Source organism: Marichromatium sp. PS1 (assembly GCF_041155115.1).
GTDB classification, from domain to species: domain Bacteria; phylum Pseudomonadota; class Gammaproteobacteria; order Chromatiales; family Chromatiaceae; genus Marichromatium; species Marichromatium gracile.
Window position 1 is genome coordinate 459416 of sequence record NZ_BAAFHB010000005.1, and the last position, 230686, is coordinate 690101.

The following is a 230686-nucleotide window of genomic DNA, read 5'->3' on the forward strand; positions in this document are numbered from 1 at the left end:
CTGGTGTTCGTGCGCGACGATGCCGACGCCACCGGCGTCAAGACCGACATCGACGGTGACGGGCGGGCCGACGACCGTCTGCTCAAGGTGGTGCGCCCGTTCGGGGCCGCCACCCTCACCGCCAGCGGCGGCGACCCGATCGTCTTCACCCCACCGTTGGGCGAGGCCGCCGAGACCCGCTTCACCATCCGGGTCACCGACGGCGAGCAGCGCTGTCTGCGGGTCAAGCGCACCGGCCAGGTACGACTCGACGAGGGCTGTGATGGCTAGATACCCACGCACCGGTCGCCGCCAGCGCGGCCTGACCCTGATCGAGGTGCTGGTGACCATGGTCGTGCTCGCCGTCGGGCTGCTCGGCTTCGGCGCGCTGCAGGCGCTGACCATGAAGAGCAACCTCGGCGCGCTGCAGCGCAGCTATGCCACCCTGCACGCCCACGACATCATCGAGTCGATGCGCGCCAATCGCGCCGAGCGCGCGAGCTATGCCACCGGATTCACCGACAGCGTCTCCGGCACCTCGGTCAGCGCCCAGGACCTGCAGCGCTGGAAACAGGCCCTCGCCGCCGACCTGCCGAGCGGCGAGGGCCGGATCACCCTCGACGGCGACAAGGTCGCGATCACGCTGCGCTGGCGCGAGACCCGACTGCCGACCAGCGCCGAGGCCGACCCGACGCTGGAGTGGGTCAGCTTCGCCACCGAGACCCTGCTGCCGGAGCCCACGCCATGATCCGTCAACGCGGCTTCAGTCTGATCGAGCTGATGATCGCCTCCACCATCAGCCTGATGATGATCGCCGCGCTCGGCGCGGTGATGGTCAGTACCCGCACCACCCAGCGCACCACCCAGACCCTGGCGATGCTCCAGGAGGACGCGCGCTACGCCTTCCTCGCGCTGACCCGCGACGTGCGCATGGCCGGCTACACCGGTGGCTACCAGCTCGACAGCGCCCCCGCGAGCTGGCCGCCCGAGACCACCGACATCGCCAACCCACTGCACGGACTCGACGACGAGCACGACACCATCACCATGAGCGGGCGTACGGGCGGAGACGTGCTTCATCTGGTGCGCGCCGATACCGATCATGCATTCGTGCTCGACACCGCCTGCCAGGGCGGCGCCGGCGCGGCGCGTTTCACCCTGGCGTGTCAGCCCACCCACTCCCCCCTGGCCGGTCAGACCTGGATCGCCACCAGCCCCTATTTCACCGAGACCTTCGCGGTGACCTCCACCGACCCGAGCGCCGGTTGCGCGACGGGCGCTACGACCACCCTGGCCCTGGTGTCGGACTCGACCACCGCCTGCGGCTTCGGCAGCGATACCGCCACCCCCAGGCTCTATCCGCTGATCGCCCACAGCTATTTCGTCGGCACCAACGACGAAGGCGAGCCCGCGCTGATGGTGCGCCAGGACGGCACGGACACCGAACTCGTCGAGGGCGTCTCCGACCTGCAGATCCTCTACGGGATCGATGATGACGCGGACAAGAGTGTCGATCGCTACGTCCGCGCCGATCAGGTCAGCAGCGCCACCACGGCGAGCGCGCGCGCCGAGGACTGGAGACGGGTCCTCGCCATCCGCCTCACCCTCACCCTGACCCCGACCAACGACCTCGACGGGACGCTCGACGATCGCATCGTCAGCGGCACCATCGCGGTGAGAAACCGCCTGATCCAGCCATGAGCCCAAATCCTCTCCAACACCGACAACGCGGCGCGGTACTGATCATCGCCCTGATCTTCCTCACCGTGCTCGCCCTGATCGGCACCACCAGCGCCGTACAAAACACCCAGCAGGAGCGGATGAGCACCAGCATCCGCAACCACGACCTCGCCTTCCAGGCCGCCGAGGCGGCGCTGCGCGCAGCCGATCAGGCATTGATGGCCGACACCATCAGTGACCGAGACCAGTTCGAGCAGGACCACACCATCGCCTACGATGCCGACAACACGCCCGCCTACCGGCGCGATCGCTTCAACTGGGGCCAGACCCAGGTGGTCAGCGTGAGCACCGCGCTCGACGGTCTCGCCGAACAGCCCCGTTACGTCATCGAGCGACTCTCCGAGGCCCCGTGCGAACCGGGAGGCACCAGACAGTGCGCCTACTACCGGGTCAGCGCGCGCGGGGTCGGTGCCGACCCCGCCTCGGTGGTCATCCTGCAGAGCCTGTATCGATTGGAGTGAGCATGCGTACGCGATCCCCACAACGATTCCGCGGGCTGCTGCTCGGACTGCTGCTGGCGGCCACGGCGGCACCGGCGATCGAGATCTCCGACATCCCGCCCTTCCTCATCAGCGCCGGCGTCGAGCCCAATATCCTGCTGACCATCGACGACTCGGGCAGCATGAGCTACGGCTATGCACCGGATCAGCGCGATAGCGAGGACTTCGAGGAGCGCTACTTCAAGTCGAGCGACTACAACGGCATCTATTACGATCCCGAGACCCTCTATACCCCGCCGAGCGATAGCGACGGCAACCCCCTGCCCTCGTCGAGCGATACATCGACCCCGGAGCGGGCACTCGCCACCGCCTACCGCAACGGCTACGAGCCGGACCACGGCACACGCGACCTGACCGACAACTATCGCCCGACGCGGAGGCTGTCGTGGCGCTACGGCAACCGGCTCGAGGAGAGCTGGATGCCGCATTACTCGGACGAGGTCTATGTCAGGCGATACGGCGACGACGACGACGATTACGGTGGCAGATGGAGCAATGACGTTCGTGCCTACTACTACCGCTTCGAGCCGGGCAACCGGCGCTGCAACGGCGAGCTCGACGACAACGACTGCTACACCCTGGTTCAGGTCGACGAGGACTCCGGCCCCGACGGCAGCGACGAGCGACGGAACTTCGCCAACTGGTACGCCTTCTATCGCTCGCGCAACCTCGCCACCATGACCGCGGCGACCCTGAGCTTCGCACGGCTCGACGACAGCGCGCGCGTCGCCTGGCAGACGCTCAATCAATGCCCGCTCGACAGCTACAGCAACTGTCGTGGCACGCGCCAGCAATTCCGGCGTGGCGACAACCGCATCGACACCTTCAGCGGCACCCACCGCGAGAACTTCTTCGACTGGGTCTCCCAGATCCAGACCAATGGCGGCACCCCGCTGCGCCCGGCGATGCAACGCGCCGGCGACTACTTCACCACCAGCGCGCCCTACGAGGACTCGTCATCGGGGCGAAACCGCGAATCCCACGGCTGTCGGCGCAACTTTCACATCATGATGACCGACGGCATCTGGAACTCCAAAGACGAGGGCCACGGCAACAATTTCTCTGGCGCCACCAACGCCACCAACCGCAACTGGACGCTGCCGGACGGCACCAAGTACCAAGCCCGGCCGCCCTACGAGGACGCGATGTACTCGGCGACGATCAGCGATCTCGCCTTCTACTACTGGGCGACGGACCTGCGCCGGGGATCGGGCGATCGCCAGCCCGACTGCACCGGCGCCACCTGCGACAAGGTGCCGGTGTTCGAGTTCGACACCCAGGGCGACGAGGAGACGCGCTACTGGAACCCCAGGAACGACCCGGCGACCTGGCAGCACATGACCAACTTCACCGTCGGCCTGGGGCTGGGGGCGAGCATGATCGACCCCGCCTGGGGCGGCAGCACCTACGGCGGCGACTACCAGGCGCTGCTCGCGGGCAGCAAGTCCTGGCCGAGCTTCGAGATCCGCTCCTACGATCCACTCAAGGTCTACGACCTGTGGCACGCGGCGATCAACAGTCGCGGCCGTTTCTACAGCGCCGAGGACCCCGCCTCGCTCACCGCGGCCTTCGAGGAGATCATCGGCGCGATCAGTTCAACCACCGACTCGGGCACCTATGCCACCCCGACGGCCAACGGTGAGTGGCTCAACGATGCCGGGACGGCCATCTTCACCGCCAGCTTCAATGCCGACTGGAGCGGCGATGTCGTCGCCACCAGCCCGGCGCGCGAGGACGCCGAGCTATGGCGCGCCTCCCAACGCCTGCCTCCCCCTTACGCGCGCCGCATCTTCACCACCAACGGCGCCGCCGGCGCCACCGCCTTCGACCGCTGCAACGGCGCCCTGGGCGCGGCACTCGGCGCCGACTGCACGCGACGACTGGCCTGGCTGCGCGGCGACGGGCGCATCGAGGGGGCCGACTGCTCGAGATCCTCGGGCGACACCCTCGCCACCTTCACGGTCAAGGGACACCCCTTCAGCACCGGCGACCAGGTGGTGATCACCGGGGTGCAGGTCGAGGACGACCAGGGGCCGGTGGACTCGCCGCACTACAACGGACGCTTCCGGGTCGTGGAGACCACCGCCGAGACCCTCGGCGTCGCCCTGCAGGCGAGTGGCTGCAACGGCGTCGGCAGCTATCATGACCCCGCTGCCGACGAACAGCCACGCTATGGCCGCATCCACGACGCCACCCTGCGCGACCGCGCCACCAGCCAGCTCGGCGACGTGCTCAATGCCGACCCGATCTACAGCGGCGCCACCGATCAGGGCTATGGCGCCACCAGCTCCGGGGTCAGCGGCAAGGACGGCTACGCGGCCTATCTGCGCGCCAAGGAGCGACGCCTGCCGATGCTCTATGTCGGCGCCAACGACGGCATGCTGCACGGCTTCCGCGCCGATCTCGACGATCCGGCCTCGGGCCGTGAGCTGTTCGCCTATGTCCCCTACGCCGTCTATCACGACCTCGACGCGCTGCCCGAGATCAATTATCAGCATCGACCCTTCGTCGACGGTCCGCTCACCCTCGGCGACGCCCATGTCGGTGACGCCTGGCGCACCTATCTCGCCGGCGCGCTGGGCGGCGGCGGGCGGGGCGTCTTCCTGCTCGACGTCAGCGATCCCGAGACGTTCGACGCCGACGACGTGATCTGGGAGTTCACCGACGCCGACGACCGCGATCTCGGACTGACCTACAGCGCCCCGCAGATCGCCGCCACCGCTCCCGATCACTGGGCACTGATCTTCGGCAACGGCTACAACAGCGACAACGGGCGCGCGGTGCTCTATCTGGTCTCGCTCGGCGGCAAGTCCGATCGCGAGAAGATCACCCTGCCCGCAACCGCCGGCGACAACGGCCTGTCCTCCCCGGCGCTCCATGACGCCAACAACGACGGCATCGTCGACCGCATCTATGTCGGCGACCTCCAGGGCAACCTGTGGAAGCTGGAGCGCGAGTCCGACGGCGACTGGGCGGTGGCCACCGACGCCGGCGGCACCCCGGCGCCGCTGTTCATCGCCACCGACGAGGACGGCGCGCGCCAGCCGATCACCGCCCGCCCGGCGGTCGTCACCTCACCCGAGGGCGGGGGCGTGATCGTCTATGTCGGCACCGGGCGCTATCTCTCCCAGACCGACATCACCGACACCCAGCAGCAGAGCTTCTATGTCATCTTCGACAAGGACGAGGGGCGCGCCGGACTCGAGCGCGCCGATCTCATCGCACGGCGCACCACCGAGACCGTCAAGGACGGGCGCCGGGTGAAGACCTTCACCGCCCAGGGCACGGTGAGCTGGATGGACGACCGTGGCTGGTATCTGGACCTCGACCACGACGGGAGCAACCCCGCCGAGCGCTTCGACTACATGCCCAATGTGCAGCAGTTCAGCGAGGCGACCAGCTGGGTGACCTTCATCACCAAGACCCCCTCGAACGACCCCTGCGACCGTGGCGGTCACAAGACCGACTACACCTTCTCGCTGATCACCGGCGACCTCCCCGATGGGGCCTCGCTCTACGACATCAACGACGACGGCAGCTTCGACTCGGGCGACCGGGTCGGCGGCGATGACGGCAGCCCGGTGATCGGCGTGGTGCTCGACCCGCAGAGCGGCTTCACCAAGGGCGCCTTGCTGATGCGCGACGAGAGCGGACACGTCGTCACCTACACCGCCAGCTCGACCGGCAACGCCGATCCCGACGACATCCCGAGGAAGCAGGGCCAGCCGCCCTACGGGGGCCAGATGCACCGTATCGACTGGCGCCAGCTCCTCTGACCCATCCACCCGACCGGGCGCGCAAGCCCGGTCGGCGCAACGACACCATCACCATGCACCAGACCAAGAACACCCGGCCCCACGGCTTCACCCTGATCGAGCTGATGATCACCGTGGCCATCGTCGCCATCCTCGCCGCCGTCGCGCTGCCGAGCTACCGCATCTACATCGAGCGCTCCTATCGCGCCGAGGCCAAGACCGCACTGCTGCAGAACGCCCAGTTCCTGGAGCGTCACTACGCCAAGCGCAGCAGCTACCTCGACGGCGCCAACCTGCCCACGCTGCCGATCACCCAGGTACCGGCGAGCGGCGGCGCCTACTACAGCATCGGCTACGACAACGCCCGCAGCGGCGCCCAGGGCTTCCAGCTCGAGGCGGTGCCCACCGGCACCATGAGCGGCGACGCCTGCGGCACCCTCACCCTCAACCATGTCGGCCAGCGTCGCGTCGGCAGCGACGCCAGCCGCGACGCCGCCGCCTGCTGGGGCCACTAGCCACCGAGCGACGGACACACGCTTCGACCCCGCACACGATCGCGCGGTATCATGACCGCGCGGAACCCCAGAGGCCGGGCGCGACACCCACGCCGACCGGCATGACGCGACGCCTCCAGCCGGACGACCCCGGAACGCCGTCGCAGCGATCAATCGCCCCGCCATGCGGCGGAATTTCGCCCCCCGATTGATGTCAGGCAACGCGCGCCGCGCGCTTTTGCGCCACCATCCCCCGTCATTCCGGGGATCGCGTCATCCGGGGCATCCCTCCGCAACCAGAAAACCCAAGCGCGCGACCACCCGCGCGTCGCGAGCGAACGAGAGCGCGGCGGATTCGCCATCGGCCGCCCCATCCATCACCGAGGTCAGACGACAGCATGAGCGACCCAGTCAAGTACCTGCTCGATGAGCAGCACCTGCCCCGCTTCTGGTACAACATCAACGCCGATCTGCCGGAACCGATGTATCCCCCGCTCAACCCGGTCACCCGGCAGCCGTTGAGCGCCGACGAGCTGGAGGTGATCTTCCCGCGCGGCGTGATCGAGCAGGAGATGAGCACCGAGCGCGAGATCGAGATCCCCGGTCCGGTGCGCGAGGTGCTGCGGCAGTGGCGCCCCTCGCCGCTCTACCGTGCCCGTCGACTGGAGCAGGCGCTCGATACCCCGGCCAAGATCTTCTACAAGTACGAGGGCGTCAGCCCCACCGGCAGCCACAAGGCCAACTCCGCCGTCGCCCAGGCCTTCTACAACAAGATCGAGGGCGTCAAGCGGCTCACCACCGAGACCGGCGCCGGCCAATGGGGCTCGTCGCTGTCGCTCGCCGGGTCGATGTTCGGGCTCGAGGTGCTGGTCTACATGGTCAAGGTGAGCTTCAACCAGAAGCCCTACCGTCGTGCCTTCATGGAGGCCTTCGGCGCCCGCTGCATCGCCAGCCCCAGCGACACCACCGAGTGCGGCCGCAAGATCCTTGCCGACACCCCGGACAACACCGGCAGCCTCGGCATGGCGATCAGCGAAGCGGTCGAGCTGGCCGCGCAGAACGACGACACCAAGTACGCCCTCGGCAGCGTGCTCAACCACGTCCTGCTGCACCAGACGGTGATCGGGCTCGAGGCGCAGAAGCAACTCGAGATGGCCGACGCCGAGCCCGACATGGTCATCGGTTGCACCGGCGGCGGCAGTAACTTCGCCGGCATCGCCTTCCCCTTCATCGGCGACCACCTGCGCGGCGGACGCAAGGTCGAGTGCATCGCCGTCGAGCCCTCGGCCTGTCCCTCGCTCACCAAGGGCAAGTTCGCCTACGACTACGGCGACACCGCCCAGATCTCGCCGATCTGCAAGATGCACACCCTCGGCGCGAGCTTCGTGCCCCCGGGCTTCCACGCCGGCGGGCTGCGCTATCACGGCATGGCGCCGCTGGTCAGCCACCTCACCGAACTTGGCCACATCGACCCGCGCTCCTACAATCAGCTCGAGTGCTTCGCCGCCGGACTGCAGTTCGCCAAGGCCGAGAGCATCCTGCCCGCGCCCGAGTCCAACCACGCGGTGCGCGCCGCGATCCACGAGGCCGAGAAGTGCCGCGAGTCGGGTGAGTCGAAGACCATCCTGTTCAACCTCAGCGGTCACGGTAACTTCGACATGCAGGCCTACACCGATTATCTCGGCGGCAAGCTCAAGGACCTCGACTATGCCGAGAGCGAGGTCGCGATGGCCCTCGCCGGGCTGCCCAGCGTCGACTGACGCGGTCGCCACGCCCCGGGGTTCGGCTGCCCAGCGCACCGCCCCCCGGCACCGCCACCACCAGGGACGGTGGCGGCGGTGACAGTCCCGACTCGCCGGATGGAGTTGATCGCCTTGCGTAACCTCGTCCTCGCCCTCGCTCTGTGCAGCGCGACCCGCGCGGTCGCCGAGCCCGCCGTCCTCACCACCGCCGAGCCCGTCGCCCCGCCCTCGCGCATCGAGGAGCTGGAGACCCATATCGCCGGCATGCAGGACAAGCTGCGCGAGTCGGCCGGTGCGCGCAAGGCCGCCGATCAGGCGCGGATGGAGGCCGAGCGCCGTCTCGCCACCAGCACCCAGACCCTCGAACGGCTGCGCCAGGAGCTGGCCAGGAGCGAGGACGCCCGCGCCGCACTCGGCGAGGCGCTACGTGCCCAATCGCAAGCGCATCTCGACGCCAGCGCCGCACTCGACGAGGCAAGCACCGACGCCCACCGGCTCGACCAGCTGCTGCGGCGGCTGCCGCCGGCGCTCGGCGGCACCCTGGAGATCGACGAGGCGCGCGCGGCCGCGGCGACCTCCTACCGGGTGCTCGTCGAGACCCTGCAACAGCCGGCGCGTGGCGCGGGACGGAAGATCGAAGTCGCCGGCGCCCGCACCCAGCTCCAGCTCGATCAGGCGCTGCTCGCCGTGTTGACCGACGCGCGCGGTCTCTATCGGGTCGAGGAGAACGACTCGCTGGCACTGATCAGCCGGCGCGTCTACGGCACCGAGGGGCGCTGGCAACGCCTGTTCGCGGGCAACCGCCACCTGCTCGACGACCCCGACCGGCTCACCCCCGGGATGACCCTGATCCTGCCCTGAGGTGCACTCAATCGCCGCAGCGCCCCAGTAGCCCTTCGGCCAGCGCCTCACGACACTGCGCCCGGGTCTCAGTGGCATCGCCCTCGGCGCGCGCCTCGTCCAGCGCCAGCGCGCGCAGCTCCAGCGCCAGCCGACAGGACTCGGAGCGCAGACAGCCGGCGGCCGGACCACAGACCTGCTCGACCAGCGCATCACAGTCCGAGGGTGTCGCCACCGCCGCCTCGTCGGTCATCGGCACATCCGTCGACCACTGCTGCTGCATCGACGCGCTCGGCACCACGGTGCCCTCGCGCACGATCACCACCGAGCCGTCCTCGAGCCGATGCACCCCGTCCCACAGCGGCCGACGCTCACCGTCCTCGCCCACCCGCCAGGCACGACGCGTCTCCGGCTCGACGCGCACCTCGCCGCCAGCGGAGAGCCCGGCGCGCCACTCGCCGTCGGCCGCCACGGACATCGGGATCAGCAGCGCCGCTGCAAACACCAGACCCCAGCGCCGACTCATCGCCGCCGCTCCCCGGCGCCACGCTCGATCAGGCTCGACAACACCAGGTTGGCGAGCACGAAGGCGAGGAACAGATAGAAACCGGGCGCGAGCGCGGTGCCATTGGTGGTGAGCACGGTCGCCTCGGTGGCGCCCAGGGTGTCGAGCTGATTGGCCACCAGCGCGTCGAAGCCGAGATAGGCCATGAACAGCGCCACCACCAGCACATCGGCCATCGACCACTTGCCCGAGCACAGCGCGAAGAAGCGCACCGGTGCCGCGACCGGCGCGCCGGCGGCGCGATGATAGACCAGGGTGGCGAGCAGCTTGAGCGCGGGGAAGACGACGCTGAACAGGGTGATCAGCAACGCCACCAGCCACAGGTCCGCCCCCCCGGCGCGGATCAGGATCTCGACCACCTGGAACAGACTCTTGGACTGGTAGTAGAGCACCTGATCGGTGAACACCACCGACTCACCGAGGAACTCGAGACCGAGCCGGTCGACACGCGCCTCGATCGTGAGCATCGGACTGAACAGCGCGGTGAGCAGCAGGAGCAGGGTGATGGCGATCGCGGCGCCCAGCGCGAAACCGTCGACCCGGCGCTCCTGCACCCGTCCCCAGGCGACCAGCGCGAAGATCAGCGCGGCGAGACCGATCAGCACGCCGAGTTGCTGGTCGATTGCCGGACGCAACGCCGCCGCCTCGCGCTCGAGCGCGGCGGCGCAGGCCCCGACCTCGGCACAGCCATGGCGCTCGAGCAGGGCCTTCAGCACCGGCGAGTGCTCGACCTCGGTGGGTGTGGCGGCGGTGAGCAGCCCCAGCAGCTCGGCGCGGATCGCCGCCTCGGTGCCCGGCCCCTCGAGCGCCGCGAGCAGCCGCTCGGCATAGCGTGGCGCCTGGGCGCGCAGGGCGTCGAAGTCGATCAGCCGCGACTGCAACTGCTGGTGCAGCGTGCCCTGGAGCTGGGTCAGCCAGTCACCGCCACGGGGCGGCGCGTTGAGCGACAACTGGCGCTCGATCTCGCCGATCAGCGCCTTGATCGCCTCGGTCAGGGTGGCGAGGACGCGCGGCCGGGTGCGCTCGTCGAGTTCGAAGTCGGCGATGCGCTCGGCGAGCACGGCGCTCAACCGCCGGGTCCACTGCTCGGTGTCGAGCATGCCATAGCGGGCGTGACGCAGCTCGGCACGATCGCCCTCGAGCCGCTGCAGCTGCCCGAGATCCTCCACCAGCCGGAACCCGAGCACCACGGCGCCGGCGAGCGCCAGCACCACCAACCCCCGCCGGATCATCAGCGCAGCCGACATCGGCGATCCCTCCACAGAGCAGTTTCTTCGGTGGGGACACTCTATCAGCGGCCAGCGGCCAGCGGCCAGCGGCCAGCGGCCAGCGGCCAGCGGCCAGCGGCCAGCGGCCAGCGGCCAGCGGCCAGCGGCCAGCGGCCAGCGGCCAGCGGCCAAGGATTGAACCGCAAAGACACAAAGCGCGCCAAGGGATTCAAGCTGCCAGCGATCAGCGACCAGCCTCCAGCGAGTGTGTGCGCTCGACGCCAGCGCCGCTTGCCATCCGCCGCGGCCCACGCTCCCGGCGTCAGTCTTTGAGGGCAGCGCAACTGGCGACTGGAGGCTGACCGCTGGAAGCTCTTATCCCCTTTGCGCCCTTTGTGTCTTTGCGGTTCGGTCTTTCCGGCTGGCGGCCGAAAGCTGAAACCCGGCCCCCACCGACTAGACTGAACTTGGTCGAGCGAGTCATACCCTAATGAGGTCAGGACCGCCGACTCCGTCCGCGCAGATCAATGGGGTTCAACACCTCGAACCCCGGCCTGGTTGCGACCTGGCCCCGCGCGACGACCACGGCGAGACCGTTTCACCGGAGCCCGGCGATCACCGCGCGGGCCCGCCCAGGCGAACAGGAGACCGCCCGTATGTCCGACATGCCCCTCACCCTGCTCTGGATCCTCGCGGCGCTGGCCGTCGGGGTCGGCACCGTGCTGTGGCTGGCACGACGCCACCGCGAGCGCACGCCCACCACCACCGACGCGCCAGCCGCGCCGGACTGGCACGCCTTCGATGCCGACGAGATCCTCACCCGACTCGACGCCCCGGCCGCGGGGCTGAGCGGCGCGAGCGCCGCGCGCCGCCTCGCCGAGCACGGTCCCAACCGGCTGCCCGAGGGCAAGCAACGCGGCCCCTGGGCGCGCTTCCTCGCCCAGTTCCACGACGTGCTGATCTATGTGCTGCTGGTCGCCGGGGTGGTCACCGCACTGCTCCAGCACTGGCTCGACGCCGGGGTGATCCTCGGCGTGGTGCTGGTCAACGCGATCATCGGCTTCGTCCAGGAGGGCAAGGCCGAGGACGCGCTGCGCGCCATCCGCGACATGCTCTCGCAACACGCCCTGGTGTGGCGCGACGGCCGACTGGTCACGGTCGAGGCGAGCGATCTGGTGCCGGGCGATCTGGTGCAGCTGCAGTCGGGCGACAAGATCCCCGCCGACCTGCGTCTGCTCAAGGTCAAGGGACTGCAGATCGAGGAGGCGGCGCTCACCGGCGAGTCGGTGCCGGTCGAGAAGGACATTGAGCCGCTGGCCAGCGACGCCGTGCTCGCCGATCGGCGCTGCATGGCCTACTCAGGCACCCTGGTCACCGCCGGCCAGGGCACCGGGGTGGTGGTGGCCACCGGCGGCGCCACCGAGATCGGCCGGATCAGCGCCCTGGTCGCCGGAGTCGAGCAGATGACCACCCCGCTGCTGCGCCAGATGGCCCAGTTCGGGCGCTGGCTGACCGCGGTAATCCTGCTGGTGGCGGGGCTGGCCTTCGCCTTCGGCGTGCTGGTGCGCGACTACACCGCCGCCGAGATGTTCCTCGCCGCGGTGGGGCTCGCGGTCGCAGCCATCCCCGAGGGACTGCCGGCGATCATGACCATCACCCTGGCGATCGGGGTGCAGCGCATGGCCGGGCGCAACGCCATCATCCGCCGCCTGCCGGCGGTCGAGACCCTGGGCACGGTGGCGGTGATCTGCTCGGACAAGACCGGCACCCTCACCCGCAACGAGATGACCGTGCGCACCCTGGTCGACGCCACCCAGACGGTGGAGGTCGAGGGCAGCGGCTATGACCCGCACGGCGGCTTCAGCGTCGCCGGGCAGCCGCTGCAACCGAGTGACGACGCGCTGCTCGGGCGCATGCTGCGGGCGCTCGTCTGTTGCAACGACAGCGCGCTGGAGCAACAGCCCGAGGGCTGGCGGGTCAGCGGCGACCCGATGGAGGGCGCGCTGCTGGTCGCCGCCATCAAGGCCGGGCTCGATCCCGAGACGTTGAACCGCGAGCTGCCGCGCACCGACCTGATCCCCTTCGACTCGGCGCACAAGTTCATGGCCACCCTGCATCACGACCACCAGGGCGAGTGCGTCGTCTTCGTCAAGGGCGCGCCCGAGGCGCTGCTCGAGCGCTGTGAACAGGTCCAGGGTGTCGACGGGCCGCAGGCGCTCGATCGCGCCGACTGGCTCGCGCGTATGGAGCGACTGGCCGACGCCGGCCAGCGGGTGCTCGCGGTGGCGCTCAAACCGATGCCGAGTGGCACCACCACGCTGGCGTTCTCCGACCTCGACCAGGGGCTGGTACTGCTCGGTCTGGTCGGACTCCAGGACCCACCGCGCAGCGAGGCGATCAGCGCGGTGCGCGCCTGCGCCGAGGCCGGTATCCGGGTGAAGATGATCACCGGTGACCACGCCGCCACCGCCAGCGCCATCGCCCGTCAGGTGGGGCTCGCCAACCCCGAGGCGGTGCTCACCGGCACCGAGCTCGATGGGCTCGACGAGCCGGCGCTGCGCGCCCGGGTCGGCGAGGTCGACGTCTATGCCCGCGTCACCCCCGAGCACAAGCTGCGACTGGTCGAGGCGCTGCAGGCCGAGGGTCGAGTGGTGGCGATGACCGGCGACGGGGTCAACGACGCCCCGGCGCTCAAGCGCGCCGACGTCGGCGTGGCGATGGGGATCAACGGCACCGAGGCGGCCAAGGAGGCCGCCGAGATGGTGCTCGCCGACGACAACTTCGCCTCCATCGCCAATGCCGTCGAGGAGGGACGCACCGTCTACGACAACCTCAAGAAGGCGATCGTCTTCATCCTCCCCACCAACGGCGGCGAGGCGCTGGTGGTGCTCGGCGCCCTGGTGATGGGCTTCCACCAGTTCCCGCTGACCCCGGTGCAGATCCTCTGGGTGAACATGATCACCGCCGTCACCCTGGCCCTGGCGCTGGCCTTCGAGCCGCCCGAACCGGGGGTGATGGCCCGCGCCCCGCGCGATGCCCGCGCGCCGGTGCTCGACCGGCGCCATCTGTGGCGCATCGGCTATGTCTCGCTGATCCTGATGATCGGCACCTTCGGACTCTTTCTGTGGTCGCTGGCGCGGGAGGCGAGCATCGAGGAGGCGCGCACCGTGGCGGTCAACACCCTGGTGATGTTCGAGATCTTCTATCTGTTCAACGCCCGCTACATCGACGCCCCGGTGCTCAGCGCGCGCGGCCTGCTCGGCAACCGCTATGCCCTGCTCGCGGTGGCGGTGCTGCTGCTCTTCCAGCTCGCCTTCACCTACCTCGGACCGCTGCAGCAGCTCTTCGGCACCGCACCGATCGCCGCCGGCGACTGGCTGGCGATCGTGCTGGTCGGCTCCACCGTGCTGTTCCTGGTCGAGCTGGAGAAGGCCCTGGTACGCCGACGCCAGGCCGGCGACTGAGCAACGGGCCTCAGGAGACGGCGCGCAGCGGCAGCGACGGCTCGCGCTGCGGCGCGGGCCGTGCCGGGCGCTCGTAGGAGACGCGCACCGCGCCGGCGCCGAGCAGCTGGCGCAGCCGCTTGAGCAGCAGGTCGGTCGGCTGCACCCGCCAGGCCTCGCCGAGCACCAGCTCGCCGCGGGCGCCGGGACGACGATAGCGCAGCCGCACCGGCAGATCGCCGTCGCGGTACTCGCCGAGCAGCGCGGCGAGCGCCTCGACCCGCGCCAGCCCGGCGGTGTGCGCCGCCGGGTCGGAGAGATCGAGTTCGAGCATCAGGTGATCGGCACGCGCGGCGCGCGCCTGCTCGAAGGTGCGCACGTCGTCGGCACGCAGGCTCCAGCTGTCGCGATACTCGTCGAAGCTCAGGGTGCCGGTGATGGCGAGGATCTGGTCGGACTGCAGCAGGTGACGAGACTCCTCGTAGAGATCGGAGAACACCGTCGCCTCGATCCGCCCGGTGCGGTCATCGAGCACCACCGAACCCATCCGTCCGCGCTGGGTCTTGCCGTGACGCACCCCGACCACCAGCCCGACCACGGTGCGCTTCTCGCGATCGCGCCCGCGTCGCCCCTGGTCGCGATCGGTCTCGAGCAAGCGGCCGATGCGCAGCCCGACCATGGCGCCGAGTTCCCCCTCGAAGCGATCGATCGGGTGACCGGTGAGATAGAGCCCGAGGGTCTCCTTCTCGCCGAGCAGACGCTGCTCGTCGTCCCAGTCGGGGTGCGGCTCACGTGCCAGCTGGGGATCGGGCTCGGGGGCCGCGGCGTCCTCCAGCGCGCCGAACAGGTCGCCCTGCCCGGCCGCCTCGGTGGCATGCTGCTGCTCGGCGAACTTGAGCGCCAGCGGCAGCTCCGCCATCAGGGTGGCGCGGTTGGCGCCGAGTTCGTCGAGCGCGCCGGCGCGGATCAGCGCCTCGAGCACCCGGCGGTTGGCGCGGTGCAGGTCGATGCGCTGGCAGAAGTCCCAGAGATCGCGGAAGGGACCGCCGGCCTCGCGCGCGGCGATCATCGACTCGATCGCGCCCTCGCCGACACCCTTGATCGCGCCCATGCCGTAGATCACGGTGCGATCGCCGGAGACGGTGAAGCGATAGGCCGAGCGGTTGATCGCCGGCGGCTCGACGGCGAGCTTCATCGCCCGACACTCGTCGATCAGGGTCACCACCTTGTCGGTGTTGTCCATGTCGGCGCTGAGCACCGCGGCCATGAAGGCGGCCGGATAATGGGCCTTGAGCCACAGGGTGTGATAGCTGACCAGGGCGTAGGCGGCCGAGTGCGACTTGTTGAAGCCGTAGCCGGCGAACTTGTCCATCAGGTCGAAGATATAGGTCGCGGTGGCCAGCTCCACGCCGCGCTCGACCGCCCCCTTCTCGAAGATGGCGCGCTGCTTGTCCATCTCCGACTGTTTCTTCTTGCCCATGGCGCGACGCAGCAGGTCGGCGCCGCCGAGCGAGTAGCCGGCCAGCACCTGGGCGATCTGCATCACCTGCTCCTGGTAGAGGATGACGCCATAGGTGGGCTTGAGGATGGGTTCGAGCGCGGGGTGCGGATAGGCGACCTCGGCGCGACCGTGCTTGCGGTCGATGAAGTCGTCGACCATGCCCGATTGCAGCGGACCGGGACGGAACAGCGCCACCAGCGCGGTCATGTCCTCGAAGCTGTCGGGCTGGAGCTTCTTGATCAGCTCCTTCATGCCGCGCGATTCGAGCTGGAAGACGGCGGTGGTCTCGCAACGCTTGAGCAGGCCGAAGGCGGTCTCATCGTGCGGGTCGATGAGGTTGATGTCGAGCAGCCCCTCGCCATTGCGCGCGCGCGTCTCGTTGATGGTCTTGAGCGCCCAATCGATGATGGTGAGGGTACGCAGACCGAGGAAGTCGAACTTGACCAGACCGACCTGCTCGACGTCGTCCTTGTCGTACTGGGTGACCAGATTCTCGCCGCCGGGCTCGCAGTAGAGCGGTGCGAAGTCGGTGAGCACGGTCGGGGCGATGACCACGCCGCCGGCGTGCTTGCCGGCGTTGCGCGTCAGCCCCTCGAGCTTGCGCGCCATGTCGATCAGCGCCCGGATCTCCTCGTCGCGCTCGTAGCTGTCGGCCAGGTCCTCGCTCTCGATCAGCGCCTTCTCCAGGGTCATGCCCAGCTCGAAGGGCACCATCTTCGCCACCCGGTCGACGAAGCCGTAGGGGTGGCCCATCACCCGCCCGACGTCGCGCACCACCGCCTTGGCCGCCATGGTGCCGAAGGTGATGATCTGCGACACCGCGTTGCGCCCGTACTTGCGCGCGACATAGTCGATGACGGTATCGCGCCCCTCCATGCAGAAGTCGACGTCGAAGTCGGGCATGGAGACGCGCTCGGGGTTGAGGAAGCGCTCGAACAGCAGGTCGTGCTCGATCGGGTCGAGGTCGGTGATCTTGAGCGCGTAGGCCACCAGCGAGCCGGCGCCCGAGCCGCGGCCCGGTCCCACCGGGATACCGTGTTCCTTGGCCCACTGGATGAAGTCGGCGACGATCAGGAAGTAGCCGGGGAAGCCCATGCCGAGGATCACGTCGAGCTCGACGGCGAGGCGCTCATCATAGACCTTGCGCCGCTCGGCGAAGTCCGGCGCGCTGGTGTCGAAGGTACGCCCGAGTCGCCACTCCAACCCCCGGCGCGACTGCGCGGAGAAGAAGGTCTCGATGGTCATCCCCTCGGGCACCGGGAAGTCGGGCAGCGAGTGGGTGCCGAGGGTCAGTTCGAGGTTGCAGCGCTTGGCGATCTCGACCGAGTTCTCCAGCGCCTCGGGCAGGTCGGAGAACAGCTCGGCCATCTCCTCCGGGGTGCGCAGATACTGCTCGGGGCTGTAGCGAGGGGTGCGCCGCGGGTCATCGAGGGTGCGCCCGTCGTGGATGCACACCCGCACCTCGTGGGCGTCGAAGTCCGCCGCGGCGAGGAAGCGCACGTCGTTGGTGGCCACCACCGGGGCGTCGCAGCGCAGCGCCAGCGCCACGCTCGACTCGACCAGCCGCGCCTCGCGCGGTCGGCCGGTGCGGATCAGCTCGAGATAGTAGCGATCGCCGAACACCGCCTGCCAGCGCGCCAGACGCCGCTCGGCGAGCGCCGCATCGCCGTCGAGCAGCGCCCGGCCGACATCGCCCTCGGGACCGCCGGAGAGCGCGATCAGGCCCTCGGCGGCGGCCTCCACCCAATCGCGCTCGACCATGGCCACGCCCTGGTGCTGACCGTCGACATAGCCGCGCGAGATCAGCCGGGTGAGGTTGCGATAGCCGGTGGCGTTCTCCACCAGCAGTACCAGCCGGAAGGGTCGGTTGGCGTCGTCGGGGTCGCGGATCAGCAGATCGGCGCCGGCGATCGGCTTGATGCCGGCGCCGAGCGCGGCCTTGTAGAAGCGCACCAGCGCGAACAGGTTGCACTGGTCGGTGATCGCCACGGCGGGCATCCCGGCGGCGGCGGTGGCCTTGATCAACGGTTTGATCCGCACCAGGCCGTCGACCAGGGAGTACTCGGAGTGGACGTGGAGATGAACGAAGCTGGGTTCCACGGGGGTCCTTCGCGGTTGTGTGTCTGGGGCGGTCGAGGCGCTCACGGCGACCCTAGTCTAAGCGGCCCGGCGGCCCGGGGAATTCGATAAAACCCATCACGATCCGCGCCGGGATAGGCGCCCGGGCGCCCCGGGGGCCAGCCGCACCGAGACCGGCGTGGATCGTTCGATCAGGGGGCGGGACGGGGTCAGGGCGAGGTCAGCGCACGCACCTGATCGAGCACCTCGGGGGCGTCCCAGGCAAGATCGCCGAGCAGTTCGAGCGCCACCCGACCCTCGGGGTCGATGACATAGGAGGTCGGCAGCCCGCGCACCCCGTAGTCGAGCGTCACCGTCGAGCCGGGATCGACCAGCAGCGGGAAGCCGAGCCCGAGACGCGCGCCGAAATCGGCGACGGTGGCGGCGTCCTCGTCGACGTTGATGGCGAGGATCTCCACCCCGTCGTCGGCCAATGCCTCGTAGGCGCGCTGCATCGAGGGCATCTCGGCGCGACAGGGCGGGCACCAGGTCGCCCAGAAATTGAGGATCACCACCCGGCCACGATAGTCGGCCAGTCGCAGCGTCTCGCCCGCCGGGGTGTCGAGGCCGAAGTCCGGCGCCGGCAGCGGCTCGGGCAGGGTGTCCAGGACATCGGCCCGGAGCGGTCCGACCAGGATCAACGACAGCAACAGCAGCACAGGCGCACGGGACAGGACAGTCATGGCTCGGGGACTCCGCATCAGGAAACCAGGGGGACGGCGGCGCTGACGGACCGTCGCTGCCGCCTTGCATCGGTCGCCCGGACGGGTAGGATCGGGGCCCGGGAGACACGCCGGCGAGGCGCCGGATCCCGCCGTGGGCGACAAGGATAGCATCTCGCGCCCGGGCCCAACGAGCCGGGCCGAGACAACGATCATCGGGGCAGCCACCATGCAGGCCAAGACAGCCTTCGTCACACGACTGGAGCAGATACTGTGGAGCGAGCGCGGCACGCGTCCACGCTGGCAGCGACCGCTGATCGGCCTGGCGCGGCTGCTCCACGCCCTCGCGCGCGATCTCACCGAGGGCAACCTCAGGCTCCACGCCATGGGACTGGTCTACACCACCCTGCTCTCGCTGGTGCCGCTGCTGGCGGTGAGCTTCTCGGTGCTCAAGGGCTTCGGCGTCCACAACCAGCTCGAACCACTGCTGCAGAATGCCCTGGCGCCACTCGGCGAGTCGGGCCAGGAGATCAACACCCGGCTGATCGAGTTCGTCGACCGGATGCAGGTCGGGGTGCTCGGATCGGTCGGTCTGGCGCTGCTGCTCTATACCGTGATCTCGTTGATCCAGAAGATCGAGCAGGCGTTCAACTACACCTGGCGGGTCGAGCGGCCGCGCCCCTTCGCCCAGCGCTTCACCCAGTACATGAGCGTGCTGCTGGTCGGGCCGGTGCTGTTCTTCTCCGCGCTCGGGCTCTCGGCCTCGCTCGGCGACAACGTCTATGTGCGCTCGCTGATGGCGGTCGCCCCGCTCGGGGTGCTGCTCGAACTGGCGCGGCTGCTCGCGCCCTATCTGCTGATCTCGCTGACCTTCGCCTTCTTCTACATGTTCGTCCCCAACGCCCGGGTGCGCATCGTCTCGGCGCTGGTCGGGGCGCTGGCCGCGGGCCTGCTGTGGGAGGCGGCCGGGGCGCTGTTCTCGACCTTCATCGGCGGCTCCACCCGCTATACCGCGATCTACTCCAGCCTGGCGATCCTCATCCTGCTGATGATCTGGATCTATGTCGCCTGGCTGATCCTGCTGGTCGGCGCGAGCATCGCCTTCTACCACCAGCACCCGCACTATCTCGACGGTCGCACCCGCGAGCCGCGACTGAGCAACCGGCTGCGCGAGCGCCTGCCCCTGCAGTTGGCCGCGCGCATCGCCCGCGCCCACCACCGCGGCCAGACCGCGCCGAGCCGGGTCGAATTGGCCGCCGAACTGGGGGTGGCCGAGGGCGTGCTCGAACAGCCGCTGCGGCTGCTCGAGTCACGCGAGGTGGTGCTCGCCACCGCCACCGAACCGGTCGGCTACGTCCCCGCGCAGGACCCCGGGCGCATCACCATCGCCTGGCTGCTGGCGCGGATCCGCAGCTTCGAGGAAGAGGAGGACGGCTATCGGCCGCGCCCGCCCGAGGCGGCGCTCGGCACGCTCGAGGCACGCCTCGAGGAGAGTCGCGAGGCGGTGCTCGGCACCCTCACCCTGGCCGCGCTCGCCACGGCGGACGGCGACGACAGAGACGACAGCGAGGACGGCGAGGACGGCGAGGACTGCAACAAGACTGCCGCCTGAGCCATCGGCTCAGAGCCTCACCTCCAGCGTCTCGGCGAGCCGGTGCACCGCCGTCTCGCCGCCACGGAAGTCGAAGTGCTCGACCGCCTCGCGCAGCGTCTCCACCGCAGACGGCCCGAGCAGGCCCTCGAGATCGGCGAGCAACGGCTTGATCGCCGCCGGACTGTCGCTGTCGAGGGCCGCAAGCAGCTCGCCGAGCAACGCCCGCGCCCGTTCTGGATCCACTCCCGCGGCGACTGCGGTCGCCGGCGGCGTCTCGGCACCTGCCGGAGCGAAGCGCTCGATGCTGGCAAGGGCCTGATCGAGCGCCCGCTGCAGTCGCGCGCGCGCCTCCTCGGTGTCATCCCGACCCTGGCGCTGGAGCTGGTTGAGCGCCATGGCCGCCTCGGCCACATCGGTCAGTCCGAGATTGCCCGCAGCACCCTTGAGCTTATGGGTCAGGCGCTCGCCCGACTCGATATCGACCGCACCGAGCAGCCTGGCATCCTCGCCATGATCGCGCACGAACTGGCGCAGATAACGCCGATAGCGCTTGGCATCACGCCACAGCACCAGGCCGCGCTCGACATCCAGGCCGGGGTAGTGCGGCGCGGGCGCGGGCTGGCGGCGTCCCGCCCGCGCGGCAACCCGGCGCCTGGTCAGGCGCGCGATCAGCGCCACCACCTCGTCGACGTCGAACGGCTTGCCGACGAAGGCGCACATGCCGGCATCGAGCGCCGCCTGGCGCTCGCTCTCGAGCACCCCGGCGCTGACCGCCACCACCGAGACCCGCTCGAGCGCCGGGTTGGCGCGGATCTGTCGCGTCGCCTCGTAACCGTCGAGGACCGGCATCTGGATGTCCATCAGCACCAGATCGACACCATCGGGATGGGCGTTGAGCCAGTCGACCGCCTCACGCCCGTTGTCGGCCAGCACCACCTCGGCGCCGACGTCAGCGAGAATGGTCCGGGCCAGATCGCGATTGATCTCGCTGTCGTCGACCACCATGACCTGCAGTCCGGCGAGGCTCAGCGCCTCGCGACCGACCGCGTCCGACCGGGATGCGTCATCACCGACCTCCTGCGGGGCAAGAACCTCGAACCCCAGGGTGAACCAGAAGCGGCTCCCCTGCCCCGGCGCGCTCTCGACGCCGATGCGCCCGCCCATCTCCTCGACCAGCCGCTGACAGATTGCCAGCCCCAGCCCGGTGCCTCCGAAGCGTCGGGTGGAGGAGACATCGACCTGGGTGAAGGGCGAGAAGATGTCGCGCTGCTGGGACGGCGCGATGCCGATGCCGGTATCGGTCACCGAGAAGCGCAGCCATACCTGTCGCGCCTCGGCCTCGCGCAGTCGCTCCACGGCCACCGTCACCTCGCCACGCTCGGTGAACTTGAGCGCGTTGCCGATCAGGTTGACCAGCACCTGTTCGATCCGCAGCGGGTCTCCACGCAGCCGCTCGCATCCTTCCGGGACCGGTAGCAGCTGCAGGTTCAGGCGCTTCTCCGCGGCCTCGAGCGCCATCAGCTCGCGAACCTCGTCGAGCAGCTCGGCCAGGTCGAAGGGGCGATCGAGGATCTCCACCCCGCCGGCCTCGATACGCGAGAAGTTGAGGATGTCGTCGATGATCCCCTGCAGGGCGCGTCCCGCCGTCTGGATACGCCCGACCAGCATGCCGGCACGGTCGGGCAGGGTCATCTTGCCGAGCAGATAGCTGAACCCGAGGATGGCGTTCATCGGGGTGCGGATCTCGTGGCTCATGTTGGCGAGGAAGTCGGCCTTGGCCCGTGTTGCCATCTCGGCCGCCTCGGCACGCTGCTCGAGCGCCTGATTGAGTCGCTCGATACGAAACTGCGAGCGGGTGATCAGCACACACAACAGCGCCGCCACCAGCGCCATCACCACGCTGACACCCGCCACCGAGGCGATGACGCGACCATACATCGCCGCCAGCTGCTGCGGTTCGAGACGCGCCAGGACCGTCCAGCGATGATCCTGCGGCCCCACCACCAAGGGTGCCGGCTCGGAGGAGCCCGGCGGCAGGCTGCTCGCCACCTCCTGCAACGGCACCACGGTCTCCCAGGTCCACAGACCGCTCTCGTCCTGACGCTGGCCACTCGGCGCGGCCTGGATCGCCGCCCAGAGCTCGGGATAGCGCGCCCCCAGGCTGACCTGGGTCCCGAGCGCGAAGCCCCATTCGTCGGCGGGATCCTGGCTGCGCAGCCAGGCGCCATCTTGATCGACCACCATCAGCCGCGCACCATCGTCACCGACGGCGGCCACCACGGCATCGAGCAACGGCGCGCCGAGATAGTTGGCGATCAGGATGCCGTGGCGCTCACCGGCATCGCTGAACACCGGCAGCGCCACCCGATAGACCGGCTTGAGCGGTCGCTCGATGATGCCGTGCTCGATGTTGAGGTCCAGCCGCGAGACATGGACCCCCCCTGGAGGCAGCGCGCTGGCGACCTGGAAATAGCGGCGTCCCGACTTGTCCTGCAGACGCGACGCCGCGACCTGCCGAGGCTGTCCGTCGACCCAGTCGACCCGCATCCGCTCGCGACCATCGCTGCCGATCCAGCGCAGCTGGTCGAACTTGGGGTTGGCGATCATGTAGAGGGAGAACTGTCGCGCCAGCCGGGGCATGGCGTCGGCGCGCCGCCCGGCCACCGCGTCGCGCAACGCCGGCAGACGGATCAGATACTCGACGTCGCTGATCGCATCGCGCAGATGCTGACGGGCCAGCTGCGCGGCGCGCGTGACCATCTCGCCATCGGCAACGGCCTTCACCGCGTGGGCGTGACGGATCTCGGCGGCGACGAAGAAGGCGACCCCGGCACCGATCAGCGCCAGTGCACCGAGATAGAGGACGAAGAAATTGCGCAGTGCGTTGCTCGCCAAGGTCTCGCATCTCCCGGATGCCGATGGACAAGGGCAGACGCCAGAACCTTGGGAGCGACGAGCGCCCGTTGCAGGCAAGTTATCACTCCCGTCCCCGTGCGCCCAGTCACCCACCGCCGAGCGGCGTCACGACTCAGCCGCCGCGATAGCGCGCCTCGGCATCCTCGACCCGTCCGGTGAGAAAGGAGCCGGCCGGATCGACCCGGGCCGCGCCCGCGACCATCGCGGTACGCCCGAGCAGCATGCGAAACAGCATCGACTCACGGTTGGTCAGGGTGAGCTCGATCGGCCACTCCCGCCCCGCGACCCGCAGCGGGGTCTGGATGACGTAACGCTCCTCGCGATGTCCGCCCGAGTCGCTCACCCGCCGCCGGTCGATCACCTCGGCCTCGGCATGGATCACCAGATCGGCGCACTGCTTCAACGGATGGACGCCGAAGCGCACATAGCGGTTGCCGCCACGACTGAAGGGGTCGACATAGAAGGCGTGCAGCGCCGAGGTCCGCGCGCCGGTATCGATCTTTGCCTTGATCAGCGGCAACCCGAGCTCGGGCAGCGCCAGCCACTCGCGCCAGCCCAGCAACAGCGGCGCGGATTCGGAAGGACTATGCATCATTTCAGGTCCATGGCCCCGGGCGGGGCAGGGTTCAGGGTCCCGACGATGCGTCCCGGACGCTCGCCGGCCACTCCGGCAACGCCTCCGCGGGAGGCGTCTCGCCGGTCTTGCGCAACAATGCCACCGCGGTCTCGACCGGGTCGCGATCGATCACTCCATCGCGGATCGCCAGGTGCGGATGCAACGAGAAGCTGGGGGCCGCGGCCACCGCCGTCAGCCAGCCCTCGCGCGCCGCCGACTCGACCCATGGCCGCGGCAGATAGGCCGAGCCACCGATCTCGCGCAACAGATCGAGCGCCGCCCGTCCCTGATCGACTCGCATCCGGCAGGCCAGATCGACGGCCAGACGCTCGGCGTGCATGGTCAGGAAGCGTGTCCCCCAATCGACCAGGATATAGCCCTCGCCGAGCGCCCGCTCCAGCCCGATGTCGGACTCGCTGCTGGCCAGCACCAGCTCGACGCGCGCCAGCGGCTCGCTCGGACAGCAGCGCGACTCGACCGGCTCGCCGAGCAGCGCGAGGTCCAGGGAGCCATCGGCCAGACGCTGTAGCAGCGTCGCCGCCGACAGCAGCTCCAGGCGCAGCTCCACCCAGGGCTGCGCCCGGCGCAGCACGGCAACCCGCTCGCGCACCCCGAGCGACCACAGATCCGGGATGCAGCCGAGCGCGAGGGTGTGACGCTGCTCGCCGACGAGCTCGGCGCGCGCCCGCGCCCAGCTGCGCACGATGCGCTCGGCGTGCTGCAACAACCGCTGCCCCGGCTCGGTGAGGCGGATATCGCCGCGTCGGCGTTCGAACAACACCACCCCGAGCACCGATTCGAGCAGCTTGACCCGCGCGCTCACCGCCGATTGACTGACGCAGAGCGCACTGGCGGCGCGACCGAAATGACGATGACGGGCGACCTCGATGAAGGTCTTGAGCAGGGCGATATCCAAGGGTTCGACTCGATAGCAGCGACACGATCGACGCCGGCGCAACCGAGGCCGACGCGGCATTCGGGAGGATTGAACCGCAAAGCCGCGCGGGACGCCAGCTACCAGCTACCAGCTACCAGCTACCAGCTACCAGCTACCAGCTACCAGCTACCAGCTACCAGGGGATTGAACCGCGAAGGGCGCGAAGGGCGCAAAGGGGCTCAAGTTGTAAGCGACCAGTCTCCAGCAGCCAGTGGGAGTGCGCCCTCGACGACAGCACTGCTTGCCATCAGCCGTCACGCACGCTCTCGGTGCCAGCACTTGAGGGCAGGCAGCCACTTTCAACTGGCGGCTGATCGCTGGAGGCTCTTCTTCCCTTTGCGCCCTTCGCGCCTTCGCGGTTCAATCCCCGGCTGGCGGCTGGCGGCTGGCGGCTGGCGGCTGGCGGCTGGCGGCTGGCGGCTGGGGACCGATGGCTGACCGCTACCCCTCCCCGGTATCCAGCGTGAGGGCCACGGAGTTGATGCAGTAGCGCTCGCCGGTGGGGGCCGGGCCGTCGGGGAAGACGTGGCCGAGGTGGGCGCCGCAGCGTCGGCAGTGGACCTCGGTGCGTTCCATGCCGTGACTGTGGTCGGCGGCGCGCGCCACCGTCCCCGGCGCGTGCGGGCTGTGGAAGCTCGGCCAGCCGGTGCCGGAGTCGAACTTGGCCGCGGCGTCGAACAGCGGCTCGCCGCAACACACGCAGCGAAACAGCCCCGGCCCCTTGTAGTCGTGATAGGCGCCGGTGAAGGCACGCTCGGTGCCCCGCTCACGGCACACCTGATACTGCTCCGGGGTCAGGCGCGCGCGCCATTCCTCATCGCTCAGCTCGATCTCGTCGCTCATCGTCCACCTCCGATTTCTGCCGCTGTCACTGGGGTGCGAGTGGTCGCGCCGGGCCGTCTTGAGCGCCCTGGGGACGCCCCGTATACTCCGGAAGCTCCCGACAGCGACCAGTCGCGGCAGATCCATCGCCCGCGCCCCGGCGCTCGCCATCAAAACGAACGACACCGGAACGCAGACCATGATCCACTCCTTCAATCCCCCTGCACGCACCTTGATGGGGCCGGGACCGGCCGATGTCCACCCGCGCGTGCTCGCCGCCCTCGCCCGTCCCACCATCGGTCATCTCGACCCGGCCTTCGTCGCCATGATGGACGAGCTCAAGACCCTGCTGCGCGGCGCCTTCCGCACCGACAACGCGCTGACCATGCCGGTCTCGGCCCCCGGATCGGCGGGGATGGAGATCTGCTTCGTCAACCTGGTCGAGCCGGGCGACACCGTAGTGGTGTGCATCAACGGGGTGTTCGGCACGCGGATGAAGGAGAACGTCGAGCGCGCCGGCGCCACCGCGGTGGTGGTCGAGGGCACCTGGGGGCGCGCCGTCGACCCCGAGCAGGTCGAGCGCACCCTCGCCGCCCATCCCGAGGCGCGCATCCTCGCCTTCGTCCATGCCGAGACCAGCACCGGCGCCTGCTCCGATGCCCAGGCGCTGGCCGAGATCGCGCGCCGTCACGACTGCCTGACCATCTGCGACGCGGTCACCTCGCTCGGCGGCAGCCCGTTGGAGGTCGACGCCTGGGGGCTCGACGCGGTCTACTCGGGCTCGCAGAAGTGTCTCAGCTGCACCCCGGGGCTGGCCCCGGTGACCTTCAGCGAGCGCGCGCTCGACAAGGTCCGCGCCCGCACCACCAAGGTCAACAGCTGGTTCCTCGACCTCAACCTGATCATGGGCTACTGGAGCGGCGAGCAGAAGCGCAGCTACCACCACACCGCCCCGGTCAACGCCCTCTACGCCCTGCACGAGTCGCTGGTGATGCTCGCCGAGGAGGGCATCGAACAGGCCTGGGCGCGGCACGCCCATCACCACCAGGCACTGCGCGCCGGGCTCGAGGCCCTGGGGCTGGAGCTGATCGTGCCCGAGGCCGAGCGCTTGGCGCAGCTCAACGCCGTGGCGGTGCCGGCCGGGATCGACGAGGCCGAGATCCGCACCCGGCTGCTCGCGCGCTACAACCTCGAACTCGGCGCCGGGCTCGGCAGCCTCGCCGGCAAGGTGTGGCGCATCGGGCTGATGGGCTACAGCAGCCGTCCCGAGAACATCCTGCTCTGTCTCGGCGCGCTCGGCACCGAACTCGGCGCGCTCGGCCACCAGACCGACACCGGCGCGGCGCTCGCCGCGGCGCGCGCGGTGCTGGGGACGGACTGAGGCGGATCGTGGTGCAGCTCGCCAATCGCCGCCCGCTGGCGGCACGCCTGATCCTGATGCTGCTCGCCATGGCGATACTGGTGCTCGGCTACCAGTGGGGGAACCAGTACCAGCGCCGTCATGCCGAGCCGCCGACGATCAGCGGGGTGCTGCTGCGCCCGCCGCTGGCGGCCCCCGAGTTCGCCCTGGAGGACGCCCTCGGGCGTCCCTTCGACCGCGCCCGACTCGGCGCCGACTGGACCCTGCTCGCCTTCGGCTCGCTCGCCGACGCCTCCGGTCAGCGCGCGCTGCAGCGCCTGATCGAGACCCGCAACCGGCTCGCCGATCGGCCCGAGATCGCCGGAGCGCTGCGCCTGGTGCTGATCGACGGCGGCGCCGATCGCGCCCGGGCGCGCGACTTCAGTCGGCTCTCGCCGGCGCTCGACATCGTCTCGGGCGCGCCCGAGGCGCGCGCGCCGCTCGCCGCGCTGGGCGACGACACGGACGCCGGATCGACCCCGATCCTGGTATTCGCGCCGGGCGCGCGACTGCTGGCGATCCTCCCCGGCACCGCCGCCGGTGCCACCCTGGCCGCCGATCTGGCGGCGCTTCACGCCGCCGCGCCGGCGTTGCTCGCGGAGACCCCATGACCCGATCCGACTGGGGCGAACGGCTGTTCGTCGCCCTGCAGTACCTGTTGCCACAGCGTCTGCTCTCCGAGCTGATGCACCGTCTCTCACGACTGCGCTGGCGCCCGTTGAAGCGCCTGCTGATCCACGGCTTCGCCCGCCAGTACGGCATCGACATGCAGCAAGCCGCCGAGCCCGACCTCGACGCCTATCCCCACTTCAACGCCTTCTTCACCCGCGCGCTGCGCGCCGAGGCGCGCCCGCTCGACCCCGACCCGCGCGCCCTGCTCTGCCCGGTCGACGGCGCGATCAGCCAGATCGGACGCATCGAGAACGGACGGCTGATCCAGGCCAAGGGCCAGGACTACGCCGTCGACACCCTGCTCGGGCTCGATCCCGGCGCATCGCACCCGTTCGAGGGCGGGCACTTCGTCACCATCTATCTCTCGCCGCGCGACTATCACCGCATCCACATGCCGCTGGCCGGGCGGCTGCTGGAGATGACCCATGTCCCGGGCGCGCTGTTCAGCGTCAACGCCGCCACCGCCAACCGGGTGCCGGGGCTGTTCGCCCGCAACGAGCGTCTGGTGACCCGCTTCGAGACCGCGGCCGGCGAGCTGGCGCAGGTGCTGGTGGGGGCGATCTTCGTCGGTGGCATCGAGACGGTGTGGTCCGGGGTGGTGACGCCGCCGCACCGGCTCGGCCCACCCAACCGTCAGGACTATCGCGAGGCCGCGCCGGTAGAACTCGCGCGCGGCGCCGAGATGGGCCGCTTCAACCTCGGCTCGACCGTGGTGGTGCTGCTGCCGCGCGGGCGCATCGACTGGGAGACCGGGCTCGCCCCGGGACAGACGGTGCGCCTCGGCCAGCGCCTCGGCACCCTCGCCGACTAGACCCGTTCAGCCGCGCCCGCCGTGCCGCGCGCGCGCGGCACGGTCGAGTGCGGCGAGGCGTTCGAGCTTCTCGCGGATACGGATCTCCAGCCCACGCTCGACCGGCGCGTAATAGCGCCGCTCGCCCAGCTCGTCGGGGAAGTAGCGCTCGTCGGCGGCATAGCCCTCGGGCTCGTCGTGGGCATAGCGATAGCGCCGACCGTGACCGAGTTCCTTCATCAGCCGCGTCGGCGCATTGCGCAGATGCAGCGGCACCCCCAGCGAGCCCGAGGCGCGGGCATCGGCCTGAGCGGCCTTCCAGGCGGTGTAGACGGCGTTGCTCTTGGCCGCGCAGGCGAGATAGACGGTCGCCTGTGCCAGCGCCAGCTCGCCCTCGGGCGAACCGAGCCGCGCCTGCGCCTCCCAGGCGTTGAGCGCCAGATCGAGCGCGCGCGGGTCGGCGTTGCCGATGTCCTCGCTGGCGATACGCACCAGGCGGCGCGCCAGATAGAGCGGGTCGCAGCCGCCGTCGAGCATCCGCGCCAGCCAGTAGAGCGCGGCATCCGGCGCCGAGCCGCGCACCGACTTGTGCAGCGCCGAGATCTGGTCGTAGAAGTCGTCGCCGCCGCGATCGAAGCGGCGCAGCGAGGCGCTGGCCACCGCCGCCACCGTCTCGCGCCCGATCACCGCGCCCGTATCGACCGCTGCGGCAGCCAGCTCCAGCAGGTTGAGCGCGCTGCGCGCATCGCCGTCGGCGCCCTCGGCGATCAACCGCGCCGCCTCGGGGTCGAGCGCGAGACGGCGCGCGGCCAGCCCGCCGCGCGGGTCATGCAGCGCGCGTTCGAGCACCGCGACCAGATCATCGCTACCGAGTGACTGCAGCACATAGACCCGGGCGCGCGAGAGCAGCGCGTTGTTGAGCGCGAACGAGGGGTTCTCGGTGGTGGCGCCGATGAAGGTCAGGGTGCCGTCCTCGACGTGCGGCAGGAAGGCGTCCTGCTGGGCCTTGTTGAAGCGGTGCACCTCGTCGATGAACAACAGGCTGGCGCTGCCGTCGGCGGCCAGCCGCGCCTGGGCGCGGGCGACCGCCTCGCGGATCTCCTTGACCCCGGCGAGCACCGCCGAGAGGGTGATCAGCTCGGCCTCGGCGCGCGCGGCGATCAGCCGCGCCAGGGTGGTCTTGCCGGTGCCGGGCGGTCCCCAGAGGATCATCGAATGGGCATGCCCCGACTCGAGCGCGCGACGCAGCGGCTTGTCGGGACCGAGCAGGTGCGACTGCCCGCGGAAATCCTCGAGAGAGGCCGGGCGCAGCCGCTCGGCCAGTGGGGTCTGGGGGTTGTCGCGGGTCGCGGGCATGGCTCAGTCGAAGGAGAGGAAGTCGTCGACCGCGCTGCGATCGATCTCGAACAGGTCGGGTTCGAGCGCGAGGTTGCGGGTCGCCGCGCTGAAGTCGAGCCGGGTGTTCTGACCGAAGCCGTCCTCCATGATCAGGCTCTCGAGGCCATCGCTGCCGAAGCCGAGCTCGATGCGCTCGACCTCGGCGTCGGCGTCGAGCGGACGCAGCGCCACCCAGGCGCGCCCATCCGTGCTCGGCAGCTCGCTGACGGCGAAGTGCTCGGTGATCGGCGCGCCGCTGGCGAGCAGCAGCGCCGGGGTGCCGCGCAGCGCCCGCTCCTGGCTCTGGTGGGTGACCTGCTCGAGTTCCAGGTCGTGGACATAGACGCGCTTGCCGTCGGCGATGATCACCTGCGCCACCGGGTCGTCGTATTCCCAGCGAAAGCGACCCGGGCGCTGCAGATAGAAGCGTCCGTGCGATTCGGTCATCTGGGTGCGCGCGGCGTTGAAGGTGTACTGCACGAAGTCCGCGCGCAGGCTGTCGAGACCGGCGAGATAGCGCTCGAGACGCTGCGCGCCCTCCCCGGCGAACGCCGCGACGGGCAACAGCAAGGCGAGCAGGACGGCGCCGAGGGCGCGGGCGGACAGGGTCGCTCGAATCACGCGATCACTCCTCCTGTGGCGGCGGGACCAGGACCTCGCGGTTGCCGTTGGTCTCGGCCGGGCTGACGATGCCGATACGCTCCATCTCCTCGATCAGGCGCGCGGCGCGGTTGTAACCGATCTTGAGCCGGCGCTGCACCCCGGAGATGGAGGCGCGACGGGTCTCGACGACGATCTGCACCGCCTCGTCGAACAGCGGGTCGGTGTCCTCGGTGTCGCCGCCGCGCGGCTCGGGGTCGATCCCCGGCAGCGACTCGGTCGGCTCGCGCAACACGTCGTCGATATAGTCCGGACCACCGAACTGCTTGAGATGTTCCACCACCGCGTGCACCTCGTGATCGTCGACGAAGGCGCCGTGCACGCGATTGGGGAGGTTGCCGCCGGGTGGCAGATAGAGCATGTCGCCGTGCCCGAGCAGCTGTTCGGCGCCCTGCTGATCGAGGATGGTGCGCGAGTCGATCCGCGAGGACACCTGGAAGGCCATGCGGGTGGGGATGTTGGCCTTGATCAACCCGGTGAGCACGTCGACCGAGGGGCGCTGGGTGGCCAGCAGCAGATGGATGCCCGAGGCGCGCGCCTTCTGCGCCAGGCGCGCGATCAGCTCCTCGACCTTCTTGCCGACCACCATCATCATGTCGGCCAGCTCGTCGATGATGACCACGATATAGGGCAGGTGCTCGAGCGCCGGTGCGGCGCCGAGCGCGGGGTCGTGGAGCGGATCGGCGATCGGGGTGCCGGCGGCCTCGGCCTCGGCGATGCGCTTGTTGTAGCCGGCGATGTTGCGCACCCCGAGCTTGGCCATCAGCCGGTAGCGTCGCTCCATCTCGCCGACGCACCAGCGCAACGCGTTGGCCGCCTCCTTCATGTCGGTGACCACCGGGGTGAGCAGGTGCGGGATACCCTCGTAGACCGAGAGTTCCAGCATCTTCGGGTCGACCATGATCAGCCGCACGTCCTTGGGGTCGGCCTTGTAGAGCAGACTGAGGATCATCGCGTTGATCGCCACCGACTTGCCCGAGCCGGTGGTGCCGGCAATCAGCGCATGGGGCATGCGCGCCAGATCGGCGACCACCGGCTGGCCGGCGATGTTGGTGCCCAGCCCCAGGGTGAGCACCGAGCGCGCCTCCTGATAGGCGTCCGAGCCGAGCGTCTGGCGCAGGAACACGATCTCGCGCTGCTCGTTGGGGATCTCGATGCCGATCAGCGACTTGCCCGGGATCACCTCGACCACGCGCACGCTGATCGTCGACAGCGCGCGGGCCAGATCCTTGGCCAAGCCGGTAATCTTGCTGACCTTGGTACCGGGGGCGAGGTCGATCTCGAAGAGGGTGACCACGGGACCGGGATAGACCTCCTCGACCCGCGCCTCGACGCCGAAGTCGGCCAGGCGCAGCTCGACCTGACGCGACAGCTCCTCGAGCTGCTCGGCGCTGTAGCCGCGACCGCTCTTGGTCGGCGCGTCGAGCAGCGAGAGCGGCGGACGCATGCCCTCGGCGGGGATGTCGCGCACCGCGACCGGCACCTGGGCCGGCGGCTCGGGTTCGGGCGCGGGCGCAGAGACCGGTGCTGGCGGCGGCGCGGGTCGCGCAGCGCGCGGCGGCACCGCACTCGGCTCGGGAGCGGGAGCAGGAGCGACCGGGCGGCGCGGCGGCGCCGGCTCTGGAGGAGGCGCCGGTTCGGGCTCGGGCTCGGGCAGTGGATCGGTCATGGTCGCGCGCACCGCCTCTGGGAACCCGTTGGGGCGAGCGCGCGAGCGACGCCGGGCCTTCGCGCGGGGCGCGGGGCGCGGGGCGGGCGCAGGCTCGGGGTCGCCGGCGAACTCATCGGGGTCGATCAGGTTGAGCGCGCGCGGCAGCCCCTCGGGACTGAGCTCGGGACCTTCGCGCAACTGCTGCAGACGCCCCCGCGAGTCCTCGAGCAGACCACGCGCGGCACGCAGCGCCTGCAGCGCCGTGGCCCCGGTGGCATCGAGCAGTCTCACCCAGGAGATCCCCCAAAACAGGCTGAGTCCGATCAGCAGGGTGCCGACCAGCAAGAGGTCGGTCCCGGGGACGTTGAAGGCACCGAGCATGGCCGAGCTGAGGCTGCTGCCAAGCGCCCCCCCGGCGCCGTTCTGCAGCACCCCGCCGAGGGTCGAGAAGTGGATCGAGGCGATGCCGCAACCGGCCACCAGGGTCAGCGCAAAACCGATCCAGCGCAGCGACAGCACCCAGGGGCGCAGCACCACCGCCTCGCCGCGACCACGGAACACCACCCAGGCGCTCCAGCCGACCAGCACCGGGATCAGGTAGGCGAAGAAACCGAACAGATAGAGGGCGCCGTCGGCGAACCAGGCCCCGGTGCGACCACCGGCGTTGCTCACCCGCTCACCATCGCCGACATAGGACCAGCCGGGGTCCTGGGGTGAGTAGGTCGCCAGCGCGAGCAACAGATAGAGCGCCAGGCACATCAGTGCCCACATCGCCCCCTCGCGCAGGATGCGCTCGACATAGTCGCTCAGTGTCAATTGCCCACGGCGGGTAGCCTGTGCCATGAATCCCTCCAAAAATTACTCGCGCTATTATAACCTTACCAAAGGTTATTAGTGCGATTTATCCGGGACTCTGGCACACCGTCGCAGGGCTCAGAGCACCTTGCTGACGAGCTTCACCGACATGTCCTGGGGATCGTTGACGATACGGAAGCCGAGCGACTTGACCAGCGCCAGCATGCGGTTGTTGGCCGAGAGCACCTCGCCGTCCATCACCCGGAAGCCGCGTCGGCGCGCGTTCTGCATCAGCGAGCGCATCAGCCGTGCGCCGATGCCCATGTTGCGCCACTGGTCGGAGACCACGATGGCGAACTCGCAGGCCTCGCCGCCCGGGCGCGTCATGTAGCGCGCCACCCCGACCTGCACCTCCTTGCCCTCGTGCTCGAGCACCCCGATCAGCGCGATCTCGCGGTCGTAGTCGATCTGGGTGAAGCGCACCAGCATCTCCGGGGTCAGCTCCTTGATCGCCTGCATGAAGCGGAAGTACTTGGTCTGCTCGGAGAGTCCGCGGACGAAGTCCTGCTCCATCTCGGCATCCTCCGGACGGATCGGGCGGATCACCAGATCGCGCCCGTCGGGCAGCTGTACCCGCTCGATGAGGTGACTCGGATAGGGATAGATCGCCATGTGGCCGTAGATGCGCTGCTGCGGCGGGCGGTAGTCGACATGGATCGAGGCGTCGACCGCGATCACCTCCTTGTCGTTGCCGATCAACGGGTTGATGCGCAGACCGATGACCTCGGGCAGCTCGCAGACCATCTCCGAGACGCGTTGCAGGATTCTCGCCAGCGCCACCCGGTTCATCGGCGGCATGTGCTGGAAGCTGCCCATCAGCCGCGCGATGCGGGTGTGGTCGATCATCGTCTGGATGATGAAGGCGTTGAGCGGCGGCAGGCCCAGGGCACGATCCTCGATCACCTCGATCTTGGTGCCGCCGGCGCCGAAGCAGATCACCGGGCCGAAGATCTTGTCGCGGAAGACCTCGATCATCAGCTCGCGCGCGGCGCGGCTCGAGACCATATGCTCGACCGTCACCCCCTCGAGCCGGGCGTCCGGGCGCAGCCGCCGGGCGCGCTCGACGATCTCGGTGAAGGTGCGGCGCACCGACTGGGCGTCGGCGATGTTGAGCTTGACCCCGTCGACCGCGGACTTGTGTTCCAGGTCGGGGGAGTTGACCTTCATCACCACCGGGAAGCCGAGCGCCTCGGCCGCCATCAACGCCTCGTTGGGGGTGCGCGCCATCACCGCCTGCATGGTGGGGATGCGGAAGGCCGAGAGGATCGCCTTGGCCTCGACGGTACCGAGTACCTTGCGCCCCTCGGCCATCACCCCTTCGATGATCAGTCGCGCGCCCTCGATGTCGGGCGGGTTCTCGAAGGCCAGCGGCGCCGGCGACTGCATCAGCAGCTTCTGGTTGCGCTGGTGCACCGCGAGGAAGGCGAAGGCCGAGGCGGCGACCTCGGGGTTGTCGAAGTGCGGCACCCCGTTCTCGGCGAGCAGCGTCTGCGCATCGACCACGTACTGCCCGCCCATCCAGCAGGCGAGCACCGGCTTGCGACTGCCCTTGGCCGCATCGATCACCTCCTTGGCGGTGGCCACCGGATCGCCGAACACCAGCGGCGCGAGGATGCAGAGCACGCCGTCGACCTCGGGGTCGGCGAGGCAGGCGTCGAGCGCGGCACGATAGCGCTCCGGGTTAGCATCCCCGATGATGTCGATGGGGTTGCCGTGCGACCAGTAGTCCGGCAACACCCGCTCGAGCACCTGACGGGTGGAGTCGCTCAACTGCGCCAGGGTCAGGCCCAGCTCGACGGTGCGATCGGCGGCGAGCACGCCGGGACCGCCGCCATTGGTGATGATGGCGATGCGGTCGCCGGCAAGCCGACGGCGGGCGCCGAACACCTGGGCGGCGGCGAACAGCTGGTCGAGGTCGTCGACCTGCACCACGCCGGCGCGATCGGTCACCGCACGGAACACCTCCGCCGAGCCGACGAAGCCGCCGGTGTGCGACTTCACCGCCCGCGAGCCGGCCGGATGGCGCCCGGCCTTGACGATCACCACCGGCTTGAGCCGCGCCGCGGCGCGCAACCCGCTGATGAAGTGGCGCGCGTTGCGGATGCCCTCGACATAGAGCAGGATGCACTGGGTCTGGCTGTCGAGGGCGAGATAATCGAGGATGTCGCCGAAGTCGACATCGGCCGCCGCACCGAGCGAGACCACCGCCGAGAAGCCGACCTTGCGCGGCTCCGACCAGTCCATCATCGCGGTGCAGATCGCCCCCGACTGCGACACCAGAGCGACGTTGCCGCTGCGCGGCAACGCCTCGCCGACACTGGCGTTGAGCCCGTGCTGCGGGCGCATCACCCCGAGACAGTTGGGCCCGAGCACGCGGATGCGGTTGCGCCGTGCGGCCTCGACCATGCGCTCCTGGAGCACCTCGCCGCGCTCACCGTGCTCGGCGAACCCGGCCGAGTGCACCACCGCCGCCTTGGCCCCATAGCTGCCGCACTGATCGAGGATCGCCGGCACCCGTTCGGCGGGGATGGCGATCACCGCCAGATCGATGTGCTTGTCGAGCGCCGTCAGGCTCGGATAGCAGGGCTGACCGGCGACCTCCTCGTACTTGGGGTTGATCGCATAGCAGTGGCCCTTGAAGCCACCGGCGAGCAGGTTGCGGAACACCATTCCGCCGATCGAGCCTTCCTCATCGCTCGCACCGAACACCGCCACGGCACTCGGGGTGAAGAGTTGGTCAATGTCGGTCAAGCGCATGGGATCTGCCCTCCGAGGCAGGAAAGGGGTTAAGCTGCATTGAAACCCTCCAAGAGGGACTGATTATCGGCCATCCCGTCACGCCCGGCACGGAAACCGGCCATCGCCTCGGGGCAGCGACGCGCACCCGAGACGCCGGGGATGCTCCGCATTGACCGGGAATCCCCGCCGAGGCGAGGATGGAAGGTCGTGTCGGCGAGCCCGCGCCCAGCGCGTGCGCCGCCCCCCGTGCCAATGATCGCAGCCCGGATGCGTCCGTGTGGACGCCCTGTCGCGAAGAACGAAACCATGCCGGCGGCGCCTCCAGCGGACGCCGTGCTCGACGACCGAGGACCCGACATGAATCTCGCCTTCATCAGCCACCCGTCCTGCATGGAACACCGCATGGGCGAACATCACCCCGAGTGCCCCGAGCGGCTCAACGCGATCGGCGATCGCATGATCGCCTGCGGCATCGAGATGCTGCTGACCCACTACGACGCCCCCGCCGCGAGTCGCGAGCAGCTCGAGATGGTGCACGACCCGGACTATGTCCAGCACATCATCGACACCGCCCCGAGCGACGACTCGGTGGCCTGGGTCGACGGCGGCGACACCGGCATGAACCGTCATACCATGGAGGCGGCGATGCACTCCGCCGGCGCGGTGATCCTCGGCGTCGATCTGGTGATGAGCGACCGTCATCATGCCGCCTTCTGCTCGGTGAGGCCGCCGGGCCACCATGCCGGACGGCGCAGCGGCGGCGGCTTCTGCCTGTTCAACAACGTCGCCATCGGCGCCGCCCACGCCCTCGCCCATCACGGGCTCGAGCGGGTGGCCATCATCGACTTCGACGTCCATCATGGCAACGGCACCGAGGAGATCTTCCGCGGCGACGAGCGGGTGCTGTTCTGTTCGAGCTTCCAGCACCCCTTCTACCCCAACAGCGGCGCCGACACCGACGCACCCAACATCCTCAACCTGCCGCTGCCGCGACTGACCGACGGGGCCGCCTTCAAGACCGCGATCGAGCAGGCCTGGCTGCCCCGGCTCGACGACTTCGCGCCCGAGCTGATCATGATCTCGGCGGGATTCGACGGCCATATCGAGGACGACATGGCGCACTTCAACCTGCGCGAGGCCGACTTCGGCTGGCTCACCCGCGAGCTCCATCAGCTCGCGCTGCGCCATGCCGGAGAACGGGTGGTGTCCTGCCTGGAGGGGGGGTATACGCTGTCGGCGCTCGGCCGTTGTGTCAGTACGCATCTCGACGAGCTGATCGGCCACGTCTGAATCGGCGGGGCCGGACCGCCGTGCTGCAACGCAGCATCAGGATAGACGGGCCGGATCAGGGTTGCAATCCTGCCTCTGGGAGACATATTGCCATCGCGACCATGCGCCCGGATATCCCCCTCATGCGGGCCAGGTCCACGCCCGCCCCAGAGATCCGCACGGAGGGAACTGAGGATGCGCATCCCGTCGCTGCTCGCCGCCGTCGCCCTGCTCGTCACGCTCGAGGTCGGGGCCACGCCCCGCACCGAGACCCTGTTCTACACCGACGGCGAGACCCGCCTCGGCGGCTATCTCAGCCTTGACAACGCCCAACCCGGCCCACGCCCCGGGGTGTTGGTGCTGCACGAGTGGTGGGGGCTCAACGATCACGTCCGCGCCCAGGCGCGCCGACTCGCCGAACTCGGCTACGTGGTCTTCGCCGCCGACCTCTACGGCGCCGGCCGGGTCACCGAACACGCCGCCGACGCCAAGGCGTGGATGACCCAGCTCAGCGAAGACCCCGAGGCCTGGCGCCAGCGCGCACTCGCCGGGCTCGATGTTTTGCGCGAGCGCCCCGAGGTCGACCCCGAGCGCATCGTCGCGCTCGGCTACTGCTTCGGCGGCGCCACCGCGATGCAACTGGCCTATGCCGGCGCGCCGCTCGCCGGCGTGGTCAGCGTCCACGGCTCCCTGCCCCCGCCGCCGCCCGAGCTCGGCCACCTCTCACCCGCGGTGCTCGCGCTGCACGGCGCCGCCGACCCCATGGTGCCGACGGCGCGCGTGCACGCCTTCCAGCACGAACTCGAACGCCTCGGCGCCGACTGGCAGCTGGTGATCTACGGCGGTGCCCGTCACGGCTTCACCAACCCGGGGGCCGACCGCTACAAGCTCGACGGGGTGGCCTACGACGCCCGCGCCGCACAACGCGCCTGGCGCATGCTCGAGACCTTCCTCGACGAGGTGCTGACAACCGCACCCTGAGCGGAGCACTCGAACACGCCCGGATCGGCTACCATCGGCATCGCGCCTCGCCGGCGACGCCGCCGTCCGTTCACACGCACCGATCAGCACCACATCATGTCCGATACCGTCATCGTCTGGTTCAGACGCGACCTGCGTCTCGACGACAACCCCGCGCTCGAGGCGGCGCTGCGCTCGGGCGCACGCATCCTCCCGGTCTATATCCACGCCCCCGACGAGGAGGCCCCCTGGGCCCCGGGCGCGGCCAGCCGCTGGTGGCTGCACCACAGCCTCGAGGCGCTCGATGCCGCGCTGCGCGCCTGCGGCGCCCGACTGTGGATCGGCCAGGGCGAGAGCCTCGCGCTGCTGCGCCGGCTGGCCGAGACCAGCGGCGCCCGTGCGGTCCACTGGAACCGTCTCTACGACCCCGCCACCCGCGAGCGCGACACCGCGATCAAGCAGCAACTCCGTGCCGCCGGGCTCGACTGCACCAGCCACAAGGGCGCGCTGCTGTTCGAGCCCTGGGAGGTGGCTAGCGGCAGCGGCGCTCCCTACAAGGTGTTCAGCGCCTTCTGGCGTCATTGCACACCCCGACTCGCCGAGTTCCCCGACCCGATCGCGGCCCCGGTACGCATCCCCGGCGTCGAGCTCGACGGCGGCGACACCGTCGCCGAGCTCGACCTGCTGCCCCGCATCCGCTGGGACCAGGGGCTGGCCGAGGCCTGGACGCCCGGCGAGCACGGCGCCCGGACGACCGCCGAGCGCTTCCTCGCCGGCCATCTCGACGGCTACGGTGAGCTGCGCGACCACCCCGACCGCCCCGCCACCTCGCGGCTCTCGCCACACCTCCACTTCGGCGAGATCGGGCCACACCGGCTGCTCGCGCTGACCCGCGCCGCGCTCCCCGCAGCCCTGCCCCTGGGCGAGCACGCCTTCGTGCGCGAACTCGGCTGGCGCGAGTTCGCCTATCATCTGCTCTATCACTTCCCGCAAACCCCGGAGCATCCGCTCGATACGCGCTTCGCCGACTACCCCTGGCGCGAGCCGTCCGATAGCGATTTGCTCGAGCGCTGGCAGCAGGGACGCACCGGCATCCCCCTGGTCGATGCCGGGATGCGCGAGCTGTGGCACACCGGCTGGATGCACAACCGGGTGCGCATGGTCGCCGCCTCGCTGCTCACCAAGAACCTGCGCCTGCCCTGGCAGCTCGGCGCGCGCTGGTTCTGGGACACCCTGGTCGATGCCGACCTCGCCAGCAACACCCTCGGCTGGCAGTGGACGGCCGGCTGCGGCGCCGATGCCGCACCCTACTTCCGGGTCTTCAACCCGGTGCGCCAGGGCGAACGCTTTGACCCCAATGGTGACTATGTGCGCCGCTGGTGTCCGGAGCTGGCGCGGCTGCCCGACAAGGTACTGCAACAGCCCTGGACCGCCACCAGCACCACGCTGGCACGCGCCGGCGTCGGGCTCGGCGTCAACTATCCGCCCCCCATCGTCGACCTGGCGCAGTCGCGCCGCGAGGCACTTGCCGGGTGGGAGGGGATCAAATCGAGCCCATAATCCACATGCGGCATCGTCAATGCCCCCTTAGAATCGACAGCGGACTTCACTGCGGAGCGATCCCGATGCGCCGAACACGACCGGACCGACCTTCTCCTCCAGCCGAACAACGACGCTGACCTTGGAGTCTGACCCCGTGCCCGTCGCACCCAAGCGTCCGCACCTCTCCTCAACCAACTCGGCGCTGGGGTTGTTGCGTACGCTCTTCGATGCCAGCCACGAAGGGTTGATCGCAATCGACCCCGACGACGGGCGCATCCTGCTCGCCAACCTCACCGCCTGCCAGCTGCTGCGTCTGGACGAGCGCGAGCTGCTCGGCCAGCGGCTCGAGCCGCTGCCCTGCTGGCCGGCGGAGCGGGAACTCGACGACGAGCTGGCCGCGGTGCACACCGGCGAGCGGGTGCTCGAGGCCCCGGGCCCGGACCCGCGCACCCCGCTCGAGGTGCGACTGCAACTGGTCGAGAACACACCCAGCGGCCCGGTGGTGCTCGTGGTGCTGTCGCATCGCGAGCGTCGCCGCATCGAGTCGGCGCTGCGCGAGAGCGAGGCGCGCTTTCGCGGCATCCTCGAGAAGCTGCCGGCGATCGCGGTCCAGGGCTACGACGAACAGCGTCGCGTCACCTTCTGGAACCGCGCCAACGAGCGCGTCTACGGCTACACCCCGCAAGAGGCGCTGGGACGGCGGATCGAGGAGCTGATCATCCCGCCGGAGTTTCGCGAGCGGATGACGGGGCTGATCGATACCTGGCTGCAGAGCGATCGCGACCCGCCGGCCGGCGAGCTGCGGCTGCGCCGTCGCGACGGCTCACCGGTCGAGGTCTTCTCCAGCCATGTGATGCAGCGCTACAGCAGCGGCCGGCGCGAGATGTTCTGCGTCGACATCGATCTCACCGAGATCCGCGCCGCCGAGGAGCGGTTGCGCCTGGCCGGCACCGTCTTCGACAGCACCGCCGAGGGGATCTACATCACCGACGCGAGCGGACGCCTGCTCGAGGTCAACCGCGCCTTCACCGCGATCACCGGCTATGAGCACGACACCCTGCTCGGTCGGCCGATCTCGATCCTCAAGTCGGCCCGCCACCCCCCGGGCTTTTTCCATTCGATGCGCCGCGCCCTCGCCGAGACCGGCTACTGGCGCGGCGAGATCTGGATCCGCTATCGCGACCGCAGCGTCCACCCGGCACTGCTGCGGGTCAACCGGGTGCGCGATGCCCAGGGCGAGACGGCGCACTTCGTCGGCGTCTTCTCCGACCTCAGCCAGGTCCGTCACTCCCAGGCGCGGGTCGACTACCTCACCCATCATGACGCCCTCACCGAGCTGCCCAACCGGCTGCTGTTCCAGGCCCGGCTCGAGCACGCCATCGGTCGCGCCGAACAGGGACGCGCTCAGCTCGCCGTGTTGTTCGTCGACATCGATCGCTTCAAGGGGATCAACGATGCACTCGGTCACGCCGGTGGCGACGCCCTGCTGCGCGCCGTCGGGCGGCGCCTGAAGACACAACTGCAACGCGACGACACCATCGCCCGCTTCAGCGGCGACGAGCTGATGGTGCTCACCGAGCACATCGCCGACGAGGCCGACAGCGCCCGACTCGCCGAACAGCTGCTGCGCGCCATCGCCGCACCCTTCGAGCTCTGCGACGATGAGCTGTTGATCACCGTGAGCATCGGTGTCGCGCTCTACCCGCGCGACGGCGCCGACAGCTCCCAGCTGCTGCGCAACGCCGAGGTCGCGTTGCGCCAGGCCAAGCATGCCGGCGGCAACAGCTATGCCTTCTTCACCGCCACCCTCACCCGCATCGCCCGCGAGCGCGCCCAGCTCGAACACGAGCTCAGGCGCGCCATCCGCGACGGCGAGCTGCTGCTCCACTACCAACCCCAGGTCTCGCTGATCGACGGCGCCCTGGTCGGTCTCGAGGCCCTGGTGCGCTGGCAGCACCCCCAGCACGGACTGCTGCCGCCGGGGCGCTTCATCCCCATCGCCGAGTCGAGCGGGCTGACCCTCGCGCTCGGCGAGTGGGCACTGCACGAGGCCTGTCTCCAGACACGTCGCTGGCTCGACGCCGGGATCGCCATCGGTCGGGTGCACGTCAACGTCGCCCATGCCCAGATCCAGCGCGGCGCACTCTATGACACGACCCGGCGCATCCTCGCCGAGACCGGGCTCGAGGCCCACCATCTGGGACTGGAGATCACCGAGGGCGTGGTGATGGAGCACGATATCGAGGTCATCGCCGAGCTCGAACGACTGCGCGCCGAGGGCATCAGCCTCTCGGTCGACGACTTCGGCACCGGACACTCGTCGCTGGCGCGGCTCAAGGAGCTGCCCGTCGATCTGCTCAAGATCGATCGTTCGTTCGTCGGCGGGATCGAGAGCCAGGGACAGGATCGCGACATCATCCGCGCGATCATCGCCCTCGGCGAGGCATTGGGGCAGGAGGTGCTCGCCGAGGGCATCGAGACCCGCAAGCAGGCGCTGGCGCTGCGCCGACTCGGCTGTCGGCTCGGCCAGGGCTATCTGTTCGCCCGACCGCTCGCGCCCGAGGCGCTGCCGGACTGGATCGGCTCGCGGGCACGGGCGGACTGAACCGCTCAGCCGGCGTCCGTTCCCTCGAGCAGGCGCCGGATCACCACCCCGGCGAGGGTCAGCCCGAACAGCGCCGGCAGATAGCTGATGGTGCCGTTGACCGCCCGCGGACGCCCTTGGCTAACCGGCTCGGGCGGTGCCGGCGGGTGCGGCTCCTCGTCCGACCAGACCACGCACACCCCGCGCCCGACCCCACGGCGGCGCAGCTTGGTGCGCACCGCGCGCGCCAGCCCGCAGACCTTGGTGTCCATCAGGTCGCCGACCTGGATACGGGTGGGATCGAGCCGGCCGCCGGCGCCCATGCTGCTGACCACCGGCACGCCGAGGCGCAGCGCGGTCTCGATCAGCGCGAGCTTGCTCGCCAGGCTGTCGATGGCGTCGACGAGCTGGTCCGGGCGCTCGGCGAGGAAGGCATCGGCACCCTCGGCGGGCAGGAAGGCGGCATGGGCGCGGACCCGGCAGGCGGGGTTGATCGCAGCGACGCGCTCGGCCATCACCTCGACCTTGGGGCGGCCCAGGGTGGTGGTGAGCGCCACCAGCTGACGGTTGAGGTTGGAGGGGGCGACGCGGTCGTGATCGACCAGGGTGAGGGTGCCGACCCCGGCGCGCGCCAGCGCCTCGGCGGCGAAGGCACCGACCCCGCCGAGCCCGGCGACGAAGACGTGCGCATCACGCAGTCGCGCCACCCCGTCCTCGCCGACGAGGATCCGGGTGCGGTCCCACAGCGGCTGATCCAGGCTCATAGCGCCAGCACCTCGCGGGCATTGGTCGTGGTGTGGGCGGCGAGCGCCTCCGCCGACTCGTCGCGGACCTCGGCCAGGGCGGCGAGCACCTGATCGAGATAGGCCGGGCTGTTGCGCTCGCCCCGGTGGCTGGCCACGGTCATGTCCGGCGCGTCGGTCTCGAGCACCAGGGCGTCATGCGGCAACGCCCGCGCCAGCCGCCGCAGCCGGGTCGAGCGCGTGAAGGTGAGCATGCCGCCGAAGCCGAGCCGGAACCCGCGCTCGAGATAGCGCCCGGCCTGCTGCTCGCTGCCGCCGAAGGCGTGCGCGATGCCGCCCTCGACACCGGCGCGGGCGAGCGCCGCGAGCACCTCCTCGTGGGCCTTGCGCACATGCAGCAGCACCGGCAACCGGGCCTCGCGGGCGATCGCCAGCTGGGCCTCGAACAGCGCCAGCTGGTGGTCGCGATCGGCGTCGGCACGATGGAAGTCGAGCCCGATCTCACCGATCGCCACCGGGCGCTCGGCGGCGACCAGCGCGCGCAGCGTCGTCAGTGCCGACTCGGCCTCCTCGGGCGGCGGCAGATAGAGCGGGTGCAGCCCGAGCGCGGCGCGACAGGCCGGGCGCTCGCCGGAGGCGGCGGCACGCTGCGCCAGCACCCGCGACCAACCGTCGAGGTCGATCGCCGGCACCACCAGGGTCTCGACCCCGACGGCGCGCGCCGCGGACAGCACCGCCGCGCGATCGGCGTCGAACACCGGCAGATCGATATGACAATGGGTGTCGATCAGGGGCAGCGCGCGCTCAGCCATGGGCACGCGGGTCGCGGACGTAGAGCACGCGGTTGGGACCACGCCCGACCTGACGCGCCTCGAGCTCGAAGAGCTGGATGGCATTGAGCAGCTCGCTGAGCTTGCGGTAGCCGTAGTTGCGCGCGTCGAACCCGGGGCTGCGCTTGGCGACCGCCGAGCCCACCGCCCCCAGCCCGGCCCAGCCGGTGTCGTCGGCGGCGCTGTCGACGGCGCTGCGCAGCAGGTTGACCAGCCGGGTGTCGCACTTGAGCTCCTTGGCGCTCTTGCGCGCGTCGATGTCCTCGTCGACGTCCTCGCGCAGCACCTCGGTGAAGACGAACTTGTCGCAGGCGGCGACGAAGGGCTCGGGGGTCTTGCGCTCACCGAAGCCGTAGACGGTCATCCCCGACTCGCGCAACCGCGAGGCCAGACGGGTGAAGTCGCTGTCGCTGGAGACGATGCAGAAACCGTCGAAGTTGCGCGAATAGAGCAGATCCATGGCGTCGATCATCATCGCGCCATCAGTGGCATTCTTGCCCCTGGTGTAGCTGAACTGCTGGATCGGCTGGATCGAGTGACGCAGCAGCGTCTCCTTCCAGGAGCCGAGATTGGGCGAGGTCCAGTCGCCATAGATGCGCTTGACGTGCGCGGTGCCGTACTTGGCGACCTCGGCGAGCAGCCCCTCGACGATACTCGCCTGGGCGTTGTCGGCGTCGATCAGCACCGCAAGCTTGAGATTGACCGGTTCCGTCATCGGCGACTCCATCGGTAACAGGGACATGGGCAGCGCGACCGCCTCACCACATCAGGTCGTCGGGCACCTGGAACTCGGCGTAGGGGTCGTCGGCGTCGGGCGTCTCCTCGGGGCGGTTGAGCACCAGTACCAGACGCGCGTCGCGCTCGAGCAGGCGCTCGGCGATCTCCGCCGGCACCAGCTCGTAGAAGTCGTCCTGACGCACCACCGCGAGCCGACCCGCGACCAGCTTGGCGTGCTGTGCCTTGTTGACATAGATCCGCTTGAGCTTGCTGCCGTCGGTGAAGTTGTAGGCGACGTCACCACGCTCGCGCACCACCCGGTTGCTGTGGATGAGCTGGCGGATCTCGTTCTCGGCCGCGCGCCGCGCGGCCTCCTCCTGGCGCTGGCGGTTGAGCGCGCGATCGCGCTCGAGTTTCTCGCGGCGCGCACGCTCGGCGGCCTGGCGCGCGGCCTCGTCACCGGCCCCGCCCTTGGGATTCTGCTTGACCTTCTTGCGCTTGGCCGAGCGTGCCTGCTTGACTTTCTGTTCGTTGACCAAGCCCGCCTTGAGCAGTTGGTCCTGGAGCGAGTTGCCCACGTTGCGGATCTCCGGAAAAGCTGGCCGCGCCTGCCGGACGCGGTCTGTCTATATCGAAAGGGGTCGGTCGGCGACCGGATCCGGTCGCGCCCGGAGGCCTGGACCGCGACGACGAACGAGGCGCGTCGACACCTTCCCGCCCCATGCCTGTCACCATCGAGCCCGACGACCCCGAGCCCGCCACCGCTCACGGCGGCACAGGCGATTGAGGACGCAACGGCGGTGAAGTTCCGTATATTGTCGCTTTCCGTGGTGATTTTCGCCAGGGTCGCGACCACCGGCCAGGCGCACGCCACTGTGACGCGATCCGGCGCCCTGGCTTAGAATCCCGCCGGGGCCAGAGGCCCGAACCGCCGGCACCGACCGCCATCCGTGCCGGACCACCAGATACCCGAGACCATCCCGGAGTCCACACATGAGTCGTCCGCTTCAGACCAAAGCCCTGCTGCTCGCCCTCGCCCTGCCCCTGCCCGCCCTCGCGGGCCCGAGCGTCGGCTATGTCGACATGCAGAAGGTGCTCGAGGAGAGCCGCATCGGTCAGCAGGTGCAGGAGCAGCTGCGCAAGGACTTCGAGCCGCGCGGACGCGCCCTGGCCGAGGAGGAGCAGACGCTGATGCAGATGCAGCAATCGCTCGAGCGCGACGCCCCGCTGATGAGCGAAGCACAGGTCGACAAGCAGCGCGCCGAGCTCAAGGAGCGCATCGCCGCCTACCAGAAGGAGGCCGCGCAACTGCAACGCGAACTGATGAAGGCCCAGCAGGAAAAGGGCCGCGAGATCGTCGTCCCGGCGCGCGAGGTGGTCAACGCCATCGCCGAGAAGCGCGGGCTCGACATGGTCGTCGAGCGCGGCCAGAACGGCCTGCTCTACATCGACGAGGGACTCGACATCACCGAGGCGGTGATCGAGCGTCTCGACGACGACTGACCCCGGCGACCGGCCGCGCGCGGCCGGTCTCCACGCCGCCACATGGGGCCACCATCTCGATCAGCCACAGAGACCAGCTCGACGCGCAGCTGCGCGACTGCTCCCGGACACGCCGGGCTGGACACTTGGGCAGAGGACTGCGAGCATCCGCGCGCAAGATCCATCAGCCCGACGACAGCCCAGTGCACTACCAGATCCAGCCCGTCACCCCCTTCCAGCAGAACTGCACCCTGGTGTGGTGCGACCAGACCCGACGTGCGGCGGTCATCGATCCCGGCGGCGAGCCCGAGGTCATCGCCACCCTGATCGAGCAGCTCGAACTCATCCCCGAGTACCTGCTGCTCACCCACGGCCATCTCGATCACGTCGGCGCCAGCGCCCCGCTCGCCGCGCGGCTCGGGGTGCCGATCCTCGGTCCGCACCGCGACGACGCCTTTCTGATCGAGACCCTGGAGCACCAGTGCGAGCTGTTCGGCTTCCCGCCGATCGAGCCCTTCACCCCGCAGCGCTGGCTCACCGACGGCGAGACCATCGCCCTCGGCGAACAGACCCTGGAGGTGATCCACACCCCGGGACACACCCCGGGACACATCGCCTATCTCAACCGCGCGAGCGGTCTGATCCAGCTCGGCGACGTGCTCTTCCGCGGCTCGATCGGTCGCACCGACTTCCCCCGCGGGGATCACGCCCAGCTGATCGCCTCGACCCGCGAGCGACTGTTCCCGCTCGGCGACGAGATCGCCTTCATCCCCGGGCACGGACCGATGTCGACGCTCGGTCGCGAGCGACGCACCAACCCCTTCGTTCGCGACCCCGCCTGAACACCACCACGGGCCGTCGCCGTCGCGCTCGGTTACACTAGGGCGGCGCCGGCCTCAAGCGACGGCGCGGGCGGGGAGACGCCCGCCGCCGCGGCCGGACGCCCGGCCCGGGGCGCGCCGTCGACGAGACGGCGCGCCCTGGAAGAACCGATCGACTCGGAGCCGTCCGAACCCTCGCGACGGCTCCGTCATTGACACCTTCAGCCACGGGCGCGGCAACGTCGCGCGCCGCGCAGGCTCGAGCGCAAACCTGGGTGGGAACGAGATGTTACTCAAACGCTTTCTCAAGCGGCGCAAGACCGACGCAACCGCACACCCGAGGACGCCACCGGCATCCGTCGCGCGTGAACCGGCCGAGACGCCGCCACCGCCGGTCGAGCCAGGCGACCTCGACCGCCTCGCCGCAACCCTCGTCAACGCGACGGCGGCGAACGAGCGCGACGCCGCCGCGACCCGTTACGGCGAACTGCTCGCCCGCCTCCAGCCGGCCACCGAGCGCGAATCGCGCCTCGCGACGATCACCGCCCCCGAGGCACTCGCCAGCCTTGCTCGCCGCTGCCCGGATCCGGCGCTGCGGCTGTCGCTCATCGCCCGACTCGACGCCGCCGAGGCACTCGCCGAGTGCGCCCTCGAGGACCCGGTGGCGGCCAACCGCCGCGCTGCGATCGAGCGACTGGAGAGGCGCGAGGCGCTCGAACGCGTGGTGCGCGAGATCGGCAAGCGCGACAAGGTCGTCCACCGGCGCGCCCGCGAGAAACTGCGCCTGATCGCCGAGCGCGAGGCCGAGCCGCAGCGCATCCGCGAGCAGTGCAGCGGGCTGTGCGAACGCGCCGAGCGGCTCGGTCGGCTCGGCAACTGGACCCAGGACCGCGCGCTGCTCGACCATCTCGACCAGCAGTGGGCCGAACTCGAGGCGCGCGCCGAACCCGAGCTGCGCACCCGCTACCAACAGGCGCGCGAGCGCTTCATCGCGGCCTTCGAGACGGCCAGCTCGGCAGCGGCCAGGGAGCAGGCCGAGCAGCAGGACCAGACCGCGCGCGCCGCGACCTATCAGACGCTGCTCGCCCGGCTCGAGACCCTCGCCGAGGCCGCCACCCCGGACGCCGCCGAACTGGCCCGGATCGAGCACGAATGGGGGGCGCTCGCCGCCCTGCCCGACCCCGAGCAGGCGCCGCTCGATGCCCGCCGCCGCGCACTCGCCAGCCGCATCGCCGATCACCACAGCCGCGAGCGCGCACAGGCGCAGGCACGCGCCCAGCTCGCCGAGCACCAGACGCGCATCGGCGAACTGCTCGACAGCCCCAAGCCGCTGGCCTGCCACCGCGCCGAGCGATTGCTCCAGCGCGCCCGCGACTGCTGCGCAACCCTCGACGGCGACCCGGCGACGGCCGCATGCGGCACGCTCGTCGACCGGCTCGCCACACGCATCCGCACCCAGCGGCGCAACGCCGAGCAGCGACGCGACCAGCTCGGCGGCAGGCTCGCCGAACTCGAACAGCGCCTCGAGGCCGGCGAGCTGCGCAAGGCCGACGCCCTCTTCCAGAGCCTGCAGGCCGGGCTCGAACTGGTCGAGACCAGCGGCTGCGCCAACGCCGACAGCGTCCGTGCCGCCGAGCGGTTGCGTCAGCTCGCCCCCCAGCTGCGCGAGCTGCAGCAGTGGCGCCGCTGGAGCGCCGACCAGCACCGCGAGGCGCTGTGCACCGAGATCGCCGCGCTCGAGGCCGAGGCGCCGGCGCTCGAACAGGCCGCCGAGCAGCTGCAGTCGCTGCAACAGCGCTGGAAGGAACTCGACCGCTCCGGGGCGCGCGCCGACGAGACGCTGCGCGCCCGCTTCCAGGAGACCGCGACCCGCATCCGCGAGCGCTGCCGCCCCCATCTCGAGGCCCAGGTGGCCGAGCGCGCGGCCAACCGCGCCGCCTGCGAACGGCTCTGCGACCAGCTCGAGGCCTTCATCGAGGGTGTCGACTGGGAGCAGACGGACTGGAAACAGGTGGTGCAGACGCGTGCCGACACCCGGCGCGCCTGGGCGGCGATCGGCCCGGTCGAGGCGCGTCACCGCCACGTCCTGGAGCGCCGCTTCCACCGCGCGCTCAAGCGTCTGGAGCGGCGGCTCGAGGGCGAGCGCAAGCGTAACTTCGCCTTCAAGCGCGCGCTGATCGCCGAGGTCGAGACGCTGGTCGAGCACGAGCCGCTCGAAGAGGCACTCGAGCGCACCAAGGCGCTGCAACGCGACTGGCACACCACGGTCGCGGCGCGTCAGAAGGATGAGAACCGCATCTGGCGCGAGTTCCGCGCCGCCTGCGACGCGGTGTTCGCCCGGCGCGCGGCGCTGCAGAAGGCCCAGTTCGCCGAGCTGGAGGACAACCTCGCCCGGCGCGAGGCGCTCTGCGCCGAGGCCGAGCGGAGCGCCGCGGACGAGACCACGCCGGAGCGACTCGAGGCCCGGCTGGGTGAACTCGACGCGCGCTGGCGCGAACTGCAGTCACTGGCGGTGCCGCGTCAGGCGGCCGGTGCGCTCAAGGCACGCTGGCAGGCGGCGCGCGAGCGGCTGGTGCAGGCACGACAGCACGCGCGCGAGCGGGAGCGGGGCCGGAGCATCGCGCTGCTCGAGCGCCAGGAGGCGCTGTGCGCCCGAATCGAGCAGGCGGCGATCGCCGAGCATGGACAGGGGCTCGAGCGCGCCGCGATCGAGGCGGAATGGAGCGCGCTCGGCGCGCTGCACGATCAGGCGCTGCAGGCGGCGATGGACGCGCGCCTGCGCCGGGCCTGCGAGGCGCTCGCCGATGCCGCGACGGCGCAGACGCTCGCCGCGGAGCTGGATGCGCACGGCGAGCAGCGCCGGCAGCTCTGTCTCCAGCTCGAGATCCTCACCGGCATCGACTCACCGCCGGCGTATAGTCAGCAGCGTCTGGCGTATCAGGTGGCGCGGCTCGCCGAACGCATGGGCGATGGCGAGAGCGACCCGCTCGGCGGCACCACCGAGCTGCTGCGCGACTGGTACCTGAGCGCGCCGGCACCGGCCGACGCCGCGCTCGAGACGCGCTTCGCCCGGGTGGTCGCGGCGCTCACCCCGGAGCCGGCGCGCGATACCGGCACACCGGCCTGAGCGGGGTCGGGCGACACGGGGCGCGCGCGCCCCGGTCGCGCTCAGTCCTGGCCGAGCTTGACGCAGAGCACGTCGCAGTCGGGGTTGCGCAACACCTGCCGGGCGGTGGCGCCGAACAGCCCGAGCAGACCGTGACGACCGTGACTGCCGATCACCACCAGCCCGACGCCGAGTTCGGCTGCGACCTCGTCGATCACCTGACCGGTGGCGCCGACGCGCACCAGACGATCGGCGGCGGGCACGCCGAGACGCTCGCCGAGCGCGGCCATCTCCTGCTCGGCCACCCGCAACAACTCGGCCTCGAGCCCGGCCTCGCCGCCGATCAGCGGATCGCCCGAATAGCCCACCGGCATGTAGTCCATCGACGGCGGCACGTATTCGACCACGTGCAGCAGCGTCAACCGTGCCCCGAACAGCGCCCGCAGCCGCACCGCGCGCGCCACCACCGGCTCGCTCTCGGGTTCGAAATCGGTGGCGAGCAGCAAGTGCCCATAATCCTCTGTGTCCATCACACACCTCGCTGGACTTGACCAGGGCGGACCTTGCGGCGACACCCTCGGCATCGCTAGACTGCCCACCCGCCCCTGCACTCCAGGGACATGCCGATTATCGACCATCGCCACCGGGATCGGCAGATATCCCCATCATCGACACCGCGGTTGCCCGGTCGCCGCGCGCCCTCCGACAGCCCCGCCATGCTCGAGATCACCCCGCAGATCCGTATCGCCGAGTCCGAACTCCAGGAGCGCTTCATCCGCGCCCCCGGCCCCGGCGGCCAGAACGTCAACAAGGTCGAGACCGCCGTCCAGCTCAGTTTCGACATCGCCACCAGCCCGTCGCTGCCCGAGGCGGTACGCGCACGGCTGCTGCTGCGCAACGACCGACGCATCGACCAGTCCGGGGTGGTGCGCATCGAGGCGCACCGCCACCGCACCCGCGAGCGCAACCGCGCCGACGCGCGCGAGCGCCTCGCGGCGCTGATCCGCGAGGCCACCGCCCGCCCCCGCCCGCGCATCGCCACCCGTCCGACCAAGGGCTCGCAGCGGCGCCGGCTCGAGGCCAAGCGCAAGCGCGGTCGCGACAAGCAACTGCGCCGCGTACGCCCCGGCGAGGACTGATCGCTCAGTCGCCGAACTCGGCGACGATGCCGCCGCCCTCGGGCGTGATCACCAGCACCAGACGCCCCAGGGTGGGATGACGCAGGGTGAGTACCTCGACCCCGGCGCGGGTGCGCGTCTCCACCAGCTCGCACTCTCCGCGCAGATCCGCGACCAGCGCGGGTTCGGCCTCGAACAGACGCATGACGGTCTCCTTCGGCTGACCGGCCGACGGGGCCGGTGATGAGCTGCCCGGCGACGCCTCCGCTGCGGCGCCGGGGATGGGTCAGAGCATGTCCAGGTCGTCGGCGATCGCCGCCAGCCCGGCGCGCGCGCAGGCCTCGTCGGTCGCGCCGTCGGGCGCACCGCTCACCCCGACGGCGCCGACCAGCGCCGAGCCGGCGGCGTGGATCGGCACCCCGCCGGGCGACATCACCAGCCCGTCGACCCGGCCGACGGGGCTCTCGGCGCGCTCGGCCAGCGCCGAGGTGGCGGCGTTGAAGTTAGCGGCAGTGAAGGCCTTCATCCGGCTGATGTCGACGGTGATGGGCGCGGCGATGGTGTCGCGCAGCACCACCTGCACCGTCCCTTCGCGATCGACCACGGTCGCCGCGATCTGGATGCCGCGCGCACGACACTCGGCCACCGCACCCTCGGCCACCGCGCCGGCCGCCGCCAGCGACAGCCGTTGCAGCGGCACCACCAGGGGGTCCTCGGCCCTCAGCGGACCGGCCAGCGTCAGCATGGTCGCGATCGCGACCGGGATGATCGGCTTGCGCATCACTCGCTCCTCCGTCTGCTTCGATGTGCGGCGCCGCCCCGCGGCGGCGACCGGTCAGCGCGCGCGGTAGTGACGCTCGATGTAGTCGTCCACCATGCGCTTGAACTGCTCGGCGATGCCGTCGCCCTTGAGGGTGGCGACCTTCTCGCCGTCGACGAACACCGGCGCGGCCGGGCGCTCGCCGTTGCCCGGCAGACTGATGCCGATGTTGGCGTGCTTGCTCTCGCCCGGACCGTTGACCACGCAGCCCATCACCGCCACCTGCATCTGCTCGACGCCGGGGTAGGTGCCGCGCCACTCGGGCATGCGCTCGCGCAGATAGGCCTGGATGTCCTGCGCCAGGTGCTGGAAGGTGTCGCTGGTGGTGCGACCGCAGCCGGGACAGGCGGTGACCATCGGGGTGAAGGAACGCAGCCCCATGCTCTGCAGGATCTCCTGCGCGACCTCGACCTCGCGGGTGCGGGCCTCGCCCGGGGCCGGGGTGAGGGAGACGCGGATGGTGTCGCCGATGCCCTCCTGGAGTAGCACCGCAAGCGCCGCGGTCGAGGCGACGATGCCCTTGGAGCCCATCCCCGCCTCGGTCAGACCGAGGTGCAGGGCGTAGTCGCAGCGTGCGCCGAGCATGCGATAGACGGCGATCAGGTCCTGCACCCCGCTCATCTTGCACGAGAGGATGATGTGATCCTTGGCAAGCCCCAGCTCGACGGCGCGATCGGCGCTGGAGACGGCCGACTCGACCATCGCCTCGTACATCAGCTGCTGCGGCTCCTTGGGCGCGGCGGCGCGGTTGTTCTCGTCCATCATCCGCGCCAGCAGCTCCTGGTCGAGGCTGCCCCAGTTGACGCCGATGCGCACCGGCCGGTCGTAGCGACAGGCCGTCTCGATCATGCTCGCGTACTGCGCGTCCTTCTTCTCGCCGCGACCGACGTTGCCGGGATTGATGCGGTACTTGCCCAGCGCCTCGGCACAGGCCGGGTGATCGTTGAGCAGACGATGGCCGTTGAAGTGGAAGTCACCGACCAGCGGCACCGCACAGCCCTGGGCGTCGAGCGCCTCGCGGATGCGCGGCACCGCGCGCGCCGCCTCCTCGTTGTTGACGGTGATGCGCACCATCTCCGAGCCCGCCCGCGCCAGCGCCAGGGTCTGACGCACGGTGGCCTCGACGTCGACGGTGTCCGTGTTGGTCATGGACTGGATCACGACCGGGGCGCCGCTGCCGATGGTGAGATGGCCGACGCGCACGGGGACGCAGGCGCGTCGCTGGATGGGGGATCGATCTGGGCTCATGTGCTGTTGATTCCGCGGAATGGATGGGGTGATGAGCGCCGGGCTGGGCGGCTCAGCAGGGCAAGGGCGAGCGCAGCCCCTGGATGAGGGCAAGATAGTCCGGCTCGTCGGGACCGATCAAGCCATGACGAATCAGGAAATCGATGACGACGAGGTTGCAATTGAGCTTGAACTCGTCGCTATCGCGCACGATCTCCACGACCTCATCGACCGGCATGCGATAGAAGGCCTGCACCTCGCCGTCGGTGCAGCGGGGCACGAAGTCCTCGGGCAGTTCGAGATCATAGCAGTACATGACATCGGGCTTGAGCCCGCGCTCGGAGTCGCGACAGTAGATCACCGCGCCGACCGGCACCGCCAGATCGGCCAGCGCCGCGGCCATCCCGGCCTCCTCGGCGCACTCCTTGCGCAGGTTCTCGCGCACCCCCAGGCCGTGCGGCAGGCCGCCGCCGACGAGGTTGTCGAGCCGGTTGGGATAGAGCCTGCGATCGGCGGCACGCCGCCCCACCCACATCTCCAGCCCGTGCGCGGTGCGCACGAAGCCGTTGAGGTGCTGGCCGAAGGCGCGGATGCCGAAGAAGGGACCGGCGGCGCGATCGACCACGCAGCAGGCGCGATCGCGCCCGTTCGGGGTCACCGGGTAGAGTTCGCCGTGGGCATAGGGGATCTCGCCCTGCGCCACCAGCGTCTCGACCACCTCGGCGAGCAGCGCCGAGCGCGCCGCGAAGTCGCGCGGCGCGTTGATCCAGTGCACCGCCTGCGGCTCGACGCGGAACCAGCGCGGCCAGCGCGTCAGCGCCCGCGCCGCGGCATGGCGCAGGGTGCCGATTCGCACCCCGTCGAGCAGCCAGGGCACGAAGTCTTCCGGGTCCCAGCGATTACAGGCGAGGATCTTGTCGTACAGCCCCATCAATCGGTCTCCGTCGCGCGCGCCCGGCGGCGCGCCATGTGATGATTCAATCCCGCTCCTCCCGCTTGACCTCGCCCCACAGCCGCTCCATCTCGTCGCGCAGCTCGGCGGCGGGCGCCCGCCCGGCCTCGCGCAACCGCGACTCGACCGCGCCGAAGCGCCGCTCGAAGCGCTGCCCGGCCTCGCGCAGCGCCTGCTCGGCGTCGACGCCGAGATGACGGGCGAGGTTGACGCAGGAGAACAGCAGGTCGCCGACCTCGTGCACCCGCTCGGGCGCGCCCGCCGGGCGCGCCAGGGTCTCGCGACACTCCGCCAGCTCCTCCTCGACCTTGGCGAAGACGCCAGCGACGTCGTCCCAGTCGAAGCCGACCCGCGCCGCGCGCCGTTGCAGCTTCTCGGCGCGCAGCAGCGCCGGCAGCGCCCGCGCCACGCCGTCGAGCGCCCCGGGCGGCGTGGCGCCCGCGCCCTTGTGCGCGCGCTCGGCGGCCTTCACCCGCTCCCAGTGCTCGCGCACCGCCGCGCCGTCGTCGAGCGCGGTGTCGGCGAAGACGTGCGGATGACGCCGCACCAGCTTCTCGCAGATCGCCTGCACCACCTCGGCGAAGGCGAAGCTGCCGCGCTCCTCGGCCATGCGGGCGTGGAAGACCACCTGCAGCAGCAGGTCGCCGAGCTCGTCGCGCAGCTCCGGCATGTCGTCGCGCTCGATCGCATCGGCGACCTCGTAGGCCTCCTCCAGGGTGAAGGGCAGGATGGTGGCGAAGGTCTGGGCGAGATCCCAGGGGCAGCCCGACTGGGGGTCACGCAGCCGCGCCATGATCGCGAGCAGGTCGTCGAGGTCGTAGCGTCGCGACGCGACGGGAGCGGAATCGGTGGAGGACATCAGAAGAACAACCCGAGCAGCATGGAGAGCAGGATGCCCCAGCCCCACACCCGGAAGGCGATGCCGATGAAGGCGCCGGGCGCGGCCGGCACGCCACGGCGCAGTCGCGCCCAGAGATGCGGGCCGGAGAGGAACCAGGGCAGAAAGCCGAGTGTGGCCGGCAGCGCGATCACGCCCGGCACCGGCGCCTGCAGCAGCAGCGACACCGCCGCCACCGGCCAGAGCACGAAATAGGCCGCGCTCAGCCGCGCCTCGAGATCGCAGGCGCGCACCCGCACGGCCAGCGCCAGCGCGACCAGCACCCAGCCGGAGACGATGGCGATGATGATCAGACGCATCCCTTCTCCCCCTGTCAGACCTGGTTCACAACGGCGCGACACGGCACGGCGCCACCGCGTCCGATGGTAGCGGATCGGCCGCGCGAGGGTCCATCGACGAAACGGATCGCGATCAGGGGTTGACAGCACGGACAAAGGCCGGAATAATTGTCGCCTCTTCAGTGTTCGATGTCGGCAACGACTCCACTGAAGCCGCTCAATCAGTCCGCAGGCATGCGAGGCTGGATAGAGCCTCCAGGGATGGAGCAAAATTCATGCGCCCGTAGCTCAGTTGGATAGAGTACCTGGCTACGAACCAGGTGGTCGGAGGTTCGAATCCTTCCGGGCGCGCCATACAGAGATCGCCTCAGATCATCATTGTCTGAGGCGTTTTCATCAGGGCCCCACCGAGCCCTCGGCCTCGCGCCGCAATCGCTGGAACACGATGCGCCCGTAGCTCAGTTGGATAGAGTACCTGGCTACGAACCAGGTGGTCGGAGGTTCGAATCCTTCCGGGCGCGCCATACAAGATCAACGGCCAGTCGAGCAATCGACTGGCCGTTTTTCGTTTCCGGGGACTAAAACGCGCTGCCCCTGCCGCAGAGCCCATCTCTACACGCTTCACTCACCAGCCCACAGACCTCGAGCCAGAGCCGCCCCGACAGCGAGCGCGGCGCGGGCGCGACGTGAAACGGGCCGCGGGTCTTACGTCTCGTCCCATCGCTCACAGCCCCCCACCCGCCCCGCCCGCAGCAGCGGTTCGAGCTGCTCGGCGGGGAGCGGGCGGCAATAGTAATAGCCCTGGGCGACGGTGCAGTGGTGGGCGAGCAGGAAGCGGCGCTGGGCCTCGGTCTCGACGCCCTCGGCGATGCGTTCGAGGCCGAGGTTCTCGCCGAGGCCGATGATCGCCTTGAGGATGGCGATGGCCTGACGGGGGAGTTCGGGACGCTCGTCGATCTCGGCGAGGAAGGAGCGGTCGATCTTCAGTGAGTTCACCGGCAGGCGGTTGAGATAGCTCAGCGAGGCGTAGCCGGTGCCGAAGTCATCGAGCGCGATCGAGAAACCGCGTTGACGCAGCTCAGTGACCGCAGCCACCGCCCGCTCGATCGAGCGCATCGCTGCACTCTCGGTGATCTCGAACTCGAGCATCTCCGGGGCGATGCCGAAGGCCTCGGCGGTATTGGCGAGCCGCTGCGCCAAACCATCGAGGAAGAGCTCGTTGGCCGACAGGTTGACTGCGATCGGGACCACGGGCACCCCCTGCGCCTGCCAGTCGAGGAGCTGACGACACGCGAGATCGAGCACGATGGGGCCGAGCTGGAGGATCAGCCCGGTGCTCTCGGCCAGTGGGATGAAGCGCCCCGGCGGGATCAGCCCGCGCTCGGGATGCCGCCAACGCGCCAGCGCCTCGAGGCTGAGGAGACGCCCGTCACGCAGATCGACGCGGGGCTGGAAGTGGAGCAGGATCTCGTCGCGCTCGAGCGCCAGACGCAGGTCCTGCTCGAGCTGGAACTGTTCGTGCAGCCGCTCGTTGGTCTCCGGGGTGAAGAAACGATAGCTCCCCCGCCCCTCGGCCTTGGCCATGTGCAGGGCGGCGTCGGCATGACCGATCAGCTCGTCGGCGCTCACCGCATCGTCGGGATACAGCGAGATGCCGGTCGAGGCACTGATCAGCACCGCGCGATCCTCGATCGCCACCGGCGGAGCCAGCACCTCCAGGATCTGTTTGACCCGCTCACTGCAGGTCTCCGGGGTGGGCTGATCGGCGGTCAGCCAGATGAAGTTGTCGCCGCCGAAGCGCGCCAGGGTGTCATTGCCACCGAGAATACCGAGCAACCGCTGCGCGACCTCGCGCAACACCTGATCACCGGCCTGGTGACCGAGTGAATCGTTGATCAGCTTGAGGTTGTCGAGGTCGATCGAGAGCAGCGCCAGGCTGCGCGCACCACGCCTCCCCTGGGTGAGCGCACGTTTGATGCGCTTACGCATCAAGCGACGGTTAGCCAGACCGGTGAGCGGATCGTAGTGCGAGAGGAAGGCGAGCTTGTCGGAGAGGGTCTTCTCGTCGCTGATATCGACCAGCCCCCCGTAGTAGCGACGCACCCCTGGATCACTCGGATCGAGCTGACACTCGGTGGTGGCCCGCACCCAACGCAACGAACCGTCTTTGTGGCGCAACCGCAGCTCGCAGGTCGAGGTCTGGCCGGGTTCGAGATCGACGATGTTGTCGTCGAACAGCTCCCCGTCCTCCTCGATCACCATGAAACGCCAGCTGCGCTGCCCCAGCACCTCATCGAGCGCATAGCCGGTGAGCGCGAGGATGGAGTCGGTCATCCACTCGATCCAGAACAGTCCGCCGTCACGCCGCTGACTGGCGTAGGCGACATCGGTCATCACCGAGGTGACCTGACGATAACGGGTCTCGCTGAGCAGCAGGTCGCGCTGGATCTGCTGACGCACCAGCAGATTGACGATGGTCTCGCCGAAGAGCTGCAGCACCTGCCCCTCGTCCTCGCTCCACTCCCGCGGCTGGCGCGCGCTCTCCAGCCCCAGCGAGCCGAACAACTGACCATGGCTGGTCAGGGCCACGGCGAGCAGCGCACGGGTGCCGCGCGCGCGCAACATCGCCCGTTCGAGATGGGCCTCGGGCGGCAACCGCTCGATGTCGGTGATCCCGATCGGCTGTTGACGATGGATCTGGGTCATCCGCCACGGCGTCTGCGCCAACGGCGTGGCCTGGAGCAGCGGGCTGCTCGGCGCCACCCCCTCGGCACACCACTGACAATCCTGACGCAGGGTCTGGGACTGGGGGTCGAGCCGAAACAGGACACAGCGGTCGGCCTGGAAGAAGCGCCCGATGCGCTCCAGTGCGTGCTGGAGCAGGCCGTCGAAGGCATCCGCGGTCGCATGGAGGAACTGGGTCGAGAGTTCGGCGATCAACCGCTGGAACTGTAGCTGATGACGCAACGCCTGCTGGATGCGCTCGCGCTCGGTGACGTCGGCGATCAAGCCCTGAATAGAGAGGATCCGCCCCTGCTCATCGCGCTGGACGCTGGTGTCCTCCTCCACCCAGTGCACCGAGCCATCGGCCCAGAGGATGCGATAACGCTGGGTGAAGGCCGGCCCCTCGACGCCGAGGAAGCTGTCGAAGCCCTGCTCCAGCGCGGCGCGATCGTCGGGATGGACCAGGTCGGCGAAATGCATCTCGCCGGAGCGTATCTGCTCGAGCCGATAGCCCCAGCGCCGGACGTTGTCCGAGGCATAGCGGATCGGCCAGCCCGGCTCGGGCGACCAGCGGAAGGCGACGATGTTGCTCGCGTCGATGATCTCGGCGGCGGCGCTGAGCTTGGCATTGGCCTCGACCAGTGCCTCGCGCTGGGCGATGCGCTCGGTCTGGTCGACGATGTTGCAGATCAGCTCGAACTCGTCGGTGTTGGGGATCGGCAGGCGGATCAGCACCAGGTCGACGATCAGCGCGGCGCCCTCGCGCCCCCGCAGCTCGACCTCGCGACAGCTCGCCTTGCCGTCGTCGAGGGCGCGCTCGAGCGCGGCGCACAGAAAGGACTGGTGTCTGGGCGCGGCCAGGCGCTCGAAGCGCCGGTGCTCGAAGGCGCAGAGTCGGGCGGCGGCGGCATTGAGGTCTCGGATCTCCCCCTCCGGACTGATCCTGAGCGTCGGCTGCGGCTGCTCCTGATAGAGCCCGCGGAAGCGTTGCGAGGCGATCTCGCTGGCCTGCTCGCTCTCACGCAGCGCCTCTTGCTGCAGCTCGAGCTCGGCATGGTAGACATGCAGCTCCTCGAGCAGCGCGGAGATATCGACATCACCCTGCCCGATGGCCTCGAGCACATGACCGAACCGGCCTTCGCGCAGCACTTGGCGGGCGCGATCACGCAATGCGTCGCTGGACTTCGGGGGGGATTCACTCATCGTCTCACCATGGATCACCGCGACATCATCCACCACCGATGCGGTGGCAACCGGCGAAGGGAGGCGGCGCGCCCGGCGACATCGATACGACAGACACGCCCCGGATCGAGCCGAGAGGCGCGTGCGCCCCAGCTCCCGACACAACGGCAAGGGTCGGACCATGCAATCGATCGAGCTCGCACTCAGAGGTGAGGCTGAGGCCGGAGGATCCCAAGCATCGTCGCGCCGCGGCGCCACACGGCGACGACAACCGACTCAGCAGCCCTCGACGCCGCCCTGCCAGCCCGCCTCGGTGCGGGCGAAGCGCCAGCAAGCCGTGCCCACGAACCCGACGCCGTTCCAGGAACGCGGCTCGACCTGGATCTCGCGGGCATCGGCGCGGATCCAGTTGAAGGCGTTGGGCTCGCCCTTGTGCCGGGTGGAGACCGCAGTGCCCGCCTGGGCCACCACCACGCCCTCGGCGACGCCGGCATAGCCGCGGTGGAGATGGCCGCCGAGGATCAGATCGATGCGCGCGCGGCGCAGCCCCACCAGGGTGCGGCGCGCGCGCCCGACCAGACCACGGCGACGCAGCTCGGAGGAGAGCAGAAAGGGGTGGTGGGCGACGAGGACCCGCACCGCACCAGGCTCGGCGCGCGTCACCAGCCGCTCGATGCGCGCGAGCTGGGCGCGGTTGACGCGACCACGCGACCAATCGGGGTGCGGTCCCCAGCGCCGCGCGGTGTTGATGCCGACGGCGATGAAACCGGCGCCGTCGAGTTCGGGCTCGAGCGCGCGCCCGAGCTCGGCGCGCCAGCGTCCCCAGGGATCGATGAAGCGCAGCAGCGGTCGCCATCCGGGCAGATCGTGATTGCCCGGCACCGCCAGCACCGGCGCCGGTAGCCGGGCGATGAAGTCGGCGGCGGCGGCGAACTCGGCGGGGCGCGCGCGCTGGGTGAGATCGCCGCTGAGCACCACCAGGTCGGGGGACAGGGCGTGGAGTTCGGTCTGCAGCGCCGCGACGAGGTCGGGGGCGTCACGACCGAAATGGAGGTCGGAGAGATGGGCGATGCGCATCGGCTCAGACCGTCGGGCGCCCCGCGCGCGGTACCAGCACCGCCACCGTCGCGCGCTCCAGGGTGAAACGCAGCGGCGTGCGCAGCCGCACCCGCTCACCGTCGCACATCACCGAGACGGCGCGACGCCGACCGACGCCGATCTCGGCGTGACTGGCCGAGGTGGCGAGCAGCGCGTCGTCCTGCTGCCAGGTGCCGAGCATCAGCCGCATCCCCAGACGCATCAGCTCGACACCCGAGGCGTCGCGTACGGCATAGAGCCCGAGCTGGCCGGCGTCGAGCCGAGGACGGCGCGGCACCGGACCGGGCCGGTCGTCGATCAGGTTGGCGGTGACAACCAACGCCCGCGCGCGCAGTCGCTCGTGGCGCTCGGCGGTGCGCAGCCGCAGACGCAGGTGGCGATAACGCTGGATCAGCGACAACCCCCGCCACACCAGCTTCGGCCACAGCACCCAGGGGCTGTTGCCGCGCGCGCGTTCACGCTCGCGCCAGCGCGCCAGCAGCGAGCCGAAACCGACCATGCAGGCACAGAGGAAGGGTTTGCCGTTGACCCGACCGAGATCGATATGACGCACCTCGGCGTCGAGCAGCGCATCGATCGCCGCCTCGGGAGCGAGCGGGATGCCGAGATCGCGCGCGGTCCAGTTCATGGTACCGCAGGGGATGATCGCGATCGGCACCGACCGACCGGCCAGGGCCTCGACCACCGCCAGCACGGTGCCGTCACCGCCGGCGACATAGATGGCCTGATAGGTCACGCCCGAGAGCGCGGCGCGCAGCATCTCCTCGACCCGCCCGGCGACCAGCGCCAGCTCGTCGACCCGGCGCCCCTGCTCGCTCAGACGCTGACGCAGCAGGTCCACCGCAGCCAGCGCCGCGGCGCTACCGGAGGCGCGATTGGCGACCACCAGCACCCGCACGCCGGCGCGCGCGCCGGGCGCGCTGGTGTGAGGCTGGAATGGCACTGCGGTGGCGAACATGTGATGACTCCTCCTGGTCGGCTCGCGGTAGCGCGGCATCGCACTGATACATGGGGACAGATTCACGCGGCTGAAGCCCCGTCATCGAAGCGACGCTTGATCCCCGGACGATGCGCTTATAACCTGATCGGCGGCGCGGCGAGGCCATCCGAGGGCCTCGCCGCGCGCATTGACACGGAGCACCCCGTCCCGCGACGAGGGTGCGTCAAGGATCGCGCGGCGCCGCCTGGCAACCCCGCCGACGAGCGGCACACCACTCGAGGTGTTCCATGACCGAGTCGTTCGCCAGCGGTGCCCGGAGCTCGCACCAGACACATCAGGCCCGCCCCCCGGAGATCAACCGGCTGGTGCCCATCCTCGCCGGTGGCGGCACCCGGCTACCGGCCCACGTCGGCGTCATCCAGGCACTCGGCGAGCTCGATATCGACTGCGAACACATCGTCGGCGTCTCCGGCGGCAGCATCGTTGCCGGGCTGTTCGCCGCCGGCTGGTCGGCCGAGGCGATGAAGGAGCTGGCGATCAATGTCGACTTCCGCCGGTTTCGCGACTTCAACCTCTATCAGCTGCTGTTTCGCGGCGGACTCTCATCGGGCGACGGCTTCGAGCGCTGGATGGACGAGATGCTCGAGGGCGCGCGCTTTCGCGATCTGTCGCGCACGCTCCATGTCGTCGCCACCGACGTGCGCAACGGCTCGCCGGTGGTCTTCGATCGCGATCACGACCCCGACATGCGCGTCTCCCAGGCGATCCGTTACTCGATGGGGATCCCGCTGCTGTTCGCCTATCGCGAGTACCGCCAACACCTGATGATCGACGGCTGCATCCTCTCCGAGGACGCGCTGCGTCGCGACTGGGCCGGCGACGGCACCCCCAGCTGCTGCTTCCGACTGCGCGCCAACGAGCAGAACGAACGCCCGGCGGAGCGCCGCCGGGTACCGCTGCCGGGGTATCTGCAGATGCTCATCCGCGCCTTCATGACCACGCTCTCGCGCGAGTTCGTCCAGGACGTCTTCTGGAACACCACGGTGGTGATCGACACCGGCGAGATCTCGCCGCTGGAGTTCCGTCTCAGCCCCGAGACCAAGCTCGAGCTCTACCAGGCCGGCTACCGCACCACCCTCGAGATCCTGCCGGTGAAGCTCGGCAAGCTCGTCGCCCAGCGCGGCACCGGGGCACCCGGCTGACCCTGGCCACGCCCCCGCCCAGCGGCGAGAATGTCCGTCACCGCAACCGCGAGGAGACCCGCTCATGTCCATCGGACAACGCTCACTGACCCTGTTCGGCGCCGTACTGCTGGCCGGCTGCTCGGCCCCGGGCGAAGACGTCCGCGTCACCCTGTGCAAGGGACTGGTGCTCACCCAGGGCGCGGCCAGCGACTGGCAGATCGAGACCCGTCTGCCCGCTCAGTATCGGGACCTCGAGGTCAGGCTGCAGTTCACCGACGGCGCCGGACGGCAGGCCAGCGCGCAATGCTTCTATCCCTATCGCGCGGTCGAGGACGACGCCCTGGCGCTCGCCGACCCGCTCTCGGTCTATGGCACGGCGCCGACGCGGCTGCGCATCGACGGGCGCGAGTTCTCGCGCCAGGCGCTCGCCGAGGCGGTGAGCGCAGCAATGGGTGCGCAGGCCCGGGAGTGGGTCGAGGGGATGCGTGAAGGACTGGAGCAGACCGCACGCGAACTCGGCGGCGAATGAGACCGCGCCCCCGGTCTGCACCGGGGGCGGGCGTGAGGGATCAGCGCGAGACGTGCGAGCGGGTCATCAGCTTGAGGATCTTCCAGTTGATGACGAGAAAACGCACGATCTGCCAGATCAGCGAGGTGCGCATGTAGCGGGTGAACCCGGTGGGCACCGGCGCGTAGTACTCCTGCTGGTAGGGCTCTTTGTTCTTGATCGGCATGACGGTCTCTCTGTGTGGGGCGTCACGGGGCGCACGCGCCCCGCCATGACAAGGGTTGCGCTCGGCGCGGCATCACTCAGTCCGGCAGCACCGACCAGCCCGGGCGCAGCTTGGCCTGGTAGATGAAGACGTGGTGCAGCAGATACTTCATCCAGTGTCCGGCCAGTCCGACCTCGCCGAAGGTGAGGTCCATGTCGCGACCGTACTCGGGATAGCGCTCATAGTCCGGCACCACCGGGAAGACGGTCATCGTCGCCGCGCTGCCGGTGAGCAGACCGGAGCCGGTCGAGGCCACGCAGGCGGCACCCATCTCGGCCATCGAGGCGGTATGGGTCGGCTCCTCGGCGCCGTTGAGCATGTCGCGGATACTGGTCGCCACCGCCTTGCCCATGGTCGCCGAAGGCATGCCGGTGCGCGGCGGGGTGGGGCTGATCGGGGTGCCGTTGGCGCTCTTCATCGGCTTGCTGATCGGGTGCGGCGGGGCGAAGGCGATGCCCACCGCGAACAGGTTGCGATAGGTCGGGTTCTGATAGGTCTTGGGCCAGTCCTCGGTGGTCCAGTCCTCGAACGCCTTGGGGGTGTAGTCGGCATCGACCTTCATGAAGCCGTTGGGCGCGAACAGGGTGCTGGTGATGTCCTCGCCGGCCTTGTCGAAGGCCTTGAGCAGGGCCCCGGCGAAGGGCGGGATGAGCATCGCGAAATCGAACGGCAACTCGCCATGGCTGCCGTCGAGCAGCTCGTAGTGGATCACCTTGGGCTCGACCTTGTAGACATGGGCGCGGGTGATCCACTCCACTCCGCGCTCGGCCATCAGCGACTCGGCGAAGGTCTTGCCGTTGGTGACATAGCCGCCGCGGGTGATGTGCACCCCGCCCATGCCGAAGTCACCGAGCTCGTACTCGTTGCTGATCCACACCAGCCGACCGAGCTGGCGCACCCCGGCGTCGCGCAGGCATTGGTCGATGTTGTAGATGTACTCGAAGGCCGCGCCCTGGCAGGTGCACATGCCATGCCCGGTGCCGACCACGAAGGTGCGGCGCTCGCCCTGCTGCATCGCCGCGATCGCCTCCTGCAACTGGGCGTTGGCCTCGAGGGCATGGCTCGCGGTGCACACCGAGGTGGTGTAGCCACCCTCCGGTCCGAGCCCGGGGGTGGCGCCGAAGTTGAGCCTGGGACCGGTGGCGTTGACCAGGAAGTCGTAGTCGAGCGTGTCGGTCTGCCCGAGCCGCGCCGGGTCGGTGTACTCGATGCTGACATAGGGCCGCTCGCCCGCCTCCCCGCCCTCGGGGTGGATCGAGAGCGCCTTGGCCTGACGGAAGTCGATCTTGAGCTTCTTGTAGACCGGGGCCAGCTCGAAGGTGACCTGTCGCTCGGTCATCTCACCGATCCCGACCCAGATGTTGGAAGGGATCCAGTTCCATTTGGCGTTGGGCGAGACCACCACGACCTGGTGCTTGCCCTTGACCCACTTGCCGAGATATCTGGCGACCGTGTGCCCAGAAATCCCTGCCCCGAGAATGACGATACGCGCCATGTGCTAACTCCACAGTGCTTGACCTGGCGGCTCCGGCGAGACCCGTGACCGGGGCGCGAAGGAATTCGTCGCGTGTGCGCCTGCTCCCCCCGAAGGGAGCCACCACCCACACCTCGAGCCATCCCTGCCGTCCCCGGCACAGCCGTGCAGAGCGACCTCAAGCCATTGATAAGAAAGGGCATCGACGATGCGATGACGACACCCCGCGCCGCGTCCGCTCGCCCTGGACCGGCGATCGGCATCGCGGCAGAAAAACCATGAACTCGCGGTGGATGTCAAATCTCGTTGACGATGCCGCCGACACGGCGCTATGGCCGCGTCACCAACAGCTCAATGAGACCGCTCGGGCTCGAGGATGTTGCGCAGCGGCTCGGGACGGCCGATGAAGTAACCCTGAACGAAGTCGATGCCGATCTCCTCGAGCAGCGCCAGGGTGGCGTCGTTCTCGACGTGCTCGGCGATGGTGCGCTTGCCGAGGATCTTGCCGATGTCGTTGATCGAGCGGATCAGCGCAAGGTTGGCCGAGTCGGTGGCGATGCCCTGGACGAACTCGCCGTCGATCTTGAGGAAGTCGACCTCGAGGTCGCGCAGATAGAGATAGGAGGCATAGCCGCTGCCGAAGTCGTCGAGCGCGAAGCGACAACCGCGCGACTTGAGCCCGGCGATGAAACGACGTGCGGCCTGCAGGTCGGAGATGGCCACGGTCTCGGTGACCTCGAAGCAGATCTTGCCCGGCGTGGTGTCGAAGTGGCGAAGCTGCTCGAGCACATAGTCGAGGAAGCCGCGACTGCCGAGCGAGTGACCGGAGAGGTTGATGGTGACATAGCCGAAGCGATCGAAGCGCTCGGCATGGTCGGCGAGCGTCTGCAGGACCGAGCGCACCACCCAGCGATCGAGCTTCACCGACAGCCCGTAGCGTTCGGCGATCGGCAGGAACTGCCCCGGCGAGATCAGATCGCCATCCTCTCCCTTGAGTCGCAGCAGGATCTCGTAGTTGATCGGCTCGGCGGCGGCATGCGGCGCCCTGGCGTTGGCCACGATCGGCTGCGAGAACAGCTCCAGGCGGTCCTCCTCGAGCGCCCGCACCAGCCGCGACAGCGCGTGCGCCTCGTTGTTGCGCCGCTTGAGCTTGCCGTCGTGCTCGCGATACAGCCGGACGTTGCCGCCGCCGACCTCCTGGGTCGAGAGACAGGCCGAATAGGCCTTGCGCAGCAGCTGCTCGCCCGAGTCGCCGTCACGATACTCGGCCACGCCGATACTCAGGCTGATGACGAAGCGATAGCCGCGAAAGCTGAACTGGAAGTCGTCGACCGCATCGCACAGCGACTCGGCCAGGGTCTCGACCCGGTCGGCCGCCCTGCCCTCGAGCAGGATGCCGAACTCGTCGTTACCGAGCCGTCCGAGCAGGCTCGCCCCGGCGAAATGCTCGCGCAGCAGCTCGGCGAGCACCCGGATCAGCTGATCGCCGGCGGCCTGACCGGCGGCGTCGTTGATCACCCGGAAGCGATCGATATCGACATGGATCAGCGCCCGCCCCCCGGCGCCGGGCGCAACCCGCCCCAGCGCCCGCGCCAACTCGGACTCGAAGGCGGCGCGATTGAGCAGCCCGGTGAGCGTGTCGAGTCGCGCCAGCCGATCGCGCAGCCGCGACTCGCGCACCAGCGCCGACTCGGCCGCCGAGCGCCGACGGCGCTCGGCATCGAGCGAGGCGTCGCAGTGACTGAGCGCGCGGCTGCGCTCGGCGATGGCCTCACGCTGGCCACGCACCAGCCGCCCGTGCTCGAGGGTCTGCGTCAACACGTCGCAGACCAGTTGCAACAGGCGCTCGTGCCAGCGCGAATAACGCCCGGCGGCAGGATGACCGACCACCAGCGCGCCCTGCACCCGTCCCGCCGCGGCGAGCGGTGCGGCCAGCAGCGAACCGTGGACCTCGCTGGCGCCGCGCAGGATCTCGCCGTCGGCGATGACGCGCGCGGCCAGCTCGTCGAGCGCCGCGCCGGGCGCATCGGCGTCATCGGGGTCGCGGCGGACATGGGCGGTGCAGACCAGCGCGCGGTCGTGCTGGAGATAGAGGGCGCAGCACTCGAGGTCGCGATGCGTGACACAGGCGCGGGCGGCGTGCGCGCACAGCTCGGGTTCGTCGAGCGCCGTGGCGTCCGGCACCACCAGACTGCGCAGCATGCTCAGGGATTCGATCAGGGAAAGAATGCCGGAGTCCCCACCGGCGTCCATTGCACTGGGTTGGAAGATATCCATGTCAACCTCTAGCTGAAGGCATCCGCCATCTCGCACAGATGCCCGATCCGGGCGCACCAGCGCGAAGCGGTCCGCCGCCATTCATCGGCCTCGACCCCCAACGCCGCAGGCGGCGCCAGGTCCAGATCCCCGGCCGTCTCCGGATGACGCTCGGCCAACGTCCCGAAGCGCTCGGCAAAGCCCACCAGCTGCACCAGCCGCCAGTACCCACCGTCATAGTCCGGCTCGCCGTGTCGCGCCATGGTCACGGCGAGCCCCGGCGGCAGCTGCCAGGCGCGCGCCAGCGCGGCCCCCGCCAGGCAGTGATCGAGTCCCAGCCGTTGTCGGGTCAACTCGGCGACCCCTCGCTCGGGGTCGGCGGCGGCGGCGATGAAGACCTCGTCCATGACCTCCGGCGTCAGGTGCACCAGCACCAGCAGCCCGAGGTTGTGCAACAGACCGGCGAGATAGACCCCGGCGAGGGTCTCCTCGCGATCGCCCGGCACCTTGGCCGCGAGCGCCTCGGCGAGCGTCGCGGTGAGCATCGCCCGACGCCAGTAGCGCCCGGGGTCGAATGCCGGACAGCGATCGCGCTCGAAGGGCGCGCTCAGCAGCAGACTGATGCTGAGGTCGCGCACCAGGCGCAAGCCCAGCACCCGGATCACCGCATCGCCGAGATCGCGCGCCGGGATGGGACCGGCGAAGAAGGCCGAGCGGGCGATCCCGAGCAGCCGCGCGGCGATCGGCGGGCTACGCTCGATCAGCTCGAGCACACGATTGACATCGAGCTCGGGGTCGACCAACTCGGCGAGCAGCACCTGCGCCTGCTCGGGAAGCGGCGGAAGGGACTGCAACTCGCGGATCAGCGTGCCGAGTCGGGCAGGCGGCGAGCATGACGGGAATACGGCGGCGGGAACGTCTGTCACTTGGAACTCGCGACATGCCCCGGCGCATCGCGCTCGACACCCCGGGGCATACAGAAACTCGGGCTAGCGCCCAACTCTACACTCGATTCTGCTCACGTGCAGGACCCAGATCCCAAAATCTCATATCTCACGACGGCTGACTATCCTTGGACGAACCGCCCCCCGATCGTCACGGGGCCCAACGTCCAGTCGAAGGGAGGAGCCGACATGCGCCTGGAACAGCGACTCAACGCCCTGCTCTCGACCCTGTTCCGCTTCACCGAGAAGCTGGTGCTCACCGGCGTCGGCGTGCTCGCGCTGATGGGCATCGCGCAGCTGGTCTGGGGCATCGGCGAGCATCGCGAGGTGCGCCTCGAAGACCTGCTGCTGATGTTCATCTATATCGAGATCATGGCGATGACCCACGTCTATTTCGTGCGTCACGCCGTGCCCTTCACCTACCCGATGTTCATCGCCGTGACCGCGCTGTCGCGGCTGATCGTGCTCCAGGGCAAGAACATCGCCCCCGAGAACCTGCTCTACGAGGGCGGCGCCATCCTCTTGGTGAGCATCGCCATCCTCATCGTGCGCTACAGTCAGCGCTACAGCATCGACGCCGCCGGCGAGGCGACGCACCACGAGCCCGAGCCGACCGAGCACCGCTGAACCATCGCCTTGCACCGGCGCAACGCGTAAACTTGCGCCCCGGCCGCCACCCGCGGCCTGCTTCAAATCAGGAGATACCGAGAAATGCCAAGCGCCCCGAGCCGTTCGCTCGAGACCTTCCCCAACCCCCAGCCCGAGCGCGACTACACCATCCGCATCCGCGTGCCCGAGTTCACCTGTCTGTGCCCCAAGACCGGCCAGCCGGACTTCGCCGAACTCACCCTCGAGTACATCCCCGAGGCGCGCTGTGTCGAACTCAAGGCGCTGAAGAACTATGTCTGGTCCTATCGCGACGAGGGCGCCTTCCACGAGGCGGTGACCAATCGCATCCTCGGCGACCTGGTGGCGGCCACCGAGCCGCGCTTCATGCGTCTGACCGCGGACTTCAACGTGCGCGGCGGCATCTACACCACGGTGGTCGCCGAGCATCGTGCCGCCGACTGGCAGCCCCAGCCCCAGGTGCAGCTGCCCTGAGACCGATGCGCGGGGAAGCGGCCTTCATCGGGCTCGATCTCGGCACCTCCGGGTGTCGGGCGGTAGCGATCAACGCCGCCGCCGAGCCGCTCGCCGAGACCCGCACCGCACTCCCCGACTCGACCCGACCGGCCCCCGGTCGGGTCGAACAGAACCCCGAGGACTGGTGGCAGGCGCTCACCGAGGTGCTGCGCGCGCTGGTCGCCGCACTCCCCGATCATCGCCCCGCGGCGCTCGCCGTGGCCGCCACCTCCCCCACATTGTTGCTCGCCGATACCGCCGGCGACCCGCTCGGCCCGGCGCTGATGTACGACGACCAGAGCGCCCACCAGGCCGCCGCACGCATCGCCGCCAGCGCGCCGACGAGCAGCGCCGCGCGCGGCCCCGGCTCGGGGCTGGCCAAGCTGCTCGCGCTCCATGACCGGCTCGCCCCCGCAGGTCCGTTCTGGGCGCTGCACCAGGCCGACTGGATCGCCGCCCGACTGACCGGCGTGCTGGCCGCCAGCGATTGGCACAACGCCCTCAAGCTCGGTCACGACCCCGAACGCGCGGGCTGGCCCGAGTGGGTCGGCGCCCTGCTGCCACCCGGCGCGCGGCTGCCGCAGGTGCTCGCCCCCGGCACCCGGATCGCACCACTCGCCCCGGCGGTGGTCGCCGGCACCACCGACAGCACCGCCGCGGCGCTCGCCGCCGGACTCGCGCGACCGGGCGAGGCGCTCACCAGCCTCGGCACCACCCTGGTGGTCAAGGTGCTCTCGCCGCAGCGCATCGAGGCCCCCGACTACGGCGTCTACAGCCACCGCTACGGCGCGCACTGGCTGGTCGGCGGCGGCTCCAACAGCGGCGCCGGGGTGCTGCGCCGCGAGTTCGACGATGACGCCCTCGTCACGCTCAGCGCACGCATCGACCCCGAGCGCGACTCGGGGCTCGACTACTACCCGCTGCCGGGGATCGGAGAGCGCTTCCCGCACCCCGACCCGCATCTCGCGCCACGGCTCGACCCTCACCCCGGCGACCCGGTACGCCGCCTCCACGGCCTGCTCGAGGGCATCGCCCGGATCGAGGCCGAGGGCTATGCCCGGCTCGCCGAGCTCGGCGCACCACGACCACGCCACGTGCTCAGCATCGGCGGCGGCGCGCACAACCCCACCTGGACGCGGATGCGCGCACGCCTGCTCGACTGCACCGTGCTCCGCGCCTTGCGTCAGGAAGCGGCCTTCGGCGCAGCACTGCTCGCCCGAGGGGGCGCCGCCGACGGCTGAAGCGGCCATCGAACACCGTCGCGCCACCCCACAACGGGCTGCTAACATGCAACGATCCGTGCCCAAGACGGCCCGGCCGACGTCCGCTTTCTCTCACTGACCCAAGAAGGAGCTTCCTGCCGTGACCTTCGATTCGGACCTGCAAGACCTGCGTATTGGCATCATCGGACTGGGTTACGTCGGCCTGCCGCTGGCCGTCGAGTTCGGCAAGCGCTACGACACCGTCGGCTTCGACATCGCCGCGGCACGCATCGCCGAGCTGCGCGCCGGGCGCGACAGCTCGCTCGAGGTCGAGCCCGAGGAGCTGCGCGCGGTGAGGCGACTGAGCTACACCGAACAGGCCGCCGACCTGGCCGAGTGCCGGGTGCTGGTGGTCACCGTGCCGACCCCGATCAACGAGCACAAGCAGCCCGACCTCGGCCCGCTGGAATCGGCCAGCCGCGCCATCGGCGAGATCATCCGCCCCGGCACCGTGGTGGTCTACGAGTCGACCGTCTACCCCGGCGCCACCGAGGAGGTGTGCGTACCGATCATCGAGCGGATCTCGGGGCTGACCTACAACCAGGACTTCTTCGCCGGCTACAGCCCCGAGCGCATCAACCCCGGCGACAAGGAACATCGGCTGCCGACGATCAAGAAGGTGACCTCGGGCTCGACCCCCGAGGTGGCCGACTTCGTCGATGCGCTCTACGCCTCGATCATCACCGCCGGCACCCACCGCGCCAGCAGCATCCGCGTGGCCGAGGCGGCCAAGGTCATCGAAAACACCCAGCGCGATCTCAACATCGCGCTGATCAACGAGCTGGCGCTGATCTTCGGCAAGCTCGGCATCGACACCCAGGAGGTGCTCGAGGCCGCCGGCAGCAAGTGGAACTTCCTGCCCTTCCGCCCCGGCCTGGTCGGCGGTCACTGCATCGGCGTCGACCCCTACTACCTCACCCACAAGGCGCAACAGATCGGCCACAACCCCGAGATCATCCTCGCCGGGCGGCGGCTCAACGACAGCATGGGCGCCTATGTCGCCGGTCAGGTGATCAAGCTGATGGCACGACGCGGCGGACTCGGCGAGGCGCCGCGGGTGCTGGTGCTGGGACTGACCTTCAAGGAGAATTGTCCCGACCTGCGCAACACCCGGGTGGTCGACATCCTCGCCGAGCTGGCCGACTATGGCATCGCCTGCGACGTCCACGACCCCTGGGCCGACAGCGCCGCGGCCGAGGCCGAGTACGGCATCACCCTGGTCGACGACCCGGCCGCGGGCGTCTACGACGCCGTGGTGCTCGCCGTCGCCCATCGCCAGTACGCCGCGCTCGGTGCCGAGCGCATCCGTGCCTACGGCAAGCCCGGCGCCGTGCTCTACGACGTCAAGCAGCTGCTGCCGCGCGATCAGGTCGACGGCCGGCTCTGAGCCCGCGCCCGCCCGGGCCGGGCACACGCCCCCATCCCCCCCGACCCGGCGCGCCCACCCCGGGCGCGCCCTGGAGCGAGAACACTATGAAAGTCATGGTCACCGGCAGCGCCGGTTTCATCGGCTCGGCCCTGTCGCTGCGTCTGCTCGAGCGCGGCGACGAGGTGATCGGCGTCGACAACCTCAACGACTACTACGACGTCAACCTCAAGCGCGCCCGACTGGCGCGCACCCAGGACCATCCGCGCTTCCACGACCTGCGCATCGACATCGAGGACGGCGCGGCGCTCCATGCCGCCTTCGCCGAGCATCGCCCCGACCGGGTGGTCAACCTCGCCGCCCAGGCCGGGGTGCGCTACTCGATCGAGAACCCGATGGCCTACGTCAACACCAACCTCGTCGGCTTCGCCAACATCCTCGAGGGCTGTCGCCATCACGGCGTCGAGCACCTGGTCTACGCCTCGAGCAGCTCGGTCTACGGCGCCAACACCGAGATGCCCTTCTCGGTGCATCACAACGTCGACCACCCGGTCAGCCTCTACGCGGCGAGCAAGAAGGCCAACGAGTTGATGGCCCACACCTACAGCCATCTCTACCGGCTGCCGACCACCGGGCTGCGCTTCTTCACCGTCTACGGTCCCTGGGGCCGGCCCGACATGGCGCTGTTCAAGTTCACCCGCGCGATCCTCGCCGGCGAGCCGATCGACGTCTTCAACTACGGCAAGCACCGTCGCGACTTCACCTTCATCGACGATATCGTCGAGGGCGTGATCCGGGTGCTCGACCGCGTCCCCGAGGGCAATCCCGCGTGGAGCGGCGCGGCCCCAGACGCAGCCTCCAGCGCCGCGCCCTACCGCATCTACAACATCGGCAACAACAATCCGGTGGAGTTGATGGAGTACATCGCGGTGCTCGAACGCTGCCTCGGGCGCGAGGCCGAGAAGAACCTGCTGCCGCTGCAGCCCGGCGACGTGCCCGACACCTATGCCGACGTCGCCGATCTGGTGCGCGACACCGGCTACCAGCCGAATACCTCGGTGGCCGACGGCGTGGCGCGCTTCGTCGACTGGTATCGCGATTTCTATCAGGTGTGAGCGGGGCGTCGGCCCGCGCCGAGGGCGGGCCGGTGGGGAGGAGGACGCCGGGCGAAGACGCCCGGCGTCGACGGCTCAGATGCCGGCGCGCGCCTCGGCGAGCCCGAACACCGTCTCGAGCCGCGCGAGCAGGTTGCGCAGCTGCAGCGCGAACAGCGCGAACTCGGTCTCGAAGCGCACCGCCGGGTCCTCGATCTCGTCGTCGAGGGTGTCGAGCAGCTCCTCGGCCATGCGCAGCCGCTTCAGCGACAGATCGTCGGCAAGGGTGAAGCTGAAGCGCTCGTCCCAGGTCAGCGCGAGCTTCACCGCGCGCTTGCCGGCGCGCAGATGGGCGAGCACCTCGTCGCTGGTGAGATCGCCGCCGCTGATCCGCACCACCCCGCTCTTCTCCTCGGCGTCGCGCAGCTCGCAGGCGTCACCGGCGACGAAGTCGGCCGGGGCGCTGTCCTCGAGCAACCAGCGCGAGAGCACCTCGGCGGGGTGCTCGGCCGGCGCCGGCAGCAGCGCCGGCAGGCTGCCCAGGGTCTCGCGCAGCAGCGAGACGACCTCCTCGGCCTGCTTCTCGCTGGCCGCGTCGATCACCATCCAGCCGCTCTCGGTGTCGATATAGGCGCGGGTGCGACGCGAGCGGGTGAAGGCGCGCGGCAGCATCTCGTCGACGATCTGCTCGCGCAGACGGCGCCGCTCGGTGCGACCGACCTCACGCGACTCGCCGGCCTCGATCTCGCCGATACGCTCCTCCAGCGCCTCCTTCACCGCCGCCGTCGGCAGCAGACGCTCCTGCTTGCGCGCGCAGATCAGCAGGCAGCCCTCGAGGGGATGGACCAGCGCCCCGCCGTCCTCGCCGAGCGGCGCGCTCCAGCCCATGGTCGCGGTCTCGAGCGGACCGCAGGGACGGAACCTGCGCCCGTCGAGCTGGGCCTCGAGTTCCTGTCCGTCGATGCGGACGGGCTGTTCGAGGCGATAGAGTCTGGCGTTCTTGAACATTGGCTTCCCCGGCAAAAAGCGCTGAATTATGCCCGACACGGGAGGAACCGCAAGGACACAGGGCCAGCGGCCAGCGGCCAGCGGCCAGCGGCCAGCGGCCAGCGGCCAGCGGCCAGCGGCCAGCGGCCAGCGGCCAGCGGCCAGCGGGAGTTTGAACCACAAAGACGCAAAGTGCACAAAGGGATTCAAACCGCCGGCAACCAGCGCGGGTGCGCCCTCGATGAGGGCATCGCTTGCCGTCAGCCCTGGCGTACGTTCCAGACGTCAGCCTTTGAGGGTGGCGCCACCGGCGGCTGGCGGCTGATATCCGGCGGCTGGAAAGGCGACCAGCGCGGCTTTACGTTAGAATCCACCGCCGGCGCCGGGATGCCCCCCGACACGCCCAGGCGTACACCCTGCACCGCCCGATCCCCGATCCATCGCAGCGCCCCAGCCACCACTGCTCACCGACCATCGGTAACCCAACGTGAACGATTTTCCCCTGCCCGGCCTGTTCCTGATCCTCTTCCTGCTCATCCTGCTGTCGGCCTTCTTCTCGGGTTCGGAGACCGCGCTGCTCACCCTCAACCGCTACCGTCTGCGTCACCAGGCCGATCAGGGCAACCGCGGGGCGCGGCGTGCGCGCAAGCTGCTCGATCGTCCCGATCGGCTGATCGGGCTGATCCTGCTCGGCAACAACTTCGTCAACATCATGGCCTCCTCGCTGGCCACGGTGATCGCCATCCGGCTCGGCGGCGAGGCGGCCATCGGCATCGCCGCCGGGCTGCTCACCCTGGTGATCCTGATCTTCGCCGAGGTCACCCCCAAGACCTACGCGACCCTCCATCCCGAGCGCCTCGCCTTCCCCGCCGCCTATGTCTACGGCCCCTTGCTCAAGCTGCTCTATCCGGTGGTGTGGCTGGTCAACCTGTTCACCAACAACCTGCTGCGCCTGATCGGCATCGCCCCCGAGGACGGCGGTCAGGGCACCGCGCTCAGCCGCGAGGAGCTGCGCACCGTGGTCAGCGAGGCCGGGGCGATGATCCCCGAGCGCAGCCGCTCGATGCTGCTCGGCATCCTCGACCTCGAACGCGCCACCGTCGAGGACATCATGATCCCGCGCAACGAGGTCGACGGCATCGACATCCAGGACAGCGCGGAAGAGATCATCCAGGCGGTGCGCAATACCAATTACACCCGCCTGCCGCTCTACGACGGCGGCATCGACAACGTCATCGGCGTCTTCCACGCCCGCAATGCGCTCCACGCCCTGCTCGAGAAGGGGCTCGGCAAGGAGCACCTGCGGGCGATCGCGCGCCAGCCCTACTTCGTCCCCGAGGGCACCCCGCTCTACCAGCAGCTGTTGAACTTCCAGCACACCAAGCAGCGCGTCGGCCTGGTGGTCGACGAGTACGGCGACTTCCAGGGGCTGATCACCCTCGCCGACCTGCTCGAGGAGATCGTCGGCGAGTTCACCACCGACCCCTCCGACAGCATCTCCGAGATCCAGCCAGCCGAGGACGGCTCGCTGCTGATCGACTGCGGCATCGGGCTGCGCGAACTCAACCGCGTGCTGCGCTGGGAGTTGCCGACCGACGGGCCCAAGACCCTCAACGGGCTGATCCTCGAGTACCTCGAGACCATCCCCGAACCCGGCACCAGCCTCAAGCTCTCGGGGCACCCGATGGAGATCATCCAGACCGCCGACAACGGGGTGAAGACGGTCAGGATCATCCCGCGCCCGACACGCCGCCCGCGGCGCTGAGAGGGCGCGATCAGGGCGTGCGCGCCACCACCCAGACCTCGATCTCGCACGCCCCGGCGCGCGTCAGCACCCGCGCCAGCGCGCTCACCGTGGCACCGGTGGTCATCACATCGTCGACGATCGCCAGACGCCTGGCGGGCAGTGCCCGGGCCAAGGTGAAGGCGCCCGGGCCGATGTTGCGCTGGCGCGCGCGGCGCTGCTGGCCGACCTGCGGCGGCGTCGCGCGCACCCGCAGACAGAGCCCGGGGGCGACCGCCACGTCGAGCGCGACGCCGGCCACCCGCGCCAGCTCCAGCGCCTGGTTGTAGCCGCGTGCGCGCTGGCGCGCCGGGTGCAGCGGCACCGGCACCAGCAGCTCGGGCAACGGCGGCGCGAGCGCCGCGCGCGTCTCGGCGAGCAGCCGCCCGAGCAGCACCGCGCGATCGAGTCGGGCGTGGAACTTGAGATCGGCGATCAGCCCCGGCACCAGCCCCTGATAGCGCAGCGGCGCATGACAGCGAACAAAGGGCGGCGGGCGCGCCACGCAGCGCCCGCACCAGCGCCCGGCACCGAGGTCGGTATCGAAGGGCTGGGCACAGCGGGCGCAGCAATGGTGGTTGACCGGCAGCTCGGCGCGACAGCCGGCGCAGAGATCGAACCCGGACTCGCCGGGCGCGCCACAGAGCACGCAGGTCGGCGGATAGAGCCCCTCGATCAGACGCTCCAGCAGCGTCATCGCGCTCCGCCCCGGACGACGCGCGGTAAACCTTGAAGCCTCGCGAAAGTTGACAAGAAGCGAAAAACCGATAGCATCTGGTGGATTTTGTCAGCCATCCGGACCCTCCCATGTCAGCCACCCTGCAAGCGCCCCCGATCCGCACCGACTGGACCGTCGACGAGGTCCTCGCCGTCCTCGAGCAGCCGTTCAACGATCTAATGTTCGAGGCCCAGTGCGCCCATCGCGCCCGCTTCAACCCGCACCGGATCCACGTCAGCACCCTGCTCAACATCAAGACCGGCGCCTGCCCCGAGGACTGCGGCTACTGCTCGCAGAGCTCGAAGAACCACACCGGGCTGGAGCGCGAACGGCTGCTCGAACTCGAGACCGTGCTCGCCGCCGCGCGCGCCGCGCGCGATCAGGGTGCGACGCGCTTTTGCATGGGCGCGGCCTGGCGCAACCCCACCGCCAACAACCTCGAGCACGTCATCGCGATGATCAAGGGGGTTCACGACCTCGGGCTCGAGACCTGCGTCACCCTCGGCATGCTCGACGCCGAGCAGGCGCGCACCCTCAAGGACGCCGGGCTGGACTACTACAACCACAACCTCGACACCTCGCCCGAGTTCTACGGCCAGGTGATCACCACCCGCACCTATCAGGACCGGCTCGAGACCCTCAAGCACGTCCGCGAGGTCGGCCTCAAGACCTGCAGCGGCGGCATCCTCGGCATGGGCGAGTCGCGCCGCGACCGCGCCTCGATGCTGCAGCAGCTCGCCACCCTGCCGGCCCACCCCGAGTCGGTGCCGATCAACATGCTGGTGCAGGTCGAGGGCACGCCGCTGTTCGGGCGCGACGCCATCGACCCGTTCGAGTTCATCCGCGTCGTCGCCACCACCCGGCTGGTGATGCCGGCCTCGCACATCCGGCTCTCCGCCGGGCGTCACGACATGAGCGACGAGATGCAGTCGCTGTGCTACCTCGCCGGGGCCGACTCGATCTTCTACGGCGATCACCTGCTCACCACCAAGAACGCCGGCACCAGCCGCGACCGCGACCTGTTCGCGCGGCTCGACATGCACTTCGTCGAGGACCACGGCGAGCGCGAGGAGCCCGGCGCCTGCAAGCGTCACGTCAAGCTCGAAGAGATGCTGCCGAGCGACGCATGAGCCTCGATGTCCTCGTCCCCGAGCTCGAGCGGCTGCGTGATGCTGACCTCTATCGCCGTCGCCGCATCCAGCAGGGTCCGCAGCAGCCACGCGCCCGCATCGACGGGCGCGAGCTGCTGAGCTTCTGCAGCAACGACTATCTCGGGCTGGCCAACCACCCCGAGGTGATCGCCGCGCTGCAACGCGGTGCCGAGCGCTGGGGCGTGGGCAGTGGCGCGGCGCACCTGGTCAACGGCCACAGCGCCGCACACGAAGCGCTGGAGGAGGAGCTTGCCGCCTTCACCGGGCGCGAGCGCGCGCTGCTCTTCTCCACCGGCTACATGGCCAATCTCGGGGTGATCAGCGCCCTCGCCGGGCGTCGCGACACCCTGCTCCAGGACAAGCTCAACCACGCCTCGCTGCTCGACGCCGCGCAGCTCTCGCGCGCCACCCTGCGCCGTTACGCCCATGCCGACGCCACCGCCCTCGCCGAGCAGCTCGAGCGTCACCCGGAGACCCGGCTGGTGATCACCGACGGCGTGTTCAGCATGGACGGCGACCTCGCCCCGCTGCCCGCGCTCGCCGAGCAGGCGCGGCGCGCCGACGCCTGGCTGATGGTCGACGACGCCCACGGTCTCGGCGTGCTCGGTCCCGGCGGGCGCGGCTCGCTCGCGCATTTCGGGCTCGACCAGGACGCGGCACCCATCCTGATGGGCACCCTGGGCAAGGCGCTCGGCGTCTCCGGCGCCTTCGTCGCCGGCCCGGCGGTGCTGATCGAGACCCTGATCCAGCGCGCCCGCAGCTATATCTACACCACCGCCACGCCGCCGGCGCTGGCCGAGGCCACCCGGGTCAGCCTGCGTCTGGCCGAGCGCGAGACCTGGCGCCGCGAGCACCTGCAGGCGCTGATCATTCGGCTGCGCGACGGCGCGACCCGGCTCGGTCTCGAACTGATGGCGAGCGCCACCCCGATCCAGCCGCTGGTCGCCGGCAGCGCCGCGCGCGCCCTGGCCTGGAGCCGGGCGCTCGAAGAACGCGGCATCCTGGTCGGCGCCATCCGTCCGCCGACCGTACCCGAGGGCAGCGCGCGACTGCGCATCACCCTCTCGGCCGCCCATACCGAGTCCGACGTCGACCGGCTGCTCGCGGCGCTCGCCGAGCTGCCCCGCGCCGATCTCGCGGACTGACCCCACTGCATCGTAAGGAGACCCGCGTGTCCACCGGATCCAACCCGTCCCTGCCGCTGGTACTGCTCCACGGCTGGGGCATGAACGCCGCCGTCTGGGACGGCCTGCCGCCACAGCTCGGCGGCCTGCCGATCCAGACCATCGAACTCCCCGGCCACGGCGCCCGGACGCCCGCCCGCGCCGACCTCTGGGCCTGGGCCGACGCCTGCCTCGAGGCCGCCCCCGAGGAGGCGGTGTGGCTCGGCTGGTCGCTCGGCGGACTGGTCGCCCAGGCCGCCGCGCTGCGCGCCCCCAAGCGGGTGCGCGGACTGATCCAGCTCACCGCCACGCCGCGCTTCGTCCAGGCCGCCGACTGGCGCCCGGCGATGGCCGAGGAGACCCTCGGTCAGTTCCACCAGGGGCTGCTCGACGACCCCAGCGGCACCCTCTCGCGCTTCCTCGCGCTCCAGGTGCGCGGCAGCGACGCCGCGCGCGAGACCCTGCGCACCCTGCGCCAGGAGCTCACCACGCGCCCCGAGCCCGACCCGCGCGCGCTCGCCGACGGACTCGACCTGCTGCGCGACGAGGACCTGCGTGGCCAGCTCCCCGACATCGCCTGTCCGGCGCTGTGGCTGTTCGGCAGTCACGACGCCCTGGTGCCGGCGGCGGTGGCCGAGCGCATCGAGCTGATCATGCCCGGCGCCCGCACCCAGGTGATCGCCGGCGCCGCGCACGCGCCGCACATCTCGCACCGACGCGAGACCCTGACGGCGATCGAGGGCTTCGTCGCCGAGGCGCTGGGCTGATGTCGACGCCCGACCCACGGCTGGCGCCGATCGACAAGCGCCGCGCCCGCGCCAGCTTCGCGCGCGCCGCGCCCGGCTACGACGCCGCGGCGGTGCTGCAGCGCGAGATCGCCGACCGCCTGCTCGAGCGGCTCGACTACATCCGTCTCCAGCCGCGTCGTATCCTCGACCTCGGCGCCGGCACCGGCTACTGCACCGCCGCGCTGCAGCAACGCTACAAGCGCGCCGAGGTGGTGGCGCTCGACTTCGCCCAGCCGATGCTGCAACAGACGCGCCGGCGCGGGCGCTGGTGGCGCCGTCCGCTGTGCGTCTGCGCCGACGCCGAGTCGCTGCCGCTGGCCGATGACTCGTTCGACCTGATCCTGTCGAGCGCCACCATCCAGTGGTGCAACGACCTCGAACACACCTTCGGCGAGTGTCTGCGCATCCTCCGCCCCGGCGGTCTGCTGCAGTTCACCACCTTCGGTCCCGACACCCTGCGCGAGCTGCGCGCGGCCTGGGCCGAGGTCGACGGTCACGCCCACGTCAGCCCCTTCACCGACATGCACGAGATCGGCGATGCGCTGGTTCGCGCCCGCCTCGCCGACCCGGTGATGGACGCCGAACGACTGACCCTGACCTATCCCACCACCACCGAGCTGATGCACGACCTCAAGGCGATCGGCGCGCGCAACGCCAGCCGGGACCGCCCGCGCGGCCTGACCGGACGGGCGCGGCTGGCCGCCCTCGCCGCCGCCTACGAGCGCGAACGACGCGACGACGGCCGTCTGCCGGCGACCTACGAGGTGCTCTACGGCCACGCCTGGGCGCCCGAACAGACGCAACAATCGAGCACCGCCGACGGCGCCGTCGCGGTGCCGCTCGAACAGCTCCGCCGCCAGCTCGGCGGGCGCGACTGACCATCATTCAAAGACAAGGAGTACCCAGCCGATGCCAGGCCTGTTCGTCACCGGAACCGACACCGACTGCGGGAAGACCGCCGTCAGCCAAGGGCTGATCGCCGCGCTGGCCGCGCGCGAGCTGCGCGTGCTGGGGATGAAGCCGGTCGCCTCGGGCTGTGTCGAGACCGCCGACGGACTGCGCAACGACGACGCCGAGCGCCTCGCCGCCGCCGGCTGGTGCGAACAGCCCTATGCGCGGATCAACCCCTATGCCTTCGCCCCGGCGATCGCGCCGCACGTGGCCGCCGCCGAGGCCGGGGTGGAGATCGCGCTGGCGCCGATCCGCGACGCTTATCGGGCGCTGAGCGACGAGGCCGACTGGGTGGTGGTCGAGGGCGCCGGCGGCTGGCGCGTCCCGCTCGGCGACCGACTGTCGATGCGCGACCTGCCGCGCGCGCTCGACCTGCCGGTGGTGCTGGTGGTCGGGGTCAAGCTCGGTTGCATCAACCACGCCCTGCTCACCCAGGACTCGATCCGCGCCAGCGGCTGCCCGCTCGTCGGCTGGGTCGCCAATCAGGTCGACCCGACGATGCCCGCCTCGGCAGCCAACCTCGACACCCTCACCCGCGCCATCGCCGCCCCCCGGCTCGGCGTGGTGCCCTGGCTCAACCAATTCACCCCGGCCACCGTCGCCGCCCATCTCGACCCGACGCCGTTGTTGTGACGGAAGGGGCAAAGACCTTGAACCGCCAAGACGCCAAGCACGCGAAGTTTGCGTCGATTGAGTGACCCCTCCGTCCACCGTTTCACCGAAGAAGCGGTAAGCCCGAGGACGGGAAACCCGACATCGGCGCTCGATCAGCAGACGTTGAGGCATGCGTTGGGTTGTCACCGGCAACCCAACCTACGCGCTGAACAAAAAACCTTCGTGCCCCTTGGCGCGCTTCGCGCCTTGGTGGTCAATCTCCCCTCTCCACCGCAGCGCGCCTGGGCTATGCTGTGCGCCCGACGGCCCGGCCCGGTGCCGGGCATCCTGATGCCACTGACGACGAGCGTCCGATGATCGCACTCCATTCATCCCGTCGCCGCGCCGCACTCGTGCTGGGCGCGGCCCTGTTGTGTCTGAGCGGTCTGGCGCGCGGTGCCGATCCGCTCGCCACCGTGCGCGGGCTGGAGCACGCCAGCCTGCTGCTGGTCGAGCCCGACGGCACCACCGCGATCGCCCAGGGCGCGACCACGCCACGGGTGCCGGCCTCGACGATGAAGCTGCTCACCGCCTATGCCGCGCTCGAAACCTGGGGGCGCGAGCATCGCTTCCACACCGATGTCCGCCTCGACGACGACGGCGTCCTCTGGGTCGTCGGGCACGGTGATCCCTATCTGGTCTCCGAGGAGCTGATGCGCATCGCCACCGCGCTGCGCGCGCGCGGCCTCACCCGCATCAACGGACTCGGGCTCGATACTCACGCGCTCGGCGCCGATACCGAGATCCCCGGGCGCTCGCGCACCAGCAACCCCTACGACGCCCCGCTGAGCGCGCTCGCGGCCAACTTCAACACCGTGAGCCTGATACGCGAGGCCGATGGCCGGCTGCGCAGCGGCGAACCACAGACGCCGCTGACCGCCACCGCGCAGGCGCTGGGCGCCGACCTGGGACCGGGTCGCCATCGCGTCAACCTGATCGACCGCGCCCGTGCCGAGCGTCACTTCGGCGAGTTGTTCGCGGCGCTGCTCGAACGCGCCGGTGTCAGCGTCGCCGGGCCGATCCGTCAAGCGCGGGCGCCACGCGGTGCGCGGCTGGTCTATCGACACCACAACAGTCGCACCCTCGCCGAGATGATCGCGCCGATGCTCGAGTACTCGACCAACTTCATCGCCAACGGCTTGTTCATCATGCTCTCCGACCCCAAGGACAAGGGAGTGGCGGGGATGGCCGAGGCGCGGCGCGCAGTGACCCGGCTGGCGCGCGACCGGCTCGGCTGGCGCGACGCGGTGATCGACGACGGCGCCGGACTGTCGCGCGCCAACCGGTTGAGCGCGCGCCAGCTCGTCGAGTTGCTCGACGCCTTCACCCCCTATCGCGACCTGATGCCGCGCCAGGACGACGACCCCCGGGTGCTGGCCAAGACCGGCACCCTGACCGGGGTCAGCAGCTATGCCGGCTACGTCCGGCGCAATGGCGGCTGGGGGCGCTTCGCGCTGCTCGTCGAGCAGCCGGTCGATCGCAGCCTGCGCCAGCGGCTGGCCAGCGCGTTGGCGCGCTGAATCACGGGAGGTACAGGTGTTCGACCCCATCGTCCGTCACCGCGTCGTGCTGGTGGCGCTGGCCATGTTGCTGGCGCTCGGTGGTTGCGCCCTGCCCCAGAGCGCCGACCAGCGCCAGCTCGCCGTGCCCGAGTTCGCCGGTTTCCCGCACCGCAAGGCCGGCGCCGACTACCCCTCGCTGGCACCGCTGATGCGCGAGATCACCCCGGCGGTGGTCAACATCGCGGTCGATGCCGAGGTCTCGGCGCGTGCCCACCCCTTTCTCAGCGACCCGGAGTTCCGCGGTTTTCTCGAACGCTTCGGGCTGCCACTGCCCGAACCCGGCGAGATCGAGCGCCAACGCAACGTCGGCTCCGGGGTGATCGTCGACGCCGAGCGCGGCTATGTGATGACCAACGCCCATCTGCTGCAGGGCGCCACCAGCATCCGCGTCACCCTCAAGGACCGGCGCAGCTTCCGCGCCCGGCGCATCGCCGCCGACTCCGACACCGACATCGCCATCCTCAGGATCCCGCCGGTCGAGGTGCGCGCGCTGCGCTTCGCCGACTCCGACCGGCTCGAGGTCGGCGACTTCGTCATCGCCATCGGCAACCCCTTCGGTCTGGGCCAGACGGTGACCTCGGGGATCGTCAGCGCGGTCGGGCGCAGCGGCATCGCCGACAACCGCTTCGGCGAGCTGATCCAGACCGACGCCTCGATCAACCCCGGCAACTCCGGCGGCCCGCTGATCGACCTCAGCGGCGCCGTGGTCGGCATCAACACCGCCCTCATCGGCCCGGCCGGCGGCAACGTCGGCATCGGCTTCGCCGTCCCCGCCAACCGCGCTCGCGCGATCCTCGCGCGACTGCGCTAAAGGCAGCGCTGGTAGCCGCAATGGGTGAACCGCAAAGACTCGAAGGGCGCAAAGGGGTTGAAGCTTTCAGCTTTCAGCCTCCAGTCGCCAGTGGGCGCTGTCGGCCAGCTCCGCACGCGTGTCCGAGCGCCTCGCGCTGGTGATGTTGCGTTGTACGCCACCCTCTCATCGAGACGTGGCGGTGATAGTCACGGTCGAAGTAGCACCAGCCGCCAGTGCATCTGTGCCCTCGATGACGGCCCTGCTGACCCCCAGCTGTAACGCGCTAGCGCTCGAGGACAGGCAGCCACTAACTGCTGGATGCTGATCGCTGGAGGCGATTCTCTTCTTTGCGCGTCTTCGTGCCCTTCGAGTCTGTGCGGTTCGAATCAGCTTCCAGCGATCAGCATCCAGCCTGCTGTAGGGGAGCCTGGTGTGTATGGTCGGCGGTTGACGGGCAAGACAGTCTCTTTGCGGTTCAATCCACTGGCGGCTGAGGACTGACGGCTGGCGGCAGAAAGCTGATCGCTCTTTTCGCCTTCGCGTCCTTTGTGGCTTTGCGGTCAATCCACTGGCGGCTGGCGGCTGGCGGCGATTTGCACTCACCGCCACCCTGTTCTAGAGTGCGCCCAGAGAGCCTCGCGTAATCGAAGGATCCCTGGGAGAGACCGATCGCGACGAACAACGCAACCGATCGGGTCGCCCCGTCGCCGCGTCCACCACTCGGGCCTCGGCGGGGCGCCATCCCCTCGGTGGAGCGACCGGTCCCGGCCGGCGTCCCGTTCCTTCGATCGTCTCGCGTCTCCCGCAGACCGCAAGACGGCGCGATTCGTCCCCCTCCCAGCCCTCGACCCGAGACCTCCGTTCGCTCGCCTGCCGGACTGCCCCGGTCGGCGCAATGCACCCCAAACTCCGGGAGACCATCCCATGTCTGAAGCCAAGCTCGGCGATACCGTCAAGATCCACTACACCGGCACCCTCGAGGACGGCACCCAGTTCGACAGCTCGGTCGGACGCGAGCCGATCGAGTTCACCATCGGCGCTGGCGGCATCATCCCCGGCTTCGAGGAGGCCGTGAAGGGCATGAGCGTCGGTGAGAACAAGACCGTCACCATCCCCCCGGCCCAGGCCTACGGCGAGTACCGTCCCGAGATGACGCAGGAGGTGCCGCGCTCGGCCATCCCCGCCGACATCGACCTGCACGAGGGCATGGTGCTGCACGCCCAGGGTCCCGACGGTCAGCACGTCTCCTTCACCGTCAAGGCGTTCAACGACGAAGAGGTCACCATCGACGGTAACCACCCGCTCGCCGGCAAGGACCTCACCTTCGCCCTGGAGCTGGTCTCGATCTCCTGATCGCTGGCCGGACCGCGCGCCCTGCGCGGTCAGGCCAAGGGAGCAGCCGCTCCCGGCCCGGTGCAGGGACGCACCACCGCTCCACCGACGCTTGCCCTCGACCGACCAGACACCGATACTCTTCCCCCAGGACGGTCAGCCGACGGCGACAGACGCGCCCCGTCCAACGACGCCTTATCCCGAACCCAGGCCGGCGCCCGCGACCTGCTCGAACGGCGGGACAGCCCAGGCCCACGCTCGCCCAGATCAGTAGCGGGGCAGATCGTCATGGACAATACCACCACCCCCGAGCCGGACATCCAGGCCCAGGCCACATCAACGGCGTCCGACCCCAGACCCGGCGCCGAAGACGTCGCCGCCCGGACCCGGATCAGCCAACAGGCCGCGCAGATCGCCAAGCTCGCCGTCGGCGTCGCCGAACAGCGGCGCGATCTCAAGCAGCTGCAGGACACGGTGCTGAACCGGCTCGGCGACATGGACGAGGATCGTCGTCTCACCACCGCCCAGCTCCAGCGCGCCCTGCTCAACCACCGCACCCTGCTCGACCGTCGGCTGCGGCATTGGCGCACCCTGGTGTTGGCGACCCTGGTCGTGCTGCTGATCGGCATCGCGCTCGCCCTCACCCTCGCCTACCGTCAGCTCGATGCCCAACGCCAGGCGCTCGCCGAGCGTGTCGAGCGCATCGCCGCGATCCAGGGTCGTCCGAGCGGCACCCCTCAGTCCGACGCCCAGGTCCAGCGCGAACTCGATGCGCTCTCTGTCACCATCGAACAGCTCGCCCGCGAGCTGCGCGCCGCGCCCGAGCCGACGACGACCGCCGAGCCCGCGATCACTCCCCCGGCCCCGGCCCGCCCCTCGGCCTCGCTCACCGACAGCGTCGCGCTCAACGAGACGCAGCAGCCCCTGCGCGTGACCCGACAGAGCCTCCCCCCGGCCCCGGTCACGCCGAGCCTGCCGGCGGTCATCGAGACCGACGAGGCAACGACCCCGACGACCCCGACGACCGGCGAGGCTGCGCCTCCCGAGCCGGAGCCGGAGCCCCCGGCACCGTCGAGCGTTTCAGCGGAGCCCGAGACACAACCCGCCGAACCCACGCCCGTCCAGGCAGAGACGATCGCGCCAGCTCCGACCGACGAGGCGGTGCCGGACGCACCGACCGAGGCCGCAACAACCGAGACCACCGAGACGCCTGCCACCCAACCGGCGCTCGACGACAACGCCCCGATCATCACCCTCGACGCACCGAGCTACGCCATCCAACTGCTCGGCGCCTTCTCCCGCGACGGATTGGAAGCCTTCATCCGCGAACAGGACCTGCCCGATCGTCTCTATTGGCGCCAGGAGACCTACCAGGGCAAGCCCTGGTACGTGCTCATCCACAGCCTCTATCCCACCCGGGCCGAGGCCGTAGCGGCGCGGAAGGCGTTGCCGGAGGGGATTCGGGGGCTGGATATTTGGGTGAGGAGTTTGGGGGTTGGGGTAGAGGTTAGGGCTGTGGATGTGGGGGGGTAGGTTGGTTTCGCTCCGGACACTATCGCTTCGATTAGGTCTGTGCCAGCACGCCATCGAGCATCATCTGATCCCTCCCCCTGCAGACCAACGGCCTGGTCGAACGCTTCAACGTGCGCATTGTCGAGGTGCTGGCCACCACACGCGTCGACTTCGCCCGAGTCTGGAGCAGATCATCACTCGTCACGTCCAGGTCTATAACCAACACATCCCCCATAAAGCGCTCAGACATATCGCTCCCAATCAAGCACTCGAAGAGTGAGCGAAGAAACAGCCAGAGCTATTTAGCAAGCGGGCATATAACCTCCATGGACTGGAAAAATAAAAATACATGGAAAACCTAACAACAATAATACTATTCGCCATTTCTTCTACACTAACACCCGGCCCCAATAATATTATAATAATTACATCCGGCATGAATTATGGAATAACGAGAAGCCTTCCACTGCTAGCTGGCATATGTGTTGGGTTTTCATCCATGCTTCTGCTCGTAGGACTAGGATTGGGCCGGATTTTTCACTTAAATCCAGAATTGTACTTAATTATAAAAATCATTGGCGTTAGCTACTTGCTGCACTTAGCATGATTAATCGCACGCTCAGGAGGGGACACAACCTTGAGCGATTCAAGCGAGCCTCTTTCATTCATTGGTAGTGCCCTGACCGATAGGATTTTGAATCGCTCAATGTGTTTGGCTCACCCGCAGTGAGTCAAGCGCACATCGTTTCGTTGTAGTGATGAATGAAGTACCAGAGTGCACCCAGATGGTTTTCCTGGTTTTTCGAGAATGCGAGCGACTTTCTCACCAAGCGGGAGATACGCTGCCGGAGTGTACCGTTAAACCGTTCGATATGGTTGGTTTCCCCTTGTGACTTCGCACTGGGGTAATGTCGGTGTGCCGGGATGATCCGCGCATAGGCGCTCCAGAAATCTGTGTAGACGGGAGCGGAAGTCTGATATTGCGCTGGGATGGAATCCCACAGAGCCTGTGCGGAGCGCTCCGTACGATCGCCAACATGGACCCCGACGATACGCCGGGTCAGGCGATCCATGGCGAGCCAGATCCATTGTTTGTTCAGGCGTTTTCCGACAAAGGACCACAGTTCGTCGCACTCCAGGATCACTCCGTAGGGTGTGGTGTTTTTTTTAGCGCGACATGACGAGGAACCTTCTTGTACTTCTCGTTCACGTAGTTCTGCAGCCAAGCCTCGGAGACCTTCACCGCACGAGCAATTCCGGCCAGGGAGATTTTTTCCAGCAGCAACCGATCGATCAGTTCGCGGGTTTCCTGAGAAACCGGCCCCTTGGCAGGATAGAGAACGAACTGGCGACCGCAATCTTGACACTTGTAAACTGCTTTTTCAGCCGGTTGAATCCATTTTTGGTCACATGGTTGGAGTGACACTGCGGACATGTCAGATACATCTTCTTCATCCTTAAAGCAAGAGATTCTGATCTTATCGAAACCTATTGGTCAGGGCACTACCCAGAAATTAGAGAATCTGCATAGCGCAATAATTACTGATTCCGTCTAATCAACTGTTATATTTCTCAACGTGCCCTTCTGATTGTAGGCGAGGAGGTTGAATATGAGTTCAGATTCCCAAAAAAATGAACTTAAACCATATGATTACAAACAAGGATGCAAAGACAACGACGATGTTTTCGTAAAAAAGATTTACGCCAAAATGCCAGATTTTGTCGTGTATAGGACTGATAGCGCGATACGGATAGACATAGATGATGATTCGGAAAAAGTTGAAGAAATAAAATCTAATCATGTGAAAATAGGAGTGGATTTAGCAAGAATATATTCTTGGCTGCCTGAAAGCTTATCTTGGTCGGAGTCAATCAACAAGCAAATAGCAAGGGCAATAGTTTCCAACATACTTGGTAGCTTTGATGAAGCAAGAGAAATGCTCAAGCATGCCGAAGATAGAATCATTAAGCTAAAAACTATACAAGGACGACTACAGTATACACTCAGCGCATTCTCTATAGTATTAGTTATTTTTCTGATTTCGATATTGTACCCATTTGGCGAATCAGCAATTTTTTCACAAGTAATGTTGTGTGGTGCATTAGGAGGAGTTTTGTCGATCGCTGTAGGGCTCAGCAAGCTAAATATAGACATAGATGCAAATTGGCAAATGAATAGCCTAATAGGTGGCTCAAGAATCTTGATTGCTGTTACAGCGTCGTTGTTTTCTTATTTTGCTATTAAGTCAAATATCGCGTTCTCATTTGTTAACGAAATCGAATCAAACTATGGAATATTCATGGTTGCCATGGTTGCTGGTTTCGCAGAAATGCTGATCCCTAATATCATGAATAATCTAGCAAAGGAAAACGACGGTTACGGGAAAAACCAAGACAAAACATAACAAGGCTAATCCAGCCGACGCCAAAGGCGCGCGCGGCTGATTAGCAGCGTTAGCGCAGGATAAACAGAAGAAATAAGGACACCCATTTATTGTTGACGCTCTCGAGGCCCTCTCCGATTAAAAAGGACACCCACTTATCGTTGACGCCCCCAAGGCGCTCTCCTACGCTTCACCCAACACCTCCAGCGGAGATGCCCCCATGACTCGTCCCCGCGCCGCGCTCGTCTCCTTGTCCGATACGCCTTGGTATCACGTCGTCACGCGTTGCGTGCGGCGGGCCTATCTCTGCGGCTTCGATCGGCTGACGGGGCGGAGTTTCGAGCATCGGCGCGGGTGGATGGAGTTGCGGTTGCGTCAGCTCGCCGGGGTGTTCGCGATCGAGGGTTGAAAAGGACACCCACTTATCGTTGAGGTGCTGCGGCGCTGGCGGTGTCTGTTCCGGGGGCCGATGGTGGTGGAGCGGTTTCTGTCGCCGTCGACACGGGCTGGGATGACCGAGGCGGAGCTGGAGGTGGTCGCAGGGTTGGTTGCGACCTACCGGGCGCGGCTGGCGGATCTCTCGTGGTTCATGCGGGTGTTAAACGAGTCGATCGCGCGGGCGGCGAATCGGGAGGATGGGGTTCGGGGACGGTTCTGGGAGGGGCGTTTTCGTTCGCAGGCGATCCTCGACGAGACGGCGCTGTTGGCGGTGATGGCTTATGTCGATCTCAACCCGATTCGGGCGGGGATCGCGGAGACGCCGGAGGAGAGTGCGCATACCGGGATTGCGGCACGGATCGCCGCCTTGCGGGCGGGCGATGATGGCGCGGCGAACGGGCGGCATCTAACGATTGAAAAGGACACCCATTTATCGTTGGCGCCCCTGAAAAGGACACCCATTTATCGTTGGCGCCCCCAAGGCGCTCTCCTACGCTTCACCCAACACCTCCAGCGGAGATGCCCCATGACTCGTCCCCGCGCCTCGCTCGTCTCCTTGTCCGATACGCCTTGGTATCACGTCGTCACGCGGTGCGTGCGCCGGGCCTATCTCTGCGGCTTCGATCGGCTGACGGGGCGGAGCTTCGAGCATCGGCGCGGGTGGGTGGAGTTGCGGTTGCGTCAGCTCGCGGGGGTGTTCGCGATTGATGTCGCGGCCTATGCGGTGATGAGCAATCACGTCCATCTGGTGGTGCGGGTGGATGCGGATCGAGCGGCGGGGTGGTCGGATACCGAGGTGCTGCGGCGCTGGCGGTGTCTGTTCCTGGGGCCGATGGTGGTGGAGCGGTTTCTGTCGCCGTCGACGCGGGCGGGGATGACCGAGGCGGAGCTGGAGGTGGTCGCAGGGTTGGTCGCGACCTATCGGGCGCGGCTGGCGGATCTCTCGTGGTTCATGCGGGTGTTGAACGAGTCGATCGCGCGGGCAGCGAATCGGGAGGATGGGGTTCGGGGACGGTTCTGGGAGGGACGCTTCCGTTCGCAGGCGATCCTCGACGAGACGGCGCTGCTGGCGGTGATGGCCTATGTCGATCTCAACCCGATTCGAGCGGGGATCGCGGAGACGCCGGAGGAGAGTGCGCATACCGGGATTGCGGCACGGATCGCCGCCTTGCGTGCGGGCGATGATGGCGCGGCGAACGGGCGGCATCTCGTCGTAGCGCCGTCACCCGATACGGCAAAACGAGCACCGCCAAACGTCCACCCCGGCTCGCAACGCGCGCGTGCTGCGCAGGAGACCGCAACATCCGAGACTGACACCCCGCCAGCCACGCACCCGCCCTCACCAGCCGTGACCGATCACGCCGACAGCTCGCCAGAGGCCCGCAGCACCAATCTCTGGGAGACCGTCCTCGACCGCCTGCCCCCTGCCCCGCTACTGCCCTTCGGCAACCCCGCCGAGGTCCCCGCAACGATCCCCTTCACCTTCGACGGCTATCTGACCCTGGTCGACTCGCTCGGCCGTGCCCTGCATCCACGCAAGCGCGGGGCGATCCCGGCGGAGCTGCCCGACATCCTCTCCCGACTCGGTATCGCGCCGGAGCGTTTCGTCGAGCACGCCGGTTTCCTGCTCAAGGGGTTTGGCGCCGCGATCGGCGCGCCGGAGCGGCTGACCGCGCTCGCGGCACGGCGGGAGTGTCGCTATCTGCGCGGAATGACTCGCGCCAGGCTGCTATTCGGCCTGCCCCGGCAATCACGCCCTCATATTGATCAGCCGGCATAGCCATAGCGCTCAGCGGCGGGGCCGGTCAGCTCGACAATCATCGACAACTCTGAATCGTTGAAGTCGGGACGATAGTAGGTTGGCTCGACCAGGCGTTGCATATAGCGGGCCTTGGTCTTGGCGAAGGGCTCGGGATCCAGCTCGCAGCACTCCAGCAGACGATCGATCTGGTTTGCGGAGTCTCGACAGAGATCCTCGCAGCGCAACACCAGCGAGCGCGCAGCGAGGTCCTTGTCGGCCCGGAGTCTTGCATCGATGTCCAGATAGACCGCATTCCAGTAACGGGCACACGCCTGCACGACCTGCCCGGCCCGCCACGCCTCTGAGATCTGTTTGACGAGACCATCATCACCAAGATTGATGATGGACCTTGCCGGGCCGAACTCGCGATGACCAAGACCACAGAGATAATCCTGCCAACGCGGATCCTCGTCATTCAGTTTATTGAACAAACGGTCCTGCTTCAGGTAGGAAGCAACATGATGGACAGGATCACGGATGACGAAAACAAACCTTGCGTCCGGAAACAACTTCGAGAGATAGCCGGTACGGCTGAAGTTGTAGTTGTTCTTGGTCAGATAACGACAGGCGCCGCGACTCAGCAGCATCTTCTTGATGTGGTTGCGATAGAAGCGTTCGAAGTCCAGATGACGGGTCTTCTCATCGAGCACCGATGAGCCTGACTCATCATGGATGGAGGGAAAGAAGGTCGTCCAGAAGATTTCCTCGACCACATCAGGACTCGTTCGAGTCACGGTCAACTTGTCCTTGTGCACGCGCTCGAAGGGGCGATCCTCACCCAGGGGCACCAGCGGGTAGATCCGATCCAGCCAATAAGGCAGATAGGGCTGTACGTATTGATAGTTGCGATGACTGGCCGCTGCGGGGTGTTGGGCCAGCATCTCCAGGAGGATGGTCGTCCCCGACCGAGGCAGCCCAGTGATATAGATGGGCTTGATGATATCGATCCGCTTCAGCTGCGATCTCAGCAGCCGGCTCTCGATTTTGCTCAACGCGCGATAGAGTGGCGTCATCACCCGCCGGGTACGGGTGAAAAACAAGACCGACTCAGGCAGCTTGTCCATAAGCACCCCCAAACTCATCGATGATCGGCAGCGATTGACGGCGGCCTTGTCGTCACGGATCCGAGACAGCGCGTTCGTGCAGTGGCACTTGAATGATGATGGGCAACGCCCTGGCGTGAGGTCAGGGCGATGAGCACGCTCGGCGCTCATCCGAAAACGACGGATTCATGCGCCGAGGCGTCGAATGATTGTAGTGTATTCGCTCGTTCATGCACCGCCCGACGCGGAGACAGGAATGCACGGATCGGCACGCCCGGGCGATCGCATCGCAGCGCCGGGCTGGATGGCGACGAGCGTGCACGCACCCGCTCAGCCTTCTCCCCGGGCGACACCGCGGTGTGGCGGCTGCTCTCTCACCCTGCGTCGAGCCGCAGTCGTCCACGGACGCAGCGCCAGCCGCCGGGGCAAAGCCCGGCGGCGATATCCTCACCAGTCGATGGCGTTGCCATCCCTGAAGAACCCGCCACTCGGACCATCATCGGGCAGGGTCGCGGCCCAGACGATGCCGCGGGCGCCCTCCTCGATCGAGCGCTCGGCCTGAGGCCCGCCCATCTCGGTGCGCACCCAGCCCGGACAGACCGAGTTGACCTTGACCCCGGTCTCGGCAAGCTCGGCGGCGAAGATGCGGGTGACGGCGTTGAGCGCGGTCTTGGAGATGCGGTAGCCGGGGATGCCGCCGTCCATCTCGGCGAGCTGGCCGAGCCCGGAGGAGACATTGACCACGCGTCCCCGCTCATGCATCAGCGGGATCAATGCCTGACACAGCAGCAGCGGGGCCAGCGTATTGGTCTCGAGACCACGACGCAGGGTGTCGACATCGGTCGAGAAGACGCCCTCGGCGCCCGAGCCGGGCGGCGGGTCGGGGAAGATGCCGGCGTTGTTGACCAGCACATCGAGCTGACCAAAGGTGTCACGGACGTAGTCGGCCAGTGCCTGGACGGAGTCGAGATCGGTGACGTCGAGGACGTGGAAGCGCACGTCGAGCCCCTCGGCGCGCAGCCCCTCGGCGGCGGCCTCGCCGCGATCGGCGCGCCGCGCGGTGAGCACCACACGGTAGCCCTGGCGGGCGAGTTGGCGACAGACCTCGTGACCGAGACCGCGATAGGCGCCGGTGACCACGGCGATGGGTGAATCCGACATCGATCTTGCTCCTTCGGTTGACAGCTAAACGATGGGGCCAGTATTGCGCAGCTCAAGTCGCCTGACGCCTTGCTCCGGCAGGTGCGACATCGTGCGCATCGCGCCCCGATCTGCGGCACCCGAGCGGCCCGACCCCGCCGGGCCTGATTTGGAATCGGCCCCTGAGTCCTTTACCTTAGGGGAAGCGGTCGTCCTCTGCATCCGCCCCACTACGGTCGGAATGATGGACGCCGAGGTCGCCGCGACCCGGGCGTCTGATCTCGCCCGCGCACCCGGAGGGTGCGCAACACGGGTGCCCCTCATGTCATGTCCCCGTCCCGGCGCGCGGACGTGTCATGGGCGATCCGGAAACCGCATTTGCACCGCAAGTGCGCTTTCCCGATCCATCCGTCGTCCATGCATCATCTCAATACGCCGCACCCGGGTGGGGGGACGCCACCTACCGCGACGACCGCGGCCGCCTCGCGGCCCCGCCAGCCACGGCCACGGGTACGGCACCGAACTCGAATGGGCCCGAACGACGATGTATATCCTGCTACTCAGTATCCACGGTCTCATCCGCGGCCATGACCTCGAACTCGGGCGCGACGCCGACACCGGCGGTCAGACCAAGTACGTGGTCGATCTCGCCCGCGCGCTGGGCGAGCGCGCCGATGTCTCACAGGTCGACCTGGTGACCCGTCTGGTGCGCGACCCGGCGGTCAGCCCCGATTATGCCGAGCCGATCGAGCAGCTCGACGACAAGGTGCGGATCGTGCGCATCGAGGCCGGCCCCGATGAATACCTCCCCAAGGAACAGCTCTGGGACCATCTCGACAGCTTTGTCGACAACCTCAGCGTCCATCTCCACGAACTCAACCGCTGGCCGGACATCGTCCACAGTCACTATGCCGATGCCGGCTATGTCGGGGTGCGACTGGCCAACCTGACCGGCGCGCCGCTGGTCCACACCGGTCATTCGCTCGGGCGCGACAAGCGCCAGCGGCTGCTCGCCAGCGGTCTCGACGGCGAGCAGATCGATGCCCGTTACAACATGGTGCGCCGCATCGATGCCGAGGAATCGGTGCTCGCCACCGCCGATCTGGTGATCACCAGCACCCATCACGAGATCGAGGAGCAGTACGCGCTCTACGACTACTATCAGCCCGAGCGCATGGAGGTCATCCCGCCCGGCACCAATCTCAAGCAGTTCCATCCGCCCGGCCCGAAAGACCCCAAGCCCGCCTTCGCCGCCGAGATCGAGCGCTTCCTCGACGATCCCGGCAAGCCGCTCATCCTCGCCCTCTCCCGCGCCGATCACCGCAAGAACATCATCGCCCTGGTCGAGGCCTACGGCGAGTCGCCGGCCTTGCAGGCATGCGCCAACCTGCTGGTGGTGGCGGGCAATCGCGATGACATCCGCGAGCTCGACGAGGGTGCGCGCACCGTGCTCACCGACCTGCTGATCACCGTCGATGCCTACGACCTCTTCGGCAAGGTCGCCATCCCCAAGCATCACACCCCGGATCAGGTGCCCGAGATCTACCGCATGGTGGCGCGCTCCGGCGGCGTCTTCATCAACCCGGCGCTCACCGAACCCTTCGGTCTGACGCTGCTCGAGGCCGCCGCCACCGGGCTGCCGCTGGTGGCCACCGAGAACGGCGGACCGGTCGACATCATCGGCAACTGCAACAACGGCATCCTCGTCGACCCGCTCGATCGCGAGGCGATCGCCGACGCCCTGTTGAAGATCCTCGGGGATCGCAAGACCTGGCAGGATTACTCGCGCAAGGGTCTGGCCGGGGTACGCGAACACTATTCCTGGCAGGCCCATGCCGCCGCCTACCGGCAGCGCATCGAGCCGCTCGCCGAACAGCGCGAGCCGCTGCCCGACACCCCGCCGATGCGCCGTAGCATGATCTATCGCGACCGCGCGCTGTTCACCGATCTCGACCAGAGCCTGCTCGGCAACCCCGAGGGGGTGGAGCGCTTCGCCGCGATGATGCGCGCCAACCGTCGCTGCACCAACTTCGGCATCGCCACCGGGCGCCGGCTCGACTCGCTGCTCACCGAGCTCAAGCGCCACGGCCTGCCGATCCCCGACGTGCTCATCACCAGCCTCGGCACCGAGATCCACTACAGCGCCCGACTGGTCCCCGACGCCTACTGGCAGGAGCACGTCGACCACCAGTGGAAGCCCAGGGCGGTGCGCCGCGCGCTTGCCGACATCCCCGGGCTGATCCCGCAGGCGCGCGGCGAGCAGAGCCGGTTCAAGATCTCCTTCCACTACGACCCCACGATCGCGCCCTCGGTCGAGGAGATCGCCACCCTGCTGCGCACCCAGGAGCTGACCGTCAACGTGGTCCACGCCTTCGGCCAGTTCCTCGACATCATCCCGACCCGCGCCAGCAAGGGACAGGCGCTGCGCTATGTCGCCCACCGCTTCGGCATCCCGCTGGAGCACGTACTGGTGGCCGGCGGCTCCGGGGCCGACGAGGACATGATGCGCGGCAACACCCTGGCGGTGGTGGTCGCCAACCGCCATCACGAGGAGCTCTCCCAACTCGAGGAGATGGACAACATCTATTTCGCCGAGCAGGCCCACGCCCTCGGCATCATCGAAGCGGTCGAGCACTACGACTTCTTCGGCGCCTGCGCCATCCCCGAGGAACCGATGGGGACACCCGAGCCGAGCTGACCCCACCGTCCCGGCGTCACCGCACCGAGGCGGTGACGCCCCTCAGCCAATGGCCGCAGACCCACCGGCCACTCGACGTCTCCCATGGAGGACACGATGAGCAGCCCGTTGCTGCTGTGCACCGATCTCGACCGCACCCTGATCCCCAACGGCGCCGAACCCGAGTCGCCCGCCGCCCGCCCCTGGTTCCGCCGGCTGGCGGCGCTGCCCGAGGTCACCCTCGCCTATGTCAGCGGACGCCATCGCGCACTGGTCGAAGCGGCGATCGCCGACTACGATCTGCCGATGCCGGACTATGTGGTCGGTGACGTCGGCACCAGCATCCATGGCCTCGACGGCGAGGACTGGCAACCGATCGTCGAGTGGCAGCGTCAGATCGGCGCCGACTGGGGCGGCGCACACGCCGCGACGCTGCGACCGTTGTTCGCCGATATCGCCGAACTCAGCCCGCAACCCGACGACCGCCAAGGCCCGTTCAAGCTGAGCTACTTCACCCCGGCGCGCCTCGATGTCGCGGCGCTGCGCGCACGGATGCGCGAGCGGCTCGAGGCGCGCGACATCCGCGCCAGCCTGGTGTGGAGCGTCGACGAGGCGGCCGGTTGCGGACTGCTCGACCTGTTACCGGCCAACGCGACCAAGTACCATGCCGTCGAGTTCCTGATGCAGCGACTCGGCCGCGACGTCGCGACCACGGTGTTCGCCGGCGACAGCGGCAACGACCTCGAGGTGCTGATCAGCGCGATCCCGGCGGTGCTGGTGGCCAACGCCCACCCCGAGGTGCGCGCCGAGGCGCGGCAGGGCTGCGCCGACCCGACGCGGCTGTATTGCGCACGCGGCGGCTGGCAGGGATTGAACGGCCATTATGCGGCCGGAATCCTCGAGGGGGTGGCGCACTTCCACCCCGAGCTGGCCGAACGACTGCTCGCGGCCCCGGAGACACCCGCCGGACCGCCGGCCCTGTGAACGAACCCTCCAGCGAGGAGCCCGCTATCGTGCACACATCGCCACTCTGTATCTTCGGCGAGGTCCTGTTCGACCACTTCCCAGACGGTCGTCAGGTCCTCGGCGGCGCCCCCTTCAACGTCGCCTGGCACCTCCAGGCCTTCGGCGCCGACCCGCGCTTCGTCAGTGCCGTCGGCGCCGACGCCGAGGGCGCGCGGGTGCGCGCCGCCATGGCCGACTGGGGGATGGACACCGGCGCACTGCAGACCGCCCCCGCACACCCCACCGGGCGGGTCGAGGTCAGCCTCGAGCGCGGCGAGCCGAGCTACGACATCGTCGCCGACTGCGCCTACGACCACGTGCGCGCGGCCTCCGAGCCAGCCCCCTGCGGCCTGCTCTATCACGGCACCCTGGCGCTGCGTCACGCCGACGCCCGCGCGGCGCTGGAGGGGGTCCGCAGCGCCGGGGTCGATCAGGTCTTCGTCGACGTCAATCTGCGCGATCCCTGGTGGTCGCGCGAACAGACCCTGGCGCTGATCGGCGCGGCCGACTGGGCCAAGCTCAACCACGACGAGCTGGTGCTGCTCGACGACGCCGACACCGATGCCGACACCCCGCTGGCCAGCCGCGCCCGCGCCTTTCTCGAGCGTCACCGGCTCAGTGGACTGCTGGTCACACTCGGCGGCGACGGGGCGCTCGGACTCGGGGTCGACACGGCACCGGTCCACGTCGCCCCGCAGCCGGCGCAGGAGGTCATCGACACCGTCGGCGCGGGCGATGCCTTCGCCGCAGTGACCATCCTCGGACTGCTCCAGGACTGGCCGCTGCAGGCCACCCTCGAGCGCGCCCAGGCCTTCGCCTCGCGTATCGTCGCCCAGCGCGGCGCCACCGCCGCCGAGCCGGAGCTCTACCAGCCGTTCATCGAGCGCTGGGGACTAACCACCTGACCCGAGCGCCAGCCGCCCGCCCGGTCGCCGAGACCCGGGCGGACACGCCCCCGTCCATCTGGAGCATGCATGTACGAACAGGTTTCACACGCCCTGCTGAACGACATCCTCGATGCCTTCAGTCATCAGCTCAGACGTGAGGACCTCCGGCACTTTTATACCCGCCTGGGGGCGAACTTCTACGCCATTCACTCGCTGTTCGGGCACCTCTACGGGCACCGTCAGGACTTCAAGGAGCAGACGGTCCGGCTCACCGAGCGACTGGCGCGCGCCTATATCGAGCGCCCGGCGCCGCTCAAGGAACTCGACATGGCGCGCGAGGCCGACCACAACTGGTTTCTCGACCAACAGTGGGTGGGGATGGCGCTCTATGCCGACGGCTTCGCCGGCAACCTGCCGGGACTGATCGAGCGCCTGCCCTATCTGCAGGAACTCGGGGTCAACATGGTGCACGTGATGCCGATCCTGCGCTGTCCGCAGGGGGCGAGCGACGGCGGCTACGCGGTGAGCGACTTCCGCGACATCGACCCGCGCATGGGCACGGTCGAGGACGTGCGCGCGCTCGGCGCGCGGATGCGCGAGCGCGGCATGCTGCTGACCCTCGACGTGGTGGTCAACCACACCTCCGACGAGCACGACTGGGCGCGACGCGCGCGCGCCGGCGAGCGCGCCTTCCAGGACTTCTACTACACCTTCCCCAACCGCGACGTGCCCGACATGTTCGAGGCGACCATGCCGGAGATCTTCCCCGAGACCGCGCCGGGGAACTTCACCTGGGACGCCGAGATGCAGCGCTGGGTGATGACCGTCTTCAACAACTACCAGTGGGATCTGAACTACGCCAACCCGGCGGTGTTCATCGAGATGCTCGACATCATCCTGTTCTGGATCAACCAGGGCGCCGATATCATCCGCCTCGACGCCGTGGCCTTCCTGTGGAAGAAGATCGGCACCACCTCGCAGAACGAGCACGAGGCGCACCTGATCCTGCAACTGATGAAGGACTGCTGTCAGGTGGTCGCGCCGGGGCCGCTGTTCATCGCCGAGGCGATCGTCTCGCCCTCGGAGATCATCAAGTACTTCGGCGAGGACGCGGTGATCGCCAAGGAGTGCGAGATCGCCTACAACGCGACCTTCATGGCACTGCTGTGGGACGCGGTGGCGACCAAGAACGCCAAGCTGCTCAACCAGGGCATCCAGAGCCTGCCGCACAAGCTCGACCGCGCCACCTGGCTGAACTATGTGCGCTGTCACGACGACATCGGGCTCGGCTTCGACGACGCCGACATCCGCGCCAGCGACTACGACCCCTATCACCACCGGCGCTTCCTCATCGACTGGTTCACCGGGGTCTACGAAGGCTCGCCGGGGCGCGGACGCCCCTTCGGCGTCAACCCCAAGACCGGGGATGCGCGCATCTCCGGGGCGCTGGCCTCGCTCGCCGGGCTGGAGGCCGCGCTCGAGAGCGGCGATCAGCAGGCCATCGACCAGGCCGTCGACCTGATCCTCACCCTGCACGCGATGATCCTCTCCTTCGGCGGCATCCCGCTGATCTGGTACGGCGACGAGCTCGGCACCCTCAACGACAACTCCTTCCTCGAGGACGCCACCAAGGCCGGCGACAGCCGCTGGATCCATCGCCCGCGCATCGACTGGGGACGCGCCGAGCGCCGCCATCAGCCGGGGACGGTCGAGCAACGCATCTTCGACGGGCTGAGACAGCTGATCGAGGTACGCAAGCACACCCCGGCGTTCGCCGATTTCAACAACCGCGAGCTGATCGAGGTCGCCAACCCGCACCTGTTCGTCTTCCTGCGCGCCCACCCGACGCTGCAGAGCGGCGCGGTGGTGGTGGCGGCCAACTTCGACGCCAACCCGCAGTTCCTCGACCTCGACGTGCTCAATCAGCGCGGGCTGTTCCGCCAGGGCCAGATCGAGGACCTGATCACCGGCGAGTCACCGGCGCTGTTCAACAACCGCATGGTGATCCCGCCGTTCCACTTCTACTGGCTCACCAACCAGCGCGCACGCGCCCAGCTCTGAGCCGGGCGACACACCGACGCGAATCGGCTCAATACCCCCAGCCCCCCGGGTGGGGGTGCTGGGCCGGGTGGTGCGGCGGATAGGGCGCCGGCATCCCGCCATGCGGTGGATAGGGCGCGGCTGGATGACGCGGCGGGTAGTAACCCTGCGGCGGATACCAGGGCGTCTGCGGCGCGACCGGGGGCGCGGCGGGGACGGCGTCCTCGGTCGGCTCGAGGGCAACGGCCCCATCCGCCGCCGCCCCGGAGGTATCGGCCTGATCGGTGCTCGTGTCGACGCTGGTCGCAGGTTCGACGGCCTCCGTCTTCACCGTCAGCGTCTCGAGCGTCTCACCGTCGTCATCGCGCGTCTCGGCGTCGGGGTCGGGCGCGGCGACCTCCACAGCGGCGGCGCGACCCGTCTCCTCGCTCTGCGCCGGCTCGATCTCATCGACCAGCGCCGAGGCTTCCGGCTCGGCATCGACGTCCGGCGTCTCGCTGGCAGACTGCGTCTCTACCGCCGGCACGACCTCCGGGGCATGCACCACACGGCCGATCGGCGCCAGCGACGGTGCCTCACGCTTCGCCTGCGTCCACCACTCGGGATGGAAGTCCACCAGATAGACGTAGACGCCCCCGAGCAGGGTCGCCACCAGCACCGTGCGCACCAGCAACCGCTCCCAGTCGAGCCGGCGCAGACGGTCGAACAGATTCAACAGCTGTTTCATCACTCTCGTCGCGAGAACCCGGTCCGACAGACCAGGGGGATAGCTCCCGCCCGCAGGCGGCCTCTCTCGCTTACCTCCATCGTGATCGGCGCTATCTCTTCGGGTGAATGTGTCCGACGACCAGGCCGCCGGCACCGGGGATTGAACCGCGAAGCCGCCAGCGACACAAAGGGCTCGACGCTCAAAGCCCCGCCAGCGGTCTCTCTCCCGTCGTGGCGGCCCCTGACCGCACCCCCCCCTCGGGGGTACGGCGGTCCGGGCCGTACCGGGCGAAGCGAGTGACAGAGCACGACTTGAGGCCGAGCGGGAGTCTGGTCGCGCGGTCACGCATCCCAGTCTACGACGCTGGAGCAACAGCCAGCGACCAGCGGGGAGCTGGCGCCAGGATATCGAAAAAAGCCCTCCGCGCGTTCCGCGACCTCGCGGATCAATCCCGCAGGTCGCCGGCCGCCCTCTACCCTTCGTGGACGGAAGCGTTATTATGTAAGGTTTCCCACGATCAAGACCTTCGAGCAGACGCCGCCATGACGAACCCATCCCAGACAGGTGCCTCCATCTTCTTCGACGTGCTCGCCGATCTCGGGGTCGAGCACCTGTTCGGGCACACCGGCGGTGCCATCATCCCGCTGCACGTCGAACTCAACCGACGCATGCGCGCCGGCCAGGCGACGCCGCAGTTCGTCCTCTGTCGCCAGGAGGGCGGCGCCGGGCATGCCGCCGAGGGCTATGCCCGCGCCAGCGGTCGGGTGGGTGTCTGCATCGTCACCTCCGGCCCGGGCGCGACCAATCTCGCCACGCCGATCGCCGACGCCTACAAGGACTCGCTGCCGACCCTGTTCATCACCGGTCAGGTGCCGAGCGCGGCGATCGGCTCCGACGCCTTCCAGGAGGTCGACACCGTCGGCATGACCCGACCGATCTCCAAGCACAACTATCTGATCAAGGATGTCGGGGATCTCGAATGGGTGTTGCGCGAGGCCTATGAACTGGCCACCCATGGCCGCCCCGGCCCGGTGGTGATCGATCTGTGCAAGGACGTCCAGCTCACCGAGCGCACCAGCATCAACCCGCCGCGGATCCGTCACCGCGAGCAGCCGGCCTTCGACACCGCGCGGGCCGATGCCATCCTCGAGGCGCTGGCCAGCGCCGAGCGCCCGGTGATCAAGGCCGGCGGCGGGGTGATCCACGCCGATGCCGCCGCCCGGCTGGCGCAGCTGGCCGAGCGCTTCGAGGTGCCGGTGACCACCACCTTCAACGCCCTCGGCGCCCTGCCCTTCGAGATGCCGCACAACCTCGGCATGCCGGGGATGCACGGTACCATCCCGGCCAATTATGCACTGCGCGAGGCCGACTTCATCCTCAGCCTCGGCGGTCGCTTCGATGACCGTGTCGCGGTCAAGGGCTTCGCCGCCGGCAAGCGCATCGCCCATATCGACATCGACCCCTCGGAGATCGACAAGACCATCTCCAGTCATCTCAACCTGGTCGCGCCGCTCGACGTCTTCCTCGACCACGCGCTCGCCACCAACCGCTCGGCCCGCCACGCCGAGTGGCTCGCGCAGGTCAGCGCATGGCGCGAGCAGATGCCCAAGTCCTACGGCGAGGGCGACTACATCAAGCCGCAGGCGGCCATCGAGGTGATCTCCGAGCTCACCGAGGGCCTGGCCACCGTCTCCACCGGCGTCGGTCAGCACCAGATGTGGGCGGCGCAGTACTACCGCTTCCGCCGTCCGCGTCAGTGGATCAGCTCCGGCGGTCTCGGCACCATGGGCTTCGGCCTGCCGGCGGCGATCGGCGCCTGGTACGCCGACCCCGAGCACCCGGCGGTGCTGATCGACGGCGACGGCAGTTTCCAGATGAACATCCAGGAGCTCGGCACCGTGGTCGCCAACCGCATCCCGCTGAAGATGTTCGTGCTCAACAACAGCTTCCTCGGCATGGTGCGTCAGTGGGAGGACATGATGGACGGCGGTCTGCACTACGAGACCTGTCTGGCGCGCAACATCGACTGTCCGCCCGACTGCACCGAGCTCGACCAGACCTGCCGCCGCCAGATCCCCGATCTCAGCGGGCTCAAGCACGTCTACCCGGGGTTGAAGACGATCCGCATCCAGCATGTCGACGAGCTGCTCCCGGGCATCGCCGAGGCCCTCGCCGAGCCCGGCCCGGTGGTGGTCGACGTGTGGATCGACAAGGCCGAGAACGTGGTGCCCATGGTGCCGCCGGGCCAGGGTCTCAACGAGATGATCATCGACTGCTGAGTCCGCCCCCGTCCCCGGGCCGCGCGCCCGGGGCGACTTGCCCCGCCCCGCCCGTCCGACACCATTGCATTGTCATTGCGAATCCTCAAGCTTGAAAGAATCAATCACTGGATTGTTGCACCTGCGAAAAGCGACCTGATCTACTGCTGACCCTGGGTCGGACAGGCCATGCGTGCCCGTCCCGGGCGTGCGGCGTGCCGCGAGCGTGCGCCCCGGTCGGCCCGACGGCGACACCGAGGATCATCGAATCGCCCCTCGTCGCACGAGGGAGGGAGAGGTAGCTAGGATGAACGAACGCATCGAGATCGGCGGTCTGCGCATCGCCACGCCCCTGTACGCGCTGGTCCGCGACGAGATCGCGCCCGGCACCGGGATCGACCCCGAGGCCTTCTGGCACGCCTTCGCCGAGCTGGTCGGCGACCTGACGCCGCGCAACCGCGCGCTGCTCGCCACCCGCGACCGGCTGCAACGCCAGATCGACGACTGGCATCGCGCCCGTCGCGGCCAGCCGCACGACGCCGCGGCCTACCAGGCATTTCTCACCGAGATCGGCTATCTCCAGCCCGAGGGGCCAGACGTCCAGGTCGAGACCCGCGACGTCGACCCCGAGATCGCCGCGCTCGCCGGCCCCCAGCTGGTCGTCCCGGTGAGCAACGCCCGCTATGCGCTCAACGCCGCCAACGCCCGCTGGGGCAGCCTCTACGATGCGCTCTACGGCACCGACGCCATCGCCGAGGACGACGGCTGCGCGCGCGGCGCCGAGTACAACCCCAAGCGCGGCGCGGCGGTGGTGGCGCGCGCCGCCGAGCTGCTCGATCAGGCCGTGCCGCTCAACCGCGGCTCGCACAGCGACGCCTGCGGCTATCGGGTGCTCGACGGCACGCTGCTCGTCGACCTCCCCGACAACAGCCAGACGATGCCGCGCGACCCCGCCCAGTTCGCCGGCTATCGCGGCGACCCCGATCAGCCCGAGGCGATCCTGCTGGTCAACCACGGACTCCACATCGAGCTGGTGATCGACCCCGAGCGCGGGGTCGGGCGCGAGAGCAAGTCGGGGCTCGCTGACGTCCTGCTGGAGTCGGCGCTGACCACCATCCAGGACTGCGAGGACTCGGTCGCCGCGGTCGACACCGAGGACAAGGTCGGGGTCTATCGCAACTGGCTGGGGCTGATGAAGGGAACGCTCACGGCACGCTTCGACAAGGGCGGACGCAGCCTCGAGCGCAGTCTCGCCGAGGACCGTCACTACACCCGCCCCGACGGCGCCGCACTGACCCTGCCCGGGCGGGCGCTGATGCTGGTGCGCAACGTCGGCCACCTGATGACCACCGACGCGGTGCTCGACGCCGCCGGCGAGCCGGTGCCCGAGGGCATGCTCGACGGCATGGTGACCGCGCTGTGCGCGCTCCACGACATCCACCCCGAGCACGGCCGGCACCGCAACTCGCGCGCCGGCAGCCTCTATATCGTCAAGCCGAAGATGCACGGCCCCGAGGAGGTCGCCTTCGCCGTCGAGCTGTTCGCCCGCATCGAGGACGCCCTGGGGCTGGCGCGCAACACCCTCAAGATCGGCATCATGGACGAGGAGCGGCGCACCACGCTCAACCTCAAGGCATGCATCGGCGCCGCGCGCGAGCGGGTGATCTTCATCAACACCGGCTTCCTCGACCGCACCGGCGACGAGATCCACACCGACATGGAGGCCGGGCCGGTGCTGCGCAAGGCGGAGATGAAGCAGGCCGAGTGGCTGCGCGCCTACGAGGACTGGAACGTCGACGTCGGGCTGGCCTGCGGGCTGCGCGGACGCGCCCAGATCGGCAAGGGCATGTGGACCATGCCCGACGAGATGCGCGCCATGCTCGAGACCAAGCAGGCCCACCCCGCCGCCGGCGCCAACTGCGCCTGGGTGCCCTCGCCCACCGCCGCCACCCTGCACGCGCTGCACTATCACCAGATCGACGTCGCCGCGGTGCAGGCCGAGCTTGCCGCCAACGGCCCGCGCGCCCGGCTCGAACAGCTCCTCGAGATCCCGCTCGGCGACCCCGCCGGCTGGACCCCGGAGCAGATCCAGCAGGAGCTCGACAACAACTGCCAGGGCATCCTCGGCTATGTGGTGCGCTGGATCGACCAGGGCGTCGGCTGCTCCAAGGTGCCGGACATCACCGACGTCGGACTGATGGAGGACCGCGCCACCCTGCGCATCTCCAGCCAGCACCTGGCCAACTGGCTGCATCACGGGGTGGTCGATCGGGCCCAGGTGCGCGCCGCGCTTGAACGCATGGCCGCGGTGGTCGATGCCCAGAACGCCGCCGATCCCGACTACCGGCCGATGGCGCCCGGTTTCGACGGCGTCGCCTTCACCGCCGCCTGCGAGCTGATCTTCGCCGGACGCGAGGCGCCCAGCGGCTACACCGAGCCCACCCTCCATGCCATGCGCCGGCGCTTCAAGACGCAGCAGACCGCCGTCTGAACCCGCCCACCGCCCCGACCGCGCGTCGGGGCGGAACATCTCCAGCCCGCGCCTACACTAAGTCGGTACCGGTCCCGGTCCGCCACCCGCCGCGCGACCGGCGCGGGTCGCCCCAGCCTGGCCCGCGGGGAGGCGTCCATCAGGGAAGAGCCATCAGCGACAACGGGCGGCAGCCAACCACCACAGGAGCCAAGCCATGACCGCTACCCAGATCGCCGGTCGCGCGCTGGAGTTCGACAACAAGGGACACCTGGTGCACTTCGAGGACTGGGACCGCGAACTCGCCGAGGCCCTGGCCGAGGAGGAAGGACTGACCCTCGGCGAGTGCCACTGGAAGGTGATCGAATTTCTCCGCGCCTACTACGCGATGCACGAGATCCCGCCCTCGCCCAAGGTCGTGATCCGCAGCATCGGCAGCGAGGTCTCGGCCCACGTCCCCTGCACCCGCAAGCACCTCGAGGGGCTGTTCCCCGGCGGCGGCTGCAAGCAGGCCTGCCGGATCGCCGGACTGCCGCGCTACTATTGTCACTCCTGCTGACCCGATGAGCCGGGGCGCGCGACGCGCCCCGGCCCGAGCCGATGACCACACCCACCGACGCGAAGAAACCACGCCGCCGCCAGCTGTGGCGCTGGGGCCTCAACCTGCTGCTGTTCGTCGCCGCGCTCCAGGCGATCGACTGGTGGAAGACCCGGCCGCTGCCGAGCGGCGAGGCGCCACCGCTGCAGGGCATCGCCCTCGACGGCGAGAGACGCACGCTCGCCGACTATCGCGGCGCGCCGCTGCTGGTGCACTTCTGGGCGAGCTGGTGCCCGATCTGCCGGGTCAGCGAGGGCGCGATCGCCGCCGTCGCCGAGGACCACCAGGTACTGACGGTGGCGATGCAATCAGGCAGCGACGCCGACATCGCCGCCTATCTCGACGCCCAGGGGCTCGATCTGGTGGTCATCCCCGACCCCGACGGGGCGATCGCCGCGCGCTGGGGCGTCGGCGCGGTGCCGACCAGCTTCGTGCTCGACGCCACGGGCGCCATCCACAGCTCGACCATGGGGCTGAGCACCGCCCCGGGGCTGCGTGCCCGACTGTGGGCGGCGGCGCAGGGCGCACCCGCGGCGGAGACTTTGCCGCCCCCCGCGGCTCGCCTATAATCGCCCGCATTAGCATTCATCGATATACCAGACCAGACACGGAGTGCAGCGATGCCGACCTACGACTACCGTTGTGACGCCAACGACCGGGTGATCGAAGTCAGCCACCGCATGAGCGAGACCCTCTCGACCTGGGGCGAGCTGTGCGCGCGCGCCGGCATCGAGCCCGGCGACACCGCGCCCGAGGCGCCGGTACACCGTCTCGCCACCGGCGGCAACCTGGTGACCAGCACCAGCCTCGGCAGCGGCACCGCCCCGAGCTGCTGCCCCAGCGCCGGCGGCTGCTGCAGCAACGGCATGTGCGGGCTCTGAGCCGCGCCACGGCGCCGGGCGCTCAGCGCCCGCGCGCCACCAGCCACCCGGCGAGCAGGATCGCCCCGCCCCCCAGCAGTTCACGCCAGCCCAGCGCCTCGCCGGCCAGCCAGGCCGCGGACGCCACCCCCACCACCAGCTCGAGCAGCAGCACCAGCGCCGACAGCGCCAACGGCAGGCGCGCCATGCCGTACTGCAGCGCGGCCATCATCAGCCCCACCCATAGCGCGCCAATCAACAGCGCGACCAACACCGGCACGAGCGCCGAGGGCGGCGGGGTCCCCAGCACCAGCGCCAACCCCACCGCCAGCGGCGGCGCCAGCGCCCAGGCGGCGAGGTTGCGCACCGCCGCCGGCAGTGCGCGCGCGGCGCGCACCTGCACCGTGGTCAGCGCGAAACCGACCCCGGCGACCAGGCCGAGGGCGGCCCCCCGCCCGGCATCGTCCCCGGCGAGCGCGGCACCGCCGAGCAGCGTCCACACCCCGAGCAGCGCCACCACCAGCGCCGCCAGGGTGCGGCGCCTCGGGCGCTCGCCGAGCAGCGCCCAGCCGAGCAGCAGGGTCCACAGCGGGGCGAGATAGAAGAGGATCAGCACCGGCGCCACCGCGCCCTCGAGCACCCCGAGGCTGACGGCGAGCACCGAGCCCGCGGCGCTCGCGCCGATGCCGAGCAGCCGCCAGGGCGCGCGCCGCGCCACCGCCAGCTGATCGCGGGCGAACCACAGCCCGACCAGCGCCGCGCCGCCGTAGAACAGTGCCACCGCCCAGGGCCCGTCGACCCCGGCGCCGGCCACCAGCCGCAGCGGCAGCCAGTAGAGCCCGCACAGGGTGGCGCCGAGGATCAGCGCGAGCAGCGCCCGGCGCCGTTCAGCGATGACGGGGGCGGCGGCCGGCATCAGGCGTGCGGCAGGTCTCGCGGCAACCCGACCCCGGTCTGGGGCAGACCCTCGCCGAGGGTCACCGGCAACGAGAAGCGCTCGCCACCGCGCACCACCTCGAGTTCGATGCGATTGCCCGGGGCATAGTTGTCGAGCACGTCGAGCAGGTCATCGAGCGAGCGCACCCGTCGCCCGGCGGCGGCGACGATGAGATCGGCGGCGACCAGCTCGCCCTCGCGCGAGATCAGCGCCGAGCGCAGCCCGGCGGCGGCCGCCGGCGAGCCGGGGTCGACCTTGAGCACCACCACGCCGGCGGTGCCGAGCAGCGCGCCGACGCGCTCGCTGAGGGCGCGGTTGGTGACCACCCCCAGGGTCGGGCGCAGATAGCGCCCCTGGGCGATGAGCCGCGGCACCACCCGGTTGATGGTGTCGACCGGGACGGCGAAGCCGATCCCGGCGAAGCTGCCCGAGGGGCTGAAGATCGCGGTGTTCATGCCGATCAGACGCCCGGCGCTGTCGATCAGCGGGCCGCCGGAGTTGCCGGGGTTGATCGCCGCATCGGTCTGGATGAGGTGATCGATGGTGCGCCCGTCGTCGCCCGGGATGCTGCGATCGAGCGCCGAGATCACCCCGGCGGTGAGGGTGTAGTCGAGCCCGAAGGGGTTGCCGATGGCGAACACCTTCTGCCCCACCCGCAGGTCGTGACTGCTGCCGAGCGAGAGCGGCGGCGGACCGGCGATCGAGGTGGCGATGCGCAGCACGGCGATGTCGTGCTCGGGGCTGACCCCCACCAGCCGCGCGGCATAGGTGCGCTGATTGGAGAGACGGACATAGGCCGCCTCGATGTCGGCGACCACGTGATAGTTGGTCACCACATGCCCGGCGCGGTCCCAGACGAAGCCCGAGCCGGTGCCGCGCGGCACCTCGAGCACGTTGCGGGTGAGCAGATCGAGCACCCGTGCCGAGGTGGTGATATAGACCACCGAGGGGTTGGCGCGCTCGAAGATCGCGATGGTGGTGCGCTCGTCGGCGGCGAGTTCGCCGCGCGCCTCGATCTCGCGCGGCTCGGCGTAGTGGGCGAAGATCAGGTCCTCGACCCAGGGGCGCAGAAACAGCGCCACCAGGAAGAAGACCACGAACCAGAAGAGAAAGCGGGAGAGCGCGAAGGCGTGCATGGCGATGGCCGGCCGGTTGCTTCGGTCAGCAATTGTATACCGCAGCCGCTCGCCGGTGACCTCTCGGCCTCAGGCCGGGCTCGGCGGACCATCCTCGACGCCGCGCCGCGGCCAGGAGGAGAGGATCGCCTTGACCAGGGTCGCCAGCGGGATGGCGAAGAACACCCCCCAGAAACCCCACAGCCCGCCGAACACCAGGATGGCGACGATGATCGCCACCGGGTGTAGGTTGACCACCTCGGAGAACAGCAGCGGCACCAGCACGTTGCCGTCGAGCGCCTGGATGATGAAATAGGCCACCGTCAGCCAGGCGAAGGACGGTCCCCAGCCCCACTGGAACCAGGCCACCAGCAGTACCGGCACGGTGACCACCGAGGCGCCGATGTAGGGGATGATCACCGACAGCCCCACCAGCAGCGAGAGCAGCATCGCGTAGTTCAGGCCGAAGGCGTAGAAGGTGGCATAGCTCACCCCCCAGACCACCAGGATCTCCCACACCTTGCCGCGCACATAGTTGGAGATCTCGCGATCGACGTCCTTCCACACGTGCCCGGCGATGCCGCGATGACGCGGCAGCAGACGACGGAACCAGTCGAGGATCAGGTCCTTGTCCTTGAGGAAGAAGAACACCAGCAGCGGCATCAGGATCAGATAGACCATCACCGTGATCACCCCGACCACGCTCGCCAGCGACCACGACAGCACCTGCTGGCCGAAGGAGATGACCTCGGAGCGGATCGCCGCGATCAGCTCCTCGACCTGCTCGACGGTGACCAGCTCGGGGTACTGCTGCGGCAGCGCCAGCAGCGCGTCGGTGCCCTCGGCGATCATCGAGGGCAGCTGCTGGACCAGCTCGGTGATCTGGCGCGAGACCAGCGGCATCACCCCGAACAGCACCAGGGCGACGAAGGCGATGAACAGCAGGTAGACCACCAGCACGGCGGGCAGGCGCGGCATGCCGCGGCGCTCGAAATAGCCGGCGAGCCCCTCGAGCAGATAGGCGATGACGATGCTCGCGAGCACCGGCGCGAGCGCGTCGCCGAGGAAGAAGACCACGGCGAAGACCACCAGCAGCAGCAGCGCGAGAAACACCACCTGAGGGTCGGAGAAATGACGACGGAACCAGTCGGTGATGATGTTCATGGGTCGGGGGCTCAATCCTGCACGGGCTCACTGGCCCGCAGTTGCTGATAGTAACGCTCGAACAGGGCCTCCAGGTCGTCGATCACCGCCGGCGCCGGGCGCCCCTGCAGCACGTGCTCGGACATCAGCGCCGAGGTCTCCTCGAGCATGGCCGCGCGATCGAGCATGGGATAGCCGCGCGACAGCCGCTTGATCGCCGCCACCACGCTCTCGCCCTCGGGGCGCGGCTCGGGGGCGGGTTCGGGCTCGAGGACGGCCGTCTCGTCGAGGCGAGCGGCGCGATCGGCCAGGAACTCGGCGAAGGCGAGCAGGGTCTCGCGCTCGGCGGCGGGCAGCGCACGGAACAGTCGCAGCAGCCGGGTGGCGGATGCGGAGCGCGGGGTGATCGGCGTCAGCATACACGCGCGCCCCGCCCGGAGCACCGTCGCGCGCACCGCGCCGGCTCGCTCGACGCGGCACGGCGGACGTGGAGCAGAGTCATGATTCGTCCTGGGACTGATAGTGGACCTGGAAGTAGGTGCGCGCGAAGTCGAACAGCTCATCCACCACGCGCAGCCGGAACTTCTGTTTCTGGTGCACGAATGAGAACGGACGATAGAGCGGGGGGTCAAGCGGAACGGCCGCCAGGGTGCCGAGCTTGAGCTCCTTGGCGATGGTGGCGCTGGAGAGCACCGAGACCCCCATCCCGACCTCGACCGCACCCTTCACCGCCTCCGGGCTGCCCAACTCCAGCACCACCTTGAGCGCCTCGAGACAGAAGCCCTGTTCGCGCAGGTACTCGCGGATCACGTTGCGCGTCCCCGAACCCTCCTCGCGACAGATAAACGGATGTTCGAGCAGGCGCTCGAAGGGGACCGCCTCGAGCGCGGCGAGCGGGTGTCCCGGGGGCATGATCGCCACCAGGCGATCGCGCTGACAGGACTCGACGACCAGATTCTTGTTGCCCACCGGGGCCTCGACGATACCGAGATCGATGGCGTTGGTCTCGACCAGCGAGACCACGGTGTCGGTGTTGGCGACCTTGAGCTGGATGGAGACGTCGGGATAGCGCGCCTTGAACTCGCCGAGCAAGGGGGGCAGCAGATACTCGGCGATGGTGGTGCTGGCGCCGATGGTGAGGGTGCCGCTGACCTCGCCGGTGATCTCGCGCACCGCATTCTCCATCTCGGCATAGAGCTCGAAGATGCGGTCGGCGGCCTCGAAGACCACCCGCCCGGCGTCGGTCAGGCTGATGCGGTTGTGGGTACGATCGAACAACCGGGTGTCGAACTGCTCCTCGAGCTGACGCACCTGAAAGGTGACCGCCGGCTGGGTCATGTGCAAGGCCTCGGCTGCCTTGGTGAAACTCAACAAGCGTGCAACCGTATGGAACACCTGGAGTCTGCGATCCGCCATCTCGATCCGGGCCTGATCCGATTTGCCTGAATAAAAAATGCTTATATCACAATGAGCTGATATCCACACCCCCGAGATCAGCCATTCCGCCCGAACGGCGCCACCGTACACCCTTGGTATTCGGGCAGCGCACGCACCGCTGATTCCCTCAATCCATGGGTGGATTAGCGTCAGCGCTTCGCATACAGTTGTGCGCCGCCGCCCGGGAGTAACAGAACGGCAACATGGCGCAACCCGTATCCCGTCCGTGCGCCCGCTGCATGTCGGCGGTTCTCGCGAACCCGCTGCTGTTTCGCCCGACCGGCTCCGCGGTCGAGAAGACCGTCCCGAGACGGCACCGACACGGTCACCGGCCAACAGAGATCATCGTCGATTCGACCTCATCCAGAGACAGCAAGCACAGAGGGATATCCATGTTCCAACGCCAGCTCCCCCATGCGGTCGCCCTGACCGCAGCCGTCGGCGCATTCGCCGTCCAGGCCCCGGCACAGGCCGCCGGCTTCGCCCTGCCCGAGGCATCGATCGCCGGTCTCGGTACCGCCAACGCCATGGTCGCCAACCCCGACGAGACCGGCGCCTTCGCCTACAACCCGGCGGCGATCGCCTTCCATGACAACTCCAGCATCGCCGTCGGCGGGCTGCTGATCAGCCCGTCCTTCTCGGTGCGTACCGCCAGCGGCGAGCACGAGAGCCAGGGCGCCGACTGGCTCGCCACCCCGCAGATGCAGATCGCCGCACGGATCAACGAGCGCTGGAGCCTCGGACTCGGGGTGAGTGCACCCTTCGGGCTCGAGACCCGCTGGGAGGACGGCACCTTCCCGGCGGTCAGCGGCACCCGCACCCTCGCCGTCCCGGCACCGCTCGACCCCGAGGTTCCGCTCGGCCAGCCGACCGCGAGCAAGCTCGAGGTGATCCAGATCGCCCCGACGGTGGCCTACCGGGTCAACGACGCGCTCAGCGTCTCGGCCGGACTCGATCTCTACTGGGGCAAGAGCGCCAAGCTCAACTCCACCGCCGGACAGCTCAGCGGCGACGGCGCCGGGGTCGGCTTCAACCTCAGCGCGCTCTACGTCCAGGGCCCCTGGAGCCTGGGCGCCTCCTTCCACTCCGCCTCCAGCGTCGGTCTCGACGGTCACTATGTCGCCAACAGCCAGACCCTGGTCGCGATCGGCGCAGCCGAGCAGAGCCAGGCGGCCAAGATCGACTTCGACCTGCCCTGGCGCCTGCAGCTCGGCGTGCGCTATGAGTTCAACCCGCAGCTCGCCGTCGAGTTCGACTGGACCCGCACCGGCTGGACCGAGTTCGACACCCTGGAGATCAAGGGCCGCACCACCGGCGATCTGATCTTCGCCGACACCAACGGCTGGACCGACACCAACGCCTACCGTCTCGGCGTGACCTATCAGCTGCGTCCCGACACCCAGTTGCGCTTCGGCTACGCCTTCGACGAGACCGGACAGGGCGACGACCACTTCAGCGCCCGTGTGCCGGACAACGATCGTCATCTGTTCAGCATCGGCGTGGCGCACAGCCTCGACCGCGGCCTCTCGCTCGAGGCCGGCTACATGTACGTGATGGCCGAGGATCGCAACTATCGCAGCAACACCGCCTACAGCGGCCACGGCGTCAACGGTACCGATGCCCTCGACGGCGACTACGAGATGGATGCCCACATCTTCGGTCTCGAGCTGGTCAAGGTCTTCTAGGAGCGTCAGGAGCCGGGCGCGGGGACCGATCGTCGGCCCGCGCCGGAAACGAAAAACGCCGCCCGTGCGGGCGGCGTTCGAAGACAGCGGCAAGGGTTCGCCGAGTCAGATATAAAGACAGATATCGCTTTCGCCGGCGAACTCGAAGAAGGACGTGGCCCCCGCGTACTCGACCCCATCGATGAAGTCATCGGTGTCCATGTCGAAGAGATCGACGGTCATCTGACAGGCAACCAGCTTGACCTCGGCCTCGAGACAGAGTTCGCGCAGCTCCTCGATGCTCGCCACGCCCTTGCTCTGCATCTTCTTCTTCATCATCGCGGTCATCATGCCCTGCATACCGGGCAGCGCCAGCCCCAGCACCGGGAACCACTTGTCCATGCCCAGCGGCATCGGCATCCCCGGGTTGCCCAGCGGCGTGACCTCGAGCTTCGGCTCCTTTTTCAACAGCTGCAGCCCGTAGAAGGTGCAGAAGATCTGGGTCTCGTAGCCCAGTGCCGCCGCGGTGGACGCCAGGATGAAGGGCGGATAGGCCCAATCGAGCGAACCCTTGGTGGCGATGATCGCCAACTTCTTGTCTTCCATTCAGTCCTCCTCGTGGGTCACATCGAGGCGCGCGTGCATCGCGCGCGATACAGCCGGCGTCGAAACCGTCAGGACTTCTTGATCAGGAAGTGGAACTTGCCCCCATCCTCCTTGGATTCCATCAGCTCATTGCCGGTCTGCTTGGCAAAGGCGTCGAAGTCGCGCACCGAGCCCGGATCGGTCGCCACCACATGGAGTACCTGACCGGCACTCATCGCGTTCAGGGTCTTCTTGGCGCGCAGGATCGGCAACGGGCAGTTGAGGCCGCTCGCGTCGAGTTCTTGGTCGAAGTCTGCCATCGGGTACCTCCGGTTCGGGGGCTGGTGGGTGAAAGAACGGGTGTGAATCAGAGGGTTCGGCGTCATAGGCGAACCCCAATTAAAAAGGCAACATATCAGGTTGATGAGTCAACCGTTTCCTGATCAGCAAAGCCCTGACGCCAGCTTCATGCAGGTGGCGCGACCGGATAACCGTGGCGTGCCCAGGCAATGATCCCGCCACGCAGATTGATGACGCGGTCATAGCCCTGCTGCTGCATGTAGGCACAGGCCTGATAGGAACGCGCACCACTGCGGCAGTAGAGCACGATATCGCGATCGCGCGGCAGTTCGGCGAGACGCAGCGGGATCAGGTGCATCGGCAATTGCATCGCATCGGGAATCATGCCCTGTGCCATTTCGGCGGGCGTGCGGATGTCGACCAGTAACTGATCCGCTCCATCGCTGATGCGTTGCTGTAATGATTCGGAGTCGATCTCGTTGATCACCGGGGCTTCTACCACAATTCTAAGTATTTAAGTATATTAATGACTTTTGACAACCAACTCAATGACGCTGTGGGGCCTAAACCCCTGAGATGACCATGGAACTTCTCCCCATCTTTCTCGACATGCAGGGGCAGCCCTGTCTGGTGGTCGGCGGCGGCACCACGGCGGCACGCAAGGCCGGCAACCTGCTGCGCGCGGGCGCCGAGCTCACCCTGATCTCCCCGACCCTGAGCGATGAACTCGCCGAGCTGGCCGAGAGCGGCCGACTGCGCCATCTCGCGCGCTGCTTCGCGCCCGAGGACATCCCCGGCAACCGGCTGGTGATCGCCGCCACCGATGACCGCGACACCAATCATCGCATCGCCGAGATCGCCAAGGGACACGGCATCCCGGTCAACGTGGTCGACGACCCCGAGGCCTGCAGCTTCCTGCTGCCCTCGATCGTCGATCGCTCGCCGGTGGTGATCGCCGTCTCCACCGGGCGCGCCTCGCCGGTGCTCGCCCGATTGCTGCGTACCCGGCTCGAGGGGCTGATCCCGGCCGGCTACGGGCGGCTCGCCGAACTCTGTCGCCGCTACCGCGCGCCGGTCAAGCAACGTTTCGACGACGCCCGCGACCGACGCCGGTTCTGGGACCGGGTGCTGCTCGGCGGGGTCGCCGAGCGTATCTTCGCCGGCCAGCAGGACGCCGCCGAGCGACTGATCCGCCAGGAGCTCGACGCCGACCCCGAGCACAGCGAGCTGGGCGAGGTCTATCTGGTCGGCGCCGGTCCCGGCGACCCCGATCTGCTCACCTTCCGCGCGCTGCGGCTGATGCAGCAGGCCGACGTGGTGGTCTACGACCGTCTGGTCTCCACCCCGATCCTGGAGATGACCCGCCGCGACGCGCGCCGCATCTATGTCGGCAAGCAGCGCAACCATCACGCCATGCGTCAGGAGGAGATCAACCGGCTGCTCGCCGAGCTGGCCAAGGACGGGCACCGGGTGCTGCGTCTCAAGGGTGGTGATCCCTTCATCTTCGGGCGCGGCGGCGAGGAGATCGACACCCTCGCCGCCGAGGGCGTGCCCTTCCAGGTCATCCCCGGGATCACCGCCGCCTCCGGCTGCGCCTGCTACAGCGGCATCCCGCTGACCCACAGAGACTACGCGCAATCGGTGACCTTCGTCACCGGGCATCTCAAGGACGGCACCATCGACCTCAACTGGCCGGCGCTCGCCCAGCCCAACCAGACGGTGGTCTTCTACATGGGGTTGGCGGGGCTGCCGGTGATCGTCGAGCGACTGCGCGAGCACGGCGTGGCGGGCGACATGCCGGTGGCGCTGGTGCAACAGGGCACCACCCACATGCACCGGGTCTATGCCGGCACGCTCTCGACCATCGTCGAGCAGCTCGCCGCCGATCCGCCGGAGCCGCCGACGCTGATCATCGTCGGCGAGGTGGTGCGCCTCCATGACAAGCTCGGCTGGTTCGAACCGCCCGAGACCGCCGCCCCGGCCACCAGCGCGCCGATCCCCTGAGCGTTCGCGCACCGAGCCACGCCAGCGGGCGCGGCTCGACGGCCTGATCGTCTCGGGTTCGGCGAGCGCCGCCGCTCGCACCCCAGCGGCGCCAGCACAACGACTGAGGCCGCAGCCGGGTCAGCCCCCGAACAGCGCCTTCAACCGCGCCCGCGACGACTTCGCGCGAAACGCCCCGAAGACCTCGTCGAAGGCGGCGCGATCGTCGCGCTGCTGCGCCAGCAACTGGCCGACCAGGGCGCCGATGGCGAGCAGGGTGTCGCTGTCGGCCTCGCCCGCCTCGAACATCCGTCGCGCCAACAGGCGCAGACGCTCGGCCTGCACCGCCCGATCCTGGAAACCGCCGAGGTTGTCAAGGAGGTCCTTGGTCTGACGGATCGACTTGCGGATCTCGCGACGCGGATAGAGGCTGTGGAAGAACTCCATCATGTAACGCAGCTTCTTGCAGCGCTTGCGCAGCGCATGCAGCGCCTCCGGCGGTGAGTCCGCGCCGATCGCCGCGCCCTCGCGCAACACCTGGCGCGCCAGCCGCCGCAGCCGGGCGGCGACCACCGTCTTGACCGGTCGCCGCGCGGCGGGACCCAGCGCCTCGGGCGCGAGCGGGGTGTCGAGGAAGTCGTGCCAGTCGGCGAGCAGCCGCGCGCACGTCTCGCCGCCGAGTTCGTCGGCCAGCGCCCGCTGCGCCGCGGCGTGATCGGCGTGCAGACGCTCACCCAGGGGATCGAGGGCGCCGCGCAGCGCCTCGGGCAGCCCGGCACGCTGGTGCGCGAACTGCTCGAGCTGGACGTCGAGATCGCGCACCGGCCCGGTGACCCGCTGCAGCCAGGCAAACCCCTCGCGAAAAGGCCGCAGCCGCGTCTCCGGGAAGATCGCCCCGAGCTGACCGAGCGCCGAGCGGGTGCGCCGGGTCGCCACCCGCAGATCATGGAGGAACTCGGGATCGATCGCCTCGCGCGCGCCCTCGACATTGGCCTCGAGCGTCCCGAGCAGCTCGCGCAGCACCGCGCGCGCGGCCTCTTCGGCACGGGTCTCGGGAGCGATATCGAGATCGAGCTTGGAGGAATAATCGCCCGGATAGCGTCCGATCGCCGCGAGCGCCTCGACCACCACCGAGACCCTGGCCGGGCGCAGCGCGAGCGTCCGTTCGAGCCCGTCGATCAGACGCTCGCGCTGGCGCCGCGCGCCCTGACCGGGCAGCACCCGCAACCGCGGCGCCAAGGCCCCCGCCGCCGCGCCGTTCGGGTCGCGATAGCGGGTGCGCTCGATGGCGAACCTGAGCAGGGTATGATCGTCGTCACCCAGCACGCGATGGATCTCGGCCCGGGTGTCGAGCTGTATCAGCGGCAACAGACGACGCCCCCCGCAGCAGCCGAGCAGCCGCTCGCGCAGCGCCCCCGCCGGGAGATGCGCCGGGAAGTCCGGTGGCGCGTCGAGCTCGAGCACCAGCTGGCGCTCGCGCGGATCGAGCGGCAGGCGGATCAGGTGCCAGCGTGGGCCGCGCCCCTGACAGGCGAGCATGGCGCCGTCGCCATGGACCGCCCAATCGAAGGTGTCGTAATGGATTCGTCGGGTCGATTCGGTCGAGGACGGCGCCAGCCGCCCCTGCCCCCGGACCCAGGTCTCGAGACGTGCGAGCGAGACATCCGCGGGCAACAGATAGTCATCAGATTCCGATTCGCGCATGAACAGCTCCTGCAGACGGCACCGGCCCCGATTGACACAGCAACCGCTGGCGCGAGGCGTGCATTCAACGGGGTGTCGGTGTCATTATGGAAAATTTTCCGGGCAAGGGTGTGCCGGTCCGGCCCGCAGAATCGGAATCGTCACCATTTTGGGCTAGGGTCAATGGAACCGGCGGCGCGGCGACGCGCCCTAAATCCATCGACCTCATCCCGAAATCCATACAAGGACATCGCATCATGAGCAAGCTCGATCAACTGCGCTCCATGACCACCGTGGTCGCGGACACCGGCGACTTCGAGTCGATCGTCGAGTACCGCCCCCAGGACGCCACCACCAACCCCTCGCTGATCTACAAGGCGGCGCAGATGCCGCAGTACCGCGAGCTGGTGGAGGACGCACTCGATTTCGGCCAGACCAAGGGCGAGGGCGAGGAACGCACCCGCTGGAGCATGGACAAACTGGCGGTGAACTTCGGCACCGAGATCCTCAAGATCGTCCCCGGCCGGGTCTCCACCGAGATCGACGCGCGGCTGTCGTTCGACACCGAGGCCACGGTGCGTCGTGCCGAGGGCCTGGTCGAGCTCTACGAGGCCGCCGGCGTCGATCCGCGCGAGCGGGTGCTGTTCAAGATCGCCTCGACCTGGGAGGGCATCCGCGCTGCCGAGCGACTCGAGCGTCAGGGCATCCACTGCAACCTGACCCTGCTGTTCAGCTTCGCCCAGGCGGTGGCCTGCGCCGAGGCCGGGGTCACCCTGATCTCGCCCTTCGTCGGTCGCATCCTCGATTGGTACAAGAACGCCGAGAACGTCGCCGGCTACCCCGCCGACGAGGACCCGGGCGTGTGCTCGGTCACCCGTATCTACAACTACTACAAGCGTCACGGCTACGAGACCGCGGTGATGGGCGCGAGCTTCCGCAATCTCGACGAGATCCTCGAGCTTGCCGGCTGCGACCTGCTGACCATCTCCCCGGCGCTGCTCGGCGAGCTGGCCTCGACCGACGGCGAGGTCTGCCGCCGACTCGACCCCGAGCGTGCCCAGGGCATGGAGATCGAACGGGTCAGCTTCGACGAGACCAGCTTCCGCTGGGCGCTCAACGAGGATGCCATGGCCACCGAGAAGCTCGCCGAGGGCATCCGACTGTTCGCCGCCGACACCCGCAAGCTCGAGCAGTTCACCCGCGAGGTCTGTCAACATTGCTGACACCACACCAGCCCCGTAAGCGCTTCGGGCAGAACTTCCTCCACGACCAGGGCGTGATCGCCCGTATCCATGCCGCCATCGCCGCGCGCCCCGGCGAACGCCTGGTCGAGATCGGTCCCGGCCAGGGGGCGATCACCGCCGGACTGCTCGAGGCCGTGGGGGAGCTCGACGTGGTCGAACTCGATCGCGACCTGATCGAGCCGCTGCGCGCGCGACTCGGCGGGCGCGGCACCCTGCGCATCCACAATGTCGACGCGCTGAAGTTCGACCTCTGCGCGCTGCGCCAGGGGCCGGAGGAGCGGGTGCGGGTGGTCGGCAACCTGCCCTACAACATCTCCACACCGCTGCTGTTCCACTTTCTCGCCCAGTCGCGCTGTCTCGCCGACCTGCACCTGATGCTGCAGAAGGAGGTGGTCGATCGCATGGTCGCCGAGCCCGGCAGCAAGATCTATGGCCGGCTCTCGGTGATGGTGCAGACCCAGTGCCGGGCGCGCAGCCTGTTGCGCATCGGGCCCGGCGCCTTCACTCCAGCCCCCAAGGTCGACTCGGCCGTGGTCCGGCTCGAACCGGTCGCGGACCTGTATCCGATCGCCGATCCCGAACGCCACGCCCGGATCGTCGCCGCCGCCTTCGGCCAGCGACGCAAGACCCTGCGCAACAGCCTCTCCGGGCTGGTCACGCCCGAGCAGTTCGAGCGCGCCGAGATCGATCCGATGCGCCGCGCCGAGACCCTCTCGGTGACCGAATACGCCACCCTGGCCAATGCCGCGACTTGCCAAGACGGACAAAAAACAGAAAACTAAAGGGTTTTTCGAGCAGCGACGCGAAACGAGGTACCGACATGCCGGAGGAGCGACTGGACGACAGCGATGACGTGATCGAGGCCGAGGCGGAGACATCCTCCGGACTCGAGACCGTCACGCTGGCGCGCGCCAACGACGTCCTGCCGACCGAGCTGCCCCTGCTCCCGGTTGCCGCCCGCCCCTTCTTCCCCGCCCAGGCGGTGCCGCTGACGATGAGCGCCGAGCACTGGGCGCCGACGCTGCAGCGGGTGGCCGACAGCGAGCACAAGATCCTCGGCGTGGTGCTGGTCGGGGTCGAGCGCTCCGAGGACGCCACCGCCGATGACTTCTACGCCATCGGTACCGCCTGCCGGGTCCACCGCATCCATCACCAGGACGGTCAGTTGCAGGTGCTCGTCGAGTGCCTGCAGCGCTTCCGCCTCGCCGGCTGGCTCGCGCGCGAGGCGCCGTTCAGCGCCCGGGTCGAGTATCTGCCCGAGCCCGACGGCGGTCCCGACAGCGAGGTCAAGGCCTATGCCATGGCGGTGATCAACACCATCAAGGAGTTGCTCCCGCTCAATCCGCTCTATGTCGAGGAGCTGCGCATGTTCCTCGACCGCTTTGGCCCCGATGATCCATCGCGACTGGCCGACTTCGCCGCCAGCCTCACCACCTCCAGCGCCGAGCAGCTCCAGGAGGTGCTCGAGACCCTGCCGCTGCTACCGCGCATGGAGAAGGTGCTGGCGCTGCTCAACACCGAGCTCGAACTGGCGCGCGCGCAGCAGAAGATCCGCCGCAGCGTCGAGGAGAAGATGCAGAAGCATCAGCGCGAGTTCTTCCTCCGCGAGCAGCTCAAGGCGATCCAGAAGGAGCTGGGCATCGCCAAGGACGACCGCACCGCCGAGATCGATCGTATCGAGGCGCGCATCGCCGAGCTCGATCTCACCGAGCAGGCGGCCAAGCGTGTCGAGGAGGAACTCGACAAGCTGCGCATCCTCGAGACCGGCTCGCCGGAGTACGCCGTCACCCGCAACTATCTCGACTGGGTGAGCCTGCTGCCCTGGGGCCGTCACTCCACCGACAAGCTCGACCTCAAGCGCGCACGGCGCATCCTCGACCGCGACCACTACGGGCTCGAGGACGTCAAGCGGCGCATCCTCGAGTTCCTCGCCGTCGGCATCCATCGCGGCGAGATCGCCGGCTCGATCATCCTCCTGGTCGGCCCGCCCGGGGTCGGCAAGACCTCGATCGGGCGCTCCATCGCCGATGCGCTGGGGCGACGTTTCTATCGCTTCTCGGTCGGCGGCATCCGCGACGAGGCCGAGATCAAAGGCCACCGGCGCACCTATATCGGCGCCATGCCCGGCAAGTTCGTGCAAGCGATGAAGGATGCCGGTACCGCCAATCCGGTGATCCTGCTCGACGAGATCGACAAGATCGGCGCCTCCTACCACGGCGACCCGGCCTCGGCGCTGCTCGAGGTGCTCGACCCGGAGCAGAACGGCGACTTCCTCGATCACTATCTCGACCTGCGCTTCGACCTCTCCAAGGTGCTGTTCGTGTGCACCGCCAACCAGCTCGACACCATCCCCGGTCCGCTGCTCGACCGTATGGAGGTGATCCAGCTCTCGGGCTACATCGCCGAGGAGAAGCTGCAGATCGCGCGCAAGTACCTGCTGCCGCGCCAGATCGAACGCGCCGGTCTGGAGAAGGGTGCGGTCAAGCTCGACACCCGCACCCTGCGCGCGCTGATCGAGGGCTATGCCCGCGACGCCGGGGTGCGCCGGCTCGAGAAACAGCTCGGCAAGATCGTGCGCAAGGTCGCCGTCGAGCTGCTCGAGGACGCCGAGGCCCCGGTCGCGGTCGGTCGCGACCAGCTCCAGGGCTATCTCGGCAGTCCGGTGTTCCGCGACGAACGCAAGCTCTCCGGACCGGGCGTGGTCACCGGGCTGGCGTGGACGGCGATGGGCGGCGCCACCCTGTCGATCGAGGCGGCGCGCACCCACGGCTTCAATCGCGGCTTCAAGCTCACCGGCCAGCTCGGCGAGGTGATGAAGGAGTCGGCCGAGATCGCCTACGGCTTCCTGGTCGGCAACGCCGAGCGCTTCGGCGTCGACCCGGCGTTCTTCGAGCAGTCCTTCATCCATCTGCACGTCCCCGCCGGTGCCACCCCCAAGGACGGCCCCTCGGCCGGCATCACCATCGCCAGCGCGCTGCTCTCGCTGGCGCGCGACGAGCCGGTACGGCGCATCGCCATGACCGGCGAGATCACCCTCACCGGCGAGGTCTTCCCGGTCGGCGGCATCCGCGAGAAGCTGATCGCCGCGCGCCGTGCCGGGATCAAGGAGATCGTGCTCCCGGCCGACAACCGCGGCGAGTTCGACGAGGTCCCGGAGCATGTGCGCAAGGGCCTGACGGTGCACTTCGCCTCGCGTTTCGACGACCTGCTGGCGCTGCTCTTCGAGCCGTCGACCAAGCGGCACGGCACGCGCCGGGGCACGGGTCGCTGATGCCGCTCCAGACCATCGAGCGGCGCCTGGTCCGCGCGCTCGTCGCCGGCTGCGGTGACGGGCGTCCGAGCGACGCCCCGGCGCTCCGTCCACCCTGCCACGACTGACCCCATCCGGAAGACGCTGAGGGACTCCTTCAGGGATGAACTCAGCGTGGCCAGGAGCCGTCCCCGTGCCACCGCGCGACTCGGGACGACAGCCGCCCATCTCAGTGTCTTCCCGGCGCGCTCCCCGATCCGCCCGCCATACCGACGGCCCCGGGTCCCCCCGCAGCAAACGCGCCCGATCCCGTGAGACCACCATCTCGCACCACGATCGCACGCCCGTCCCGGCCCGATCCCGGCCAGCGGCGGCGTCACCATCATCCGACATTGCAGAGGGCATCGATCATGCGCCAGACGCATACCGCCTATATCGACGGTCGTCCGACCCCGCGCCGCGACGACCAGGCCAGCTTCGCGACCATCAACCCAGCCGACGGCTCGGTGCTCGCCGAGGTCCAGTCCTCCGACGCCGCCGAGATCGAGGCCGCGGTGGCCGGCGCCCGCGCCGGTCAACGCATCTGGGCCGGCTACACCGCCGTCGAGCGCGCCCGGGTGCTGCAGCGCGCCGTGGCGCTGCTGCGCGAGCGCAACGACGCGCTCGCCGAACTCGAGACCCGCGACACCGGCAAGCCGCTCTCCGAGACCCTGGCCGTCGACATCGTCACCGGCGCCGACGTGCTCGAGTACTACGCCGGGCTGGCCGCCGCCATCGAGGGCACGCAGATCCCGCTGCGCGAGACCAGCTTCGTCTATACCCGGCGCGAGCCGCTCGGCGTGGTCGCCGGCATCGGCGCCTGGAACTATCCGATCCAGATCGCGCTGTGGAAGTCCGCCCCGGCGCTGGCCGCGGGCAACGCCATGGTGTTCAAGCCGAGCGAGCTCACCCCGCTGAGCGCGCTCGAGCTGGCGGCGATCTATACCGAGGCGGGACTGCCCGACGGGGTGTTCAACGTCGTCCAGGGCGACGGCGCGGTGGGCGCCATGCTCACCGCCCATCCCGGCATCGACAAGGTCTCCTTCACCGGCGGCGTCGACACCGGCAAGCGGGTCGCGGCGGCGGCCACCGGCTCCACGCTCAAGGAGGTCACCATGGAGCTCGGCGGCAAGTCGCCGCTGATCGTCGGCGAGGACGCCGACCTCGCGCTCGCCGCCGACGTGGCGATGATGGCCAACTTCTACAGCTCCGGTCAGGTCTGCACCAACGGCACCCGGGTGTTCGTGCCGACGGCGCGCCTGGCCGAGTTCGAGGCGGCGGTGCTCGAGCGCGTCGCACGCATCCGCGTCGGCGACCCGCTCGACCCCGAGACCAACTTCGGTCCGCTGGTCGGTTTCGAGCACATGGCCCAGGTGCTCGATCATATCGACGCCGGCAAGCGCGAGGGCGCGCGGCTGCTGTGTGGCGGCGAACGGCTCACCACCGGCGCGCTGGGAGACGGCGCCTATGTCGCGCCGACGGTGTTCAGCGACTGTCGCGACGACATGCGCATCGTCCGCGAGGAGATCTTCGGCCCGGTGATGAGCATCCTCGGCTACGCCACCGAGGACGAGGCCGTCGCCCGCGCCAACGCCACCGACTACGGCCTGGCCGCCGGCGTGGTCACCCCCGACCTCAAGCGCGCCCATCGTCTGATCCACCGTCTCGAGGCCGGCATCTGCTGGATCAACACCTGGGGCGAGTCGCCGGCACAGATGCCGGTGGGCGGCTACAAGCACTCCGGCATCGGTCGCGAGAACGGTATCGAGACCCTGATGCACTACACCCGCACCAAATCCGTCCAGGTCGAACTCGACACCTTCGAGTCGGTGTTCTGACCTGCGCCCGGGCGGCCCCGCGCCGCCCCTCGACGACCACCATCCCAAGCCTGCGCTCCCCCCGACCGTGCCCAGCCGGCCGGCGCGGGAGCGCTCGCCACCACAGGAGCCCCCATGCACGAGAACAATGAATACGACTACATCATCATCGGTGCCGGTTCGGCCGGTAACACCCTGGCCGCGCGACTGACCGAAGAGGCCGGGGTCTCGGTGTTGCTGCTCGAGGCGGGCGGACGCGATCACCGACTCGACTTCCGCACCCAGATGCCCGCCGCCCTCGCCTACCCGCTGCAGGGCCGACGCTACAACTGGGGCTACCAGACCGACCCCGAGCCGCACATGGACAATCGCCGCATGGACTGCGGACGCGGCAAGGGGCTGGGCGGCTCGTCGCTGATCAACGGCATGTGCTACATCCGCGGCAACGCCCTCGACTTCGACCACTGGGCCCGGCGCGACGGACTCGAGGACTGGACCTACCGCGACTGCCTGCCCTACTTCAAGAAGGCCGAGTCGCGCGACATCGGCGGCAACGACTATCACGGCGCCAGCGGCCCGATCGGGGTGGCCACGCCCAAGGCCGGCAACAACGAGCTGTTCGCGGCGATGATCGAGGCCGGGGTACAGGCCGGCTATGCGCGCACCGACGACCTCAACGGCTATCAGCAGGAGGGCTTCGGCCCGATGGACCGCTTCGTCACCCCGCAGGGGCGGCGGGCGAGCACCGCGCGCGGCTATCTCGACATGGCCCGTCACCGCCTCGGCCTGGACATCCTCACCCGCGCCACCACCGACCGTATCCTGTTCTCCGGCAAGCGTGCCGTCGGCGTCGCCTTCGAGCATCGCGGCAAGCAGCAGCAGGCACACGCTCGCCGCGAGGTGCTGCTCTGCGCCGGGGCCATCGCCTCGCCGCAGATCCTGCAGCGCTCCGGGGTCGGCCCCGGCGCCTGGCTCGCCGAGCACGACATCCCCGAGGTGCTCGACCTGCCCGGCGTCGGCAACAACCTCCAGGACCATCTCGAACTCTACATCCAGTACGAGTGCCGCCAGCCGGTCTCCATCGCCCCGGCGCTCAAGCCCTGGAACCAGCTGCGCATCGGCGCCGAGTGGCTGTTCGCCGGCAGCGGACTGGGCGCGAGCAACCAGTTCGAGGCCGGCGGCTTCATCCGCTCCCACGCACGCTTCGAGTGGCCCAACATCCAGTACCACTTCCTGCCCATCGCGGTGCGCTACGACGGACGCAACGCGGTGAAGGCCCACGGCTTCCAGGCCCATGTCGGCTCGATGCGCTCGCCCAGCCGCGGCCGGGTGAAGCTCAACTCGCGCGACCCCAAGGCGGCCCCGAGCATCCGCTTCAACTACATGTCGCAGCCGCAGGACTGGGAGGAGTTCCGCGCCGCCATCCGCATCACCCGCGAGATCTTCGCCCAGCCGGCGCTCGCCCCCTACACCGGCCGCGAGATCGCCCCCACCGCCGAGCTGCAGAGCGACGCCGAGCTCGACGCCTTCGTCCGCACCCACGGCGAGACCGCCTATCACCCCTCCTGCACCTGTGCCATGGGCAGCGGCCCCGACAGCGTCGTCGACGGCCAGGGCCGGGTGCACGGGCTCGAGGCGCTGCGCGTGGTCGATGCCTCGATCATGCCGCAGATCATCACCGGCAATCTCAACGCGACCACCATCATGCTCGCCGAGAAGATCGCCGACCGTATTCGCGGAATCGACCCGCTGCCACGCGCCGAGGTGGATTACTACCAGGCCCAGGGCGCGGCTCCGCGACGCGACGCCTGATCCGGCGTCCGGGGCGTGACGCCGCGACGTCACGCCCGCCATCCGGTCCCGTGGCCCCGCGGCCATCAGCCCGACCCATCGGCGGGTCGAGGAAACGCGCTCCGTCACCGCGACGGGACGCGTTTCCCGGCACCGAGCGAGGGGTCCGGTCAGGGACCGATCCCTTCCAGCAATCGATACCATCAACCATGCAAAGCTTCATCGACGACGACCACGGCCAGCGGCCGCTCGAGGTCAATCGCACGGTGTTCATCGCCTCGGCGGCGCTGACCGCGCTGCTGATCGCCATCACCATGCTCTTCCCCGCCAGGACCGAGGCACTGCTCGGGCTCGCGCTCGGCTGGGTCTCCGACCACTTCGGCTGGTACTACATGCTCGCGCTCGCCGCCTATAGCGGCTTCGTGCTGTTCATCGCGCTCTCGCGCTACGGCGACATCCGTCTCGGCCCGGATCACGCCACCCCGGACTTCAACTATGTCACCTGGGCGGCAATGCTGTTCTCGGCGGGCATCGGCATCGACCTGCTGTTCTTCGGCGCCTCCGAGCCGCTCGCCCACTTCCTCACCCCGCCCGGCGGCGCGGAGACCGCGCTGCAACCGGCCGAGCGCGCCGCCATCGCCCAGACCTTCCTCCACTGGGGGGTGCACGGCTGGGGGCTCTACGCCCTGATGGGCATGGCGCTGGCCTACTTCGCCTATCGCCACAAGATGCCCCTGGCGCTGCGCTCGGCGCTGGTGCCGCTGATCGGGCGCAAGCGCGCCGCCGGCTGGATCGGTCACACCGTCGACACCTTCGGCGTGGTCTGCACCCTGTTCGGCATCGCCACCAGCCTCGGTATCGGCGTGCTCCAGGCCAACGCCGGCATGACCCACATCTTCGGCATCGAGTCGAGCAAGCTGGTCCAGGCGGCGATCATCGTCACCGTCATCATCCTCGCCGGCCTGTCGGCGATCTCCGGGGTCGAGCGCGGCGTGCGCCGACTCTCGGAGATCAACATGGGCTTCGCCACCCTGCTGCTGATCGCGCTGCTGTTGATGGGACCGACGCTGTACCTGCTCAACGGTCTGGTGCAGAACATCGGCGACTACTTCCAGGGCCTGATCGGCAAGACCTTCGACGTCTACGCCTATGACGGCGCCGAAGGGGCCTCCTGGAAGGCCGGCTGGACGGTGTTCTTCTGGGCCTGGTGGCTGGCCTGGTCGCCCTTCGTCGGGCTGTTCATCGCGCGCATTTCGCGCGGGCGCACGCTGCGCGAGTTCGTGCTCGGGGCGATGTTCATCCCGCTCGGCTTCATCTTCGCCTGGTTCTCGATCTTCGGTAACAGCGCCATCGACCTGGTCAACAACGGCGCCGTCGAACTCGGCGAGATCGCCGTCAACGACCCGGCGATGGGCCTGTTCGCCTTCTTCGACCACTATCCGGCCGCCTCGCTGTGGTCCGGCCTGGCGGTGGTGCTGGGGCTGATCTTCTTCATCACCTCGGCCGACTCCGGCGCCCTGGTGCTGGCCAACCTCAGCACCAAGGGCCTGACCTCGGAGCAGGATGCGCCGATCTGGCTGCGCCTGTTCTGGGCCGCGCTCACCGGGTTGATCACCCTCGGGCTGCTGTTCGCCGGCGGCTTCAACTCGCTACAGTCGGTGGTGGTGGTCTCGGCGCTGCCCTTCTCGGTGATCCTGCTGCTGTTCATGTGGTCGCTGCACTACAGCCTGCGTCAGGAGGCGACCAAGCGGAAGGCCGAGAACATCGACTTCGCCCCGGCGATCTCGGACAAGGGGCTGGGCTGGAAGGAGCGGCTCTCGCGCATCGTCCACTTCCCCTCGCGCCAGTTCGTCGAACAATTCCTGCACGAGACCGTGGAGCCGGCGATGGCGGAGGTCTCGCAGGCGCTCAATCAGCGCGGACTCGACACCGAGCTGAGCCATGACACCGAGGACCACCGGCTGTGCCTGCAGGTCAAGCACGGCAACGAGATGGACTTCTTCTACATGGTCAACCTGATCGGCTCCGCCAAGCCGGTGTTCGCGCTCGGCCAGTCCGGCAACATCGCCGCGCACCACGAGAACGAGCGCTACTACCGCGCCGAGGTCTTCCTCCGCGAGGGGGGCCAGGAGTATGACTTGGTCGGCTATAGCAAGGCCCAGGTGATCAACGACATCCTCAACCAGTACGAGCGGCACATGCAGTTCCTGCATCTCGACCGCTGATCCCCCCGCACCCGCGCGCCCGGCGCGGGTGTCCAGCTCCGGCGCCCAGCGGCGCCGGGGCCACTCGCCCTCCCCGGCGCGGATCGCGACCACCCGGGCGTCGATTTGACAACCGCCGCGCCGACTCGACAGGATGACGGGGACATATCCGATGCGTCCCATCCGGCACCAAGCGCGTGCCGCACCATCCATGACCCGGTCACACCAGGCCAGGACGCATCATCACCCGGACGCACAAGCACGCGTCCCGAGTCGCGGGAATGCCCGCGCTCGTCCAGCCTCCAGGAGTCCTCGATGAGCGACCACCACGACATCCTCGAACGCGCACTCGCCTCCGGCGACAAGGACGCGATCACCAGCGCCTATCGCGAGTGGGCGGCCAACTACGACGCCGATCTCACCGGCAAGATGGACTATGTCGCCCCGGCGATCGCCGGGGGATTGCTGATGGAACACCTCGACGACCCGAGCGCCGAGGTGCTCGACGCCGGTTGCGGCACCGGACTCGCTGGCGCTTGCCTCCATCGGGCGGGCTACCGCCTACTCGACGGTCTCGACTACTCGGTCGACATGCTCGAACAGGCCCGCGCCAAGGGCATCTATCGCAGCCTCGACCAGGGCGACCTGACCAGCCGCCTGGCAATCGCCGACGACCGCTACGATGCCGTGCTCTGTGTCGGCACCTTCACCTGTGGCCATGTCGGTCCGCAGGCGCTGCACGAGCTGATTCGCATCATCCGCCCCGGCGGTCACATCTGCTTCACCGTGCGCGACCGCGCCTGGGCAGAGGACGACTACGCCCGCGAGATCGCCGCGATCACCGACGCCGGGCGGTGGCAGGAGATCGAGACCCGCACCACCGACTATATCCGCGAGGAGGGCTCGCAGGGTCAGGTCTGTCTCTACCGCGTCGCCTGATCGCCCTCAGTCGCCGGCCAGCTCGCGCGCCAGCGCGCCGAGCCGGCGCAGCGCCCGTTCCACCGCCGGGGTCCAGGGCACCGCGGCATTGAGCCGCAGACAGTCGCGATACTTGCCGCTGGCCGAGAACATCGGCCCCGGGGCGATGCTGATCCCCTCGCGATGGGCGCGCGCGTGCAGCGCCATGCTGTCGATCCCCGCCGGCAGCTGCAGCCACAGCAGGAAACCGCCGCTCGGTCGCGTCACCCGGGTGCCGGGCGGGAAGTGACGCTCGACGGCATGACGCATCCGCCCCACCGCCAGCGCAAACCCCGCGCTGACCTCGCGCAGATGACGCAGATAGGCACCGCTGGCGAGCAGCTCGGCGAGGGCGAGCTGGAGCACCGAAGGTGCGGCCAGGTTGGTGGCGTACTTGAGGAATTCGATGCGCTCGAACTCGACGCCCGGCGCGACCCAGCCCACCCGCATCCCCGGCGACAGGGTCTTGGAGAAGGAGCCGCAGTAGATCACCCGCCCCTCCCGGTCATAACACTTGGCGGTATCCGGGCGCACACCCGAAAAGGCCAGATCGCCGTAGATGTCGTCCTCGATCAGCGCCACCCCATGAGCCGCCAGCAGCTCGCTCAGGGCACGCTTGCGCGCGCTCGAGAGCACCGCGCCGAGCGGGTTGCTGAAGTTGGTGGTGACGATACAGGCGGCCACCGACCACTGCTCCAGGGCGAAACCGAGCGCCTCCAGGCTGATGCCCTGGGCCGGATCGGTGGGGATCTCCAGCGCCTGCAGCCCGAGCGCATCGAGCGCCTGCAGCAGCCCGTAGTAGGTCGGTGACTCCACCGCCACCACATCGCCGGGACGGGTGAGCGCGCGCAACGCCAGGGTCACCGCCTCCAGACAACCGCTGGTGATCAGCAGCGCGTCCGGGTGCAAGGGGGTACCGTGTGCGCTCAGGTGGCGGGCGACCTGGCGACGCAATGCCTCGAGTCCGGGCGGGAAGGCGCAGTCGATCGCCGCGTCGGGATAGCGCCGGTAGGCGCTGGCCACCGCCCGCGCCAGCGCCTTGCGCGGCAACAGCCGGGGATCGGGCACCGCCGCGCCGAGCTGGACGAAGGCCGGGTCGTTGGCCGCCTGCAGCAGCCGCAACACCATGTCCTGCCCGCGCACCGGCGCCGGTGCCGGGGGTGGCGTCGAGATCGCCGGCTGGGCCGAGCGGGTCGGCGCCTGCACGTAATAGCCCGAACGTGCCCGCGCCCGCACCCGCCCCTGCGCCTCGAGCCGGTGCAGCGCCTCGAGCACGGTGCCGATACTCACCCCGAACTCGCGTGCCAGCCGGCGTACCCCGGGCAGCCGCTCGCCCGGGCGGTAGAGCCCGTCGCGCATCCGCGCCTCCAGCGCGCCGGCGATCTCGGCATAGCGATAGGATGTCGACATAACAGGTACAGTTTCCCGACAACCGACCGGTACAGATGGCGCAGAAGCGACAACTGTATCGGTCATTTTCCTTGGATTTGTCTCTGTGCCCGCCGCAGCGGGCCGCCTAGCCTAATGACTCGCAAGCTTAGGCAGGAGGAACACGGGATGTCGACATCGAAGGGACGACAGGCGTTGGGATGGTTCGCAGCGCTCGCGGCACTGCTCGCCATCGTCGCGCTGGGCACGGAGATCGGCCCGCCAGTGGCCGGGGAGGCAAGCCCCACGTGCCGCGCCTGTCCCTGAGCGGTGTCCGGCGGGCGACGGCACCGCCGGAACGGTGGCTCAGTCGAGCTCCTCGAGACACTGCGCCAGCGAGTCGCGCCAGTGCGGCATCGCCAGCCCGAAGGTGCGCTCGAAGTGACCGTTGTCGAGCACCGAGTAGGCCGGACGCGGCGCCGGCGCGGGATACTCCGAGGAGGGGATCGGGGTGAGGTTGCAGCCCTCGCCACAGGCCTCGAGGATGGCGCTGGCGAAGCCGTACCAGCTCACCTCGCCGCCGCCGGTGAGGTGATAGAGACCGCCGACCTCGTCGAGGTCGAGCTCGCCGCGCAGCACCCGGTAGAGCACCTGGGCGGTCATCTCGGCGAGCATCCGGCTCCAGGTCGGCGAACCGATCTGGTCGTCGACCACGCGCAGCTCGTCGCGCTCGGCGAACAGCCGGCGCATGGTCAGCAGGAAGTTCGCGCCGCGCGCGCCATAGACCCAGCTGGTGCGGAACACCAGGGCGCGGGCGCCGGCGTCGAGCAAGGCGCGCTCGCCGGCGAGCTTGGTCTCGCCGTAGACGTTGAGCGGATCGGGCTGGTCATCCTCGGTGTAGGGACGCCCGAGGGTGCCGGAGAAGACGAAGTCGGTCGAGTAGTGCACCACCGGGACGGCACGCTTGGCGAGCAGCACGCCGAGTTCACCGACGGCATCGGCGTTGATCCGCTGGGCGCTGTCGCGGTCCTGTTCGGCGCGATCGACCGCGGTGTAGGCCGCGGCGTTGATCACCGCGTCGGGACGCGCCTCGTCGACCAGCCGCGCCAGCGATTTCGGGTCCATCAGATCGATGGTCGGCCCGTATTCGCCCTCGAGCGAGGCGGCCACCACCTCGCCCAGCCCGGCGAGGGTGCGACGCAGCTCCCAGCCGACCTGGCCGTTGGCGCCGATCAGCAGCAGGCGTGGACGCTCGGGGGTCTGGTGTTTGTGACTCATGCGTAATCCTCGTAGCCGGGGAGACGATCCGCCGGGATATCGGCCAGACAGCGCGCCGCGCCGTCCTTCTGCGACAGCGACGGCGCGCCCTCGAGCGGCCATTCGATACCGATCGCGGGGTCGTCCCAACGGACGCTGAACTCGGTCTCGGGACTGTAGTAGTCGGTGTTCTTGTAGACGAACAGGGCATGCTCGCCGGTCACCACGAAGCCGTGGGCGAAGCCCGGCGGCACCCAGAACTGGCGCTTGTTCTCGCCCGAGAGGGTCACCCCGGTCCAGCGGCCGAAGTGCGGCGAGCCGCGGCGGATGTCGACGGCGACGTCGAACACCTCGCCCTCGAGCACCTGTACCAGCTTGCCCTGGGCGTGCGGGTGCTGCACGTGCAGGCCGCGCAGCACGCCGTGGGTCGAATAGGACTGGTTGTCCTGCACCAGCGGCGGGATGCCGAATTCGGCATAGCGGTTGGCGCGATAGGTCTCCAGGAAGTAGCCGCGCGCGTCCCCGAACACCTTGGGTTCGAGGATCAGCACGCCCGGCAGTTCGGTCTCGATCACCTGCATCATTGCACCCGTTTCAGCAGTCCCAACAGATACTCGCCATAGCCGCTCTTGCGCAGCGCCTCGCCGGTGGCGCGCAGGGCCGCGGCGTCGATCCAGCCGTTGAGATAGGCGACCTCCTCCGGACAGCAGATCTTCAGCCCCTGGCGCTTCTCGATGGTCTCGATGTACTGCCCGGCCTGCATCAGCGACTCGTGGGTGCCGGTGTCGAGCCAGGCGGTACCGCGACCGATGCGATCGAGATAGAGCTCGCCGTGCTCGAGATAGCGCGAGTTGAGATCGGTGATCTCGAGCTCGCCGCGCGCCGAGGGACGCAGCGTGCGCGCCAGCTCGCAGACCTTGCCGTCGTAGAAATAGATCCCGGTCACCGCCCAGTTGGATTTGGGGGCGGTGGGTTTCTCCTCCAGCCCGATCACCCGGCCATCGCCGTCGAACTCGGCCACGCCGTAGCGCTCGGGATCGGAGACGTAGTAGCCGAACACCGTCGCCCCCGACTCGCGGGCGCTCGCCGCCTTGAGCTGATTGACCAGACCGTGACCGTAGAAGATGTTGTCGCCGAGGATCAGGCAGCTGGGGTCGCCGGCGATGAACTCCTCGCCGATCAGGAAGGCCTGCGCCAGTCCGTCCGGGCTCGGCTGCTCGGCGTAGGAGAGCTTGATGCCCCACTGACTGCCGTCGTCGAGCAGCGCGCGAAAGTGCGGCAGATCGCGCGGGGTGGAGATGATCAGGATGTCGCGAATCCCCGCCAGCATCAGCGTCGCCAGCGGGTAGTAGATCATCGGCTTGTCGTAGACCGGCAGCAATTGCTTGCTGAGGGTCCGGGTGAGCGGATAGAGACGGGTGCCGGATCCGCCGGCGAGGATGATTCCCTTTCTGTTCATGCGTCGCTCCTCAGTTGTCGGCACCACCGAGACGCTCGCCGCGATAGCTGCCGTCGGTCACCCGCGCGCACCACTCGGGGTGGCCGAGATACCACTCGAGGGTGCGCCGCAGCCCGCTCTCGAAGGTCTCCTGCGGCGTCCAACCGAGCTCGCGCCGGAGCTTGGAGGCGTCGATCGCATAGCGACGGTCGTGACCGGGGCGGTCCTTGACGAAGGTCTTGAGCGCGGCGTGGGGGCGGTGCGGAGCGTCGGGCAGCAGCTCGTCGAGCAGCGCGCAGAGGGTATCGACCACCTCCAGGTTGGTGCGCTCGCTGTTGCCGCCGACGTTGTAGACCTCGCCCGGGGTACCGGCCTCGAGCACCCGCCAGATCGCCCGGCAGTGGTCCTCGACGAAGAGCCAGTCGCGCACGTTGCCGCCATCGCCGTAGATCGGCAGCGACTCGCCGCGGCTGGCCTTGAGGATCATCAGCGGGATCAGTTTCTCGGGGAACTGATAGGGCCCGTAGTTGTTCGAGCAGTTGGTGGTGAGCACCGGCAGGCCGTAGGTGTGGAACCAGGCGCGTACCAGGTGATCGGAGCCGGCCTTGCTCGCCGAGTAGGGCGAGTTGGGGGCATAGGGCGTGGTCTCGGTGAAGGCCCCGGTGGGGCCGAGCGAACCATAGACCTCGTCGGTGGAGACATGGAGGAAGCGGAAGCCCTCCGGCTCGCCGCGCTCGGCCCAGTAGGCGCGCGCGCTCTCGAGCAGATTGAAGGTGCCGACCAGGTTGGTCTGCACGAAGTCGCCGGGGCCGTCGATCGAGCGATCGACATGGCTCTCGGCGGCGAAGTTGACCACCGCGTCGACCTGATGCTCGCGCAGCAACCGCGAGACCAGCTCGCGGTCGCCGATGTCGCCCTGCACGAAATGATGACGCGGCTCGTCCCCGAGGTCGGCGAGCGAGTCGAGGTTGCCGGCATAGGTCAGCAGATCGAGGTTGACCACCCGGACATCGGACTGGGCGAGCGCGAGGCGCACGAAGTTGCTACCGATGAAACCGGCACCACCGGTGACGAGCAGGGTCTGCATGGATCTCTCCTTGAGGTTCGGATCAGAACGGGATGTCGTCGTCGAAGTCCGCCCCGCCGCCGAACCCGCCCGCGGGTGCGCCACCCGAGGGTGCGCCGCCGCTGCCACCGCCGGCATAGCCGCCACCGGAGTAGCCACCGCCCTGGGGCGCGGCCTGAGCCCCCCCCTGGCGGGCGCCGCCCTGGGGCGCGCCGCGCGGCGGCTCGTCGTCGAAGGGCGCGGAGCTGCCGTAGCCGCTGCCACCGCCGGCGCGACCATCGAGCATCTGCATGGTCCCGCTGATGTCGACCACCACCTCGGTGGTATAGCGGTCCTGGCCGTCCTGGCCCTGCCACTTGCGGGTACGCAGCTTGCCCTCGATATAGACCTTCGAGCCCTTGCGCAGATACTGCTTGGCGACCTCGGCGACCTTGCCGAAGATGGCCACGTTGTGCCATTCGGTGCGCTCGCGGGTCTCGCCGGTGGCGCGGTCGCGCCAGCTCTCGCTGGTGGCCAGACGCAGGTTGGCCACGGCGTCGCCGCTGGGCATGTAGCGGATCTCGGGGTCGGCCCCGAGGTTGCCGATCAGGATCACCTTGTTGACACCACGTGTCGCCATCTCTTCCTCCCGCCTGACGCGGCGCGCCGGGCGTGTTGCATTCGTTTCGAGTGATACAGGAGGATCGACGCGCGCCCGTCCCCGGGCGGCGCCGATCCGATATTCGGTTCGTCTCCGTCGTCACCGCCGCGGGCGATGACCCTGCGGGGCCTGCGCGGGGTCGGATCTCAGGCGCCGGCCGAAAGGGTCTGCAATCTTGCCCAATCGAGTCGACGACTGTCCACCTTCAGGTAGGCCACGCCCTCGTCGAGCGCCACCACCACCTCGCGCACCCCGGGCTCGGCGAGCAGCCGCCGCTCCAGCGCCGCCGCATCCCCCGCCCCCGGCGCCAGCGTCAGCACCCGCCGCCCCAGGTCCTCGGGCATGCGCATCCCCGCCACCAGCGCGACCCAGGCCAGCGACACCAGCACACCGACCAGATAGACGGCATCCGGGCCGAAGCGCTCGTGTGCCCAGCCGCCGAGCACGCCACCGAGGAAGGCGCCGACGAACTGGGCGCTGGAGAACACCCCCATGGCGGTGCCCTTGGCACCGGCGCGCGCGCTCTTCGAGACCAGCGAGGGCAGCACCGCCTCGAGCAGGTTGAAGATGGTGAAGACCACCACCAGCAGCGCGCCGAGCACCCACAGCGACTGCCCGAACAGGGCGAAGCCGAGCATCGCCGCGCCGAGCGCGATCACCGAGCCGAGCAGCACCCCGCGCGCCTGACCACGGCGCTCGGCGAGGACGATGAAGGGCACCATCGCCGGGATCGCCAACAGCACCACCGGCAGGTACAGCCGCCAGTGCGAGGCCGCCTCCAGCCCCGCCGCCTCGACCGAGAGCGGCAGCACCACGAACAGGCTGACCATGGTCAGGTGCAACATGAAGATCGCCAGATCGAGCCGCAGCAGGGTCGGGTTGGCGAGCACCCCGCGCAGCTGATCGAGCGCCGGCTGGGCGTCGCGATGGAGCTGCGAGCGCTCGGGATCGGGCACCAGGGTGTAGAGCAACACCATCCCCGCCACCGCCAGCACCGCGGTGAGCCAGAAGATGCCCGAGACCCCGATCCAGCGCGCCAGCACCGGGCCGAGCACCAGCGCCGCGGCAAAGGACAGCGCCACGCTGATGCCGATGGCGGCCATGCCCTTGGTGCGCACCTCCTCGCGGGTGAGATCGGCGGTCAGCGCGATGATCGCCGCGGCGATCGCACCGCTGCCCTGCAGCACCCGACCGACGATCACCCAGTGGATGCTGTCGGCCAGCGCCGCCACCACGCTGCCGGCGGCAAACAGCAGCAGACCGCCGAGGATCACCGGCTTGCGCCCGATGCGATCGGAGAGCAGCCCGAGCGGGATCTGCAGCAGCGCCTGGGTCAACCCGTAGGCGCCGATCGCCAGCCCGATCAGCAGCGGGGTGGCGCCACTGAGCTCGTGCGCATAGAGCGCGAACACCGGCAGGATCATGAACAGACCCAGCATCCGGGTGGAGAAGATGGCGGCGAGTCCGGCGGCGGCGCGCCGTTCGGTGGGTGAGAGGGGCGGGCTCGGTATCTCTGTCTGGCTCACGGCCGCTGGCCTTTGCTTCTGGTACGCGAAGCTTCGCATAATAGCAGTTTGCCCCGGGCCGGCGCAGGCCGGACCATCGGCGCGACGGCGATCGCGTCGCCCGCCATCGACATCGAGACCTCTGCGGCCAGCCCATGGACACCATCCGCATCCGCGGCGCACGCACCCACAACCTCAAGGGGATCGACCTCGATCTGCCGCGCGAGCGGCTGATCGTCTTCACCGGGCTATCGGGCTCGGGCAAGTCCTCACTCGCCTTCGACACCCTCTACGCCGAGGGTCAGCGGCGCTATGTCGAGTCGCTCTCGGCCTATGCCCGGCAATTCCTCTCGGTGATGGACAAACCCGACGTCGACCACATCGAGGGGCTCTCGCCGGCGATCTCGATCGAGCAGAAGACCACCTCGCACAACCCGCGCTCGACCGTCGGCACCATCACCGAGATCTACGACTATCTGCGCCTGCTCTTCGCCCGCGCCGGCGAGCCGCGCTGCCCCACCCACGGCGTGGCGCTCGCCGCCCAGACGGTCAGCCAGATGGTCGATCAGGTGCTCGCCCGCCCCGAGGGCGAGCGGCTGATGCTGCTCGCCCCGGTGGTGCGCAACCGCAAGGGCGACCACCAGCGCCTGCTCGGCGAGCTGCACGCCCAGGGCTTCGTGCGCGCGCTGATCGACGGTGCCATCCACGAGCTCGACGCACTGCCGGCGCTCGATGCCAAGCGCCGACACGACATCGCCCTGGTGGTCGATCGCTTCCGCGTGCGCGCCGACCTCGCCAGCCGTCTGGCCGAGTCCTTCGAGACCGCGCTGGCGCTCACCGAGGGCGTCGCCAGCCTCGTCGCCCTCGACGCGCCCAATCAGCCGTTGCTCACCTTCTCAGCCAACTTCGCCTGCCCGCACTGCGGCTACAGCATCACCGAGCTCGAACCCCGCGCCTTCTCCTTCAACAACCCCGCCGGCGCCTGCCCGGAGTGCGACGGTCTCGGCATCGAGCAGTTCTTCGACCCCGACAAGGTCGTGATCCACCCCGAGCTGAGCCTCGCCGGCGGCGCGGTGCGCGGCTGGGACCGGCGCAACGCCTATTACTTCGGGCTGATCCGCGCGCTCGGCGCGCACTACGGGTTCGACGTCGAGACCCCCTGGCGCGAGCTGCCCGAGACGGTGCGCGAGCGGGTGCTGTTCGGCAGCGGCGAGGAGCGCATTCGCGTACGCCTGCCCAACGAGCGCGGCCCGGGGCGCGAGCGCCCCTTCGAGGGGGTGATCCGCAACATGGAGCGGCGCTACCGCGAGACCGAGTCGAACACCGTGCGCGAGGAGCTGGCGCGCTATCTCTCCCACCAGCCCTGCCCCGCCTGTCAGGGCTCGCGACTCAACCAGGCAGCGCGTCACGTCTTCCTCGGCGAGCACAACCTGCCGGCGCTGACCGCGCTGCCGGTGGGCGAGTCGCTGCGCTTCTTCGAAGGGCTCAGGCTCGCCGGCGCACGCGGCGAGATCGGCGCCAAGGTGATCGACGAGATCGCCACCCGGCTGCGCTTCCTGGTCGATGTCGGACTCGACTACCTCACCCTCGAGCGCAGCGCCGACACCCTCTCCGGCGGCGAGGCCCAGCGCATCCGCCTGGCCAGCCAGATCGGCGCCGGGCTGGTCGGGGTGCTCTACATCCTCGACGAGCCCTCGATCGGGCTGCACCAGCGCGACAACGCCCGGCTGCTGCGCACCCTCACCCATCTGCGCGACCTCGGCAACACCGTGATCGTGGTCGAACACGACGAGGACGCGATCCGCGCCGCCGACCAGGTCGTCGACCTCGGCCCCGGCGCCGGCACCCACGGCGGTCGGGTGATCGCCCAGGGCAGCGCCGCGGAGATCGCCGATGATCCCGCCTCGCTCACCGGACGCTATCTCAGCGGCGCCGAGCGCATCGCCATCCCGACACAGCGCCACCCCCCCGACCCCGAGCGCCAGCTGCGCATCCTCGGCGCGCGCGGCAACAACCTGCGCGCGGTCGATGTCGCCATCCCGGTCGGCACCCTGTGCTGCGTCACCGGGGTGTCGGGCTCGGGCAAGTCGACGCTGATCAACGACACCCTCTACCCGGTCGCCGCGCGTCACTTCAACGGCGCCAGCCTGCGCCCGCGCCCGCACGGCGCGATCGAGGGGCTGGAACACTTCGACAAGGTCATCGACATCGACCAGAGCCCGATCGGGCGCACCCCGCGCTCCAACCCCGCGACCTACACCGGGCTGTTCAACATGGTGCGCGAGCTGTTCGCCAGCGTCCCCGAGGCGCGTGCCCGGGGCTATGGCCCGGGGCGCTTCAGCTTCAACGTCAAGGGCGGACGCTGCGAGGCGTGCAAGGGCGACGGGCTGATCCGCGTCGAGATGCACTTCCTCCCCGACGTCTATGTCCAGTGCGACACCTGCCAGGGCCGACGCTACAACCGCGAGACCCTGGAGATCCGCTACAAGGGCAAGCGCATCGACGAGGTGCTCGACCTCACCATCGCCGAAGCGTTGGAGTTCTTCGCCGCCATCCCGCTGATCCAGCGTCGGTTGCAGACCCTGGTCGACGTCGGCCTCGCCTATGTCCGCCTCGGTCAGAGCGCCACCACCCTCTCCGGCGGCGAGGCGCAGCGCGTCAAGCTCAGTCGCGAGCTGGCCAAACGCGGCAGCGGGCGCACCCTCTACATCCTCGACGAGCCGACCACCGGGCTGCACTTCCACGACGTGCGCCAGCTGCTCGAGGTGCTCCACCGGCTGCGCGACCAGGGCAACACCGTGGTGGTGATCGAGCACAACCTCGACGTCATCAAGACCGCCGACTGGATCATCGACCTCGGCCCCGAGGGCGGCGACAAGGGCGGCGAGATCGTCGCCACCGGCACCCCCGAGGCGATCGCCGCCGAACCGCGCTCGCACACCGGGCGCTTCCTCGCCCCGCTGCTCGCGCGCGGCTGGTAGCCGAGACCCGCTTCACACGACGCCGGCACACCGAGGCCGGCGAGGAGTCCATTCCCAGGTGCAAGAGACACCCCTGCAGATCCTCAACCGCGTCTTCGGCTACGAGCGCTTCCGCGGCGATCAGGCCGAGATCATCGACCGCCTGCTCGACGGCGACGATGCGCTGGTACTGATGCCCACCGGCGGCGGCAAGTCGCTGTGCTATCAGATCCCGGCGCTGCTGCGCCCCGGCACCGCCATCGTGGTCTCGCCGCTGATCGCGTTGATGCAGGATCAGGTCGACGCGATGCGCCAGCTCGGCGTCGCCGCCGCCTATCTCAACTCATCCCTCGACCCGGAGGCGGCGCAGGGCGTCGAGGAGGCGCTGCGCGCAGGCACCCTGGATCTGCTCTACGTCGCCCCCGAGCGGCTGCTCACCGAGCGCTTCCTCGCTCTGCTCGGCGAGGCGCGCATCGCGCTCTTCGCCATCGACGAGGCGCACTGCGTCTCGCAGTGGGGGCACGACTTCCGCCCCGAGTACATCCAGCTCGGGCTGCTCCACACGCGCTGGCCCGAGGTGCCGCGCATCGCCCTCACCGCCACCGCCGATGCGCCCACCCGCGCCGAGATCGTCTCGCGCCTGGGGTTGGAGCGGGCGCACCAGTTCGTCTCCAGCTTCGACCGCCCGAACATCCGCTACCGGGTGGTGGAGAAGGCCAACCCGCGCCAGCAGCTGCTCGACTTCCTCCGCCGCGAACACCCCCAGGACGCCGGCATCGTCTACTGTCTGTCGCGCAAGCGCGTCGAGGAGACCGCCGCCTTCCTCGCCGCCGAGGGCTTCACCGCCCTGCCCTATCACGCCGGGCTCGCCGCCGAGCAGCGCCGCGCCCATCAGGCCCGCTTCCTGCGCGAGGAGGCGGTGGTGATGGTCGCCACCATCGCCTTCGGCATGGGCATCGACAAGCCCGACGTGCGCTTCGTCGCCCATCTCGACCTGCCCAAGAGCCTCGAGTCCTATTACCAGGAGACCGGCCGCGCCGGGCGCGACGGCCTGCCCGCCGATGCCTGGATGACCTACGGCATCGGTGACCTGGTCACCCTCAGACGGATCATCGAGGACTCCGAGGCCGACGAACGCTTCAAGCGCATCGAGCGACAGAAGCTCGACGGCATGCTCGGCTACTGCGAGACCATCGCCTGTCGCCGTCAGGTGCTGCTCGAGTACTTCGGCGAGCACCTCGCCGAGCCCTGCGGCAACTGCGACACCTGTCTCGAGCCGGTCGACACCTGGGACGGCACCGAGGCCGCGCGCAAGGCGCTCTCGTGCATCTATCGCACCGGCCAGCGCTTCGGCAGCGCCTATCTCACCGACGTGCTGCTCGGCAAGGACAACGAGCGCATCCGCCGCTTCGGTCACGACCGGGTGAGTACCCACGGCATCGGCCAGGAACTCGGCGCGGCGCAGTGGCGCTCGGTCTATCGCCAGCTGGTCGCCGCCGGGCTGGTCGAGGTCGACCACCAGGGCCACGGCGCGCTGCGCCTCACCGAGCGCAGCCGCCCGCTGCTGCGCGGCGAGGCCCGCATCGAGCTGCGCCGCGACCCCGAGCCGCGACGCGCCCAGCGCGCCCGCCAAGGCGCCGTCGAGACCGCGCCGCGCGACGCCGAGGCCCAGGCGCTGTGGGAGGCGCTGCGCGGCCATCGTCGCGAACTGGCCCAGGCCAACAACGTCCCGGCCTATGTGATCTTCAACGACGTTACCCTGCAGGAGCTGCTCGCCCACCGCCCGCGCGATCTCGACGAACTCGCACGCATCAGCGGGCTCGGCGAGGCCAAGCTCGAACGCTTCGGCGCCGGACTGCTCGCCGTGCTCGGGACCCATGCCGCCGAACACGGCCGCCCCGAGGGCACCGCTGCGCCGCCGCCACGCGCCACGCCCCGGCCCCGCGCACCGCGCGGGCTCGGCGACAGCGAGCGCGAGACCCTGACGCTGGTGCGCACCGGCGCCGATGTTGCCACCATCGCCGCGCGCCGCGGTCTCAAGCCGCGCACCATCCACGGTCATCTCGCCCGCGCGGTGGCCGCCGGCGAGCTCGACGCGGCCACCGCCACCGGGCTCGACGCCGCCAGCCTGAAGCGCATCGAGACGGCCTTCGCCGCGCTGCCCGAGAACGCCATCAGCCCGCTGCGCGCGCTCCACGAGGCCCTCGGCGGTGAGTTCGACTACGGCGTGCTGCAGTGCGTGCGCGCCGCCCTGGAGCGTGATTGATCCGATGTCCCGACTGATCCTGCTCAACAAGCCCTACGGCGTGCTCTGCCAGTTCTCCGGCGAGGGCCCCACCCTCGGCGACCACGTCCCGCTGCCCGGCGTCTATCCCGCCGGGCGGCTCGACAAGGACAGCGAGGGGCTGCTGCTGCTCACCGACGACGGCCAGCTCCAGCACCGCATCAGCCACCCCCGACACAAGGCCTGGAAGACCTACTGGGTGCAGGTCGAGGGCACCCCGGAGGCCGCACAACTCGACGCACTCGCCGCCGGCGTCACCCTCAAGGACGGCCCGACCCGTCCGGCACGGGTGCGCGCCATCGCCGAGCCCGCGCTGTGGCCGCGCGAGCCGCCGGTGCGCTTTCGCAAGTCGGTGCCCACCGCCTGGATCGAGATCGCCATCCACGAGGGCCGCAACCGCCAGGTGCGGCGCATGACCGCCGCCGTCGGGCTGCCCACCCTGCGTCTGGTGCGCATGGCCATCGGCCAGTGGCGGCTCGACGGTCTAGAGCCCGGATGCTTTCGCATGCTCGACCTGCCGGCCACAGGCCGTCGCTCGAATGCGCGTCGCAGGACCGCAAGGCGTCCCCGCTGAGCCAACCGACGCCACCACAATCCCCGACACGGATGCATGCGACCCGCCGCGGTATTGCGTAAACGCAATAAATCGACGCATCTCCCAGGATACCCACCCCGATCGTCATACACTGGGCGCCCAGGGCGCTGCCGAAGCGGCCCGCGCCCTGCTCAACCAAGGCCCCGGTCTCCAGCGTCCCGCCGCGGAGACCTGGGTCGACAGCTGCATACCGGATGCGAAGACCGGGGCCCGTGCGCCCCTGCCCGGCACGCTCTCAGGAAGGAGACGACCGCCGCATCTGGCCGAAGTCAGGACATCAAGTGTTTCCGGCACAAGGAGAACGCCTTCATGGACAGGCTCCATCACCATCTCCCGGCGCTCGCCCTCGGCGACCCACTGCACCATCTCAACATCGGCCTCACCCCGATCTGCGACCCGCGCCCGAGCGCACCCGACCATCTCACCCTGAGCGCCGCGATCAAGACCGGTCAGGCGCACCTGCAGACGCACGACGCCCGCGCCCAATCGCCAGGGGCGAGACTCGACAACCAGAGCACGCGTCCGCTGCTGCTGCTCGAGGGCGAGTCGCTCAGCGGCGCAGCGCGGGATCAGGTCCTCGATCACAGCCTGCTGGTACCGCCACGCAGCACCATCGGGCTCGCCCTCTCGCCGCTCGGACGGTCATCCGCCCAGCAACCGGGCAACCGCCCCCGATCCTCCGGCCAGCTGCTGTTCGCCAGCGCGCGCGCGCGCAGCGCCGCGCGGCTCAGCACCCGACTGTTCGGCGAGCCCCCCTATCCGGGACGGCCGCAGGAGCTGTGGGAAGAGGTTGCGCACAAGCGCGCGCGCATGGATTGTGACGATCCGGCGCGCCCCGGCCTGGAGGCGCTCTACGACGAGTACGCCGAGTTCATCGCGCAATACGTCGCGGCCCTGCCGCCGCGACCCGACCAGATCGGCGCCATCCTCGCCATCAATGGTCGGGTCTGCGGCTTCGAGCTCTTCGCCCATCCGGCCATCCTCCATGAGCTGCTGCCGCGGATCATCGCCAGCTATGCGCTCGATGCCATCGAGTGCCTGAACTTCACCCTCCGGCGTCCCCGGCCGGAGAACCCCGGCACCCTGCTCGACGCCCTGAGCAGCGCCCCGGTGATGCCCCTGCCGCTCGGCGCCGACAGCGAACTGCTGCGTCTGGCCGCGCCGGGGCTGAGCGGCGGCGCGCTGATCGCCGAGGGACGACTGCTGCACCTGCACGCCTATCGCAGCCCCTTCCCCGCTCAGCCCGAGGAGCCTCCGAGCGCACCACCACAGCTCAACGGCTGAGGGACGGCGACGAGCTTCCAGCCGCCAGCCGCCAGTGGGTGCCCGACCCCACCGTCGCCGTCAGAGACACGCGCTGACCGGCGGCTGGTCGCTGAAGGCTGGCGGCTGACTTCCCCGTCGCCTTGTCGCAAACCCCGCAAAGACGTCGAGTGTCCTACAGCACAGTGCAGCGGCCGCGACGATTACGCTTTCGATTCATGTGGTTAGGATACGGCACACTCCGTGCTTCCCACTCTCCTGCAAGAGGATCTCGCCAGGAGTGACCGATGAAGCAGAGAGAGATCGCCGCGCTGCTCGACGCGCCGGCCTGCGCGCACAACCACAAGAGCAAGTCGGGATGCGCGCGACCCAAGCCGGGAGCGACCGCCGCCGACCTGCTGGTCGGCTGGACCGAGCTGCTCGTCGGGGTCGGCGCCGAGACCATGACCGCGGTCGCCCCGGGCAATGTCCCGGTGCTCGTCCGCGCCCGGTGCGCCGAGATCCGCACCGGCGATCTCGAGGACCTCGGACGACAGGCCGGGACCGCGCGCCGAGCTGCTGGTGACCAAGGCCCACGGCGCGCAGAGCGCCGCACGGCTCGGCATCGCGCTGTTGCGCAACGGCTTCCCGCAATCCGATCGGCTCGACGGTTGCCACCGCACCTGGATCGGCGACCGGTGGACTCGCGACACCCGCTTCGAACTCGCCAACCTGGCGCTCGAACGCGAGCGCGGCGAGCTCCATCCCTATCGCTCGCGCCTCAAGCAGTGGTCCGAGCACGAACGCACGGCGGCCTGACCGGGAGGCACGGATGCAACGACGACTGAGGCTGCTCGAGAGCGCCACCGCAACGACCGAGCACCCGCTGCGCGTGGCCTTCGCCAGCAGCGATCGCGCGCGGATCGACCAGCACTTCGGCGCCGCCCGGGCCTTCACCATCCACGGCGTCGACCGCACCAGCCACCGGCTGCTGGAGGTCATCGAGTTCAAGACGGGCGTGCTCGACGGCAACGAGGACAAGCTCGGCGAGCGCATCGCCGCGCTCGAGGGCTGTCTCGCCGTCTATTGCGAGGCGATCGGCGCCTCGGCGGTCAGGCAGCTCCGTGCCGTCGGCGTCCAGCCGGTCAAGGTCCCGCACGGCACCCGGATCCGCGCCCAGATCGCCGCCCTGCAGGGCGAGCTGCGCGGGCGGCCCAGCCCCTGGCTGGCGCGCGCGCTCGCCCCGCCCAGGCGCGGTGAAGCGCAACACGCAAGCGTCGACCAGATGGAGGCCGAGGGATGGAGCGAATGATCGAGACCGTCGCGGTGGTGACCGCGAGCGCCCCGCCACGCGCCTGGGTCGCGCCCGGCAACGCCAGCGCCTGCTCCGGCTGCGCCCAGTCGGGCTATTGCGCCGGCGCCACGACAGGACGCCGCGGACGCGCCCGGCAGATCGTCATCGACGACCCGCTCGGACTCAGCCCCGGCGAGTCGGTGGTGATCGGCATCCCCGGCGCCGGGCTGCTGCGCGCCGCCACCCTCGCCTATCTGCTGCCGCTGCTGGCGCTGACCGCGACCGCCTGGGCCGGCACCCGCTTCGCGCTGCCGCTGTGGGCCACGCTCGGCGGCGCGCTGCTGGCACTCGGCGCCGGACTGTGGCTGGCCGAGCGGCTCGGGCGCGACGCGCCACGCCCGGTGGTGCTACGCCGCCTGTCCTGACCCACCCCCCAGATCCCAGCAGGAGAGAACACGATGAGCGACACCCCAGCCGCGCCACTGCCCACCCGCGGGCTGCTCGAGAGCGACTTCATGGTCGAGATGGTGCGCCAGATGCGCGCGCTCGACGCCTATGGCCAGTACGAGCACCTCGCCAACGCCGACCTGCTCGAACCCTTCGTGCTCACCAAGGAGATGCGCCGTGAGATCCCCATCGTCGGCGATCCCGACGAGATCGTGGTCGAGCGGGTCAAGGCCTTCTACAACGCCATCGCGGCGCTGATCGAGGCCGAGTGCGGGCTGATGGCAGTGCCCCTGGTGCATCTCAGTCACGAGGGCTTCGGTCGGGTGTTGATCACCACCGGCAAGCTGGTGGTGCTCGACCGCACCCTGCGCGACGTGCACCGCTTCGGCTTCCCCAGCCTGTCGCGGATGAAGGACGAGGCCGACAAGTATCTCTCCGTCGCCATCGAGCTGATCGGCGAACACCCCAAGGTCGCCGGACTCTGAGCCGCCCTGACACAGACGAGACAGAGACCATGGATCCACAACACCGTCAGGGGCTCGAGCGCGCCGCGCGCAAGGCCAAGCGCATCGCCAACGAGCGCGCCGCCGAGCTGCACGATCTGGTCGAGGAGCGCCTGCCCGGCGCCTATGCCGAGCTGCCGGCGCTCGCCCAGGCCACCTACGACGCCTGTCTGGCGTGGGCCGAGGCCGACGCCAGACTCAAGGCCGCCGACGGGGCCTGACCCCGTCGCGATCATCGAGGATCAACACGCGACCGGCCCGGCGCCGATCGCGCCAACCGTACCGCGCGGCCGGTCGAGAGCCGCGGATTGGGAGCACTGCACCATGACTGTCATCACCGGTATCACCCGGGGCGGGGTCGAGTGGACACCGTCGTTCGTCATCACCATCGACCAGACCAGCTGCATCGGCTGTGGCCGCTGCTACAAGGTCTGTCCCCGCGAGGTCTTCGAGCTGATCGATCGCGATGAGCTCGATCTCGACGAGATCGAGGACGATGACGACGACTTCGACGACGCGCCCGGCATGGTCATGAATCTCGCCGATGCGCTCGATTGCATCGGCTGCGCCTCCTGCTCGCGGGTCTGTCCCAAGGGCTGTCTCAGCCACCAGCCGAGCCCGGTGGCGGCCTGAGCCCGACGCGGACCCGGCGGGTCCGCGTCCCTCACTCCCGGACTCAGTCGCGCTCGCCCATCGCCACGTAGTCGAGCGACTCGGGTCCGACATAGAGCTGACGCGGCCGGGCGATGCGCCCGCCCGCGCCGGCCTGCTCCCACCAGTGGGCGATCCAGCCCGGCAGCCGCCCCATCGCGAACATCACCGTGAACATGTTGGTGGGGATGCCCACCGCGCGGAGGATGATGCCGCTGTAGAAATCGACGTTGGGATAGAGCTGGCGCTCGACGAAGTAGGGATCCTCGCGCGCGATCTCCTCGAGCCGACGGGCGATGTCGAGCAGCGGATCGCGCCGCCCGAGCTGGGCGAGCAACCGCTCGGCCACCCGGGCGAGGATCTGCGCGCGCGGGTCGAACTGCTTGTAGACCCGGTGACCGAAGCCCATCAGCCGCACCTTGCTGTCGCGGTCCTTGGCCAGACGCACGTACTCCTCGGGGGTGATCCGCCCCTGATGGATCTCCTCGAGCATCTGCAGCACCGCGACATTGGCGCCACCGTGCAAGGGTCCCCACAGCGCGCACACCCCGGCGGCACAGGCGGCGAACAGGTTGGCCTGGCTGGAGCCGACCATGCGTACCGTCGAGGTCGAGCAGTTCTGCTCGTGATCGGCGTGGAGCAGCAGCACCAGGTTGATCGCGTCGCGCACCAGCGGCTCGCAGACGTACTCGGCATAAGGATCGGAGAACATCATGTGCAGGAAGTTGGGCACATAACGCTGCTCGGGGTGGGGATAGATATAGGGCCGCCCGATGGAGTGCCGATAGGCGTAGGCGGCGATGGTGCGGATACGGCTGATCAGCCCGGCGGCGGCGGCGCGGAAGCGCTGCTCGTCCTCCAGCTCGAACAGCTCGGGGTGGAAGCAGGAGAGCGCGTTGATCATCGCCGAGAGGATCGCCATCGGCGGTGCGGCGCGCGGGAAGCCCTCGAAGTGATGCTTCATGCCCTCGTCGAGGTTGGCGCAGGCGGTCAGTTCGGCGGAGAAGTCGGCGTATTCGCGGGCATTGGGCAGATGACCGAAGATCAGCAGCCAGGCGACCTCAACGAAGTTCGGGCTGTGCTCGAACTGCTCGATGGGGATGCCGCGATAGCGCAGGATGCCCCGTTCGCCGTCGATATAGGTGATGGCGCTGCGACAGCTGCCGGTATTGGCATAGCCCGGATCGAGTGCGATCAGCCCGGTGCGGGCGCGCAGCGTCTGGATGTCGAGCGCGCGCTCGCCGGCGCTGCCGGTGACGATGGGCAGTGAGTGGTGCGCGTCACCCAGGATCAGGGTCGCTTGGTCGGACATGGAGAGAGACTCCGAGAAGATACACAGGGACCGGGTGGCGCGCCCCGGAGAGGGCGCGCGCGCTCGGGATCGGAGTCGATGGTGTAGCGCGATCGCGCCCGTCTGGCAAGAGGCCGGATGGCGGGGCGATCGCAGGGCCCCTTGGGGCGTCGGCCGGCGGCCCGAGGGCCGGCGCCGCGAACAGGCTAGATCATCACCTTGACGAAGGCCGCCATGTCGCGGGCGCGACCGGCCGCGCCCCGTGCCTTTCAGATCTCGGCGACGAGCTTGTCGTAGAAGCCGAGGAAGTCTTCCGGGGTCGGGCCCTCGCGCCACTCGATCGCCGAGCGCGGGTGCTGGTTGAGCTGACCGGTGAGGTTGTAGGGCAGCGAGGGACCCCAGTCGAGCTCCTTGCGCAGCGGCAACATGTACTTCTGGATCACCTCGACGATCGGACGAACGTCGAACTTGGGATTGCGCAGGAAGCCGAGCAGCAGCTCGGTGTGGCAGTTGCCCGCGCCGCGGCCGAAGCCGTAGATGGTCGAGTCGACGCGGTTACAGCCGAGGATGATCGCCTCGATGGTGTTGGCGAAGGCCAGCTGCAGGTTGTTGTGGGCGTGGATGCCGATCTCCATGCCCTTGCCGGCGAGCGCATCGGTGTACTTGTGGTAGAGCCGGTCGATCTGCTCGCGGTAGAGGTAGCCGAAGCTGTCGACGATGACCATGGTCGAGGCCGGGGTGTGGGAGACGGCCTCGAGGACCTTGTCGATCTCCTCCTCGGTGATGTTGGAGACCGCCATCAGGTTGGCGGTGGTCTCGTAACCGAGCTCGTGGGCGTGGTGGATCATGTCCACCGCCTCGGAGACCTGGTGGGCATAGAAGGCCACGCGGATCATCGACAGCGGGCTGTCGGCCGCCGGCACCAGGTCCTGCTCCCAGTCGCTCTTGCCGGCATCGGCCATGGCCGCGAGCTTGAGCCCGGTCTTCTCGGCGTCGTGGTCGCCGACGATACGACGCATGTCGGCCTCGTCGCAGTGACGCCAGGGGCCGAACTTGTCCTTGGGGAAGACCCGCTTCGAGTTCTTGTAGCCGATCTCCATGTAGTCGATCCCGGCATCGATACAGGCGTGATAGACGGCGCTGACGAAGGCATCGTCGAAGCGATGGGCATTCACCAGCCCCCCGTCCCGAACCGTGCAGTCGAGGACCTTGAGTTCAGGCCGGAAGGTGATCCAGGGGGCCTTTTCGGACATCGTTCGTATCTCCGCGAATTCCAATGGTTGACAGATCATTATTGAGCGCCCCGGCCCGCCGATCAAACCGATCTGGCCGAGGGTGGTCGCAGGGGCGGGGCAATCCCGCCGCAATCGATCCGCAACCGTCCCGTCGCGGACGCGCCACGCCACGGTCACTTCCCCAATCTATCCTGACGCGACCTGCGTGAACACGCATTGCGAAAACCCGATCCGGTCCACCCGCCTGGAGCCCACGCTTGAAAACCGCACCGACACTCGCCGACCGCATCGACCAACGGGTCTTCGACGCCATCTATTCGCGCGCCCTGGTCTACAACACCTGCTGGGAGGACCCGGCGGTCGACCGGCTGGCCCTCGAGCTGACCCCGGACGACACCCTGCTGGTGATCACCAGCGCCGGCTGCAACGTGCTCGACTACGCCCTCACCGGGCCGCGACGGATCCACGCGGTGGACGCCAACCCGCGCCAGAACGCACTGCTCGAACTCAAGCTCGCCGGCATCCGCGCACTCGACTTCGACGACTTCTTCGCCGTCTTCGGGCACGGCTACCACCCGGCGTTCCGCGACCTCTACCACGACGCCCTGCGCCAGACCCTCTCGCCCTTCGCCCGCGCCTTCTGGGACCGGCGCGCGGCCTGGTTCGGCAACCCCGACGGCAGCTTCTACTTCCACGGCCTGTCGGGCATCGTCGCACGGCTCTTCCACGCCTATCTGCGCGCCCGGCCCCGGCTCGCCGACAGCGTGCGCGCGCTGTTCGCCAGCGCCGATCTCGATCATCAGCGCGAGATCTACGACACCCGCGTCCAGCCGCTGTTCTGGACCCCGGCGCTCAACTGGACGCTCTCGCGCCAGCTCACCATGAGCCTGCTCGGCGTCCCCCACCCTCAACGCAAGGAGGTCCAGGCACAGCACGCCCAGGGCGTCGCCGGGTTCATCCGCGAGGCGCTCGAATACGTGCTGCGCCAGCTGCCGATCACCGACAACTACTTCTGGTCGGTCTATCTGCGCGGTCGCTACACCCCGGCGTGCTGCCCCGAGTATCTCAAGCGCGACAACTTCGCCGCACTCAAGGCCGGGCTGGTCGAGCGCATCGTGCCGCACACCTGCACCGTCACCGAGTTCCTCCACGCCACGGACGAGTCGATCTCCAGGTACGTGCTGCTCGATCACATGGACTGGATGAGCTCCTACCACCCCGAGGCGCTCGCCGAGGAGTGGCAGGCGATCCTCGACCGCGCCAGCGCCGATGCGCGGATCATCTTCCGCAGCGCCCATGTCGCGCCGCGCTATCTCGAACGGCTCGAACTCGGTCCCGAGCGCACCCGCTTGAGCGAGCGTCTGCGCTTCCACCCCGAGCGCGCCGCCGCGCTCAACCGCCTCGACCGCGTACACACCTACGCCGGCTTCCACATCGCGGACGTGCGCGCATGATCGGCAGCGACGCGCGCATCCTCCTCCACCTGCTGCGCGGCCAGCGTCGCCAGGGCTCGCACGCCGAACGGCTACAGCACTTCTACGCCCCCCAGGCGGCACACTACGACCGCTTCCGCGAGCGCCTGCTGCACGGGCGCGCGCAGTTGATCGCCGCACTCGACCCGACGCCCGGCGCGTATCTGGTCGAGCTCGGCGCCGGCACCGGACGCAACCTGCTCTATCTCGGAGAACGCCTCGACAGCCTCGACAGCCTCGGCCGGATCGACCTCGTCGACCTCTGCCCGGCGCTGCTCGACGAGGCGCGCCGGCGCACCGCCGGCCTCGCCAGGGTGCGGGTGATCGAAGCCGACGCCGCCGACTATCGCCCCGAGGGGCCGGTCGACTGCGTCTACTGCGCCTACTCGCTGACGATGATGCCCAACTGGCGGGCGGTGCTCGCAAACGCCCTCGCCATGCTCCGCCCCGGCGGCACCCTGGGGGTGGTCGACTTCTACGTCTCCGACGCCCAAGGCGGCCCCGGCAACGCCCGCCACGGCGCCCTCGCCCGCGCCTTCTGGCCCCGCTGGTTCGCCCACGACGGCGTCTACCCCAGCCCCGAGCCGCTGCGCTGGCTGCGCGACCACCTCCCCAACCACCAGCTCGACGAACACCTCGCCCCGGTCCCCTACCTCCCCGGCCTGCGCGTGCCCTACTACCGCTTCGTCGGGCGCAAGTAGCGGACAGCCGCCAGCCGCCAGCCGGGGAGACTGAACCGCGAAGACACCAAGGACGCGAAGGGGAATAAGCCGCCAGCCGTCAGCGATCAGCCGCCAGTGGGTGCGAACCCGCACCGCCTGCGCCTCACGCCGACATCACACATCATTCACTTTGCGTGCTTCGCGGCTTTGCGGTTCAATCCTGGCGGCTGGCGGCTGGCGGCTGGCGGCTGGCGGCTGGCGGCTTGGGTCAACCGTCCGTCCACCGCCCCATCGACGAGCCAGCGACGCTCGTCGACGGTTAACCCGACACAGACGCTCAGAGCGTCGCTTCGGGGGCGGCGATCAGGGCCATGCGGACGAGTTCGGCGAGTGAGCCGGCGCGCATCTTTTCCATCACCCGGGCGCGGTGGGCCTCGACGGTCTTGGCGCTGACGCCGAGCGCGGCGGCGATCTCCTTGTTGGACTTGCCGTCGGTGACCATCGCCATGACCTCGTGCTCGCGCGGGGTGAGTTCGGCCAGGCGCATGGCGATCTGGGCGCGGGTGGCCTGGGAGGCGCGATGGCGTTCGTCGTAGTCGAGGGCGTTGCGGATGCTGTCGAGCAGGTCCTCGTCGTGGAAGGGCTTCTCGATGAAGTCGAAGGCGCCGGCCTTCATCGCCTTGACCGCCATGGTCACGTCGCCGTGGCCGGTGATCAGGATCACCGGCAGACGGTAACCCTCGCGGGCGAGATAGCTCTGCAGCTCCAGCCCGCTCATCCCCGGCATGCGCACGTCGAGCAGCAGGCAGCCGGCGCGCCCCGGGTAGTGGTTGGCGAGGAAGGCGTCGGCCGATTCGAAGGTCTGTACCGACATCCCCGTGGACTCGATCAGCCACTGCAACGAGGTGCGCATGGCCTGGTCGTCGTCGACGACGAACACGGTCGCGTCATGATGCATTGCTATTCCCAACTTGCGATGGTTGCTGCGCCGTCTCCTCCGCCTCGGCGGCGGCGAGCGGCAGCGCGATGAAGAAGGTCGAACCGCGCCCGGGCATCGACTCGGCCCAGATACGGCCCTCGTGATTCTCGATGATGGTCTGGCTGATCGCCAGCCCCATCCCCATGCCGCTCTCCTTGGTGGTGACGAAGGCGTCGAACAGCTCCTCGATGCGCTCCGGGACGATGCCCGGGCCGCTGTCGCGGATCGCTACCCGCGCCTCGCCGCCCTCCTGCCAGGTGCGGATGCTCAGCTGCCGCGTGAACGCGTCGACCTCTTCGAGGGCGTCGAGCGCGTTGCGCACCAGATTGAGCAGCACCTGTTCGACCTGGACCAGATCGACCCGCACCGGGATCGGCTCGGGGGCCAGCGCCAGCGCGATCGCCAGATCCAGGCGCCGGGTCTCGAACTCGACGAAGGAGCAGACCTCGCGCACCAGGTGGTTGAGATCGGCCTGGGCGCGGATCGGCGGTTGCTTGCCGACCAGGGCGCGCAGCCGGCGGATGATCTCGCTGGCGCGCTGCGCCTGGGCGGTGATCTGCCCCATGGCGCCGATCAGCGCCTCGGTCTCGCCCGCCCCGCCCTGCAGCCGCCGCGTGCAGCCGCTGGCATAGTTGACGATCGCCGCGAGCGGCTGGTTGAGCTCATGGGCCATGCCGGTGGCCACCTCGCCCATGGTGCTGAGACGACAGACATGGACCAGCTCGGCCTGGTGCTGGCGCGACTCCTGCTCGGCACGGCGCACCGCGGTGATGTCGCGGGCGTAGATGTTGACATAGCCGAGGTCGGCGATGGGCGCGAACAGCAGCGAGAACAGCTGACCGGCGACCTCGAGCTCGCACTCGCGCTGCTCGGCGTCATCGAGCGCCTGGGCGACCTCGGCACGCCACGGCTCGGGGAGCAGGTCGCCGGGCTGCGCCGCCCAGGCGGTGAGCAGCGGACGCGAGGCGTTGTTGGCATAGACCAGCAGCCCGCTGGCGGTGACGCGCAGGATGGGGTTGGGGCTCTCGCTGGCGAAGCGCGCCAACCCCTTGATCTCCTGCTCGGCCTGCTTGCGCTCGGTGATGTCGTGGATATAGAGGGTGTAGAACCGCTCGGACTCGAGCACGATCGGGGCGATCGAGATCTCCACCGGCACCTGCTCGCCGTCGGCGCGCAGCGCGCGCAGCTCGCCGCGCCCCTGGGGTCCGGCGTCGGGACGACGCGAGCGCTCGAGCAACACGCTGAAGCCCTCGCGTGCGGTCTCGGGCAGACAGTCGCGCACGAACACCAGCCCCAACGCATGTTGACGACGATGGCCGAGCAGACGCTCGGCGGCGGGGTTGAACTCGATGACGTGACCGGCGTGGTCGAGGGTGACGATGGCATCGAGCGAGGCCTCCATCATCGCCGCCTTGAGCGCCTCGCTCTCGCGCATCTCGGCCTGATGACGACGGTTCATCTCATCGCGCGCGGCCAGTACCAGCTGACTGAAGTGCTGGATCCACTCCTCGAGCAGCACCAGCTGGTTGCCGCCATGGTAGTCGAAGCCGGGCTCGGCGATGCCGAGGGCGCGCTGGGAGAAGCGCGTCATCCGCTTGAGCACCTTGTTCAGCCGCGAGGAGACGAGATAGATCACCGCGGTGAAGACGATGATGAACACCGCCGCGGCGATCCCGCGCTGGCGCCGCTCGAAGATGCTCACGTGGCGCGACATCTTCTCCACCGCCGCCTGCGAGACGAAGGTGGCGAACAGCAGATTGGAATCGGCGCCCTCGTACTCGGGCAGGGTCTGGGAGGTGATGACGTAGAGCGCGTGCCAACGATCGAGCGTGGTGCCCGGCGGCAGGCTCGCGGTATCGAGGCTGGCGACGATGCGCTGGTCGTCGCCGTCGACCAGCGCCACCGCGGCGCGACCGACGTCGACCCCGCGCTGCGAGGCGGCGAGGAAGTCGTCGTCGACCGGCACCAGCACCACCAGATGTCCCATGTCGTAGCCCCCGGCGTCGATCACCGAGTCGCTGACGATCAGATAGAGCTGCTCGCCGAGACGATCGATCACGGTGCGCACCTCGCGGGTGTCGAGCAGGTTGGAGGGCACCTGTACGGCGAGACGCTCGGGCACCGGGCGATCGCCGGCCTGATAGAGCTCGCGCACCCGACCCTCGACATCGGTGAGCAGCACATGGCTCGGCGGGCTGAGGGCGTCGCGCTCGAAGAAGTCGGGCAGCCAGTGCGGGCGGAACTCCTTGTAGAGCACCGGCGGGTCGGTCGTCTCGCGCGACCAGAACAAGGGCTCCAGATACTCCGAGAGACGCTGATAGTTGGCCAGCAGCCGGGTGGTGGCGGCATAGCTCGAGAGATAGCGATCGAAGCGGATCAGGCTCTCGCGGGCGCGCAGTTCGAGCTGTGCCTCGAGCTCCTGGCCGAAGATCTTGTTGACCTGCCGACTCTGGATCTGCTCGAGCATCGCCCACACCACGAGCCCCGCCGTCAGCCCCACCACGATCGAGATCAGTGGCATCGGCACGCGTCGCAACAGACGGAACAAAAATGGTTTAATGACGATCCGCTTCAAGCTTGGCAACTCAACTCAAACAACCAAAACACACCAATGGACACCATGGACTTCGATATCACCCGCGCCCAGACCCCTTCCCTGCTGCGACGTCTCGGCGCGATCTGCTACGACGGCCTGCTGCTGGTCGGCATCCTGATGATCGCCACCGGGCTCGTCTCCATCCCCTATGGGCTGATCACCGGCAGCGACTACTACCACAACGCCCTGGCGCTCAACCTGATGCGCCTGATCCTGGTGGCCGTGGTCGGCGCCTTCTTCGTCTATTTCTGGACCCACGGCGGTCAGACCCTGGGGATGCGCGCCTGGCGCCTGCGCGTGCTCACCGACGAGGGCCAGCCGCTGACCACCGGCGCGGCGATCAAGCGTTTCGGCTGGGCCTTCGTCAGCCTGCTGCCGGCCGGCCTGGGGCTGCTGTGGAGCCTGTTCGACGGTGACAAGCTCGCCTGGCACGATCGCAAGTCGCAGACCCGACTGGTGCTGGTCGCCAAGCAGTGAAGCGTCGCACCGGGCGCCGCGCGGCGCCCGGTGCGTTCAGCCGACCCGGCGCAGCAGCACCATCGCCCCGGCGCTGAACAGCAACGGCGGGGCCAGTGCCGCAAGCAGCGGGCTCAAGCCGAAGAGCAGCGCCAGATAGGCCAGCGTCCGGCTGATCAGATAGTACAGGATGCCGATCAACACCCCGGCGAAGATCCGCCGCCCCATCCCCGAGCTGCGCGCCGAGCCGAGCAGGATCGGGATCGCCACGAAGATCATCGACAGCGTCAGCACCGGGTGCAGCACCTTGCCCCAGAAGGCGACCTCGTAGGCGCCGGCGTCCTGACCATTGACGCGCATGAAGCGGATGTATTTGTAGAGCCCCCACACCGGCAGTGCCTGGGGCTCGGCCACCACCACCTTGAGCAGTCCCGGGTCGAGCATCGAGTCCCAGCGCGCCTGGGCGATGCGCTCGACCTCCACCCCGTCGGGCCGCACCCGACTGCGCGCGATGCCCTGCAGCACCCAGCCGTCGTCGACATAGCGCGCCCCGTCGGCATGGGTCGACACCAGGGTGCCGGCGGCGGCATCGACCTGGAAGATCGAGATATCGCTCAGGCTGGTGCCGGAGCGGATCTCGCGGATATTGACATAGGCGCCGTCGTCGACCGCCCAGAAGCCGTCGGCGGTCTGCTGCGCCACCTCACCGGAGAGCGCCTCGCGCCTGAGCTCGGCGCCGCGCTGCTCGGCCAGCGGTGCGAGCACCTCGCCGAGCACCACCGCCAGCAGCGCCAGCAGCACCCCGCCGAGCATCGCCGCGCGCACGATCTGCGCCACCGACACCCCGGCGGCGCGCAGCGCCACCAGCTCCGAGCGGCTCGCCAACGTGCCCAGGCCGACCAGGGCACCGATCAGGGTGGCGATGGGAAAGAGCTGATAGGCATAGCCCGGCAGGCTCAACAACATGAAGGTCATGGCCCCGCCGAAGCCGAAGCCGTCGACTCCGGCGGCTTCCATCTCGTCGGCAAGGACGAAGAACCCGAGCAGGGGCAGCAACACCCCGAGCGTCACCAGGGTGCCGACGACGACGGCGCCACCGAGGTAGCGATCGATGATCCGCATCGCTCAGCCCCGCCCCCGACGGGCGATGCGAGACGAACAGGGGGCCAGGAGGCCGAGTTTCAGCACGCGCATTTCTTCCGGTAGACTCGATGCCCACATCCTAACATCCGCGCGCGGGCCGACCCTCACCCGATCGCCCCGACGACGCCGGATGATGCACGTCGAGTACACACCTCTCGCGGCCCCGGCTGCGGCACCCGACCGGGCTGCCGATCCGTGCCGCCATTGCAGGAGTCCAGCATGGAATTCAAGATCAAGACCGGCGACCTCGCCAAGCAGAAGACCCCCTGTCTCGTCCTCGGCGTGTTCGAGAAGCACAGGCTCGGCGCCCCCGCCGAGGCCGTCGACAAGGCCTGCGACGGCCAGCTCACCGCGCTGCTGAAGAAGGGCGACATGAGCGGCGAGAGCGGTCGCACCCTGCTGCTCTACGGCCTGCCCGGGGTGGCCGCCGAGCGGGTGTTGCTGGTCGGTTGCGGCAAGCGCAAGGAGTTCGACCGCGCCGCCCAGCGCAAGGCCGTCACCGCGGCGGTCGACGCCCTCGCCCAGCTCAACGCCGGCGAGGCGCTGTGCACCCTCGCCGAGCCACTGCCGCGCGAGGCCGATCGCTATCTGGCGCTGCGCGACATCGTGGTCGCCGCCGCCGCGCGCGACTATCGCTACAGCCGCACCAAGGACACCGACAAGCTGCCCAAGGTCACGCTCAAGCGCCTCGCGCTGTGGGTCGAGAAGAAGGCGCAGCAGGCCGAGGCCGAGCAGGCGATCGCCCATGGTCGGGCGATCGGCGATGGCGTCGCGCTGGCGCGCGAACTCGGCAACCTGCCGGGCAACATCTGCACCCCGAGCTATCTCGCCGAGCAGGCCGAGACGCTGGCCGCCGATCATCCCAAGCTCACCACCGAGATCCTCGACGAGGCGGCGATGGCCGAGCTCGGCATGGGCGCCCTGCTCTCGGTCTCGCGCGGCAGCCGCCAGCCGGCGAAGCTGATCGTGATGCACTACCGCGGCGGCGCCGAGGACGCCAAGCCGGTGGTGCTGGTCGGCAAGGGGCTGACCTTCGACGCCGGGGGCATCTCGCTCAAGCCCGCAGCGCAGATGGACGAGATGAAGTACGACATGTGCGGCGGGGCGAGCGTGTTCGGCGCGCTGCAGGCGGCCTGCGCGCTGGGCCTGCCGATCAACCTCATCGGCATGGTGCCGGCCTCGGAGAACCTGCCCGACGGTGCCGCCAACAAACCCGGCGACATCGTCACCAGCATGTCGGGCCAGACCATCGAGATCCTCAACACCGACGCCGAGGGCCGGCTGATCCTCTGCGATGCGCTCACCTACAGCAAGCGCTTCGACCCCGAGCTGGTGATCGACCTGGCCACCCTCACCGGCGCCTGCGTGATCGCACTCGGCGCCCACGCATCGGGACTGTTCACCGCCGATGACGCGCTGGCCGAGGAGATCCTCGGCGCCGGCGAACGCGCCGGCGACCGCGCCTGGCGGATGCCGCTGTGGGACGACTACCAGCCCCAGCTCGACAGCAACTTCGCCGACATGGCCAACGTCGGGGGTCGCGAGGGCGGTGCCATCACCGCCGCCTGCTTCCTCTCGCGCTTCACCAAGGACTACCGCTGGGCGCACATCGACATCGCCGGCACCGCCTGGCTCGGCGGCAAGGAGAAGGGCGGCACCGGTCGCCCGGTGGCGCTGCTCACCGAGCTGCTGCTGACGCGCGCCGGGGTCGCGCCCAAGGCCGGCTGAACGAGACGCGCCCCGCCGGACCGGGTCCGACGGGGCGCGCATCGGGCCGGGGATGATCCCCGGCCAACGGCTCAGGCGGCGCGCTCAGCGCGACCAGTCGCGCATCAGGTACTCACGCAGCATGGCCTCGGCATCGATCCGTTTCAGCCCCTCGTTGAGGGTCTGACGCCAGCGATCGCCCTCGGGCCCGTTACGAAAGGCCGCAAGCAGTGCCTTGGACTCGAGCAGCCGGGCGTTCATCCGCACCGCCCCGGGCTCAACCGGTTCGAGCAACGGATCGCGCGCCAGCAGATAATCGAGCACATGGCTGTCGATCACCGCGGCATCGAGGCGCTCGGCGGCCACCTTGCGTGCGTTCTGCGCATCCGAGACCACCGTCTCGACCTGGATGCGCTCCTCGGCGACGGCGGCATCGAACGCCGCGGTATTGACATAGCCCTGCACCACGCCGATGCGATAACGCTCGAGATCCTCGATCGTTTCCCAAACGACCGGCTCGGCGCTGCGCTCCACCAACCCCAGTGGCCCGTACCCGAGTGGCTCGGAGAAGGTGAACTCCTCGCTCTCGTAGGCATACTCGGGCAGGTAGGCGACGAACCCCGTGCCCGGGGTCGTCACCAGCTTCACCGCCCGCGACCAGGGGTAGAACTCGACGATCAGTTCATCGCCCATGGCAGCAAAGGCCGCCCGCGCCACCGCGATCACCGCCCCCTGTTGCGGCAGCTCGGCACCCGAATAGGGTGGCCATTCGAGCGAGGTCATCCGTACCGTTTCGGCGGCGGCCGGGGCCGCAACCAGCATGCCCAACAGGGCTGCCAACACCTTGCCGTTCATGAGTCCTCCTTAGAGATGGCTACAGGGCGAAGCTCCGTGAGACGCTGAACAGCACACGGGTGTCGCCCGCCGCATAGCTCAAATCGGTGCCACTGACCCCGAGCGAGAAGTCGAAATCCTGCCACGAGCGGTTGGCCATCACCTGCCAGTGGAGATAGCTGTCCTCGCCCTCGTCCCAGGCGAAGCGATCGCTATCGAGGCTGGTCGAACGGTCGACCCAGGCCGAGACCGACCAGTCGTCGTTGATCTGGAGGTCCTTGCGCAGCATCACCACCACGTGGCCGACGTCGAGGCCGAAATAATCGTAGGTGTACCAGACATTGAGGTTGAAGCCGGCGTAGCCGAGCTTGACGTAGGCCTCGGGGTAGTTGCCGTCGCTGCTGTGGGTGGCGCCGTGATAGGTGTAGACGGCCACCCCGGTGTCGAGACTGATCCCGGTGTCGAACTCGGTGGCATAGCCGAGATAGGTATCGAACTCGACATGGGTGTCGTCGTCGAAGTCGACGTTCGAGGCCCAGGCGCCGCCGTAGATGCCGCTCTCCCCGGCCCAGTCGAGACTGGCCTGGAGCGCCGGCTTGTGGCCGGTCTGGGTGACGCCGTTGAACAGATAATCGGAGACGCCGGTGAAGGTCGCCGACCAGTCCGCGTGCGCCGGACCGGCGAGCGTGGCCCCCAGAACGGCGGCGAGGGCGGCATGCTTGATGGTGTCGTTGTCTTGTTTCTGCATGTATTTCTCTGGCTGTTGAGACATGGGCGCAACACCGCACCTGGCCACGCGATTGAGCGGGCCATTTCGGGAGAGCGCACCCCCCGAGTCACGCACGGAATTGCACCCGGTCCGCGAGCGGGCGCCACGATGGCCCGCCCCTGGCTGAGATCAACTCGGATCCCTTGTGAGACGTCACACCGGAAGGCGTGACGGTGGCGCGAAACCTCGCGCGCACCCAAATCCATTGGGAGCGGAGCAGCGTCCGCCCTGCCTGGCCGACACCGATCCGGGCACCGACGGGCGCCTCCTGATGAAATGGACGAGCCTCCCGTGGCCGTCCAGGGTCGCTCAGAGCCGGAACTTACCAAACAGCGCGCGCAATCGCGTCACGCTGGCCGCCAACCCCTCGCCCGAGTCGCTCGTGGTCTGCGAGGCGGCGACGGTGCGCTCGTGGACCTGCTGAATATTGCCAACGTTGCGCTCGATCTCGGCGACCGTGGCGCTCTGCTGCTCGGCGGCGGTAGCCACGCTGCTCATCATCTCGATGATTCGCTTGATCGCGGCATCGATCTCCTCGAACGCCTGACCAGCGGCGGAGGCCTGGTCGACACTATGGCGCGACTTCGCCCGCCCCGTTTCCATCGCGCTCACCGCTTGTTCGGTGCGCCGCTGCAGACCGGCGATGGTCTCCTGGATCTGCGTCGTCGACTCCTGGGTACGCTGCGACAACACCCGCACCTCGTCAGCCACCACCGCGAAGCCGCGCCCCGCCTCACCGGCGCGCGCCGCCTCAATCGCGGCGTTGAGCGCGAGCAGGTTGGTCTGATCGGCGATGCCGCAGATCACATCGAGGATGCCGGTGATCGCCTCGGTGCTCTGGCGCAGTTCACCGATCACATCGGCGGCCTGATCGACGCTCTCTGCCAGCTCACCGTTGGAGAGATTGGCCGCGCGCACCTGATCGAGACCGGAGCCGGCACGCGTACCAGCCTCTTCTCCAGCCTCGGCCACCAGCGCGGCGTTGCGCGCCACCTCGTCGGCGGTCGCGCTGAACTCGTTGAGCGCGGTGGTGAGCATATAAAGGTCTTCCTGCTGCTGGGCGAGCTGACGGCTGAGATCGCCTGCGGTGTCACTGGTGCGCTGCGCAGTGCCGCTCAACCCGCCGATCACCGTCTCGACCTCGATGACGATCTCGCGGATCGAGCCGATGAAACGGTTGAGCGCCTGTGCCAGCTCTCCGAGTTCATCGGCGCGGTCGCTCTCGACCTGCTTGCTGAGGTCGCCCTCGCCCTCGGCGATATCGCGCACCCGCGTCAAGATCCCGGCCAGCGGCTTCAGCACCAATCGGGTCAGGGCGAAGCTCACCGAGACCACCAGCACCAGGTTGAGCACGAGCACGATCAACACGTTGCGCACCAGCGCCTCGTGCACGGCCTGGCGCAGCGGCTCGGGCGAGACGAAGAGCGACACCCTGCCCAACGGATTCTCCAGCCCGTTACCGGTATAGACCAGCTCGCGCGAGACCACATCCACGCCCTCGGGCTGTGGCATGCGCTCAATCGAGGCGACCTCGGGCCGAGCGGAAAAGCCGGCGACGAACTCGCCATCCACCCCCTCGACGGCCACGGCGACGATCGCGGGATGCCCCATCTCGCCACGCAGGATGTCATCGACCGTGGCCATCGCGAAATCCCACAGCGGTTTGGGCAGACCGGTCTCCAGCCGCTCGAAGGCGGCGGTGATGTCATGCTGCTGACGCGCCGTCTCGGTAGCCTCGACCCGCATCACGTCCCAGACGCCATAGCTGACCAGCACCACCGAGACCACGAGGATGAGTGCCAGATTCAGTTTCGTCTTCAGACCGCTTGTCATCTTGATCAAATCCCTCGGTGGCAGTTGGCGAATCGCTATCATCGGGTCGGGAGCGGCGGGGCGTCATAGAGACCGCAACCTGGCCATCGCCCCTGACATCGCCGATCAGCAAAGGCACCGCCAAGCGATCCGGCCAATGAGACGAAACGGTGAAAGAGGTCGGGCAGAGACGGCATTCGGTCGCCCGAGCCGCGGGATCCGGTTGCAGATAGCTGCCGTCCATATCCGGACTATTCTGTATAAGCGCATCGTCGCGAAGGGCCGGATCGGCAGAAACAGGCGGGTGCCGCTTGACAATAGCCACGGCGACATGACTTAAGACAGGATCCTTGCATGCCCACGGCGATCCACCACGCAGCGATTGAGCACTTGGAATCCCCATGCGGGACAGCAGCGACAGCTCGAAGCCGGCCAGGGCCAATGGTGACACAGACGTTTGCGCGCATCATCACATGCCCCATGTCGCAAACTCAACCATCGAGGCATGTCATCACAGGTTCACCAGCGCTGATGACTGGACGAGGGCGCACGCGCCAGGCGCGGTCATGCGTTGCTCCCTACAGGGACGGGGAGCGCGCAAGGAGTGCATCCAACCCCATTGACATGCGCAGCGGCAACCCATGCCCGAGGCTTCGCAGACTGAGAAGTTGAGCAGCATGATCCATAAGAATTCCATCAAATTCAAATTGATATTCGTGATCTCGGTGATCACGCTGCTGCTGATGTGCGTCCTCTTCTTCCTCCAGCTCTACAACTCGTTCCGGCTCGAATCGGCGATCGAGCGCAGCAGCCTCAGCACCCTGCAGGACTATATCGAGCAGGAACACACGGCCATGGTCGACAAGTTCGAGGAGGACATCGAGCACTACCTGCAGATGATGGCCCTCACCGTCGCCCACGAACTCTACAATCTCAACCTGCTCTCGCTCCAGGACAAGACCGACAAGCTCGTCCAGCACCAGGCGGTGTGCTCGATCGCGGTGATCGACAACCTCACCCACGAGGCGATCGCCAGCGCGCGCCGCCAGGGGGTGAGCGGCTGCATGCCGCGCACCCTGGAGATCGTCTACAACGACGAGTCGATCGGTCGGCTCGAGGTCGAATACACCCTGGCGCCGATCCAGCAACTCATCGGGGAGAAACGACGCCAGCTGCACGAGACCCGCGAGCATCTGCACGAGGACATCGCCAGCGCCACCCGTGAGAGCATCATCGTCCAGACCCTGATCTATCTGCTCGTCACCCTGATCCTGGTTCGCCTGACCGCGCGCCAGATCAATCGCAACATCATCAACCCCATCTACACCCTGATGGACGACATGCAGCGCATGCACAGCCAGGACCCGGTCGCGCTGCAGCTCAGGAATCGCCCCCACAGCAACGACGAACTCGGCAAGCTCAGCCGCTATTTCTACGACAACATCGCCGAGCTGATCTCCCAACTCAACCAGCGCGCCAACTACGACAGCCTCACCCGCCTGCTCTCGCGCCAGCGCCTGATCTACGACATCGAGCACGCCGCCAGTTTCAACCTCGCGATCCTCGACATCGACCGCTTCAAGGAGGTCAACAACTTCCTCGGCATGAACGCCGGCGACGACTTCCTGCGCTCGACCGCCACCCTGCTGCGCCAATTCTTCGCCCACCAGCCCTACGCCATCTACCGCCTCAACGGCGACGAGTTCGCCATCTTCGACAGCCGAGGCGATGCGCTGGAAGCGTTCGAGATGCACATCCTGGCCTTCGTCGAGCGCTTCGGTAACAAGGAGCAGACCGTCAAGGGCGAGACCATCACCGCCTCGATCAGCGCCGGCATCGCCAGCAGTCGCCACCCCAGCCCGATCGTCGCTGCCACCACCGCACTCAAGTACGCCAAGCTCAAGCACACCAAGATCGCCACCTTCCAGGAGGACCTGCCGATCCTCAAGGAGTACCAGCAGAACCTGAAGACCACCCGGATCATCCGCAAGGCGATCACCCAGGACTGGATCACGCCTCACTTCCAGCCGATCCAGGACGTCCGTACCGGTCGGATCTGCAAGTACGAGGCACTGATGCGCATCAGCGACGCCGAGGGCACCCTCTACACCCCCGCCGAGTTCCTCGCCGTCTCCAAGCGCTCGGGCAACTACAAGGAGCTGTCGGCGAGCATGCTGCGCAAGTCGGTCGCCTGCTTCAGCGCCACCGAACTGGCCCTGAGCATCAACCTCGCGATCGAGGACATCGAGGAGAGCGATATCCTCGACACCCTCGAAACACTGCAGCGCCAGCACGGCGTCATGGACCGGCTGATCTTCGAGATCACCGAGCAGGAGGGCTTCTCCAGCCCGGAGCGGATCAAGGCGTTCATCGATCAGGTCAAGCGCCTCGGCGCACGGGTGGCGATCGACGACTTCGGCAGCGGCTACTCCAACTTCGAGACCCTGATCCACCTCGATATCGACTTCCTCAAGATCGACGGCTCGCTGATCAAGAACATCCTCACCGACCCTCATGCCGAGGTCATCGTCGAGACCATCGTCGACTTCGCCCGACGCCTCGGCATCAAGACCATCGCCGAGTTCGTCAGCGACGAGGCGATCTATCGCAAGATCGCCTCCCTGGGAATCGATTTCGCCCAGGGTTACTACATCGGCAAGCCCGCGCCGCTGATCAGCCACAAGGTGCGCAGCGCCGATCTCTGATCCATCACTGGGGTCAGCCGCGGGCGCTGGGCTATAATCCGGCGCCATGAACCCGCTCTCGCTGCTGCACCTCTCCTCCGGGCCGATCCGCAACCGTCTGCTGCGCGATCTCATCCTGCTGGTCGCCGGCACCGTCGGCCTGCTGGTGCTGATCAACGTACTGCTGATCGACGACATCAAGCACGACCTCGCCGGCAACCGCATCGAGTCGGCCTCGGCGCTGGTGCGCGACGAGGTGCGCGGCCTGCTCCTCCCGGTGCAGCAACAGCTGCTGATCGTGCGCGACGGCATGGAGAGCGCCGGGCTCGGCCCGCTCGACGAACAAGCGCTCAACGAGCGTCTCACCCCCATTCTCGCCCACATGCCCCAGGTCGCCGGCGCCATCGAGGCCGGCGCCGACGGCGCCGAATACTTCCTCGGGCGCACCCGCGAGGGCTGGCTGACCCGGGTGCGCGACCCCGAGGATCCGCAGCGGCTGCGCATCACCCGCTGGGACGCTCAGCTCAAGGCGCTCGAGACCCGTGAACAGGGCAGCGATTACGATCCCCGCGACCGCCCCTGGTATCGCAACGCCACCGCCCACCCCGACACCCAGGTATGGAGCGCGCCCTACATCTTCGCCTCGCTCGGCGTCCCCGGCACCACGGTCGCGATCGCCCGCGAACAGGCGGGCGAGCTGCGAGTGAGCGCGCTCGACGTCACCCTCGAGCGCATCGTCGGCACCATCGAGGGGCTCGATCTGCCACCGGGGGGCTACGGCTTCCTGTTCAACGGCGACGGCGGCGTCTTCGTCCCCTCGCCCGAGGTCAGCGGCAGTCACGCCAGCGATCGCGCCGCCAGCTTCTTCTCCGCGCACGAGCGCCTCGGCGGCCCGCTGGCCTTCGATGCCGTGGCCGCCTGGAAGGACGCCGACCGTCCCGCCGACGGGCTGGTGCGCTTTCGCAGCGGCGGACGCGACTGGTGGGGCGGTTTCCGCCCGCTGACCGACCACCCCGAGGGCGCCTGGGTCGCCGTCGCGCTGCCGGTCTCGGCCACCCTCACCATCCTCCAGAGCCGCTGGCACATCGTCGCGCTCACCGCGTTCGCCATCCTCGCCGCCAGCCTCACCATGGCCTCGGTGGTAGTGCGCAAGTACAGCCGCCAGCTACGCGACCTGCCCAGGCTCACCATCGATCGGCGCCATCCGCAGCAGGACCTGCGCGAACTCATCCGCAGCGGCGAGGGCGCGCACCTGGAGTTCAAGTCCACCATGCGGATGAACCTCCACACCAAGACCCCGGGCAAGGAGATCGAGCTGGCCTGGCTCAAGGGCGTGACCGCCTTCCTCAACACCGAGGGCGGCATCCTGCTGATGGGCGTGGCCGACGACGGCACCCTGCTCGGCATGGACGCCGACAAGTTCGAGAACGACGACAAGTGCCAGCTGCACTTCAAGAACCTGCTCAACCAACACCTCGGCCCCGAATACGCCCGCTACGTGCGCTTCTTCCTCCTCGAGCTCGACGGCGTGCGTCTCGGTGCGGTCGAGTGCGAGCGCGCCGATGCGCCGGTGTTCCTCCACGACGACAAGAAGCGCGAGCTGTTCATCATCCGCAGCGGCCCCTCCAACATCGAGCTGTCGATCAGCCGTGCGCTGAAATACATCCGTACCCGCTTCTGAGTCCGGTCTCCACAATCTTTCCGCAATCCCTGCACCGAGCCTGCACCCGCCACACCTAACCTGAAGGTGTCGGAGCAAACGGGCTCCACCGCCGCCGAGCGGCGCGCCCATTCCAACCAGCAGGAGCGCAGAAGATCATGAACACCCGACTCGACACCCCCCGCATCCGTGGCATCGCACTCGCCGTCGGCCTCGTCGTCGCCGCCCCGATCGCACTCGCCATGCCCTTCGGCCCCGGCTACGGCTACGGCCCGGGCGACGAGTTACCCATGCCCATGGCGCGCATGGCCGACCGCCTCGACCTCGACGCCGCCCAGCGCGACCAGGTCCGCGTCATCCTCGACGAGGCCCGTCAGGCCCGCGAGCAACAGCAGCTCGAGACCCGCAAGCGCATCAACGAGCTGCTCACCGACGCGCAGCGCGCCGAGCGCGACCGGCTCAGCGAGCGACGCATCGAACGCCGCGTCGACCGACTCGACGAGCGCGTCGGCCTCACCGCCGAGCAGACCCAGACGCTCACCGAGCTGTTCCAGCGCCAGCACCAGCAGCTCGACCTCACCCGCACCGAGCTGCGCGAGGCGGTCGCCGAGATCCTCACCGAGGAGCAGCGCGCCGCCCTCGACACCCCGATGCAGCGCCGCGGCCACCACGCGCCGATGCGCCACCACGGCCCGGGCCCGATGCCCGGCGGCTACCCGATGATGCCCGGTGATTGCGATCGGTTCTGAACACTCAACCAATCACTGCAAAAGGAAACCGGCGCGCCCTCAATGGGCACGCCGGTTTTCATCAAGCAAGCATCTCGCACGTTCGATTTCGAGCCTTGCGGCGGCCAAGCGTATTGCATGCGTCTTAATGCTCATTGTGATTTATTGAGCATTGCAGCCGTAGCGATCCGCCATCAGCTGCTCGACGCTCGGGCGTTTTAATCCTTGTTGTAGTGAATTGAGCATTGCGGCATACAGGCGGGTGTTGTGCGCGGCCTCGGACTGCTCGTTTCAATCCTTGTTGTAGTGGGTTGAGCATTGCGGCGCTGGGGTGAGCTGGCGGACAAGTGGGTCAAGATCCGTTTCAATCCTTGTTGTAGTGGATTGAGCATTGCGGCCCGGGCGAAAATCCGGGAGTGGTTGAAGGTACTGCGGTTTCAATCCTTGTTGTAGTGGATTGAGCATTGCGGCCTGACGCGGCGCAGCTCGCCGAGGCCATGACGGAAAGGTTTCAATCCTTGTTGTAGTGGATTGAGCATTGCGGCGGTGCGTGGCCCGGTCGAGCATCGCGAGATCCGGCGGTTTCAATCCTTGTTGTAGTGGATTGAGCATTGCGGCCACGCTGCGCCGGTCGCCAGTCCTCGGCCAGATCCGGTTTCAATCCTTGTTGTAGTGGATTGAGCATTGCGGCACGGCTGGCCGCGGCTCGTCCTGCCAGTCCGGCCAGTTTCAATCCTTGTTGTAGTGGATTGAGCATTGCGGCGGGATTGCCCTGTGCCAGCGCCGGATCTGGGGCGGTGTTTCAATCCTTGTTGTAGTGGATTGAGCATTGCGGCGACCCATTGCCCGCGATTTCGCCCTAGCCCGTCCACGTTTCAATCCTTGTTGTAGTGGATTGAGCATTGCGGCCGCACTCCACGATCCCAAAACAGTCGAAATAATGCTGTTTCAATCCTTGTTGTAGTGGATTGAGCATTGCGGCTGACATCGAGAAGAACCGCATTCTCGGTCATCTCTAGTTTCAATCCTTGTTGTAGTGGATTGAGCATTGCGGCCCCCCCAAGACGAAGGCGTCGCGGTCGCTTTTGCGCTGTTTCAATCCTTGTTGTAGTGGATTGAGCATTGCGGCGCCAGCATCAGTGGGGTGCCGATCGCCTCGTCCCCCTGTTTCAATCCTTGTTGTAGTGGATTGAGCATTGCGGCTTGCGCCTCGTCTCGACTGACTATTACGCGGATCGCGTTTCAATCCTTGTTGTAGTGGATTGAGCATTGCGGCGTCCCTTGATCGCCCCAGATGCGCTGACGACGGCGTGTTTCAATCCTTGTTGTAGTGGATTGAGCATTGCGGCGCGAATCCCTGAGATCGCGGGCGCTGGGCTGATCGTGTTTCAATCCTTGGTAGTGCCCTGACCAATAGTTTTCGATAAGATCAGAATCTCTTGCTTTAAGGATGAAGAAGATGTATCTGACATGTCCGCAGTGTCACTCCAACCATGTGACCAAAAATGGATTCAACCGGCTGAAAAAGCAGTTGTACAAGTGTCAAGATTGTGGTCGCCAGTTCGTTCTCCATCCTGCCAAGGGGCCGGTTTCTCAGGAAACCCGCGAACTGGTCGATCGGTTGCTGCTGGAAAAAATCTCCCTGGCCGGAATTGCCCGTGCGGTGAAGGTCTCCGAGGCTTGGCTGCAGAACTACGTGAACGAGAAGTACAAGAAGGTTCCTCGTCAGGTCGCGCTAAAAAAAACACCACACCCTACGGAGTAATCCTGGAGTGCGACGAACTGTGGTCCTTTGTCGGAAAACGCCTGAACAAACAATGGATCTGGCTCGCCATGGATCGCCTGACCCGGCGTATCGTCGGGGTCCATGTTGGCGATCGTACGGAGCGCTCCGCACAGGCGCTGTGGGATTCCATCCCAGCGCAATATCAGACTTCCGCTCCCGTCTACACAGATTTCTGGAGCGCCTATGCGCGGATCATCCCGGCACACCGACATTATCCCAGTGCGAAGTCACAAGGGGAAACCAACCACATCGAACGGTTCAACGGTACACTCCGGCAGCGTATCTCCCGCTTGGTGAGAAAGTCGCTTGCGTTCTCGAAGAACCAGGAAAACCATCTGGGTGCACTCTGGAACTTCATTCATCACTACAACGCTACGATGTGCGTGTGATTCATTGCGGGAAAGCTCAAAAACATCGAGCGATTCAAAATCCTATCAGTCAGGGCACTACCCAATCCTTGTTGTAGTGGATTGAGCATTGCGGCGCAGCGTTCGGGGAAATACAACCCCGCCGAGATGGAGTTTCAATCCTTGTTGTAGTGGATTGAGCATTGCGGCGGCTATCCGAGAATCGCCACGCTTAACAAGCTAATGTTTCAATCCTTGTTGTAGTGGATTGAGCATTGCGGCGCGCATCCCTGAGATCGCGGGCGCTGGGCTGATCGTGTTTCAATCCTTGTTGTAGTGGATTGAGCATTGCGGCTTGGAATAACCCAAGATTTCGGCAACATCTTTCGCAAGTTTCAATCCTTGTTGTAGTGGATTGAGCATTGCGGCCCCCGATCATGGAGACGTGAGCAATGAAGATGAAGATGTTTCAATCCTTGTTGTAGTGGATTGAGCATTGCGGCTCTTCCGGGTTGACAGCGCCGACCCAGAGTATTACAGGTTTCAATCCTTGTTGTAGCGGATTGAGCATTGCGGCATGCCATGGTCGAGTACAAGGAGGCTGAGATTGTCGGGTTTCAATCCTTGTTGTAGTGGATTGAGCATTGCGGCTATAGATAGGGTGCTCACCCCAGCGCCAGACCCCTAGTTTCAATCCTTGTTGTAGTGGATTGAGCATTGCGGCCTACATGAGCCTGTTCACCGGTGTTCCAAACATGCTGTTTCAATCCTTGTTGTAGTGGATTGAGCATTGCGGCATTCCTCACCGCTTTCGGTAGGCACCTGCTGAAAGGTTTCAATCCTTGTTGTAGTGGATTGAGCATTGCGGCCTCGAGGAACAAGCCAGGGCGCGTGCGGCAACGAAGGTTTCAATCCTTGTTGTAGTGGATTGAGCATTGCGGCGCCTTGAGTTGGAGCCGCTCGGCGCTGGTCCAGAGGTTTCAATCCTTGTTGTAGTGGATTGAGCATTGCGGCCATCACCGCGCGCGCGGCCTCGTTGATGCGTTGGCGGTTTCAATCCTTGTTGTAGTGGATTGAGCATTGCGGCGCTAGGCTCTGTTCTCTCGTTTCTTCTTGAGGTGCTGTTTCAATCCTTGGGTAGTGCCCTGACCGATAGGTTTCGATAAGATCAGAATCCATTTCTTTAAGGTTGAAGAAAATGTATCTGACATGTCCGCAGTGTCACTCCAACCATGTGACCAAAAATGGATTCAACCGGCTGAAAAAGCAGTTATACAAGTGTCAAGATTGCGGTCGCCAGTTCGTTATCCATCCTGCCAAGGGGCAGGTTTCTCAGGAAACCCGCGAACTGATCGATCGGTTGCTGCTGGAAAAAATCTCCCTGGCCGGAATTGCCCGTGCGGTGAAGGTCTCCGAGGCTTGGCTGCAGAACTACGTGAACGAGAAGTACAAGAAGGTTCCTCGTCAGGTCGCGCTAAAAAAAAACACCACATCCTACGGAGTAATCCTGGAGTGCGACGAACTGTGGTCCTTTGTCGGAAAACGCCTGAACAAACAATGGATCTGGCTCGCTATGGATCGCCTGACCCGGCGTATCGTCGGGGTCCATGTTGGCGATCGTACGGAGCGCTCCGCACAGGCTCTGTGGGATTCCATCCCAGCGCAATATCAGACTTCCGCTCCCGTCTACACAGATTTTTGGAGCGCCTATGCGCGGATCATCCCGGCACACCGACATTATCCCAGTGCGAAGTCACAAGGGGAAACCAACCATATCGAACGGTTTAACGGTACACTCCGGCAGCGTATCTCCCGCTTGGTGAGAAAGTCGCTCGCGTTCTCGAAGAACCAGGAAAACCATCTTGGTGCACTCTGGAACTTCATTCATCACTACAACGCCAAGATGTGCGTGTGATTCATTGTGGGAAGCCAAACACATCGAGAGATTCAAAACCCTATCGGTCAGGGCACTACCCAATCCTTGTTGTAGTGGATTGAGCATTGCGGCCTGCGTGCGGTTCTCGGCCCGGCCGCGCACCGTCAGGTTTCAATCCTTGTTGTAGTGGATTGAGCATTGCGGCTCCCCGGTGGTCACCCGGAGCGCCTCTTTGCTGTGGGGTTTCAATCCTTGTTGTAGTGGATTGAGCATTGCGGCGCGCGCCGGGAAATAATTCTCTTCTGTGCTGCTCATGTTTCAATCCTTGTTGTAGTGGATTGAGCATTGCGGCCCCATCATGGACGATGGGTCACAACCCACCAACCCAGTTTCAATCCTTGTTGTAGTGGATTGAGCATTGCGGCCCCGATTTTGACCATTCTTCCGTAAGTTATTGATTGTTTCAATCCTTGTTGTAGTGGATTGAGCATTGCGGCCCGGATCTCGCGCAACTGGGACACGCGAATGGAGCGGGTTTCAATCCTTGTTGTAGTGGATTGAGCATTGCGGCCGCAAATTCTCCAAAAAAACATAAAATTCAGTTACATAACTCTGAAAAACAAGTGCTCTAAAAGTGCGTTTCAGAGTGGGAATCGGCTGAAAAACACCTGAAAAAAGTGCTCCCCGCATCGAAAAAACTCACAAAAAATCAAAACATTCAAAGACTTGCAATACACGCGCGATCAAGCGCAGATATTTTTGTAACAGCAGTCTTCACAACGCAGGGGCGAGCGGGTGCGCGCCGGTAGTCTGCCTGTCTCGATGATATCAAAGATCTCGTCAATCAGATGCCGGGTCTGCGTGATCCTCACTGTGCTCACGGGCACTTCGATCAGATGGCTGCCGTCGCGAATATAGGCGACGAACCCGCGCTCGACCGGCAACCCATACGTCTCGGTGATCAGCATCGCATACAGCAGGATCTGTGTTTCATGGGTCTTGAACACCTGTTCGCGGCGCGGGGTGTATTTGTAGTCCAGTGGCGCCATGGTGCCGTCGGCGAGCCACAGCACCTCGTCGACGATACCGCGCAGCCGCAACCTCGGCGATGCCAGATAGACCTCGGTTTCGCGTCGGGTGGCGCCGATGCGCCGACGCAGATAATCGCGATTCTCGACCGAGCGGCGCCGATGTACCTCGCGCCCACGCAACACCTTGTAGCGCTGGTCTTCGTGCTGGGCGATGTGCTGCACGTTCATGAACCAGGTGAAGCGTGGGCAATAGACGTGTTCGAGCACCTCCGACGGCGTCACCATCGGCGTCGTCTCGGTGTCGTCGGACCACTCGCTCACAGGAACAGCGCCCGCACCTGGTCGGTCACCAGGCGCTTGTCGAAGGCCTGACCGAGCACCACCACCTTTCTGAAATCGCTCTCGCACAGCGGGAAGATGTAGACCGAATCCGCCTCGGAATCGATCTGCTCCTCGACCTGCAGCCGCAGCTCGTCGAGCCGGTTACGCTCGATGGTGCCGAGGAACACCGATTTCTGTACTCGGTAGAGACCGGCCTCCTTGCACAGCTTGGCGATGCGCCCGCGCGGCTTGTCGGCGACGATGTCGTAGATGATCCACACCAGGGTCTCAGTCGTCTTCATCAGGCCCCCTCCCGATCCAGTCGTTGGCGAGTCGATGGCAGTCGAGCTGTACGCTGTCGCGTCGCTTGATACGACGGTTGCGATAACGGATCTGCTCATCGAGATGGGCTCCGAAGCGCTCCATCAGCACCGCCTTGCCCTGCTTGTTGAGGATCAGCCCGTTGTGCAGCGGGTCGAACAGCTCGGGCTTGACCTTGCGCGCGGCGAACAGCCCGACCACGGTCTCGTCGGCCCAGATGCGATAGCACTCGATCAGGTCGAAGACCAGCGACTTCTTGCGGTAGTGGTCGGTGTGAACGAAACCGACGTAGGGGTCGAGCCCGGCGAGGATGCAGGCACGCTCGACGGTACCGTAGAGCACCCCGTAGCTGTAGTTGAGCAGGCAGTTGAAGGGATCGCGCGCGGGGTTGCGCGAACGCGCGTCGAAGCGCTGCGACTCGGGCAGCAGCAGATTCACCGCCTCCCAGTAAGTCCGCCCCGCCCGTCCCTCGATCCCCATGACGGTCTCGCGCTGCGCGTCGAGCAGCCCGTCGAGCGCATCGAGCGCGTCGCGATGAACGCGCAGCGCCTCGATGCGCCGGGTCAGCTCGGCGCTCAACCGGCTGCGCCGCGAGCGCGCCTCGCCGAGAAAGCGGATCTGGTTGTCGAGCTTGCGCACGACCCAGCCGAGCGCCAGGCGCAGGCCCGCCTCGGTATCGGCCAGCCGTAGCTGGGCACGGCGGATCGCGGTGGTCGAGCCGGGACGCCCATGCCAGACCCGCGCGTAGGGATCACCGACGCGGTCGAGGAAGACGATATCGATGTTCTTCTCGATTGCCAGCTGAATGGCATCGGTCGACAGGCTCGCCCCGGTGGTGATGAGGATCGAGCGTACCTTGCGTGCGGCGACCTCCTGCTGCTGTTCCTTGATGCGCACCACGAACAGCTCGCCCCGGCGGTGCAGATAGGTCCCGAAGGTGGTGAGGATCAACTCCATCGATCGACTCCCGGGCACAGGCCCGAACAACGCTCAGCCAAGCAGTGACGGGGCACACCGCCCCAAGACGTCACTCGCTGGCGACGAGACAGCCATAGCCATGGCTGACGGCGTGCCCACAGGCCACGCCGTCGGGCAGCACGGCGTTGGTGGCGAACTCACCGACCAACCCGAGCAACCGCTCACCCTTGTAGTGACAGGTGCGCCGGCGGTGGGCGATGAAGGTCACATAGAGCCGCTCCGGGAAGGTGACCCCCAGACCGCGCAGCATCATCAGCAGGCTCGCGGTCAGCAACCGCTCGCACTCACGGCGCTGGGCCGGCGCATCGAGCTGGCGATAGCGCCGATAGTTCTCCTGGTTGAACAACAGCACCGGGGTGTCGAACCGATAGCGCAGCAGCCGCTGCGCCACGCCGAAGGTCCCGGTCCCGGCGCGTACCGTGGCATCGGTCACCTGTACCGGCTCGTCGCCGAGGCGCAGCCTCAGATCGAGCCAGGGCAGATCGAGTAACCGTTGCACCGCCTCGGCCCAGCCCACCACCAGTCCCTGCCCCGCGTGCCAGCGATACTGCACCCGAGGGTAGCGAAAGAGCAGCCGACCGGTGGCCGGGGCGTGCTGGTGGAAGAGCGCGTCCTCGCGAAAGGTGTTACCCAACGCACCGCGTAGCTGGCGGATACGCGGCTCGGCCTCGCCGCTGAGTTCGCGATCCCAGCGCAGACCGATCCGAGCCTGGGGGATCTCGGCTAGAAGATGCATGATGACTCCTCGATGGGTAGTGCGACGAAGCCGGCGGCGCGATCATAGGTCGCGGGACCGGCCTCGATACGGTTGATCTCGTCGCGGTCGATCCCCTCGCCATCGCGGACATGGACCTGGATCACCCGCTCGTGGAAGGCGCGTTTGAAGGCGCGAAAGGCGCGTACCTGTTCAGCCGGTGCGAGCGTCGGATCGTCGCGCAGGGCGCGATAGCGCGCCCACAGCCGGGCATCGGCGGGGCGACGCACCACGAACAACGCCACCAGTGCCGGCGCCGACTCGATCAGCCGAAAACCTTGCTCGACCCCGAGCAGGTCACCGCGCGCGAGCAGCTCGTCGACCCGCGTCTGGTCCTGACGTGCCCAGCAACCGCTGAAATAATCCTGGCTGAGGCTGAGGAACTCGGCCTCGTCCCAGTAGGCGCGCGTGCCCAGACAGCCCTGGGTGACATCGATCAGCGCCGCGTCGTAGACACGCCGCCACAACGGCTCGCCGGGGGTGGCATCGGCACGCGTGGCGCACAGCTGCCACAGATGGACCTCGCCGGTGCCATCGGCCTCGGCGTGACGGTTACAGCGACCGGCGGCCTGGATGATCGAGTCGAGCGGCGCCAGATCGCGATGCACCACCGGGAAGCTGAGGTCCACCCCGGCCTCGACGAGCTGGGTGGCGACCACCACCACGGGCTCGCCACGCGCGCGCAGGCGTTGGATCAGACGAATCCGCGCGCGTCGGTCGAACGGGGTGAGATCGGTCGAGAGCGCCACCAGCGGCCGTCCCGGGAGGCGCTCGCGCAGCTGCACGAACAGCGCCCGCACCGCCCGGCGACGATTGAGCACCACCAAGGTGGCGCGCCGATCATCGGCCAGCGCAGCTACCAGCCGCTCACCGAAGGCATCGAGGGTGAGCGGCTCGCGGTGATGGGCATGGAGCCGGGTGCGGGCGAGCGCGCGGAAGTGGGCCTCGTGGTCGGGCAACAGCTCGACCGCGTCACCCGGACGGAAGATCAGCGGCCGGGTCGCGGTGAGCAGCACGAAGCGCGCGCCATAGACACGCGCGGCGGTCATGAACAACTGCCGTAGCGCCGCCCAGTAACGCAGCGGCAACGCCTGCACCTCGTCGAGCAGGATCAGCGCACCGGTCAGCTGACCGGCGCGCTTGAGGTTGGCGTTGCGCGGACTGAGCAGGGTGTGGAGCAGTTGATGGAAGGTCGTCACCACCAGCTCGCTCTGCCAGGTCTCGACCAGCAGGGCGCCGGCGCCATCGGCCTCGTATTCGTTCTCGGCGTCGCGATAGCGCGACTCGCTGAGGTGATGGTGCTTGAGCAGCAGGTCCTCGCGCGCGTCCAGCCCGGACTCGGCGAGCACGCCACGCAGCACCGCATGGTTCTGATCGATCACCGAGGTGAACGGCAGACAATAGATGATGCGGGGCGCCACCGCGTCGCGTCGCTCGATCAACGCCCGCAACCGCAGCGCGGCATCGAGCAGGCTCAGGGTCTTGCCCGCCCCGGTCGGCGCGGTCAGGGTCAGCAGTGGCGCCTCGGGGTGCGCCGCCCAGGTGGCGGTGACGGTCTCGGCGATCTGCGCGCGACGGGCATCGAGCGAGTCGGGCGCGGGCGCGACCTCGAAGTGGCGCGCCTTGTAGCGGCTCACCGCATCGACCGGCAGCACCTGACGCTGACGCCGCGCGCCAGCCAAGGCGGTATCGGTCTTGTCCAGCGCCAGTAGCGCGCCGAACCCGGCGAGCAGTGACAACGCCTCGTCGAGCGTGGTGAGGGCACGGCGCAGTCGCGAACCGGCCACCGCCCGCCCGCGCAGCCCCGACTCGATCGTCTCGGGGTCGGGGATCGACAGCGGCGCGGTGAGCTGGAGCCGCTCCAGCAGCCAGCCATGGATGCCCGCCAGATCGAGCGCGCCGAGCTGGGTGCGCAACGCGCAATCGGGCTCGGCGAACGCGGCACGGGTCCGCGCCAGGAGCTGTGACCAGTGATCGAAGGCGAGCGCGCCATGATGGCGCCGCACCGCGATGAACAGCGCCAGCCGCTGCCACAACGGCCAATCGAGCGCGCCGCTGTAGTGCCAGGCGAGCAAGGCGCCCAGCTCGGCATGATGACTGAGCACCGAGCGGCGCCCCCGGCCGAGCAGATAGTCCTGGAACCAGGGGGTCGCTTTGCCGATGTCATGGAACAGACCGGCGTGATAGGCGAGCGCACGGATCTCGGGGCGCGCGCCGGGGGCGATACTCGCCGCCGCGCGCTCGGCGACCCGCTGCAGATGCGCGGGCAGCGGGTCGCCCGGGTGGGCCAGGGTCTCAGAGAAAGGCGATGGTCTCGGTGTCGCGGACATGCAGCATTCCCTCCGTGGCCTGGACCCGGATCGGTCCACCGTCATCGGCCACCACCACCTCGCGATAGCGGTGCACCACCCGCTCAGGGTCCATCAGCGTCGGTATCCGCACCCGACGATAGAGCCGGTCGTCGTCATAGTGCACCTTGAGCCCATCACCGATGGGCACCGCGCTCGCCACCCGGTACGTCCCCGCCGGTAACGCCCGCGCCTCCCCGGCAGCGACCCAGCGAGTCTCGGCCAGACAGGCGGCGAGCCCCAGACAGGGGGTGTAGACGCTATACCCGTCGCGCAGCGACTCGGCCAACCGCGCCGCCTGGTCTGCATCGAGCCCGCCGACATGGATGCGGAAACAGGGGTCGCGGAGGAACTCGCAGTTGACCTGGGTATGGGTATTGGCCCCGGCGCGCGGACGGAAGAAGGCGTCGGTACCGTCCTTAGTCTGCAGCAGGTTGAGCGCCGCGCGCATCACCCGCAGCGGCGCGCGCAACCCCACCGCCACCTGCACCCGTTCCCAGCCGAGCGCGGCGTGGTAGTCCTCCTTGCCGAGGCCGAGCACGGCACCGAGCAACCCGAGCACCGCCGGGGGCGGCGGCAGCGGATAGCTCACCGGGCTCATCGCCGAGTAGGGCTTTTTGAACAGCGCAGACTCGCCGCTGAGGTCGAAGGCCAGGACCTGCATGGCTAGAGCTCCAGCGCCTGGGGCTCCAACCCGGCGGCACGGGCGAGCGCGATGAAGTCATCGACCTGCTCACCGGCGCGGCAGCGCAGTCGCGCATCGGCCATCACCCGCAGTCCGGTGAGCCTCGACATCGCCGACCAGCCCTGGAGCAACTCGCCGACATCGAGGGTGAAGTCGCGGGTCGAGCGCAGCGCGGTGTCCTCGCGGTCCTGGTCGGCGAGCGCGATACGCCGAGGCAGCGCGCCCAACCGATATCCGGGCTGATACTCGGCAACGACCAGCAGCAGCGGATCGTGACCGAGCTTGGAGTGAGTGTTGAGATCGGCGGTGCCGCGCCACAGCGCCGCAAGCAGGGCATCGAGGTCCGCCGCGCTCATCCGCGTGCTGCGCGCGGCCGCCTCGTTGACCACGCCATAGGCCGCGATCAACGCATAGGGCAGCAGCCAGCGCTCGGCGAACGACTTCTGGTTCGACTTGGCATTACCGGCGTAGGCTGCGGTCTGCTGCACCAGGGTCGGACTGACCCGGTGCAGCGAGCGGTTGAAGGCGGCGAACTGGGTCGCGCCGGTGAGCTGCAACGAGGGCTCGTTCTTGCCCAGCGGCAGGGTGGCGCCGAACAGTCGCGCATCGATACAGCCGCTGAGCACCGCCTCCTCCAACGCCTGCCGCTTGGCCTCGCCTTTCTTGTCCCGCGCCACCTCTTTCAGGAACTGCTCGGCGCGATCCTTCCCCTCGCAAAGGTGTCCGTCGGCCTTGAGGGTGTCGCGGATCAGCACCTCGCGCCCGGCGGCGAGGCGACGCTCGACATCGGGCTCCTGGGCGAGGAAGTAGTCGCGCACGGTGCGTTTGATGCGCACGTCGCTGACCGTCGCCTCGCCGGTCTCGGGGTCGGTGCGCGGACGGTTCTCGTCGAGCGGGTCGCCATTGGGGTTGCAGTCCCTGGCCTCGTAGACGAACAGGATCTCGTAACGATTGGTGATCGGTTGCATGGTGTGGTCCTTGCGCGATGCGATGAACGATGGCTCAGGCGGCGGACTCGGCCGCCGCGCGGTCGAGCTGGCCGATGCGATAGGCGAGGCTGTAGCCGAGGGTGAAGGCGAAGGTGGCCTCCTCGTCGCTGATCGACCAGCTGTCGCCACAGTGGATCCAGGCGTTGGCGAGATCGGGATCGAGACCGGTGATGACATAGCCGAGCTTGTCGTACTGGGCGAGCTTGGCGTGCCCCTCGCGATAGAGTCGGCGCAACTGCTCGCGGGTGAGCACGCGACCGACGAACTTCTTGGCAAAGGGCGCGCCGCCTCGCTCCTGATGCTGCACCGAGGTGACCTGCGCGACATAGCAACCGGTGAGGAAGGCCACCACCAGCTCGGGGCGGTGGAAGAAGTCTTGGTGCTCGCGCACATAGCGCCCATGGGCACTGTCCGGGATGACCTCTGACATGACGGGGTGCTCCTTCACGGATGGGGGGACGATCAGGCCGGTGCGCCGGGCGAAGCGGTACAGTCCCCAAGCCTGACGAGTGGTGTAGTGCAACAGTTTCGGATCGCGGCGACCGATGGCGACCAACCGCGCCACCAGGGCGTGGAGGAAGTGGCGCCGATCGATCGCGCGGGCGGCAAAGAGCGCGGTCAGCCAGTCGCGCACCGTCTCGTCGCTCGGCTTGAGACCGGCGTCGGAGAAGTCGCGGAAGGTATTGGCGGTGATCCGCAGCGGCTTGTCCTCCTTCTTGTCGACCTGGATCAGATCGGGCGCCGCGGCGATCTCCTTCACCGCGCGGTGCAACGCCCGCAGCCGGCTCGGCAGGAGCTGCTGCACCTCGGCCTGGACCCGCCAGGCGGCGTTCTGCTTCTTGTAGAACACCAGCGCGAAGGCGAGCTGGTCGCCACGCGCGGCGAATTCGTCGACCAGCTCCAGCTCGTCGGCGACCAGATCCGCGGTGCGGTCGAGCCGGTAGCGCTCCGGGTGCTGCTCCAGGCGCCAGCCCAGCTCCTCGCGCACCTCGGGATCGTTGCTGTAGGGGAGGATCAGATAGGTCTGACCGGCCATGGTGGCGCTCAGCCGACCCTCGACGAGATTGATCGTGTCGGTGATACGCAGCGCGCAGTCGCCGCAGACCGGGAAGTTGCGATGCGCCGCGTCGGCGCGGAAACCACCGGCGATGCTGCCGGGATTGTTGAGGTTGTAGCAGGCGAGCACCGAATAGTTACCGTAGACGGTCCGCCCCGCGCCGCCGCAGACGGCGCAGCAGCCCGACTCGCGCACCCCGCCGCCGGCGAAGGCCCGCAGCGCCTGACGCACCAACACCTCGCGCACCGCTGGCCAGCCGTACACCGGCGCCATCGCTGCATCGGCCCAGTAGAGATAGCCGCGATGGTCGGCGTCCTCACCGGCCGCCGCGCGCGCCTCGCGCACGGCGGCGAGGATGGTCTCGGACTCGCGCTCGAAGGTTGCAAGCGTCGCCGCGAGCCAGTCGCGCCCTTCGGCCGAGACCTCCTCGGCCTCGGCGAGCTGGACGACCGCGCGCTTCAACCGCGCCAGGGTCTTGACCGAATCCGTGCCGGAGAACTTGCAGCATGGGGTGAGGTCGGTGCCGTTCGGCGGTCCCGAGCGATAGACGACCCCCTGGTTGCCGTTGTAGGGCTTGCACCCGACCCAGCCGCCGGCTGCGTCGAAGCACAGCGCCTGCCCGCGGTCGTAGTTCTCCGGCATGCCCTCGTTGAGTCGTTCCCAGGCGGCGCGCTCGGGCAGGCAGCGGCTGAACTCGTAGAATCGTTGAAACATCCCTGGTTCCTCTTCTGCGCAGCGCGGTCTCCGTGACGGCCATGCAACTACGACGACCTTGCCGAGTCCATCGCCACAAGCTTGCCGAAAGACCGTACACATCCCCATGCTATAGCATCGCGTGACACCATCGATTGGCCCCGGTCAATCCCGGCAAGGCATCGCTCCGTGCCGATCGCACCACACCCCGACCCCAGCGCCCCGGCAAACACCCGGGGCGTCGCTGATTCAGGACACCGCAACCCCGTGAACGACACCATCCGCCTGCGCGGCGTGCGCCAGAACAATCTCAAGGATCTCGACCTCGACCTGCCGCTCGGCGAACTGACGGTGGTGACCGGGGTCTCGGGCTCGGGCAAATCGTCGCTGGCCTTCGACACCATTTATGCCGAGGGTCAGCGCCGCTATGTCGAGACCTTCTCGCCCTATGCGCGTCAGTTCCTCGACCGCATGGACCGCCCCGCCGCCGAGCGCATCGAGGGCATCCCACCGGCGATCGCCATCGATCAGACCAACCCGGTGCGCACCTCGCGCTCGACCGTCGGCACCATGACCGAGCTCAACGACCACTTGAAGCTGTTGTTCGCCCGCGCCGCGCGGCTGTTCTGTCACGGCTGCGGTCGGGCGGTGCGGCGCGACCGCCCCGAGGACATCTGGGAGGGTCTGCTCGCCAGCCATCGCGACGCCCGCGCGCTGATCTGCTTCGAGGTCGAGGTGCCCGAATCACTGGGGTTGGAGCAGGTGCGGGCGATGCTCGCCCAGCAGGGTTATGTACGGCTGCTGGAGGAGACCGATACCCGCATCACCGTGATCCAGGACCGGCTGCGGATCGACCCCGAGCAGCGCGCGCGCGCCCTGGAGGCACTGGAGACGGCGTTGGAGAAGGGCCACGGCCGGGTGCGGGTCCACCCGCTCGATGACGCGCGCGCGCCCGGCCCGGCGCTGCGCTTCTCCGCCGAGCTGCACTGCCCCGACTGCGACATCCGCTATCGCGAGCCGAGCCCAGGGCTGTTCTCCTTCAACTCGCCGGTGGGGGCCTGCCCAAGCTGTCGGGGCTTCGGGCGCACCATCGGCATCGACTGGGACCAGGTGGTCCCCGATCCCGCCAAGACCCTGCTCGGCGGCGCGATCAAGCCGATCCAGAGCGACAGCTATGCCGAGGTCCAGGACGACCTGCTGCGTTTCGCCCACGCCCGCGGCCTCCCCACCGACATCCCCTGGTCGGCGCTCACCGCAGCCGACCGCGACTGGGTGATCGACGGCGAGGGCGAGTGGGAGGACGGCGTGTGGTACGGGCTGCGCCGCTTCTTCGCCTGGCTGGAGGGACGCAGCTACAAGATGCACGTGCGGGTGCTGCTCTCGCGCTATCGCGCCTATGCGCCCTGCAGCCAGTGCAACGGGGCCCGACTCGAAGACGAGGCGCTCGACTGGCGACTCGGCGACGCCGCACTCGCCGCGCGCACCCTGCCCGTGGCGGCGCGCTTCCGTCACGACCGCGTCAGCATGGAGGCGCAACGCTGGGCGGCGCTGCCGGGGCTCGCGCTGCACGACCTGATGTGTCTGCCGCTGGCGCGGCTGCGCGACTTCTGCGACGCGCTCACCCTCGACGCCGGGCTCGATCAGGCGCTCGACCAACTGCTCGGCGAGATCCGCGCGCGGCTGCGCTATCTGTGCGCGGTCGGGCTCGGCTATCTCACCCTCGATCGGCAATCGCGCACCCTCTCCGGCGGCGAGGTGCAGCGCATCAACCTCACCACCGCGCTCGGCACCTCGCTGGTCAACACCCTGTTCGTGCTCGACGAGCCGAGCATCGGGCTGCACCCGCGCGACATGGCACGACTGGTCGCGGTGCTGCAGCGGCTGCGCGCGGGCGGCAACTCGCTGCTGGTGGTCGAGCACGACCCGCAGGTGATGCTCGCCGCCGACCGTATCGTCGACATCGGCCCGGGCCCCGGCGAGCACGGCGGCGAGGTGGTGTTCTCGGGCAGCCCCCAGGCACTGCTCGCGGCCCCCGACTCGCTCACCGGCGACTATCTCGCCGGGCGCCGCCGCGTCGCCCCGGAGCGCGCGGCGCGCCCGATCGACGAGGCCACCCGTTGGCTGCACCTGCGCGGGGCGCGTGCGCACAACCTCAAGGGGGTCGATGTCGACATCCCGCTCGACCGGCTGGTGGTGCTCACCGGGGTCTCGGGCTCGGGCAAGTCGACCCTGCTCCACGAGGTGCTCTATCGCGCGCTGTGCCAGCGCAAGGGCCACCCCGACGGCACGCCGGGGGCGTTCGAGAGCCTCGCGGGCGATGACGCGATCGGCGCCGTCAGCCTGCTCGATCAGTCGAGCATCGGGCGCAGCTCGCGCTCCAACCCGGCGAGCTATGTCGGCGCCTTCGACGTGCTGCGCAAGCGCTTCGCCCGCGCCCCGCTGGCCGCCGCGCGCGGCTACACCGCCGGCACCTTCAGCTTCAACAGCGGCGACGGGCGCTGCCCGGGCTGCGGCGGCACCGGCTTCGAGCACGTCGAGATGCAGTTTCTCGCCGACGTCTATCTGCGCTGCCCGGACTGCGACGGGCGTCGTTATCGCGACGAGGTGCTGGAGGTCCGCCTGCCCGGCGCCGATCCCGAGGCGCGCCCGCGCTCGATCGCCGAGGTGCTGGAGATGACCGCCACCGAGGCGCTCGCCTTCTTCGCCGGCGATGCCGAGATCGCCCGCGCCCTGGCCCCGCTGCAGGCCGTCGGGCTGGGCTATCTGCGACTCGGCCAGCCGGTGCCGACGCTCTCCGGCGGCGAGGCGCAGCGGCTCAAGCTCGCCGCCCATCTGGGTAAGCGCGCGCGCCGGCGCAAGGACGCGCCGGGGCTGCTGTTCCTGCTCGACGAGCCGACCACCGGGCTGCACTTCGCCGACATCGCGGTGCTGCTCGAGGCCTTCGAGCGGCTGATCGAGCAGGGCCACTCGCTGCTGGTGATCGAGCACAACCTCGATGTGATCGGCGCCGCCGACTGGCTGATCGATCTCGGTCCCGAGGGCGGCGAGGACGGCGGTGAACTGGTCTGCTGCGGCACGCCCCGGCAGGTCGCCGAACACCCCGGGAGCCACACCGGGCAGGCGCTGCGCGAGAGCTGGGCCGCGCCCCAGATGATCGCCGAGAGCGGCGTCGACGATCAGGCCGTGACCGCGCCCGCGGCGATCGAGATCCGTCACGCCCGCGAGCACAACCTCAAGGATCTCACCCTGTCGATCCCGCGCGACCGGCTCACGGTCATCACCGGGGTCTCGGGCAGCGGCAAGAGCACCCTGGCCTTCGACATCCTCTTCGCCGAGGGCCAGCGGCGTTATCTGGAGTCGCTCAACGCCTATGCCCGCCAGTTCGTGCAACCGGCCGCGCGTGCCGAGGTCGATGCCATCCACGGCATCCCGCCGACCGTGGCGATCGAGCAGCGCACCAGTCGCGGCGGGGCGAAGAGCACCGTCGGCACCCTCACCGAGATCCATCACTATCTGCGCCTGCTCTATGTCCGGCTCGGGGTGCAGCACTGCCCCGACTGCGGGGTGGCGATCGAGCCGATGTCGGCGGCGGCGATCCTCGCCCGCATCCTCCGCGAGCACCGTGGTGAGCGGGTGGAGTTGCTGGCCCCGTTGGTGAGCGCACGCAAGGGCATCTACAAGGAGCTGGCGGCCTGGGCCGCGGGCAAGGGCTGGCAACGGCTGCGGGTCGACGGCACGGCGCTGCCGACCGATCCCTGGCCGGTGCTCGATCGCTTCCGCGAGCACGACATCGAGCTGCCGCTCGGCGCGCTGCGGGTCGATCCGGCGCACGAGGTCGAGCTGCGCGCCGCGCTCGATCAGGCGCTCGAACTCGGCAAGGGCGTGGTGCGGGTGGCGCGGCTCGACGCCGCCGGCGACTGGGGCGCCGAGCAGGTCCACTCCACCGCGCGCGCCTGTCCCGACTGCGGACGTGCCTTCGCCGAGCCCGACCCCCGGCTGTTCAGCTACAACTCGCGTCACGGCTGGTGCCCGAGCTGTCTCGGCAGCGGTCGGCTGATCGTCGGGCTCGACGACAGCCACAGCGGCGAGGAGGCGCAGTGGCAGGAGGGCGAGATCGGCGCGGCCGCGGTCTGTCCGGCCTGTGACGGCGCACGGCTCAACCCGGTGGCGCGTGCGGTGCGCTTCCACGACCAGTCGATCGACGGGCTCTCGGCGCTGAGCGTCGAGCGGGCGGCGGCCTGGCTCGATGCGCTGGTGCTCGATGCCCGTGAGCAGGCGATCGCCGGCGATCTCATCCATGAGGTGCGCGACCGGCTCGCCTTCCTCGCCGAGGTCGGGCTCGGCTATCTCGGACTCGACCGCGCCGCGCCCAGCCTCTCCGGCGGCGAGGCCCAGCGCATCCGTTTGGCCGCGCAGCTCGGCTCCAACCTGCAGGGGGTGTGCTACGTGCTCGACGAGCCGACCATCGGTCTGCACCCGCGCGACAACGCCCTGCTGCTCGCCAGCCTCGAACGGCTGGAGGCCAAGGGCAACACCATCGTGGTGGTCGAGCACGACGAGGAGACCATCCGTCGCGCCGGTCATGTCATCGACCTCGGCCCCGGCGCCGGGGTACGCGGCGGCCAGGTGATCGCCGAGGGCGACGCCGCGGCACTGATCGCCAACCCCGACTCGCTCACCGGGCGCTACCTCGCCCGCGCCCACGGTCGCGACCGCCCGCCGCGCCCCGCCCCCGGCGAGCGCCAGCGGCTGCGCGTCGAGGGCGCGCACCGCAACAATCTCCGCGACCTCGACGTCGAGCTGCCGCTGGGACGGCTGGTGGCGGTCACCGGGGTCTCGGGCTCGGGCAAGTCGACCCTGGTGCGCGAGGTGCTCGGCGCCACCCTCGGCAACCTGCTCGGCGCCGATCGGCCGACGCGCGCGCGCAAACGCGACCTGATCGGCTGTCGCGCCATCCACGGCTGGCAGGCGCTCACCCGGGTGCTGGAGGTTGATCAGACCCCGATCGGGCGCACCCCGCGCTCCTGTCCGGCGACCTATGTCGGCATCTGGGACCGGGTGCGGCGGCTGTTCGCCGCCACCCAGGAAGCGCGCATCCGCGGCTGGAGCGCGGCGCGCTTCTCCTTCAACACCGCCGGCGGGCGCTGCGGCGCCTGCGACGGCCAGGGGGTGCAGCGCATCGAGATGAGCTTCCTGCCCGACGTGCGCATCCCCTGCGAGCAGTGCGACGGCTCCCGCTTCGACCGCGAGACGCGCGCGGTGCGTTATCTCGGGCTCGACATCGGCCAGACCCTGGCGCTGAGCGTCGACGAAGCGGTCGAGCACTTCGCCGCCCACCCGGCGATCCATCACCCGCTGACCCTGCTGCAGGACGTCGGGCTCGGCTATCTCACCCTCGGCCAGCCGAGTCCGACCCTCTCCGGCGGCGAGGCGCAGCGGCTCAAGCTGGTCACCGAGCTGGCGCGCGCGCGTCCCGGCGCCGATGGGCTGACCGACCGCCCTACCCTCTATCTGCTCGACGAGCCGACGGTGGGGCTGCACATGGCCGATGTCGAACGTCTGCTCGGGGTACTGCAACGGCTGGTCGACGCCGGGCACAGCGTGGTGGTGATCGAGCACAACCTCGACCTGATCGCCGCCGCCGACTGGGTGCTCGATCTCGGCCCCGAGGGCGGCACGGCCGGCGGACGGCTGGTCGCGACCGGGACGCCGGAGACGATCGCCGCGCACCCCGAGCTGCCGACCGGGGCGGCGCTGCGGGCACACCTGGACTGAGCCGCGCCGTCAATCACATTGAGTGTGCGCGGGAACTCCCCGACTGCGATCCGTCAAACCCTGCGCGACGCAAAGCTGGCACACTGCCCAGCCCGCAGCTGCCAAGACATCAAGGAGATATCGCCCGATGAAGACATTGATCCAGTGGTCCCTCGCTCCCGCCCTGCTCATCGCCGCCGGCGCACACGCCGAGACCGCGCCCGATCCGCGCGTGGCCGAGGCCAAGACGCTCATCCAGCAGTTCGCCGGCACCCTCCAGGGCGAGCTCAAGGAAGCGCTCGAGGCCGGCGGTCCGGTGCGCGCGATCGAGGTCTGCGAGGAGCGCGCACCGGTGATCGCCGACGAGCTGAGCGCGCAGAGCGGCTGGTCGGTCGGGCGCACCAGCCTCGGGGTGCGCAACGCGGCGCGCAACACCCCGGATGCCTGGGAGCGCGAGATCCTCGACCAGTTCGAGGAGCAGCGCGCCGCCGGCGAGCCGGTGGCCGGTCTCGCCCACGCCGAGGTGGTCGAGGATGAGGACGGCCGCCGCTTCCGTTTCATGAAGGCGATCCCCACCGCCGAGGTCTGTCTCGCCTGTCACGGCGATCACCTCACCCCCGAGGTGGCGGCCGCCCTGGACGAGCGTTATCCTGAGGACAACGCGCGCGGCTACCGCGCCGGCGACATCCGGGGTGCCTTCACCCTGGCCAAGCCACTCTGATACCTATCGCGCCCGGCGCCCGTGCGCCGGGCGCACGCAGGTGCGAGCCCATGGCCGACGAACTCTTCGATCTCTGCTATACCGGCGCCATCGCCACCGACGCCGACCCCGCCCAGGTCCGCGAACGGCTCTGCGCCGTGTTCAAGCTCGCCGGTCCCGGCTGCGAGCGGCTGTTCAGCGGCAAGCGGGTGGTGGTCAAGCGCGGCGTCGACGCCGCCACCGTCGCCCAGTACCGCCAGGTCTTCAGCCGGGCCGGCGCGGTGCTGGAGGTGACCCCGAGCGAACGCGCCGCCCCCGCCCCGCAACCGGTGCGCCCGGCGCCCGACGGCCCGGTGGAGGACCCCGCCGGCTCCCCCGAGACCCTCGCCCGGATCGATGGCGAGGCGCTGGCACTGGCCCCACAGGACGGCTTCCTCGAACCCTCGCGCACGGTTAAGATGCCCGCCATCGACACCAGCCACCTGACCCTGGTGCAAGGCGCCGATTGGACCCTGGCCGATTGCGAGCCGCCGCCGACGCCGATCCCGACGCCCGACATCGATCATCTCTCGCTGGTCGACATCGAGCCCGAAGAACAACGACAGGAACGCAGCGACTGACCCCTCCATGACCATCGACTTCGAGCATCTCGTCATCGGCGCCGGCATCAGCGGACTCGGCGCCGCGCACTTCTCCGCACGTCGCGGCCACTCCACCCTGGTGCTGGAGGCGCGCGATCGCGTCGGCGGCTGCATCAACAGCCAGGCCTTCGAGGACCAGGACGGTTTCTGGGTCGAGTCGGGCGGACATACCTGCTTCAACAGCTACGGCAACCTGCTCACCATCCTCGACGATCTGGGGCTGACCGCGCTGGTCCAGCCCAAGCTCAAGGTCGGCTATGCGCTGTGGCAGGACGGCAAGCGTCGCCCGATCCGTTCGGCGCTGCACCTCGGCGAGGCGATCCGCTCGCTGCCGCGGATGTTCCGCGAGCCCAAGGCCGGACGCAGCGTCGCCGACTACTACAGCGCCATCCTCGGCCGGCGCAACTATGACGACCTGTTGCGTCACGCCTTCCAGGCGGTGATCTGCCAGCCCGCCGACGACTACCCGGCCGAGGCGCTGTTCCGCCGCAAGCCGCGGCGCAAGGAGGTGATCAAGGCCTTCACCTTCCCGAGCGGGCTCTCGACCATCCCCCAGGCGATCGCCGATCAGCCGGGGATCGAGGTGCGCACCGGCCAGGAGGTCGAGCGCATCGCGCGTACCGACGCGGGCTTCCGGGTCCACCTCGCCGATGGCGAGAGCATCGGCGCCGCCCGGCTCACCCTGGCGGTGCCGCCGCCGGTGGCCGCCGCGCTGATGCCCGAGGGCTTCGAGCAGGCGCGCGCGGCGATCGACGGCATCGGCATGGCCGAGATCGAGACCCTGGTACTGGTGTTCCGCGCCGCCGAGGTCGACATCAAGCCGATGGCCGGGCTGATCGCGATCGAGGACGCCTTCTACTCCTCGGTCTCGCGCGACTTCCTCCCCGATCCCGAGCTGCGCGGCTTCGCCTTCCACTTCCGTCCCGGCGCACTCGACGCCGAGGCCCAGATCGCGCGCGCCTGCGCCACCCTCGACCTGCGCCCCGATCAGGTGCTCGACCAGGCGCGGGTGCACAACCGTCTGCCGGCGCTGCGCGCCGGTCACGCCGAACGGGTCGCCGCGCTCGACGCCGCGCTCGCCGGCACCCCGCTGGCAGTCACCGGCAACTGGTTCCTCGGCGTCTCGATCGAGGATGCGCTCACCCGCAGCCGCAGCGAACACGACCGCCTGTTCGGGGCCTGATGACCAACCACCCGTTCGCACAAGGAGCCGCCCGCATGCGCAAGCTGCTGACCGCCATCGCCCTACTCGCCCTGAGCGCCCCGCTCGCGGCCGAGGTCATCGGCAGCGTCTCGACCAAGTTCAAGATCCTCGGGCCCAACGACAAGATCGTCGTCGAGGCCTTCGAGGACGAGGACATCCCCGGTGTCGTCTGCTATATCAGCCGCGCCAAGACCGGCGGGGTCTCCGGCGCGGTCGGGGTCGCCGAGGACACCTCGGACGCCTCGATCGAGTGCACCCAGGTCGGCCCGATCACGCTGCCCGACGCGGTGCGCGACGGCAAGCAGGACGGCGAGGAGGTGTTCAAGAAGCGCACCTCGCTGCTGTTCAAGAGCCTGCAGGTGGTGCGCTTCTACGACGCGCCGCGTCACGCCCTGGTCTATCTGAGCTACAGCGACAAGATCATCGAGGGTTCGCCGAAGAACAGCATCTCGGCCGTCGCCATCCAACCCTGGCCGACCCAGGCGCGCTGAAGCGATGATGATCAGCCGCCCCCACCGTCTGCTCCCGCTGCTGCTGCCGCTGGCGCTGCTGCGCCCGACCCCCACGCTCGCCGACAACGCCTTCGTCACCGACCCCGAGGCGCCCACGCCCTCGAGCGTGCGCGAGGGCGTGCGCTGGCAGGAACGCGCCACCCCGCCGCCGCCCTGGCCCGAGGAGTCCGACCTGATCGAGCTCGAACTCGATCGACCGCATGCCGGTTTCCGCTATTTCATCGATGGCCGTCACCTGCAGATCGGCGACGACGGCGTGGTGCGCTACACCCTGGTCGCCCAGGGGCCGAGCGGCGCCCGCAACCTCTCCTTCGAGGGGCTGCGCTGCACCCCGCGCGGCACTTACAAGACCTACGCCTACGGCGCCGCCGGGCGCTTCGTGCTGCTCGACGAGCCGCAGTGGCAGCCGCTCGGCGAGCGCGACCACGAACGCTTCCGCAAGGCGCTGTGGCGTCATCACTTCTGCGTCCCGCGCGGCTTCGCCCCGCGTCCCCGCAAGGACATGATCCGCTCGCTGCAGGGGCGCATCGCCCCCCTGCAGAACAGCGGCTTCCTCACCGACTGAGGGCGCGCGGACCGCGCGCCGGTCGCCGCCGCGCTGGAAGCGGTATGCGGCAGTCGCCATATCCGACCCTATGTTGCACAGGATTCACAGGTCCCCCGATGTCGAACCCCCTGCTTGAAACCCAGACCCTGCCGGCCTTCTCCCGGATCGGCCCGGAGCACGTCGAGCCCGCGCTCGACGCTCAGCTCGCCGAGTGTCGCGCACTGATCGAGCGACTCACCCGCGAGATCGCGGTGCCGACCTGGGAGAACTTCATCGAGCCGCTGGAGGAGAGCGAGGACCGGCTCGGCCGGGTCTGGTCGCCGGTCAGCCATCTCAACAGCGTGCTCAACAGCGAGGCGCTGCGCACCGCCTACAACGCCTGTCTGCCCAAGCTCAGCGACTACGGCACCGAGGTCGGGCAGAACGAGGCGCTGTTCCGCGCCTATCGCGCGGTGGCCACCCAGGAGCATCTCGACGCCGACCAGCGCCGGGTGCTCGACAACGCGCTGCGCGACTTCCATCTCTCCGGCGTCGACCTGCCGGCCGACAAGAAGGCCCGCTACAAGGAGATCAGCCAGTCGCTGAGTGCGCTCACCAGCAAGTTCGCCGAGAACGTGCTCGATGCCACCAACGCCTGGGAGCTGCACCTGGAGGACGAGTCGCGCCTCGCCGGGCTGCCCGAGTCGGCGCGCGCGCTACTGCGCCAGAACGCCGAGCAGCGCGAGCTGCCGGGCTGGCTGCTGACCCTGCACATGCCGAGCTATCTGCCGGTGATGACCTATGCCGACGACCGCGAGCTGCGCGCCGAGTGCTATCGCGCCTTCGCCACCCGCGCCTCGGACCAGGGCCCGCACGCCGGTGAGTGGGACAACAGCGAGATCATGGAGCAGATCCTCGCGCTGCGTCACGAACAGGCCCAGCTGCTCGGCTTCGCCAACTATGCCGAACGCTCGCTGGCGACCAAGATGGCGCGCACCCCGGAAGAGGTGATCGGCTTCCTCGGCGATCTGGCCGAGCGCTCGCTGCCGCAGGCGCACCGCGAGCTCGACGAGCTGACCGCCTTCGCCCGCGAACACCACGGTGTCGACCAGCTCGAACCCTGGGACGTCGGCTACTACGCCGAGAAGCTGCGCCAGCACCGCTACCAGATCAGCGACGAGGAGCTGCGTCCCTACTTCCCGCTCTCGCGCGTGCTCGACGGACTGTTCGGCGTCGCCGAGCGGCTCTTCGGGGTGCGTTTCCAGGAGGTCGAGGCGTTCGACACCTATCACCCCGACGTGCGCTTCTTCGAGATTCGCGACGCCGAGCACGGCGCGCTGCGCGGTCAGTTCTATCTCGACCCCTTCGCCCGGGCGCACAAGCGCGGCGGGGCCTGGATGGACACCTGCAGCGATCGCATGCACAGCGCCACCCGCGACCAGATCCCGGTGGCCTATCTGGTGTGCAACTTCGCCCCGCCGGTCGGCGCGCGCCCGGCGCTGCTCACCCACGACGAGGTCGAGACCCTGTTCCACGAGTTCGGCCACGGTCTGCACCACCTGCTGACCAAGGTCGACTATCCGGCGGTGGCCGGGATCAACGGGGTGCCCTGGGACGCCGTCGAGCTGCCCAGTCAGTTCCTCGAGAACTGGTGCTGGGAGCGCGAGTCGCTGGACCTGTTCGCGCGCCACTGGGAGACCGACGAGCCGCTGCCCGAGACCCTCTACCAGCGCATGCGCGCGGCCAAGCACTTCCAGTCGGCGATGCAGATGGTGCGTCAGCTCGAGTTCGCGCTGTTCGACTTCCGCATCCATCTCGAATACGACCCGGCACGCGGCGGGCGCATCCAGGAGATCCTGCAGTCGGTGCGTGAGCAGGTCGCGGTGATCCACCCGCCGGCCTTCCACCGCTTCGCCCACGGCTTCTCGCACATCTTCGCCGGGGGCTATGCCGCCGGTTACTACAGCTACAAGTGGGCCGAGGTGCTCTCGGCCGACGCCTTCTCGCTGTTCGAGGAGCGCGGGGTGTTCGACCCCGCCACCGGGCGCGCCTTCCGCGAGCACATCCTCGAGCGCGGCGGCGCCGAGGACGCGATGACGCTGTTCGTGCGCTTCCGCGGGCGCGAGCCCGACACCGAGGCGCTGCTGCGTCAGTCAGGGATCGCGGCATGAAGTACCGCGACCTGCGCGACTTCATCGACCAGCTCGAGGAGCGCGGCGAGCTGGTGCGGGTGCGCGAGCCGGTCGACCCGCACCTGGAAGTGACCGAGATCTGCGACCGCACCCTGCGCGGCGGCGGTCCGGCGCTGCTGTTCGAGCGGCCCAAAGGCTCGGAGATCCCGCTGCTCGGCAACCTCTTCGGCACCCCGCACCGGGTGGCGCTGGGGATGGGCGAGGACTCGGTCGAGGCGCTGCGCGAGGTCGGTCGGCTGCTCGCCTTTCTCAAGGAGCCGGACCCGCCGAAGGGGATGAAGCAGGCCTGGGAGAGCCTGCCGATCTTCAAGAAGGTGCTCGACATGGCCCCCAAGGTGCGGCGCAACCCGCCCTGCCAGGCGCACCAGCTCAGCGGTGAGGCGGTCGATCTGGGGCGCCTGCCGATCCAGCACTGCTGGCCGGGCGACGCCGCGCGACTGATCACCTGGGGGCTGGTGATCACCCGCGGTCCGGAGAAGCCGCGCCAGAACCTCGGCATCTATCGCATGCAGGTGCTCGATCGCAACCGGGTGATCATGCGCTGGCTGGCGCACCGCGGCGGCGCGCTCGACTATCGCGACTGGCAGCGTGCCCACCCCGGCAAGCCCTTCCCGGTGGCCGTCGCGCTCGGCGCCGATCCGGCGACCATCCTCGGCGCCGTCACCCCGGTGCCCGACACCCTCTCGGAGTACGCCTTCGCCGGGCTGTTGCGCGGCAGCCGCACCGAGCTGGCACGCTGCCAGGATTCCGACCTGCAGGTCCCGGCGAGCGCCGAGTTCGTGCTCGAAGGCCATATCCATCCCGACGACATGGCCCCGGAGGGCCCCTTCGGCGACCACACCGGCTACTACAACGAGGTCGACCGCTTCCCGGTGTTCACCATCGAGCGCATCACCCATCGCGAGCGCCCGATCTATCACAGCACCTATACCGGCCGGCCGCCCGACGAGCCGGCGATCCTCGGGGTGGCGCTCAACGAGGTCTTCGTGCCCATCCTGCAGAAGCAGTTCCCGGAGATCGTCGACTTCTACCTGCCGCCCGAGGGCTGCTCCTACCGCCTCGCGGTGGTGAGCATCCGCAAGCAGTACCCGGGACACGCCAAGCGGGTGATGATGGGGGTGTGGTCCTTCCTGCGCCAGTTCATGTACACCAAGTTCGTCATCGTCGTCGACGAGGACGTCTGCACCCGCGACTGGAAGGACGTGATCTGGGCGATGACCACCCGGATGGACCCGGCGCGCGACACGGTGACGATCGAGAACACCCCGATCGACTATCTCGACTTCGCCTCGCCGGTCTCCGGACTGGGTTCGAAGATCGGCTTCGACGCGACCAACAAGTGGCAGGGCGAGACTGACCGCGAGTGGGGCGAGCCGATCCGCATGGACGAGGCGGTGCGCGAGCGGGTCGACCGCATGTGGGATCGGCTGGGCATCGAACTGCCCGAGGCATGAGCGGCAGGATGGCGCTCGTCCTGAGCGCCCTCCCCGACGCCCACCGGCCGGCTGGCCGGTGGGCGTGGGCATGGTTGCGGCGGGATCAGTAGCGCCCCCCTCCACGCGGGCGCTCCGCCCGCGGCCTGGCCTCGTTGACGGTGAGCTTGCGACCCTTCATGTCGCTCTCGTTGAGGGCCTTGATCGCGGTGTCAGCCTCCGAGTTGTTGGGCATGTCGACGAAGCCGAAGCCCTTCGACTGACCGGAGAACTTGTCCTTGATCACCTCGGCGCTGGCCAGTTCACCGAATCCGCTGAAGATGTCCCTCAGCTCGTCATCGGTCACGCTATAGGGGAGATTTCCTACGTAGATCCTCATCGCTATCTCTCGGGCTCGTGTGTGTTGATCGAACGAAAACTGCCGGTCGGCCAACACACAAGCCATCCCGACAGTGGACGATGTCCAAGCCCGCGGCCCGGCGAGGAAGGCGCTTCCTCGGGGATCACGACCGGCCAATGCGTACACCAAAAGTGAAAAGACGCGCGTTCGGGAGAGAGGGAGCGATGCGGGGATAAGGATGGGAGCGCATCCGGCGCTCGACACCGACCGAGCTGGAGACGGTCAGGCTAAGCGATCAGGAGAGTTCGGATCCCAAAGGAAAAACCCGTAGACACTCCGACGTGTCTTTAACACTTGAATGCTCGCTTGGGGTAGTTCGAGATCCTGGCAGGCGCCGCGATTGACTCTGGTGGAAAGCTAGTGGATCGGGAACGGGGCGTCAACCGAGAGACCATAGAAATTATCTGGTCAAGGATAAGTCGATTCGAGGCCACCGCAGCCGTTCGGGACGGCCACGGTGGCAGGGTGCACAGCTAGCGCGACTGCCCGGGATCGCTGTCGAAACCGGCCTGGCGGATCGCCGCGACCAGCTCGCTGACGTCGAGGTGCGCGCCGCGCACCCGCACCAGCCCGGCGCCGAGATCGGGTTCGGCGGCCTCGACCGCGTCGATGCGCTCGAGCGCCTGACGAACGCTGGCGACACAATGATTGCAGCTCATCCCCGAGACCGGCAGGGTCAGATCCGCGGCCACGGCGGGCGCCGGCGCGAAGCGGGCACGCAGGCGCCGCACGGCGAGCAACAGCAGCAGCGCGGTGAGCAGCAGCGCCGCGCTCACCCCCAGCCAGTCGCCCTCGGCGCCGTGGAGATGCCCGGCATGTTCCGCCGGACTCTGCAGCAGGGCGTCGAACAACAGTCCGAAGGCCATGCTCATCACCACCACCACGGCGAGATAGATCGCCAGGATGCGGCCGCCGAGGGTGCGATAGACGGCCCCGAAGGTGGCGATATTGGTCGCCGGACCGGCCATCAGGAACACCAGCGCCGAGCCCGCCGGCAGCCCCGAGGCGATCAGCGAGGCGGCGATCGGCACCGATCCGGTGGTACAGACATAGAGCGGTAGCGAGATCGCCAACACCACCAGCATGCCGAGCAGCCCCTGGGCCCAGGACTGCGAGGCGAAGTAGTCGGCGGGCAGCACGACGGTCAGCAGCGCCGCCAGCGCCACGCCGGCGAGCACCCACAGATCGATCGCCCCGAGCAGATCGAACACCGCATAGCGCAGCACCGGGCGCCAGCCGCGCGGCCGCGCCCCGTCATCATCCGTCGCCGCCTGTTGTGCGGGCGCCGGATCGGGACGGGTGAAGCGGTTGACCAGCCCGCCGCCGACCAGCCCGGTGACGAAGGCCGCGACCAGCTTGAACAGCGCGAAGGGCCAGCCGAGGAAGGCCGCGCTCACCAGGATCGAGTCGACCCCGGTCTGCGGGGTACTGATCATGAAGGCGGTGGTGGCGCCCTTGGAAGCGCCTTCGTTACGTAGCCCCAACGCCGTCGGGATCACCCCGCAGGAGCACAGCGGCAGCGGCACCCCGACCAGGGTGGCGCGGGTCACGCTCGCCATGTCGGGGCGGTTGAGCCCGCGATGGACGAAGCCACGCGGCAGATAGACGTGCATCAGCCCGGCGATCAGCAGGCCGAGCAACAACGAGGGGGAGAGTTCGACCATCACCTGCCAGAAGGCGGCGAGGAACTGCGCGATCATACGGCGGGACTCCAGGGTGGACCCCGCCGGCCATCACGACCGACGGGGCGAGGTGGATCGATCGATGACGACTCAGTCGAAGTGGCCCTTGGCGTGCTCGTCGACGAGGCGACCGCCGAGCGCGCCGACGCCGGCGCCGATCAACGCACCGGCGCCGGCGTCGGCGCCGAACGAGCCGATGATCGCACCGGTGGCCGCGCCGATGGCGGTGCCGCTCGACACCCGGGCACCGGTGGTATTGCCGCAACCGGCGAGCGCCAGAGTGAGGACCAGCGCCAGGGCGGGAAAGAGGATCTGCTTCACGGCTCGACTCCTGCAAGGCATTGGAAAGGTCGGGACGCCAACTGCCGGTCGCGCCCGACAACCGGGACCATCCCTGATCACCGCTGACCGGCTCAACGACAGGGATAACGCTCGGCCAGCGCCCGCACCACGCCCTTGACCGGCACCTCGTCCATCAGCGCTCCCTCATCGGCATGCTTGCCGGCCCAGTCGAGAAAGGCCGTCTGGGCATCGGCCAGGGTGGCCTTGGGCGGATGACAGACCAGCGGCTCGAGCGCCTCGTGGGCGGAGACCGCGTCGTGATACTGCATGGTCGCCTCGATGAAGGCGCGACAGGCCAGTGCGGCGGTCATCGCGTGGGCGTCCCCGGATGGGACCGAGCAGATGTTGTAGAGGTTCCTGGTGGTCTCGTAGTCGAAGTCCTGGCGCTCGAGCGCCAGCGCCGGGGCGGCCAGCAGCGGTAGCAGACAGGCGGTAAACAGCCGCTGACGAAGCGATGGGGTCGATCTCATCACGGGTCCTCCGGATGGTTACGCATACGGGCGCCACTGCCGGGGCGCGGCATCGCGCCCCGGCTCCCTGGTGTCAGACACCTCGGCCTGCGCCCGGTCGGCCACCGCCAAGCATAGCAGCCCGCCCTCAGGACGCCTCGGCCAGCGCCGCGCGCAGCCCGGCCTCGAGGTCCGGATAGCGCAACTCGACCCCCAGCGATTCGCGCAGCTTGCGATTGGAGAGTCGGCGCGACTCGGCCATGTAGGAGCGCATCCCCGCCGAGAGCTGACCCATCGCCTCGGCCAGCGGCAGCTCGGGCGCGCGCGCCAGCCCGGCGGCGTCGGCCACCGCGCGGAAGTACTCGGTCATGGTGCTCGGGCGGCCGTCGCTGACGTTGTAGACCTCGCCGTCGCCACCGCGCGCCATCGCCGCCCGGCAGGTGGCGACCAGATCGTCGACATGGATACGGTTGGAGTACGGCGCCTCCTCGGCCCGCACCAGCGGCTGGCCACTGCGCAGTCGCGCCAGCGGCAACCGGTCGGGGCCGTAGATCCCGGCCACGCGCAGGATCACCAGCTCGCCGCCGCTGCGCGCGCGCCACTCGCGCAGCACGCACTCGGCGTCGAGACGCCGCCAGGCGCGATCGGCCACCGGGCGCAACGGCTGCGACTCGTCGACCCAGGCCCCGTCACAGTCGCCATAGACCCCGGTGGTACTGACATAGACCAGTCGACGCGGATCGCCGACGCGCGCGAAATGCTCGACCAGGGCGCGGGTGACGCCGTCCTCTCGCCCCTCGCCCGGCGGCGGCGCGAGATGGAAGACCTCGGCCCCGGCCCAGTCGAGCGTGTCGACCACACCGGGCTCGCCGAGCGGCAGCCGCGCCGCCTCGATCCCCGCCGCGCGCAGCCGCGCCAGACCCTGTTCGCTGCGCACCACACCGCTGACCGGTTCGCCCGCGGCCTGGTATTGGCGCGCCAGCCGGGTGCCCACATATCCACATCCAAGGATCAACTTCACCCTGTCGTACTCCGCATGGGTTATCGATGGTGACACTATCGGCGGCGAGCAGGACGGATTGCAAGACGGTCGGGACCATGGGATTTCAGATCAGTATCGACGCCGACGGAGCACGTTTCACCACCGAGCCCGGCGAGACCGTGCTCGACGCCGCGCTGCGCCAGGGCATCGCCCTGCCCCACGGTTGTCGCGACGGGCGTTGCGGCAGCTGCGCCGCAACCCTCGGCGCCGGCGAGATCGACTACCCCGGCGGCACGCCGCCGGCGCTCGCCGGGCTCGGCGCCGGGCAGTGTCTGACCTGCCGCGCCGTCCCCCGCAGCGACCTGCATCTCGACCTGCCGGCGCACACCCGGCCCGACGAGCCGCAACAGGTGCGCACCCTGCCCTGCCGGGTCGAGCGCATCGAGCGGCTCGCCCCCGAGGTGATGGGGCTCAGCCTCAAGCTCCCCGATCACGACCCGCTGCGCTTTCGCGCCGGACAATATCTCGACGTGCTGCTGCGCGACGGCAGCCGCCGCGCCTTCTCCTTCGCCAGCGCCCCGGCGCTCAGCCCCTATCTCGAACTGCACATCCGTCGGGTACCGGGCGGACGCTTCACCACCGAGGTCTTCGAGCGCCTCGGCGAGCGCGCGCTGCTGCGCGTCCAGGCCCCGCTCGGCGACTTCGGGCTCGATCCCACGAGCACGGCGCCGGCGATCCTGATCGGCGGCGGCACCGGCTTCGCCCCGCTCAAGTCGATGATCGAGGACGCCATCGCCCGCGGCCTGCAGCGCCCGCTGCTGCTCTATCGCGGCGCGCGCACCCGCGCCGATCTCTACCTCCCCGACCTCGCCCCGCGCTGGGCCGCCGAGCACCCCTGGTTCGGCCACCAGGCGGTGCTCTCCGAGCCCGAGCCGGACTGGGACGGGCGCCGCGGACTGGTCCATCAGGCGGTGATCGAGGACTTCCCCGACCTCGCCGGCCACCAGGTCTACATCAGCGGCCCGCCGGCGATGATCGAGCACGCCCGCCCCGCGCTGCTCGCCCGGGGCCTCGACCCGGCGGCACTGTTCACCGATGCCTTCGTCGACACCAGTCACGGCAACTGAGCGCAGACACGCTTGTCGACAACGCCTCTGAGCGGCGACACTCCGGATCCTTTCCGTCCGTCGCTCACGAGGAGCCCGCCCGATGCGTGTCGTCTTGTCATTTGTCCCGCTGTTGCTCGCCACCCTGTTGACGACCGCCTGTACCCCGGCTCGCATCGTCTCGACCTGGCAGGACCTCGCCACCCCCACGCCCCACTACCCCAGCCTGGTGGTCTTCGGCGTCGCCGACAGCCCGCTGGTGCGCCGCGCCTACGAGGAGCACTTCGCGCGCGAGCTGCGCCAGCGTGGCCTCGAGGTCACGCCCGGGCACCGCCTGCTCGCCGAGGCCGACGTCACCCGCGGCAAGGCGCTGCGCGCGGCGATCGGGCGCTCGAGCGCGGCCGGTGTGGTGGTGATCCATCTGCGTTGCGACGAGCCCGGCGACGGTGGCATCAACCCCTTCAGCCATGTCCGACTCGCCGAGGACGGCAGGCTCTACCCCTATTACACCCGGGTCCATCAGGCGGTGAGCGGCGCCGACTACTATGCCCGCGAGCACACGCTGAGACTGGAGACCAGCCTCTATGACGCCGAGGACGCCCATCTGGTGTGGTCGGGCCGCTCGGCGCCACTCGCGCCCGACTCGGAGCAGACCACCATCGGCGACCTGATCGCGGCGACGGTGTCACGGATGCAGCGCGATGGGGTGATCGCGGCGAAGGGAACGCCCGAACGATCGGGCAGGGATTGATGGGAAAAGGCGGGGCCGGACGGCCCCGCCGGATGGGTCGATCGCCTCTCAGCGTTCGGCGCAGAGCCGGCACAGTGCGGCGAGCATGCCCGGATCGTCGGCACGATCGGCGACCTCGACCCGCGCGAAACCGATCTCGCCGGCATGGCGCGCGGTGCGCTCGGCGATCACCGCCAGCGGGGTGGCGAGGAGCGGTGCGCGACCGGCCGGGCCGATCAGCTCGACGAGGTTGTCGAGCACGCGGTTACTGGTGGCGAGCGCCAGCCCCACCTCAGCGTCCCAGTCACGCAACAGCGCGGCGACGTCGTGCGCCGGGCACACCCGCCGATAGACCTCGGCGAAGGCCACCTCGGCGCCACGCTCGGTGAGGGCGTTGGCGAACACCGCACGGCCACCGTCGCCGCGCACGATCAGCACCCGTTGCCCGGCCATCTCGGCCAGCGCCGGATGACGCAGCAGGGTCTCGCTGTCGTAGCTGTCGCTGGGCACCAGGTCGGGCGCGCGACCGGCAGCGGCCAACGCCTCGGCCGTGGCCCGCCCCACCGCGGCGATCCGCGCCGCGCGCGGCCAGTCCGCCGCCGGGACCAGCGCCAGCGCCTGTTCGACGGCATTGACGCTGACGAAGTAGAGCAGATCCCAGTCGGCGCGGAGCAAGGCCCGCGCGGGCGCCGGATCGACGGGAGGCACGATCTCGATGGTGGACAGCCGGATCGGCCGACCGCCGGCCTCGGCGATCAGCGTACAGAGCCCGTCGGCCTGCGCCGCCGGACGCGTCACCAGGACGCCGCGGCCACCGAGATCGCAACCGACCATCTCAGTGCGACTCATAGAGCGCGGCCAGGATCTCGCCGGCGCCCTGGCCGAGCAGGTCCTCGGCCACGCGCAGGCCGATCGCCTCGGCCTCGGCACGCGGGCCGCTGGCCTCGGCGCGCAGGATGCGCTTGCCGTCGGTGGTGCCGACCAGGCCCTTGAGGGTGAGCTGGTCGCCGTCGAGCACCGCGTGACCGCCGATCGGCACCTGGCAGCCGCCGTTGAGACGCGCGTTCATCGCCCGCTCGGCGAGCACCCGGTCGGTGGTGTCGCGATGCGCCAGCGGGGCGATCAGGTCGTGGACACGCTGATCGTCGCTGCGGCACTCGATGCCGATGGCACCCTGACCGATCGCCGGCAGGCTGTCGACCGGATCGATGCAGCTGCGGATGCGCGACTCGAAGCCGAGGCGGATCAGCCCGGCGGCGGCGAGCACGATGGCGTCGAACTGACCGCTGTCGAGCTTGGCCAGACGGGTGTTGACGTTACCGCGCAGCGGCTTGATCTGGAGGTCGGGACGACGGTCGGCGAGCTGGCACTCGCGACGCAGGCTGGAGGTGCCGACCACCGCACCCTCGGGCAGATCGGCGAGGCCCTCGTAGTTGTTGGAGACGAAGGCGTCGTAGGGGTTCTCACGCTCCATGATCACCGCCAGGTGCAGCCCCTCGGGGAACTCGACCGGCACGTCCTTCATCGAGTGCACCGCGATATCGGCCGTGCCCTCGAGCATCCCCTGCTCCAGCTCCTTGACGAACAGCCCCTTGCCGCCGACCTTCGACAGCGGCGAGTCGAGCAGCTGGTCGCCCTTGGTGGTCATGCCCACGATCTCGACCTCGAGACCGGGGTGGAGCGACTTGAGCAGCGCCGCGGTGTGCTCGGCCTGCCACATGGCCAGGGGGGATTTGCGGGTGGCGATACGGATGCAATTCGACATGTTCGGTCCTGAGGACTAGAGCTTTGATGGATAGCGCCGTCGCCCGCCGGGCGATGCGCGGACGGCGCATGATTGTGTCACAGCGAGGCGGCTCGGCACAGTGACGCTCTCACCCTCGCGGCGCGACTGCGATGATCCCAGTCAATTGGGACGTGAACGAGTGGGCTCGGGCAACAGCTGGCGAAAGGTCTCGGGCACCGGGTCGGCCTCGGCATGCAACCAGTGCGGCCAGGCCCCGAACCCGGGGTGGGCGGGGATGGCGATCAGCGCACTCGAACGGGTCGTGAAACCGTCGTCGCGACACTGCACCATCGCCGCCTCGGGCGCCAGACCCGCCAGCGGCTCGCGCCCGGCGAGCAGCCGCTGCCAGTCCTCCCAGTCGCCGCGCAACGGGTCCGGCGGCTCGGCATTCCGAAACCGCGGCAGCTGCGCGGCGATGCGCGGATCGCCGGGATCGTCGAGTTCGCCGGCGCAGAGCATGTGCAGCCCCGCCGGGATCGGCGTGACCCGGATCCTGCCGGCGCCATCATGGCGCAGCCAATGGGCCGCGCGCGGATCGGCGACGACCAGGTTGAAGGGGCGATAGGCGGCGGGGTGGAGATCGGCGAGCGCCTCGGCGGCGGCATCGGCCTCGGCGTGATCGAGCGCCTCGAGCACCAGCTCGCCACGACTGCGCTTGCCCGGGGCCGGACCGAGACTGGCACGGCGATCGAGCACCGCCGCCATCAGGCCATGGTCGTTGACCCCCAGCCAACTGCCCTCGCCGACCAGATCGAGTCCGGCGAACACCTCGGGACGATCCGGCCAGTGCCGCCCGGGCGCACGCGCCGGGCGGGCGCGCTGCTCGTCACGGTTGGCACCGAGCAGCAGCGGCCAGTCCTCGCCGGGACGGCGCAACATCACCAGGGTACACACTCAACGGCCCTCCTTCACTTTCTGCCGGGCTCGCCGGATGCGCTGCGCGAGCACCTCGGCAAGCATTTTGAACGCCTTGCGCTGGGCCAACTGGTTGGCGCTGCGAGGCGCGCGCAACAGCTCCAGACGCGCCTGGAAGTAGGCCAGATCGGCCTCGAGGCGCGCAATCTGGAGGCGGCGCCGATGCCGCGTCTGTGTCTGAGCATCGGATTTTCGATACGCCATCTCGCACCAGGCTTCGGGCAGGGACGCGGGGTCCCGCCGTCAAAGAGTCGTGTTCACCGGCTCCGATGATATGGTATTAGGGGGATGTGGGAAGCATCTTCCGTGAGACATGTCCGAACCGGGGACTGGCGAGGACCTCGGGGCGGGTCCCGAGACGCGCAGCGTCCACGGCAACCATGTACCACGGACCTCGGAGCGGCCTCGGCCGCGATTGTCTGGCACCCTGCGACCCAGAAGTCACCGACCCGACGACACGCCGTGGCGGACGCGACGGCGTGCCCGAGGGGTCGTCATTGCGGAGCCACTCAGGAACCGGCTTCGACTCAGGCCCATTCTATCAAAGGCAGATCAAGACACAGCATGAGCGCAATCCTAGAACTGTTCCGGAGTTCCGGCGCGCTTTATGGAGGCAACGCGGCCTTCATCGAGGATCTCTACGAACGCTATCTGCAAGACCCCGAGAGCGTCGATCTGGCCTGGCGGGAACGCTTCGACGCCATGCGCAAGGAGGCCGCCAACGAGGTCCCGCACGGACCGGTGCGCGAGAACTTCCTGCGTCTGGCGCAGGAGAGTCGCTCGCGCGCGCGCACCCGATCGACCGAGCACCTGGAGCCGGCCGCCGCCGAGAAACAGTATGCGGTGCTCAGCCTGATCAACGGCTACCGCTATCGCGGCCATCAGGTCGCCGACCTCGACCCGATCACCCTGCGCGAGCAGCGACGCATCGCCGATCTCGATCCTGCCTATCACAACCTCGACCAGGGCGACATGGATCAGGTGTTCCACACCGGGTCGCTCTATGCCCCCGACCGCATGCCGCTGCGCGACATCCTCGAGATGCTCGAGCAGATCTACTGCGGCACCGTCGGCTCGGAATACATGCACATCACCAACACCCTCGAGAAGCGCTGGATCCAGAAGCGTCTCGAGGGCTATCGCGCCACCCCCGAGCTCAACACCCAGGAGCGGCGCTGGCTGCTCACCCTGCTCACCGCCGCCGAGGGCATCGAGCAGTATCTGCATCAGCGCTATGTCGGCCAGAAGCGCTTCTCGCTCGAGGGCGGCGACGCGCTCATCCCGCTGCTCGACGAGCTGATCCAGCGCGCCGGGCGCAAGGGCCAGAAGGAGGTGGTCATCGGCATGGCCCACCGCGGCCGGCTCAACGTGCTCACCAACATCTTCGGCAAGCCGCCGCAGGACATCTTCGCCGAGTTCGAGGGCCGGGTGGCGATGGACTCGCGCAAGATGGCCGGCGACGTCAAGTACCACATGGGCTTCGCCACCGACATCGACACCCCCGGTGGCATCGTCCACCTGGTGCTCGGCTTCAACCCCTCACACCTCGAGATCATCGATCCGGTGATCGAGGGCTCGGTGCGCGCGCGCCAGCGCCGCCGCCGCGATCGCACCGGCGATCAGGTGCTGCCGGTACTGATCCACGGTGATGCCGCCTTCGCCGGTCAGGGCGTGGTGATGGAGACGCTGCAGCTGTCGCAGACGCGCAGCTACGCCACCGGCGGCACCGTGCACATCGTCATCAACAACCAGATCGGCTTCACCACCAGCCACCCGCTCGACACCCGCTCGACGCTCTACTGCACCGACGTCGCCAAGATGGTTCAGGCGCCGGTGTTCCACGTCAACGGCGACGACCCCGAGGCGGTGATCTTCGTCACCCGCATGGCGCTCGACTTCCGCAACCAGTTCCACAAGGACGTCATCATCGATCTGGTCTGCTACCGTCGTCTCGGTCACAACGAGGCCGACGAGCCGGCGGTCACCCAGCCGATGATGTATCAGAAGATCCGCCAGCACCCCACCCCGCGCGCGGTCTATGCCGAGCGTCTGATCAGCGACAGCGTGATCGAGCGCGAGGAGGCCGAGGCGATGGTCGCCGACTATCGCGACTCCATGGAACAGGGCGTGGTGGTCGCCCGTCCGGTGCTCTGCGGGCTCGACCATGCCTACCGGGTCGACTGGAGGTTCTGTCGCGACCAGCACTGGGAGCAGGACGTCGACACCGGGGTGCCGCTCGAGCAGTTGCGCGCGCTCGCCGAGCGTCTGCTCGCCGTCCCCGAGGGCTTCAAGCTCCACCCGCGGGTGGCCAAGCTGTGGGACGAACGGCGCAAGATGGCCCAGGGCGATCAGCTCGCCAACTGGGGCTTTGCCGAGAACCTCGCCTACGCCAGCCTGCTCGACGCCGGCACCCCGGTGCGTCTCTCCGGTCAGGACGCCGGGCGCGGCACCTTCTTCCACCGTCACGCCAAGATCCACGACCAGCTCACCGGCGAGTCCTACACCCCGCTGCAGCACCTCGGCCCCAACCAGGGCGCCTTCATCGCCATCGATTCGATCCTCTCCGAGGAGGCGGTGCTCGGCTACGAGTACGGCTTCGCCACCGCCGAGCCGCACGCGCTGACGCTGTGGGAGGCGCAGTTCGGCGACTTCGCCAACGGCGCCCAGGTGGTCATCGACCAGTTCATCACCTCGGCCGAGACCAAGTGGGGCCTGCTCTGCGGACTGGTGATGCTGCTCCCGCACGGACTCGAGGGTCAGGGCGCCGAGCACTCCTCGGGCCGGCTCGAGCGCTTCCTCCAGCTCTGCGCCGAGCACAACATCCAGGTCTGCACCCCGACCACCCCGGCACAGATCTTCCACCTGCTGCGCCGTCAGATCGTCCGCGACTATCGCAAGCCGCTGGTGGTGATGACCCCCAAGAGCCTGCTGCGCCACCGCCTCGCCGGCTCCTCGCTCGAGGAGCTGGCCAGCGGCCAGTTCCAGCCGCTGCTGCCCGAGGTCGACCCGATCGACCCGGCCGAGGTCGAGCGCGTGGTGTTCTGCAGCGGCAAGGTCTACTACGACCTGCTCGAGGCGCGGCGCGCGCGCGGCCTGAGCAATGTCGCCATCGTCCGCATCGAACAGCTCTACCCCTTCCCCAAGCGTCAGTTCGCCGAGGTGATCGAGACCTACGCGCACACCGAGGAGATCGTCTGGTGTCAGGAGGAGCCGCAGAACCAGGGCGCCTGGGACCAGATCAAGCACCGCTTCCACTGCCTGATCCAGGACGGCAAGCGCCCCTACTACGTGGGACGCCCGGCCTCCGCCGCCCCCGCGGTCGGCCATCGCGCGGCCCATGTCGAGCAGCACGAGCGCCTGATCGATGAGGCGCTGAGCGGTCGTTTCAACCCGAGCATGAACAGAAGGATCCCGCCACAATGAGTGAAGTCCGCGTACCCGCCCTCCCCGAGTCCGTCGCCGACGCCACTGTGCTGACCTGGCACAAGCAGCCCGGCGAGCGCGTCTCACGGGCAGAGACCCTGGTCGACCTGGAGACCGACAAGGTGGTGCTCGAGGTCCCGGCGCCGGCGGACGGCGTCCTGGGCGAGATCAAGGCCAAGGAGGGTGAGCTGGTCACCTTCGACACCGTCCTCGCAGTGATCACCGAAGGCGCCGCACCGAGCGCGCCGGCAGCCCCCAAGACGGCGCCGGCCAAGTCGGCCCCAGCGGCGCCGGCGCCGACTCGCCAGACGCCTCCGGCCGCCGCGCCAGAGCCGGCGCCCGCGCACGAGCCGATCATCACCCCGGCGGCACGGCGGCTGGTCAAGGAGATGGCGATCGACCCCAGCCAGATCCACGGCAGCGGCAAGGACGGCCGGGTGCAGAAGGCCGATGTCATCGCCTTCCTCGACGAACGCGAACGCCAGGCCCCCGAGGCCACCGACGAGCACCTGCTCGAGCAGCAGGCACCGGCCTCGCCGAGCCTCACCGGCGAGGCCGGGCGTCCCGAGCAACGCGTGCCGATGACCCGGCTGCGCGCGCGCATCGCCGAGCGGCTGCTCGAGGCGCAGCGCAACGCCGCCATGCTGACCACCTTCAACGAGGTCAACCTGTCGGCGCTGATGACGCTGCGCGGACGCTACAAGGACCGCTTCGAGCAGCAGCACGGGGTGCGTCTCGGGCTGATGTCGTTCTTCGTCAAGGCCACGGTCGAGGCGCTCAAGCGCTACCCGGTGCTCAACGCCACCGTCGACGGCGAGGACATCCTCTACCACGGCTATTACGACATCGGCATCGCGGTCAGCTCGCCGCGCGGTCTGGTGGTGCCGATCCTGCGCAACTGCGACCAGCTCACCATGGCCGACATCGAGGGCGGCATCGCCGAGTTCGCCACCAAGGCCCAGGACGGCTCACTGAGCTACGAGGAGCTGACCGGCGGTACCTTCTCGATCACCAACGGCGGGGTGTTCGGCTCGATGCTCTCGACGCCGATCCTCAACCCGCCGCAGAGCGGCATCCTCGGCATGCACAAGATCCAGGAGCGCCCGGTGGTGGAGAACGGCGAGATCGTCGTCGCGCCGATGATGTATCTGGCCCTCACCTACGACCATCGCATCATCGACGGTCGCGAGGCGGTGCAGTTCCTGGTCGCGATCAAGGAGCTGCTCGAGGACCCGGCCTTGCTGTTGCTCGGGGTCTGACCCCAAAGCGCGCCCAGCACCGGGCGCGCAATCACGTCACTGCACGCCCCCCGCCCCGAGGGGGCGCGCTACTCCTCCAGCTCCCGTCCCCAGCGTTCGAGCAGGTCGTGCTCGACACCGAGATGATCGAGCACCCGCGCCACCATGAAATCGACCAACGCCTCGACGCGCTGCGGACGGTGATAGAAACCGGGGCTGGCGGGCATGATCACCACCCCGTTGCGCGACAGGCTGAGCATGTTCTCGAGATGGATGCTGGTATAGGGGGTCTCGCGCACCACCAGGATCAGCTTGCGCCGCTCCTTCATCGCGACATCGGCGGCGCGGTCGATCAGACAGTTGGAGATGCCCGCGGCGAGATTGGCGAGGGTCCCCGTGGTGCAGGGACAGACCACCATCGCATCGGGCGGGTTGGAACCGCTGGCCACCGGCGCCGTCCACTGCTGACGACCGAACACCCGCAACTGACCGACCTCGGCATCGAAGCGATCGCTGAAGAAGCGCTCGGCCTCGGCCGGTCGCGAGGGCACCTCCAGCCCCAACTCCATCTGCAACACCACCTGCGCCGCCTGCGAGACCATCACATAGACGCGCATCCCGGCGCCGACCAGGGTCTCGATCAGACGCAGCCCGTACTGTGCCCCCGAGGCACCGGTCAGCGCCACCGCGACGGTCTGCGGCCATTGGCTCGGAACATGGGTCATCGAAGCATCTTCCCGTGATTGACTGAGTGGTTGCCGTGCGCTGGACGTGGTCACGACGCGCGGGCACGCCCGAGGGCATCGAGCAGACGCTGGTGGATCCCACCGAAACCGCCGTTGCTCATCACCAGCACCTGATCGCCGGGGCGCGCCTCGGCACCCACTCGCGCGACGATCGCCGCGACCGAATCGAGTACCGCGCCGCGCTCGCCGAGCCCGGCGAAGACCGCGCCGGCGTCCCAGCCGAGATCATCCGGGGCGTACACATAGACCCGGTCGGCGGCGGCCAGCGAGTCGACCAGGGCGGCGTTGTGCACCCCCAGGCGCATGGTGTTGGAGCGCGGTTCGAGCACCGCGAGGATGCGCGCCGCGCCGACCTGCTGGCGCAACCCGTCGAGGGTGGTGGCGATCGCCGTCGGGTGATGGGCGAAGTCGTCGAACACCCGCACCCCGCCGACCTCGCCGCGCAGCTCCATGCGCCGCTTCACCCCGCCGAAGCGGCTCAGCGCCGCCAGCGCCTGCGCCGGCACCACCCCGGCGTGACGCGCCGCGGCGATCACCGCCAGGGCGTTGTCGACGTTGTGCCGACCGGTCAGCGCCCAGTCGACCTCGCCGACCGGCTGCCCGTGATGGAACACGCCGAAGCGCGAACCGTCGGCCGCGAGCAGCTCGGCGCGCCACTCGCCGTCGCCACCGAAGCGCGCGGTCGGCGTCCAGCAGCCCATCTCCAGCACCGTCTCGAGCGCGGCGTCGCCGTCCGGGTGGAGGATCAGGCCGGAGCCGGGCACGGTGCGCACCAGATGGTGGAACTGACGCTGGATCTGGCCGAGGTCGTCGAAGATATCGGCATGATCGAATTCGAGATTATTGAGGATCAGGGTGCGCGGTCCGTAGTGGACGAACTTCGAGCGCTTGTCGAAGAAGGCGGTGTCGTACTCATCGGCCTCGACGACGAAGAAGGGCGTCTCACCGAGCCGCGCCGAGACGTCGAAGTCGCGCGGCACCCCGCCGATCAGAAACCCCGGGGCGAGCCCGGCCTCCTCCAACACCCAGGCGAGCATGCTCGCGGTGGTGGTCTTGCCGTGGGTGCCGGCCACCGCCAGCACCCAGCGCTCGCGCAGCAGGTGCTCGCGCAGCCACTCGGGGCCGGAGCAGTAAGGCAGCCCGCGATCGAGCATCGCCTCCACCGCGGGGATGCCGCGCCGCATCGCGTTGCCGACGACGACCACATCGGGGGCGGGATCGAGATGGGCGGCGTCATAGCCCTCCATCAGCTCGATCCCTGCCGCCTCGAGCTGGGTGCTCATCGGCGGATAGACGTTGGCGTCGGAGCCGGTCACCCGATGGCCGAGGGCGCGCGCGAGCTGCGCCACCCCACCCATGAAGGTGCCGCAGATACCGAGGATATGCAGATGCATGCGAGACGGTTCTCCCGAACGACGAGGACGCGGGCCGCGCGGGCCCGCACGAGGATTCAGCGGCGACGGCGCTCAGCCGCCCCCGAACAGCGCGCCGATCAGCGCCACCGCGAACAGCTCGAAGGCCAGCGCAATGGCCACCCCCTGACCGAGGCCGATGACGAAGGCATGGCGCAGGATGTGCCCGGTCACCACCAGGCTCCACACCACCAGGGCGAGAAACAGCAGGGCACCGAGCGCGGCCAGCTCGGTCTCGCGACTGCCGGTCGGCTGCAGCCCCAGCGGCACCAGCGCGAGCAACCCGAGCAGCGCGCCGGCGCCGAGCAGCGCGGTCGCCGTCTGCAGGAAGCGCCGGGCGTGACGCACCGCGCTCAGACCGACATAGAGCGCGGCCAGGGTCAGCGCGATCTCGGCAAGCGCCTGCAACAGGCTCGGCCACCAGCCGATCCCCGCCGAGACCCCCACCAGCATCCCGACCAGCAGATCGGCCAGCAACACGACAACGAACAGGGTTTCCGAGGCCGGGAGCTGCTGCGGCGTACGACGCAGCCAGCACAGCTCGGCGAAGAACATGATTAGGGCCTGCACGACGATCACCTGCAGCGGGACATGGCGCCAATGATAACCGCCGGGACCACGACGACCGCAAGTTCAGCGGTCAGCTATCAGCCGCCAGCAGCCAGCAGCCAGCCGCCAGTGGGTGTGGTACTCAACGACAGCGCCACTTGCCACCAACGGTCGGCGACCGGCAAGCGCACATTCTCGGCACCAGTGTTCGAGGGCAGGCCGCCACTGGAGGCTGGCGGCTGATCGCTGGCGACTGGCGACTGGCGGCTGGCAGCCGTCCGCTCAACGCCGCGCCAGCGCGATGCCGAGCGCGAGCATCAGCGCGGCGAGGACGACGACCGGTGCGTTGCCGAGACGCGCGAAGGGGGTGGCGCCGACGCGGGGCTGGATCTCGGCGCTGGCGCCGCCGCGCACGAAGGCCGGGACGCGCTCGATCACCCGGCCGCGGTAATCGATGATCGCCGAGATCCCGGTGTTGGTCGCGCGCAGCAGATCGCGCCCGCTCTCGAGGGCGCGGGCGCGGGCGATCTGCAGGTGCTGGTGAGGCGCGAGCGAGTCGCCGAACCAGGCGTCGTTGCTGACGTTGATCAGATAGCGCGCCTCGGGCAGCGCCTCGATCAGCTCGGCGCCGAAGGCGTCCTCGTAGCAGATCGAGGCACCGACCGGATGCGTCCCGACCTGGAGCAGCGGGCGCGCCGCCTCGCCGCGACTGAAGTCCGACATCGGCACCTCGAACCAGGCGATCAGCGGCCCCAGCCAGGCCTTGAACGGCAGGAACTCGCCGAAGGGCACCAGATGTCGCTTGAAGTAGCGGTCCTCAACGCTGCCGATGGCGAGCAGCGCATTGTAATAACGACCACCGTCGGGCTCGCGCACCGGGATGCCGAGCACGATCTCGGTTCCGGTCTCGCGCGCGCGCTCGGCGAGCGGATCGATCAGGGGCGCGCGCAGCACATCGAGAAAGTCGGGCAGCGCGGTCTCCGGCCACACCACCACATCGGCGTCGAGATGATCGCGGGTGAGCTCGAGATAGGCGCGCACCGTCGCCGGCCCCGTCTCCGGGTTCCACTTGATCGCCTGCGGGATATTGGCCTGGACCACGCTCGCGCGCAGCGGCGCGCCCTCGGGGTGGGTCCAGTCGAGCTGCGCCAGCGCCCAGCCGCCGCCCCAGAGCACGACCAGCGCCGTCAGCGCCAGCGGACGTCCCCGGCCCCGCGCCCGCCGCACCGACCACCACAGCAGTCCGGCCGAGAGCGCCGCCACCAACGAGGCGCCATAGACGCCGAGGAGCGGCAGCCAACCGGCCAGTGGTCCGTCGATCTGTCCGTAGCCGAGCGCGAGCCAGGGGAAGCCGGTGAACAGCCAACCGCGCAGCCATTCGAGCAGCACATAGAGCGCCGGGAAGCAGAGCAGCGCGCCCACCCGGTCCGGCCCGGCGGCCAGCCGCCGCAGCGCCCAGCCGAGCACGCCGTAGTAGAGCGCCATCGCGGCGACGAAGACCAGGGTGAGCAACTGGGCCACCGGCGCCGGCATGTTGCCGAACTCGTTGAGGCTGATGCGGATCCAGAACACCCCGAACCCCATCAACCCGACCCCGAACAGCCAACCGCGCCAGAAACCGGCGCGCGGCGTCGCCCCCTCCAGCGCCAGCAGCAGCAGCGCCAGGGCGAGCACCGCGAGCGGGAAGCCCCCGAAGGGCGCGAAGCTCGACACCGCCAGGGCGCCGGCGAGGAAGGCGATCAGGGCTGATCTGCGCGAGGGCGGGAGAACTGACGACAGAGACATGGCGGTCGATCCGATGACAGCAGACCGGGCGGGTTCTATCAGCCGCCCCCGACCCGGTCAACCGTCAGTCACGCCCGCCGCCGTTGCGACAGCGCGCGATATCGACCTGCATGGGACCGAGCGCGGCGGGTTCTCGACCCGATCGAACGCAGCGGCGAACAGCGCCAGACTCCGTATCACGGCCAGCGGCAGAATCACGCCGTTGACGAAGCGACCCGGGTGAGAACCGGAGACGGCGAAGGACAGCCAGATCGCATACAAAAACGCTGACCGATGGCTTCCAACAAACCCATCTCCTGCCCGCACAACGCAAGACGCCGGGGTGTCGGCGGACACCCCGGCGCCGTCAGCCGTTCAGCCCGAGCACGACCTCAGGCCGCGTCGTGACGCCGCCGCACCCGCGCCAGACCGATCAGGCCGGCGCCGAGCAACGCCAGCGCGCCAGGCTCGGGGATGCTGATGGTGTCACCCAACAGCTCGGCGGTCGAGACGCGGGCGAAGAAGACATCTGCTCCTCCCGCCAGATCGACCATGAACTGCGAGCTTGCGGTGTAGGAGAAGTCGAACGGCGTGCCACCCAGGGTCACGAGAGGGTCGGTATCGAAATAGTCACGGGCCATACCGCCGGTGACGTGCATCGCGGAGCCGGCGTTACTGAACAGCATGCCCGCGGCGAAGAGCTGACCGGTGAAGGAGATCGACTCGAAGGTACCTTCAAGGAACAGGGCGCCATCGGTGGCCTCGTACATCTCGTTCGGGTCGGCCTCGAAGTCGTTGTTGGCGTTGAAGTTCCGACTGTGATCGACCCAGATCTTGAAATACGACTGGCTCCAGTCGACCGTATAGGTGGCGGGATCGAGGAAGTCGCCGCCACCGGGCGTGTTCTCGACGAACTCGATGCCGCCGAACTCATAGGTCAGCTCACAGCCCGGGCAGAAGTCCGCCGGATTCGTCTCGGGGTTCGGCTGACCGGTCTGGTCGTTGGCGTCGTTGAAGTTGTTGATCTTGCCGCCGCCATAGAGATAGTTGCCGAACATCATCGTGGTGGCGTTGGTGGCGTTGATGCCCACCAGGCTGCCCATGTCGTAGCCCGAGTTGGTGCTCTGGAACCACTGGGTGAAGTTACTATCCATCTTCATGTCGAGCGGCGAATCCGGGTTCCACAACACCCCGCCGACATTGATGACATCAGCGCCGGCAAGCGGCGACACCATGATCGCCGCACCGAGCAGCGCGCTTTTCCGAGTCAACATGATCCATCTCCCTGTATCGCTTCAAGAAGGGGCTGCTCCACCCCGCTGACAGAAAAGCGAAAAGCAGGCCAGACCCGACAAGCCATTGAAGACAAAAGGAAAGGGAAGAGATTGCTGGACCCAATAACGAGCAAGACACTTTTTGTGTAAAAAAGGTCGACGTTTTTACCGGCAACGCCCAGCCACCGGACCAAAAACCTCACCGCGACAGGACCCGCCGGCGCGACAGACCCGAAACCCGCGACCAACATCGTCAAGAATTCCGTCACCTCGTCTCGACCTTATCGCCACGTCACGCGGTCTGCTCTCGCACGAAGTCGAGAAAAGCACGATCGGCACGCGAGAGATAGCCCCCACTCTGCCATGCCAGCGAGAAGTCGAGATGAACCGGGGTCGCGAATGGAATCGCCACCAGCCCGGGGTCGCGAGTCTGCTCGCTGACCATGCGCAGCACGCAGGTGATGCCGAAGCCTTGGCGGACGATGGTCTCGGCGAGCGGGATGAGATTGGTCTCGAAGGCGATGCGCGGCTCGACCTCGAGCGCGGCGGCATGACGGTCGATGAACTCGCGCAGGAAGTAGCCGCTACGCGCAACCACCAGATCGTGTTCGAACAGGATCGCGAAGTCGATGCATTCGGCCTCCGCCAGGGGATGCGAGCGACCGACGTGTACCACCACCTCCTCGCGCAGGAAGGGATGGGTCTCGAGACCGTCGAGCTCGGCGTCGCTGGTCACCACGCCGAGATCCAGCACCCCGGCGCGGATCATGCTCAGCAGACTCCGGGTGCCCGCCTCCTGCACCGACAGCCGCAACCCGGGATGACGGTGTTTGAAGGCCATCAACAGCGGCGGGAAGAAGTAGGAGCCGAGGATGCTCGGCAACCCGATCCGCACCTCGCCCTTGAGCAGTCCGCGCAACTCGCGCATCTGCAGCTCGGCGGCCTCGGCGCGCTCGAGCAGGGCCCGGGCGTGCCCGGCCAGCACCTCGCCCTCGCTGGTCGGCGTGACCCGACGCGTCCCGCGATGCAACAGCTCCAGGTCGAGCGCGCGCTCGAGCTTGCGGATGGCGATGCTCAGCGCCGGCTGGGCGATGCCGAGACGGGCGGCGGCGGCGGTGAAACCACCGGCATCGACCACGGCGAGGAAGTAACGCAGTTGCTTCAAATCCATATCGATTTCGAATCGAAAAAATATCTTAAATTTATTTTATTTATAGAGCATGGCGTTCATACAATGAACCCATGCCTCACCCATCCAGGATTCCAATGAGCCCACCGATCACCGCACGCACCCCGGCCTTCTGGCGCGCGACCCTGGCACTCTGTCTCGGCTCGATCGCCATCTTCGCCAACCTCTATGCCCCGCAACCGCTGCTACCGCTGCTGCGTGGTGATCTCGGCATCTCGGAGTTGCAGGCGAGCCTGACCCTTTCGGTCACGACCTTCACCCTGGGCTTGTCGCTGCTGCTCTTCGGGCCGCTCTCCGACGCCATCGGTCGGCGCGCGATCATGTTCACCACCCTGGCGCTGGCCACCGCCTGCGCGCTCGCGCTCGCCTTCGCCCCGGACTTCGGCACCCTGCTCGCCCTGCGCGCACTGCAGGGCTTCTTCCTCGGCGGCGTGCCGGCGCTGGCGCTGGCCTATCTCGGTGACGAGTTCGACCACGAGGCGCTGTTGTTGGCCGTCGGCATCTATATCGGTGGCAACTCGATCGGCGGTATCGCCGGACGCCTGCTCAGCGGCGCGAGCGCCGCCGAATGGGGCTGGCAGGCGAGCTTCCTCAGCGCCGGGCTGCTCAGCCTCGCGGTGCTGATCGCCTTCATCATCCTGCTGCCGCCCTCGCGCCGCTTCCAGCCCAAGCCGCCGCGGCCGCGCGCCATGGTCGCCGACCTCGCGCTGCACCTGCGTAACCCGAGCATCCTCGGCGCCTATCTCATCGGCGGGCTCAACTTCATGGTGTTCATCAACCTCTACAGCTATGTCACCTTCCTGTTGAGCGCCCCGCCCTATCACCTCTCGCCGATGTGGCTGGGGATGCTGTTCCTCACCTATCTCTCCGGCACCGTCGCCGCCAGCTTCTCCGGCCGATTGGCGCGCGGGCGCTCGCAACCGCTGGCGATGGCCGCCGGCACCCTGCTGCTGCTCGGCGGCACCCTGCTGACCCTGGTGCCGCACCTGGCGGCGATCATCGGCGGCCTGCTGGTCAACGCCGTCGGCTTCTTCTTCGCTCACTCCCAGGCCGCAAGCTGGGTCAGCCACAAGGCCACCCGGGCACGCGCCAGCGCCTCCTCGCTGTATCTGGTGTTCTACTACACCGGGGCGAGCCTCGGCGGCTTCTATCTCGGTCCCTACTGGCACTGGGCGGACTGGCCCGGGGTGGTGCTGGGCGCGGTGCTGATCCTGATCATCACCCTGGGGCTCGCGCTCTGGCTGCATGCCCGCGAGCACGGCCATGAGCATGCCTGTCCCTGGTGGCAGCGGCTCGCCGGCGCCTGTCGCGAGCCGGCCCTGCCTGCCGAGACCAGCGGACGCTGACCCCGCGCGCCCCGAAGGATATGCTCGATGCCTTGCACTGCCGCCCCAGCCGACCCAATGTCGGACTGGGACGGCGCGGGAATGAACCCGCGACCGGGTTTGCAGACAGCGACAGGAGGGAAGCAGATGCCGACCAAAGACGACTATCTCAGCCGCCTCAAACAGCAACTCGACGAGTGGAAGGACGACCTCGAACAGCTGCAGGAAAAGGCCGCGCAGAGCTCGGGGGAGGCGCGCGAGCGCGTGCAGCAGCAGATCGACGAACTGCGCGAGAAGTGGGAGGCCGGACACGAGAAGCGCGAACAGATTCGCGAGGAGGCCGACGAGCGCTGGGAGGAGATCCGCGAGGACGCGGAGGAGAAGTGGGACGAACTCAAGCGCGGCGCCCGCGACACGCTCTCGCGCATCCGTGCGCACTTCGACGACAAATGAAGGTGGGGCTTGAGCCCCAAGGGTCAGCCGAGTACATCGCCGTCGCACATCGATGACGCCGTAATCGGCGACTCCGGGCGTCGCTCCTTGGAGCGACGCCCGGGTCCGGCCAGCAGGCCGGGTCTTCCGGACGGGCATCCGCCCGTCCGCCGAGTCCGGACGCGACAGGGCGAATCCGGGCCCGGGGCGAGAGCGCCTTACTCCTCGCCTTCCTTGCAGGTGTTGATGTGGAAGGGCACGTAGGCCAGGCAGGTGCCGAGGAAACCGGTCGCGAGCACCACCAGACCGATGGCACTGGGAATCCAGCTGCCGCTGGCGATACCACCGAGCACCAGCACGCCGCCGGCGGCGAGACGGAAATTACGATCGGTCTTGCCAACGTTCTTGGGCAGATTCATAGGTTCAACTCCTGTATTGCAAGCTTGGACGAGCCGAATGCGGGGCGGCGCTCGACCAGGACTCCGGTCCGCCATTCCCCGCGACGAGGGTGACAGACCCGAGGTCTGCGACCCTGGTGGTCATCCCTGCACCACCATAGCATTGACTGCGCGGCCATTATAGACCCACACCTACTAGGTATACCCATCGATCCGAGCGATCGGACCGATAGCGACCAGCGACCAGCGATCAGCGATCAGCCGCCAGCGGCCAGTGATGCGCCCTGGCGGCTAACCAATCGCTCGCCCCCCCTTCGCGTCCTTGGTGCCTTGGCTGGTTCGAGGCAGCTTCCAGCGATCAGCTGAGAGCCACCAGCCCCGATGTTGGGTTAACCGTCGACGAACGCCGCAGATTCGTCGATGGCATGGTGGACGGACGGTTAACCCAACCTACGAGACTGAGGGCGGCCGCCAGGGGATTGAACCGCAAAGACCCAAAGGACACGAAGAAAGCGACCAGCCTTCAGCAAACAGCCTCCAGTGTCGGTATGCGGTTAACCGCGACGCGACGAGACAACCCTGCCCCCTCACTGGAGGCTGGCGGCTGGAAGCCTTTCCTCATCTTCGCGCTCTTCGTGTCTTGGCGGTTCAATCTCCCGGCGGTCCGAAGCGCGAGCTATGCTACCGTCTTCGCCCCGATCCACCCTGACTCGCGAGAGATCCCATCCATGGCAGCACCCTACCCCCTGATCCTGGTCGACGGTTCGAGCTATCTGTTCCGCGCCTATCACGCCATGCCGAAGCTGACCAACTCGCGGGGGGAACCGACCGGGGCGCTGATCGGCGTGCTCAACATGCTGCGCAAGCTCATCGAGACCTACCGACCGGACTATCTCGCGGTGGTGTTCGACGCCAGCGGCAAGACCTTCCGCAACGACCTCTATGCCGACTACAAGGCCCATCGCCCGCCGATGCCCGAGGATCTGCGCGAACAGATCGCACCGCTGCACACCATCATCGAGACCATGGGGTTGCCGCTGCTGTGCGTGCCCGGGGTGGAGGCCGACGACGTCATCGGCACCCTTGCCACCCAGGCCGCCGAGTCCGGCATCCGCACCCTGATCTCGACCGGCGACAAGGACATGGCGCAGCTCGTCGACGACCAGGTGCACCTGATCAACACCATGACCGACGCCCTGCTCGACGCCGCCGGGGTGGAGGAGAAGTACGGCGTGCCGCCGGCGCGCATCGTCGACTACCTGAGCCTGATGGGCGACAGCGTCGACAACGTGCCCGGGGTGCCCAAGTGCGGACCCAAGACCGCGGTCAAGTGGCTCGCCGCCCACGGCGACCTCGACGGGGTGATCGCAAACGCCGCCGCCATCAAGGGCAAGGTCGGCGACAACCTGCGCGCCGCGCTCGACCAGCTGCCGCTATCACGCCAGCTCACCACCATCAAGTGCGACGTCGCGCTGCCGCTCGGTCCCACCGAACTGGTGCCGGGGACGCCCGATCGCGAGCGGCTGCGCGAGTGGTTCGAGCGCATCGGGTCGCGCAAGCTGCTCGCCGATCTCGACCGCCTCGACCCGACGGCCCCGGCGCCGACCGCGCCGGAGGCCCCACAGGGCGCGGCGGCGGACTACCAGGTGGTGCTCGATCGCGACGGGTTCCTCGACTGGGTCGAGCGGCTGCGCGCCGCGCCGCTGTTCGCCTTCGACACCGAGACCACCGCGCTCGATTACATGCGCGCCGAGATCGTCGGCGTCTCCTTCGCCACCGAGCCCGGCGCCGCGGCCTATGTCCCGCTCGCCCACACCTGCCCCGGCACCCCGGAGCAGCTCGACCGCGACTGGGTGCTCGGCGAACTCAAGCCCCTGCTCGAGGACCCCGAACGCGCCAAGGTCGGACAGAACCTCAAGTACGACATGAGCGTGCTGGCGCGTCACGGCATCACCCTGCGCGGCATCGCCCACGACACCATGCTCGAGAGCTATGTGCTCGACAGCACCGCCGGGCGACACGACATGGACTCGCTGGCCAGGCGCTATCTCGACTGTGACACCATCGCCTTCGAGGACATCGCCGGCAAGGGCGTCAAGCAGCTCACCTTCGACCAGATCCCACTCGAACAGGCCGGCCCCTATGCCGCCGAGGACGCCGAGGTGACGCTGCGCCTGCACCGACACCTGTGGTCCCGGCTGGAGAGCGAGGCTGGACTGGCGGCCCTCTATCGCGACCTGGAGATCCCGCTGGTGCCGATCCTCTCGCGCATGGAGCGCCACGGCGTGCGCATCGACTGCGAGCAGCTCGCCGCGCACAGCCAGGACCTCGCCGCGCGCATCCAGGCGCTCGAGACCCAGGCCCACGAGGTCGCCGGGCGGCCCTTCAACATGGGCTCGCCGAAGCAGATCGGCGCCATCCTGTTCGACGAGCTGGGGCTGCCGGTAGTGGCCAAGACCCCCAAGGGCGCCCCTTCGACCTCGGAGTCGGTGCTCGAACAGCTCGCCGCCGAGGGCCACGAGCTGCCGCGGCTGATCCTCGAACACCGCGGTCTGGCCAAGCTGCGCTCGACCTACACCGACAAGCTGCCGCAGTTGGTCGACCCCGACAGCGGGCGGCTGCACACCTCCTACCATCAGGCGGTCGCCGCCACCGGTCGGCTGTCCTCGAGCGACCCCAACCTGCAGAACATCCCGATCCGCACCGAGGAGGGACGGCGCATCCGCCGCGCCTTCGTCGCCGAGCCCGGCAACCTGCTGATCGCCGCCGACTACTCGCAGATCGAGCTGCGCATCATGGCCCATCTCTCCGGCGACGAGCGTCTGCTCGCCGCCTTCGCCAGCGGCCAGGACATCCATCGCGCCACCGCCGCCGAGATCCTCGGCATCGCCCCCGAGGCGGTCGACGCCGAGCAGCGCCGCTCGGCCAAGGCGGTCAACTTCGGGCTGATCTACGGCATGTCGGCCTTCGGCCTGGCGCGCCAGCTCGGCATCGGCCGCGCCGCCGCCCAGGACTATGTCGATCGCTACTTCGAGCGCTACCCCGGGGTGCATGCCTTCATGGAGCGAATCCGCGCCCAGGCGCACGAGGACGGTCATGTCGAGACCCTGTTCGGTCGCCGCCTGCACCTCCCCGAGATCGCCAGCCGCAATCAGAACCGCCGCGCCGCGGCCGAGCGCACCGCCATCAACGCGCCGATGCAGGGCAGCGCCGCCGACATCATCAAGCGCGCGATGATCACCCTCGACGACTGGATCGAGCGCGAGCGACCGCCGGCACGGATGATCATGCAGGTCCACGACGAGCTGGTGTTCGAGGTCGCCGCCGACGCGGTCGAGGCGGTCGGGGCACGGATCCGCGTCGCCATGGAGCAGGCCGCGGAGCTGCACGTGCCCCTGGTGGTCGACATCGGCGTGGGCGAGAACTGGCAGGCCGCGCACTGAAACGCAACCGACGGGAACTCCGACTAAAATAGTCGGTCACAACCGACGTGTGCGATACAGGCCGCTTCTCCCCCCCTGGGAGCGGCCCAGTGCCCGGCAGCCCTCGCCGGGGAAGCGACTCCCCCGCAGCCCTCTCCCCCTGGGCCGTCGGGGGTTTTTTTTGGGGCGCAGCCAGCAGCCAGCAGCCAGCAGCCAGCAGCCAGCAAATTGTGAACCGCAAACACGAAAGAGCGTCTTTGCCCCTCAACCGCTGCTCATGTGCGCCAGCCCGCCCGACTGGAGGCTGAAAGCTGGAAGCTGGAAGCTGGCGACTGGCAGCTGAGAGCTGAAACCGGCGATCGAGCTCGCCGGTCACGGCACCGTCAAGATCGCTGACTAAGATGGCCTGACCATCAACCCTATGGAGTCGCTCAGCGATGTCCGTCGAACGCCGCTACTGCGCGCGCCTGCCGATCGATCTGCAGGTCCAGATCCTCTACCGCAAGCGCCGCTTCTGCAGCGCCACCGCGCGCAACTTGTCCAGCCAGGGCATGTTCCTGGATGTCCGCAACGTCACCCTGCCCACCGGCACCCTGATCGAGCTGGAGTTCCAGGCGCTCGGTCGTCACTGGCTGATACCGGCGATCGTGGTCCATCACCATGGCGGCGGGGTCGGGGTGATGTTCCGCGACGAACACAACGCCCTCTACCAGGATCTGCCGCGTCGCCCCGCCGCCAAGTTCCCCGCCCAGGCGTCCGCCGCCACCGCTCGACTGCACGTCAGCAGTTACTGAGCCCCTTCACCACCCCTCCCTGCTCCGACCCCACCCTGTTCAGCCCTCGCGGGGCTGAATGGTCAGGGTGCCCGGGATCGGCCTCAGCCGTAGATCAGCCCCGGCAGCCAGGTCGCCAGCGCCGGCCACAACGCCAGCATCGCCAGCATCGCCAGCTGGATCAGGATGTAGGGCAGCACCCCGCGATAGATCTGCGCCGTGCCCACGCCGGGCGGCGCCACGCCGCGCAGATAGAACAGCGAGAAGCCGAACGGCGGGGTGAGGAAGGAGGTCTGCAGGTTGAGCGCGATCATCACCCCCAGCCACACCGGATCGAGTCCCATCGCCAGCAGCACCGGACCGACGATCGGCACCACCACGAAGGTGATCTCGATGAAGTCGAGGATGAAGCCGAGCAGGAACATCACCAGCATCACCACCGCCACCGCGCCGACCACGCCGCCGGGCAGCCCGGTGAGGAACTCGGTGACCAGGTCGTCGCCGTGGAAGCCGCGGAACACCAGCGAGAAGATCGCCGCGCCGATGAAGATCAGAAACACCATGCTGGTGACCGTCGCGGTCTGGCGCACCACCTCGCGCAGGATCGTCAGCGACAGCTGACGGCGCGCGGCGGCGAGCACCATGGCACCGACGGCGCCGACCGAGGCGGCCTCGGTCGGCGTCGCCAGACCACCGAGGATCGAGCCGAGCACCGCCACCACCAGCAATAACGGCGGCAGCAGCACCGAGACCACGCGACGCGCCAGCTCGCCACGACCGGCGGGCCGCTCCTCGGCGGGGATCGCCGGTACCGCCTGGGGACGGACGACCGCCAGACCGATCTGGTAGAGCAGATAGAGCCCGACCAGCAACAACCCCGGCACCAGTGCGCCGACGAACAGATCGCCCACCGAGACGGTGTCGGGCGACCACACCCCCATCTCCAGCTGCGCCTGCTGATAGGCCGAGGAGAGCACGTCGCCGAGCAGCACCAGCACGATCGAGGGCGGGATGATCTGCCCCAGGGTGCCGGAGGCGCAGATGGTGCCGGCGGCCACCGCCGGGTCGTAGTTGCGTCGGAGCATCACCGGCAGCGACAACAGCCCCATGGTGACCACGGTCGCCCCGACGATGCCGGTGCTCGCCGCCAGCAGCATGCCGACCAAGGTCACCGAGATCCCCAGACCGCCGCGCACCGAGCCGAACAGCATCGCCATGGTGTCGAGCAGGTGCTCGGCGATGCGCGAGCGCTCGAGCATCACCCCCATGAACACGAACAGCGGCACCGCGATCAGGGTCTCGTTGGTGATCACCCCGTAGAGCCGGTTGGGCAGCGCTTCGAGGAAGCTCGGGTCGAACCAGCCGAGCGCCTCGCCGGCGAGCGCGAAGGCGAGCGCGGTGCCGCCGAGCGACAGCGCCACCGGATAGCCGAGCAGCAGCACCGCCACCACCCCGATGAACAGAAACAACGGCATCAGCTCAGACACGGGCGCTCTCCCCCTCGCTGGCGGGCAGTGCCGAGTCGACACCGGCGAGATAGAGCGCGTTGCGCAGCGCATAGCTCAACCCCTGGGCCAGCAGCAACGCCGGCATCACCAGGATCAGTGTCTTGAGCAGATAGACCCCGGGCAGTCCGCCGGCCTCGCGCGAGGCCTCGCGCACCCGCCACGACTCGGCCACGTAGTCCCAGCCGAGCCAGAGGATGAAGCCGCACACCGGCAGCAACAGCAGCAGGGTGCCGCCGAGGTCGATCCAGGCGCGGGTGCGCCGCGACCAGCGCTGGTAGAGGATATCGACCCGCACATGACCGTTGGCGCCGAAGGTGTAGGCGATGGCGAGCATGAACATCAGCCCGTGGAGATAGGTCACCGACTCCTGGAGCGCGATCCAGCCGAGATCGAAGACATAGCGCAGCACCACCACGGTGAAGGTGACCAGCACCATCGCCAGCGCCAGCCAGGCGACCAGTTCGCCGATGCGCCGGATCGTGCGCTCGACCCGATCGGCGAGGGCGAGCAGACGCGCCGCACGGGTTGCAGAGTGATTGTTCATCTGTCGGTTTTTCGGTTTCGGAGACACGAGCCCGTCGCGCGCTCGCGTCCATGCGTTACAGGACGATCGAACCCCCCGGGGTCAGGACGACACCAGGGGCGGGGATGAGACGAAGACGAAGCGAGGCGTCCGGTCAGCACGGAGCCCCGGCCACATCCAGGGGCCGGGGCTCAGCCGCTCAATCCCAGCGGAACAGTACCCACTGGGGGACGGCGAGGTTGTCGGGCGAGCTGTCCTGCGCGTCCATCACCCCGTCACCATCGGTATCGAACAGATAGTAGGGCGGTCCCACCTGGGGCTGGACCTTGACCATGTACAGGGCGCCGCGCACCCGGTACTCGTAGACCACGGCATCGCCGTCCTCGCGGATGGTGATGTCGGGTTCGACGGCCTCGCCGGTGACCGGCGAGGGGACGACGGTCGGCACCTCCAGGAAACCACCACCGGACGCATCCGGCTCCTGGGCATGGAGCGTCCCGGCCATCACGGCCAGGACGATGATCGCGAGCAACCTCTTCACGTCGTCACCCTTCTCCTCGGCGTATACGAAGCCCCAATGGTATTACGAAACGCCCACCGCGTGCGCGATCGGCGGCTAACCAGCAGCCGTCAGCCTCCAGTGGGTGGCCCACTCAACGGTCGCGGCAGAGACCCGCCCCGCTGGTCACTGCCAGCTGGCCGCCGGTGGCTGGCGGCTGACCGCTGGTCGCTGACGACTGACGACTGACGACTGGTCGCTGGCAGCTGGTCGCTGGCAGCTGGCAGCTGGCAGCTGGCGACTGACCGCTGGTCGCTGGTCGCTTCCCACTGTTGGCTCAATCCGTCTTCGTGTCATCGCCGCCCGTCTCCCCGTTCACCGGAGCGGCCTCATCGGGCGAGGTCTCGGACGCGGCCGGGCAGGCGCTGGCCAGCACCTTGTCGATGCGCTTGCCGTCGAGGTCGACGACCTCCAGGCGCCAGTCCTCCAAGTGGGCGACGTCACCGGTCGCCGGCAGGCGACCGAGCAGCCACATCATCATCCCCGAGAGGGTGTGATAGCGCCCGCGCTCCTCCTCGGGCACGGTGCGCAACCCCAGACGATCCTTGAGCTCGACCACCGGGATCAGACCATCGAGCAGCCAGGAGCCGTCCTCGCGCTCCACCGCCCAGGCATCGTCCTCGTCACCGAGTGCGTGGAACTCACCGGCGACCGATTCGAGCAGATCATGCAGGGTCACCATGCCCTGCACCTCGCCGTATTCGTCGACCACGAAGGCGAGATGAGTACCGCAGTCGCGGAACTGACCGAGCAGCTCCATGGCATTGAGCGACTCGGGGACGTAGAGCGGCTCCTGCAGGTCGCGGGTGAGGTCGATCGCGCCTCCTGCAAGCTGCTGGACGAACAGCTGTCTGGCGCCGATCACCCCGAGCACGTCACCGAAGCCGCCACGACAGACCGGGAAACGCGAGTGCCCGGCCTGTGCCACGCGCGCCAGGTTCTCATCGAGCGGGCGCTCCAGATCGAGCCACACCAGCTCCGAGCGCGGGGTCATCAGCGAGCTGATCGGCCGATCGTCGAGGCGGAAGACGTTGCGCACCATCTCGTGCTCGACCTTCTCGATGATGCCCGCCTGCGAGCCCTCCTCGAGCAGCGCCTGGATCTCGTCCTCGGTCACCGTCGGCGAGACCAACTCGCGCTGGCCGAGCAGACGCAGGGTCAGCGCGGTCGAGCGCGAGAGCATGAACACGAACGGACGCGAGGCGCTGGCCAACAGGTTCATCGGTCGCGCCACCAGTCGCGCGATGCCCTCGGGGTCGAGCTGACCGATGCGCTTGGGCACCAGCTCGCCGATCACGATCGAGACATAGGTGATCACCATCACCACCAGCACGGTGGCGCCGACCTCGCTGCTCGCCTGCTCGACCCCGAGCGTCTGCAGCCAGACGGCGAGCGGCTCGGCCAGCGCCGCCTCGCCGACGATGCCGTTGAGGATACCGATCGAGGTGATGCCGATCTGGATGGTCGAGAGGAAACGGGTCGGATCCTCACCAATCTCGATGGCGACCTGGGCGGCGCGGTCGCCATCCCCGGCGAGGCGCGCGAGTCGCGCGCGCCGCGCCGTCACCAGCGCGATCTCGGACATGGCGAAGACGCCATTGAGCAGGATCAGGGCGGTCAGCAGTAACAGTTCCATGAGGCCTCGGGCAGACGGGATGAGGGCATCCGGTCCGCGCCGATCGCGGTCGACCTGGATGCATGACACGGACGGATCGGGGAGGTCAGGCCGGGACGCGCAACGAGCCGCCGGGCGCGGCGCCGACGCCGGCACCCGGTGGCGAGCGCGGCGCTCGGATGGTGACGCATCGGCGGGCGCCGGATACGGCGGACGATGATCATGGCACGAGGACTCGCCCCGCTCGGCTCCTGACGCGGTGATGACGCGCCCAATCATCGCCCAAGCCCCTTCGCTTGTCACCCGCGCCCCATCGCGCCGGGGCCCTGGGGCATAATGATGCGTTGACCAACCCGGCACGCCCCACCCCATGAGCGGACTCAACCCCCGACAGCGTCAGGCCGTGCGCTATACCGACGGCCCCCTGCTGGTGCTCGCCGGCGCCGGCTCCGGCAAGACCCGGGTGATCACCCGCAAGATCGCCCATCTGATCGACCACGGCGGCCTCAAGCCGCGCCACATCCGCGCCGTCACCTTCACCAACAAGGCCGCGCGCGAGATGCGCGCGCGCATCGGCCAGCAGCTCCAGGGCACCGACACCCGCGGCCTGGCGATCTCGACCTTCCACACCCTCGGACTCGAGATCCTGCGTCGCGATCCCGAGCCGGCCGGGCTGCGCCCCGGCTTCTCGCTGCTCGACGCCCAGGACGTCGAATCGGTGCTCAAGGAGCACCTGCGCCAATCGCGCGCGCCCGACAGCATCGCCCCGGGCGCGCTGCAGCAGCGCATCTCGCGGTGGAAGAACGACACCATCGGCCCGGCCGAGGCACTGAGCCGCGCCGAGGACGCCTTCGAGGCCGAGCTCGCCGGACTCTACGCCGACTACGAGCGCAGCCTGCGCGCCTACAACGCGGTCGACTTCGACGACCTGATCCTCGCCCCGGCGCGGCTGCTCACCGAGTGCCAGCCGGTGCGCGAGGCCTGGCGCGCGCGCATCCGCTATCTGCTGGTCGACGAGTACCAGGACACCAACGGCGCCCAGTACGAGCTGGTGCGGCTGCTCGCCGGCCCCGAGGGCGCCTTCACCGTGGTCGGCGACGACGACCAGTCGATCTATGCCTGGCGCGGCGCCCGCCCGGAGAACCTGGCGCGGCTGCGCGAGGACTACCCGCGGCTCGAGATCATCATGCTCGAGCAGAACTACCGCTCCAGCGCCCGTATCCTCGGGCTCGCCAACACCCTCATCGCCAACAATCCGCATGTGTTCGAGAAGCGGCTGTGGAGCGAACTCGGTCCCGGCGAGCCGGCGCGCGTACTGCGCTGTCGCGACGAGCGCGACGAGGCCGAGCGGGTCACCGCCGAGATCCTCCATCTCCACCACGCCGAGCGCGTCGCCTTCGGCGACATCGCCATCCTCTATCGCGGCAATCATCAGGCGCGGCTGTTCGAGCAGGCGCTCAGGGTCCACGACATCCCCTACTTCCTCAGCGGCGGCACCTCCTTCTTCGCCCGCACCGAGGTCAAGGACGTGATGGCCTATCTGCGCCTGCTCGCCAACCCCGAGGACGACGCCGCGCTGCTGCGCGTGGTCAACACCCCGCGCCGCGAGATCGGCCCGAGCACCCTGGAGCGGCTCGCCGCCCACGCCCGCGCCGAGGGCACCAGCCTGTTCGCCGCTTGCGCCGACCCGGCCCTGGCCGAACACCTCAACCCGCGCCAGCGCGACCGGCTCGGCGCCTTCACCGCGCTGATCCGCGAGCAGGCGCGCGCCGCCGCCGGCGACCCGCCGACGGCGCTGCGCACCCTGGTCGAGCGTATCGACTATCCCACCTGGTTGCGCGAGAACGCCTCCAGCCAGCAGGTCGCCGAGCGCCGCTACGAGAACGTCGAGGACCTGCTGAAATGGCTCGGTACCCTGCACCGCGACACCGAGCGCAGACGCGGACTGGGCGACCTGGTCGCCCACCTCGCCCTGCTCGACGTGCTCGAACGCCAGGACGAGGAGGAAGGCGGCGACCGGGTCTCACTGATGACCCTGCACGCGGCCAAGGGGCTGGAGTTCCCTCACGTCTTCCTGGTCGGCATGGAGGAGGAGCTGCTGCCGCACCGCACCAGCATCGAGGAGGACACCATCGAGGAGGAGCGCCGTCTGGCCTATGTCGGCATCACCCGCGCCCAGCGCGGCCTCACCTTCACCCTGGCGCGCCGCCGCCGGCGCTACGGCGAGTGGGTGCGCAGCGAACCCAGCCGCTTCCTCGCCGAACTGCCCGAGGACGAGCTGATCTGGGAAGGCGGTCCCAAGGCCGACCCCGAGCGCAGCAAGGCGCGCGGCCGCAGCCATCTCGATATGCTCAAGAACATGCTCGGGTCGTAGCGCGCCCCAGCGACCTGGGGATTGAACCGCGAAGGCGCGAAGGGCGCAAAGGGGAATAAGCCGCCAGCGATCAGCCGCCAGTGGGTGCGGACCCTCGCCGCCGGTGGCCTCACGCCGACAACACCCTTCATTCACTTCGCGCGCTTCGCGGCTTTGCGGTTCAATCCTGGCGGCTGGCGGCTGGCGGCTGGCGGCGCCCTTTGACGAACGCGGGCAGATTCGTCATAATCGCTCTCTCGATAGAGCCTCTGCGTCTATCGTGTCTCCCACGCGCTCGTAGCTCAGTTGGATAGAGTACAGCCCTCCGAAGGCTGGGGTCGCAGGTTCGAATCCTGCCGGGCGCGCCAACTCCCTCTCCCCTACTCCAGCTCCTCGCTTGCCGTTGCGGCCATGATGCGGATCGCCTGGCAGATCTCGGGGATCGTCGCCGGCGCAACCGGACGACTGAACAGGAACCCCTGCACCTCGTCGCAATGATGCGCGCGCAGCAGTTCGAGCTGCGAGTGACGCTCCACCCCTTCCGCGGTCACCTTCAGCCCCATGGTCTCGGCCATCGCCATCACCGCCTGAGCAATGGCGGCATTGTCACGGTCACGCTCGATATCGACCAGGAAGGACTTGTCGATCTTCAGCCGGCCGATCGGGAAGCGGCGCAGATAGCTCAGGCTCGAATAGCCGGTACCGAAGTCGTCGACGGCCAACTGCACCCCGATGGTCTTGAGCGCGCGCAGGGTGGTCACCGTCTCCCGGGGCTGATTCATCAGCACCGTCTCGGTCAACTCAAGCTCCAGCGAGGTCGGATCGAGTCCACTCTCGCGCAGCACCTGGGCGACACGCTCGGAAAAGCCGGGACGCGCGAACTGGTTGGCCGAGACATTGACCGCCACCCGCGGGATGAACACCCCCTGGGCACGCCAGCGCGCCAGCTGTAGACAGGCCTGGCGCAGCACCCAGTCACCGATCTGCAGGATCAGTCCGCTCTCCTCGGCCACCGGGATGAAGAACTGTGGCGAGACCGCGCCCAGCTCCGGATGCGTCCAACGCAACAATGCCTCGACCCCACTGACCTCACCACGGTGCAGATCCACCTGCGGTTGGTAGTGCAGGGCGAACTCGTCCTTGGCGAGCGCCTGATGCAAGGCGTTCTCGATCCGCATCCGCTGGCGCATGTCATCGTTCATGCTGACGTCGAACAGCCGATAGGTGTTCTTGCCGGAGCGCTTGGCCTGATACATCGCCAGGTCGCCGTTGCGCAGCAGGTCGGTCGCGTTCTGCGCATCCTGCGGAAACAGGGTGATGCCGATGCTCGGGGTCACCACCACGGTGGTGTCGTCGAGTTCGAGCGGCTCGCTCAGATCGCGCTGCAGCTGACGCACCACCCGGATCGCACCACGCACCCCGCCGACATCGGGCAACAGCAGCGCAAACTCGTCGCCACCGAGGCGCGCCAGACACTGCTGCGCATCGGGATCGGCCTCGCAGGTCTTCGACCAGCTGACGCTCAGGCTCGCAGACAGGCGCTCGGCGACGGTCTTGAGCAGCAGGTCGCCGAGATGGTGCCCCAGGGTATCGTTGATCTGCTTGAAGTTGTCGAGATCGAGGAACACCAGCGCACAGGCATGGCGGCGTCGGTGCATCACCGTCAGCACCTGCTCGAGACGCTGCTGGAACAGCACCCGGTTGGGCAGTCCGGTGAGGGTGTCGAAGAAGGCGAGCCGATGGATGCTGGCCTGAGCCTCCTGCAGCGCGGTGATGTCCTGGACCGCGCCATAGCAGCAAACGCCGCCAGGCGCCACGGAATGCGAGGGCTCGACGAACTGACGCAGATGGCGCACCTCGCCCCCGCTGGTCAGCACCCGGTGGTGCAGCTCGGCATCGCGATCGCACCGTTCGAGATGCGCGAACCAGTCGATCACCGCATCGCGCTCATCGAGCGGCACCCGCTCGACCAGGGCCTCGAGGCCACAGACATCCCTCGCGAGCGTGCAATCGAGGATCTCGAGCGCCTGTGCCGACCAGCGTATCCGTCCCTCACCGGGGAGCCACTCCCAGTCACCGATCCGCGCCATCCGTTGCGCGGCGGCGAGACGCCGCTCGCTGAGCAACAGCGCCTCGGTGGCCTCACCGGCACGCACCATGTAGCGAATGCGGTGCACCATCACCGAAGCGATGATCGGCTTGACCGCAAAATCGGTCGCCCCGGCTCGATAGGCCTGCTCGATCGAGCCCTCGTCGTCGAGACCGGTCATCATCAGGATGGGCAGATAGTCACCCCCGGGAAGCGCACGCAGCCGCGTACAGGTCTCGAAGCCGTCGAGGCCCGGCATCATCACATCGAGCAACACGATCTCGGGCAGCCCCTCGGCGGCCACCCAGGCGAGCGCCTGCACGCCACCATCGACCTCCACAACCTCCATGCCGCACTGCTCCAGGGCCTCGGCGAGCAGATAGCGCGAGGTGACGTCATCGTCGACGAGCAGCACGCGGATCGGAGAGACGGCGAGATGTGGACGCATCGGAAGATATCCTCAGGAGTCGCGCTGCAGCCGCTCGAGCGCGGCGACGAGTTCTCGGAACTGGGCCTCGGCTGCGGCGAGGGTACCGCCTGCCTCATCCAATGCGCCAGCGCGGGCGAGCCGTTCGAGGACGCGACAGGTCGCGGCGAAGCCGTGAGCGCCGAGGTTGGCGCTACTCGATTTGAGGGTATGCGCGGCAAGCTGGACCAGCTCGGCGGCGTCACTCTCCAGCCCCTGGCGCAGCTCCGACATCAATTTCGGGGCGCTGTCGAGATACAGGCCGATCACCTTGGTGAGCGGATCGGGCCGACCGTCACGACGCAATGCCCGGATCGAGTCGAGTACCGCCGGATCGAGCAGTGGCGGCGCCCCACCTCCACCCCCGCCTCCCGCCTCCGGCGACCTGGCGACGACCCAGGGAGCAATGCGCGCGGCAAGTTGGCGTTGGGAGAAGGGCTTGCTCAGATAACCGTTCATGCCGGCCTCGTCGCAACGCTGCTCGATCCCCTTCTGCACGTTGGCGGTGAGCGCAATGATCGGGACCGATGAAGCAGGCCGCTGCTCGCCTTCGAGTCGACGGATCGCTGCGGTGGCGCTGAACCCATCCATCACCGGCATGTGGCAGTCCATCAGCACCAGGTCGAACGCATCGTGGGCAAACGCCTTGACCGCCTCTTCTCCGTTATCGGCGATGATGACCTCGAGCCCGAGGTCCTCGAGCATCAGCGTCGCCATCTCCTGGTTGACCGGATTGTCCTCGACGAGCAGAACCCGGCCGCGCAGGGTCGAGTTCGGGTCGGGCTCGGGCTCGTGCTCGACCCGGCCGGTCTCCAGTATACCGGGAGGGACTCGACCGCAGGCCTCGTCGAACCGCGCCTCGAGGGTAAAGGCGGCGCCCCGCCCCGGAGCGCTGTCGACCCGGATATCGCCCTCCATCATCCGCGCCAGCTGGCGACAGATCGCCAGCCCCAGCCCGGTGCCGCCGTAGTCGCGGGTGATCGAGCCGTCGCCCTGGGCGAAGGCCTCGAAGATGTCCTCCTGCTGCGTCGGATCGATGCCGGGACCGGTGTCGCTGACGGTCACCACCAGGATCAGTCCACCATGCGCCCGCTGCCGGGTCAGCGCGCGTACCCGGACCTCGCCGGCGGCGGTGAACTTGACCGCATTGCCGATCAGGTTCATCAGGATCTGACGCAACCGCGCACCATCACCGTTGACCCGCACCGGCAGGTCCTCGGGCAGCTCGGTCTCGAGCCGCAGCCCCTGGATGCTCGCCGACTCGGCGAACAGCTGCACCGTGCCCTCGATCAGTGCCCGCAGCTCGAAGTCGTAACGCTCCAGGCTCAGCCGCCCAGCCTCGATCTTGGAGAAGTCGAGGATGTCGTTGATGATCTCGAGCAACGCCTCGCCCGAGCGCTGGATGGTCTCGGCGAAGCGGATCTGACGGGCATTCAAACCGCTCTTGCGCAGCAGCTCGGCCATGCCGAGCACGGCGTTCATCGGGGTCCGGATCTCGTGGCTCATGGTGGCGAGGAAGTCGCTCTTGGCCCGGCTCGCCGCCTCGGCACGATCGCGCGCTTCGGCCAGCGCGGCCACGGTATGCTCGAGTTCTCGGGTACGCGCATGCACCTGACGCTCGAGATCCTCCCGATAGCTCTCGAGCCTGAGATCGCGCTGCTGGATCTGGTCGAGCATGTCGTTGAAGCCGTGGACCAGCGAACCGAGTTCGTCGCCACGCGACTCGCTCACCCGCACGCCGTAGTCACGCGCGCTCGAGACCCGCTCCATCGCCCGGGTCAGCGAGAGGATCGGCGCCGAGACCAGTCGTTGCAGCCAGTGCGCCAGCAGCAGCGCGGCGACCACCGCCGCGATCAGGGTGAGCGCGCTGATCGCCAGCGAGCGGTTGAGCGCCGCACGTACCCGCGCGGGGGTGTCGAGCAGATGGACATGGCCGATGACCTCGTCGTCGATGACGATGGCGCGCACCACGTGCAGATGATCGGGCTCGATGCCGATCCCCGGGTGTCCCTTGCCGCCGGGGCCGTACTCGTCCGGCGGCAAGGGCTCGGCACTCGGCGGGTAGCGCGCGAACAGCCCGCCGTCGAGGTCGTAGACATAGGCCCCGAGCAGCTGCGGGCGATCGGCGAGCGCGGCCAGGGTCCGGGCCGCGGCCTCGGGATCATCGAAGGTCAGTGCCGCGGCGACGTTGTAGGCGAGCATGTCGCCCAGGGCATTGAGCTCGTCGATGGCGCTGCGCTGCAGCACCTGGCGCTGGTTGAGTCCGTGACTCGCCCCGGAGAGCAGCAACACCGCAAGCGCCACCACCAGCATCAGCAGCATCAGCTTGTAGCGGATCGAGAGCCGTTCCAGCCACTGTCTCATCTCAGTCCCTCACCACGTCGACGGCCAGTTTCAGCAGCTGTGAACTGATCCCGAGTCCTGCGGCCCGCGCACTGGCGGCATTGATCTCGAAGCGCAGCCTGCGCTCGACGCGCACGAAGCGCACCATGCCGCCGGCGGCGACGAACTCGGGGATCTCGCTCACCGTGAGCACCGGCCGTCCGGCAAGCGATCTCAGCACTGCGGCAAGAAAGGGACGCTCGGAGTCGGCGACATAGACGATGTGGCAACTCTCGAGCGACTCGCCACGCGAGCGGCGCACCACCGTCATCGACCGTCCCTGGACCTGCTTCCCGTTCAGCGCCTCCAGCGCCTGAGCCGACTCACTGCGTCCATAGACGCACAGATGCAGGGACTCGGCGCGGGGTGGCCAATGGATGAACTTGGAGAAGTTGTAGAGATAGGCGGCCATCAACTCGCCTTCCTCGACGCCGGCGCACACCGCAGAACCATAGAGCAGCATCGAGACCATCAGTGCCCCGCAACGACGCCGCATGCGCCGAACCGCGCGCCGAGAGGAGCGCTCAGAACTCGAGACGAACCGAGGCATAGACGCCGCGCTGGACCTCCAGCGGCAAGGCTGCGAAGGCCTCCGGGTAGCCTTCCGGATGCGCGAGACTCAGCAGATTCTGTCCCACCAGGGCAAGCTCCAAACCCGCGCGCGGGCGCCAGGCCAAGCGGACATCCAGCTCCCAGTAGGCGGGGATGCGGCTGTCGCTGAACCGACCGATGTCGAACGGCGGGTAACTCGAATCGACATAGCGCAGCCACAGATCGAGGTCGACATCCTCGCGCGGGTTCATCAACGAGCGCAGCGAGAACTGCTGGCGCGGATCGGCACGCGCCAGGGTCTCGTTGCTGCGATCGAGACTGGACTCCGGCACCTCGAGTTCGACCTCGAGATAGCCATAGGCCAGCGCCAGCCGCCACCACTCGCGCAACTGCCACTCGGCGGCGAGTTCGACGCCATAACCAGACCCGCTGGCCTGGTTGTCGAAGGGCAGGCTGAAGTAGAGCGCATCGCCATCGGCACCGCTCTGCACCACGCCGTCGCCCGAGGAGCGCAGGTCGTCGTAGTCGTTGTAGAACAGCGTGAGGTCCAGGTTCAACCGCGACGATGGGGCCAGCCGCCAACCCAGTTCATAGGCGATCAGCGACTCGGAGACGAAGTCGTCGTCGCCGGCGGTGGCGAACACCAGCGACTGCGGCCAGGACCCCGGCAACCCGGACTCGA

186 protein-coding genes, 3 tRNA genes, 3 pseudogenes and 3 CRISPR repeat arrays (2 of these 195 cut by a window edge) are annotated in these 230686 nt (G+C 68.5%); of the genes and pseudogenes, 100 read left to right on the forward strand and 92 right to left on the reverse strand.

Going from position 1 to position 230686, the window contains the following annotated elements; translation table 11 throughout:
- The 8 genes from ACAM26_RS14375 to ACAM26_RS14410 form a co-directional block, all read left to right on the forward strand.
- Positions 1 to 270 carry the end of a GspH/FimT family pseudopilin gene (locus ACAM26_RS14375; protein WP_165913492.1) on the forward strand. The gene continues 276 nt to the left of window position 1, outside the view, so the window shows 270 of its 546 coding nt (coding positions 277-546); the start codon falls outside the window, past its left edge; it ends in the stop codon at positions 268 to 270.
- Positions 263 to 727, forward strand: a complete 465-nt coding sequence (gene pilV / locus ACAM26_RS14380; protein ID WP_123139747.1) for a type IV pilus modification protein PilV — start codon at positions 263 to 265, stop codon at positions 725 to 727. The genes ACAM26_RS14375 and pilV overlap by 8 nt, the downstream gene beginning before the upstream one ends.
- Positions 724 to 1680: a PilW family protein gene (locus tag ACAM26_RS14385; RefSeq protein ID WP_123139746.1), complete on the forward strand. Its 957-nt coding sequence runs from the start codon at positions 724 to 726 to the stop codon at positions 1678 to 1680. The genes pilV and ACAM26_RS14385 overlap by 4 nt, the downstream gene beginning before the upstream one ends.
- Positions 1677 to 2180, forward strand: coding sequence for a PilX N-terminal domain-containing pilus assembly protein (locus tag ACAM26_RS14390; protein ID WP_123139745.1), 504 nt, complete (start codon positions 1677 to 1679; stop codon positions 2178 to 2180). Before ACAM26_RS14385 ends, ACAM26_RS14390 begins: the two co-directional genes overlap by 4 nt.
- Before the next feature lie 2 nt (positions 2181 to 2182).
- Positions 2183 to 5995: a pilus assembly protein gene (locus tag ACAM26_RS14395; protein WP_369613951.1), complete on the forward strand. Its 3813-nt coding sequence runs from the start codon at positions 2183 to 2185 to the stop codon at positions 5993 to 5995.
- A 53-nt stretch (positions 5996 to 6048) separates the two neighbouring features.
- Positions 6049 to 6489: a type IV pilin protein gene (locus ACAM26_RS14400; RefSeq protein WP_132229692.1), complete on the forward strand. Its 441-nt coding sequence runs from the start codon at positions 6049 to 6051 to the stop codon at positions 6487 to 6489.
- 377 nt (positions 6490 to 6866) lie between these two features.
- A complete protein-coding gene (locus tag ACAM26_RS14405; protein WP_123139741.1) occupies positions 6867 to 8228 on the forward strand; it encodes a TrpB-like pyridoxal phosphate-dependent enzyme in 1362 nt (453 codons plus the stop codon).
- Between the two features lie 114 nt (positions 8229 to 8342).
- Complete coding sequence (locus tag ACAM26_RS14410; RefSeq protein WP_369613952.1) at positions 8343 to 9071, forward strand: hypothetical protein; 729 nt, start codon at positions 8343 to 8345, stop codon at positions 9069 to 9071.
- A 7-nt stretch (positions 9072 to 9078) separates the two neighbouring features.
- On the opposite strand, the gene ACAM26_RS14415 is transcribed toward ACAM26_RS14410, so the two are convergent.
- Together ACAM26_RS14415 and ACAM26_RS14420 are read right to left on the reverse strand one after the other, a co-directional pair.
- Entirely contained in the window at positions 9079 to 9576 is a 498-nt protein-coding gene (locus ACAM26_RS14415; protein ID WP_369613953.1) for a hypothetical protein, read from the reverse strand.
- On the reverse strand, positions 9573 to 10862 hold the full coding sequence (locus ACAM26_RS14420; protein WP_132229688.1) for a paraquat-inducible protein A: 1290 nt from the start codon (positions 10860 to 10862) through the stop codon (positions 9573 to 9575). The genes ACAM26_RS14415 and ACAM26_RS14420 overlap by 4 nt, the downstream gene beginning before the upstream one ends.
- Before the next feature lie 617 nt (positions 10863 to 11479).
- Between ACAM26_RS14420 and ACAM26_RS14425 the strand changes: the two genes are divergently transcribed.
- Entirely contained in the window at positions 11480 to 14287 is a 2808-nt protein-coding gene (locus ACAM26_RS14425; RefSeq protein WP_369613954.1) for a cation-transporting P-type ATPase, read from the forward strand.
- 10 nt (positions 14288 to 14297) lie between these two features.
- On the opposite strand, the gene dnaE is transcribed toward ACAM26_RS14425, so the two are convergent.
- The gene (dnaE, locus tag ACAM26_RS14430) at positions 14298 to 17867 is read right to left on the reverse strand and encodes a DNA polymerase III subunit alpha (RefSeq protein WP_369613955.1); all 3570 of its coding nucleotides are present in this window, start codon (positions 17865 to 17867) and stop codon (positions 14298 to 14300) included.
- A 188-nt stretch (positions 17868 to 18055) separates the two neighbouring features.
- Positions 18056 to 18568 carry a peroxiredoxin family protein gene (locus tag ACAM26_RS14435; RefSeq protein WP_369613956.1) on the reverse strand — a complete coding sequence of 171 codons (513 nt, stop codon included), beginning with the start codon at positions 18566 to 18568 and terminating at the stop codon, positions 18056 to 18058.
- A gap of 208 nt (positions 18569 to 18776) precedes the next feature.
- On the opposite strand from ACAM26_RS14435, the gene ACAM26_RS14440 reads away from it, so the two are divergent.
- A complete protein-coding gene (locus tag ACAM26_RS14440) occupies positions 18777 to 20159 on the forward strand; it encodes a YihY/virulence factor BrkB family protein (protein WP_369613957.1) in 1383 nt (460 codons plus the stop codon).
- A 9-nt stretch (positions 20160 to 20168) separates the two neighbouring features.
- Here the strand turns inward: ACAM26_RS14440 and ACAM26_RS14445 are convergent, their stop codons facing one another.
- The 4 genes from ACAM26_RS14445 to msrB all read right to left on the reverse strand — a co-directional run bounded on the left by ACAM26_RS14445 (position 20169) and on the right by msrB (position 25453).
- Positions 20169 to 23036 carry an ATP-binding protein gene (locus ACAM26_RS14445; RefSeq protein WP_369613958.1) on the reverse strand — a complete coding sequence of 956 codons (2868 nt, stop codon included), beginning with the start codon at positions 23034 to 23036 and terminating at the stop codon, positions 20169 to 20171.
- 133 nt (positions 23037 to 23169) lie between these two features.
- On the reverse strand, positions 23170 to 23652 hold the full coding sequence (locus ACAM26_RS14450; protein ID WP_123139733.1) for an ATP-dependent zinc protease: 483 nt from the start codon (positions 23650 to 23652) through the stop codon (positions 23170 to 23172).
- A gap of 31 nt (positions 23653 to 23683) precedes the next feature.
- A complete protein-coding gene (locus tag ACAM26_RS14455; protein ID WP_165913553.1) occupies positions 23684 to 24589 on the reverse strand; it encodes a LysR family transcriptional regulator in 906 nt (301 codons plus the stop codon).
- 462 nt (positions 24590 to 25051) lie between these two features.
- Positions 25052 to 25453 (reverse strand): peptide-methionine (R)-S-oxide reductase MsrB, encoded by a 402-nt coding sequence (gene msrB / locus ACAM26_RS14460; RefSeq protein WP_123142982.1) that lies wholly within the window; start codon positions 25451 to 25453, stop codon positions 25052 to 25054.
- 178 nt (positions 25454 to 25631) lie between these two features.
- Between msrB and ACAM26_RS14465 the strand changes: the two genes are divergently transcribed.
- Genes ACAM26_RS14465 through asd form a run of 3 tightly spaced genes read left to right on the forward strand, consistent with a single transcriptional unit; the run spans position 25632 to position 28314 of the window.
- The gene (locus ACAM26_RS14465) at positions 25632 to 26813 is read left to right on the forward strand and encodes an alanine--glyoxylate aminotransferase family protein (protein WP_369613959.1); all 1182 of its coding nucleotides are present in this window, start codon (positions 25632 to 25634) and stop codon (positions 26811 to 26813) included.
- Between the two features lie 11 nt (positions 26814 to 26824).
- Positions 26825 to 27442, forward strand: a complete 618-nt coding sequence (locus ACAM26_RS14470) for a hypothetical protein (RefSeq protein WP_369613960.1) — start codon at positions 26825 to 26827, stop codon at positions 27440 to 27442.
- Positions 27439 to 28314, forward strand: coding sequence for an archaetidylserine decarboxylase (asd, locus tag ACAM26_RS14475; RefSeq protein WP_369613961.1), 876 nt, complete (start codon positions 27439 to 27441; stop codon positions 28312 to 28314). Before ACAM26_RS14470 ends, asd begins: the two co-directional genes overlap by 4 nt.
- Positions 28315 to 28320: 6 nt before the next feature.
- Here asd and ACAM26_RS14480 read toward each other — a convergent pair whose 3' ends face one another.
- The 4 genes from ACAM26_RS14480 to ACAM26_RS14495 form a co-directional block, all read right to left on the reverse strand.
- Positions 28321 to 29649 (reverse strand): replication-associated recombination protein A, encoded by a 1329-nt coding sequence (locus ACAM26_RS14480; protein WP_123139727.1) that lies wholly within the window; start codon positions 29647 to 29649, stop codon positions 28321 to 28323.
- Positions 29650 to 29652: 3 nt separating this feature from the next.
- A complete protein-coding gene (gene lolA, locus ACAM26_RS14485) occupies positions 29653 to 30291 on the reverse strand; it encodes an outer membrane lipoprotein chaperone LolA (protein ID WP_123139726.1) in 639 nt (212 codons plus the stop codon).
- A 4-nt stretch (positions 30292 to 30295) separates the two neighbouring features.
- Positions 30296 to 32824, reverse strand: coding sequence for a DNA translocase FtsK (locus ACAM26_RS14490; RefSeq protein WP_123142985.1), 2529 nt, complete (start codon positions 32822 to 32824; stop codon positions 30296 to 30298).
- Between the two features lie 90 nt (positions 32825 to 32914).
- Positions 32915 to 35593, reverse strand: coding sequence for a GNAT family N-acetyltransferase (locus ACAM26_RS14495; protein WP_123139724.1), 2679 nt, complete (start codon positions 35591 to 35593; stop codon positions 32915 to 32917).
- A 339-nt stretch (positions 35594 to 35932) separates the two neighbouring features.
- Between ACAM26_RS14495 and ACAM26_RS14500 the strand changes: the two genes are divergently transcribed.
- From ACAM26_RS14500 to ACAM26_RS14515, 4 genes are all read left to right on the forward strand, one after another.
- Positions 35933 to 36865 (forward strand): histone deacetylase family protein, encoded by a 933-nt coding sequence (locus ACAM26_RS14500; protein ID WP_369613962.1) that lies wholly within the window; start codon positions 35933 to 35935, stop codon positions 36863 to 36865.
- 174 nt (positions 36866 to 37039) lie between these two features.
- A complete protein-coding gene (locus ACAM26_RS14505) occupies positions 37040 to 37825 on the forward strand; it encodes a dienelactone hydrolase family protein (protein WP_369613963.1) in 786 nt (261 codons plus the stop codon).
- A gap of 96 nt (positions 37826 to 37921) precedes the next feature.
- The gene (locus tag ACAM26_RS14510) at positions 37922 to 39364 is read left to right on the forward strand and encodes a deoxyribodipyrimidine photo-lyase (RefSeq protein ID WP_123142987.1); all 1443 of its coding nucleotides are present in this window, start codon (positions 37922 to 37924) and stop codon (positions 39362 to 39364) included.
- A 136-nt stretch (positions 39365 to 39500) separates the two neighbouring features.
- Positions 39501 to 41951, forward strand: a complete 2451-nt coding sequence (locus ACAM26_RS14515) for a bifunctional diguanylate cyclase/phosphodiesterase (RefSeq protein ID WP_165913554.1) — start codon at positions 39501 to 39503, stop codon at positions 41949 to 41951.
- 5 nt (positions 41952 to 41956) lie between these two features.
- On the opposite strand, the gene ACAM26_RS14520 is transcribed toward ACAM26_RS14515, so the two are convergent.
- The 4 genes from ACAM26_RS14520 to ACAM26_RS14535 are packed head-to-tail and all read right to left on the reverse strand — an operon-like array spanning position 41957 to position 44798.
- Positions 41957 to 42694 (reverse strand): ThiF family adenylyltransferase, encoded by a 738-nt coding sequence (locus tag ACAM26_RS14520; RefSeq protein ID WP_123139719.1) that lies wholly within the window; start codon positions 42692 to 42694, stop codon positions 41957 to 41959.
- Complete coding sequence (locus tag ACAM26_RS14525) at positions 42691 to 43485, reverse strand: TatD family hydrolase (protein WP_369613964.1); 795 nt, start codon at positions 43483 to 43485, stop codon at positions 42691 to 42693. Before ACAM26_RS14525 ends, ACAM26_RS14520 begins: the two co-directional genes overlap by 4 nt.
- The gene (locus ACAM26_RS14530; RefSeq protein ID WP_123139717.1) at positions 43478 to 44218 is read right to left on the reverse strand and encodes an NYN domain-containing protein; all 741 of its coding nucleotides are present in this window, start codon (positions 44216 to 44218) and stop codon (positions 43478 to 43480) included. Before ACAM26_RS14530 ends, ACAM26_RS14525 begins: the two co-directional genes overlap by 8 nt.
- A gap of 43 nt (positions 44219 to 44261) precedes the next feature.
- Entirely contained in the window at positions 44262 to 44798 is a 537-nt protein-coding gene (locus ACAM26_RS14535; RefSeq protein ID WP_123142990.1) for a DUF2058 domain-containing protein, read from the reverse strand.
- A gap of 415 nt (positions 44799 to 45213) precedes the next feature.
- On the opposite strand from ACAM26_RS14535, the gene ACAM26_RS14540 reads away from it, so the two are divergent.
- The 3 genes from ACAM26_RS14540 (at position 45214) to ACAM26_RS14550 (ending at position 49650) form a co-directional block, all read left to right on the forward strand.
- Entirely contained in the window at positions 45214 to 45723 is a 510-nt protein-coding gene (locus ACAM26_RS14540; protein WP_369613965.1) for an OmpH family outer membrane protein, read from the forward strand.
- 182 nt (positions 45724 to 45905) lie between these two features.
- Positions 45906 to 46544: an MBL fold metallo-hydrolase gene (locus ACAM26_RS14545; protein WP_369613966.1), complete on the forward strand. Its 639-nt coding sequence runs from the start codon at positions 45906 to 45908 to the stop codon at positions 46542 to 46544.
- Between the two features lie 265 nt (positions 46545 to 46809).
- The gene (locus ACAM26_RS14550) at positions 46810 to 49650 is read left to right on the forward strand and encodes a DUF349 domain-containing protein (protein WP_369613967.1); all 2841 of its coding nucleotides are present in this window, start codon (positions 46810 to 46812) and stop codon (positions 49648 to 49650) included.
- A gap of 41 nt (positions 49651 to 49691) precedes the next feature.
- Here the strand turns inward: ACAM26_RS14550 and ACAM26_RS14555 are convergent, their stop codons facing one another.
- Entirely contained in the window at positions 49692 to 50159 is a 468-nt protein-coding gene (locus tag ACAM26_RS14555) for a universal stress protein (protein WP_123139712.1), read from the reverse strand.
- 186 nt (positions 50160 to 50345) lie between these two features.
- On the opposite strand from ACAM26_RS14555, the gene arfB reads away from it, so the two are divergent.
- The gene (arfB, locus tag ACAM26_RS14560; protein ID WP_005223517.1) at positions 50346 to 50768 is read left to right on the forward strand and encodes an alternative ribosome rescue aminoacyl-tRNA hydrolase ArfB; all 423 of its coding nucleotides are present in this window, start codon (positions 50346 to 50348) and stop codon (positions 50766 to 50768) included.
- A 4-nt stretch (positions 50769 to 50772) separates the two neighbouring features.
- On the opposite strand, the gene ACAM26_RS14565 is transcribed toward arfB, so the two are convergent.
- The 6 genes from ACAM26_RS14565 to ACAM26_RS14590 all read right to left on the reverse strand — a co-directional run bounded on the left by ACAM26_RS14565 (position 50773) and on the right by ACAM26_RS14590 (position 54943).
- Complete coding sequence (locus ACAM26_RS14565) at positions 50773 to 50952, reverse strand: hypothetical protein (RefSeq protein WP_005223509.1); 180 nt, start codon at positions 50950 to 50952, stop codon at positions 50773 to 50775.
- An 81-nt stretch (positions 50953 to 51033) separates the two neighbouring features.
- A complete protein-coding gene (locus ACAM26_RS14570) occupies positions 51034 to 51528 on the reverse strand; it encodes a heme-binding protein (RefSeq protein ID WP_369613968.1) in 495 nt (164 codons plus the stop codon).
- A gap of 54 nt (positions 51529 to 51582) precedes the next feature.
- Positions 51583 to 52815, reverse strand: coding sequence for a flavodoxin-dependent (E)-4-hydroxy-3-methylbut-2-enyl-diphosphate synthase (gene ispG / locus ACAM26_RS14575; RefSeq protein WP_369613969.1), 1233 nt, complete (start codon positions 52813 to 52815; stop codon positions 51583 to 51585).
- Positions 52816 to 52867: 52 nt separating this feature from the next.
- Positions 52868 to 53725, reverse strand: coding sequence for a DUF4743 domain-containing protein (locus tag ACAM26_RS14580; protein ID WP_123139708.1), 858 nt, complete (start codon positions 53723 to 53725; stop codon positions 52868 to 52870).
- 46 nt (positions 53726 to 53771) lie between these two features.
- A complete protein-coding gene (gene mazG / locus ACAM26_RS14585) occupies positions 53772 to 54605 on the reverse strand; it encodes a nucleoside triphosphate pyrophosphohydrolase (RefSeq protein WP_369613970.1) in 834 nt (277 codons plus the stop codon).
- Complete coding sequence (locus ACAM26_RS14590; protein WP_123139706.1) at positions 54605 to 54943, reverse strand: hypothetical protein; 339 nt, start codon at positions 54941 to 54943, stop codon at positions 54605 to 54607. Before ACAM26_RS14590 ends, mazG begins: the two co-directional genes overlap by 1 nt.
- 256 nt (positions 54944 to 55199) lie before the next feature.
- Here ACAM26_RS14590 and ACAM26_RS14595 point away from each other — a divergent pair.
- Both ACAM26_RS14595 and ACAM26_RS14600 read left to right on the forward strand, forming a co-directional pair.
- Positions 55200 to 55276 (forward strand) — tRNA-Arg (locus tag ACAM26_RS14595).
- 93 nt (positions 55277 to 55369) lie between these two features.
- A tRNA-Arg gene (locus tag ACAM26_RS14600) sits at positions 55370 to 55446 on the forward strand.
- Positions 55447 to 55627: 181 nt separating this feature from the next.
- Here ACAM26_RS14600 and ACAM26_RS14605 read toward each other — a convergent pair.
- The 3 genes from ACAM26_RS14605 to ACAM26_RS14615 all read right to left on the reverse strand — a co-directional run bounded on the left by ACAM26_RS14605 (position 55628) and on the right by ACAM26_RS14615 (position 60884).
- On the reverse strand, positions 55628 to 58849 hold the full coding sequence (locus ACAM26_RS14605) for an EAL domain-containing protein (RefSeq protein ID WP_369613971.1): 3222 nt from the start codon (positions 58847 to 58849) through the stop codon (positions 55628 to 55630).
- Between the two features lie 255 nt (positions 58850 to 59104).
- Positions 59105 to 59905: a metallophosphoesterase gene (locus tag ACAM26_RS14610; protein WP_369613972.1), complete on the reverse strand. Its 801-nt coding sequence runs from the start codon at positions 59903 to 59905 to the stop codon at positions 59105 to 59107.
- 4 nt (positions 59906 to 59909) lie between these two features.
- Positions 59910 to 60884, reverse strand: a complete 975-nt coding sequence (locus ACAM26_RS14615; RefSeq protein ID WP_165913555.1) for a diacylglycerol kinase family protein — start codon at positions 60882 to 60884, stop codon at positions 59910 to 59912.
- A 269-nt stretch (positions 60885 to 61153) separates the two neighbouring features.
- Here ACAM26_RS14615 and ACAM26_RS14620 point away from each other — a divergent pair, with 269 nt between their 5' ends.
- Together ACAM26_RS14620 and ACAM26_RS14625 are read left to right on the forward strand one after the other, a co-directional pair.
- Complete coding sequence (locus ACAM26_RS14620) at positions 61154 to 62068, forward strand: patatin-like phospholipase family protein (RefSeq protein WP_123142769.1); 915 nt, start codon at positions 61154 to 61156, stop codon at positions 62066 to 62068.
- Between the two features lie 64 nt (positions 62069 to 62132).
- Positions 62133 to 62579: a hypothetical protein gene (locus ACAM26_RS14625; protein ID WP_123142770.1), complete on the forward strand. Its 447-nt coding sequence runs from the start codon at positions 62133 to 62135 to the stop codon at positions 62577 to 62579.
- Positions 62580 to 62619: 40 nt separating this feature from the next.
- Here ACAM26_RS14625 and ACAM26_RS14630 read toward each other — a convergent pair whose 3' ends face one another.
- The 4 genes from ACAM26_RS14630 to ACAM26_RS14645 all read right to left on the reverse strand — a co-directional run bounded on the left by ACAM26_RS14630 (position 62620) and on the right by ACAM26_RS14645 (position 67479).
- Positions 62620 to 62784, reverse strand: coding sequence for a hypothetical protein (locus ACAM26_RS14630; protein ID WP_165913556.1), 165 nt, complete (start codon positions 62782 to 62784; stop codon positions 62620 to 62622).
- 76 nt (positions 62785 to 62860) lie between these two features.
- Positions 62861 to 64318, reverse strand: coding sequence for an NAD(P)/FAD-dependent oxidoreductase (locus tag ACAM26_RS14635; RefSeq protein ID WP_123139700.1), 1458 nt, complete (start codon positions 64316 to 64318; stop codon positions 62861 to 62863).
- Positions 64319 to 64648: 330 nt separating this feature from the next.
- Positions 64649 to 66574, reverse strand: coding sequence for a putative bifunctional diguanylate cyclase/phosphodiesterase (locus tag ACAM26_RS14640; RefSeq protein ID WP_369613973.1), 1926 nt, complete (start codon positions 66572 to 66574; stop codon positions 64649 to 64651).
- Positions 66575 to 66582: 8 nt separating this feature from the next.
- Entirely contained in the window at positions 66583 to 67479 is an 897-nt protein-coding gene (locus ACAM26_RS14645; protein ID WP_369613974.1) for an HDOD domain-containing protein, read from the reverse strand.
- Positions 67480 to 67686: 207 nt separating this feature from the next.
- On the opposite strand from ACAM26_RS14645, the gene ACAM26_RS14650 reads away from it, so the two are divergent.
- The 5 genes from ACAM26_RS14650 (at position 67687) to ACAM26_RS14670 (ending at position 72362) form a co-directional block, all read left to right on the forward strand.
- On the forward strand, positions 67687 to 68124 hold the full coding sequence (locus tag ACAM26_RS14650) for a phosphate-starvation-inducible protein PsiE (protein ID WP_123139697.1): 438 nt from the start codon (positions 67687 to 67689) through the stop codon (positions 68122 to 68124).
- Between the two features lie 84 nt (positions 68125 to 68208).
- Entirely contained in the window at positions 68209 to 68598 is a 390-nt protein-coding gene (gene queF / locus ACAM26_RS14655) for a preQ(1) synthase (protein WP_062276506.1), read from the forward strand.
- 5 nt (positions 68599 to 68603) lie between these two features.
- Positions 68604 to 69860: an FGGY-family carbohydrate kinase gene (locus ACAM26_RS14660; RefSeq protein ID WP_369613975.1), complete on the forward strand. Its 1257-nt coding sequence runs from the start codon at positions 68604 to 68606 to the stop codon at positions 69858 to 69860.
- A gap of 121 nt (positions 69861 to 69981) precedes the next feature.
- Positions 69982 to 71268: a Vi polysaccharide biosynthesis UDP-N-acetylglucosamine C-6 dehydrogenase TviB gene (tviB, locus tag ACAM26_RS14665; protein WP_123139695.1), complete on the forward strand. Its 1287-nt coding sequence runs from the start codon at positions 69982 to 69984 to the stop codon at positions 71266 to 71268.
- A gap of 86 nt (positions 71269 to 71354) precedes the next feature.
- Positions 71355 to 72362 carry an NAD-dependent epimerase gene (locus ACAM26_RS14670; protein WP_369613976.1) on the forward strand — a complete coding sequence of 336 codons (1008 nt, stop codon included), beginning with the start codon at positions 71355 to 71357 and terminating at the stop codon, positions 72360 to 72362.
- Positions 72363 to 72437: 75 nt separating this feature from the next.
- Here ACAM26_RS14670 and ACAM26_RS14675 read toward each other — a convergent pair whose 3' ends face one another.
- Positions 72438 to 73349, reverse strand: a complete 912-nt coding sequence (locus ACAM26_RS14675) for a recombination-associated protein RdgC (RefSeq protein WP_123139693.1) — start codon at positions 73347 to 73349, stop codon at positions 72438 to 72440.
- A gap of 466 nt (positions 73350 to 73815) precedes the next feature.
- Between ACAM26_RS14675 and ACAM26_RS14680 the strand changes: the two genes are divergently transcribed.
- Positions 73816 to 75093, forward strand: coding sequence for an HlyC/CorC family transporter (locus tag ACAM26_RS14680; protein WP_369613977.1), 1278 nt, complete (start codon positions 73816 to 73818; stop codon positions 75091 to 75093).
- Positions 75094 to 75103: 10 nt separating this feature from the next.
- Here the strand turns inward: ACAM26_RS14680 and ACAM26_RS14685 are convergent, their stop codons facing one another.
- Positions 75104 to 75808 (reverse strand): ComF family protein, encoded by a 705-nt coding sequence (locus tag ACAM26_RS14685; protein ID WP_369613978.1) that lies wholly within the window; start codon positions 75806 to 75808, stop codon positions 75104 to 75106.
- Positions 75809 to 75918: 110 nt separating this feature from the next.
- Between ACAM26_RS14685 and bioB the strand changes: the two genes are divergently transcribed.
- From bioB to ACAM26_RS14735, 10 genes are all read left to right on the forward strand, one after another.
- Entirely contained in the window at positions 75919 to 76959 is a 1041-nt protein-coding gene (gene bioB / locus ACAM26_RS14690) for a biotin synthase BioB (protein ID WP_123139690.1), read from the forward strand.
- Positions 76956 to 78125, forward strand: coding sequence for an 8-amino-7-oxononanoate synthase (gene bioF, locus ACAM26_RS14695; protein ID WP_132230595.1), 1170 nt, complete (start codon positions 76956 to 76958; stop codon positions 78123 to 78125). The genes bioB and bioF overlap by 4 nt, the downstream gene beginning before the upstream one ends.
- Before the next feature lie 26 nt (positions 78126 to 78151).
- Positions 78152 to 78910, forward strand: a complete 759-nt coding sequence (gene bioH, locus ACAM26_RS14700) for a pimeloyl-ACP methyl ester esterase BioH (RefSeq protein WP_123139688.1) — start codon at positions 78152 to 78154, stop codon at positions 78908 to 78910.
- Positions 78910 to 79809, forward strand: a complete 900-nt coding sequence (bioC, locus tag ACAM26_RS14705) for a malonyl-ACP O-methyltransferase BioC (RefSeq protein ID WP_123139687.1) — start codon at positions 78910 to 78912, stop codon at positions 79807 to 79809. Before bioH ends, bioC begins: the two co-directional genes overlap by 1 nt.
- 31 nt (positions 79810 to 79840) lie before the next feature.
- A complete protein-coding gene (gene bioD, locus ACAM26_RS14710) occupies positions 79841 to 80515 on the forward strand; it encodes a dethiobiotin synthase (protein ID WP_123139686.1) in 675 nt (224 codons plus the stop codon).
- Positions 80516 to 80850: 335 nt separating this feature from the next.
- The gene (locus tag ACAM26_RS14715) at positions 80851 to 82056 is read left to right on the forward strand and encodes a D-alanyl-D-alanine carboxypeptidase/D-alanyl-D-alanine-endopeptidase (protein WP_369613979.1); all 1206 of its coding nucleotides are present in this window, start codon (positions 80851 to 80853) and stop codon (positions 82054 to 82056) included.
- Positions 82057 to 82072: 16 nt separating this feature from the next.
- Positions 82073 to 82909 carry a trypsin-like peptidase domain-containing protein gene (locus ACAM26_RS14720; protein WP_123142779.1) on the forward strand — a complete coding sequence of 279 codons (837 nt, stop codon included), beginning with the start codon at positions 82073 to 82075 and terminating at the stop codon, positions 82907 to 82909.
- A 906-nt stretch (positions 82910 to 83815) separates the two neighbouring features.
- Positions 83816 to 84244 carry a peptidylprolyl isomerase gene (locus ACAM26_RS14725; RefSeq protein ID WP_123139683.1) on the forward strand — a complete coding sequence of 143 codons (429 nt, stop codon included), beginning with the start codon at positions 83816 to 83818 and terminating at the stop codon, positions 84242 to 84244.
- A gap of 267 nt (positions 84245 to 84511) precedes the next feature.
- Positions 84512 to 85756: an SPOR domain-containing protein gene (locus tag ACAM26_RS14730; RefSeq protein ID WP_369613980.1), complete on the forward strand. Its 1245-nt coding sequence runs from the start codon at positions 84512 to 84514 to the stop codon at positions 85754 to 85756.
- Between the two features lie 328 nt (positions 85757 to 86084).
- Positions 86085 to 86342: a LysE family translocator gene (locus ACAM26_RS14735; RefSeq protein WP_369613981.1), complete on the forward strand. Its 258-nt coding sequence runs from the start codon at positions 86085 to 86087 to the stop codon at positions 86340 to 86342.
- A 124-nt stretch (positions 86343 to 86466) separates the two neighbouring features.
- On the opposite strand, the pseudogene ACAM26_RS14740 reads toward ACAM26_RS14735, so the two are convergent.
- A pseudogene (locus tag ACAM26_RS14740) lies at positions 86467 to 87175 on the reverse strand (IS1 family transposase).
- Positions 87176 to 87345: 170 nt separating this feature from the next.
- Between ACAM26_RS14740 and ACAM26_RS14745 the strand changes: the two are divergent.
- From ACAM26_RS14745 to ACAM26_RS14755, 3 genes and pseudogenes are all read left to right on the forward strand, one after another.
- Complete coding sequence (locus ACAM26_RS14745) at positions 87346 to 88140, forward strand: hypothetical protein (RefSeq protein ID WP_369613982.1); 795 nt, start codon at positions 87346 to 87348, stop codon at positions 88138 to 88140.
- Between the two features lie 199 nt (positions 88141 to 88339).
- Positions 88340 to 88930 (forward strand): annotated as a pseudogene (locus tag ACAM26_RS14750) (transposase); the annotation flags it as partial.
- 153 nt (positions 88931 to 89083) lie between these two features.
- Positions 89084 to 90337: a transposase gene (locus ACAM26_RS14755; protein ID WP_369614064.1), complete on the forward strand. Its 1254-nt coding sequence runs from the start codon at positions 89084 to 89086 to the stop codon at positions 90335 to 90337.
- Here ACAM26_RS14755 and ACAM26_RS14760 read toward each other — a convergent pair.
- Positions 90325 to 91422 (reverse strand): sulfotransferase, encoded by a 1098-nt coding sequence (locus ACAM26_RS14760; RefSeq protein ID WP_369613983.1) that lies wholly within the window; start codon positions 91420 to 91422, stop codon positions 90325 to 90327. The genes ACAM26_RS14755 and ACAM26_RS14760 overlap by 13 nt on opposite strands.
- Positions 91423 to 91848: 426 nt before the next feature.
- Entirely contained in the window at positions 91849 to 92562 is a 714-nt protein-coding gene (locus ACAM26_RS14765; RefSeq protein WP_123143449.1) for an SDR family oxidoreductase, read from the reverse strand.
- Between the two features lie 523 nt (positions 92563 to 93085).
- Here ACAM26_RS14765 and ACAM26_RS14770 point away from each other — a divergent pair.
- The 4 genes from ACAM26_RS14770 (at position 93086) to ACAM26_RS14785 (ending at position 99171) form a co-directional block, all read left to right on the forward strand.
- Positions 93086 to 95239: an HAD-IIB family hydrolase gene (locus ACAM26_RS14770; RefSeq protein ID WP_369613984.1), complete on the forward strand. Its 2154-nt coding sequence runs from the start codon at positions 93086 to 93088 to the stop codon at positions 95237 to 95239.
- A 96-nt stretch (positions 95240 to 95335) separates the two neighbouring features.
- A complete protein-coding gene (locus tag ACAM26_RS14775) occupies positions 95336 to 96202 on the forward strand; it encodes an HAD-IIB family hydrolase (RefSeq protein WP_369613985.1) in 867 nt (288 codons plus the stop codon).
- Between the two features lie 29 nt (positions 96203 to 96231).
- Entirely contained in the window at positions 96232 to 97128 is an 897-nt protein-coding gene (locus tag ACAM26_RS14780) for a PfkB family carbohydrate kinase (RefSeq protein WP_123139675.1), read from the forward strand.
- Between the two features lie 69 nt (positions 97129 to 97197).
- Positions 97198 to 99171 (forward strand): amylosucrase, encoded by a 1974-nt coding sequence (locus ACAM26_RS14785; protein ID WP_123142623.1) that lies wholly within the window; start codon positions 97198 to 97200, stop codon positions 99169 to 99171.
- Between the two features lie 28 nt (positions 99172 to 99199).
- Here ACAM26_RS14785 and ACAM26_RS14790 read toward each other — a convergent pair whose 3' ends face one another.
- A complete protein-coding gene (locus ACAM26_RS14790) occupies positions 99200 to 99877 on the reverse strand; it encodes a hypothetical protein (protein ID WP_123139673.1) in 678 nt (225 codons plus the stop codon).
- 524 nt (positions 99878 to 100401) lie between these two features.
- On the opposite strand from ACAM26_RS14790, the gene ilvB reads away from it, so the two are divergent.
- From ilvB to ACAM26_RS14815, 5 genes are all read left to right on the forward strand, one after another.
- The gene (ilvB, locus tag ACAM26_RS14795) at positions 100402 to 102138 is read left to right on the forward strand and encodes a biosynthetic-type acetolactate synthase large subunit (RefSeq protein ID WP_123142621.1); all 1737 of its coding nucleotides are present in this window, start codon (positions 100402 to 100404) and stop codon (positions 102136 to 102138) included.
- Positions 102139 to 102424: 286 nt separating this feature from the next.
- A complete protein-coding gene (locus tag ACAM26_RS14800; protein ID WP_369613986.1) occupies positions 102425 to 104608 on the forward strand; it encodes a malate synthase G in 2184 nt (727 codons plus the stop codon).
- A 196-nt stretch (positions 104609 to 104804) separates the two neighbouring features.
- Entirely contained in the window at positions 104805 to 105146 is a 342-nt protein-coding gene (locus ACAM26_RS14805) for a TusE/DsrC/DsvC family sulfur relay protein (RefSeq protein ID WP_123142619.1), read from the forward strand.
- 41 nt (positions 105147 to 105187) lie between these two features.
- Entirely contained in the window at positions 105188 to 105754 is a 567-nt protein-coding gene (locus ACAM26_RS14810; RefSeq protein ID WP_123139669.1) for a protein disulfide oxidoreductase, read from the forward strand.
- Positions 105755 to 105805: 51 nt separating this feature from the next.
- Entirely contained in the window at positions 105806 to 106066 is a 261-nt protein-coding gene (locus tag ACAM26_RS14815) for a zinc ribbon domain-containing protein (RefSeq protein WP_123139668.1), read from the forward strand.
- A gap of 22 nt (positions 106067 to 106088) precedes the next feature.
- Here the strand turns inward: ACAM26_RS14815 and ACAM26_RS14820 are convergent, their stop codons facing one another.
- From ACAM26_RS14820 to ACAM26_RS14840, 5 genes are all read right to left on the reverse strand, one after another.
- Positions 106089 to 106961: a DMT family transporter gene (locus ACAM26_RS14820; RefSeq protein WP_123139667.1), complete on the reverse strand. Its 873-nt coding sequence runs from the start codon at positions 106959 to 106961 to the stop codon at positions 106089 to 106091.
- The gene (locus tag ACAM26_RS14825; protein ID WP_369613987.1) at positions 106961 to 108118 is read right to left on the reverse strand and encodes a S1C family serine protease; all 1158 of its coding nucleotides are present in this window, start codon (positions 108116 to 108118) and stop codon (positions 106961 to 106963) included. The genes ACAM26_RS14820 and ACAM26_RS14825 overlap by 1 nt, the downstream gene beginning before the upstream one ends.
- Positions 108119 to 108187: 69 nt before the next feature.
- Positions 108188 to 109261, reverse strand: coding sequence for an AI-2E family transporter (locus ACAM26_RS14830; protein WP_123139666.1), 1074 nt, complete (start codon positions 109259 to 109261; stop codon positions 108188 to 108190).
- A gap of 11 nt (positions 109262 to 109272) precedes the next feature.
- A complete protein-coding gene (locus ACAM26_RS14835) occupies positions 109273 to 109659 on the reverse strand; it encodes a hypothetical protein (RefSeq protein WP_123139763.1) in 387 nt (128 codons plus the stop codon).
- A gap of 79 nt (positions 109660 to 109738) precedes the next feature.
- On the reverse strand, positions 109739 to 110656 hold the full coding sequence (locus ACAM26_RS14840; RefSeq protein WP_123142615.1) for a LysR substrate-binding domain-containing protein: 918 nt from the start codon (positions 110654 to 110656) through the stop codon (positions 109739 to 109741).
- A 413-nt stretch (positions 110657 to 111069) separates the two neighbouring features.
- On the opposite strand from ACAM26_RS14840, the gene ACAM26_RS14845 reads away from it, so the two are divergent.
- Positions 111070 to 112362, forward strand: coding sequence for an OmpP1/FadL family transporter (locus tag ACAM26_RS14845; protein ID WP_123139664.1), 1293 nt, complete (start codon positions 111070 to 111072; stop codon positions 112360 to 112362).
- A 105-nt stretch (positions 112363 to 112467) separates the two neighbouring features.
- Here the strand turns inward: ACAM26_RS14845 and ACAM26_RS14850 are convergent, their stop codons facing one another.
- The 3 genes from ACAM26_RS14850 to ACAM26_RS14860 form a co-directional block, all read right to left on the reverse strand.
- Positions 112468 to 112947: a DsrE/DsrF/DrsH-like family protein gene (locus ACAM26_RS14850; protein ID WP_123142614.1), complete on the reverse strand. Its 480-nt coding sequence runs from the start codon at positions 112945 to 112947 to the stop codon at positions 112468 to 112470.
- A 68-nt stretch (positions 112948 to 113015) separates the two neighbouring features.
- Positions 113016 to 113246: a sulfurtransferase TusA family protein gene (locus ACAM26_RS14855; RefSeq protein ID WP_062271871.1), complete on the reverse strand. Its 231-nt coding sequence runs from the start codon at positions 113244 to 113246 to the stop codon at positions 113016 to 113018.
- Between the two features lie 146 nt (positions 113247 to 113392).
- Positions 113393 to 113713 carry a rhodanese-like domain-containing protein gene (locus tag ACAM26_RS14860; RefSeq protein ID WP_062271873.1) on the reverse strand — a complete coding sequence of 107 codons (321 nt, stop codon included), beginning with the start codon at positions 113711 to 113713 and terminating at the stop codon, positions 113393 to 113395.
- Positions 113714 to 113808: 95 nt separating this feature from the next.
- Here ACAM26_RS14860 and cysG point away from each other — a divergent pair, with 95 nt between their 5' ends.
- Positions 113809 to 115230 (forward strand): siroheme synthase CysG, encoded by a 1422-nt coding sequence (gene cysG, locus ACAM26_RS14865; RefSeq protein WP_369613988.1) that lies wholly within the window; start codon positions 113809 to 113811, stop codon positions 115228 to 115230.
- Positions 115231 to 115350: 120 nt separating this feature from the next.
- Here the strand turns inward: cysG and ACAM26_RS14870 are convergent, their stop codons facing one another.
- Positions 115351 to 116913 (reverse strand): CHAD domain-containing protein, encoded by a 1563-nt coding sequence (locus ACAM26_RS14870; RefSeq protein WP_369613989.1) that lies wholly within the window; start codon positions 116911 to 116913, stop codon positions 115351 to 115353.
- Positions 116914 to 117149: 236 nt separating this feature from the next.
- Here ACAM26_RS14870 and tal point away from each other — a divergent pair, with 236 nt between their 5' ends.
- The 7 genes from tal to ACAM26_RS14905 all read left to right on the forward strand — a co-directional run bounded on the left by tal (position 117150) and on the right by ACAM26_RS14905 (position 128176).
- Positions 117150 to 118115: a transaldolase gene (gene tal, locus ACAM26_RS14875; RefSeq protein ID WP_123139660.1), complete on the forward strand. Its 966-nt coding sequence runs from the start codon at positions 117150 to 117152 to the stop codon at positions 118113 to 118115.
- Positions 118109 to 118918 (forward strand): 16S rRNA (adenine(1518)-N(6)/adenine(1519)-N(6))-dimethyltransferase RsmA, encoded by an 810-nt coding sequence (gene rsmA, locus ACAM26_RS14880; protein ID WP_369613990.1) that lies wholly within the window; start codon positions 118109 to 118111, stop codon positions 118916 to 118918. Before tal ends, rsmA begins: the two co-directional genes overlap by 7 nt.
- A 38-nt stretch (positions 118919 to 118956) precedes the next feature.
- A complete protein-coding gene (gene lon, locus ACAM26_RS14885; protein WP_369613991.1) occupies positions 118957 to 121407 on the forward strand; it encodes an endopeptidase La in 2451 nt (816 codons plus the stop codon).
- Positions 121408 to 121796: 389 nt separating this feature from the next.
- Positions 121797 to 123263 carry a betaine-aldehyde dehydrogenase gene (gene betB, locus ACAM26_RS14890; RefSeq protein WP_369613992.1) on the forward strand — a complete coding sequence of 489 codons (1467 nt, stop codon included), beginning with the start codon at positions 121797 to 121799 and terminating at the stop codon, positions 123261 to 123263.
- A 114-nt stretch (positions 123264 to 123377) separates the two neighbouring features.
- A complete protein-coding gene (gene betA, locus ACAM26_RS14895; protein ID WP_369613993.1) occupies positions 123378 to 125054 on the forward strand; it encodes a choline dehydrogenase in 1677 nt (558 codons plus the stop codon).
- A gap of 188 nt (positions 125055 to 125242) precedes the next feature.
- On the forward strand, positions 125243 to 127258 hold the full coding sequence (gene betT, locus ACAM26_RS14900) for a choline BCCT transporter BetT (protein WP_123139655.1): 2016 nt from the start codon (positions 125243 to 125245) through the stop codon (positions 127256 to 127258).
- Between the two features lie 294 nt (positions 127259 to 127552).
- A complete protein-coding gene (locus tag ACAM26_RS14905) occupies positions 127553 to 128176 on the forward strand; it encodes a class I SAM-dependent methyltransferase (RefSeq protein WP_123139654.1) in 624 nt (207 codons plus the stop codon).
- A 6-nt stretch (positions 128177 to 128182) separates the two neighbouring features.
- Here ACAM26_RS14905 and ACAM26_RS14910 read toward each other — a convergent pair whose 3' ends face one another.
- The 7 genes from ACAM26_RS14910 to ACAM26_RS14940 all read right to left on the reverse strand — a co-directional run bounded on the left by ACAM26_RS14910 (position 128183) and on the right by ACAM26_RS14940 (position 135528).
- The gene (locus tag ACAM26_RS14910; protein ID WP_369613994.1) at positions 128183 to 129604 is read right to left on the reverse strand and encodes a PLP-dependent aminotransferase family protein; all 1422 of its coding nucleotides are present in this window, start codon (positions 129602 to 129604) and stop codon (positions 128183 to 128185) included.
- A gap of 324 nt (positions 129605 to 129928) precedes the next feature.
- Positions 129929 to 130840 carry a dTDP-4-dehydrorhamnose reductase gene (gene rfbD / locus ACAM26_RS14915; RefSeq protein ID WP_369613995.1) on the reverse strand — a complete coding sequence of 304 codons (912 nt, stop codon included), beginning with the start codon at positions 130838 to 130840 and terminating at the stop codon, positions 129929 to 129931.
- The gene (rfbC, locus tag ACAM26_RS14920) at positions 130837 to 131400 is read right to left on the reverse strand and encodes a dTDP-4-dehydrorhamnose 3,5-epimerase (RefSeq protein ID WP_123139762.1); all 564 of its coding nucleotides are present in this window, start codon (positions 131398 to 131400) and stop codon (positions 130837 to 130839) included. Before rfbC ends, rfbD begins: the two co-directional genes overlap by 4 nt.
- Positions 131400 to 132278, reverse strand: a complete 879-nt coding sequence (rfbA, locus tag ACAM26_RS14925) for a glucose-1-phosphate thymidylyltransferase RfbA (RefSeq protein ID WP_369613996.1) — start codon at positions 132276 to 132278, stop codon at positions 131400 to 131402. Before rfbA ends, rfbC begins: the two co-directional genes overlap by 1 nt.
- Positions 132279 to 132288: 10 nt before the next feature.
- Positions 132289 to 133344, reverse strand: a complete 1056-nt coding sequence (gene rfbB, locus ACAM26_RS14930) for a dTDP-glucose 4,6-dehydratase (RefSeq protein WP_123139650.1) — start codon at positions 133342 to 133344, stop codon at positions 132289 to 132291.
- A gap of 22 nt (positions 133345 to 133366) precedes the next feature.
- The gene (gene ssb, locus ACAM26_RS14935) at positions 133367 to 133942 is read right to left on the reverse strand and encodes a single-stranded DNA-binding protein (RefSeq protein WP_123142603.1); all 576 of its coding nucleotides are present in this window, start codon (positions 133940 to 133942) and stop codon (positions 133367 to 133369) included.
- Positions 133943 to 134109: 167 nt separating this feature from the next.
- Entirely contained in the window at positions 134110 to 135528 is a 1419-nt protein-coding gene (locus tag ACAM26_RS14940; protein WP_369613997.1) for an MFS transporter, read from the reverse strand.
- Between the two features lie 95 nt (positions 135529 to 135623).
- Between ACAM26_RS14940 and uvrA (ACAM26_RS14945) the strand changes: the two genes are divergently transcribed.
- From uvrA (ACAM26_RS14945) to fdxB, 10 genes are all read left to right on the forward strand, one after another.
- Positions 135624 to 138449 (forward strand): excinuclease ABC subunit UvrA, encoded by a 2826-nt coding sequence (uvrA, locus tag ACAM26_RS14945; protein WP_369613998.1) that lies wholly within the window; start codon positions 135624 to 135626, stop codon positions 138447 to 138449.
- 58 nt (positions 138450 to 138507) lie between these two features.
- On the forward strand, positions 138508 to 140694 hold the full coding sequence (recQ, locus tag ACAM26_RS14950) for a DNA helicase RecQ (protein ID WP_369613999.1): 2187 nt from the start codon (positions 138508 to 138510) through the stop codon (positions 140692 to 140694).
- A 4-nt stretch (positions 140695 to 140698) separates the two neighbouring features.
- Positions 140699 to 141286 carry a pseudouridine synthase gene (locus tag ACAM26_RS14955; protein ID WP_369614000.1) on the forward strand — a complete coding sequence of 196 codons (588 nt, stop codon included), beginning with the start codon at positions 140699 to 140701 and terminating at the stop codon, positions 141284 to 141286.
- Positions 141287 to 141616: 330 nt separating this feature from the next.
- Positions 141617 to 142591 (forward strand): DUF6569 family protein, encoded by a 975-nt coding sequence (locus ACAM26_RS14960; RefSeq protein ID WP_123142598.1) that lies wholly within the window; start codon positions 141617 to 141619, stop codon positions 142589 to 142591.
- A 540-nt stretch (positions 142592 to 143131) separates the two neighbouring features.
- Complete coding sequence (locus ACAM26_RS14965) at positions 143132 to 143368, forward strand: hypothetical protein (RefSeq protein WP_369614001.1); 237 nt, start codon at positions 143132 to 143134, stop codon at positions 143366 to 143368.
- 13 nt (positions 143369 to 143381) lie between these two features.
- Positions 143382 to 143861 (forward strand): NifB/NifX family molybdenum-iron cluster-binding protein, encoded by a 480-nt coding sequence (locus tag ACAM26_RS14970; RefSeq protein ID WP_369614002.1) that lies wholly within the window; start codon positions 143382 to 143384, stop codon positions 143859 to 143861.
- Entirely contained in the window at positions 143858 to 144268 is a 411-nt protein-coding gene (locus tag ACAM26_RS14975) for a SoxR reducing system RseC family protein (protein ID WP_369614003.1), read from the forward strand. The genes ACAM26_RS14970 and ACAM26_RS14975 overlap by 4 nt, the downstream gene beginning before the upstream one ends.
- Positions 144269 to 144301: 33 nt before the next feature.
- A complete protein-coding gene (locus tag ACAM26_RS14980; protein ID WP_123139640.1) occupies positions 144302 to 144775 on the forward strand; it encodes a NifX-associated nitrogen fixation protein in 474 nt (157 codons plus the stop codon).
- Positions 144776 to 144804: 29 nt separating this feature from the next.
- Positions 144805 to 145014 carry a CCE_0567 family metalloprotein gene (locus tag ACAM26_RS14985; protein WP_062271915.1) on the forward strand — a complete coding sequence of 70 codons (210 nt, stop codon included), beginning with the start codon at positions 144805 to 144807 and terminating at the stop codon, positions 145012 to 145014.
- Between the two features lie 103 nt (positions 145015 to 145117).
- On the forward strand, positions 145118 to 145426 hold the full coding sequence (gene fdxB, locus ACAM26_RS14990; RefSeq protein WP_123139639.1) for a ferredoxin III, nif-specific: 309 nt from the start codon (positions 145118 to 145120) through the stop codon (positions 145424 to 145426).
- A gap of 43 nt (positions 145427 to 145469) precedes the next feature.
- On the opposite strand, the gene ACAM26_RS14995 is transcribed toward fdxB, so the two are convergent.
- Positions 145470 to 146756, reverse strand: a complete 1287-nt coding sequence (locus tag ACAM26_RS14995; protein ID WP_123142594.1) for a citrate synthase — start codon at positions 146754 to 146756, stop codon at positions 145470 to 145472.
- A 248-nt stretch (positions 146757 to 147004) separates the two neighbouring features.
- Complete coding sequence (locus ACAM26_RS15000; protein WP_062271937.1) at positions 147005 to 147988, reverse strand: aldolase catalytic domain-containing protein; 984 nt, start codon at positions 147986 to 147988, stop codon at positions 147005 to 147007.
- 239 nt (positions 147989 to 148227) lie between these two features.
- Here ACAM26_RS15000 and ACAM26_RS15005 point away from each other — a divergent pair, with 239 nt between their 5' ends.
- On the forward strand, positions 148228 to 149424 hold the full coding sequence (locus tag ACAM26_RS15005; protein ID WP_369614004.1) for a DUF3419 family protein: 1197 nt from the start codon (positions 148228 to 148230) through the stop codon (positions 149422 to 149424).
- Entirely contained in the window at positions 149421 to 150143 is a 723-nt protein-coding gene (locus ACAM26_RS15010) for a class I SAM-dependent methyltransferase (protein WP_369614005.1), read from the forward strand. Before ACAM26_RS15005 ends, ACAM26_RS15010 begins: the two co-directional genes overlap by 4 nt.
- Positions 150144 to 150441: 298 nt before the next feature.
- On the opposite strand, the gene ACAM26_RS15015 is transcribed toward ACAM26_RS15010, so the two are convergent.
- Both ACAM26_RS15015 and ACAM26_RS15020 read right to left on the reverse strand, forming a co-directional pair.
- On the reverse strand, positions 150442 to 151062 hold the full coding sequence (locus ACAM26_RS15015) for a response regulator transcription factor (RefSeq protein WP_062271942.1): 621 nt from the start codon (positions 151060 to 151062) through the stop codon (positions 150442 to 150444).
- Complete coding sequence (locus ACAM26_RS15020) at positions 151052 to 153604, reverse strand: ATP-binding protein (protein ID WP_369614006.1); 2553 nt, start codon at positions 153602 to 153604, stop codon at positions 151052 to 151054. Before ACAM26_RS15020 ends, ACAM26_RS15015 begins: the two co-directional genes overlap by 11 nt.
- A gap of 99 nt (positions 153605 to 153703) precedes the next feature.
- Between ACAM26_RS15020 and ACAM26_RS15025 the strand changes: the two genes are divergently transcribed.
- On the forward strand, positions 153704 to 154156 hold the full coding sequence (locus ACAM26_RS15025) for an RDD family protein (protein ID WP_165913438.1): 453 nt from the start codon (positions 153704 to 153706) through the stop codon (positions 154154 to 154156).
- Positions 154157 to 154192: 36 nt separating this feature from the next.
- Here the strand turns inward: ACAM26_RS15025 and lptG are convergent, their stop codons facing one another.
- Positions 154193 to 155257, reverse strand: a complete 1065-nt coding sequence (lptG, locus tag ACAM26_RS15030) for an LPS export ABC transporter permease LptG (RefSeq protein ID WP_132228872.1) — start codon at positions 155255 to 155257, stop codon at positions 154193 to 154195.
- Between the two features lie 240 nt (positions 155258 to 155497).
- Between lptG and ACAM26_RS15035 the strand changes: the two genes are divergently transcribed.
- The gene (locus tag ACAM26_RS15035; RefSeq protein WP_369614007.1) at positions 155498 to 157006 is read left to right on the forward strand and encodes a leucyl aminopeptidase; all 1509 of its coding nucleotides are present in this window, start codon (positions 155498 to 155500) and stop codon (positions 157004 to 157006) included.
- A gap of 84 nt (positions 157007 to 157090) precedes the next feature.
- Here ACAM26_RS15035 and ACAM26_RS15040 read toward each other — a convergent pair whose 3' ends face one another.
- The 3 genes from ACAM26_RS15040 to ACAM26_RS15050 all read right to left on the reverse strand — a co-directional run bounded on the left by ACAM26_RS15040 (position 157091) and on the right by ACAM26_RS15050 (position 160421).
- Positions 157091 to 157840, reverse strand: coding sequence for an ABC transporter substrate-binding protein (locus ACAM26_RS15040; RefSeq protein ID WP_123139626.1), 750 nt, complete (start codon positions 157838 to 157840; stop codon positions 157091 to 157093).
- A gap of 19 nt (positions 157841 to 157859) precedes the next feature.
- Entirely contained in the window at positions 157860 to 158567 is a 708-nt protein-coding gene (locus ACAM26_RS15045) for a TorF family putative porin (protein WP_123139625.1), read from the reverse strand.
- 330 nt (positions 158568 to 158897) lie between these two features.
- The gene (locus tag ACAM26_RS15050; protein ID WP_190288061.1) at positions 158898 to 160421 is read right to left on the reverse strand and encodes a methyl-accepting chemotaxis protein; all 1524 of its coding nucleotides are present in this window, start codon (positions 160419 to 160421) and stop codon (positions 158898 to 158900) included.
- 704 nt (positions 160422 to 161125) lie between these two features.
- On the opposite strand from ACAM26_RS15050, the gene ACAM26_RS15055 reads away from it, so the two are divergent.
- From ACAM26_RS15055 to ACAM26_RS15080, 6 genes and pseudogenes are all read left to right on the forward strand, one after another.
- Complete coding sequence (locus ACAM26_RS15055; protein ID WP_369614008.1) at positions 161126 to 163105, forward strand: EAL domain-containing protein; 1980 nt, start codon at positions 161126 to 161128, stop codon at positions 163103 to 163105.
- 46 nt (positions 163106 to 163151) lie between these two features.
- Positions 163152 to 164765, forward strand: coding sequence for an RNA-binding domain-containing protein (locus ACAM26_RS15060; protein ID WP_123142756.1), 1614 nt, complete (start codon positions 163152 to 163154; stop codon positions 164763 to 164765).
- A gap of 137 nt (positions 164766 to 164902) precedes the next feature.
- Entirely contained in the window at positions 164903 to 165493 is a 591-nt protein-coding gene (locus ACAM26_RS15065; protein ID WP_369614009.1) for a Spy/CpxP family protein refolding chaperone, read from the forward strand.
- Between the two features lie 121 nt (positions 165494 to 165614).
- Positions 165615 to 166821: direct repeats of the CRISPR family, unit length 37 nt; unit sequence GTTTCAATCCTTGTTGTAGTGGATTGAGCATTGCGGC.
- A gap of 110 nt (positions 166822 to 166931) precedes the next feature.
- Positions 166932 to 167237 carry a hypothetical protein gene (locus ACAM26_RS15070; RefSeq protein ID WP_369614010.1) on the forward strand — a complete coding sequence of 102 codons (306 nt, stop codon included), beginning with the start codon at positions 166932 to 166934 and terminating at the stop codon, positions 167235 to 167237.
- Positions 167153 to 167557: pseudogene (locus ACAM26_RS15075) on the forward strand (IS1 family transposase); the annotation flags it as partial. The gene ACAM26_RS15070 and the pseudogene ACAM26_RS15075, both read left to right, overlap by 85 nt.
- Positions 167558 to 167621: 64 nt before the next feature.
- Positions 167622 to 168692: a CRISPR direct-repeat array (repeat unit 37 nt; unit sequence GTTTCAATCCTTGTTGTAGTGGATTGAGCATTGCGGC).
- 117 nt (positions 168693 to 168809) lie between these two features.
- Positions 168810 to 169520 (forward strand): IS1 family transposase, encoded by a 711-nt coding sequence (locus ACAM26_RS15080; protein ID WP_369612975.1) that lies wholly within the window; start codon positions 168810 to 168812, stop codon positions 169518 to 169520.
- A gap of 56 nt (positions 169521 to 169576) precedes the next feature.
- A CRISPR array of direct repeats spans positions 169577 to 170052; the repeat unit is 37 nt; unit sequence GTTTCAATCCTTGTTGTAGTGGATTGAGCATTGCGGC.
- 172 nt (positions 170053 to 170224) lie between these two features.
- Here the strand turns inward: ACAM26_RS15080 and cas4 are convergent.
- From cas4 to ACAM26_RS15120, 8 genes are all read right to left on the reverse strand, one after another.
- A complete protein-coding gene (cas4, locus tag ACAM26_RS15085) occupies positions 170225 to 170833 on the reverse strand; it encodes a CRISPR-associated protein Cas4 (RefSeq protein WP_132228860.1) in 609 nt (202 codons plus the stop codon).
- A complete protein-coding gene (cas2, locus tag ACAM26_RS15090) occupies positions 170830 to 171135 on the reverse strand; it encodes a CRISPR-associated endonuclease Cas2 (protein WP_123139616.1) in 306 nt (101 codons plus the stop codon). The genes cas4 and cas2 overlap by 4 nt, the downstream gene beginning before the upstream one ends.
- Positions 171122 to 172111, reverse strand: coding sequence for a CRISPR-associated endonuclease Cas1 (cas1, locus tag ACAM26_RS15095; protein ID WP_132228858.1), 990 nt, complete (start codon positions 172109 to 172111; stop codon positions 171122 to 171124). Before cas1 ends, cas2 begins: the two co-directional genes overlap by 14 nt.
- Positions 172112 to 172181: 70 nt before the next feature.
- Entirely contained in the window at positions 172182 to 172868 is a 687-nt protein-coding gene (locus ACAM26_RS15100) for a CRISPR-associated endonuclease Cas6 (protein WP_369614011.1), read from the reverse strand.
- A complete protein-coding gene (gene cas3 / locus ACAM26_RS15105) occupies positions 172856 to 175216 on the reverse strand; it encodes a CRISPR-associated helicase Cas3' (protein ID WP_369614012.1) in 2361 nt (786 codons plus the stop codon). Before cas3 ends, ACAM26_RS15100 begins: the two co-directional genes overlap by 13 nt.
- Positions 175182 to 175898, reverse strand: a complete 717-nt coding sequence (gene cas5b, locus ACAM26_RS15110; RefSeq protein ID WP_369614013.1) for a type I-B CRISPR-associated protein Cas5b — start codon at positions 175896 to 175898, stop codon at positions 175182 to 175184. The genes cas3 and cas5b overlap by 35 nt, the downstream gene beginning before the upstream one ends.
- A 2-nt stretch (positions 175899 to 175900) precedes the next feature.
- A complete protein-coding gene (gene cas7b / locus ACAM26_RS15115) occupies positions 175901 to 176887 on the reverse strand; it encodes a type I-B CRISPR-associated protein Cas7/Csh2 (RefSeq protein WP_123142750.1) in 987 nt (328 codons plus the stop codon).
- A 34-nt stretch (positions 176888 to 176921) separates the two neighbouring features.
- Positions 176922 to 178679, reverse strand: coding sequence for a TM1802 family CRISPR-associated protein (locus ACAM26_RS15120; protein WP_369614014.1), 1758 nt, complete (start codon positions 178677 to 178679; stop codon positions 176922 to 176924).
- Between the two features lie 246 nt (positions 178680 to 178925).
- Between ACAM26_RS15120 and uvrA (ACAM26_RS15125) the strand changes: the two genes are divergently transcribed.
- The 8 genes from uvrA (ACAM26_RS15125) (at position 178926) to ubiD (ending at position 191641) form a co-directional block, all read left to right on the forward strand.
- Positions 178926 to 184433: an excinuclease ABC subunit UvrA gene (gene uvrA, locus ACAM26_RS15125; protein ID WP_369614015.1), complete on the forward strand. Its 5508-nt coding sequence runs from the start codon at positions 178926 to 178928 to the stop codon at positions 184431 to 184433.
- Positions 184434 to 184560: 127 nt separating this feature from the next.
- The gene (locus tag ACAM26_RS15130; RefSeq protein ID WP_123139611.1) at positions 184561 to 185133 is read left to right on the forward strand and encodes a DUF3365 domain-containing protein; all 573 of its coding nucleotides are present in this window, start codon (positions 184561 to 184563) and stop codon (positions 185131 to 185133) included.
- A gap of 50 nt (positions 185134 to 185183) precedes the next feature.
- The gene (locus tag ACAM26_RS15135) at positions 185184 to 185732 is read left to right on the forward strand and encodes a hypothetical protein (RefSeq protein WP_123139610.1); all 549 of its coding nucleotides are present in this window, start codon (positions 185184 to 185186) and stop codon (positions 185730 to 185732) included.
- A gap of 7 nt (positions 185733 to 185739) precedes the next feature.
- Positions 185740 to 186936 (forward strand): NAD(P)/FAD-dependent oxidoreductase, encoded by a 1197-nt coding sequence (locus ACAM26_RS15140; protein ID WP_123139609.1) that lies wholly within the window; start codon positions 185740 to 185742, stop codon positions 186934 to 186936.
- Between the two features lie 35 nt (positions 186937 to 186971).
- Positions 186972 to 187448, forward strand: coding sequence for a CreA family protein (locus tag ACAM26_RS15145; RefSeq protein ID WP_132228850.1), 477 nt, complete (start codon positions 186972 to 186974; stop codon positions 187446 to 187448).
- Positions 187449 to 187452: 4 nt separating this feature from the next.
- Positions 187453 to 188034 carry a CNP1-like family protein gene (locus tag ACAM26_RS15150; RefSeq protein WP_369614016.1) on the forward strand — a complete coding sequence of 194 codons (582 nt, stop codon included), beginning with the start codon at positions 187453 to 187455 and terminating at the stop codon, positions 188032 to 188034.
- A gap of 98 nt (positions 188035 to 188132) precedes the next feature.
- Entirely contained in the window at positions 188133 to 190166 is a 2034-nt protein-coding gene (prlC, locus tag ACAM26_RS15155) for an oligopeptidase A (RefSeq protein ID WP_123142746.1), read from the forward strand.
- Positions 190163 to 191641, forward strand: a complete 1479-nt coding sequence (gene ubiD / locus ACAM26_RS15160) for a 4-hydroxy-3-polyprenylbenzoate decarboxylase (protein WP_369614017.1) — start codon at positions 190163 to 190165, stop codon at positions 191639 to 191641. The genes prlC and ubiD overlap by 4 nt, the downstream gene beginning before the upstream one ends.
- 85 nt (positions 191642 to 191726) lie before the next feature.
- Here ubiD and ACAM26_RS15165 read toward each other — a convergent pair whose 3' ends face one another.
- From ACAM26_RS15165 to ACAM26_RS15185, 5 genes are all read right to left on the reverse strand, one after another.
- Positions 191727 to 191999, reverse strand: a complete 273-nt coding sequence (locus ACAM26_RS15165) for an RNA-binding protein (RefSeq protein WP_005224745.1) — start codon at positions 191997 to 191999, stop codon at positions 191727 to 191729.
- 494 nt (positions 192000 to 192493) lie between these two features.
- Positions 192494 to 193720 carry a permease gene (locus tag ACAM26_RS15170; RefSeq protein WP_369614018.1) on the reverse strand — a complete coding sequence of 409 codons (1227 nt, stop codon included), beginning with the start codon at positions 193718 to 193720 and terminating at the stop codon, positions 192494 to 192496.
- Between the two features lie 72 nt (positions 193721 to 193792).
- Entirely contained in the window at positions 193793 to 194023 is a 231-nt protein-coding gene (locus tag ACAM26_RS15175; RefSeq protein ID WP_123142744.1) for a glycine zipper domain-containing protein, read from the reverse strand.
- A 92-nt stretch (positions 194024 to 194115) separates the two neighbouring features.
- Positions 194116 to 194514: a Rap1a/Tai family immunity protein gene (locus tag ACAM26_RS15180; RefSeq protein ID WP_123140906.1), complete on the reverse strand. Its 399-nt coding sequence runs from the start codon at positions 194512 to 194514 to the stop codon at positions 194116 to 194118.
- 127 nt (positions 194515 to 194641) lie between these two features.
- Complete coding sequence (locus tag ACAM26_RS15185) at positions 194642 to 195514, reverse strand: SDR family oxidoreductase (RefSeq protein ID WP_132228844.1); 873 nt, start codon at positions 195512 to 195514, stop codon at positions 194642 to 194644.
- Positions 195515 to 195591: 77 nt separating this feature from the next.
- Here ACAM26_RS15185 and ACAM26_RS15190 point away from each other — a divergent pair, with 77 nt between their 5' ends.
- Together ACAM26_RS15190 and ACAM26_RS15195 are read left to right on the forward strand one after the other, a co-directional pair.
- On the forward strand, positions 195592 to 196602 hold the full coding sequence (locus tag ACAM26_RS15190) for a 2Fe-2S iron-sulfur cluster-binding protein (RefSeq protein WP_369614019.1): 1011 nt from the start codon (positions 195592 to 195594) through the stop codon (positions 196600 to 196602).
- Positions 196603 to 196684: 82 nt separating this feature from the next.
- A complete protein-coding gene (locus ACAM26_RS15195) occupies positions 196685 to 197332 on the forward strand; it encodes a hypothetical protein (RefSeq protein ID WP_123140903.1) in 648 nt (215 codons plus the stop codon).
- A 48-nt stretch (positions 197333 to 197380) separates the two neighbouring features.
- Here ACAM26_RS15195 and ACAM26_RS15200 read toward each other — a convergent pair whose 3' ends face one another.
- The 4 genes from ACAM26_RS15200 to ACAM26_RS15215 all read right to left on the reverse strand — a co-directional run bounded on the left by ACAM26_RS15200 (position 197381) and on the right by ACAM26_RS15215 (position 200216).
- Positions 197381 to 198145, reverse strand: a complete 765-nt coding sequence (locus ACAM26_RS15200; RefSeq protein WP_369614065.1) for a uroporphyrinogen-III synthase — start codon at positions 198143 to 198145, stop codon at positions 197381 to 197383.
- Position 198146: 1 nt separating this feature from the next.
- The gene (gene hemC, locus ACAM26_RS15205; protein WP_123140901.1) at positions 198147 to 199076 is read right to left on the reverse strand and encodes a hydroxymethylbilane synthase; all 930 of its coding nucleotides are present in this window, start codon (positions 199074 to 199076) and stop codon (positions 198147 to 198149) included.
- 141 nt (positions 199077 to 199217) lie between these two features.
- Entirely contained in the window at positions 199218 to 199991 is a 774-nt protein-coding gene (locus ACAM26_RS15210) for an NRDE family protein (RefSeq protein WP_132228840.1), read from the reverse strand.
- Positions 199992 to 200216 carry a hypothetical protein gene (locus ACAM26_RS15215; RefSeq protein WP_123140899.1) on the reverse strand — a complete coding sequence of 75 codons (225 nt, stop codon included), beginning with the start codon at positions 200214 to 200216 and terminating at the stop codon, positions 199992 to 199994.
- A 360-nt stretch (positions 200217 to 200576) separates the two neighbouring features.
- Here ACAM26_RS15215 and ACAM26_RS15220 point away from each other — a divergent pair, with 360 nt between their 5' ends.
- Together ACAM26_RS15220 and odhB are read left to right on the forward strand one after the other, a co-directional pair.
- Positions 200577 to 203435 (forward strand): 2-oxoglutarate dehydrogenase E1 component, encoded by a 2859-nt coding sequence (locus tag ACAM26_RS15220; protein WP_123140898.1) that lies wholly within the window; start codon positions 200577 to 200579, stop codon positions 203433 to 203435.
- The gene (gene odhB, locus ACAM26_RS15225) at positions 203432 to 204694 is read left to right on the forward strand and encodes a 2-oxoglutarate dehydrogenase complex dihydrolipoyllysine-residue succinyltransferase (RefSeq protein WP_369614020.1); all 1263 of its coding nucleotides are present in this window, start codon (positions 203432 to 203434) and stop codon (positions 204692 to 204694) included. Before ACAM26_RS15220 ends, odhB begins: the two co-directional genes overlap by 4 nt.
- Before the next feature lie 68 nt (positions 204695 to 204762).
- On the opposite strand, the gene ACAM26_RS15230 is transcribed toward odhB, so the two are convergent.
- The 6 genes from ACAM26_RS15230 to ACAM26_RS15255 form a co-directional block, all read right to left on the reverse strand.
- A complete protein-coding gene (locus tag ACAM26_RS15230) occupies positions 204763 to 205398 on the reverse strand; it encodes a flavin prenyltransferase UbiX (protein ID WP_005224732.1) in 636 nt (211 codons plus the stop codon).
- Between the two features lie 50 nt (positions 205399 to 205448).
- On the reverse strand, positions 205449 to 206813 hold the full coding sequence (mpl, locus tag ACAM26_RS15235) for a UDP-N-acetylmuramate:L-alanyl-gamma-D-glutamyl-meso-diaminopimelate ligase (RefSeq protein ID WP_132228838.1): 1365 nt from the start codon (positions 206811 to 206813) through the stop codon (positions 205449 to 205451).
- Between the two features lie 72 nt (positions 206814 to 206885).
- On the reverse strand, positions 206886 to 207401 hold the full coding sequence (locus tag ACAM26_RS15240; protein WP_223806106.1) for a hypothetical protein: 516 nt from the start codon (positions 207399 to 207401) through the stop codon (positions 206886 to 206888).
- 261 nt (positions 207402 to 207662) lie between these two features.
- The gene (gene lnt / locus ACAM26_RS15245) at positions 207663 to 209165 is read right to left on the reverse strand and encodes an apolipoprotein N-acyltransferase (protein ID WP_369614021.1); all 1503 of its coding nucleotides are present in this window, start codon (positions 209163 to 209165) and stop codon (positions 207663 to 207665) included.
- Positions 209166 to 209536: 371 nt separating this feature from the next.
- Positions 209537 to 210418 carry a PEP-CTERM sorting domain-containing protein gene (locus ACAM26_RS15250; protein ID WP_123140893.1) on the reverse strand — a complete coding sequence of 294 codons (882 nt, stop codon included), beginning with the start codon at positions 210416 to 210418 and terminating at the stop codon, positions 209537 to 209539.
- Between the two features lie 292 nt (positions 210419 to 210710).
- Positions 210711 to 211589: a LysR family transcriptional regulator gene (locus ACAM26_RS15255; protein WP_123142761.1), complete on the reverse strand. Its 879-nt coding sequence runs from the start codon at positions 211587 to 211589 to the stop codon at positions 210711 to 210713.
- 95 nt (positions 211590 to 211684) lie between these two features.
- Here ACAM26_RS15255 and ACAM26_RS15260 point away from each other — a divergent pair, with 95 nt between their 5' ends.
- Positions 211685 to 212953: an MFS transporter gene (locus tag ACAM26_RS15260; protein WP_123140891.1), complete on the forward strand. Its 1269-nt coding sequence runs from the start codon at positions 211685 to 211687 to the stop codon at positions 212951 to 212953.
- 126 nt (positions 212954 to 213079) lie between these two features.
- A complete protein-coding gene (locus ACAM26_RS15265; protein ID WP_062276368.1) occupies positions 213080 to 213385 on the forward strand; it encodes a hypothetical protein in 306 nt (101 codons plus the stop codon).
- Positions 213386 to 213582: 197 nt separating this feature from the next.
- Here ACAM26_RS15265 and ACAM26_RS15270 read toward each other — a convergent pair whose 3' ends face one another.
- Positions 213583 to 213783 carry a DUF2892 domain-containing protein gene (locus ACAM26_RS15270; RefSeq protein WP_062276366.1) on the reverse strand — a complete coding sequence of 67 codons (201 nt, stop codon included), beginning with the start codon at positions 213781 to 213783 and terminating at the stop codon, positions 213583 to 213585.
- A 707-nt stretch (positions 213784 to 214490) separates the two neighbouring features.
- On the opposite strand from ACAM26_RS15270, the gene polA reads away from it, so the two are divergent.
- Positions 214491 to 217205, forward strand: a complete 2715-nt coding sequence (polA, locus tag ACAM26_RS15275) for a DNA polymerase I (protein ID WP_369614022.1) — start codon at positions 214491 to 214493, stop codon at positions 217203 to 217205.
- Positions 217206 to 217621: 416 nt separating this feature from the next.
- Complete coding sequence (locus tag ACAM26_RS15280) at positions 217622 to 217978, forward strand: PilZ domain-containing protein (protein ID WP_123140889.1); 357 nt, start codon at positions 217622 to 217624, stop codon at positions 217976 to 217978.
- Between the two features lie 83 nt (positions 217979 to 218061).
- On the opposite strand, the gene ACAM26_RS15285 is transcribed toward ACAM26_RS15280, so the two are convergent.
- The 4 genes from ACAM26_RS15285 to ACAM26_RS15300 all read right to left on the reverse strand — a co-directional run bounded on the left by ACAM26_RS15285 (position 218062) and on the right by ACAM26_RS15300 (position 222183).
- The gene (locus tag ACAM26_RS15285) at positions 218062 to 219444 is read right to left on the reverse strand and encodes a TRAP transporter large permease subunit (RefSeq protein WP_190288089.1); all 1383 of its coding nucleotides are present in this window, start codon (positions 219442 to 219444) and stop codon (positions 218062 to 218064) included.
- Positions 219437 to 220009, reverse strand: a complete 573-nt coding sequence (locus tag ACAM26_RS15290) for a TRAP transporter small permease subunit (RefSeq protein ID WP_123140887.1) — start codon at positions 220007 to 220009, stop codon at positions 219437 to 219439. Before ACAM26_RS15290 ends, ACAM26_RS15285 begins: the two co-directional genes overlap by 8 nt.
- Before the next feature lie 178 nt (positions 220010 to 220187).
- Positions 220188 to 220529, reverse strand: a complete 342-nt coding sequence (locus tag ACAM26_RS15295) for a DUF2782 domain-containing protein (protein ID WP_123140886.1) — start codon at positions 220527 to 220529, stop codon at positions 220188 to 220190.
- A 295-nt stretch (positions 220530 to 220824) separates the two neighbouring features.
- Complete coding sequence (locus tag ACAM26_RS15300) at positions 220825 to 222183, reverse strand: hemolysin family protein (protein WP_369614023.1); 1359 nt, start codon at positions 222181 to 222183, stop codon at positions 220825 to 220827.
- 349 nt (positions 222184 to 222532) lie between these two features.
- Between ACAM26_RS15300 and ACAM26_RS15305 the strand changes: the two genes are divergently transcribed.
- A complete protein-coding gene (locus ACAM26_RS15305) occupies positions 222533 to 224536 on the forward strand; it encodes a UvrD-helicase domain-containing protein (RefSeq protein ID WP_369614024.1) in 2004 nt (667 codons plus the stop codon).
- 270 nt (positions 224537 to 224806) lie between these two features.
- Positions 224807 to 224883 (forward strand) — tRNA-Arg (locus ACAM26_RS15310).
- Positions 224884 to 224895: 12 nt separating this feature from the next.
- On the opposite strand, the gene ACAM26_RS15315 is transcribed toward ACAM26_RS15310, so the two are convergent.
- The 4 genes in view from ACAM26_RS15315 to ACAM26_RS15330 are tightly spaced (at most 28 nt apart) and all read right to left on the reverse strand, a layout consistent with a single transcriptional unit that may run on beyond the window.
- A complete protein-coding gene (locus tag ACAM26_RS15315; protein WP_369614025.1) occupies positions 224896 to 227052 on the reverse strand; it encodes a putative bifunctional diguanylate cyclase/phosphodiesterase in 2157 nt (718 codons plus the stop codon).
- A gap of 12 nt (positions 227053 to 227064) precedes the next feature.
- A complete protein-coding gene (locus tag ACAM26_RS15320) occupies positions 227065 to 229434 on the reverse strand; it encodes an ATP-binding protein (protein WP_369614026.1) in 2370 nt (789 codons plus the stop codon).
- 1 nt (position 229435) lies between these two features.
- Positions 229436 to 229948, reverse strand: coding sequence for a YfiR family protein (locus ACAM26_RS15325; protein ID WP_123140881.1), 513 nt, complete (start codon positions 229946 to 229948; stop codon positions 229436 to 229438).
- 28 nt (positions 229949 to 229976) lie between these two features.
- On the reverse strand, positions 229977 to 230686 hold the final stretch of the coding sequence (locus ACAM26_RS15330) for a TonB-dependent receptor plug domain-containing protein (protein WP_369614027.1). 1300 nt of this gene lie beyond the right edge of the window; the window shows 710 of its 2010 coding nt (coding positions 1301-2010); its start codon lies off the right edge, out of view — the gene reads right to left on this strand; its stop codon occupies positions 229977 to 229979.

Coding starts and splice junctions, on each gene's coding strand:
- pilV (WP_123139747.1), top strand. CDS start 263: ATGGCTAGATACCCACGCACCGGTCGCCGCCAGCGCGGCCTGACCCTG.
- ACAM26_RS14385 (WP_123139746.1), top strand. CDS start 724: ATGATCCGTCAACGCGGCTTCAGTCTGATCGAGCTGATGATCGCCTCC.
- ACAM26_RS14390 (WP_123139745.1), top strand. CDS start 1,677: ATGAGCCCAAATCCTCTCCAACACCGACAACGCGGCGCGGTACTGATC.
- ACAM26_RS14395 (WP_369613951.1), top strand. CDS start 2,183: ATGCGTACGCGATCCCCACAACGATTCCGCGGGCTGCTGCTCGGACTG.
- ACAM26_RS14400 (WP_132229692.1), top strand. CDS start 6,049: ATGCACCAGACCAAGAACACCCGGCCCCACGGCTTCACCCTGATCGAG.
- ACAM26_RS14405 (WP_123139741.1), top strand. CDS start 6,867: ATGAGCGACCCAGTCAAGTACCTGCTCGATGAGCAGCACCTGCCCCGC.
- ACAM26_RS14415 (WP_369613953.1), bottom strand. CDS start 9,576: ATGAGTCGGCGCTGGGGTCTGGTGTTTGCAGCGGCGCTGCTGATCCCG.
- ACAM26_RS14420 (WP_132229688.1), bottom strand. CDS start 10,862: ATGTCGGCTGCGCTGATGATCCGGCGGGGGTTGGTGGTGCTGGCGCTC.
- ACAM26_RS14425 (WP_369613954.1), top strand. CDS start 11,480: ATGTCCGACATGCCCCTCACCCTGCTCTGGATCCTCGCGGCGCTGGCC.
- ACAM26_RS14435 (WP_369613956.1), bottom strand. CDS start 18,568: ATGACTGTCCTGTCCCGTGCGCCTGTGCTGCTGTTGCTGTCGTTGATC.
- ACAM26_RS14440 (WP_369613957.1), top strand. CDS start 18,777: ATGCAGGCCAAGACAGCCTTCGTCACACGACTGGAGCAGATACTGTGG.
- ACAM26_RS14450 (WP_123139733.1), bottom strand. CDS start 23,652: ATGATGCATAGTCCTTCCGAATCCGCGCCGCTGTTGCTGGGCTGGCGC.
- msrB (WP_123142982.1), bottom strand. CDS start 25,453: ATGAGCGACGAGATCGAGCTGAGCGATGAGGAATGGCGCGCGCGCCTG.
- ACAM26_RS14465 (WP_369613959.1), top strand. CDS start 25,632: ATGATCCACTCCTTCAATCCCCCTGCACGCACCTTGATGGGGCCGGGA.
- asd (WP_369613961.1), top strand. CDS start 27,439: ATGACCCGATCCGACTGGGGCGAACGGCTGTTCGTCGCCCTGCAGTAC.
- ACAM26_RS14480 (WP_123139727.1), bottom strand. CDS start 29,649: ATGCCCGCGACCCGCGACAACCCCCAGACCCCACTGGCCGAGCGGCTG.
- ACAM26_RS14490 (WP_123142985.1), bottom strand. CDS start 32,824: ATGGCACAGGCTACCCGCCGTGGGCAATTGACACTGAGCGACTATGTC.
- ACAM26_RS14495 (WP_123139724.1), bottom strand. CDS start 35,593: ATGCGCTTGACCGACATTGACCAACTCTTCACCCCGAGTGCCGTGGCG.
- ACAM26_RS14500 (WP_369613962.1), top strand. CDS start 35,933: ATGAATCTCGCCTTCATCAGCCACCCGTCCTGCATGGAACACCGCATG.
- ACAM26_RS14505 (WP_369613963.1), top strand. CDS start 37,040: ATGCGCATCCCGTCGCTGCTCGCCGCCGTCGCCCTGCTCGTCACGCTC.
- ACAM26_RS14510 (WP_123142987.1), top strand. CDS start 37,922: ATGTCCGATACCGTCATCGTCTGGTTCAGACGCGACCTGCGTCTCGAC.
- ACAM26_RS14520 (WP_123139719.1), bottom strand. CDS start 42,694: ATGAGCCTGGATCAGCCGCTGTGGGACCGCACCCGGATCCTCGTCGGC.
- ACAM26_RS14525 (WP_369613964.1), bottom strand. CDS start 43,485: ATGGCTGAGCGCGCGCTGCCCCTGATCGACACCCATTGTCATATCGAT.
- ACAM26_RS14530 (WP_123139717.1), bottom strand. CDS start 44,218: ATGACGGAACCGGTCAATCTCAAGCTTGCGGTGCTGATCGACGCCGAC.
- ACAM26_RS14540 (WP_369613965.1), top strand. CDS start 45,214: ATGAGTCGTCCGCTTCAGACCAAAGCCCTGCTGCTCGCCCTCGCCCTG.
- ACAM26_RS14550 (WP_369613967.1), top strand. CDS start 46,810: ATGTTACTCAAACGCTTTCTCAAGCGGCGCAAGACCGACGCAACCGCA.
- ACAM26_RS14555 (WP_123139712.1), bottom strand. CDS start 50,159: ATGGACACAGAGGATTATGGGCACTTGCTGCTCGCCACCGATTTCGAA.
- arfB (WP_005223517.1), top strand. CDS start 50,346: ATGCTCGAGATCACCCCGCAGATCCGTATCGCCGAGTCCGAACTCCAG.
- ACAM26_RS14565 (WP_005223509.1), bottom strand. CDS start 50,952: ATGCGTCTGTTCGAGGCCGAACCCGCGCTGGTCGCGGATCTGCGCGGA.
- ACAM26_RS14570 (WP_369613968.1), bottom strand. CDS start 51,528: ATGCGCAAGCCGATCATCCCGGTCGCGATCGCGACCATGCTGACGCTG.
- ispG (WP_369613969.1), bottom strand. CDS start 52,815: ATGAGCCCAGATCGATCCCCCATCCAGCGACGCGCCTGCGTCCCCGTG.
- ACAM26_RS14580 (WP_123139708.1), bottom strand. CDS start 53,725: ATGGGGCTGTACGACAAGATCCTCGCCTGTAATCGCTGGGACCCGGAA.
- mazG (WP_369613970.1), bottom strand. CDS start 54,605: ATGTCCTCCACCGATTCCGCTCCCGTCGCGTCGCGACGCTACGACCTC.
- ACAM26_RS14590 (WP_123139706.1), bottom strand. CDS start 54,943: ATGCGTCTGATCATCATCGCCATCGTCTCCGGCTGGGTGCTGGTCGCG.
- ACAM26_RS14605 (WP_369613971.1), bottom strand. CDS start 58,849: ATGAGTGAATCCCCCCCGAAGTCCAGCGACGCATTGCGTGATCGCGCC.
- ACAM26_RS14610 (WP_369613972.1), bottom strand. CDS start 59,905: ATGCGCATCGCCCATCTCTCCGACCTCCATTTCGGTCGTGACGCCCCC.
- ACAM26_RS14615 (WP_165913555.1), bottom strand. CDS start 60,884: ATGTTCGCCACCGCAGTGCCATTCCAGCCTCACACCAGCGCGCCCGGC.
- ACAM26_RS14620 (WP_123142769.1), top strand. CDS start 61,154: ATGACCGAGTCGTTCGCCAGCGGTGCCCGGAGCTCGCACCAGACACAT.
- ACAM26_RS14625 (WP_123142770.1), top strand. CDS start 62,133: ATGTCCATCGGACAACGCTCACTGACCCTGTTCGGCGCCGTACTGCTG.
- ACAM26_RS14630 (WP_165913556.1), bottom strand. CDS start 62,784: ATGCCGATCAAGAACAAAGAGCCCTACCAGCAGGAGTACTACGCGCCG.
- ACAM26_RS14635 (WP_123139700.1), bottom strand. CDS start 64,318: ATGGCGCGTATCGTCATTCTCGGGGCAGGGATTTCTGGGCACACGGTC.
- ACAM26_RS14640 (WP_369613973.1), bottom strand. CDS start 66,574: ATGGATATCTTCCAACCCAGTGCAATGGACGCCGGTGGGGACTCCGGC.
- ACAM26_RS14650 (WP_123139697.1), top strand. CDS start 67,687: ATGCGCCTGGAACAGCGACTCAACGCCCTGCTCTCGACCCTGTTCCGC.
- queF (WP_062276506.1), top strand. CDS start 68,209: ATGCCAAGCGCCCCGAGCCGTTCGCTCGAGACCTTCCCCAACCCCCAG.
- ACAM26_RS14660 (WP_369613975.1), top strand. CDS start 68,604: ATGCGCGGGGAAGCGGCCTTCATCGGGCTCGATCTCGGCACCTCCGGG.
- ACAM26_RS14670 (WP_369613976.1), top strand. CDS start 71,355: ATGAAAGTCATGGTCACCGGCAGCGCCGGTTTCATCGGCTCGGCCCTG.
- ACAM26_RS14675 (WP_123139693.1), bottom strand. CDS start 73,349: ATGTTCAAGAACGCCAGACTCTATCGCCTCGAACAGCCCGTCCGCATC.
- ACAM26_RS14685 (WP_369613978.1), bottom strand. CDS start 75,808: ATGACGCTGCTGGAGCGTCTGATCGAGGGGCTCTATCCGCCGACCTGC.
- bioB (WP_123139690.1), top strand. CDS start 75,919: ATGTCAGCCACCCTGCAAGCGCCCCCGATCCGCACCGACTGGACCGTC.
- bioF (WP_132230595.1), top strand. CDS start 76,956: ATGAGCCTCGATGTCCTCGTCCCCGAGCTCGAGCGGCTGCGTGATGCT.
- bioC (WP_123139687.1), top strand. CDS start 78,910: ATGTCGACGCCCGACCCACGGCTGGCGCCGATCGACAAGCGCCGCGCC.
- bioD (WP_123139686.1), top strand. CDS start 79,841: ATGCCAGGCCTGTTCGTCACCGGAACCGACACCGACTGCGGGAAGACC.
- ACAM26_RS14715 (WP_369613979.1), top strand. CDS start 80,851: ATGATCGCACTCCATTCATCCCGTCGCCGCGCCGCACTCGTGCTGGGC.
- ACAM26_RS14725 (WP_123139683.1), top strand. CDS start 83,816: ATGTCTGAAGCCAAGCTCGGCGATACCGTCAAGATCCACTACACCGGC.
- ACAM26_RS14730 (WP_369613980.1), top strand. CDS start 84,512: ATGGACAATACCACCACCCCCGAGCCGGACATCCAGGCCCAGGCCACA.
- ACAM26_RS14735 (WP_369613981.1), top strand. CDS start 86,085: ATGGAAAACCTAACAACAATAATACTATTCGCCATTTCTTCTACACTA.
- ACAM26_RS14745 (WP_369613982.1), top strand. CDS start 87,346: ATGAGTTCAGATTCCCAAAAAAATGAACTTAAACCATATGATTACAAA.
- ACAM26_RS14755 (WP_369614064.1), top strand. CDS start 89,084: ATGACTCGTCCCCGCGCCTCGCTCGTCTCCTTGTCCGATACGCCTTGG.
- ACAM26_RS14760 (WP_369613983.1), bottom strand. CDS start 91,422: ATGGACAAGCTGCCTGAGTCGGTCTTGTTTTTCACCCGTACCCGGCGG.
- ACAM26_RS14765 (WP_123143449.1), bottom strand. CDS start 92,562: ATGTCGGATTCACCCATCGCCGTGGTCACCGGCGCCTATCGCGGTCTC.
- ACAM26_RS14770 (WP_369613984.1), top strand. CDS start 93,086: ATGTATATCCTGCTACTCAGTATCCACGGTCTCATCCGCGGCCATGAC.
- ACAM26_RS14775 (WP_369613985.1), top strand. CDS start 95,336: ATGAGCAGCCCGTTGCTGCTGTGCACCGATCTCGACCGCACCCTGATC.
- ACAM26_RS14785 (WP_123142623.1), top strand. CDS start 97,198: ATGTACGAACAGGTTTCACACGCCCTGCTGAACGACATCCTCGATGCC.
- ACAM26_RS14790 (WP_123139673.1), bottom strand. CDS start 99,877: ATGAAACAGCTGTTGAATCTGTTCGACCGTCTGCGCCGGCTCGACTGG.
- ilvB (WP_123142621.1), top strand. CDS start 100,402: ATGACGAACCCATCCCAGACAGGTGCCTCCATCTTCTTCGACGTGCTC.
- ACAM26_RS14800 (WP_369613986.1), top strand. CDS start 102,425: ATGAACGAACGCATCGAGATCGGCGGTCTGCGCATCGCCACGCCCCTG.
- ACAM26_RS14805 (WP_123142619.1), top strand. CDS start 104,805: ATGACCGCTACCCAGATCGCCGGTCGCGCGCTGGAGTTCGACAACAAG.
- ACAM26_RS14810 (WP_123139669.1), top strand. CDS start 105,188: ATGACCACACCCACCGACGCGAAGAAACCACGCCGCCGCCAGCTGTGG.
- ACAM26_RS14815 (WP_123139668.1), top strand. CDS start 105,806: ATGCCGACCTACGACTACCGTTGTGACGCCAACGACCGGGTGATCGAA.
- ACAM26_RS14820 (WP_123139667.1), bottom strand. CDS start 106,961: ATGCCGGCCGCCGCCCCCGTCATCGCTGAACGGCGCCGGGCGCTGCTC.
- ACAM26_RS14825 (WP_369613987.1), bottom strand. CDS start 108,118: ATGCACGCCTTCGCGCTCTCCCGCTTTCTCTTCTGGTTCGTGGTCTTC.
- ACAM26_RS14830 (WP_123139666.1), bottom strand. CDS start 109,261: ATGAACATCATCACCGACTGGTTCCGTCGTCATTTCTCCGACCCTCAG.
- ACAM26_RS14835 (WP_123139763.1), bottom strand. CDS start 109,659: ATGCTGACGCCGATCACCCCGCGCTCCGCATCCGCCACCCGGCTGCTG.
- ACAM26_RS14840 (WP_123142615.1), bottom strand. CDS start 110,656: ATGGCGGATCGCAGACTCCAGGTGTTCCATACGGTTGCACGCTTGTTG.
- ACAM26_RS14845 (WP_123139664.1), top strand. CDS start 111,070: ATGTTCCAACGCCAGCTCCCCCATGCGGTCGCCCTGACCGCAGCCGTC.
- ACAM26_RS14850 (WP_123142614.1), bottom strand. CDS start 112,947: ATGGAAGACAAGAAGTTGGCGATCATCGCCACCAAGGGTTCGCTCGAT.
- ACAM26_RS14855 (WP_062271871.1), bottom strand. CDS start 113,246: ATGGCAGACTTCGACCAAGAACTCGACGCGAGCGGCCTCAACTGCCCG.
- cysG (WP_369613988.1), top strand. CDS start 113,809: ATGGAACTTCTCCCCATCTTTCTCGACATGCAGGGGCAGCCCTGTCTG.
- ACAM26_RS14870 (WP_369613989.1), bottom strand. CDS start 116,913: ATGCGCGAATCGGAATCTGATGACTATCTGTTGCCCGCGGATGTCTCG.
- tal (WP_123139660.1), top strand. CDS start 117,150: ATGAGCAAGCTCGATCAACTGCGCTCCATGACCACCGTGGTCGCGGAC.
- lon (WP_369613991.1), top strand. CDS start 118,957: ATGCCGGAGGAGCGACTGGACGACAGCGATGACGTGATCGAGGCCGAG.
- betB (WP_369613992.1), top strand. CDS start 121,797: ATGCGCCAGACGCATACCGCCTATATCGACGGTCGTCCGACCCCGCGC.
- betA (WP_369613993.1), top strand. CDS start 123,378: ATGCACGAGAACAATGAATACGACTACATCATCATCGGTGCCGGTTCG.
- betT (WP_123139655.1), top strand. CDS start 125,243: ATGCAAAGCTTCATCGACGACGACCACGGCCAGCGGCCGCTCGAGGTC.
- ACAM26_RS14905 (WP_123139654.1), top strand. CDS start 127,553: ATGAGCGACCACCACGACATCCTCGAACGCGCACTCGCCTCCGGCGAC.
- ACAM26_RS14910 (WP_369613994.1), bottom strand. CDS start 129,604: ATGTCGACATCCTATCGCTATGCCGAGATCGCCGGCGCGCTGGAGGCG.
- rfbD (WP_369613995.1), bottom strand. CDS start 130,840: ATGAGTCACAAACACCAGACCCCCGAGCGTCCACGCCTGCTGCTGATC.
- rfbC (WP_123139762.1), bottom strand. CDS start 131,400: ATGCAGGTGATCGAGACCGAACTGCCGGGCGTGCTGATCCTCGAACCC.
- rfbA (WP_369613996.1), bottom strand. CDS start 132,278: ATGAACAGAAAGGGAATCATCCTCGCCGGCGGATCCGGCACCCGTCTC.
- rfbB (WP_123139650.1), bottom strand. CDS start 133,344: ATGCAGACCCTGCTCGTCACCGGTGGTGCCGGTTTCATCGGTAGCAAC.
- ssb (WP_123142603.1), bottom strand. CDS start 133,942: ATGGCGACACGTGGTGTCAACAAGGTGATCCTGATCGGCAACCTCGGG.
- ACAM26_RS14940 (WP_369613997.1), bottom strand. CDS start 135,528: ATGCGAAGCTTCGCGTACCAGAAGCAAAGGCCAGCGGCCGTGAGCCAG.
- uvrA (WP_369613998.1), top strand. CDS start 135,624: ATGGACACCATCCGCATCCGCGGCGCACGCACCCACAACCTCAAGGGG.
- ACAM26_RS14955 (WP_369614000.1), top strand. CDS start 140,699: ATGTCCCGACTGATCCTGCTCAACAAGCCCTACGGCGTGCTCTGCCAG.
- ACAM26_RS14960 (WP_123142598.1), top strand. CDS start 141,617: ATGGACAGGCTCCATCACCATCTCCCGGCGCTCGCCCTCGGCGACCCA.
- ACAM26_RS14970 (WP_369614002.1), top strand. CDS start 143,382: ATGCAACGACGACTGAGGCTGCTCGAGAGCGCCACCGCAACGACCGAG.
- ACAM26_RS14975 (WP_369614003.1), top strand. CDS start 143,858: ATGATCGAGACCGTCGCGGTGGTGACCGCGAGCGCCCCGCCACGCGCC.
- ACAM26_RS14980 (WP_123139640.1), top strand. CDS start 144,302: ATGAGCGACACCCCAGCCGCGCCACTGCCCACCCGCGGGCTGCTCGAG.
- ACAM26_RS14985 (WP_062271915.1), top strand. CDS start 144,805: ATGGATCCACAACACCGTCAGGGGCTCGAGCGCGCCGCGCGCAAGGCC.
- fdxB (WP_123139639.1), top strand. CDS start 145,118: ATGACTGTCATCACCGGTATCACCCGGGGCGGGGTCGAGTGGACACCG.
- ACAM26_RS14995 (WP_123142594.1), bottom strand. CDS start 146,756: ATGTCCGACCAAGCGACCCTGATCCTGGGTGACGCGCACCACTCACTG.
- ACAM26_RS15000 (WP_062271937.1), bottom strand. CDS start 147,988: ATGTCCGAAAAGGCCCCCTGGATCACCTTCCGGCCTGAACTCAAGGTC.
- ACAM26_RS15010 (WP_369614005.1), top strand. CDS start 149,421: ATGATCGGCAGCGACGCGCGCATCCTCCTCCACCTGCTGCGCGGCCAG.
- ACAM26_RS15015 (WP_062271942.1), bottom strand. CDS start 151,062: ATGCATCATGACGCGACCGTGTTCGTCGTCGACGACGACCAGGCCATG.
- ACAM26_RS15020 (WP_369614006.1), bottom strand. CDS start 153,604: ATGCCACTGATCTCGATCGTGGTGGGGCTGACGGCGGGGCTCGTGGTG.
- ACAM26_RS15025 (WP_165913438.1), top strand. CDS start 153,704: ATGGACTTCGATATCACCCGCGCCCAGACCCCTTCCCTGCTGCGACGT.
- lptG (WP_132228872.1), bottom strand. CDS start 155,257: ATGCGGATCATCGATCGCTACCTCGGTGGCGCCGTCGTCGTCGGCACC.
- ACAM26_RS15035 (WP_369614007.1), top strand. CDS start 155,498: ATGGAATTCAAGATCAAGACCGGCGACCTCGCCAAGCAGAAGACCCCC.
- ACAM26_RS15040 (WP_123139626.1), bottom strand. CDS start 157,840: ATGAACGGCAAGGTGTTGGCAGCCCTGTTGGGCATGCTGGTTGCGGCC.
- ACAM26_RS15045 (WP_123139625.1), bottom strand. CDS start 158,567: ATGCAGAAACAAGACAACGACACCATCAAGCATGCCGCCCTCGCCGCC.
- ACAM26_RS15050 (WP_190288061.1), bottom strand. CDS start 160,421: ATGACAAGCGGTCTGAAGACGAAACTGAATCTGGCACTCATCCTCGTG.
- ACAM26_RS15060 (WP_123142756.1), top strand. CDS start 163,152: ATGAACCCGCTCTCGCTGCTGCACCTCTCCTCCGGGCCGATCCGCAAC.
- ACAM26_RS15065 (WP_369614009.1), top strand. CDS start 164,903: ATGAACACCCGACTCGACACCCCCCGCATCCGTGGCATCGCACTCGCC.
- ACAM26_RS15070 (WP_369614010.1), top strand. CDS start 166,932: ATGTATCTGACATGTCCGCAGTGTCACTCCAACCATGTGACCAAAAAT.
- cas2 (WP_123139616.1), bottom strand. CDS start 171,135: ATGAAGACGACTGAGACCCTGGTGTGGATCATCTACGACATCGTCGCC.
- cas1 (WP_132228858.1), bottom strand. CDS start 172,111: ATGGAGTTGATCCTCACCACCTTCGGGACCTATCTGCACCGCCGGGGC.
- ACAM26_RS15100 (WP_369614011.1), bottom strand. CDS start 172,868: ATGCATCTTCTAGCCGAGATCCCCCAGGCTCGGATCGGTCTGCGCTGG.
- cas3 (WP_369614012.1), bottom strand. CDS start 175,216: ATGTCCGCGACACCGAGACCATCGCCTTTCTCTGAGACCCTGGCCCAC.
- cas5b (WP_369614013.1), bottom strand. CDS start 175,898: ATGCAGGTCCTGGCCTTCGACCTCAGCGGCGAGTCTGCGCTGTTCAAA.
- cas7b (WP_123142750.1), bottom strand. CDS start 176,887: ATGCAACCGATCACCAATCGTTACGAGATCCTGTTCGTCTACGAGGCC.
- ACAM26_RS15120 (WP_369614014.1), bottom strand. CDS start 178,679: ATGTTTCAACGATTCTACGAGTTCAGCCGCTGCCTGCCCGAGCGCGCC.
- ACAM26_RS15130 (WP_123139611.1), top strand. CDS start 184,561: ATGAAGACATTGATCCAGTGGTCCCTCGCTCCCGCCCTGCTCATCGCC.
- ACAM26_RS15135 (WP_123139610.1), top strand. CDS start 185,184: ATGGCCGACGAACTCTTCGATCTCTGCTATACCGGCGCCATCGCCACC.
- ACAM26_RS15140 (WP_123139609.1), top strand. CDS start 185,740: ATGACCATCGACTTCGAGCATCTCGTCATCGGCGCCGGCATCAGCGGA.
- ACAM26_RS15145 (WP_132228850.1), top strand. CDS start 186,972: ATGCGCAAGCTGCTGACCGCCATCGCCCTACTCGCCCTGAGCGCCCCG.
- ACAM26_RS15150 (WP_369614016.1), top strand. CDS start 187,453: ATGATGATCAGCCGCCCCCACCGTCTGCTCCCGCTGCTGCTGCCGCTG.
- prlC (WP_123142746.1), top strand. CDS start 188,133: ATGTCGAACCCCCTGCTTGAAACCCAGACCCTGCCGGCCTTCTCCCGG.
- ubiD (WP_369614017.1), top strand. CDS start 190,163: ATGAAGTACCGCGACCTGCGCGACTTCATCGACCAGCTCGAGGAGCGC.
- ACAM26_RS15165 (WP_005224745.1), bottom strand. CDS start 191,999: ATGAGGATCTACGTAGGAAATCTCCCCTATAGCGTGACCGATGACGAG.
- ACAM26_RS15170 (WP_369614018.1), bottom strand. CDS start 193,720: ATGATCGCGCAGTTCCTCGCCGCCTTCTGGCAGGTGATGGTCGAACTC.
- ACAM26_RS15180 (WP_123140906.1), bottom strand. CDS start 194,514: ATGAGATCGACCCCATCGCTTCGTCAGCGGCTGTTTACCGCCTGTCTG.
- ACAM26_RS15190 (WP_369614019.1), top strand. CDS start 195,592: ATGGGATTTCAGATCAGTATCGACGCCGACGGAGCACGTTTCACCACC.
- ACAM26_RS15195 (WP_123140903.1), top strand. CDS start 196,685: ATGCGTGTCGTCTTGTCATTTGTCCCGCTGTTGCTCGCCACCCTGTTG.
- ACAM26_RS15200 (WP_369614065.1), bottom strand. CDS start 198,145: ATGGTCGGTTGCGATCTCGGTGGCCGCGGCGTCCTGGTGACGCGTCCG.
- hemC (WP_123140901.1), bottom strand. CDS start 199,076: ATGTCGAATTGCATCCGTATCGCCACCCGCAAATCCCCCCTGGCCATG.
- ACAM26_RS15215 (WP_123140899.1), bottom strand. CDS start 200,216: ATGGCGTATCGAAAATCCGATGCTCAGACACAGACGCGGCATCGGCGC.
- ACAM26_RS15220 (WP_123140898.1), top strand. CDS start 200,577: ATGAGCGCAATCCTAGAACTGTTCCGGAGTTCCGGCGCGCTTTATGGA.
- odhB (WP_369614020.1), top strand. CDS start 203,432: ATGAGTGAAGTCCGCGTACCCGCCCTCCCCGAGTCCGTCGCCGACGCC.
- ACAM26_RS15230 (WP_005224732.1), bottom strand. CDS start 205,398: ATGACCCATGTTCCGAGCCAATGGCCGCAGACCGTCGCGGTGGCGCTG.
- mpl (WP_132228838.1), bottom strand. CDS start 206,813: ATGCATCTGCATATCCTCGGTATCTGCGGCACCTTCATGGGTGGGGTG.
- lnt (WP_369614021.1), bottom strand. CDS start 209,165: ATGTCTCTGTCGTCAGTTCTCCCGCCCTCGCGCAGATCAGCCCTGATC.
- ACAM26_RS15250 (WP_123140893.1), bottom strand. CDS start 210,418: ATGTTGACTCGGAAAAGCGCGCTGCTCGGTGCGGCGATCATGGTGTCG.
- ACAM26_RS15255 (WP_123142761.1), bottom strand. CDS start 211,589: ATGGATTTGAAGCAACTGCGTTACTTCCTCGCCGTGGTCGATGCCGGT.
- ACAM26_RS15260 (WP_123140891.1), top strand. CDS start 211,685: ATGAGCCCACCGATCACCGCACGCACCCCGGCCTTCTGGCGCGCGACC.
- ACAM26_RS15265 (WP_062276368.1), top strand. CDS start 213,080: ATGCCGACCAAAGACGACTATCTCAGCCGCCTCAAACAGCAACTCGAC.
- ACAM26_RS15270 (WP_062276366.1), bottom strand. CDS start 213,783: ATGAATCTGCCCAAGAACGTTGGCAAGACCGATCGTAATTTCCGTCTC.
- polA (WP_369614022.1), top strand. CDS start 214,491: ATGGCAGCACCCTACCCCCTGATCCTGGTCGACGGTTCGAGCTATCTG.
- ACAM26_RS15280 (WP_123140889.1), top strand. CDS start 217,622: ATGTCCGTCGAACGCCGCTACTGCGCGCGCCTGCCGATCGATCTGCAG.
- ACAM26_RS15290 (WP_123140887.1), bottom strand. CDS start 220,009: ATGAACAATCACTCTGCAACCCGTGCGGCGCGTCTGCTCGCCCTCGCC.
- ACAM26_RS15300 (WP_369614023.1), bottom strand. CDS start 222,183: ATGGAACTGTTACTGCTGACCGCCCTGATCCTGCTCAATGGCGTCTTC.
- ACAM26_RS15305 (WP_369614024.1), top strand. CDS start 222,533: ATGAGCGGACTCAACCCCCGACAGCGTCAGGCCGTGCGCTATACCGAC.
- ACAM26_RS15315 (WP_369614025.1), bottom strand. CDS start 227,052: ATGCGTCCACATCTCGCCGTCTCTCCGATCCGCGTGCTGCTCGTCGAC.
- ACAM26_RS15320 (WP_369614026.1), bottom strand. CDS start 229,434: ATGAGACAGTGGCTGGAACGGCTCTCGATCCGCTACAAGCTGATGCTG.
- ACAM26_RS15325 (WP_123140881.1), bottom strand. CDS start 229,948: ATGCGGCGTCGTTGCGGGGCACTGATGGTCTCGATGCTGCTCTATGGT.